Genomic DNA, 230686 nt, shown 5'->3' with positions numbered 1-230686 from the left:
CTTGGTGTTGGCGGCCAGGTCGGCCACTTCCTTTTGCAGACGGGCGATCGTTTCGGCGTTGGCGGTTTGCTGCGCCTTCTTGCCGGCGACCGACTTGTCGGCGGCGGCAAGTTGCGCGGCCGATTCATCCGCTTTCGCTTTGGCGGCGGTGGCGGCGGTTTGCAGGGCGGCGACTTGCATGTCGTAGGTCGGCGGATTCGGCGGCAACTGGGCCACTTCTTCCATTTTTTCCAGGTCCCACATCCGCACCGTACCGGTCCAGTCGCCGGCGATCAGACGCTTGCCGTCATAGGTCAATGTCGCTTCCAGGGCGATGTCGCTAAAGCCGGGCGTCTTCTTTTCTTCTTTGCCGTCGGCGCTGAAGACCTTGGCGACTCGGTCGCGACCAGCCGTCGCCAAGCGACCATCCTGGCCAAAGCGGACCGTCTCGGTTCCGCCGCCATGGGCGTTGAACGATTTGATCGCTTTCCCTTCGTTCATTTCCCACAGCTTGACCGATCGGTCTTCGCTGGCCGAAGCCAAGACGTTGGAGTCGCCACGCCAGCTGACGGCGGTGATCGGACCCTTGTGGCCTTGCAGGTTTAGATACTCTTGAGCGGCGTCCGCCTCCCAAACGAAGAGGCCGTTGGAGCGATCGCCGGAAGCGAGCAGAACCCCGTCCGGGCTGTACTCCAGGGCGGTCACCCAATCGGTGTGCTTCTTGATCTCGTGCAGCAGTGAGCCATCCTCGGTCGAGTAGATGCGAATGATCCGCTGCGGCCCAGCCAGGGCGACGCGGGTCAGGCTCGGATTAATGTCGGCGGCCAGAACAACGTCGAGTTCATCCCCCAGCGACATCAGACGCTTACCCGTTCGCACTTCGTACAGCACGACTGAACCAGAGTGCCCCCCGCGACCGCCCCCAGCCATCAGCAAATCGCCGTTGCGGCTAAAGCGGAGGATGTACGGAGTTCCTTCGGGGTACGGAAGCACTCCCAGCAACTCACCGCTGTCGGTGTTGTAGAGCGAGATTTGCTTGTGACCGGCAATCGCGGCCAACGGCGCCCAGGGGCTGGTGGTGATCGCCGAAACAGCGGCGGCGCGATCGGTGTAAACGACCGGCTGACGCCAAACGTTCTCGGGCATCGCGGCCGGACCTTCCGGTTTGCCGGTGGTCGTGGGGCCGGCCATCTTCAGGCTGGGCTTGTTCGATTTCTTGGCGACCGACCCGCTGTTTTCCAAGGCGCCGGTTTCGATCCAGGTCTTGATCAGGTCAAGTTTCGCCGCCGGCAGCTTGTCTTGGTTGGGGGGCATGATCGGCGTGTCGATATGCGCGACCAAGTCCCACAAACGCGAGCTTTCGATGTCTTGCGGCTCAATGACGCCGCCGCTGGAGCCCCCTTCCATCGTCTTGCCGAACGAATCGAGGGCGAGACCACCCTTCGCTTCTCCCTGGTTGTGGCAAGTGAAGCAATGCTCGCGGAAGATCGCCCGGATCTGGTCGTCGTAGGTGACCTTGGCGGTAGCTGGTTTCTCTTGAGCGGCCAGCGGAGCGGCGCCCAACAGCAACATCGCGATCGTCGAGATTTTGTTCATGGCGGATTAACGTCGGGGGGAAGCGAGGCGGGAAATAGCGAGAAGCGGCGACTAACCGTCGCCGCTCGTAGCGATATCACGACTTAGTGGTTAAACAGGAACTCACGCGAGTTAAGCACCGCCCAGAAGACGTCTTCCAAGGCTTGCTGCTTATTCTCATCTTGATCAACCACCGCCATAAGGCGAGTTTTTTCTTCGTCGGTCGGCTGACGACTCAGGCAACGGACGTAGATTTTCTCGACAATCTGTTCCGGCGACAGCTTTTCTTCGTTGAGCCAGTCGCTTACCAGCTTGCCTTTGGCAATCTTGCCCTGGGTCGCATCGCCGTTGAGCATATGCAACGCCTGCGACAACGTCGGCGAGGTTTTCGCTTCGCAGGCACAAACAGTGGCCCGCTCGGCCCGACCGAAGGTGGTCAGGAAGTAGGTCGAAGTCTTGCCGTCGGCGATCTGAACCGCCCGGGCGCCGAGCGGAAGCCCCTTGAACTTGTCTTGGGTTTCGGTCGCCTGGCTGATGCAGTCCAGCAACTGCTCAGCCGGAATGCGGCGAACTTGAGCGTAGGCGAAGTTCTTGGTGTCGCTCTTGTTCGAGTCGTTCGGCAACGTCGTCCGCTGGTAGGCGTTGGACGCACAGATGTCTTTAACCAACTTCTTGAAGTCGTACTTGTACTCGATCAGCTTGGTGGCGAGAGCGTCAAGCAGTTCCGGGTTGCTGGCCGGGTTGCTGACGCGGATGTCATCGACCGGATCGATGATGCCGACGCCAAAGAAGTGATCCCAGATGCGGTTGGCGGTGTTCGCGGCGAAGAACGGGTTCTCCGGTGCGGTCAGCCACTCGGCGAAGACTTCCCGGCGATCGCGACCCTTTAGGTCAGGTTCGACTCCGCCCAGGAACTTCGGCGTCATGACGCGATTGTCGACCAGGTGCCGGACATCGCCGCCACGACGGTCGTAGATGATGCGTTCGCGTTCATCTTCGGCGTTCTTGCGACCAACTTGGGCGAAGAAGGCGGCGAAGCTGTAGTAGTCGTCCATCGTCCAGCGATCGAACGGATGGTTGTGGCACTGGGCGCACTGCGTCCGAATGCCCATGAAGACCTGAGCGACGTTTTCGGCCGTCTTCAGCGTGTTCCGTTCCACTTCATAGAAGTTGGTCGGCGGGTTGCTGAAGGTACCGCCGGTTGCGCCCAGCAGTTCGCGAACCATCTCGTCGAGCGGGACCTCGTTGGCGATCTTTTCTTGCAGCCACGAATTGTAGAGGAAGGCCGACTTGTAGCTGACGCGATTGTTCTCGCTCTTGATCATCAGCAACTGGGCCCACTTCATCGCCCAGATCTCGGCAAACTCTTTCCGCTCCAGCAGGCGATCGACCAGCTTGGCCCGCTTATCAGGCGACTGATCGGCGACGAACGCGGCGTATTCCTCGGCGGTGGGCAACTGTCCGGTGATGTCGATGGTAGTGCGGCGGAGGTACTCTTCATCCGAGCACAGGCCGCTCGGCACGATCCGCAGCTTGTGCAGCTTGGCGCCGACCAGTTCGTCGATGTAGTTGCCGGCGACTTGCGGCTTTTCGTACTGCAGGTCTTTCGGCAGCACGATCACCTGGCTGCCGACAGTGTGGGTATCAAAGCGGGCCATCACGAACGCTTCGCCACGATTGGCGGCGGTCGCCATGCCGTCTTTCTCCATCGGCACCGAGTTGTCGTTGCTGGTCAAAAAGACCGCCAGATCGGTAACGTCGCGGGTCGTGCCGTCGGCGTAGAACGCCTTAACGATGAACTGCTGCTTGGCGCCCTCCCCTTCCAGGACCGCTTTGGGAGGATAGATCTCGATCTTTTCGCAGACCGGCGGTTCGCTCGGATCGCGCTGGGCGCCCGATTCAAGCCAGCGGATCATGGTCGCGTAGTATTCCGAATCTTGGTCGAACAGCTTGCCCCCGGTATGCGGAACGGCGCCGATCGATTTTTCCATCAGCAGGCTCGCTTGCGGAACCGCCAAGTTGATGCGGCGCGAAGCGAGTTCGCGCGTGATGCGGTCGTAGTCGCCCTTGGGATCAAACCCAAACAGCGACAGGCGGAAACCGTCTTTGCCCCGGGCAGCGCCATGGCAGCTGCCGGTGTTGCAGCCAGCTCGCATGAAGACTGGCATCACGTCCAACTTGAAGCTGACCGGGCGTTCGGCGTCGGCTTGGGCGACCTTGACTGGGACTTCCGCTTCAAAGCCGGAGTATTCGATCGCCAGCTTGGTCTCGCCGTCGCCAGTGGGAAGCAGCGTCGTCCCTTGCAGCTTGGCGATCTTGTCATCGCCGACCGACCATTTGGCTTCGCTGGTGACGTCGATCGTCACGTCGTCGGCGCGGATTGCCCGCACGACGAAGCGTTGCTGATCGCGCGACGTCAGCAATTCGGCCGATTCGGGATAGACGTCGATTTTGACGATTTCCGATTCGGCGACGGCCAGCGAGGCCATGCCGATGGACATCGCGAGGGCGATCATCCCTGTGGCTGTCATTCGTTTCACAGCAGTTCTCCTAGCTATGCTTTTCGCTTCCAGGGGGGAAGGCGGAAGGTATTGGGTTGAGGAAACAGGAAACTACTTGCCGGCTTGGGCCGCTTCCTTGGCGGCTCGCAGCTGCTCCAGTCGGCTGAGCGGCTTGGGCGGAGCTTCCTTTTTCGCCTCTTCTTTTTTCTTGGGTTCTTCTTTCTTGGGCGCTTCCACGACTTTCGGCCGCGGCTTGTCGACCCGGATTTCGCCCGATCCCAGCGTGTGCGTGATCGGCTCGTCGTTCTTCATGATGATCGCGCGAGCCATGATCGACTTGTGACGCCCCTGTTTGGTTTCGGGGGTCGCTTTGACGGTGAAGACCGCTTGCGTCGAATCTTTGGTGATCTCGATCTTCTCGGCAGTGGCGCCATTGGGAAGGCCCAGCAGTTCGACTTCAGCCGGACCGTCAAAGTCAATCTTCTTGGTCACTTCGATGACGTATTGCAGGTCGGTCCCCTGCTCCATCGCCGTCTTGGCAAAGGCGAAGTCGAAGAAACGATCCGAGATGCTGAGCGTCGCGAACGGCGTCGCCACTTCGACGGCGCCCGACTTGTAGCCGGCGCGGCCAATGACGCAGATCTTCCAGTCGCCGATTTCAGCGCCGCCATTGGCGGTCAGCGGAATCTCGGCCTCGTCTTTCCCTTTCTCGATTTTGATCGAACGGGACGAGCCGATGCCGGATGGGTTGTAGAGCATGCGGAGCGAGATGTCGGCGTCGAACCCTTCCTCGCGAATCGCTTTGACCTTCAGCGACATCGAGCCGTTACGAACGATCGGCGCCTTGGGCTCGATGATCTCGAGCTTGAAGGGGACCTTTTCGGTGACCGCCAGCGTCATGCGATCGGCGTTGTGCCCCCAAACGTCGGAGTTGTTCCGGCCGCGGACCAGCAACGTGCGCTGGTTGATGCCGCCGGTGACGTTCACTTTTTCGTCGACCGGCTTGGCGGTGACGTTGACCAGCGCGCCGGCCAGCTTGGCGTCGGCCTTCGCTTTGAACAGGACGGGGACGGTCGTTTGATTCCCCTTCATCTCCAAGATTTCGTATTCAACGCCCTCGGGAAGATCGCTCAGTTCGGTCTTCAGGTCGCCCCCCCAGTTCTCGCGTTTGGCGCTCAACAACAACGCGTAGTGGTTGTCTTGCGGCACTTCGGCGACATGGGAGAAGTAACGACGTTTTTCGGGAATGCCCATCGTCAGCGCGGGGGCGACGGGGGTCACTTCGACGCGGTAGATGAAGTCGGGGCCACCCTTCGACAGGTGATCAATGACGCGGACGAAGTACTCGCCATCTTCCGGAACCTTCAGGCGATAGTAACTGTCAGGTCCGCCAGAGTCGTCGTTGCCGCCCACGCTGCCGCCTTTCGCGTTGTAAACGTTGAGGACCGGATCAAGCGGAGAACGGAGCGGTTCGCGGGCATAGACGCGAACGTCGTAGTTTTCCCCCTTCTTGGCGGTGAACTTGAAGTAGTCGACATCTCCCTTGTCGCTGATCACGCCGTTGGCGGCGCCGGGCGCTTCCATGGCGGTCGCCTTGGTGCGGTCGTCATTCGGTTCGGCTTCCAGGGCGCTTGGAATATCGATCACTCGCATGCGGTTGGGTGAAGGAGCGATTCCTTGTTCGGTTTGGGCGAAGAACTCAAAGACGCCGGGGGCGTCGGGAAGCTTGACGCGGGTCTTGGTTTCGCCGCCGATATCGCCGACCAGCGTGATTTCGACTTCTTCGCCGGGGCGACCGCCAGCGGGATAGACTCCCAGCGGGCGAGGAAATTCGCCAACGTGCAGGCGATAACTCGCCGCGCCGTTGCCGCCATAGCTGCTCTCACGAACTTGCACGATGTAGCGGCCGTCAGCCGGGGCGATCAGCGAGCAGGTGCAGTCTTGATAAAGCAACGGCGAGTCGTCGCTGCGGGCCAGTTCAAAGCGTTGTTCGTTCAAAATCGCCACGTAGGGATCGTAGTTGGTCCGGCCGATTCGCAGCCCTTCCAACTCGGCGACGATGCGCTGTCCCTTTTTCACCTCGACGACAAAGAAGTCTTCGTCCTCGTTTTGCACGACGCCGTTGACGACCACGTTCATGTCGATCGCTTGCGGCTCGGCGAAATCGCTGTTCGGCTCTTTCTCTTGAATCTCCGGCATCGCGCCAACGTAGAACGTTCGCATGTTGGAGACGCCGGAATCGGTACGCAGGCGAATCGCATGCATGCCGAGTCGGCAGTTGGAATCGGCCACGATAACGGCGACCGCTTTCTTCGCTTTGTCTTTGTCTTCGACCGGCTTGATTTCTTTGAGCGACAGCCCAGGGGTGTAGAAGACCAGGTCGTTGAAGTCCTGCAGGCGATCGCCGCGCAGGTTGACTTCGATTTCGGTTCCGCGCTGCATGCCGACGGGCGAAATCGAGCTGAATTGAGGTTCGGCCGCAGAGAGGACGGAGGCCGAGACGAGGCAAATAGCGATCGCTAAAAGTCGATGGCGATTCATCTTCAACCTTCTGAAGGAGGATGTTCGCGATGGTAAAGGCGGGATTGGGGGGGAGGCGACGCCTCCAACTTCGCGGCGCGCCTGAGGAGCGAGAGCACACGCCGGGATGCGAAACTCAGCATAATCACGCGGCGAGGCGACTTTGCAGAGTCCGCCGCGCCGACATGTTTCTTGATCAACCACGCCGGCAGGCCGTAACGGTTAGGCCAGCGAGTCGGATTATTAGGCCAACAGGCCTTTGACGACCTTACCGCCGTCGACGATTTCGATCGGACGATCGCCGGGGGCCATCAGTTCTTTGTCGGCGACGATGCCCATCAGGTGGTACATCGTGGTGGCCAGGTCTTGCGGCGAGACCGGATCGGTTTCCGGTTCGCTGGCCGTCGCGTTGGACGAACCGTAGATCTGACCCCCTTGGATGCCGCCGCCGGCCAGGGCGACGCTGAAAACCTTCGGCCAGTGGTCGCGACCGGCGTCTTTGTTGACCTTCGGCGTACGACCAAATTCGGAGGAGACCATGACCAAGGTTTCGTCCAACAGGCCGTTGCGATCGAGGTCGCGGATCAGCGTGGCGTAGGCCTGATCGAAGTCGGGCATCGTGCGACGCATGCTGGTGCTGATGTTGTTGTGCATGTCCCAGCCGCCATAGGTCAATGTGACCATGCGGACGCCGGCGGCGACCAGACGACGGGCCATCAACATTCGCTGACCGGCCTGATTGCGACCATACTCGTCGCGGACCTTGGCGTCTTCGGCGTCGATGTTGAACGCTTCGCGAGCTTCCGGAGCGCTGATCAGGCTATAAGCGCGATCGTAGAACGTATCCATCGCGACGACCGCGTCCGATTCGTTCTTGTGTTTGAAGTAGTCGTTGACCGCATCCAGGGCCGAACGGCGACGCGAGAACCGATTCTCGTCGACGTTGCCCGGCAGGCTCAGGTCGCGGACCTTGAAGCCGCCCGAGGCCGGATCGCTGCCCAAGCTGAACGGAGCGAACGACGAGCTGAGGTAACCGGTGCCGGCGAATTCGTTCGGCTGCTTCGGAATGCAGACGTACGGCGGCAGGTTGTTTTGCGGACCGTACTCGTGGCTGATGACCGAGCCGAAGCAGGGATAGTTCAGCGCCGGGCTCGGCTTGTAGCCAGTGAACATGTTGTGCGTGCCGCGTTCGTGGGCCGCTTCGCCGTGGCTCAACGAGCGAACGACGGCGATCTTGTCAGCAACCTGCGCGGTTTTCTTCAGGGTCTCGCTGAAGTATTCGCCGGTGTTCGTCTTCACGGTACCCATTTCGCCGCGATACTCGATCGGCGAGTACGGCTTGGGATCGAACGACTCTTGCTGAGCCATACCACCCGGCAGGTAGATATGGATGACGCTCTTCGCCTTGGCGGCGATGTTGTCGTATTGTTTCAGTTCAGCGCGGGCCTCACGGAGGCGGAACATGTCGCTGAGCGTCAGCCCAAGACCGCCGATAGCGCCAATCGTTAGCGCGTTACGTCGGCTTAGCAGATTTCCCTTGCATTGCATCGGATGCTCTCCTGATGTGGTGGGCACATGGGTACGGTGTGATATGGCGCGGGTCGGAAAGATGGTTTCGCGAAAAAAACCGTTAATCAGGCGATTTTGCGATTGCTAGGAATATCGAAATGTCTTTTCGAAGGACGCAAGGGGAAAAAGACGTCCGATCATCCCTGGTGGTTAGCTGGTGAACCGAAATGCCATCTTCGGCTGCGGAGTTGTTTAGGCAGGGCCGGATGGTGTTATCCGGTAAGTTGGCGGGGTCGCTCGAGAATCGAAACTAAAGTGCGACTTGCAACCAAAGTTTCGGCCTCAAGGGACGTAAGAGAAGAAGATAACCGTCTTCGCCCGAATTGTCAAAGTAATTCCGACTCTTTACCGGGTTTCCCAAAACGACTGGGCGTCGTCGTAAGTTGTTTATGAGAAAAGATTTGTGTTGATCGATCGCTTTCGGTTGACGCGGTCTTGTATCAAATTCTTCGTTTCTGCACCCATTTTTGGAAGCCTGAACGCGAAATTCAATGATATCACGTGGCGCCTACTCGCTCAGGGAAGGTTGCTAGCAACTACGAGAACTGATCGCGGATGACGACTTCGTCCGCTTCCAACTGGCCCGGCTTCGGCCAGGCAGGCGTCACCGCTTTGCCGACAGTGATCATGTATCCCAGAACATGGTCTTCCGGCAGGCGGATTACCTCGGCTACTTTGGCCGGATCATAGCCCACCATCGGGCAGCTGTCGTAACCCATCGCTTTGGCGGCCAGCATGATCGTTTGCCCAGCAATGCCGACGCTCCGCATCGCTTCGTCCCGCTGCAACTGCTCATTTCCCTCGTACAGATTGAAGAGCATGCCGGCCAGCTTTTTGCCGACATCCGGCGGCGAGTTCCGCCAATACCGCTCTGGCTCGAGCGCATGGGCCCTGAGATGGGCGCACAGAACGACCACGATTGACGCTTCTTCGACCTGAGCCTGGCCGTATGCGGCGGCCCGTAGTTGCTGACGGACCGCTTTGTCGCGAACGACGACAAACCGCCAGTTCTGCATGTTGAACGAGGTGGGAGATTGCAGAGCCGCATCCATCAGTTTGCGGATTTCCTCGTCGCTCATTTCGTGCGTCGGATCGTAATGTTTGATCGAGCGTCGCTGGTAGATTGCGTCAAAAGTGTCCATGTCTGCCTTGAAATCGTACGATTCGAGAGAAAGCGTCCGTCCCTCGTATTGTACCGTAGAGGCAAATTCCGCTACGCCCCTTGGCGATTGGCTAGCGAAGTTTGCCGGTTTACATCATGCTAGAATCAAGTCTCGTCGTTTCTTTCCCCTAGCGGAGCATCATCTGCCGGCATGTTCAGCGAGATCCGTTTCGATAGTCCGTGGTACTTTCTCCTGTTGCTGTTGATCCCGATCGTGATCCATCTGGGGCGGAAGTCGCTGTCGGTGATGACCCGCTCGCGCGGGGCCGCCGCCATTCTGTTGCGGGCCTTTATTCTTCTGTTGCTGATCGCCGCCCTGGCCGAAACGCAGACGTTGCAGCGACACGACCGCATGACGGTCATCTACCTGCTCGATCAATCGCAAAGCATCCCCAGCGGCCAACGCCAGGCGATGGTCGAATATGTCGTCCGCGAAGTTGACGAGCATCGGCGGGAAGCACAAGGAGACCGCGTTGGCGTGATCGTGTTTGGCGATCAGCCGGCGATCGAGTTTCCCCCGACTGACGCCCCGCTGCCGCCCCTGAAACGACTCTCCTCATTAGCGACGGTCGAAACGGACGAAACCAATCTGGCCGGCGCACTTCAACTGGCCCAGGCCTCGCTACAGTCCGACTCGGCCGGGCGAATCGTAATCGTCTCGGACGGCAACGAAACGGTTGGCGACGCATTGCCGATCGCGCGCAGTCTGGCTGCCAACGGCGTGGGAATCGATGTGGCGCCGATTTTCGCGCCCCCCTCCTCGGCCGAAGTGATCGTCGAGAAGCTGACGACGCCCGAAACCGCTCGCGTGGGGCAAACGTTTCAGGCTAGCGTCGTTCTCACCAACGAAACGCCGGAAGGGGGCGAAGCGCGAACGGCGGAAGGCAAGCTCTCGCTGGTGCGTCGAGCCGGCGCCGAGGAAGTCGTGCTGGCCGAACAAGAAGTGACGCTGCCCCCGGGCAAGAAGGTCTTCTCGTTTGAAAACGAGCTGAGCGAGGCGAACTTCTACACCTACCAGGTCCGCTTCACGCCCAAGAACAAACAAGACGACCTGCTGTCGCAAAACAACGAAGCGACGTCGTTCGTCAACGCCCATGGCAAAGGGCGGATTCTCTTGATCGAAGACTGGGAGCGAACCGGCCAGTTTTCGCACTTGATCGAACGCCTGAAACGGCAAGAGCTGGAAGTCGACGTCCAGCCGAGCAATCAACTCTTTTCGTCGATGGCCGACCTGCAGCCGTACGACTGCGTTATCTTGGCCGACGTGCCCCGGGCGAGCGGAACGACCGGCGAAGAGATCACGAGCTTTAGCGATCGTCAGATTGATCTGCTAGTCCGCAACACGCAGCAACTGGGTTGCGGTCTGGTGATCCTGGGCGGGCCTAGCAGTTTTGGCGCCGGCGGCTGGGCGAATACCAAGCTTGAGGAAGCGTCGCCGGTTCGCTTTGCCATTCGCGATGCAAAGGTCGTCCCAGTCGGGGCCTTGATGCTGGTGCTCGACAAGTCGGGCTCGATGCAGGGCGAAAAGATGCAGATGACGCAAGGCGCGGCATTGGCCGCAATTCGAGCCATGGGAGGCGCCGACTTCGCCGGCATCGTCGGTTTCGATTCCCGGGCACAACGCGTCGTGCCGATTCGCAAGGTCGACAACCCCGGCATCTTCGCCGCGCAGGTGCGCAAGCTTAGCGCCTCGGGCGGCACGAACATGACGCCCGGCGTGGCGCTCGGTTTCCGCGATCTGCAGAACGTCGAAGCGGGCGTGAAGCACATGATCGTCCTTTCCGACGGGCAAACCGAACCAGGGAACGTGACGCAGATCGCCTCGGACATGCGAAAGATGGGCATGACCGTCAGTTCGGTCGCCGTCGGCGCCGACGCCGATCAGAAGCTGATGTCGACGGTGGCTCGCAATGGCGGCGGCAAGTTCTATGCGGTGAACAACCCAAAAGCGATTCCGCGGATCTTCATGCGAGAAGCGCGCCGCGTCGCTCAGCCGCTGGTGAAGGAAGTGCCCGGCATGGAGCCGGCTCTCTATTCGTCGCATGAAATCTTGCAAGGCATCGACGGAATGCCGACGTTTGACGGATTCGTCATGACGACGGTGAAGGATAGCCCGCTGGTCGAGGTCGGGCTGATCGCACCGGTGCCGAAAGAGCATCCCGAAAATGCAACGCTGTTGGCCAGCTGGCAATATGGCTTGGGGCGGACGGTCGTCTTCTCGAGCGACGCGGGAGCTCGATGGACCAATCGTTGGACCGAGTGGGATGGCTACGACAAGTTCTTTCTGCAGATGATCCGCTACGCGATGCGTCCGGCCGGCGATCAGGGAGACTTCGCCGTCGCGACCGAAGAGGCGGACGGGCAGGTGCGGGTCATCGTCTCGGCCCTTGATCCGGCCAAAGAGGGCGCCAACTTCTTGAACGTCGTCGGCGCGGCTGTCACGCCGGGGATGGACTCCGAAAACTTCTCGCTGACGCAGACGTCGCCAGGACGCTACGAAGGAACGTTCCCAGCTCGCGAGTCAGGCAGCTACTTCCTCTCGATCGCCACCGGGCCTGGCAGTCCGATCCTGCGGACCGGCGTTAACATCAGCTACTCGGCCGAGTATCTGCGTCGCCCCACCAATCTGCATCTGCTCGAGCAACTGGCGGGCAACGTCCCCAAAGGAGGCGAACCGGGCAAGGTGATCGCCGACGCGACGACCACGCAAGATCTGGCCTCGCAAATCGACACCTTCCGCCGCGGCTTGCCCGACGCGATCAGCCTGCAGCAAGCCTGGCCGTGGGTGTTGGTCTTGGCGGCGACGGCGTTTGTGGGCGACGTCGCCTTTCGCCGTATCACGATTGGCTGGGAGTGGCTGATTGCGGTGTGGCGTTGGATTGGTCTCAAGTTGCGGAAAGAAGACAAGGGAGACGACGGGCGGCTCGAGCGACTTCGCGCCACCAAAAAGAAGATGGCCGAAGGTTATCAAGCCAACGCTCGGTTCGAAGCGCCGGAACCGGTCGAGTCTGAGTCGACGCCAAGCGGCTCGCAGTCGTCCGAATCGAGCGGCGCTCAACTAGGCGATGGCGACACTTCCTTGGCCGGCGGCCGAATGGGAGGCGAAGACTACGTTTCGCGACTGTTGAAGGCGAAACGAGACGCCCGAAAAGAGAGCGATTCGTCTGGCGATCAGCCCAGCTCTGAGGACGACGACTTCTTCTCCTAAGTGACGAGCTTCTAGAGCGTTTTTCTGATAGCTGTAGCGTTTCTGGCGTTGGTGAGGCAAGCTGGTCAAGGCGACCGAAGCAGGCGAATCCTCAAGATTCGTCGATGCAGGTCAACATCGACCAGCGCGGCCGCAACCAGCCACAACGCTAAAGATTGAAGAAAACCGCTCTAGTAGTAGAGCTTGCGGCAAAGCCACGAGTGCGAGAGCTCGGGCGTGACGAGCGAGTCGTTCTGATCATACCGGCGGCAGAGCGCTTCGGCCGCAAGTCGACCGCTGCGAACCGCCCCTTCCATCGTCGCCGGCCAACCCGTCTTGGTCCAATCGCCGGCCAAATACAATCCGGTCACCGGCGTCGCTTGCGGCGGTCGAATCGCTTCTAGCCCCGGCGCCGCCGAAAAGACCGCTTGCCGTTGCGTCAGCACGCGGGCCAACAGCGGCGACGCGGCCGCTGGCCAAAGCTCCGACAATTCGCGGGTGACAATTTCGATGGTCGCCTGCTGATCGCCGCTGGGCAAGTTGTACGACGCGCTTATGACGACCTGATAGTAGAACGCCGGCGTCTCGCCATTGTGCGGCGATTTCCCCTCGCCATGGGCGAACAACCACTGGCTGGTGCGATCGAGCAGCACCGCATGCGGCAGGTCGGTAATCGGCTGTGGGTACCACAGGTGGACGCTGGTGATCGGCGCGTGAGTGAACTTGTCGACGCGAGCCAGATCAGGAACCTTCTCAAACAGTCGTGGCGCCAAGACCGCTTTCACGCGGCGTCCGGGGGTCGCCATCACGACGTTGTCAAAATGAAGCGTCTCTTCATCTTTGACCGAAACGCTAAAGCCGCTGCCGACCGATTTGCGAAAGACCTCGTCGACCGGCGACTCTAGCTCGATGCGGACGCCCCGATCGAACAGCGCCCGGGCGATACCTTCTTCGTAAATCCGCCCCAGCGGCGCGGCCGGCACATGCAAGTCGGCCGAATGACGATGCGCGAGAAACCCGTCGATCATCACCTTCCGCGCGGCGGCGACCGACGTCTTCTCGATCGAGTCTCCCAAAGCGCTGACCAAGATCACTTCCCAAAAACGCTTGATGGCGGCGGGCGATTGATTTCGTTCGCGTAGCCACGGGCCAACGTGCAGCGCTTCGGCCTGCTCTTCGGTCAACTGCGCCATGCGGCGCAGCGCCGTCCCGATGTCCAGTCGCTCTCCCAGCGTCAAATAGCCTTGTCGTAAAAACGCCGGCGCTAAGTGCAACGGCGCCGGAAAGGCTTCGACCGGCGCGAACGGATAAACCTTCCCCCGGGCGTCGATGTAGTGCAGTTTGCGGTCACGGCGGAAAAGCTGGGCGACGCCCGTTTGCTGGCAGAAGTCAAGGAAGTTGGTGCAGCAGCCCATCGCCACATGCTGGCAGTGATCAAAGAGCTGCCCAGTCGATTCATCGCAAAACGAACCGGCCCGGCCGCCGAGATAACGCCGCGACTCAAACAGCGTGACCAGCATGCCGCTGCGCGACAGCGCTTCGGCGGCCGCCAGGCCTGCTAAACCGCCGCCGACGATCGCTACCGAAGGTCTGGGCTTTGTTGCTTTTCTCTTGCCGGTTTTCATCCGCGCGCGACCGTCGTCGAAGTGGTGAAGTCAAACAGTTGGGCCAACATCAAGGAAGTGACGATTCGCATCTTCTTCCAATAGCCGACCGAGATCCGCTTCCGCAACACGGCGGTCGGGTCGCGCTCGATCCGGACGAGCAAGTCGCGATAGGTGCTGAACATCGCCGGAAAAATCTTTCGTCCGTCCGCATGCAGCAGGCCATGCAATGGCTCTGCCGCCGCATAGAACTCCCCTGCCCTGTCGATCTGGAACTGCATCAACTCGGCGAAGCCGTCGACCGCTTTGCCGGCGGCAAAATCATCAACCGTCACGCCAAACCGCGCCATCTCGTCTTGCGGCAAGTAGAGCCGTCCCACTTCCGCGTCTTCGTGCAGGTCTCGCAAAATGTTCGTCCACTGAAACGCGTACCCGCACGCCAGCGCCGGCTCGATCGCGGCTTCTCCCTCAAATCCCCACACATGCAAACAGGCCAAGCCAACTGCCGCGGCCACTTGATAGCAATACTGCTGCGACTCGGCAAACGTCGGAAACGGCGTCGGCGTCAGGTCGCGCTCGACGCCATCGATTACCGCGGTCATGTACTCAACCGGAATCTCGTATCGCTGGATCGTGTCGGCGACCGCCAGCAATCGGGCGTCGCTTGGCGTTTCGCCCGCCAGCGTGGCGTGAAGCGCTTGGCGCCACTCGGCCAGCGCTGCGGTCTTTTGCGGAAGATCGCCCGGCTGATCGCCCAGGTCGTCGGTGTGCCGCATGAACGCATACAACGCGTACATCGCCATCCGCTTGTCAGGCGGCAGCAGCATGAACGACATCACAAAGTTGGAGCCGGAACGCTTCGCCGCCAAGCGGCAACAGGCGTAGCTGTCGGTCAGGGCGCTCTTCATACCGCCGCCTCCTGACCGGCAGCGGCCGAGGAAGCAGCGCTGCGCGAAAACCTGCGCCGCGTCCAGCAACCCAACAGTAGCTGCAGCTTTCGCCACTTGCCGACCGTGGGGCGACTTTGCAGGACGTCGAACTTCTGACGGCGGATCGCCTGACAGATCGCCAGGCCGCCGGCCAGGAAAAGTTCGACATCGAGTCGTAATGCTGGCGCGATCATGCCGATTAGCGGTCGCCCTCGCTTGAGGTAGCTTTCGGCTCGCTCCACTTCAAATTCCAGCAGCTGACGGAACTCGGGCGTCGCTCGGTCGGCGGCGATCATCGCTTCGGTGACGCCAAAATTTTGGCGATGTTCCTGCGGCAGGTAGATTCGTCCGATTTCCCAGTCACGGCGGACGTCTTGCCAGAAGTTGGCCAGTTGCAGCCCGGTGCAAATCGAATCGGAGAGCTCTCGCGTCTCGGGGCGAAACGATCGCCCCAGGTAGAGAACTAGATGTCCGACCGGATTGGCCGAGTTTTCGCAGTAATGCAGCAGTTGCTGGTGCGAAGCGTACCGTTTGGCCCGCTGATCCTGCTCAAACGCCGTCAGCAGGTTGGCGAAAGGATCGATCGGGATCTGAAACTGGTGGATCGTCTCGCCCAAAGCGACAAAAACGGGGTGCCTGGCCTTTCCTGCGTAACAGGCGGCCAGTTCGGCTCGCCACCAGGCTAGCAGCTCCAGGCTCCGCTGGTCGTCTCCCACTTCGTCGGCCAAATCGTCCGACCAGCGGCAATAGGCGTAAATATGGGCAAAATGAGGGCGTAACTCCCGCGGCAACAGCCAACTAGCGACGGTAAAGTTCTCGTAGTGACTCTTGGTCAGCTGTTGGCAATAATCGGTCGCCGCCGCGAGCGAATAAGGCTCGTGCGCAGAATCGGGACCAAATTTTTCCAGCTGGCGCTCGAATTGAGAGTCGGGCACGCGTTACATCCGTCTTACGCGTCACGGTTCCGGAAGATGGGGGGAGGAATCGCCGCTATCTGCAAAAGCGACGATTCAGTATGATGCAATCGTAAGGAGAAGTGCGCTACGATGAAAGTGATCCTCGCGAGTCCCCGCGGCTTTTGTGCCGGCGTTAACATGGCGATTGAGAGTCTCGACCTTGCTTTGCAAGCGTTTGGGGCGCCCGTCTACGTTTATCATGAAATCGTCCACAACAAGTACGTTGTGACCACCTTCAAGGAGAAGGGAGCGGTTTTCATTGATGACCTAAGCGAAGCGCCGGAAGGCTCGACGTTGCTCTTCAGCGCTCATGGCGTTTCGCCCGAAATCCGCCAAGTGGCGAAAGATCGCAAACTCTTCGCGATCGACGCCACTTGCCCGCTGGTGACCAAGGTTCACTTGGAAGCGATCCGCTTCGCCAAGCAACACTACACGATCTTCTTGATCGGGCACGAAGGGCACGACGAGGTGATCGGCACCATGGGAGAAGCTCCCGAGGCGATCATCCTGGTCGAATCGGCCGAAGATGTCCCCAATCTGCAAGTGCCCGACGACGCCAAGCTGGCCTACCTGACGCAGACGACGCTGTCGGTCGACGACGCCAACCGGATCATCGGGGCGCTCAAAGAACGCTTCCCGCAGATTGTCGGCCCGCCGAAAGAAGACATCTGCTACGCCACGCAAAACCGCCAGGAAGCGGTTCGCCTGCTCGCGAAAGAGGCCGACCTGGTCTTGGTGCTCGGCAGCCAAAACAGCTCGAACAGCCAGCGTCTGAAAGAACTGGCTCGCGAGTCGGGCACCCCCGGTTACTTGCTGGACGGCGCCGCCGACCTGCAGCCGGAATGGGTGGAAGGGGTCGACACGATTCTGGTTACCGCCGGCGCCAGCGCTCCGGAAGAAGTGGTGCAGGAATGTCTCGACTACCTGGTCCAGCATCACGGCGCCACGATCACCCCGCACAGCATCCGCGAAGAACAGGTGCACTTCCAACTCCCCCGCGAACTACGAGCCGCGCTGCCGAAGGCGTAACCGTAGGGCCCCGACGCGCCAGCGAGGGAAATGCGAAAAGCGGAAAGCGGTCTGACGCCACACACTAACCCAAGTGCGCAAGCCGAGGGAATCCGCCCGCAAGCCAACAAACCGGACCGCAGCGCACGTTTTTTTCGAGCCCCCATCCCCGTAGGGTCCGCTGTGCGGACCAAGAGCCTGCCACATCGGTCATTTGGCGCCCGTTGCTCATGCTTGTTGAGCAGGTTCGTGGTCCGCACAGCGGACCCTACGACTGGATCGCCCCGTTTCATTTTTTTCTTCGCCCGGCGGCAACGTATATCGCTTGAGCGTCGAATGGGGTTCTTTCGGCATCTCGACAATCTTCCCCGCGGTCATCATCCGGTCCCAGGTCGGGCCGAACTTGCTGCCGCTCATGCCGCTGTTGCTGCGGATGTTGTATTTGCAGAGGCCGTTTTCACCAGCGTCGAGCAGGACGCGGCGAAGTTGCGACTCGAGCTTTTCGAATTTCACGTATTCTTTCGCCTGCTTCGCGGCGGCTTCGATCTCGGTCGCTTCGCGCAAGCGGACATTCCAGCGGCGGCCCCCCTCATCGGTCAGTTTGCCTTCGTCGATATCGACGCCCCATTCGCCACCTTGCCCGGCGTAGCCGCCGATCGACAGCCACAGCTTGTGTTGCCCGCTGCCACTTTGAAACGTTTCGCGGCGATTCACCAGCAGCCATTGCTGGGCGAAGTCGAGACTGCCGGCCAAGATCGAGGCGTCGAGTTTGCCCGGTTTCATTTCTTTGCGAGTTTGCACGCAGAGAATCGGCGTGGCGCCGGCATTCGAAATGGTTTTCACCAGCGTTTGAATTGCTTCGGCCTGCTTCCGTTTGTTGGTGGAGCCAAGACGCAGTGGATCGATCACGACGACTTCCAGTTCAAACTTCTCGATCCACTCCCTCAGGCTCTCCAGGTTCTCTGGAGCTGCCGGCTCCTCGACCGCCATGAACCACTGCAGGTTGTCGAGCGTTGGGTTTTCCTCGCGGGCAGCGCTCCACCGGACCGCCAAGTCGGTGAGCTGCGATTGCTTGTTGTCGGCGCCAACAAAGCCGACGCGGAACACCTTTTCGGCGGCGAACTCCCCCAAAAACTTGCCGCCGGTCGCGAGCGCCGCGCACAGATCGACCGCCAGCGACGACTTTAATGTCTTGCTCGGGCCAACGATCACCGCCGGTTCGTTCTTGGTGAGCAAATTCGGGAAGAGCCACGCCTGCGGCTTTCGCTCGGCGAGCATTTCGGCAGTCGAGAGCGTGCGATGCGTCTCTTTCGCCTCATCACCGCCGCCGACATCGCAGCGGAAGAAGTCGATATCCTTGGAAGCGGAATCGTCGGCGGTCAACGCGTCGAGCCGCTCGATGATTTTCGTTCGGTCGGCGGCGAATTGTTCGGCAGTTTCCTTCGCTCGCAGCTCTTTCCGCAACTGACGCATCCGGGTTTGAAACTTCTGAATTCGGGCTCGGCGCATGAGATTTCCCTTGGTTTGTGAAAACAAAATCTGGGTGCCACTGGCCTGCAGCCAGTGTCTTCCGTGAATCGATATCCAGCTCCGTACTTCGACCGCGTCACTTCGATCTGAAGAGCACTGACGGAAGGCCAGTGGCGCCCGGTGGGAAGTTGGTTCGCTCAGCGCGCAGGAAGGGCCATCAGCGACCTGCGTGCTTGGAAAAATCGCCTTGCCGCCATGCAGGGCGCGAAGAATTTTGGCTCGGCGGGCGATTGATCAGACGCCCGCAACTTTAAGGGGTGTAGTGTACGAAATGCCAGGCAGTTTTGCAAGCCTTTTTTGGCCCAGACTACGGTTGAATGCGCCGCTCTTTGCGCTGTGGGCTCGTAAAGAAATTGCTGCCTTACGAAAGCTCGCCGGTGATTCGAGCGATGAGCCAGCCGATCGGGTCGTCGTCGCGGTCTGGCGGATCGTCGGTTACGGCAATGTCGTTGTCGTTCAAGTACTGCTCGCGAAGCTTCCGCAATTCAGGCAGTGCCGCGCCGGCGGCCGGGCCGATCGCTTCCAGGCACTCGAGCATCGCCGAGGGATGTTCTTCCGGCTCATCATTCAGATGACCGGCCAGCGGCAATACGGCCGGCTCGGCCAGCGGGCCAAACAACGCGATCAGGCCAGAGACCCTGGCGTGGGGGCCGTGATAACATTCGTCTGGATCAAACTCGACAAACGTGTCGAGCGCATCGATCAACACCGGCAAACATTCGTTGGGGTAGGTGGTGAAATATTCGATCGCCCCGAGCGCTGCCGCTCGCTGGTTCATCGTCTGATCGTAGTGTAGGTGGGGATAGCCGGGATAACTTCGAAGCTGGGGCGGCTGCGGAGCAGCGATCGTCAGAATCTTGCTGCGAATTTCCGGGCGGTTGCGCCCAACCGAACCAAGGGCGAGCACCGCAATATACGCCACTTCTTCTTTTTCGTCGAGCATTGGGAGCAGTAACTGACAAATCTCGTCATTTCGCCCGCAGACCTCCCCTGCCATGTATCGCAATACGTCGGCCGCCGCTTGACGAACGAAGTTCTTCGCGTGGGTTAGGCAGATTGTCATCGCGTCGACCGTCTCTGGATTTCCGCGACCAACGCTTCCCAAGGCCTGCGCCGCGTCGAACCAATTTGACTTTCCTCGTTTGCGAGTAAAGCGATCGAAATCGTGCAGCAGTCGCGGAGCCCAGGAAACGGCGGCTGGACCACATCGCTGCAGGATCGACAGGGCGTCTCGGCGCAATTGGGCATCGTTCAAGAAAGCTGTGATAACCGCGGGGGCTTCCAGGACTTCCACATCCAAAATTTGAAAGATTCGACCGGCGGCGATGCCCGATGGAGCAAGAGATTCGGCCATTACGAAAGGATCCCCGTTGGCGTCCTCGCCGCTGCCGACGACATACATGGAGGTGAGTTTTTTCAGCCGCTCTTCGGCTCGTTTTCTCTCCGTCTCGTCAGGGGCTGACTTGATCGAGTCGATTAGGCGATTGGCGATGCGATCATATTTTTTGTCCCGCGCATTCATCTGCGTCGTCGCTTGATCGACGCGTCCCAGCCAATCGCGGGCCAGCCCGAGGGAGAGGCCTCCCAGTTTTTCGAAAAACGTCGACCGATCGAAAACGTCCTGAGCGATTGTTTCGCGCAACGCGGCGGCGAATCGCTCGCCTTGCGCGGCGGTATCGGGAAATGAAGCGAGGTCGTCCCAATCGGTGTGGACCGACGGCAATCCCCACTCCATCGCTTGCAGCGCTTCGCCCGCCTCGATTCGCGTTCGTTTGAAATCGTCGACCAGACTCCAAAGCCATTCCCGAAGCGAGATCCCGTCGCGGACAAAGGAATAGTCGGGCTGCAATTTCGACATGGCGCCTCCTGGGGCCGCACTTTTTGCACGTCGGTTGAGAGGTTCGATGGGGGAGATTTTACCGGGAGACACGACCACCATGGTTTGCGTTCACGCAGAAACCATGAGATCGCTACCAAGAACGAAAAAAAGGCGGCGCACCAAAGTGCGCCGCCTTTCGTGTTGTTGACAACTTCCCTACGGACCAAACGGATCGACCGCATTCGGATCGGCGAAGCCTTCGTTGGGCTGCGCTTCTCCTTCCGGCAGGCGAACCAGCATCCAGGTTTGCGTCTTGCCTTCGCCGAAGTGAATCAGCAGCGGCGTTTCGTCCTGGGTCAGGTTGTAGATGCCGGTTTCCATGACCGTTTGGGTCTTGTCGCCGATCGTCCAGGCGGCGCGTTGCGACTCTTTGTCGACGCTCCCCTCGACCGGCAAGTTGGTCTTGGTCTCGGTGTTGTAGTAGGTGCCGGCGATGACGCCGTCCTTGTTGACCGCCAACTGCAGATACATGATCGGATCCCCTTCTTCCTGGTTGGCCAGGGCGAAGACGCCGAGCGGCATCCAGTTCTCACCACTTTCTTCGGTCGGCGGACTTTCGGCCAGGGCCTCACGTCCGGCCGCCGCGAAATCGGAAGCCTGTTGGTAGTAGACGGTCGTGGTCGCAATCGGCTCGCTGTTGTAGTAAACGTACCGATCTTGGAAGTAAACGTTCGAGCCGTAATCGTAGTAGCATGGCGTGCCCCACGACGGACCCCAGTAGAACCACGAGGTAAGCGCTACCGGCGTCGACCACCGCCACCAATACCCCGGGTACGGACGATAGCCGTAGAAGCCCCAGCGATTGTAGCGAGGATTGTTCCAACCCCAGAAACCATGGTTCCAGTTGTTGCGGGCGCTCCAGTAGTTATACCGATTGCGAACATAGTCGCCCCGGTTGTGCCAGTGATCCCAATGATCGTCATGGCCCGGGCCATGCGGGCGATCAGGACGATTCGGGCGGTTGGGCCGATTGCCATCGCCGAGTCCAGGCCGGTTACCATCGCCAGGTCGGTTAGGCCGATCGCCGATGCCGGGCCGGTCACCATCGCCAGGTCGGTTGGGCCGATCGCCGATGCCGGGCCGGTTACCATCGCCAGGTCGATTGGGCCGATCGCCGATGCCGGGACGGTCACCATTGCCAGGACGGTTGGGCCGGTCGCCGATGCTGGGGCGGTCACCGTTGCCAGGTCGGTTGGGCCGATCGCCGATGCCCGGTCGGTCACCATCGCCAGGTCGGTTGGGCCGATCGCCGATGCCGGGCCGGTCACCATCGCCAGGTCGGTTGGGGCGATCGCCGATGCCGGGCCGGTCACCATCGCCAGGTCGATTGGGCCGATCGCCGATGCCGGGACGGTCAACGTTGCCAGGACGGTTGGGCCGGTCGCCGATGCTGGGGCGGTCACCGTTGCCAGGTCGGTTGGGGCGATCGCCGATGATCCCGGGACGCGTCGTGGGACGATCGCCGCCGGGGCGATTGCCGATGATGCCAGGCAGCGTTGTTGGTCGATCGCCGCTGGGGCGGTTGCCAAGGTTGCCGGGGCGGGTCGTTGGTCGTTGCGAACCAGGTCGATCACCGCCGATTCCCAGAAAATCATTCAGTCTCTGGTTGGACGGTCGCCCGCCGGAGATGCTGCCGCCACGGTTGCCGTCCAAGTTGGGCCGGGCTGTGATGTTCGGACGGCTGCGGTCGCCGCTATTGGGCCGCGTCACACTACTAGGCCGCGTCACGTTGGGGCGACTCAAGCTGGGCGTGTTGATGCTGGGGCGCGTGCGGCCGCGGTTATTGTCTCCCAGTGAGGGGCGATTCAGGTTCGGCAGACTCGACGGTCGGGTGACGTTGGGACGACTACCGCTAGAGGGCAAGCTGATCGAAGGCCGCGAGCCGCCGCGATTCGATAGGTTGACCGAAGGGCGACTGGCGGGGCTGCGGCTGGCGCTCGGCAGACTCGCGCTGGGTCGACTGATATTCGGTCGACTGCCGCTAGAGCGGCTCGGGAGCGATCGACTGGGGCTGGGGCGACTGATGTTGGGGCGACTCATCGAGGGGCTCTTGCCTCCGCCCCCGATCCGAGGCCCTCCGCCTCCTTTGCCCCCTCCGCCCCCGAACCCACGGGCGAACGTGGCGGTTGGCAACAGCATCGCCGCTACCAGCACACCTGTGACGAAAATATTTTTAGCGAACATGACGCGCCTCATGTTGGTTAAGCGTTAATCCCGGCGAGGTGGACAAAAACGTCCAGTTCTATTGTTCGCCCTGGCGGATGACATGGAAAGGACCAACATCCGGCAGCAACTCGCCATCGACCGAACGACCGAGCGAATGCGATTCATATTTCTCGTCGTCGATGCGTCGAATCGTGCGTAAAGAGGCGGCCGTGCGGCCGTCGGGCAAGACGCCGGCGGCCTTGATCAACCAGCTTCCATTCTCCTGGTGCCAATGTTCTTGGGCGAAACCGCCGTCCGAATCGAAGACCCAACCCCGGATTCGCTGATTGGCGGGGTCCCAGCCAACCACTTCGGTCCCTTCTAAATCGATGACGCCGGACACTTCGACTTTGAAGGAGCGAATCAGGAACGTTTCGTTCTTCGCCCAGCGAGTGTTGGTTTCGACGATCGACCCTTCCGACTTGTCGACCCAATGGCCAATCAGCCACGCCAAAGGTTCCAGTTGCTGGCGGGCGTCAGAAACCGGCGACGGGTTTGACAGCTGGTTGGCGACGTGCGTTTCGTGAACGCTGTCGAGCTTCCATTGGTTCTCTTCCTTCACATGGACGGCGGTGTAAGAGAAGAGCTCGGGCTCTTCCCCTTCGTGCGCGATCTTGGCGACCCCTTCTTCGATGGCGACGTCTGGTTTGACGAAGCGAATGGAATCGACTTCGACCGACAGTTTGGGAAGGTCCGCTTGTTGGCATTGCTCGGCGAACTGGGCCCGGATTTGTTCGCGACCGACCGCCTTGGCGCCGGTGGTGCGGCAGAGATATTCAGCATTTTCGGCCCAATGGTCGGCCAGGCGATCGCAGTCGCCGGCATTAAAAGCGGCGATGTACGAAACGACGCTCGCCATGATTTCATCTTCCGCTGAGAGGGTCTCTTCGGCCTGGATGTTGCAAAATGTCAACATCGCCAAGCCGAGGGCCGTCAGAAATGTTTGCGCTTTCATTATTATCCACCTTTGTTCGCCGAATTTCGTTAACCGAACCAGCTTATCCACCCTGATTTCTACGACACGCCTGACCGGCAATCCAACGTTTTTCTGATGAATTCCTGGAGGAACTTTCCTCTCTTGCCGCAAGTTTGCGCGTAGAATGGCCAGATGCGGTGAAATTGGAACCTATGCTAGAGAAACCAACTCTCGTCTTCCTTTCGCGGGACACATAAACCATGAATCGTACATTCGTTTGGGCGTCAGCCGCGTTGCTGGCTGTGGCGTCCTTGAGCGGCGCAGCCCAGGCGCAGGTCGTCGTTTCGACGCCAGTCGTGGCGACGCCGCAAGTTGTTGGCGTTGTGCCGGTCCGTCGCGGGCTGTTTGGTCTGCGGACCTCGTATCGGCCTGTTTATGGCACAGCCGTCACGCCGGTGCAGTCGACCTTCTACATGCCGTCCTCGTCCGTGAGCCCGGTGCAAACCAGCTACTATGCTCCGGCCGCGACGGTTGCCCCGATTCAAACCAGCTTCTATGCTCCAGCGGCGACTGCGGCTCCGGTGCAAACCACCTACTACGGCGCGACGGCGGCTCCGCGTCCGGTGACGACGACTCGGTTTAGCTCGGAGTACTCCGGTTCGATTTCGTCGAGCCACTATGCTCCGGCGCCGACGGTGACGACCAACCATCTGCCGACGACGACCTATTACGGCGGCACGTCGATCGCTACGCCGACGGTCACCAACTACGCACCGATTTCGACCTTTTACGGTCCGGTGACGACCCCGACAACCACCTACTACGCTCCGATGGAGGCGATCGTCGTTCCGTAACGGATCGGCGTCACGCTTACGTAGTTAGCCAATATTGGAACGCGACGAGGTTTCCGCCTCGTCGCGTTTTTTCATGCGCAGTCGCGCATCGTCGATCACCGCGGGGAAATATTTGAGCGCGCCTGGGAAGATTGGCTATAATCAGCGCGCCCCACGTTTGCCTGTTCATCGACGCAAATTGCGAGACTTCGCCTGCGAGGGAAGATTATGACGACTGCGACGTCTACGGATTCCGCCACTTTCGAGATGATCTCGCGTATCGGCGAAACGGCCGGCGCCATCTGGGCTACGCTGCAAGTGGATGGCCCGATGTCTTTGTCCCGCTTGGTCAAACAGATTGGGCTGCCGCGCGATCAGGTGATGCAGGCGATCGGCTGGCTGGCCCGCGAAGACAAGCTGGCGTTTGAAGACAATGGCCGCAACCGGTTGGTCTGCCTGCGGGAAGCGACTTAAGCGATTTAGCCCGACAGCCTACGGCTGCAGATACCAATAGTGCCGTTCTTTGTCGAGCGACTGCTGCACCAGGCCGAAGCGGCGCCGCGCTGGGCGGTCATCACGGATCACTTGGAACAGATCCTTCAGCAGATCGTCGCTGTCGCCGTAGTAGCCATGGCCCAAAAAGTCGGTGTCGACCATCGAGCAGTCGATCGTTTCGACCCCCGGCATGACGACCGGCTCCGGCGCGACGTCGCCTAGGCGGCTGTTGTTGTGCAATTGGCCCGACAGGATCAGCGCTTTGTCGTTGGCCGACGCATACAGCGTGATCGGCAGATTGATCTGGCTGACGATCTTCTCCAGCTCCATATGAAACTGGCGACGATCGATGTCAGGCGCCGCCAGGACCAACGAATCGAGGGCGTTAAGCGTCGGCGACGTCTCGGCGTACAGTTGCCGGATGCTCTCGTGGATGATTCGCGTGCCCATGCTGTGCCCCACGATATGAATGCGGGCATTGGGGAATGGATCGCAGATGGTGTGCAGCATCTCCTGGAACGGCGTCGCCGAGAGCCGGGCGTTGTCTTCATCGGCCAGGTAGCGACTCAGATCGCCATGCGAAGGCCACGAGAAAAAGAAGGCCTCACCGTCGATGTTGAGGTCGACTTTCAGCTGCGCCGTTCGTTTGGCGGCCGACGCGAACGGCACGTTGTAACCATGGACGAAGATCAAGATTTCTTCGGGCTCGCCGCTGGTTTTTACCTTGTCGATGATCGACTCGGGCGAACGGGGCTCGACCTTCATCAAGATAAAGTGCTTCTCCGGATCTTCGGTTTCTTTAAAGCCGAGAAAGTCGAGCGGTTCGTTCAGGTCGCCCGGCAGGCGATCGGTCGGCACGGTCACTTCGCAGCGGCCCCAAGCGACGGCGCCGCTTTCGTCCAGCGTGTTGCCGAAGTAGTTGTCGGGGCGAGTTTGCGCGGTTGCCGCCTGGCGGTCGACCAGAAAAAACAGTCCGGCTGACAGCAGACCGATCATGGCGACGGACACCGCCGCCGACAACAGCGTCTTCCAGCGCTGCGGAAATCGGGCGAACACCATCGCCACCGTAAACGCCAGCAGGAGCACGACGGCCAGCATCACGACGACGTCAACGCGCGTCAGCCAGGCGAAGTAGCGATCACGCAGCGGCTGTTTGCCGTCGCTGGGAAGCCGATTGGTGGCGTACCAAAGTTCGACCGTAGTGGCGCCGCGAACGGCCGGTTCGGCCGCAAATCCGTACAGCGCGAGCGGAATGGTTTGGACCGATTTTTGTTTGGTGGTCAGCATCAGCTCGTTGTTCTCGCTCACTTCCGCGAAACGGAGCTGCGACATGGGCGGAACCTGAAACGTATGAATCGGCCGCCATTGGTCGCTTTGGTAGATGGTCGCGACGCCGGGGCGAGTGATCGCCAGCAGATCGCCGCTGGGCAAAAACTTGAGGTACCAGACTTCGTCCAGCATGCCCAAATTGACGTTGAGCGGCTCTTTGCGAACCAGGTCCCACAGTTGCACGCCGCCAAATGCGCCGGCGACGACCGCCAGGCCGCGTTCTTTGGAGACGTCGTAGTCGAGCAGTTCGCCAACCGGCAGACGCACGATTTCTTCGCCCGAGGCGATATCGGCCAGAAGCAGCGCGTTGTCGGACTGATAAGCGGCGAGCGCTAGATCGTCATAGACCTTCAACTTGCCGCCAAAGTTGGGGAGCTTCTTCGTCGGCGTCGCTTTCTTTTCCAGCACATTGACCTGGGCACAATTCCCTTGGTCGTCCACCAGCAGCGCAGCGCCGTTGATCGCGGCGAACAGCTTCCCGCGAACGGGCGCCGGCATGATTAATTCCGCCTGCGGCGCTCCATCCCGCAGTAGGCGCAGGTCTCCTCCCTGGGTTAGCAGGATTGTGCCGGTCTGGTCGCGGAGCGGCGCTAGATCGGCGATCGCGTCGCCTGCTTGCGGGATCGGCTCGGCGACTGGTTCGGCGACGCTGGGATTGAAGCGGACGACTTCGCCCCGATCCGAAACGACCAAGGTCTTGTCGAATCCGGCGTCAATCGTGCGAACAATCGGCGCACTGACCGGGATTTTAACGTCGGTTTTTCCTTGCGCATACGTGGCGCTGGTCCGCCCCAACAGGCAGATTGCCGTCAGAATTGCGAGGCCTGTTCGCAAAAGTTGCCGCTTCACCGCATTGCTCCCGTGTGGTCGTTCCTCCAGTGGACCGCTGAACCTGCGATTTTTCCCGATTTGGCCGGGGAAGGAAAGTCGGATGTAAACGTGAAGCGTAAAGAAGCGCGAAATGTTACTTCGCCGCGTCCACATAGAGCGGAAGATGGCGATGATGCACTTCCAGCGACAGCAAGTTCATCGTCGTGACGTAGATTCGCCCGGCATATTCGCCCCAGCGATCAGGAATCGCTCCCTCGGGATCCCAGCTGCCGCCCAGCGGACCGTCGGTCAGTTGCGACTCGACTAGCATCGGTTCCAACCGATTGTTCCAGGCTTGCCAGTACTCCCCTTTCATGTGGAACATCACCTGCGTCGCGTAATACCAGTAATAGGTATCGCGCTCTGGCGATTGCGGGGTGCCGGTTTCGGGCAGATTGGCCAGCAGATGCTCGGCGCCTTTCTGCATCACGTCGGTCTCGCGGTTAGAGCCCTGGTAGAGTCGCATCAGCAGCCCGACCGCGGTCATCGTCTTGGAAGGGAACAGTCCATGACGTTGGACTTTGTTGTCGGTCGCGTCGGGATTGTAGACGAACAGCGCGCCGCCGGCGGGCTGGTAAGCGGCGCGAGCGAGCCACCGATCGATGCCATTGAACGTTTGCGGCGAGGTTTCGAGCCCGGCCAATTGACCGCTCTTTAGCGCCATCGTCATCCAGCCGCTGACCGAGGTGTCGCCGCCGACGCCAGGGAAATACCGCCAGGCGCCGACCGAAGTATCTTGCGACTCGGCGATAAAGTTGATCGCCTTTTGCGCCGGTTCGCGCAAGTTGGCGTCTTGCGTCATGCCGTACGCCTCGCAGAGGGCGATCGACGCGATGCCATGACTGTAGAGCCACGCGTTGGAGTTGGAATATTGGTCCATCCGCACATACAGGTCGCCGTTCTCCTGTTGATTTTCCACCAGGAAGTTCAGCCCCTTACGGACTTCGTTTTGATACTTGTCGTCCAGGTGATGATAGCCGGCGCCCAAGAAGGCGAGCAGCGCCAAGCCGGTGGCGGCGGTGTCGGAGTCCATTTTCGAGCGTTCGGCGGCATAGGCGGCGGCATCCTCGGGCTGCGTGTCGGGGAAGTTCTGCAGGCTCCAGCTGCCACCCGGCATCTGATGGCGAGCCAGAAAGGCCAGGCCGCGTTCAATCGCTTCCCGAACTTCGGGCGAAGGTCCATCGGCGCCCTCCGCTCCTTCTTCCCGCATCATGCGGCGACGGAACGCTTCGGTCGGCATGGCGATCGCCGACGAAATCTGCGGCAGACCCGACCGCGACGCACGGACCGGGAATCGCGTCATGTTAATCGCCAACTGCGGCGTGTCGTTGTTTTGACGCCGAGCGACCGTGCCGACATTGGGCGACACTCGATCGCCCAAACCGCCGGCGCCTTCGGCGGCGTTCGCTTTGACCAGGGAAGACATCCCGGCTCCGCGGCGCTCAATGCTGGGGCCGGCCGAACCTGGCGCCAAGGAACCGCCGGCAAAACCGCCGCCGGTTGGCGTGCGGCGAAGCGAATCGCCGCCCATACCGGGCGCTTCGCCAGCAATCATGACGGTGCTGGGGCCGCCGCCGCTGCCGCCGCTGCGGCCAAAGGCCGATCCGCCCGAAGACGCCGCGGCCGCAAGCGAGTTGCCTGCTCCATCATCGCCGCTTCCAGCGCGGGCGCCGATTGAGCCGCTCGCCAATCCCGATGTGCCCAGGCCGCCGGCGACGCCATCCGCCGATCCCTTGGCCGAGCCGCCGGGGATGCCGGAAGCGGAACGTCGACCAAGTTCGGTCATGCCGCCACTTGTGCCCGAGGCGAGTTGCGGTCCATCGGCGTTTCCGCTGCCATTGGCCGCACGCATGCCGGCGCCAGCGATATCGCCATCGAGCGAGGCGGAAGCGCTGGGCGAAAGTCCACTGCCAGAGCGTCCCGACATTCCGTTGGCTTGTCCGCCGGACGATCCGCCGCTGATCGCCGATTGCAGCGAAGGAGCGCCGGCGCTTGATGCGCGGCGCAACGACCCATTGGCGGCGATGCGCACCACGCCCAGTTCGATGCCGCCCTGCATTTCGCCGGCGGCGCCATCGTCACCGGCGCCAGCGCCCGCGGAACTGCGGCCGATGTTGGTCGAGGCGCTCGACAGTTGACTCGGGTTGCGGGAACCAGCTTCGGCGGCGTAATCAATTTGTTCGGCGAACAGGGTCGCCGTAGGCGTCGCTTGGGCGGCGCTCGATTTGGCGATCTGTGCGGCGGAAGCGGGGGCGATTTGACTGGCCGTCGACGAGGCGGAATCGGCCCGCGACATCGTCGGGTTCTGCAGTGCGGCGGCGCTATTGGCCGAGGCGACCTGCGACTGCTGCGGGCTCGACGCGGCCTGGGCGGCGCTTTGCCGCGCGCTGGCCGTTTGCTGCGCCGCCGGAGCGACTTGCTGGTCGGACATTCGCTGTACGGCGGGCGATTGGGCGGTCGCCGACAACGTCGGTTCGGCCGACTGCCGCTGGAGCGGAGCATTGGCCGCGGCGAGTTGCGGTTGCTGCTGCGACGTGTCGCGGCGATTCATTTGGGCGGCGGTCGACGCGGCCGCTTCGACCTGGCTTTCCTGCCGCGACTGCGTGGCCGAGTTCTGCTGACGCGCGAGTTCGGCGACGGCGGCTGAGGTTTGCGGTTGCTGCGGATCGGTTTGCCGCTGCACCTCGATCTGCTCCGGCTGTTGCTCGCGGCGTTGCATTTCGACCGAATTGCGGCTCAGCTTTGACGGCATTTGCTCGAGCGTCTCGGCCGGCGTTTGTTCTTTTCGCGCGACCTTCGTCGGCGTGTTGGGAGTCGCCTGGCGCTGCATTTCTGGATCGACGGTCGGTTGATCCTCGCGACTTGGCTGTTGGGGATCAATCTGTTTGCGCTCGACCTGTTTTTGGTCAGGCTGCGTTTCTTCCGCTTCGACGGGACGTTCGAAATCTTGCTGCGACTCGTTGGTCGAATCCCACTGCGATGGATGGTAGTCAGGCAGGATCACCGGGTCGCGTCGCGGCTGGCGGCGGTTGGCGACGGCGTCTTCCCCTTGCGGGACGCTCACCAGATCGAGCGCCACCATGCCCACGAAGAAGCTCAGGTGCAGGATCAGGCTGAGGATGATTGACAGCTGGATGCCGCGGCGGACGGCCCGCTGTTCCGAGAACTTGACCAGACCCAAGCCGAGCAGCAGCATCAGCGGGGCCAGGGCCATGTAGAACTTGGCGTTGAAGTACCACTGCGGGTGGTCCCAATCGAACAGCGCCAGACTGACGGCGCCGTAATAGCCGGCCAACAGTGCCAACGAACCATAGACCGGCCAACTCCGCTCTTCCCAGGAGTTCGGTTCGCGGCGCGGCGAATTGGAACGTTTCGGTTCGGCCATCTGTGCTAGTCGATGCGCTCCGGCGCGGACGTGGTTAACGAATAATTCGTCAGGTGGACCTTATTACATGCGTTCATCACGCTGACCGGAAATTCCAGCCGGCAGCGACGGTCGGCCCGGATGATCACCGCCGCATCGGGATTGTTGGCGGCGGCTTGCTGCAACATCTCTTCCAACCGCTCCAGCGACACAAAATCGCCCTGCACGTGATACTTGCCGTCGGCGTTGACGTTGATGATCAGCTCGCGCGGCTGAGCGATCAGCGGCTGGGCCTCGCTGGCGGTCGGCAGCGCCACATCCAGTTTGTAGTCCTCTTCGTCAAACCGCGTCATCACCATAAAGAAGACGAGCAGCAGGAAGACGACATCGATCAGCGGCGTAATGTTCAACGCCAGCAGAGCGTTGCTTTTTTTGACTTTAACCGCCATGGGCGAGCGACTACTGCGATTTGGTGGGGCGCAAAGGTTGGATCGATCCGCGCAAATGGGATCCTGTTGATTGTCGCAACAGGCTCCCGAATGAGCAAGGTTTTGTGAAGACTGATCGAGGAAAGATATTCGCTTTCGCGGAAATAACGTCCCTTACTGGCCGTCGTGGGCAATCCGGTAGGCGGATCGGATAAAATCCCCGCGCGTGGCGGCCGCCGACAGCGCTTCGCCGCTGATCTGGTTCTTGGCGGCGATCGCCAGCCAGGCAGCCTTCACCGAATCGTCCAGCGGTTGATCCAACTCAGCCGAGTGCCGGGGGAATGCATGGTAATACTGTCCCCGCAGGTGTTTTCCGCGCTTGCCGTATTGGTCGGCTGGAATCGACTGCAAACCATGCAAGCCGCCCAGCGCTCCCCACCACTGTACGGCGACGAAGTCGGGATGTTCGCGCGGAATGTCGGTGACATAGATGGTCGCGGCGCCGGCGGCATGCAACTGATTGCGAATCGCAGCTGGCTCGACGGCTTGGACCCCTTTCTCTTCATCAATCGCGATCGCAGCGGCGACGCCGGCCGCTTCGCCGAGCGAGGCCCAGATCGGTTCGAGCCGCAACGCGCAGAATCCGACATGCGACGACGAGATCGCACAGGGGACCAGCAAATTCGGATGCTGCTGCGGCGTGATCACGCCATACGGAATTTGATACGGGGCCGCCAACTGATAGAACTCGCCGGTATGCTTGCCGCCGATCGTCGGACCTTCGTGATCGGCGCCGTGGCAGTTGGGACCATAGTCCCCCATCGCAATCGCGTCGGGGGCAAAGCGAGCCCGGACGTCGTCTCCTGCCTGGCTGACGTAATCCTGGGTGAAGACCTGCGACCCTTTCATCCGCCGGGCTTCCCGGACATAAAGCTGTACCGGCAGATGGTCGTTCTCGACAAACTCGTCACGGCAGAGGCCGAACTCGCGGGCATTCTCTTGAATCTCGGCCGGCACTTCGCTGTCGTTTTGCAGGAAGTAGAGCATGCCGACGTTGTGCCGGACGTGGGCGGCGAAGATCTCGTCGCGAGTCTGTGGATCGCCGGTCGGCCAGGCGTTGTTGATCTGCGGCAGCGACAGTCGGACAACGCCCCGCGACATGTCGTTGATGTCGAACTTGCCGTTGGGCAGGTTGGGGTCTTGGACTTTGTAAATCGCTTTGGTGGTGTGCCCGTTGGTCATCCGGTGCATCGCCCCGGTTAGCTTGCCGCTTTCCAACAGCTTGAGCAGCGGCAGAAAGTCTTCGCGGTTGTAGCCCTCCGGCTTCTCGGGATAGACCCGGTTCTGCGGCTGGTCGGTGAAGGTAAGCCGGAAGTTGTATCCTTGGACGCAATCGTCCGCTTCGGCAGGCGCCAACGACTCGCCATACTCCGACTTCGCTTCGCGACCGACGGCGAACGGCACGCCGGCGGCGGCCATCAGGTCCCCTTCGTAGGAGCCGTCGATGAAGATCTTGCCGACGGCGGTCAGCGGTTGGTCTTGGGGACCATGGAGGGTGATCGAGCGAATCTGGTGGTCATCACCCACGTCAACCTGGTCGAGTCGGTACTCGGTCAAAAGCTTAACGCCGGGGATCTCATCCAGCATCTGTCGGTAGACGAGCAGGTTCACTTTCGGTTCGCCATGGGTACCCTGCAGCGAAGTTTTGACCTGCGGCGAGTCGGCGCCGTACTTCTCGGTGTAGTAGGCCAAGACGCGACCTGTGAACTCTTTGTAAGCCCCGGTCAGCGCCTCAAAGCAGTGGAAGTCGGGATGCGTAAGTCCATTGGTCACCAGCCCACCAGGTCGCGCGGTTGGTTCAATCAGCAGAACCGATTTTCCGGCACGCCCGGCCGAGATGGCGGCGGCGATTCCGGACGGGGTTGCGCCGTATATGACGACATCGGACTGTGGCGTTTTCTGTTCTGCGGCGGCGACGCCACTGAGGGTGAGCAGAAAAGCAACAAGCAGGTTAAGTCGAAAAAGTCGGAGCATGGTTGAGGTCTTGGGTTGGGGCAGTTGGCGCCGCAGCGTGAGGTAGATTTGGGAGGGAGTAAGTCGGGTAGCTGCCTGTTGAAAAATGCCATCGTGGCATTTTCCAACCTCGCCAGGCTCAGAGCGTAGCTCTTCGCGGCTCCCAAAATAACGACTTACGTCGCTATTTTGGGATCGCATCCCTGCGATCACGCAGTCCATCGAGAAAATCAACGGACTGCTAGGCATCAAAGCATCTGTTTGCGTTTTGCTCACTATCTTCGCTAGCTGTTGCTCGTTTCCTAATCGGCGTGGTTGTTAGGACGCCAGCTGGCAGATCAGCAAGCAGTTGCGCTTGGTGAATTCGCGGTTAATTCGGGGGAGCGGCCCGGGAAGAGTACAGAATAGCAGAAAAAGAGTAACCGTTCATACAAATGCCGTTAAACGGCACTCTATGGGATTGCCGGGGCCATTGTCGAAAAACTAAATCCTACTGATACGAAACGTTCCTATTTTTCCGCGACCCGTATTCAATTTCGTCCCGTAAGCCTCTTCATACAGGTCATGTAGAATCATTTGTGGCACGACTCTTGCACTATGAGCGGCGAACTCTCAGGAACAGAGGAGTTTCCATGATCTCTCATCTAACAAAACTTGAAAAACGCGCGTTCCGCCCCCGTTGGCGGCTTGGCGGCCAATGCCTGTTGGCGTTGCTGGCGATCGCGTTTTGCCAAAGCCAGGCCCGCGGCGAACAACGTTTGTTCGGCCTTGGCGCCGGGGAAGCGGCCGACGTTTCGCCCCGCTTCCAAGCGTTATGGGAGCAGATCCAGCCGCGCACCTTTGGCCAAGACGCTTACCCGCTGGTCAACTACGGACCGCTGGCCGAGTTGGGCTACGACGGCTACCGCAAGATTGTCTTTGATCCTGATAAGAAGCAGTGGGCCGACAGTCTAACCGACTGGCGACTCGACTTCTTCCACCCGGGCTATATCTTCCGCGAATGCGTCCGGTTGAACGAATTTCAAAAGCCGGATGCCGAAGCTGAGCCGCTTGAATTTGATACAAGCCTGTACGAATACCACCAGGGCGTCATCGATCCGAATCACTTGCAAGGCGATCCGATTGGTTACGCCGGCTTCCGGTTGTGGAATCACTTGGAAGCAGGCAAGCCGATGTCGGAAGTGATCGCCTTTTTGGGCGCTAGTTACTTCCGAGCGGTCGCGGCCGATACGGTGTATGGCGCATCGACGCGCGGCCTGGCGATTGACTGCGGCTCGCCCAAGGGGGAAGAGTTCCCGGTCTTTCGCGAGTTCTGGTTAGTGAAACCAACCAACAACAAAACGGCAACCGTTTACGCGTGGCTCGACAGCAAGAGCGTGACCGGCCTGTACCAGTTTAAAGTCACCCCCGGCGATTGGACCAAGATCGAAGTGCGGGCGCGTCTGCTCGCGCGGAACGAAATTGAGAAGTTGGGCGTCGCCCCGATCACCAGCATGTGGACGTGGGGCGATGGTCAGCCGGCGGCCGAGGGACAAGAATTCCGTCCTGAAGTGCATGACTCGGACGGATTGCTGGCCGAGTCGGTGACCGGCGAATGGTTATTTCGGCCGGTGCGTAATCCCGACGCAACCCGACTCTCTGCGTTTTACTTGCCTGGAGTGAAGGGCTTTGGTCTGCTGCAGCGCGACCGGGACGTAAAAAATTATAACGACGCCGAGGCGAACTATCATCGACGACCCACCGTTTGGATACGTCCAAAGGGGGCGTTTCCGGCAGGACGTGTGGAACTGTTGGAAATCGAGTCGCCGGGCGAATGGATCGATAATCTGGCTTCTTTTTGGACGCCGGAACAGCCGATACGATGCGGCGATGTGATTGAGTTGGCTTACTCCATTGAATATGGTCCCGGCGATCCGCCGGAGCATGTGGGAGCGAAGGTCGCCGACTCGCATATCGAGCGTCAGGAAAATGGCGACGTGACGTTCACGTTGTCCTTTACGGGCGTTAAGCCGGACGCGAAGCCCGAACTCATGATTGAGACGGAGCTACCGCTCACCAGTCGTAGCGAAGTGGTCCAGCAAGGGGACCGGTTTGTGGCGACCTTTACCACGGCCAGCAAGCCTGGGGCGAACCCGGAAATTCGCGCCTGCCTGAAGGATGGATCCGATTACCTAAGTGAAACATGGAGTTATCAATGTCAACCGTGATTGAACATCAGTCGCTGGCTGACACGCAAGTCGTGCTCGCACGACGGGCGTTGCTGCGATACGTCGTCGCCAATGGGATCGACGATCCGGAGCAAGCAGTACAGACGACGCATGAACTAATGGATGTGGCGCTCGCCCAGATCCCCGACGAGGTGGTCGGGCGCGAGCGAACGCGTGCGATCATTTACTACGGCATTCAGGAATTCGGCAAACGGCCGGAGTCCCAGTTCCAAGACGTTCAGCGTCTGGCCGCCGTCCCGAATGAAGCAGGCTCGCCGATGCGGATGCAAGATCTGCACGAACCGCCGATCGTCGTAAATCCCGATTTCTACCTGGCTGCCTGGAGACGGACGCAAGACGTCGTACGCCACGTGGCTTGGTCGATGCGATTGCTGTAAACGACGCCTTGGGCCGCGTCGCCGATCGCCCTATCGACCCAACAGGGGCAGAGAGAAACAGGTTGCTGTGAAATCGTCAAAACAAAACAACTCGATCGCCGGTATGTCGCAGTCGATTGCGCAGAAGTATCCCAAGACGCTGATCGTCTCGACGGCGCTCACCGTGAGCGCGTTGATGACGTGGCTGTTCCTCGACATCTCTGCCGCCGATGGCGGACTGGGGCCAATTGACGTCGCCGCCGGAGCCTTCTTCGCGCTGCTGACCGGTTGGCTTGGATACGGCATCGGCATGTCGATCGTCGGCCATCTGTTGCCGGCGCCCGAGACGAGCGAGATCGAGCCGGTCACGCCGGAAGAAATCGGGTCGCTCCCTTCGACCGCGATTCTGGTTCCCGTTTACAACGAGTCCCCCCGGCGCGTCGCCGCCGGCGTGCGAGCGATGCGGGAAGAGCTGGCCAAAATTGGCGGCGGAGAGACTTTCGAGTTCTTCCTGCTGAGCGATACGACCGATCCGGACATCGCCGCCGAAGAAGAAGCGGTCTGGCTCGAGATGTCGTACGACAACGCCAAGCCGCAAATTTTCTATCGCCGTCGTCCCAAAAACATCGCCCGCAAGGCGGGCAACATCTCCGAATTTTGCGAACGTTGGGGTGGCCGCTATCGTTACCTGATCGTCTTGGACGCCGACAGCCTAATGTCGGCCGAGACCATGGTCGAAATGGTCCGCCGAATGGAAAAGGACGAGCGGGTCGCGCTCATCCAAGTTCCGCCGCGACCGATCAATGGCGCCTCGCTGTTGGCTCGCGCTCAGCAGTTTGCCGCCGCCACCTATGGCCGCGGGTTCCTGCGAGGCTATCGCCACTGGTGTGGCGACGCCGCCAACTATTGGGGACATAACGCGATCATCCGCACCCGCGCTTTCGTGCAACATTGCGGGCTGCCAGTGCTGCCAGGCGAACGCCCCTTAGGCGGCGAAATCTTGAGCCATGACTTTGTCGAAGCCGCCCTGCTCCGCCGCGCCGATTGGAAGGTGCATATTGCGGACGATCTGGGAGGGAGCTACGAAGAGACGCCTGGCTCGGTCCTCGACTACCTCCAGCGCGATCAACGCTGGTGTCAAGGAAACCTGCAGCACTTGAACTTCCTGGTCCGCTGCCCCTTGCCGCTGACCAATCGCTGGCACCTGATGTGTGGCGCCTTCGCCTACCTGGCGAGCCCGCTGTGGCTCGGCTTCGTGGTGCTGCAGCTCGCGCTGCTGCTCAGCGTCTCGGGCACCAGCGCCACTTCGCTCGGCATTAGCGCTTCGATGGCTTCGCTGCTGCTGCTCGCCAGTACGCTGGTCTTGTTGATGACCCCGAAGGTGCTGGCCGTTACCGATTTCATTCGCTCGACCCCGATCGAAAAACGCCGTCCGGCGAGTGCGATTTGGATTGATGCGGCGATCGAGACGGTCGCTTCGACGTTGTTCGCACCGCTGCTGATGTGGTTTCATACGCAGTTCGTCTTCGCCACGTTGCGGGGACGCCGCGTCGAGTGGAACGCGCAGAACCGTGGCGACGTGAACCTGACGTGGGAAGACGCTTGGGCCGTTGGCTGGAAGTTGGCGGTGATGGGAGCGATCTCGGCCGTCTTGATCTATCTGGCGAATCCGACGGCGCTGATCTGGTTCTCGCCGCTGCTGGCCAGTTGGCTCGGCGTCGCTCCGCTGATCTTGATGCTTAGCTCACCGCAGTTTGGCCGCTGGTTAAAGAGCCGCGGTCGTCTGATCATCGAAGAAGAGACCGAACCGACCGCTGCGATGCGTCGCCAGCAGCAGTACTTTGATCTGCCGGTCCCCAGCGAAGAAGCGACGCTCGAACGCTTGGTCCGCGATCCCCATGCGATGGCGGCTCATATCGCCATCACGCAGCTGACGGTCGATCCGAGTTGCGAACTGCCGCTCAGCGAACAGACGCTCGAAGAGATGACGATGGACCAACGTCGCGAGCTGTTGGTGGACGCCGATAAGTTGCGACAGGCGCACGCCAGCTATTGGTCGGAACGCCTGTTGGCCGACATCGAAGCCCGGGCACGCTAGTCGCCGGTTGATATACTGAAATCGGCTTCGTGGCTGCGACGAAGCCGATTGCCGTCTGGGCGAACTACTTGGCCGACATCTCGCGAACCTTCGTCGGGTTCATCGGGTCGAGTTCAAAGGTGACGGGGTAGGCGTAGTTGCCCTCTTTCTTCTTGAACAGCTTGCGATACGCTTTCACAACCGAAAACGCCGCCATCTTCATGTTGTAGCCAACCCCTTCGGTGGCGGTCGACAGATTCTGATAGCCGCACTGATGGCGGAAGAAGCGGTTCGCGCGGAACAGTTTGATCCGGCGGATCGCTTTGGGCGTCTTGTGTTCGGTGGTGAGCGAAACGTTCAGCCCTTCGACGTTGCTGACGCGATGCGGCGTGTTCTGCGGCCAGGTGACCATCTGCCCCGGCTGCAGCTCGGCGATGAAGGCGCTTTCGTCAAATTGCGGATCGAAGGCGAGTTCTTCGTAGCTTTCGCCGCAGATGACGTCTTCGATCGTCGCCTGGGTAACAAAACGTTCGTCGTACGGCGGATAGACGTAGGCCCGCTTCTTGCCGCGGAGGTGCCACAGCATGTTGACCGGAATGTCGAGGTGGTAGTAGACGATCGCGGTCGGCGACGAGACCAGCAAGTTGGCCGAACGCTCGAGCGCCTGAAAACCGGCGACCTTGCTTTCCAGCTCGTCGTAGATCGAGTTGATCAGATCGGCGTATTCGCGGTGATGGGTCAGCATGTTGCGAATGTTCAGCCAGAGGCGACCTTCTTTGGTCGCTTGCAACAGCTGCTCGCCGTTTAGTTTCGACGCGTCCCCTTCTTTCCAGTCGCTGTGATCGGTCTCGTCGATGCCCATCGTGTTGACGTTTAGCGCGTCGCGAGGATGGGTATCGAGAATGCGCACCAGGTGCTCGTCGTCAAACAGACCGGTTTCGACCAAGCGATGCGTGGTGGTGATCACCTCGCTCTCCATCTGGTGCAGGTCTTTGTTCCAATCGATCAAGTTGCCATGCGACATGACGAAAGCCTTTATGAGCAAAGTAGAAGCGGCGTCTGACGGCAGACGCAAGCGCAGAAGTTGTAGGGATCAGTAAAGCATAGGTCGCTGGCGGATCCTTGTGCGGACGCGCACTCGGGTTTTCTCGGATAGAAACACTCTGGGCGGGGCCTGATTGGCTCGCCAGCGCTAACGCGGCCCTGCTAAGATCGCGTGGAGCGGATGTCTCAGAGAAGCGGACCGACAAAATCGGAATAATCCGTGTTTTCCGCTGCAGGCCATCGGACGGCGGAAACCTGCGCAAGGAGCGGCACGCGAGCCTATAGCGCAGAAAAATCGGGCCTGACGGCAGAGGTAACGCCGAGCGGCCCGAATGAGTTTGTCTTGGAATTGGTCGACTAGTTCGACGCTTCTTCCTGGTCCGCCGGCTTCGAATTGCGGGCGACGGGCCAGCGCTGCGGCAATTCGGTGATCTGCAGGTTCTTGAACGACAGGTCGGTCGTCGGGTCATGGCCTTGCAGCATGATCGTGCCGGGGGCGGTTCGCAGACCGCGGCGGGGATTGTCGTCTTTTTTGCGGTGGTCGGTCCAGTCGGTCACTTGATAGCCGTCGACCCACACGCTGATATGCGGGCCTTGGGCGATCAGCGTTTTGGTGAACCACTTTTGGTCATCGCTGACGACGCGGCGCGCTTTGACGCGGCGGAAAATCGCCCCGGTCCCGTGATCGATCGGCAGCGTGCGGTCTTCGGCTTCGTAGCCGTTGTGGATCTGGCATTCGTAGCCGTTCATTTTCTCGCCGGGGATGCAGCGGAAGAAGACGCCGCTGTTCAGGTTCTTGGCGTGCGTGATCGCATCGATGCGGAAGACGAAGTCGCCGTAGGGCTTTTCGCTCTCGAGTTGACCGGGGCCGTTTTCGGCGTGGATCTCCCCTGCTTCGGTCACGGTGAACTTGCTGTCCATCTCGGGATAGGTCTTCCAGCCGGTGAAATCCTTGCCGTTGAAAATCGATTCCATCCCCAGCGGCTTCAGTTTCACATTGCGAAACTCGACCTCGCCCGAGTTGTGCTGCAGCCCGATGAAGCCCATCCCCAGATATTGCGGATCTTCGTATTTCAGCACTTCGGCGCCATCCAGCTGAACGACGATCGTTCCTTGGTTGACGGTCACGTCAAAGGCGTGCCACTGGTCGGGCGTGCACTCGGGCGTCACCTTCATCCGCCCGACCAGGCTGCCGGTCGGAAAGGAGTTGCTCTCGGGGGCGATATTCAGTTCGTAGCAGTCGTAGGTCGGGCTTTCCGGCTTGGGGGCGGTTCGCAGGAAGACGCCGCTGTTGGTCTCCTCGGGCGCCCGAAACTCGACGTGCAGCTGATAATTAGCGAATTGCGTGGTCGTGCGGAGGAGGCCGACATCCCCTTTGGTCGCCCGGATCACCCCTTGGTCGATTGTCCAATCGGTATTTCCCTCCCGTCTCCAGCCAAATGTAGTCTCGCCGTCGAACAGCAAGATCCAGCCGTCGGCAATTTCGGCCTCAGTAAGCGTATTGGGGGCTTGCTCGGCGTTAGCCGCGGTCAGGGGAGCGACGATCAGCGCAAACAGCAGCGCCAGCAGAACTCGCGGATTTGGCATATAGGTGGAACCTGGCTGGGATTGGCGGGGCGGACGCCGCGATTCGGGCGTGTGAGGGGTTTTCTTAACTCTCGACGCTGGTTCAAATTACATCAAACATTCCGCGCCGTCGAGTCATAGCGAGCTAGACTCCTAAGATCCAAGCGCACATGATGATCTGATAATGTGTCTTTGAGCGAAAGCTGTTACTTGCCGCCGTTATCGCCAGAATACTATCCGCTCTACCTCGCCGGAGTGTTGGGACTAGGCATCGCCGCTCAGTGGCTCGCCTGGCGCTTGCACTTGCCGTCGATTTTGCTGTTGTTGGCGTTTGGATTTGCCGCCCAGTTGGCCGGCGACCCCGACGACATCATCGGCAAGGATCTCCTCTTCCCGATCGTATCGCTGTCGGTGGCGGTGATTCTGTTCGAGGGGGGGATGAGTCTGAAGTTCTCGGAACTTCGGGAAGCGGGCGGAGTCGTCCTGCGGCTGGTGACCGTTGGCGCCGCGATCTGCTGGGGGCTGGCCGGTTTGGCCGCCTACTTCATCATGGGCTTTCCGATCGAGCTGGCGGCCCTGATCGGTGCGATCCTGGTCGTCACCGGTCCGACGGTGATTGCGCCCTTGCTTAACTATATACGGCCTGCCCGCAAGGTGGGCTCGATCGCCAAGTGGGAAGGGATCGTCATCGACCCGATTGGCGCCGTGCTGGCGGTTCTGGTGTACGAAGCGGTCGTCGCGACCGGGCTGAACGAAGCGTTCGCCGTCGCCCTGTTGGCGATTCTTAAGACCCTGGTGGTCGGCTTGGTCCTGGGGGCGTTTTCGGCGGCGACTCTGATTCTGCTGCTGCGCCGCTTTTTGATTCCTGACTTTCTCCACAACGCATCGATCCTGGCGGCGATTCTGGTCGTCTTCGCGGTCTCCAACGCCATTCAGCCTGAGTCGGGCCTGCTGACCGTTACCGTGCTCGGCATCTTACTCGCCAATCAAAAGCGGATCACGGTGCGGCATATCTTTGAGTTCAAAGAGAACCTGCGGGTGCTGCTGATCTCTTGCTTGTTTGTGGTGCTGGCCGCGCGGACGTCGCCGGCCGAGATCGCCAAGGTGGGCTGGCAAGGTCTGCTGTTTCTGCTGCTCTTGATCGTGATCGTCCGTCCGGCGTCGGTCTTATTATCGACGATTGGCAGCGGGCTCAACTGGCGGCAGAAGACGTTTCTTTGCTTTATGGCCCCGCGCGGGATCGTCGCCGCGGCGGTTTCGTCGGTGTTCGCGTTTGAAATTGTCGAAGAGTACGTCCACCGGGGCGCCGATCCAACCACGATCGCCCAGGCCGAACTGCTGGCCCCGCTCGCGCTGTTGGTGATCGTCGGCACGGTGACGTTCTACGGATTAACGGCCGCGCCGATCGCGCGGATGCTGGGGCTGGCGTCCCCCAATCCCCAAGGGTTGTTGATCGCCGGGGCCGATCGCTGGGTCCGCGAACTGGGCAAAGTGATCCACGACGCCGGCTTCCAGGTGTTGTTGGTCGATACCAACTACCGCAATATCTCGGCGGCCAAGATGGCCGGCTTGCCGGCTCACTGCGCGAGCATCCTGTCGGACTATGTCACCGAAGAGATCAACATCGGCGGTATTGGGCGGCTGCTCGCCTTGACGGCGAATGATGAAGTCAACGCCCTGGCCTGCCAAGAGTTCATCCACCTGTTTGGCCGCAAAGAGGTCTATCAGTTGGCGGCCTGGGATTCTGGTTCGGGGCGGCGAGCTTCGGTCTCGGATCATCTCCGCGGGCGGGTTCTCTTCTCGGAAGGAGTCGACTTCTATGTTGTCGCCCGACGGTTCGCCGCGGGGGCGCAAATCAAAAAGACGTCGCTGACCGCCGAGTTCACCTACGCCGACTTTTTGAAGCGGTATGGCGACTCGGCGCTCGTGATGTTCATCATCGACGAAGGGAAGAAGCTGGAAGTGCGGACCGCCGAGTCGACGGCGACCCCCAAGCCGGGACAATCCCTGATCTCGCTGGTCGACCCGGTCAAACCGGCCCCCGAAGAGACGCAGTCCGAGGACGTGGCGCCCGAAGACGAGACCGAAACCGAGTCGCAGTCGCCAAGCAGTTCGTAGCGACGCCGCGAGCGTTAACTGGCGAAGATTTCCAGACGCACTTCGCCGGCAGGCTGGCCAGTGGCCAACGACGAGCCGCTGATTTCCAGCTGATTCCGCAACTCGATCTGATCAACGATCGAGAACTGCCGGCTGCCGGAAAAGTCGCCCAGCACGGCGCCGTTGAGCGTCACGTTGCCCGAGAACGGGAGCGCGTCCAGCACCAGCATTACCTGATCACCGGGGACGAGACCGGTCGGCGCGTTAAAGAAGCGGGTCAACGTCAAGGCGCCGTCGCACGTTGTAGTAGACAGCGTCGACCAATCGCGCGGCAGGTTCACGCGGGTTGGCTGGGCCCCGGGCGCAAAGCAAACCTGCCAGGGGCCGTTCAGACGAATCGAATGGGGCGCGTCGCTCACTACTCGGTCATCAAGTTGGCGGTGACCGTGTCTTGGCGAATCAATCGGGAGCCATCTTCGATCGCGCGAATCGTGATCTGAATACCACGCAAGGGACGTTCGTACGGCGGGGCCGTTTCGTGTTCGCCGGGATCATCGACGCCGTTGAGGCCATCGTCGTCGACGCCGTTGGTCCCTTCGTCGGTTAGCATGTCACTGTCTTGGTCGACGCCATCCGATTCATAGAGCGCCGGCCAGGTGTCGTACATCGCCAGATCGCGGCCGTTGGCGACGCTCGGAGAGCGATGATTGGCGACCAGCGGAATCGTCTGGTTCCGTGCCTGCGATCGGGCTGTGGGGATGGCGGCGAAATGGCCATTGTCGTAAAGCTTCGAGCCGGCGGCTCGGCTCGGATCGTTCGTCAGTCCGATCCAATTCAAGTCGACGTAAGCGCCAGTTCCTGCGCCGGTGGCGATCGTGCCCAAGCCAGCGTCCAGGGTGGCAAAGCCGATATCGCCGGGAATCGAGGCCATGTCATTGTCAATCGAATGGACCAGGATTGGGGCGTAGGGGTCAAACACTTTGACGTCGAAGGCGAGAATCTTCGACATCAAGACGTCTTCGCCCGTTCGATCACGAATGCCGGTTAACATACTGCCGGTTTCGACGGCGATTTCGTTCATTTTTTCAAACGATCGCAAGTAACGCGGGCGAAGTAGATGAGGGAAGCTGCCCACTGCTCGGCCGACGATCGCGCCTGGCGCCGAGTGGGGCATCGTCGTCGGTTCGTCAAAACTCTCTGCGGCGCCCCCCCCTGTCGAAGCTTGGCTCGACCGAATCATCCACGTCCCATGGCGATTGTTGCGCGACTGCAGGTCCTCCAGCGAATTCGTCCGCCAAGTCCAATCGCCGGCGCCGTTTCCGGTGGCGACAGAGGGACGAAGTGAGAGGTCAAAATTGTTGAACGCTTCCAGTTGCGTAATTTCGCGACCGCTGCCCCAGACTCCCGTCATCGAGTTGTAGCTGGAGGTATCCACCTGAAAATCGATGTCAGGACGGATCAGCAGCACACGGCGAAAGAGCGTGACCGTCTCGTCCGCATCGCGCAGGCCATCGCCATCGGCATCGTCATACGGGGTGAACTCGGTCCAATAGATGATCTCGGCGTAGTGCGATGTAATTGGCGAAGTCGCGCCGGTATCGGCAATACACAGCCGTCCCCCTTGGCGGATCAGTTCGCCTTGAATCAAACCGACGAACGGCTGCTCTTTGCTGTAGGCGGTAAACGCGATGATGTCGTCCGCGTCGCCGCCAACGCTGGTCACGCCGGCGAAGTCGCCATCGCGATCAGGCCCTTCGACCACCGTGAAGTAGCCAAGGTTGGCGCCAACGCCGACCCATGGCAACCCGGGCGCCGTGTGGCAATCGAGATCGTTCTGCATCGTCGTCGTCAGACCGCGCATGTTGCCTGACAGTTCGATCGTTGACCGGGCGTCATGCATCGTATCGCCCAGGAAGGCGAAGATCTGGGCGACCGAGAAGAACAGGATCAGGGTCAACGTCGTCGCCACCAACATTTCGACGAGCGTAAGTCCTCGGCGAGCCCGAGGCGAGGCGGAGATTTCAGTCATGGCGTAGTCTATTCCTGGGCGGGCGAGTGGCTCGGTCGGTGGACCGATATCGCGAGCGCAAATCGGAGCGTCCTAATGGGAGGAGACAAATAGTCGCACGGCTGGCGGCGGCGACTTGGCGACGCTACTCGGAAAAGTTTATCTTATACATTTCCATTGCAACAACAAACCGCTCGTTCGTCAAGCGATTTGGTCGACGCAAGCTGCCGAATTCACAAGGACTTACGTGAAATTTCATCATAACCTGCGGGGCGTCGCCCTGCGAAATGTGGTCTTCGCCGCGGCCGCAATCGGGCTCGTCTTCATGCTGCTCGCTCCGCTCATCCTCCGCAGCCGCGAAAACGCCCGGCGGAACGCCTGTCTCTACCACCAAAAGCTCCTCTCCGAGGCGCTCATCATCTACGACGAGGACCACCGCCAACTGCCCGGCTACGCCAACCTGCAGGATCCAGGGGCGGCCGATGGGGCGACGACCGGCTGGCTATTCCCTGCCCTCCCCTATCTACAGAGTCAGCTTTATCCCGAGCCTGACCAGGTTCCGGTTCCCCCCTATCTGGAAGAGTTTCAGGCCTACTCGGCCCAGGGTGAACTCGCTGGAAAGCGGCCCGATTTCACGATTTATGAAGCAATCTGCCCCGATGACGCTCCGGAAGATCCCGAGCAATGGGGTGGGGTCAACTCGTATGTGGTCAACGGCGGCATGCCCGACGTGGCCCCGACCAGCACGATTCCGGCCGATTGGGCCGCCAACGGCATCTTCCAGAATCGGCTGAATGAAAAACCGGACCTCGCGTTCCAGCAATTTTCGCTGCTGCAGGTTTCGGAGCTGGACGGACTCGAATCGACGCTGCTGTTGGGCGAAAACGTCGAAGCCGGGTCTTGGACCTCTCCCCAGGAAAACGAAATCGCTTTCGTCTGGAGCAATGCGCCGGACGCCATCTTGGGCGTCAATCAGCAGCTCGGCAAAGGGGACGGATCGGCCCGGTTTGCCCGCATGTCGAGCTACCATCCTGGCGGCGTCAATCTGATGTTCGCCAGCGGCGCCGGCAAGTTTATCAGCCAGAACATCGATGCAGTTTTGCTGGCCCAAATGCAGGCCCCCAACGACGCCCAGGCGAAAATCGCCGGAACGGAAGAGCTGGTCTGGCCGCGACCGAACCCGCCCGCCGGCGAGTAGCCGCCGGACTGGGCTGAAGCCTGTACTTTAGTCGCGTAGCAGTCCGTTGATTTTCTCGACGGACTGCGTGATCGCACGGATGCGATCCCAAAATAACGACGTAAGTCGCGTTATTTTGCGAGCCGCGAAGAGCTATGCTCTGAGCCTGGCGAGGTTGAAAAATGCCACGATGGCATTTTTCAACAGGCTGGTAGGGTCCGCTGTGCGGTCCACGAAGTGCTCAAGCGGTTGGCAAAATTGGTTGCCGCCTCCTTGGTCCGCACAGCGGACCCTACGTGGGTCATGCACAAGAACGCTGTGTGCTTGGGAAACCAAAACTGTCGTCAATTCGGGCGGTCTGTAACGCCCCCTGGCCTGACTCCCGGACAATTGGCGCAATCGACACGAGAACTACCCCCGCTTCGGCCGACCGCAAGAACTTACCGCGACGTGACCTGCATCGAGGTCGTTTCGACGTATGTTTTTGGGTCCCATCTCAAGCGTAGTTCCCTAGTTAGCGCCAAAATGACCCCTAACATTTCGGCAATTCGTCAGCAGTCGACTTGGCTCGACGCCTGTTACCGCGTGTTTGACGGCATCGCGATCCTGGTTGGATTGTGGGTCGCCGTCGACTGGTCGGGCGCCACGTTCAATGCTACCCACCAATTCGCCGCCGCTGCGGCAATTGCGATGTTCTTTCTGGTCGCCGAAGTCACCGGCGTCTATCGCAACTGGCGAGGCGTCTCGACACAGCGCGAAATCGGCTGCGGAGCGGCGACCTGGGGCGCCAGCCTGGCGGTGTTGATCTTGGTCGGATTTCTGACCGGTCATGCCCAATCCTATGCGCTGCTATCCGCCGCCTATTGGCTGATGGTGACGCCGGGCTTGATGGTCTTGGTGCGGGTCACCATTCGCTTTGGGCTCGAGATCCTCCGTGCCCGCGGAATGAACCTGCGAGGTTTCGCCATCGTCGGCGTCAATCCGCTCGGCATTCAGCTGGCGGCCAACATTCGCGATACGCCCGACTTGGGTTTGAGGTTTGTCGGCTTCTTCGACGATCGACCATGCAATCGGTTGCCGGAAATCCCCGCGACGCTCGGAACGCAGGTGGGCGACATCGCCGATTTGATCGAGCGGGCCCGTCGTGGCGAAGTCGAGCAGATTTACATCACTTTTCCGATGCGGGCCGAAGATCGCATTCGCAAAGTCCTGGCGCAGCTGAGCGACTCGACGGCGTCGGTTTACATTGTGCCTGACTTCTTCGTGTTCGAGTTGCTCCACTCCCGCTGGACCGATGTCCGCGGATTGCCGGTGGTCAGCGTGTTTGAGAACCCGCTGTACGGCGTCGATGGATTGATGAAGCGCACGACCGACATTGTGTTCGGTTCGCTGATCCTGGCGTGCTGCGCGTTGCCGATGTTGGCGATCGCGATTGCGGTGAAGTTGACGTCCAGCGGTCCGATCTTCTTCCGCCAGCGGCGCTATGGCCTGGATGGTCATGAGTTCTTCGTCTGGAAGTTCCGGACGATGACGGTCTGCGAAGATGGGCCGACCATCACCCAGGTGACCAAAGATGACGTGCGTCTCACTTCCATCGGCGGATTCCTGCGGCGAACGTCGCTTGATGAGTTGCCGCAGTTGTTCAACGTGCTGTATGGCGATATGTCGCTGGTCGGTCCTCGTCCGCACGCCACCGCGCACAACGAAGAGTATCGCAAGGTGATCCAAGGCTACATGCTGCGGCACAAGATCAAGCCGGGGATCACCGGCTTGGCCCAGGTTCGCGGTTGGCGCGGCGAAACCGATACGCTGGAGAAGATGGAACGGCGGATCGAATGCGACCACGAGTACATCCGTACCTGGAGCATCTCGAACGACCTGCGTATCTTACTGCAGACGGTTTCGGTGGTGCTATTGAAAAAGAACGCTTACTGATCGCCGGCTAACAGCGCCAGCAAGTCAGCCAATTCGGCCAGCGTTAACTGACCTGGCAAACCTTCCGGCATGATCGACTTCTCGGCGGCGCGACGCTCCATGATCTCGTCCGGATCGACTTCAAACGTCTTGCCATTGGCGTCGACGAACAACTCGCGTTTGTCTTCGACCAGGCGATGGAGCGGAAAGCCGCTCAAGACGCGACCATCGTCCAGCAGCAACATCTCGGCGACGAACATCGGCCCAATCTCCTGACTCGGCCGCAAGATCGACTGCAAGATCCGCCTGCGATCGGTCCGGGCGCCGATATGCGTCAGATCAGGACCGACCTTCGCGCCGCGACCGCCGAACGTGTGACAACGCGCACAGGTCGCCCGGTCCGACATGAAGACCCGCCAGCCGGCGTCGCGGCTCGTGTCGCTCGGCAGTTTCGCCAACCAGGCGTCGACGTCGGTCAGCGGCGGCCGATTGGCGGTTTCGAGTTTACCGCTATCCAGCGAAGCTCGTTTCGCCGCCGTGGCGATCACTGGGTTGTCCCCTTCCGCCAGCTTCGTTAACAGGGGCGCGTGCTTCTCTTTGTCGCATGCCAATCCGCCGATAGCGTCGGCCCGCGTTTGGATGGGCAACTGATCATCGGCGGCCAGCTTAGCGAGCGGCTCCGCCGATTCCGCCGTCGCGCGAAGCGCCAACGTCCGAACCGCGGCCGATTGCAGTGCGGGGTGGTCGCTCTGGGCCCATTCGGTCAACTTGCTGGTCGTCAGTTGCGGGTGACTGGGGGGAAGCAGCGTGATCGCCATGGCCCGGGTCGCCGGCGACGCCGTGGGCGACGTCGCGGTATCGCTGAGCAGCTTTTGACTGAGCCATTCGCTGTTGCCCCCCACCTTGCCGCTTTGCAGCCAGGCGATCGCCGCCAGGTAGACGGGAAACGCTTGGGCCGACAGTTTGCCGGAAGCGAGTTGCGTTTTCAATTCTTCTTCGTACCGCTTCAGTTGTTCGTCGGCGATCCAGCGCACCGCCTCGATCCGGACCGCTTCGTCGGCGTCGGCCAGCGCTTCGCTCAGATGGGCCTCGTCGGCGGTCGCGCCAATCCAGCGCAGCGCCTGCAGGACGCCCAGTCGCTGATCGCCGGTCGGCAGTACGTCCCAGTCGACCTGTCGCAGACGATCAGGCTGTTTGGTCAAGCCGGCGATGGCGCCTTGCCGCAGGAACAGATCGGGCGAATCGAGCGCCTGCAGGTCAAACTCCTGGGCTAGCTGACGAGCCTCTTTCTCGGCGTCGGAAAGCGAAAGCGGTTTGTTCTTCGGCGGGCCGTTTTTCCACGACAGTTTCCAAAGGCGGCCATTGCCATGAACCTGATAACTGCGGTCGACCCAGTCGGCAAAATAGTAAGCGCCGTCGGGCCCTTCGACCATCCCGGTCGGGCGGAAGTTTTCGTCTCCCACCACGACCGGCGACATGCGGCCACGGACGGTGGCGCCGCTATGTTCCAGCGTGTAGCGTTCGATCCGGTGATCGCCCCAGCTGGTGACCAGCAGATCGCCATGATCGTACAGCACGGCGCACGGCGCTTCGCCGGTTCCGGCCGCCATCGGCAGCGTACCTGGCAGTTCGCCATCCCACGCTTGTAGCGGATGGACGCCAGAACGACCGTACCGGAACTGATAGCCGTAGTCGCCGGTATCGACGATATCGAGCAAACGGCACGGCGGGCGGCCATCGGGATCGTTGTCGACGCAGAAGAGCCGCTCCTGGGGATCGAAGCACATGCCGAACGGGTTCCAGACGCCGGTCGCAATCTTCTTCAGTTTCGAGCCATCCGCTTCGGTTTGATAAACGCAACCCCCTTCTCCACCACCGTTGATCCGGGCGCCGTCAGAACCGACCAGCGCGAACGGTTCTCCCAGGTTTTCGCCCATGCCGAAGATCAACTTGCCGCCGGGGCCAAAGGTGAGCCCGGCCAGGCCGTTGTGCGGATAGTTGCCTTTCGTCTCAAGATGGGCGATCTCCGTTTTCTCATCGGCGACGCCATCGTTGTTAGTATCGCGGAGGCGGAAGATCTCCATGCGGGTCGCGACATAGATCGAACCGTCCGGCGCCGCCGCCAGGCTCATCGTGAAAGTCGTCCCTTCATAGAAATTGCTCCACGCGTCGAACTTGCCGTCCCCATCGCTATCAACATAGGCGCGAATGCGATCTTTCTCCGGACCGACGTAATCCTCTTTCCGATGATGCGTTTGCGATTCGATCACCAGCAGGCGCCCCTGGGCGTCGAAGGCGATGCCGATCGGCGTGACGATCGCGGGGTGCTCGGCGATCATTTCCAATTGCATTCGGTCGTCGAGCACGCGCGGCGGCTCGGCCGAGGCGAGCGACACGAAACTGGCGGCGCAAATCAATGCGAAAAGTGGGACGCGAGTTGACATTGGGGCGACCGGGGGAAGGAGCGTGGGGAGGGGACGGAGCTATTATAGTTGAATTGCGGGGCAAGTTCTCGCACCCGCAAGGAGTTTGGTCTATAACGGATATCGATCGGCCTAACACCTGTTTTCCCGCCTAGGAACTGCCGCCCATGCGTTTTTTTTCGCTCGCTCTCGCCATGACGTTGTTCGTCTCGTTCGCTACTAGTTCGTCGGCCGCTGATCCGTGGGTCGTCTATCCCGGCGGCGAAGGTCCCGGCGCCGGCAAGCACATCGTGCTGGTCTCGGGGGATGACGAGTATCGCTCGGAAGAAATGTTGCCGGCGCTCGGCAAGATCTTGTCACAGCGGCACGGCTTCAAGTGCACCGTCCTCTTCCCGATCGATCCCAAGTCGGGCGAGATCGTGCCGACCCACCAAACCAACATCCCCGGCACCAAGGCGCTGGCCGACGCTGACCTGATGATCATGCTGACCCGCTTTCGCAATCTGCCCAAAGAGCAGATGGAGCCGATCCTCGATTACGTGAAGTCGGGCAAGCCGATCATCGCCCTGCGGACGTCGACCCACGCGTTTAACTTTCCGAAGGATTCTCCCTACGCGAAATACACCTTCAACGCCGGGGGCGATTTCAAGGGTGGTTTTGGTCGCCAGATCTTAGGGGAAACCTGGGTCAATCATCACGGCCATCATGGTCGCGAGAGCACGCGCGGCGTGATCAATCCCGCGATGAAAGATCACCCGATCTTGCGCGGCGTTACGGACATCTGGGGCCCGACCGACGTTTACGGCATCACCAAGCTGCCGGAGACGGCCGAAGTTCTGGTCAACGGACAAGTCTTGAACGGCATGGAGCCGAATGATCCGCCGGTCGAAGGCAAGAAGAACGATCCGATGATGCCGATCATCTGGCTCAATAAATACACCGGCGAAAATGGCGTCGTCACGCCGTCGCTGACCAGCACGTTTGGCTCGGCGGTCGACTTTGAGAGCGAGGACTATCGCCGCCTGTTGGTCAACGCCAGCTACTACTTCACCGGCCTGGCCGACAAAATCGACGGCAAGGCGAACGTCGAGCTGGTCGGCGAGTACGAGCCCACCTTCTTCGGCTTCGGCAAGTTCAAAACCGGCACGACGCCAGCCGACTATGAGCTGAAGAAATAACCAACCACCAGGGGCCGCACTTGCGGCCCTGTTTTCTTTTCCAGGGAGAACTACCATGTTGGCTCATCGTCGCAACTGGCTCTTGTTCCTACTCTTCCTGACGCTCGCTCCGGCGACCTGCTGGGCCGGCGATGTGACTGGCCTGTACGACTGCGTCGGCGACAACGCCGGCGGCGGCCAATACAAGGGGACCGTCTTCATCTCCAAGAGCGGCGACGCCTACAAGCTCGAGTGGAACATCGCCGGACGAACCCATCAGGGAATCGCGCTGCTGACCGGCGACGTGCTCTCGTCGAGCTGGATCAGCAAGCAAGTCGCCCCTGGCGGCGGAGTCGTCGTCACCGGCGGCGTGGTCGTCTATAAGGTCGAGAAGAACGGACGCCTTAGCGGCAAATGGGTGGGCCATGGCGGCGGGAAGGTTTTGACCGAGGTGCTGACGCCGCAGCGGCGGGTGGTAAGTAATAATCGGTCGGCTGGCGCTGTTGCGAAGAAGTGATCGCCGGTCTCTTACGGCTCCCGCTTCTCTATCCAAACCCGCAGCCCCGTCTGCGAATTGCGTGAGCTTTTACCGCCGCCGATGCCGGGGTCGGGCGTATAGAAGATTTCGTTATGTAGCAGGAGATAGGGTTGATTGGGATACGCTTTGATTCCAGCTATCTGTCGCGTGGGAGAGTACTCGCCGAGTTGCGGATTCCAGGATCGAGGAAGTCGCTCTTCTAAGATAGCCTGGTCATCGACCCGCGTCTGCACGAGCCACTGGTCATCAGCGATGGCGTAGCGAATGGCGACGACGTGCTCTCCGGGCGTTAGCGGAGCGACGGAAGTAGGCAAACCTGTTTCGCTGTCGCTACGGAGGGTTGAACAGGCGATTTGGAATTGGTGATCGGGAGGTAGATAGATGAGCCAGTCGTCGCTGGGAACGCTGCCTGGATATCGCCGTTGACAGTTGATCATTTTCCAGGGCTCGCTTAGGCTCGCACTCTCCAATTGCTCTAGCTGCTTCCGTTGTTGATCGACTTCGTAGCACTGTTGCGGCAACTGAAATGCGGCAGCCAAGGTCCCAATGGCGGTCGAGAGCAATAGCAGCGTCCAGAGACTAAACTGCCCCGGTCGGTAGTCGCGCGGCGTCGCGGTTGGTTCTTCCTCGAAATTCATGGCACCCCTGGTTGCGAACTTGTGGTCTCCAGTTTCTCGAACGCTAGATCGGTTCCCAGTTGAATGGAGAAGAATTGGAAGTCGGACTCATAGCCCTCGGCGTTCATTTCGCGTAATAGCGAAAGGGGCGCCGTGATCTGGATCATTGCTACCACTTGGTCGTCGTTGAACTCCACTGACGTCGGACTACCGCCGACTTGGATGTCGAGTTCGTCCCAATGATCACGGAGCAGCTCTCCCACGATAGAATCGGAAATCTCCCAATGTCGCGTCCCTTGCAAATTAGTGACAAACAGGAATGCGTCATTTCCGGCTTCGAGGTACTTGATGCGATGGAACCCTAAAGGATGCGACGACGAATAAGACGATTGCTGTGTCGACCACCGTCCATCCAAACCGTGGATTGAGGTTCGGATCTGCGCGACTTTGCCTGGCGGTTGGTCGAATCGCCAACGAAATTCTCGAGGTTCTGCGGACGGAAGTTTCGTGATTTGAAAGTTATCGGCGTCGGCCGCGCGAAGGTCGCCATAGATCTCCGCCAGACGATTTCTTTCAGCCGTCAAGTTGCGAAGGGCGTGTTGCGTCTCCCAGACCCCAAACAACCCCCACATCGTGACCAACAGCAGCAGCCAATGAACGATCTGCAGCGGCGTTAGGTTCCACCATTTCTCGCGGCTCATTTTTTGAGCTTCTCCACCCACAGCCGCAGGCCGGTATTGGAGTCTTTGGAGCTGGCTGAGTTTGGCTTGTTGGGCAGAGGCACGAAGAAAACGCGGTCGAACAACTTGAGTGGCTCGTCGGTGGTGAAATGGCGGTTCTTTTGCACCAGGCTCCCACCAGAAGAGCCGCGTCCCAGGTTCCAGTCGGCCGGTTGTTTCTCCTCAAGGATAATCTGTCCGTCGACGGTCACCGCGATCGTCCACTCGTCCTCTTCTTTCTCGTAGGTGAGCATCAGTTCGTGTTCGCCGGGGGCGATCGGCGCGATCATCGACGCTTCCGGTTTCGGGCGTTTGAGATCGTAAGCCTGATCAACGTTCTGGGTGGCGACGCAAAGTTGGTACTTGTTGTCTGGCGGAAGATAGACGCGCCAGCGGAAGTCGTCGTCGGTCAGTTCATGATGCTGGACGGCGGCGTACCAGTCGGGCGAGTTGATTCGGAGTTCTCGCGCCAGATTTCGTAAGCCAGATAAGCTCGCCTGCATCCGGGCGGTCTCTTGCAGCGTCAGATACCAGGCCATCCAGACGGCGAAAACCGCCATCGCCAACAGCAGCGTGAACAGGTTGAATCGCAGCAGCGAACCGCGCCCGGCAGCGGGCGACTTCGACTCGACGGCAAACTCGTCGTCCGGCGTCATTGCTGCTCCTGGGCTTTCGCCTTTTCTGCATCGAACGCCGTCGGCGTGCCGATTCGCACCAGTAGGCAGAGGCCGTTCTCGCCGCTTCGAACGGACGTGCCGTCTGCGAATTTCTCGGGCGCCGTGATGCGAACCAGGTCGATGATCTCGTCTTGCGAATACGACTCCGGCGTCGTCGACGATACCGTCTCGATCGTCAGTTCGTCCCAGTGCTGGCGATACGCCTCGGCCGCTTCGGCATCGCTGGATCCACAGGTCATGTGGCCATGCGGGTACTTGAGGAAACAAACCATGCGTGGATTGTCAAAGTCGATGCGAAAACGAATGAGTCCTTCCGTCCGTTTGGCGCCGTAGGAGGTTGTGCCGCCGCGGCACGATCCGCCGCCGAACGAAATCTCGCTGTTGAACTTTATCGGCACGTTATCGGGGGGCCGAAATCGCCACACCAAGTGGCCCGGCTCTTCGCTCTGAAAGCTGAGAATTTGAAACCGATCAGGCGAAACGTTGGGCAGCTCGCCAAACTTGGCGCGTAGTCGATCGTACTCGGCCTTGATCGGCGCTTGCTCACGCTTCGCCAGGGCGAACATGACGACGCCGACGACAAAGGCCAGAGTCAGTGAGAGTTTGAGGATGCGCTGAAAGATCAACATGGCGACTAGCGGAAGACCAAGGAGAGAGGTTGCCCGATCTTAGTCGATTCGTGGGGCGAAGGAAAATCTTGCCGGCAAAAAGAAATCAGGCTACGCAGCTTTCGCTTTTTTCCGCTTTTTCGCCTTGGCGTAGGTGACCGCGTTGCCTCGTTTGCCGACCGGCTCGGCGGCGCCTGTTTCGCGCAGGCAGTAGGCGATTCGCTGGGCGATCCAACGTTGGCAACCGACGACGCGGGCCAAGTCGCTGGTGTCGAACTCTTTCGGCAGTTTGCCGGGGACAAACTTCCACAATTGGTCGGCTGTGGTGATGCGGCGGGTTTCGAGCACTTCGATCAGCTGGATGTCTTCCACCGTGTGATCGTTTTGGCGCCAGCGGCGGCGTTTGCCATGCCCGGGAACGCGGTGCTCTTCGATATGAACCAGCGGCACTTCCAGCGTCAGGTTGTCGTGCGGAAAGACCTTGGTGAAGTAGACCAAGTCGTCAAACAAATCGAGCCAGGTCCCCTTCTTGGGGCTCAGGCGGTTGCTGATGATCTCGCCGCCACTTTTTTTGCGGCGGACGATCCGCTTGCGGGCGATCAGCGGTTTCACCACGCGAACCGGCCGCTGTTTGACCAGGGCTTTGATCTTGGGGCCAATCGCCGAGAGGGACGCACACTGCACTTCGACCAGTTCTTCGCCGACGACGGCGTCGATCCGGTAACGGCCAAACTGCACCTCGGTCGCGGCATCTTCGCCGGCGTACAGGTGTTTCAGTTGGCGGTGTAGCGACGTTTCCACGGGGCGTCCTGCGGGCGGAAATTGAAAGCCGTTCTTGCAATCGGCCCGAATTTGATTCAAATGATGGTTTGAATGTTCCCTCCCCCGGCGCGTTCTTTCGCAGAAGCGGCTCGCACGGGAGTGGCGAAAATCGGCCCTACCCTACCCTGCTGCGGCGAAACGTTAAAGGTCAATTGATGACTGCCCGCCCCTTGTGGATTTGCTGTGTTGCGGAGGTGATCGGCACGTTCTTGCTGATTTTCTTCGGCCTGGGCGCCGTGCAGACGGCTGTGTTGCATGGCGACATGTCAGGCCTGTGGCAGGTCGGCATGGTCTGGGGCGTCTCGATCATGCTGGCGATCTACGCGGTCGGCGCGATTAGCGGCGCCCATATCAATCCGGCGATCACAATCGGATTGGCCAGTTGGGGGCTGTTTCCCCTCGGCCGCGTTGCGCCTTACGTGACGTCGCAAGTAGTTGGCGCTTTTCTCGCTGCGGCGGTGTTATTCGCCATCAACGCTTCCTACTTCGGCCTGGTCGAAGCGGAGCGCGGGATTGTCCGCGGCGAACCGGCCAGCATCGTGACGGCGATGTGTTTTGGAGAGTACTACCCGAACCCCGGCAAACTGGGAACCGAAGCGGTCACCGACGACGAACTGGCCGCCTGGCAGGCCAGCTTCAACGGGCCGATGGCGTTTGTCGCCGAGATGCTGGGAACAGCCATCCTGGCGATTGTGGTGTTGGCCACGACCGAGAAAGAACATCTGGCCGGCCCCAAGAACTTGGCGCCCGTCTTTATCGGCATCTGCGTCGCTGCGCTGATCTGCGTGATTGCGCCGCTGACGCAGGCCTGCTTTAATCCGGCCCGCGATTTTGGGCCGCGGCTGTTCGCCTATTTCGCCGGCTGGGGCAGCGCCGCGATACCTGGTCCGAACGGAATCGGCATCGTCACCGTCTACATCATCGCACCGATCGTCGGCTCGATTGTCGGTTGCGGGCTGTTCCAGAAATTGTTGCTGCCGTACGTGATCGAACCGACCGCGTCGCCTGAATAATTCAAGATCATTCGAAGCTGATATTTTCCCTCGGAGTGCCTGCATGCCGTCTACCGCCAACGAGAAAAATCTGATTCGTTTCGTCATGATCGGCGGCTTTTTGGGCGCCGGCAAAACGACCACGATCGGCCGTTTGGCGCAGTACTATCGTGAGCAAGGTCTGAACGTTGGCATCGTCACCAACGATCAAGCGACCGACCTGGTCGATACGCAGCTGCTGCGTTCGCAAGGCTTTCGGGTCGGCGAAGTGGCGGGCGCCTGCTTCTGCTGCAACTTTAACGAGTTGACCGGCACGGTCGACAAACTGGCGGCGAAAGATCGACCCGACGTCGTCATCGCCGAGCCGGTCGGCAGCTGCACGGACTTGGTGGCGACGGTCGTGCAGCCGCTGGTGCAGATGTTTGACGCCCAGTTTGACGTCGCCCCGTATGGCGTGATTTTGAAGCCATCGCATGGTTTGCGGATCTTGCAGGGAGACGACAACGGCGGCTTCTCGCCCAAGGCGGCCTACATCTTCAAAAAGCAGCTGGAAGAGGCTGACTTTGTGATTATCAATCGCATTGACGAGCTCGATCCGCAAAAGGTCGAGACGCTCGCCCAATTGATCACCGCCGAGTTCCCTGGCACGCCGATTCTGCGTACCTCGGCCAAGACGGGCGCCGGCTTTGACGCACTGGTCGAGCTGATCGATCAGCGGGGCGACTTTGGTAAGAAGATCCTGGAGATCGATTACGATCTTTACGCCGAAGGAGAAGCGGAGCTGGGCTGGCTCAACAGCAGCTTGAAGGCGACTTCCAGCGAAGCGTTTGATCTGGACGCCTTTCTGATGACGATCATGGGCAGCTTGCAGCAGTCGCTCGCCAACTCCGCCGCCGAAACCGCCCACTTGAAAGCGATCGGCCTGTGGGAAGGTTTTTATGGAGTCGCCAACTTGATCAGCAGCGACACGGCGCCGGTTCTGTCGCTGCCGTCTAACTGCCAGGCAAAGGAAGCGGACGTGGTGGTCAATGCCCGTGTCGGCATCGCGCCGGAGGTATTGCGTCAGCAGGTCGATGAGGCGATCGACGCGGCGGCGAAATCGCTCGGCGTTCAGGTTGACCGGCAGCAGACGCAGTACTTTCGCCCAGGTCGTCCCGTGCCGACGCATCGGTTGTCCGACGCCAAATAGCGAGCTTAAACGCCGCAGGCCGCCGGTTCGTTCTCGTTGGCGTAGCGCTGCGAAATCCGCACAAACTCGGGGCAACATCGCTGGAACGCGGCGACGATCATCGCTCTTGCCTGGTCGTGCGGCATGGCGTCTTTGTAGACCCGCGACGTCGTCAACGCGTCATAGACGTCGGCGACGGCAACGATCCGGGCAGCCAGCGGAATCTGATTGCCGGCGATCCCGTAAGGATAGCCGCGACCGTTCCAACGCTCGTGGTGACCGATCGCAATATCGCGGGCGACCTGCAGAAAACGGGCATTGGGAAATTGGTTGAGCGCGGCATCCAGCGTCTCGGCGCCGATGATCGTATGCCGCTTCATGATCTCGAACTCTTCGTCGGTTAGCTTGCCGGGTTTCAGCAAGACGGCGTCGGGTACGCCGACCTTGCCAATGTCATGCAGCGGGCAGGTTTGATAAACCAGACGAATGAACTCGGCGTCGATTTCATCGGTGAATGCAGACGAAGCGGCGAGTTCTTCGGCCAGACGACGGGCGTACATGCGGACGCGTTCGAGGTGTAGGCCGGTGTCGGTGTCGCGCGATTCGGCAAGCCGCGCCAGAGCGAAGATCACCAGGTCGCGGGTTTCGAGCGCCAGCACCCGTCGGCCGGCTTGAATGCGGGCCAGCAGTTCCGGCGGATTGAAAGGCTTGACGATGAAGTCGTCGGCGCCGGCCGCCATGCCTTCGACGATTTCGTCGCGGGCGCCATGGCTGGTCAGCAAGATCACATAAACGTAGTGATCGGACTGACGACGGCGGACTTCACGACAGAACTCCAAGCCGTCGAGGACCGGCATTTCCCAGTCGGTGACGACAAGATTGATGTTTTCCGCTTCAAGCGCGCCAAGCGCTTCCGCCCCGTTGCTGGCCGACCAGACGCAGAAGTTCTGAGCTTCCAGCGCATGCCGCAGCAAGTCGAGCGAGATCTCGTCATCATCAACAATCAAGATGTTCGTAGCATGTTCCAAGGCGTTCATCGTTGGTTCATTCCCACCCTTCGTTCCCGGCAAGGAGACGTTCGATGGCGACTTCGCAAGTTTCTAACCGGGCGACGACGCCAGCGTAATGGTCGGCGAACGTTTCGGTTTCGCTGGCTTTGGCCGCTTGCTCCAGCAAGGCGGCGGCGGAGGCGACTTCCTTGGCCGAAATGTTGGCCGCCATCCCCTTCAGCGAATGAGCCAACTGGGCGACCATCTCGGCATTTTTCGAGGCGACATGTTGACCCAGCGTCGCCGCGTCTTGCGACGAACGATCTTTGAATTTCGTCAGGATCATCCGGGCTAGGTCGTCGTTGTCGCCGCAGCGGGCCAGCAGGTCGTCACGGTCGATCGAGCCGTCGGAGTCGTCGACATCGAGCGTCACCTCCTCGTGCAGATCGGCCACGCCAAAGTCGTATGGCGCTTCGATTGAGAACGATTCTTCCTCGTCCGCCGGCGCCAGGCAATCGACGATCGTGCTGATCAATTCGCCGCGGTTGACCGGTTTCATCACATAGCCATCCATGCCGGCGGCCAGGCAGCGCTCTTTGTCGCCGCGAACCGCTTGAGCGGTCAACGCAACGATCGGCAGGTTTTTCAAATCGGTGCGGTCGGCGGCGGCTCGCTGGCGAATCGTTTTGGTCGCGGCGAAACCGTCCATCTCGGGCATTTCGCAGTCCATCAGGACCAGGTCGAAGGCGCCTTCCAAGATCTTGTCGACCGCCTGACGGCCGTTCTCGGCCAGCGCGACGTCAAAGCCTTCCGACTGCAGAATCTCTTTGGCGACGATGCGGTTGATCTCGTTGTCGTCGACGACCAGGATCTTGTCATCCAGCGGAGCCCGGGGCTCGGTCGTCGCTTCGGTTTCGCCTTCGCCGGACAACAGCCTGGGCGAACGCTGGCCCGTCATTGCGACCAGCGCGTCGAGCAGCCGCGTCTGACGAACCGGTTTGGGCAGGCAGAGCATCTCCAGCTGTTTCAGTTCGGCCGGCGGGATCGTTTGTTGGTACGATGTGAGCATTAGCAGCCGCGTCGACTGCAGCTTGTCGTGGTCGTGTATCAAATGGGCCAGACGCAATCCATCCAGTTCCGGCATCAGGTGATCGAGGATCGCCAGCTGGAACGGCACGTTTCGGTTCGCCGCATCTTCCAGCAAGGCCAAAGCGCGTCGGCCGTTGCCGGCCGTCGCCACATCGACGCCCCACGATTGCAGCTGTTCGTTGATCACCTGCAGGTTCATGTGGTTGTCGTCGACCGCCAACACCCGCAGACCTTGAATGTTGGGGATTTGATTGCAGGTCGAACGTTCGATCGCTTCGAGCGGCAGCGTGAACCAGAAGGTCGAGCCCTTGCCGACTTCGCTCTCGACGCCGATTTCGCCCCCCATCAACTCGACCAACTGTTTGCAGATCGCCAAGCCGAGCCCGGTGCCGCCGTATCGCCGCGTTGTGGAAGCGTCGACTTGCGAAAACGCTTTGAACAGCCGCTGCATCTTGGCGCGAGGCACGCCGATGCCGGTATCTTCGACCGAGAAGCGAATGCGGGCGACGGCGTCGGAACTGGTCGGGACCGAACGTTCACGCTCAACCCGCAGGTAGACGCCGCCGGTTTCGGTAAACTTCACCGCGTTGGAAAACAGGTTGACCAACACCTGGCGAATCCGTTCGCAGTCGCCGATCGCCGCCTGGGGAACGTCGGAGGCGATGCTGCTGTTCAGCTCGAGCCCGGTCATCCGGCACTGCGGCGCGAACATCTCGGGAACCGACTCGATCAGGTCGGTCAGGACGAACTCGGTCTGTTCGAGTTCGATCCCGCCGGCTTCGATTTTCGAGAGGTCGAGGATGTCGTTGATCAGGTGCAACAGCGATCCGGCCGAGGACTTGGCGAGTTCGACGAAACGCTGTTGCTGATCGTCCATCCGCGTGGTGTGCAGCAGATCGAGGAACCCGATCACGCCATTGAGCGGCGTGCGGATCTCGTGGCTCATGCTGGCCAGGAAGGTGCTCTTCGCTTCGTTGGCCGCTTCGGCCGCTTTGATTTCGTCGGCCAGCTGCGCCGCCTTCCGGCGCTGCGTGATGTCTTCGACCGTTCCTTCGTAGTAAAGGACGTCGCCGTTGTGATTGCGGCGGGCCGAGGCGTTTTCCGAAATCCAGGCGATTGTTCCGTTGGCGCGGCGAATTTCCGACTCGAAGCCGAAGACGACGCCGTTCTGTTCGATTTCGTCGATAAAGTTCTGACGGCGATTGCGGTCCACATAGACGTCGATCGCAACGTCCTGGATCTCGTCGCGCAGCGACGCCAGATCGTAATAGCCGAGCAACCGCGCCAGCGCCGGATTAGCGGTGATGAAGAACCCTTCCGGCGTCGTTTGATAAATCCCTTCGACGGCGTTCTCAAAGATCTCGCGGAAGCGGCGTTGGGCCTCGCCACGCTGGGCCATCTCGCTGTTCACTTTGGCGAGCACGCGGTTGTACTCGGCGGCGATCTGACCCACCTCTGTATGCGGCTCGACGTGGACGTCCTCCGAGAAGTCGCCCAGACTGCGATGCCGCTGCATGTCGGTCAGCAGGTCGATCAGTTCGGTGCTGGCGCCATGCTCCGAGATGTTCAGGCCGTCAAGCTCTTGTTCGCGAGAGACGCGGAGCGGAGCGATCCGGTTGGCGATCGTGATGACGATAAAGCCGCCGCCAAACGACCAGGCAAAGCAGGTCGTCACGCCCACCAGTTGGATACCAAGTTGTTGCCAACGGGTGACGCCTTCGCCAAAGTGGACCGGATCGGCCAATAGCGCCAGCGCTACCGTGCCGAAACAGCCGGCACAGGCATGCGCCGGCACCGCGCCGATTACGTCGTCGATCTTCAACTTCGGCAGCAAGTAGCTGACGCCGCTACAGACCAGGCCCGATCCGGCGCCAACCACCGCCGCGGCCCACGGCGCCAAGATATGGCACGAAGCGGTCACGCCGACCAGCCCCGCGATAGCGCCGTTCATCACCTGACCAACGTCGGGACGCTTGCTAACCCATTGGGAAAGGACGAGCGCCGCCAGAGCGCCCATGGCGCCGGCGAGATTGGTGTTCACCAGAATTTTGGGAACCGATCCGTTCATGGCGAGCGTGCTGCCGCCGTTGAAGCCGAACCAGCCGAACCACAGGACGAGCGCTCCGAAGGTCGCCAGGGTCAGGTTGTGGCCCGAGATCGGTTTTTCTTCGTTGCCGTCGAAGCGGCCTAGGCGCGGTCCGATCACCAAGACCGCCGCCAGGGCGACCCAGCCGCCGACCGAGTGGACGACGGTCGAGCCGGCGAAGTCGATGAAGCCGAGTTGCGCCAGCCAGCCGGTCGGCGTCCCTTCGATCGCGCCACCCCAGGCCCAGTGGCCAAACAGCGGGTAGATGATCGCCGAGACGAACACGCTGATGATCAGATATCCCTGAAAGCGAATCCGCTCGGCCACGGCGCCCGCGATAATCGTCGTCGCGGCGCCGCAGAACATCAGCTGAAACAGCAGGAACGCCATCAACCAGGGAGAAGCGTCCCCTTCCAGGAAGAAATTGGTCGTGCCGAACAGGCCGTAGTAGCTGACGCCAAACATCAGCGCGAAACCGAACGTCCAAAACACGACGCTGGAAACGCAAAAGTCGATCAGGTTTTTCAGGGCGACGTTAAAGCTGTTCTTCGCCCGCGCCATCCCACTTTCCAGCAGGCAGAAACCGCCCTGCATTAGCATTACCAATGCGGAACAGATCAGAATCCAGGTGATGTCGAGGGATTCAGCGGTAGCGGACATGGGGCGACTCGGAAATTACGTTGTACCGGTGGGGCTGGTCGACGCACGCCTTCCGCCAAGATGCGGTCGTCGATCCACGTTTAGATTGGGGCAGTGTTGTGGGAATGCAGCACGTTCAGAATTTGGCACTCTCTAATGGGTGAACTCTGAACTCCCAAAGAGTAGGTCATGAATAGGAAATCAATTTCACTTTTTTCTGGCGAAAGTAGGCTCCATGGGGATCGGACGCCGGAACGGCGGCACTTTGGACCGCGCGATCGATACAACCGGGACGTACTTACCGCATTCGCAAGAGTTGCGTGCAAGAAAAAAGCTCGGTCAGCGTTGACCGAGCTTTTGGGAGCCGCGAGGAGCTATGCTCTGAGCCTGGCGAGGTTGGAAAATGCCACGAGGGCATTGTTCAACAGGCAGCTAGTCGAGCACGTTCGCCTTGGGCGCCGGCGGTTTGGGCGTTGGTTTCGGAGCGTTCGGATCGACCTTCGGCTCGGGGCCGAACTTCACTTTGCCGCCGATCCAGGTCGTGTACCGCCACGTATCGGGCTGAGGATCCCAGCCGGCCAAATAGCCGGCCTTGTCGGCGACGGCGCGGACGGCCAGGTACGCCTCGTAGCTATCGGGGAGCACGATAAACTTGAAGTAGTACTTCTCTGGATTGGTCATCCGCAGCAGCTTCTGAAACCGGGAGCGCGGGTTTTCGATCTCGGCGATCGTGAAGCCTTCGCTTTCTCGCGGCTCTAGCCGCAGGCGGGGGGACCGTCCGGAAGCGTACATTTTGGCTTTGAAGTAGTCGTCCTGCAAGACGCGCTGATTGAAGTCCTCAACAAACTTCTCCGCTTCGACCCCTTGGGCCGGATCCTTCACGTACTTTTTGACGCCGCGCTGCAGCTGATACTCCGAGCGTTTTTTGGCGTCATCACGAAGTTCGGTCGGATTGAGCGGATAGACCTTGTTGCCAATGCACAGGAGGAGCGCCTCCTTGATGCCGTCGGGCGCGGGGCGCGGATCGGGCATATTGACGATCTTGGGGGGCAATTGGGAGCGCGGCTTGGAATCGGCCAGAATCGCTTCCAGGCTGGCGATCTTCTCCAGGCTCGAGTTCAAGTCGGTCGATAACTTCTCGCGGGATTTCTCGTTCTCGCCCGCCTTCTTCATCATCTCGTCTTGTTCTTTTTTGGCGACGAGCGCCTTTTTCAGCTGGCCCTCTTTGCCGACCAGCGTCGCTTCTTTGGCGACCGATTCCGAGCGGAGCCGCTTGAGCAACTCTTCCAGCTTCGACTCGTCCGGATCCAAATCGTCGAGCGACGTCTTTACCGCCAGCTTTTCTTTGTGGGTCTCTTCCAGCTTTTTGATCATCGCTTCGAGCGCCGCAGGGTCGACCGCCACCGTCGAGGCGATCCGCTCGACCGCCTGACGAACGCCCAACTGCACGACGACCAACACGATCAGCAAAATGCCGACCACGTTAAACATCGTGTCGAGCAGCGAGTCCATTCCGCCGTCTTCGTCGTCGTTTGATTTTCGTCGGGCCATTATTCCGGTTTCTTCTTTTTGAAATAACTCAAATCGATTCGTCCGTCGCCTACGACCGGCAACTTGCCATTTTTGACTCCCTTGGAGCTAACGAGCGATCGCGCCGAGCGATACGTCGACAAGCCGTCGTTGCGAATCAGAAAAACGATCTGGCCTTTCGGATTCGCCTTTACTTCTTCGACCAGTTTAATGAACGTCGGATTGGTGTTCATTTCGTTGGTGCGGACCGGCGTCGTCTTGGCGCCATCATGGATGACGATGCGTCCGTCGTCGCATTCGACGAACGACGGATCAAATCCGACGCCAGAGCCGCCGGGCAGAATCGAAACTTCCGATTCCTTGGGAGGCAGCTTGCGATCAGCGACTTCTTTTTCCATCTGGGCGATTTTCTCGCGCCGCGACTTCAGCTCTTCTTCCATCTCACTGATGGTTTCCGATTGGCCGGCGAGGTCGACTTTGGGACCATCCAGCGAAATCTGATCGAGCTTGGTCTCCGTTTCTTCCAGCTTCGCCAGCAACTCGGCCAGACGCTTTTTGGCGTCTTCCAACTCCTTTTGCTCGGCGGACTGGGTCTTCTTGAGCTCCGTCTCTTTCTTTTTGAGTTCGGCGTTCAATTTCGCCAATTCTTCGTCCGCGTTGGCGAGTTCCGCTTTCTTCTCTTCGTACTTCATCGCCTGGTCGACGGTGTCGTTGTCGAGCGCCTGGACGGCGATCGCAGCGATGATCATCGTAAGCGTGCCGATAACGCAAGCCAGCACGCTAAGAAACGGAAAGAGCGAGACGTCGTCGCCCCCGTCTTGTGCGCGTTTGGCCATGGTTATCGTTTCCCGTTACGACGCGATTTCTTGCCGCCGCCGCCAAAGCCGAACCAACCGCCGCCGCTGCTGCCGTTGGCCGGACCTTCGACTTGTTGCACGACGACCCGTTCGTCACCCAGCTTCGACAGCACGTCGTTCAGGCCGGTTAGGCCCTCAGCGACGCCGGAGAAGTAAGCTTCCAGCCGTTCGGTCGAAGCGTCGACGTTGGCGTTCATCTGATTCGAGGTCTGAATCGCCGCGCTGGTCAGCGCCGTCAGCGAGGCTTGCAGCTGAGCGGCGATCTCTTGCATCTGCGTCAGCTGGTCTTGCAGTTCGACCCGCATTTCTTCCTGACGCGTCTGCATTTCGCCGGTCTTGGCTTGCACCTGCTCCATCACTTCCGAAGTGATTTGCTTCTGGCTGTCGAGCAGCTTCGCTTGGATTTCGCTCCAGCCGTCGGTCGTCTGCTTGGTGATCGTTTCGCCGACCAGTTCCAGCTTCCGGGTCCAGGCTTCCAGTTCCGACTGCTGCGTCGCCATCGCTTCTTCGACGGCGCGACGGAAGACGGTCGTGTCGTACGGATGGTTCTGTTTGACGGTTTCATGTTCGCGACCGTCATTGAGTCGGCGAAGCAGGTTTTCGTTGCAGTACTCGTCGACCCAGTTCAGCACCCCTTCTTCGCTCTTTTGCAGCGAGGACATCGGGAACTTGATAATCATGCTCATCACCAGCGCGACCAGCGTCGTATTAAACGCGGTGCCGAGACCGGAGAACATCAACGTCAACGAGGACATCAGCTGCGAAGGATCGTTGCCCCCCAAGGCGCCGGCCAGCGACGCGACCGCCAAGCTAATACCGAGCACCGTACCGATGAACCCCATCGTCGGAATCGCCCAGATCAGCACCTTCAAAGCGGTATAGCTCGACACGACGTTGTTCGAGTCGATTTCGGACTGCGACGCCATCATCGTCACCGTTTCGGCGGCGTTGCGGCGAACGCGGAAGTGCTGCAAACCGCGAAGCACGCGGTTGATCAGGAAGCTTTCGCCATGTTCGCCCGGCAGTTGGCGAATGTTTTCGACAAAGCGGTCGAGCGTATCGATCCGAATCTCGGGCGAGATGTCGGTCGGCAACACGTCCATCAGCAAGTAATCGCGCTGACGACGGATCTTGCGTTGCTTCAGCCAGAGAATCGCCATCGCCCAGAAAAAGAGAGACGTCGACAGATACTGAATCGCCACACCCTGCACGCCGCCGGCGAGGAACAGGTCGCCGAGGTACGTTCCCTTCGACGGCCACAACAGCAGCAGAAACGCCGCGGCGGTGGCGAAGCCGAAGATACCAGGCCACAGCAAACCGACATCGCTCGGATCGGTGAATTCCCCTTCCGAGATCGAAGAAGATGCATTCGAGGCGGCCGCCGCCTGTTTGGCTGGTTGTTTCGTCGGGGGAGCCCCCGCTTTCTTGCCGCCGCCCTGCTTGGGAGCGTTGCGGGTCGACAACGGATCGGTCTGGAGGTTGCCAAGATCAAGTCCGCCCAAACCGCCGCCGGCGTCACCCTCGTCGAAGCTGGGGAAACCGGACGATTCAACCGGCGGCAGATCGAGATCAATTTCCGTCGTGTTGGGGATCCGGACGCTGGCTTTGCAGTAGGGGCAGTTCCGTTTTTGGCCAGCGAGTTCTTGGCGGACTTTCAGCGACTGGCCGCATTGCGGACATTTAAATTTGAAATACATAGATTTTCAGGAGGGAGCGAATGCTGCGGTCTGTTCCGCGGGGGGTAGAAAAGGGGGCCGGTATTCTTCTGATATGCACTAGCTGGTCACTTTTTGCAACCAAACTGCCTGGTACGGGGGGGTTAGGTGAAAAATGGAAAAAGCTATCGCATCTCTGGCCTAATACTCTTTATTCTGATTTTGAACTTGTTTTTATTCCCTGTCACGGAATAAACATACCGGTTTCTTACGTATCTGCGAGCACGATTGCGTTTCTCCAGCAACTCGCAGCTCATTTGTTGCAATTCTACGCAATAGCCGTGAAAATTAATCGCATCTGGTTCGTCTAATGAAGGAATTTTCATGGCTGATATTCGGGTCGTTTGCCCCTGCTGTGGCGTGTCGTTGCGCGCCAAAGAGCAGCTTGCCGGCCAGACAATCCGGTGTCCCCAGTGCGTCAGCCTGGTGCCGATCAAGCCGCCCGAAGAGGGCTATGCCCAGCCGGTCGAAGCCAATTACGAGGCCGTTCCACTCGAAGAACAGAATGTAGGACGCGTTTGTCCCAAGTGCGCCAATTCGCTGAAACCGGGCGGCAAGCTTTGCAGCCAGTGTGGCTGGCATCTCGAGCTGGAAGCCTATTTCGAGGATCTCAAGGACGACAATATGGTCGTCCGCGAAGAACCGAAGACCAAGTGGGAAAGTTGGTTCGCCGACCAGCTACACGAGAATTCGCGGCCTCAAGACGTCCTCAATTTCTCCGCCATCGCCGGGGCGGTGGTTACCATCATCACCTTGGCTGCGGCCCATCTGCGGTTTGGCATGGCCGGGATGTTGATCATTCCTCTGCTGATTGGCGTCTGGATCGCTTGGTACCGGGTCATGCAATTGATTGGGCTGCTAAACGACCCGACCCGCAAGCGAATCTTGGCCAAAGAGGACGCGGAGCGGAAAACGAAGGAAACGGCCCCCGCCTCGGCGCCAATGACCCCAGCGGCAACGGCAACGGCAGCAGCCACTACCGCAAAACCGACGACCGGCGGCAAGCCAGCGGCGACCAAGCCCCTTAGTTTTGATCTGCCCGACGCGGATCTCCCTGGTCAGGCGAAGCCCAAACCTGCTTCTGCACAGCCGCAGCGAAAACCGGTTCGCCCCGATTTGGCCAGCAAGCCGACCGTCGCCGCCGGATCGAAACCGAAGCCTGCACCCAAGCCTGCGGCGCCTGCTAGGCCCGCTTCGAAGCCGGTGGCGGAAGCTCCCGCCAAGCCGAAGCCGTCGGACGATGATTGGCTCAACGATCTTCTGTAGCTTCTGCTAGCAGCCCAGGTTGTCGGCAACTGACCGGCCGAACTTGAGCGATTCGGCCAAGATTCTGCTGATCGATCTTGTTGGTCTGTCCCGCGACTTCTATACTCCGCCCGAACTACGGACCCTGCCGGCAGCGAAGCTGGCGTTTCGATTGTGTGCCGACAAGGACGACGGCTATGACGCGAACATGGATGATATTGCTGACCCTGCTACTGATTGGCGGCCCGGTCTTCGCCCAGACCGACGGACGCGTTAGCTCGCAGGCGACCGCCCACCCGATTCCAACGGTCCGCCCCCCTTCTCCGCTGAACGAAAGCGACAAGGCGGCCGCCGCTCCCTTGGCGACTTCCCCGGCGCCTTCGACTGCAACATCGACAGAAAAGCCGGCCGGCGTCTCGAGTTCGGCCTGGCGCAGTCCTAGCGAAACGATCAAAACCGCGTCCGCCTATTCCTCGGGGAATTCCGCTTCGCCGATGAGCGCCGCGACGCGTAGCGAGCCGCTGCCGGCTTCCGGTTCGCTGCTGAAGGTGACCAGCGGTTTGAACGAACTGCCGCATGACCAAGGTCAGGTTTGGCGCGACTATGACATTACTCCTTATACGCTGCGGGTCACGTCGACCTCGAAGCCGGAACAGGCGATCATCGACTGGATCTTGCGAGAAACGGGGACCGACGTCTGGTTTGGTTCTCCGTTGGGATTGCTGCACGCCGACAAGAACACCCTGCGGGTCTACCACACCCCCGAGATGCAACAGATCGTGCGGGACGTGGTCGAAGATTTTGTCGAAAGCCAGGCCGAAGTAAAGACCTTGGGGCTGCGTCTGGTAACGGTCAAAAGCCCGAACTGGCGCCGTCTGGCCTACCGCATGATGCAGCCGGTCTCGGTGAAAACGCCGGGGATCGAAGCCTGGCTGCTCAGCAAAGAAAACGCGGCGATCCTGCTCGATAGCCTCCGCAAGCGGAGCGACTACAAAGAGCATCAAGCGGCGAACCTGCTGATTCACAATGGCCAATCAAGCGCGGTCTCGATGCTCAAGCCGCAAACGTTCATGCGTTCGGTCCGTGCGACCGCCGCCTGGCCGGGTTACGAACTGCAAAGCGATCAGATCGAAGCCGGCTTTTCGCTGGAGGTGAGCCCGCTGCTTGCCCCCGACGACCGCACGATTGACGCGGTGCTGAAGTGCAGCGTCGACCAGATTGAGAAGTTCGTGAACGTCGATATCGACGTGCCGACCGCCACCGGCGGCTCGCAATCAATCCAGGTCCAAATTCCGCAAATGGTCAGCTGGCGGCTGCACGAGCGATTCCGCTGGCCATCGGATCAGGTGCTGCTGATCAGCTGCGGCGTGGTGGCTCAGCCCGATATGGGAGTCTCAACGGCCGCTTCTTTCCCAATCTCATTGCCCCTGCCCAGCAGCCCGGCTCGCGCCGATGGGCTGATGTTTGTCGAGTATCTGGGGCCGGCGAAATCGAAGCCGGGCCAGACGCCGGTCACGCCCAATGCGGCGGCGATCGACAATCGCGGTCGGTACTAGCAGTCCGTTGATTTTTTCGACGGACTGCGTGATCGCACGGATGCGATCCCAAAATAGCGACGTAAGTCGTTATTTTGCGAGCCGCGAAGAGCGGTTTTCCTTCATCTGTATCGTTCTGGCTGGTTGCGGCCGCGCTGGTCGGCGTTGACCTGCATCGACCAATCTTGAGGATTCGCCTGCTTCGGTCGCCTTGACCAGCTTGCCTCACCAACGCCAGAAACGCTACAGCTATCAGAAAAACGCTCTAACGGCCAAAACCGCCGAGTTTTCGCCCAGGAAATCCGTATCCCGTCGACACGCCCAGGGCGGCTGCTTAGAATACAGAACCCTAAGTTAGTACACGGTTTGCATCCTGCGTCAGTCAGGTCGCCAGGGAGCGTTTTCCCCATGCGACCGACTTGTTGAGAAGTTGAGATATGGCGGAAGTCGGAAATCGCCGCGTCGTTGTCACCGGATACGGCTGCATCACCCCCTTCGGCAATACGATCGAAGCGTTCTGGGATGGAGTCGCCGCTGCGCAAAACGGCGTCGCTTTGCTGCAAAGTTTGCCTACGGACGCTTTGCCGACTTCTTATGGCGCAGAAGCGACCGCCTTTGCCGGCGACATTGGCGAATTTGGGCCGCTCGACAAGAATCAGCAGCGATCGATTCGTAAGAATCTGAAAGTGATGTGCCGCGAGATCCAGATGGGGGTCGCTGCGGCCCAGTTGGCGCTGCATCATGCCGATCTCACCAGCGGGAAGTTTGATCCCGAGCGGACCGGCGTCGTCTACGGCTCTGACTACATGATGACCTTGCCCGAAGAGTACGCGAAGGGGGTCATGAAGTGCGAGGCCGAACTCGCAGCGCACAACTTCGATCACTGGGCCACGCAAGGCATGCCCGAGATCAACCCGCTCTGGTTGCTCAAATACCTGCCGAATATGCCGGCCAGCCATATCGCGATCTTCAATGATATGAGGGGCCCCAACAATTCGCTCACGCTTCGCGAAGCGTCGTCCAACGCCGCGATCGGCGAGTCGTTTATGACGATCCTCCGCGGCCACGCCGACGTGATCGTGACGGGCGCAACCGGTACCCGGGTGCATGAAATGCGTTCGGTGCACACGGTTTTGCAGGAACAAATCGCCTCGGGCGAATCGGCCGGTCTTTGCCGTCCGTTCGATAAGAACCGCAATGGCATGATCCTGGGCGAAGGCGCGGGCGCGATGGTTCTGGAAACCGCCGAGCACGCCGAAGCCCGCGGGGCGAAGCCGCTGGCCGAGATCCTGGGACAAGGGATGTCGACCGTCATCGACCGCAGCGGCGCGTCGAATCGTCGCCTGGCATTGGTCAATGCGATCCGCTTCGCCTTGAACGAAGCGCAACTGTCCGCAGCCGACATCGGTCATATCAACGCCCACGGATTGGCGACGCCCGACAGCGATCAGCAGGAAGCGGCGGCGATCGTTGACGTCTTTGGCGATGTCGAAAAGCAACCGCCGGTAGTCGCCGTAAAGAGCAACGTTGGCAACCTTGGCGCCGCGGGGGGCGTGGTTGAGTTGATCGCCAGTCTGATGGCGATGGACAAGAAGCAGTTCTTCCCCATTCTGAATTACGAAACGCCCGATCCCGAATGTCCGGTCAACCTGGTCCGGGAAACGATCGCCGCGTCGAGTGGACCGGTTCTCAATCTGAACGTGACTCCGCAAGGTCAGGCCGCCGTCGTCATCGCAAGCGTCTAGAGCGTTTTTCTGATAGCTCTAGCGTTTCTGGCGTTAGTGAGGCAAGCTGGTCAAGGCGACCGAAGCAGGCAAATCCTCAAAATTCGTCGATGCGGGTCAACGCCGACCAGCCCGGCCGCAACCAGCCAGAACGATACAGATGGAGGAAAACCGCTCTAACAGTCTGTTGATTTTCTCGACGGACTGCGTGATCGCAGCGATGTGATCCCAAAATAGCGACGTAAGTCGTTATTTTGCGAGCCGCGAGGAGCTATGCTCTGAGTCTGGCGAGGTTGGAAAATGCCACGAGGGCATTTTTCAACAGGCAGCTAAATGTTCGTCGGCTCGCCATGGGGCGGACCATCTGTGGGCAAATTGTGACGTAGGTTTTCTCTTGGCGGGTAGCGACTTTACGCTTTCCCGGACGAGAGGATCAATTCTTGCGATTCCGCCGACTCGGTTGCGGGTAGAATCGGAAGGATCCTAAAAGGTCAGTGATTCGCTTAAGTTTGACGCCATCAGCGAAATCTGGTCTGGTAACGCATAGCTTGGAATGGATTCTGCATTTATTCGGAAGTAGAAGCATGGTGGTTTTGCGGTCGTTACGTGCAGCGGGCGGAGTGCTGCTGCTGTTGCTCGCCGTTTGGGGAGCGAGAGCCGACGACGCCGATCTAGCGCCGGCGATTTTGGAAGCGACCGAAGGCTTGCGCAAGAGCGGCGCCAGCGTCAACTATTACGAAAACGCTGAAGGGCAGATTCTGTTCAGCGTCAATTTCGTCGACGCCCCGGCGACCGAGGAAAATCTGCGTTACTTGGTGAAGCTGCCCCATGTCGAGCGTCTCTGGCTCGGCCGCAACTTCCAGCTGAACGAAGCTTCCTGGGAAGCGATCATGCAGCTGCGCGAGCTGGGATATCTCTACCTGCATACACAGCCGACCGACGACGACATGCGGCTAATTGCGCAGTTGCCCAACCTGCGAACCTTACTCTTGGATGGTCAAAACCTGACCAACACCGGTTTGTGGTATTTGGAAGAGCTGCGTTATCTCGAAAACCTGACGATCCAAAGCGCCAGCTTCGACGGCGATTGTTTTCAGTACCTGTCAAACATTCGCAGCCTGACCAGTTTGACCCTAACGTCGAACAAGCTCAAGTCGAGCGACCTGGCGGGACTTGGCCAATTGCCGCACCTTGAGTTGCTGTTCCTCAGCGTGAAGAGCGTCGATGGCGCCGGTTTCGCCGAGATCGGCAAGCTGACTCATCTGCGCAGTCTCAATCTACGCAACGTGCGCACCAAGGCCGAGCAGCTAGAGCCGCTCGCCCAACTGCAGCAACTGCAATTCCTGACGATGAACGACAGTGTGATCCAAGGCGGCTTAGGGTCGATCGGGAGTTTGCGAAATCTACATCGTTTGGAGTTGGCGAATTCGACGGTCAGCGATGGCGACCTCGACGCGCTGACCGCGATGCCGCTGCTCACCAATCTGAACCTCTCCCATACCAAGGTCACCGACGACGGTTTGAAAAAACTGAGTCAGATGAAACGACTTAACACGCTGAACGTGCGGAACACCGCAGTGACCAAAGCAGGGTTGCGCTCGCTGCAAAAGCAATGGCCGCAGCTGATCATCAGCGCTTCGATCAATTTTATTGAGCCGAAAGAAGCGGACGAGGCGAAATTGAAGTCGCCAAAATTCAAAGATTAGGGATAATGAGAGCGACGCCGAGGCATGCCACGCGCGATGGCGGCGTCCTCTTGAGCAGGAGGTTCAACATGATTTCGCAACGTTATTGCATCGCTTCATTATTCTTACCGCTGATTACGCTCGCTACTGCGTGGGCTCAGCCCGCGCCAATTCCCGGTACGCCTAATCGTGGGATCGCGGTTCCGCAAGTCGTCAACGATGACTTTCTTTTGACCGAAGCGGTCGTCGCTGAGCTTGAGCAAGCAGGTTGCACTTTCGGTTACGCCGGTTCTTTACGAAATGAACTCTTTCAGTGGCACGAGTATGCCTGCGTCCGGGTCGAAGGCAACAAGCTGAAGCCCGAACAATGGAAGTTGCTGCTGCAACTGCCCGACGTCAAGCTGTTGTCGCTCCATCAAACCGAGTTTGGGGATGAGGTCGGCGACGTGCTGGCGCAAATGCATCAGCTGACCGAATTGCAACTGCACGAAAGTTTCGATGACAAAGGAATTCGCGCTGTCACGACGCTCAGTCCGCTCAAAGCGCTGCTGATCGCCAAGACCGAGGCGTCGCCCGATAGCTTTTTTGGCCTGGAAGAGCTCCGCAAGTTGGAGCAGGTCGAATTCACCGATCTAGTTGTGAATACGGCGGTGATCGGCGGCCTCCGCGGTCTGCCAAAGCTGAATCAATTCAACATTCGCAACAGCCAATTGGAACTACCCTGGGGATTGGATCAACGTTCGTTCCCAGAGCTGAAGACGCTGGCCATTGACGGGGGCGCCGCCAGCGAAGCCCTGGTCAGCGAGGTCTGCGCCGTTCCGACGCTTCGTCAGTTGCAGCTCTCCTGCCCAACCGGAGAGTTGACGACGACCGATTTCCGGCGGTTGACCGGCTTGCCGAACCTAGTGGAGCTGTCGGTCGCCCAGTCGGCGCTCCCCGACCAGTCGTGCCCGTTGCCCCAGCCGCAGCAAAAGATCGTCAAGCTGAACGTGGGCGGTACCGGCGTCGGGGATCAGTTCCTTTCGACCATTCGCGACTTCCCCAATCTCCGCGAACTCGACCTGACCGGCACCAAGGTGACTGACGCCGGTCTGGCGAACCTGTCGCAGTTGCCGAAGCTGGAGACGTTGACTCTTAGTGATACCGCGATCAGTTCGACCGGAGCCAAGCACTTTGCCCAATTGCAGTCGCTGCGCGAGTTGCATTTGCATGGCACGCAGTTAGACGGTCAGGCTTTTCTGGATATCGCCAAGTTGAAGAACCTGGAATGGATCGATCTGAGCCAGTCGAATGTGCAGGGAAAGCATCTGTTGGAACTGCGAAAGCTGCCGAAGCTTCGCGGGATCGTATTGATGAACACGCCCATTGGTACGGCTGACCTGCCCTATCTGAAGCAGCTGTACCACATCGAAGAGATCTACGTCGAAGAGACCAAGCTGACCAACGAAGAGCAGATCAAACTGCACGAAGCGCTGGCCAAGGCTCGCAACTTCCGCCCGAGCGCCTAGTCCCTGCGGCGGGTTCCCCAAATCGCTACATCCGGTCCAACGGGAAGCTGTCCAGCTTCCCGTTTTTGTTTCTTGACCTAGCTGTTTGTTGTTGAAAAATGCCATCGTGGCATTTTTCGACCTCGCCAGGCTCAGAGCGTAGCTCTTTGCGGCTGCCAAAATAACGACTTACGTCGCTATTTTGGGATCGCATCCGTGCGATCACGCAGTCCGTCGAGAAAATCAACGGACTGCTAGGCGGTGAATCGATGGGTTTTGAGGGGAATAGTTCGCCTTAAAAACCTCCGAGTCGTGGGAGGCGTCTATAATAGAAGAGCGACTCCGCTTTTTAGCTGACGTTTTGGCGTCTGCGCGATATAAAACACGGTATCGCAACACGTTACCGCTCTTCCCCTGGGATGCCATGGCGACTGATACCAGCGACTCCTCCAAGACCGAATCGGCGTCGGGTCAGATCAACGATGATGGCCTGATTCAGAAGAAACTGCGTAAGACCCGTTGGCAGTTGAAAATCGCGGAACTGGCGGCGGCCTGCATGTTATTCGCGGCCGGCACGATCGCCTTCCTGCTGATGTTGGCGGTGATCGATCACTGGGTGCTCGATCTCAGTTTCCCGCTGCGTCTGCTTGCGCTGGCCGTCTTTCTGGGAAGCGCTGGCTACTTTGTCTGGTCGACCATTTTGCCGCTGCTGTGGCGCACGATCAGCCCGGTCTATGCCGCGCGGATGATCGAGCAAGGGCAACCGGCGCTGAAGAACGGTTTGATCAACCTGTTGTTTCTAAAACAGGAAGCGACGCCGATCCATCGCGCCGTGCTCGATACGGTGCAGCAGCGGGCGGCGTCCGACTTAAAACAATACGCGACCGAAACGACGGTCGACTTCTCGAAGGCGATTCGCATCGGCTATGTCTTCGCCGCACTGGCGCTGGCGTTCGTCGTTTACAAGATCGCCTCGCCGAAAGATCCGATCGCAACCGTGCAGCGGGTGATTTCGCCATGGGCCGATATCGCACGTCCGTCGCGGGTCGACATTGTCGAGGTCTTGCCGGGCGATACGAAGATTTACCAAGGTCAGACGGTCGACGTCGCGGTGAAGGTTTACAATATCGACGATGACGAGAAGGTCAAGCTCTACTACTCGTCTGCCGATCGCCGCATCGTCGACCAGCTGGTCTCGCTGCAGCCCGACGAGAGCGGGCTCTACTTCCAAGGCGTGATCGCGCCCGAAGGCAAAGGGATTCAGCACGATTTGGCTTATTACATCAAGGCTGGCGACGCCAAGACCCGCGACTACAACATTACGGCCGCTCCCGCGCCGTCGATCGAAGTGGTTGACGTGCGCTACGACTACCCCGCTTACACCGGCGACGCCCCGGTGACGCAGTCGCGCGACGGCGCGATCAAGGCGCTTGAAGGAACCCGGGTGACGGTCAAAGCGGTCTCGAACATGCCGATGGACGAGGCGTTCATCGAGTTCGATCCTGACGCCGGCGAATACGCGAAGATTGCCCGCACCAAGATGACGGTCAACAGCGAAGATCCAACCAGCGCGATCGGCACGTTCGTGATCGAACTGCTCCGGCAACCAGCCGCGGACGATCCGAATAAGTTCGATACCACGCCGAAGCATCGCCGCTATCAATTGCGGTTCAAGACGACCGAAGGAGATCTGAACCCCTATCCGGTCGCTTACCCGATCGAGGTGATCCGCGATCTAACGCCGGAGGTCGAACTGCTGCGTCCAACCACCGAAAAGATTCAAGTGCCGGCCAATGGCGGCGCGGCGATGGAGTATCGCGCGATCGATCCTGACTACGCCGTGCGGCAACTGACGGTGATCGGCGAGATTGGCGGCAAGGAAAAGTTCCGCGCTCCGCTGTTAAAGCAATCGACCACCGGCAATGTGCTGGAGACCTTCCGCTTTGTTCCTAGTGAACGTGATCTGAAAGAAGGCGATCAGGTGGTCGTCTACGCGTTGGTCGAAGATAACCGTACCGACGCCACCGGCCGTTGGACGCCGAACGTGGCTCTTTCTCGCTCGCTGACGATCGAAATCACCGCGCCGGAGAAAGGCGCCGAAAAGCAGATTCCCCCAAAGAACCCCGATGGTGGACAGCAAGAAGACCAGCCTGGCCAGGAAGGTGGGCAGGAAGGAGATCCGATGAAAGATGGCGGCCAAAATGGCGGCGATCAGCCTGAGGATGGGAATCAAGGAGGCGACAAGCAGCAAGGAGGAGACAAAGGTCAGGAAGGGGATCAGAACCAAGAAGGCGGCGACCAGCAGCAGGAAGGCGGCAAACAACAGCAAGGTGGCGACAAGAACCAACAAGGCGGCGAGCAGCAAGGCGGCCAAGAGCAAGAAGGCGGTCAGCAGAACCAGGAAGGTGGCCAACAGCAACAAGAAGGTGGCGGTGATCAGAACCAACCTGGCGGACAGCAGCAACCCGGCGGCGACCAAGGCCAGCAAGAAGGGATGCAGCAAGGAGACCAAAACCAGCCGGGCGGTCAGCCACAAGCAGGCGGCCAGCAGAATCAGTCTGGTGGCGGTCAGCAGAACGGCATGCAGCAGCAACAGGAAGGTGGCGGCGAAGGAAAGCCAAACGGTCAGCAGCAGCCAGGCGGTCAAGATCAAATCGGCGGCGGCCAGCAGCAGAAGGCGGGCGGCGATCAGAATCAACAGCGCGGCTCGCAGCAGCAAACCGGCGACCCGAATCAAGAAGGAGGAGCTTCCGGTTCGCAGCAGAACCAAGGCGCCCAAGATCCGAACCAGCAGGTCCAGCCGAAACCGCTCTCGGCCGAAGGCGCCGAAGATGGCGACGCGTTTGAGCGGATCAAGGAATACCTAGAAAAGAAAGATCAAGAAGGGGGCGGTCAAAAGAGCGGCGAGCAAGAGAGCACGCTGCCCGGCGAAAAGGCGGATGGTGGGGCCTCGCAGCCTGGTCAGGCCGATCAGCAAGATCGTCAGCACGAAGCGATGGAGAATCGCACGCCGCAGGAAGGGGGCGAGCCTAACGGAACCGAGTCTGGCCCCGATTCGACCGCTGACAATTCGCGCCAAAGCGGCGGCGGCAAGTCGGAAGGCTCTCCGGCCGAAGACCAGCAGACTGGTCGCGAGCAAGGGGATGGCGACAACAAAGATCAACAAGGGGACGAAGCTGGCGGCGACTCCAAGAAGGGTGGCCACGCCGAGACCGAAGAAAAGTTTGATCCCAAGGGGGAAGAACGCAAAAACGACAATGGCAACGGCGACGCCGGCCCGTCGGGCGCCGGCAATCCTGGCGCTGAAGAGGACCAGGGAAGTCCCTCGTCCCCCAACGAAGTCGAAAACTCGCCAACGATGAAGAAGGGCAAACCGGAAGGTGGCGAAGAGCCCGGTAACAAAGGTCCCAAGAGCGCAGTCGGCGAAGACTCCAAGAAGCAAAGCGACAGTTCCGGCGATGGCGACGGCGATCGCTCAGGCGGCGGTGATGCTGGCGGTGGACAATCGGCCAAGCAACATGGTCATGACTCGCCGGGCGAAACCAGCGCCGCCGACAAAGGGGCGTCCGCTTCCGAGCAGCGCGGCGATGGCGAAACCGGTACCAGGGCGGGCGATCAACAAAAGACCGATCGCCAGACCGGCGCCCCCGGCGAAGAAATGGGAGAAGGTAGCGGTCGCGACAGCAAAGGGGGCGGCGACGAGTCAGGCGGCGGCAAGCCGGGCGAGCCGAAGGACCAAACCGGGGAAAAGCCGGAGAGTAGCGGCGAGTCGAACCAGTACGGCGAAGGCAATCCGACCGGGGGCGGTGGTCTGCCGAGTCAACAAAACGCTTCGCCCGACGCCGGCGGTCCTGAGCACGGCGGCGACCAGGCGAACCTGGATTATGCCCGCCGTGCGACCGATATGGTGCTCGATAAGCTGGAGCATGATCAGAAAGAGCCGGACCAAGAGCTGCTCGACAACCTCGGCTGGACGAAGGAGCAATTCCGCGACTTCATGCAGCGGTGGAAAACGATGAAGCAAGCGGCCGAGACGGCGCCCGAAGGAAGCGACGCCAAGCAAGAGATGGACGAAGCGCTTCGCAGCCTTGGTTTGACGCCGGGGCAAGATCGCGTCCGCCGAGCCGATTCGAGCGCCGCCCAACAAGGGGGCGCCGCCGATGTCAACCGGTCGCGACCGCCGGCCGCATTTCTGGAACAATACAAGGCTTACCTCAAAGGCTCCGCCAAACAGGCGCCTCGCTAATTTCCTCACCCTGATCAACCCTGCCGGCACGTTATTTGGCGTGTGCGGCGGAGCTGCATGACGACAACGACGCCTCGCTACCTTGTGCCGTTTCATCCGAAGCGGGTCTCTCATTACTTCACCGACGTCCTGGTGCTGGGGGGGGGTATCGCCGGCCTGCGTGCGGCGCTCGAAGTTGATCCGTCGCTTTCGGTGCTGATCGTCACCAAGGACAAGGTCCTAGAGTCGAACAGCACCTACGCCCAAGGGGGCATCGCCGGCGTGCTGGATGACGAAGATCGCTACGAAGATCACGCCGCCGACACCATCACCGCCGGCGGTTCGCTTTGTGATCCGGCCGTGGTCGATATGGTGGTCCGAGAAGGACCGGCCTGCATCCGAGAATTGATCGAGTGGGGGACCGCCTTTGATGAGGAAGATGGCCAGCTGGCCCTGGGGCGCGAAGGTGGTCATGGTCGCTCACGAATCGTCCACGCACTGGGCGACTCGACCGGTCGCGAGGTGATCCGCGCTGTGGTCGAGCGAGCCCGCAGCCGCGAGAACATCCAGATCTGGCAAAACGAGTTCACGCTCGATTTGATTACGCACGAGGGAGAGTGCCGCGGGGCGCTGGCGTCCGACCAAAAACATGGCCGTACCTTGATCTGGGCCAAGCAAACCATCTTGGCGACCGGCGGCGTCGGGCAGATCTATCGCGAGTCGACCAATCCGAAGGTCGCCACCGGCGACGGACTGGCGCTGGCGATCCGGGCCGGCGCTCAGCTGCGCGACATGGAGTTCATGCAGTTCCATCCGACGGTCCTGTACATCGCGGGCAGCGGCCGCAGTTTGATTACCGAGGCGATCCGGGGCGAAGGCGCCTATCTGGTCGACCGCAGCGGCAATCGCTTTATGGCCGACTACGATCTGCGGGGCGAATTGGCGCCGCGCGACGTCGTCTCGCAGGCGATCGTCTCGCAGATGGAGCGGACCAAGTCGCCTTGCGTTTTTCTCAGCCTCAGCCATCTCGACGCGGGTTTTGTGCAAAAGCGGTTCCCCGGCATCGCCCAGGCTTGCGCCAAGTTTGGGATTGATATCACCAAAGATCGGGTTCCGGTCCGCCCCGGCGCGCATTACATGATTGGTGGGCTGACGGTCGACGTTGACGGGCGGACCACGCTGCCCGGGCTGTGGGCGGCCGGCGAGGTGACCTCCAGCGGATTGCACGGCGCCAATCGTTTAGCGTCGAACAGTTTGCTCGAAGGGCTCGTATATGGGAAAAGGAGCGGCCGCGGCGCCTCGAATCGAGCGCTGGAGATGCCGGATAGGTTTACTGCGCTGAACCTGGAAAATCCGCGGTTACCGCTAAGCGAGCCGCTCGATTTGGAAGATATCCGCAATTCGCTCACCAGCTTGATGTGGCGATCGGCGGGCGTCCGCCGCGACGAGACCGGGCTGGCCGAAGCGGTCGAAATGATCGACCTGTGGAGCGGGTACGTTTCGCTCCATCAATTTGACCATCCCGCGGGCTGGGAATTGCAGAATATGTTGGTCGTGGCCCGCGCGATTGCGCAATCGGCGCTAGCCCGGCGCGAATCGCGCGGCGTCCATCTCCGTATGGATTATCCGCAGACCGATGATGTGCATTGGAATCGCCATCTGGCCTACCCTATCACCTGACCCCCCTCCCCTTCCCTGATCACTGAATTTCTTTTCGCTTCATCCGGTTAAACCTTGGCGCATACCTGGGGTGCTGGAGTTTTAGCAAACGCCGATTTGAATTAAACTACGCCGTTTAAGCAGGTGTTGTTCCACAAATTATTGGGAACCGCGCCTCAGAAATGGCGAACCTAATCCTCCCCTATTCTTCATCGATTCACGAACGACGGTTGGCAAGCTATGGCAGAATCGAGCGGAACCCCGATGATCGAGGCGGACCGCCTCTCGAAGTTCTATGGAATTTTCGCCGCCTCACGCGACGTTTCTTTCCAGGTGCATCGCGGCGAAGTGGTGGCGTTTCTCGGCCCCAATGGCGCCGGCAAGAGCACCACCATGAAACTGCTGACTGGGTATCTCTCGCCTAGCGAGGGCGTCGCCAAGATCGCCGGTCATAACATGATGACCGATCGCTTGAAGGGCTCGGCGATGCTCGGCTATCTGCCCGAAAATGGCCCGCTCTATCCGGACGCCACGCCGCATAGCCTGTTGATGTTCTTCGGCGAAGCCCGCGGCTTGAACCCGGCCCAGCGGAAAGAACGGATCGATGCGGTCGTCGATCTCTGTAACTTGCACACCGTGCTGCACAAGCCGATCAGCAAGTTATCGAAAGGTTACAAGCAGCGGGTCGGCATGGCTCAGGCGATCTTGCATGAGCCGGAAGTCTTGATTCTGGACGAGCCGACTTCGGGACTCGACCCCAACCAGATCCGCGGCGTGCGTGACATGATTCGCCGCTTGGGCGAGTCGAAGACGATTTTGCTGTCGACCCATATTTTTCAGGAGGTCGACGCCTTGGCGACGCGGGCGATCGTGATCAACGAAGGACGTTTGATCTACGACGGCGCCATCGACGCGATGAAGGAGCCGGGCGAGTCGCTCGACGACGCCTTCTATCGCATGACCAAAGGGGTGAACGCTCTCACCACCGTCAACGGCTAGTCTCCTGATCGCAACCGCACATCCACCTGGCAAAGCTCCGACTTTCCCCAACGCATTGACGCAATCATGGCTTGGATAAACGCAATTACGCTGGTCTGCTTCGACCTGATCTTCGCGGGCGCCTTTTTCATCGCGATGATTCCGCTGCTGCTCGTCAAGCAAGCGGCTTACGCGGTGATGAAGCGGAACTTCAAATCGTATTTCAGCAACCCGACCGGCTACGTCTTTCTGGCGATCTTCGTGTTGTTGACGTCGATGGCGGCGTTTTGGCCGCACGAGTTCTTCAACGCCAACCTGGCGAACCTGGCCCAGCTGAATCAAAACATCGGGCTGATCATGTTGATCTTCGTCCCGGCGATCACGATGGGACTGTGGGCCGACGAACGCCGACAAGGGACCGACGAATTGCTGCTGACGTTGCCGGCGACCGACTTTGACATCGTCATGGGCAAGTACCTGGCGGCGGTCGCGGTCTATAGCGTGTCGCTCCTCTTCTCGCAGTTTTGCAACTTCCTGGTCCTCAACGCGCTGTCGGAAGGAGACATGGATATCGGGTTGTTTCTGACGACCTACATCGGCTACTGGTTTATCGGCCTGGCGATGATCTCGCTGGGTATGGTGGCCTCGTTTTTGACCAACAACCTGACGCTTGGCTTTGTGATGGGCGTGTTGATCAACGCCCCGTTTGTGATGCTGCAATATGCCGACGCCTTTGTGACCGGCGCCGGTTGGATTCAGTTCTTCAGCCAGGCGAGCATCGGTCGGCAGTTTGACGACTTCGGCCGCGGCGTCGTCAGTTTGTCGTCGCTAATCTACTTCATCATGCTGACCGTCTTTGGCGTCTATCTCAGCATGGTGCTGATCGGGCGGCGTCACTGGATGGGGGGCAAAGACGGCGAGTCGCTGCTGGGGCACTATCTGCTGCGGACGATCTCGCTGGTGGTGATCGCCAGTTCGGCGACGTTGTTCTTCGTGCTGCACGATCAGCGGTGGGATGCGACCGCCGGCAAGACCAGCTCGATTTCGCCGCAGACGATGAAGCTGATCCGCAACCTGGAGTCGGACGAGCCGGTCCGGATCGAAGCGTTCATCAGCGCCGACGTCCCCGAATCGTACGCCGAAACCAAGAGCGACCTGATCAACTACCTGAACGAGTTCCGTGGCGCCAGCGGCGCCAAGATGGACGTCTTCATCTACAACGACCTGGAGCCGTTCAGCGAATTGGCCGAAAAGGCCCGCGATCAATATGGCATCATGCCGGTGCCGGTGATGGGCGAAACCCGCGGCATCATGCAGACCAAAGAGATCATCCTGGGCGCCGCCGTCCAGCGCGGTTTGGAGAAGGTCGTTATTCCGTTCTTCGGTAACCGCGTGCCGGTCGAGTACGAGCTGGTCCGTTCGATCAGCACTGTGACCGATCAACAGCGGAAGCGAATCGGCGTGCTAACGACCGACGCGATGCTCTTTGGCGGCGTTCGCCCCGACCCGAACAATCCGTTCGGCGGTTTCCAGAACGTGCCGAAACAGCGAATCGTCGACGAGCTCGAAAAGCAATACGACGTTGAAGAAGTCGATCCGAACGAAGAGATTGATCCGACCAAGTTTGACGTGCTGGTCGCCGTGCAGCCTTCCAGCTTGACGCAGCCGCAACTCGACAACTTGATTACGGCGGTCAAAGCAGGCGTGCCGACTGCGATCTTCGACGACCCGGTGCCGTTGGCCATGAACCAGGCTCCGCCGATTTATCAACCGAAAGCGCCACTAGGCAGCGGGATGTTTGGGCGGCAGCAAGCTCCGCCTCCCAAGGGCGACATCCGCCAGCTCTGGAAATTGCTCGGAGTGACGCTCAGCGGTTCGCAGTTGATCACCGACCAGTACTTTAACGCCGATGTCATCTCGCAGAACTACAACCCGCATCCGAAGCTGCGAATTGGCGGCGGTCAGATTACGCCGGAGTGGGTCTTCGTCGATAAGTACGCACCCGGCGCTGAGGATGCGCTGGCGACGCTGAACTCCGACATCGACATTACGCAGAACCTCAACGAAGTGTTGTTCGTCTTGCCGGGCGCCGTGGTGCGAAGCAAAGACTTCCCGCAGTCGATGACCTTCACCCCGCTGGTGCGAACCGGCACGTTGACCGGCACGGTCACCTTGGACGGACTGCTGCGGCGCCAGAATAACCAAGGGGGCGGGCGTGTGCTAACTGGTGAGCAATACACGCTGGCGGCCCTGATTGAAGGGATCCCGGCCAGCGAAGTCGACAAGCTCGCCGATCCCAAAGAGAAGAAAGAAGGATCGGGCGATGTGGCGCCGATTCGGGTGGCGATGGTCGCCGACATCGACTTGCTCCACAGCGCGTTCGTCAGCCTGCAGTCGGAAAAGAACGACCAGGTCGAACTGAGCCTAGACAATACGAATTTCGTCTTGAACCTGCTCGACAACCTGGCTGGCGACGATCGCTTTACCACGATCCGCGGCAAGAACCCGCGTCTGGCTCGTTTGACGATGGTCGACACGATGACCAAGAACGCCGTCGAAGCGAGCACCCGCGAAGAAGAAGCGGCCAAGCAGCGGTTTGAGGCCGAAAAGGAAGCCAAAGAAGCCGAAATCAACAAGCCGGTTGAAGAGCTCGAAGACTTGATGGCCAAGATGCAGCAAAAGCAAGCGACGCAGCAGTTGACCGCCGAAGACCAGATTGAACTGACCAAGCTGGCCAAGCGGGTGCAAGAGCAGCAGTCGGTCGCACAGCGAAAGCTGCAGGTCGAAGCCGAGCGAATCACCAAGGAACTGCAAGAGACCCAACAGCGAATTCAGCGTGAGCTCGATCGCCAGGTCCTGAAAACGCAGAACACCTTCAAGATGTTCGCCGTGGTGCTGCCGCCGATCCCGCCGATCTTGGTCGGCCTGATCGTCTTCGTCATCCGCCGCATCAAAGAACGCGAAGGGCTGTCGAAGGACCGCATCGTCAAATAAGCGAACCGCGCCGCACGCGCCGGTTCGCCATCAAAATATTTCCATTCAACAACCGCCGATCGTCCCGTCTGGGGAGTCCGAAGCGATGAACGAACTAGTCAAAACGTCGATTTTTGTGGGTATCGCCACGCTGTTTACGATCGGGGCGGTCGCTTCGCGTCCGGTGCTCGCGCCGAGCAACCCGGAAGACGAAGTCGGCAAGCCCCTTTTTCCGGAGTTCACCAACCCCGACCAGGCGGCCTCGTTGTCGATCACCAAATACGATAGCGAAATCGTCACGCTCAATACCCTGACGCTGGATGAGAGCCCGACCGGCTGGGTCGTGACCTCCGAAGGGGGCTATCCGGCCGACGCTTCGGAGCAGGTGCGAATTGCAGCGACGGCGCTGATCGATTTGAAAGTGATCGACGCCTTTGACGCGCTGCCGAGTCAGTTGGCCGAGTTCGGGCTGGTGAAGCCCGACGTCGAAACGCTGGAGATCACCGACAGCGGCGTCGGCGAGTTGGTGCTCATTAGCGACTCTGACAACAAACCGTTGGCCGAATTGATCATCGGCAAGCAGGACGAAGCTCGCCCGGCGATTCGCTATGTGCGGATTCCAAGTCGCGATCGCATCTATGTCGTGCAGCTCAATCCCGAAGCGTTTCCGATCGAGTTCAAGAAGTGGATCGATAGCGACCTGCTGGAGCTGAATCCGTTTGACGTGGCGCAGATGACCTTTGCCGACTACAGCGCCGCGCTGCTACAAGGCGCCGCGGGCAATGCCCGGATCGATCGCGCCGATCAGATGGAAGCGGTCGTCGACTACAGCGACATTGACAACAAGTGGACCCTGAGCAGCTACAAGCTGCCGGTCGGGGGACGTCTGGAACCGGCCCAACTGGGCCCCGGCGAAAAGCTGAATGAGACCGCCCTGACGACCGCCCGTACGACCCTGGACGAAATGCAGCTGGTTGACGTCGTGAAGAAGCCGGCCGGACTGGCCGAAAACCTAAAGGTCGACGGGCAATTCAACAACGAAGGGCTCGACACGCTGATCCTGAACGGTTTTCTGCCGTACGGGACCAACCCAATGCGGCTGATCGGCGACAGCGGCGAAGTCAATATTCACACCAAAGACGCGGTGAAGTATCGCTTGCTGTTCGGTAAAGAGCAGGATGGCGGCGCTGACGGAACCCGCCGCTTCCTGATGATCCAGGTCGAACTTGATAAGGCCGCGCTCGGCACGCCCAACATGACCGCGGTGCCGGAACTGAAAGAAGGTGACGGCGTCGACGTGAAGAAGCTGGCCGAAGAGATCGCCGCGATCAAGCTGGCCAACGATCGCGAGTTGGACGCCTATCGCGAAAAAGAAAACGCCGCGATGCGGAAGGTGTTTGAAATGAACTCGCGATTCGCCGACTGGTACTACGTCATTCCGAATGAGCAGTACAAGAAGATCATGCTGACGCAGAAGCAGTTGATTGACTCTCCCAATGGCGCTCCGGCCAGACCAGCCGCCGGCGGAACGGGCATTCCGCTGATGTTGCAAGGCCGACCGCCAGCGGCTCAGCCGCCGGTGACGCAGCAACCGCCGGTGCAGTCGATGCAGCCAGCAGCGAAGCCGGCCGCGGAAGAGGCCAAGCCCGCCGAAGATGCGAAGCCCATGGAGACGCCCGAGAAGCCCGCCGCCGAAGCGCCGAAGTCGGACGCATCCACCGAAGAGAAACCGGCGGATGACGCCCCGATGACGGAAGCTCCCATGATCGAGACGCCGAGCGAAGAAACGCCGGCCGAGCCAAAGTCGGACGGCGACGAGTAGACGACGAAAGCTCGCTTCCCGAACGGGCGTAGGTTGGGGGCAGCGGAGCGAAACCCAACAAGGCGTTTGCAAGCTTCAAGGTGGGCCCGCGTAAGCGAGGGACGCCCATTTGAATAGCGAACCTCTTGTCGCTTACTCCACCCACCCTACACGATCTACAAGAGATCGCCGCTACTTCTTTGGCGCGGCGGCGATCTTGGCTTCCAGAGCCGCCTTCTGATCGGCGTCTTCCTCTTCGGTCAGCAGGGTGACCGCTTCCTGCCAGGCGTCGACCGCTTCCTGCGTTCTCCCGGCGGCGGAGAGCGCGTCTCCCAGGTGATCGAGCAGAACGGGGTCAGGCTCAGTGATCAAGTCGACCGATTGTTGCAGTTGGCCGATCGCCTGGTCGTAGCGTCCTTGGCGAAAATAGGCCCAGCCGAGACTATCGCGAAAGGCGGCGTTGTCGGGCTCGGCGGCGACGGCCTCTTCCAGCATTCGCGCCGCCCGGCCGAGATTGCGGCCCGCGTCGGCCCATAGGTAGGCGAGGTCATTCTTCGCACCGACATCTTCCGGAAACTCGTCCAGAATTTGCTCGAGCCATTCTTCGCGGTCGTGGTCGTTCTTGGCCAGCGACGACAGCATCAACCGCGCTTGTCGCAACACCTGGCGAGTTGGACCGTCGGCGCGCTCGTTGTCGAACTGGGCGAGCAGGCGACGATAGTTGCGATCGGCCTCTTCTTTGCGATCGGCGTAAAACAAGATCCAGGGGACGCGACTGGCCAAAGCGGCGGAGGTCGAGTCGAGGGCGATTGCTCGGCGAGCCGCCGACAAAGCTTCGTCGTAGCGATCGTCCATCGCTAACAGCGCCGCTAGATAATCATACGTCGCGGCGCGGCCGGACTTGGGCATCTTGGCCGCGGCGGCGGTTCGCAGCGCTTTCTCCCCCAGGTCATACTGCTTGGCCACCATCCAGGCGAGCCCGAAGTCGATCAGCGAAGGAGCGGTTGCGACGGGATCGATCTGCGAGGCGATCTCGAGCCAGGCAAACGCGTCGTCCGCTTGCTCGCGCAGGTGAAGGACCTGGGCGATCGCCAGCGCTTGCGGAACGGTCAGCCCCGAGTCGGCCTTACGTCGCTTTTCCGCCGCAGCGATCAACTCGCTAACGGCTTCGTCATCGGCGGCGATTGGTTCGAGCTGGGGCGCCAACGAAGAAAGATTGCGGTTGCGTTCGGCGACGACCCCTAGCGTATCGAGCAGCGCCTCCCAGTCTTGCGTCTTCCAGTAAGCGGTGGTCAGAATCGGATAGACGCTGCGGCGGGGCGACTTTTCGAGGTGAGCCTGAATCAGCGCAATCGCCGCTTCCCACTCCTCTTGTTCCAGCTGCAACTGGGCGAGAAAGTAAGCGAGGGCGAAGTCGTCGCGAGGGGCTTCGTAGCGGGGCGTCAGTTCTTCGAGCAGCCGCTTGTCGACTTCCGCTTCGTCGGCGCCTTGCTGGATCCAGATGTCGCGGAGCAATTGGTAGGGGAGTTCTCCGGCGGCCACGTCGCGCTCGGCGGCGATAACTCGCTGCACGCGCTCTTCGGCCGAGTCGAGACGCTTGGCCGCCAGGTCGATACGGGCCAGTTGCAAGTCAAGCTGCTCTGGTTCGGCGTCGCCGATCGCCGCGCGAAACTGCGCTTCGGCCGCCTGGTAGTCGCCGCCGGCCAAGAAGGCTTCGCCGAGTGCGCGATGGATGGTCATTCCGCCTTGGCCGTTGTTGGCCGCCAAGATCGACTGCAGTTCCGCCTGGTATTCTTTCAGCAGTGTGCCGATGGCGTTCGCTTCGGCGGCGGCTCGCTCGGCATCGTCCAGCTTGGTGTAGAGATCGAGCAGGCGCAGCCGGGTCGCCAACAGTTGCGAGATCGCTTTTCGCTCGGCAAGAGCGGCGGCGGCTCGCTGGTAGAGCTTGGCGCCGCGAGCGGGATCGCCATTCTCAACGGCGTAGGCGCCCATCAGCGAAAGGAAATCGGCCGAAGCGTCTTCCTGCAAGTCGACCAGCAAGAGCGCGTAACGCGATCCTTCTTCCATCCGCTTTTGCGCGAACGCGACCTGGACGATCGCTTGGAGAATCGCCTCAGAATCAGGCGCCAGACGATGTGCCCGTTGAAAGCGGCGCTGAGCGGCGGACAGTTTGTCGCGCTGCTGCAGCATCCGACCTTCGATCAGCAGCGCTTCGGTCGCCGTGAGATTGGCGTCCGCTTCGGTGGGCTCTTGGCGCGGCTCGAGAACCGGCGGAAGCTCGGTGGGAAGCGTTTGAGCGATGGCCGAGAGTGCGGGAAAGCAGATTCCCAGCAGGGACCAGCCAAGTAAGAGCGTACGTGTCATGCCAACTGCAGTTTGATTCGAACGAAGGAGAATGGGCGCCTTGCCCGTCTCCTTTATTCTAGATCATCCAGCCGCAGTCGACCAATTCCGATTACTTCGGCTTGCGCTTGCTGATGGCGGCCGACGATTTCTTCGCGATCTTTTTCTTGGTCGGCTTTTTTTCGGCCGCTTTCTTTTCCGCTGGTTTCTTGTCGGCCGCTTTGGCGGTCTTCTTTACCGGCGGCGCCTTTTTCTCGACGGCGGCCGTCTTCTTCTTGGGCGGGGCTTTCTTGGTCGGTTTGGCTTCGGCGGTCTTGGCCGATTTTTTTGCTCCCTTGGCCGACTTTTTCGCCGAAGCGGCTTCGGCCGTTTCATCTTTCGCGGGGGCGCGTTTGGGGAATCGCTTCTTGGCGTCGGACGAAATCTCCAGAATGTGGTCGCGGACCTTCTTGGAGAATGGGCTGACCATGAAGTCGACCGCCAACTCGTGGATCAGCGAGCTGTACTCGACCCCCTTCGTTTTGGGAATCGCGCGTTCGACGCCGGGGACCGATTTCTTTTTCGCTTCGGCGTCGCTGACCACGCCGACGACTCGCATCAGTTCGACGAGGGCGTCGTCGGTCGGCACGGCATGTCCGCCGAGGGCGTTTTGGGTGACGTAGCCGACGACGAACGGGCTGACGCCGGTGAAACGCTCGATCTGCTTGATCGCTTTCCCCTGGTTCAGCTTCTTCAGGCTTTCCAGGTCGAAGGTGTAAAGCGATTCAAAGACGTTTTGCAGGATCGACTTCAGCCGGGCGGCCGCGGCTTCCGGCTGCGGCAGCTTCGAGCAGACCTCCGACAGTTCGACCAACGACGTCACGCGGATTTCGTTCCAGTCGAAGTAGTTGCCGGTCAGCACCTCGAAGCATTGCTCGGCCGCGGCCCGCGGCGAGTTCTCCAGGATGGCGGCGAACGCCAACTGCTCGAGCAGCGGTCGGTTGTCGAGTTCGGCCGGCGTGTAATGTTTCTTTACGACTTTGTGGCTGGCGGTGATGAGACCGGCGCGGGTGGTAGCGGCCATGGCGATTACGTCGTATGCTCCCGTGGTGTGTTTCTAAGGCGAACGCCTGCGTGTGTCGATTTCGCTTAGTCGTCGTGCGTCTCGGACGGGGCGTCGTCCCCATCGTCGTCATTCCCATCTTCCGGCGGCAGGACGTCGCGCAAGATGCGGGCCACTTCGATCGAATGCTTGACGCCCTTGTCCATGACGAATTCGAGCCGCGGCGTGTAGCGCGTTTCGATCCGATCGTTGATCTTGGCTTGCAGGAAGCCCGCCGATCGCTGCAGCGCGTCGATGCATTCTTCCTGCTTCTTTTCGCTCCCCATGATCGAGACGTGCACCTTGGCTTGGCGCATGTCAGGCGACATTTCGACGCAGGTGACCGTGACGCCCGAGACGCGCGGATTGCGCAGCTCGGTCAGGATCGCCATGCTGACGACTTCGCGAATAGCCGAGGCGGCTTTTAATAGACGACGTGAACTCATGTTTATTTTCCGGCGATTGGCCTGCGTCGGGGTCTAGGCGACGACGCCGCGAAATGGGGTCGCATCTCGCGGCGCAGGCCGGGCGAAGCCGAAGCGGCTTCGTAGGTCGTTTCGTCGAGCGACGCCCCAATAGCGTCGCTCGACCGGTTTGATTAGTCGAGCGTACGTGCGATCTCTTCGACCTTGTACGCTTCCAGGATGTCCCCGTCCTTGATGTCGTTGAAGCCTTGCAGTTTCATACCGCATTCGTAGCCTTCGCGGACTTCCTTGGCGTCATCCTTTTCACGCTTCAACGATTCCAGCGGGTAGTCGCCGATCGTGCGGCCATCGCGATTGACGCGAATACGGCAGCCACGTTCGATCGTTCCGCCCAGCACGCGGCAACCGGCGATCGAGCCCAAACGGCTGACCACAAAGACGCGTTGCACCAAGGCGCGACCCAGTTCGTTGATTCGCTCTTCCGGCTTCAGGCGGCCTTCGAGCAGCGCTTTAAGCTCTTCCGTCGCTTTGTAAATGATGTTGTAGCGACGAATTTCGATTCCGTTGTCGTCGGCCAGCGAGCGAGCCGCTTCGTCGGGGATGACGTTGAACGCGATGATCACCGCGTCCGACGCATCGGCCAACGTCACGTCGGCCACCGACACGGCGCCAACCGACGCTTGCAGCGTGCGAACCTTGACTTCGGGGTGATCCAGCTTCTCCATTTCTTTCTGGAGCGCTTCGATCGAACCGCGGGTGTCGGCTCGGACGATGATGTTGAGGGTCGCAGCCGCTTCGTTGTTGCCGAGGGTTCCCTCTTCGCGACGCTTCTGGAACTCGTCGAACGAAACCTTGACGGTATGCGTGCCGAGCGATTCGCTGCGGCTGCGATCGGCCCGCAATGTAGCGATTTCTCGCGCCTGGGCGATGTCGTCCAGGACGTAGAACTTGTCGCCGGCGCCGGGCGCTTGATCGAGACCGGCGATGCTGACCGGGGTCGACGTGGTCGCTTCGGTCAGACGCTTTCGCGGGTTGAGCGTGTCGTACATCGCTTTGACGCGGCCATGCGACGAACCGCAGACGACGATGTCGCCAACGCGGAGAGTCCCGTTCTTGACGATGACCTTGGCCAACACGCCGCGATCCGATTCCTGCTCCGATTCCAGGCAGACGCCGACCGCGGGGCGATCGGGGTTGGCCGTGTATTCGTGCAGTTCGGCGGTCAGCAAGATCGTTTCCAACAGCGAGTCGATCCCTTCGCCGCTGATGGCGCTGGTTTTGACCACTTCGACGTCGCCGCCCCATTCGGTCGGCAACAAGCCGTGCTGCGACAACTGCTGCATCACTTTGTCGGGATTGGCGCCCGGCAGGTCGATCTTATTGAGCGCGACGATGATCGGCACTTCGGCCGCTTGCGCGTGGCTGATCGCCTCCTCGGTTTGCGGCATGATGCCGTCGTCGGCGGCGATGATCAGCACCGCGATGTCGGTAACGTTGGCGCCGCGAGCACGCATGGCGGTAAACGCCTCGTGACCGGGCGTATCGACGAACGCGATCTGCTTGTCGTCTTTGTCGACGATGTAGGCGCGAATGTGCTGCGTGATGCCGCCCGCTTCGCCCGAAACGACGTTCTTATCGATGATCTTGTCCATGAGCGACGTCTTACCGTGGTCGACGTGACCCAGGAAGGTGACGACCGGCGGACGCTCTTGCAAGGTATCGGGATCGTCTTCGATCTCTTCAATCTTGGTGATCACTTCGTCTTCAATCGACAAAGCGTCCTTCAGATTGATCTCTACGCCATGTTCGGCGGCCAAGTACTCGCCGGTTTCGGTGTCGATCATCGTGTTGATGTTGGCCATCGTGCCGAGCGTCATCAAGGTCCGCAGGATCTTGACGGTGGCGACGCCGGTCGCTTCGGAGAAGTCGCGGATCGAGCAGGGCAATTCAAGTTCGACGGCCGACTTACGCGGCGCGGCGGTGTTGACTCCCTTCCGCGTCGTGCGCGAACGAGGGCGTCGCCGCATGCGATTGCCCAAGTCGGAATCCATTTCGCCAGGACGCTTGGTGCGACGACCGGCGGCGCGAGCTTCGCGACCTCCAGCCATGCCGGCCAGACCCTTCGACTTGGTGCGACGACGATCTCCCGTACCGCCGCTATCGTCCGAATCGGTCGATCCGATTTCAACCGGACGGCGTTCTTTGTCTTTCCGCTTTTTCTCGTGCTGCTTGGTGAACTCTTCCAGCGGCGCTTTCTGCCCCGCCTTGGCGCCTTGGATGGCTTCCTTGGGAAGCTGCATGATCGGCTTTTGCGGAGCCGGTTCGCCCGACTTCTTGGCCTGCGAAGTTGGCGGAGTTGCCGGAGTCGGCATCGCGGCGAACTTGACGCGGGTCGTCGGCGCGGTCGTCTTCGGCTTGTTCGAATCGCGCTTTCCGGCGTCTCCCTGGTCGGAACTGCGACCGCCCCCGAGAACGCGGACTTTATTGCGACCAGGACCGCCCGGGGCGATGTAGTCGCCGCGGCGCATCGGCGTGAAGTCGCTATCCGAGGCGTCCTGATCGGCGGACTTCTTGGCTTCTTTCGGAGCCTCGGCGGCTACGGGTTGCTCGGCCGGTTCGTCCGCGACTGGTTTCGCGGGCTTTTCGGCGACGGGAGCTTCCTCGACCGGCGTATCAGAGGTGGGCGTATCAGAGGTGGGCGCTTCGGAGGTGGGCGCTTCGGCGACCGGCGCTTGCGCGGTCGTTTCCTCGGCGGTCGGCTCTTCGGCCGGCAGTTCCTCTACGTCGGGTTCGGCCGGTCGCGAGGAGCGACCGTGAACGGCCAACGGAGCGTTGCCGGTACGAATGGTCCGAATCTCTTTCGGACGGCCGGTCGGAGCGGGGCGTTCGTCGCGAATCGGCTGTTTGATCGCCGCTTCCTTCGATTCGCCGGTCGCCTTCGACTTGCGTTCTTGCTTCTTGCCGCCGCCAGAGATGTAGGACTTAACTTTGTCGAGCTCGTCGTCGGTCAAACTGGCAAGCGCAGAGCCTTTGCCGGTGACGCCGGCGCGATTGCAGATTTCGACCAGCTCTTTGCTGTCGATATCGAGCTCTTTCGCTAAAGCGTAGATACGTATGGGCACTTTGGCCTTCCTGTCATTGCCGGGCGAACGATTTGGCCTCGGGCTTACGGTTACCGCTTATGTCATCCCGTTTTCTCCGCTAGTGGAGTAGCTCTTTGGGCAACCTTCAAAGAGCCGTGGCGTTACGCTTCCGCCGCCGACAAGGCGACGGTGATAAATGTTGATTTCGTCGTGCGACATGAGATTATGCGTCATACACATCGCTATGACGCGCCTCCCGCGGGGGTTTCCCCTTCGCCAGTCGACGGCGTCGCCGGCGGAGCGCTGGTCGGCGCTGCACCAGTATTTTGTTGTTCTGAGCGGTTGCGGCGTCGTTCGGTTTCGAGCGCCCGTTCCGCTTCCATGCCGCGCGTTTCCGCGTCGTCGCGAATCCGTTCGACCTCGTCTTCGGTGTACGTTCCCATCGCCATCAGGGCGTCGGATTCGATCACCGAAAGGTCGTCGTACGACAAAAAGCCTTCGCCGACCAATTGTTCGGCGACGCTATCGGTGATCCCTTCAATTTGCATGAAGCCGGTCACCGCACGTTCGATTTGCTCCTCGAGTTCTTCGCGAAGCATGATTTCAATATCCCATCCGCACAGCTTGCTCGCCAGACGGACATTTTGTCCGCGACGGCCGATCGCCAGCGAAAGCTGATCTTCTCGCACCAGGACGATCGCCCGTCCCATCATCTTGCAGAGGATCACTTCTTCCACTTCGGCCGGCTGCAGCGCGTTGGGAATTAGCGTTTCGGGATCGTCGGTCCAGCGAACGATATCAATCCGTTCGCCCGACAATTCGTCCACGATGTTTTTGATTCGGTTGCCGCGGACGCCGACGCAGGCGCCGACGCAATCGACGCGCTGATCGCTGCTGTCGACGGCGACCTTGCTGCGGTAGCCCGGTTCGCGACTGATGTTTTTGATGTCGATGACGTCGTCCGAGATTTCCGGAATTTCCTGCTCGAACAGGCGTTGAACGAACCGCTTGTTGGCGCGGCTCAGCACCACTTTGACGCGGCTCCCTTGCTTGCGAACTTCCAACACGATCGCGCGGACGCGGTCGTTGGCGTGGAACGATTCGCCCGGGATCTGCTCGGACCTGGGAAGGATCGCTTCGACGTTGCCCAAGGCGACGATCGCGGCGCCGCCTTCGGCGCGATGGACCGTACCGTTGACCATTTGGCCAACCATCTCGTCATATTCGTCGTGCAGCGAGTCCCGCTCGGCTTCGCGGATCTTCTGGATGATCACCTGCTTGGCGGTTTGAGCGCCAATGCGACCGACCGTTTCTTCCGGATCGACCGGCTCGCCGTCAATGTGGCCCGAGATCGAACCGTCTTGACGGTCGATGTTGATCACCACTTCCGACTCTTCCGAGTGGTACTTGCGCGTAGCGGACACCAGCGCTGATTCAATCGCCTGGAATACGACCTCTTTGTCGATATTCTTGTCGCGGTGAATCGCGTCAACGATCCGCAATACCTCGGACGGGTTCATGTTTCCTTCACCTTCACCGAAATTGGCGTTCAGTCGGTCTCGCAGGGGCGGAGACCTCAGACCAAAAACCAAATAACCGACACCCTCCGCCCTGCCCGGCCTAACAGCCGAGCAAAACGACGAGCCCCGGTTTCTGGAAAAAATCGGGTTTACTTCGCTGGCGACAATCGCAGGTTGCGACCATCGTCGGCAGCGAACAAATGGAGCTGATCGGGCGAAACGGCCAGCTGGACCTTACCCCGAGGGGTTCCGATCCGAGCATCCGCCTTCACAGCCAATTCTTGCGTCGAGCCTGTCAATCGACAATGCGCCAGTTCCGCATCCCCCAGCGACTCGACCAGGTTGACGTCGGCTTGGCCTGCGTCGATCAAGCCCAGATCGGCCAATCGCTCAGGCGCCTCGTCGGCGAACAAGGCGACATCTTCCGGTCGTACGCCAAGTTCGACTTCCTGCTGGTCCAGTGCCGCCGGGTCGAAACCCGATTGCGTCACGTCAATCGACAGCCCGCCGCCGACAAATCGGATTTGCAGGTCAGATCGCTCGATCTGACCGCGAATCAGGTTCATCGGCGGAGAGCCGAGGAAACTCGCGACAAAGCGATTCGCTGGGTTGCGGTAGGCCTCCATTGGCGCCGCCGCCTGTTGAATCACTCCATCCTTCATCACCGCAATTCGGTCTCCCAGCGTTAACGCTTCCACTTGATCGTGGGTAACGTAAACGATGGTGGCCGACAACTGGCGGTGCAGTTGTTTTAGCTCTCGTCGCATTTCGACCCGCAACTTGGCGTCCAGGTTCGACAAAGGTTCGTCGAACAAGAACAGCTGCGGATCGCGAACGATCGCTCGGCCCAGGGCGACGCGTTGCCGCTCGCCACCAGACAACTCTTTCGGCAGACGCTGCAGAAGCTGAGAGATACCCAAGGTTTGGGCCGTCTCCTCAATCCGCTGCGGAATCTCCCGACGACGGGCTTCCAACTCTTTCGCCGCTTGGGGACGCACGATGCGTCTTGCCAGCCGCTCTAGCCAGTTGCCGCCGTAGCGGAGTTCCAGGCCAAACGCCATGTTTTTGTACGCCGTCATGTGCGGGTACAAAGCGTAGTTCTGGAACACCATTGCCACGTCGCGGTTTTTGGGCGCCACGTGAGTGACGTTTTGCCCGCCAATCCAGATTTCGCCGCTGGTGGCGTCCTCTAGCCCGGCGATCATCCGCAAGGTGGTACTTTTACCGCACCCGCTGGGACCTACCAGAACCAGGAACTCGCCGTCGGCGATCTCCAAATCCAAGTCGCGAACCGCGGGGTGATTGGTGGAGTAAGACTTGCTTACTCGTTTCAAGCTAACTTCGGCCATGCCGTCTCACGCTGAGTCAGCCTGCAACTTCCCCGGTCATTTTCACCCCTTTTTCTGCGTGAAAGAGGCGAAAACTGTTTCAAGCACACAACTTAGTGTCAGTCGCAATCCGGTCAGGATACCGGTATTGGCGGCTGCTGTCAAGTTGCCGAGCCGCCGTCGAGACGGTTGTCGCCCGGCAAAACCAAGGGAAACGCATCCCGCGGAACGGGGGCAGGCTGCTGTTGGCTGTGGGGTGAAGTCCGCGGGCTTCGCTTCCCATCCAATCTTGGATGCCGATAAGTGCCGATTGTTGCGACTTTTCGCACTGTGGAGGAGATTGTCGCCCAAACCGGGGAAGAGTCAAATCTGGGCGGCCGCTGATAAGGAAAAAGTGGGGAGAATTTGTCGGTGGGAAATTGGTTTCCTTTACGAGGATTCGCCGCTAAGGTGGGGGCCAGTCCAGCACCCACCTTCTCCTTTCAGATTTCTCGTCGATGACCAACTCTGTGCCCCCAGTTGCTCCCGATTTCTCGCAATCTGCCCCCGGCGAAGAAGTTCAGCTGCTGAATCTCGGTGACTTCGATACCTTGTGTCGCCGCATTACGTTCGTCTTGTCGGTGTACGGCTCTCGCCCCTCTTCGTTCCGGAGAGCCGCGATCCGGGGCGCTGGAGTTCGCCCGAGCGAGAATCTGAGTGCCCGCTATGAGCGACAGTACCGGCAACAAACCGAAAACCTATCTTCCGCCAGAATCGCTCGAACGCGACGCGCTTGAGCAGCGGCAGCGGGCCTTTGTCGCCAGGTGGGCGCTGCATCTAACGGTGTGGGGCTTTTTGGGCATACCCTGTCGTTTGTGTACGTGGCGATTGCCGCCGGCGGGATCTCTTTTTTCGCCACCACAGCAGAAAACCGGTCAGGTAAAGGATCGCAGGAACAAATCCAACGACAAAAACGAGCAGTCGCCCCCCCGTGCCAAACGCGTCGCCACAGTGCAGCGCCAGTTGGATGCGATAATAGGTATCGGCAAACGTGAAATGGTTCCAGTCGCGCGTCTGGAGCAATTGGCCGCTGTATTGATCGAGCCAGATCCGCCCTGCCCCACGCAGTTGCCCGACTTCACCCGGTTGGCGGAGAAATACCTTGTAGACGCCGTCCGATTTCTGCGGCAGGTCTACCAACAGGATCTCGGAACCTGGCATCTCGGCAAGCGCCAACTGGGCGGCGCGATCGGCGCCGATCGGACCGTCGGAAGTCGGGGTGGCGCTCGAGGTGACGTTTCGCGGATATTTCGTCTCGGCCGAGAACATCCCGACGACCGGCTTGATAACGAAAGGTAGGCCAAGGTAGACGCCGGTAAACGCGACCAAAAACAACGGGGGGAGCGACAGCAGGCCGCTCACTTTGTGGAGGTCAAAGTTGAATTTCCCTGGGCGTATTCCCCACGCGACTCGCCAGCCCCCTTTCTGCAGCGGCCACCATAGGACGACGCCGCTGACGATCGAAACGAGGACCGTCGCCGCAATCACCCCCATTAACATGCGCCCATTCTTGCCCATTAGCAGCCGGGCGTGCAGATCATAGATCCAGGCGATCAGTCCGCTTTGCTGAGGGCGATGCCCCAGCGCTTCGGCGGTGTAGGGATCGTAATAAACTTCGGTTGGTCTCTTCTGCTCTGAGGAAGACTTGGCGACAAAACGAAGCGAATAGACGCTAGAGTCGGTCCGCGGCAACGTGATGCGATCAATTCGTCCATGATTGGCGAATTCGGCCTGTGCCAAACCGATGATTTCGTCGAGCGAGCGAGGCGATCCCTGCGGCTCGGTCAGCATCATGGCGGAGTTCAATTGCTCGTCGAAGGCGCGTTCGAAAACGAGAATGCTGCCGGTCACGCCCGCCAGGGCGAACGCCAGCCCGGCCGTCAGACCGAGGTAAAGATGAACCTTGAGCCAGATTCTTCGCGCGAGCAATCTCATTCGCGTTCCACGGGGCGGTTGATCTAGTCTTCGATTCCTTTGCGTGGCGGCGTCGTCAGCCATTGCGGGGGAATATCGAGGTCAATCGGCGGAACTTCCAAGTCATGGTCAGGGACGGTGACCTTGTGCTTCGATTGGGCTGGATTGGTAAAGCGATTGCGGAAGATGTCGTTGCCCGAGTCCGAATTTGGGTCATTGCGGAGGAACATCAGCACATACTCGCCGGCCACTGCGCCATCTTTGTCGCCGCTCGTCGACATGGCGTATTTGCCTGCGGAGTCGGTAAAACCAACGGGCTGCGCTGCGTTTCCGGTGACAGTGGAATCGGTACTTTGAAATCGAACGATAACGTGGTCGAGCGGTTGCCCGTTGACCGTCACGACGCCGGTAACTTGATGCTTCGTCAGGCCGTCGTCATACGGTTGTTTTCCACAGCCCAACAGCGGCCCGGCGGCTAACAGCAGCAGAAAAATTCGATAGTGCATTACGATATTCGCTTCGCTAAGAGAGAGAGAGGGGGGGCGTCGAACTCCGAAGGCGAACGGGAATTAAAACTCGCCCACCACTTCGCCATCTTGGATCGCGACCAGTCGTTCCAGCGTCGTGACGTCGATCGTTTCAGGGATAAACCGGACCGAGGCGTCTCCCAGCGTTACGTTCGCCCCGCCAGGATGCCAACTGAACAGGTTCGAGCCTTCTCCGCTGCAATTGACCAGGCAGTTGCCGCCAAAGCGGGTGACTCCATCGACTGAGAAGCGACGAAACGAGATCCGATTTTGCCCGGCCCAATGATGAAAGCGATCCTTGTGCAGCGATCCGGTTTTCACCTTGTCGGCATAAAACTTATCGGGGCCGCCGCAAGCTTCGCCCAGCATGATCGAATTGGTCAGCCCATCAGTAACGTCGCGGAAGCGTTTCGACACCTCTCCCTTGTAGTCCATCATGCCGGTCGTGTAGTTAGTCCCGTCGTACAGATGGGACGAGGCCGAATACTCGGCGACGCCTGCGAGATAATCCTCGTCAGCGGCCAGATCGTTGTCATAGTCGCCGGTCACTTTCCACGTGCCGACTTCTTCGGCGGGCGAAGTCGGACACTTGTAGGCGGAGATCGGCGTTTGGTTCAACTGGGCGTTGGGCGCAATTCCGTAATTGACGTCGTCGTCCCAGGCGTCGCTGATGTTCCCTTGTTCGATAAATGGCAGGATGGCTCGCGACCAACTGGCCAAGGCGCGTTTCTGGCCGCTCGTCTCCGTGACAGTCTCCTGCGTGATGGGCAATCGTCCGTACGTATCGTGATAATTGTGCAGACCCAAGCCAAGCTGTTTCATGTTGTTGGTGCAACTCATCCGCCGCGCCGCCTCGCGGGCTTGTTGCACGGCCGGCAACAGCAGCGCGATCAACACGCCAATGATTGCGATCACAACCAACAGTTCAACCAGAGTAAAGCCAACGCGCTGGCGGGAGCGGACATCAGGAGTCATCGGAGTCTCCTCGTGGGAAAATCGGGGGAGGGAGTTTCAGCCGGTCGAGCGGTGCGGCTAGATTTGGCGGACCCAGAGCGATGGGTTGGCTAATCTCTGGCAGATGACGCTAGGGCGTACTGAGACTTCGTCTCAGCAGCGGTCTAGGATAACCGGTCAGCAGTCGACAGCAAGGGCAAGGAGGGAAGAAATTCGGTCTATTTCTCGGGCGATTTTTGGTAATTCGCCTAAAGGAAAGCCCGTTACTGTTATCCCCGGGTTAGAGGACGCGACCCGTGAATCGTGGTTGTCTTTCTTAATAGATTTTGGGGACAACTGCATCCGGCGGTGGCGGTTTGCGGACATAGTCGTCACTGTGGTGCCGCGATGGCAGAGTCACCGGATCTTTGGGGATTTCGCGATACGGAAGCAGTTCTAACAGGTGGTGAATGCAGTTCAGGCGGGCCCGTTTCTTGTCGTTCGCTTCGACAATCCACCAGGGCGCCTCTTCGATGCTGGTCTCTTCCAGCATCCGCTCTTTCGCGACGGTGTATTGTTCCCAGCGGCGCCGCGACTCCAGGTCCATCGGGCTTAGCTTCCATTGTTTCAGCGGATCGTCGATCCGACATTGAAAGCGGAACTGCTGCTCTTCGTCGGAGATCGAAAACCAGTACTTGATCAGGTATATGCCCGAGCGCACCAGCATCCGCTCAAACTCGGGCGCCGAGCGAAAGAATTCTTCGTACTGATGGTCCGAGCAGAAACCCATCACTCGTTCGACGCCAGCCCGGTTGTACCAACTGCGATCGAACAACACGATTTCGCCCCCGGCGGGCAGGTGAGGAACAAACCGCTGGAAATACCATTGCGACTGTTCCCGCTCGCTCGGCGCCGGCAAGGCGACGACGCGACAGACGCGAGGATTCAGGCGTTGGGCGATCCGCTTGATCACGCCCCCCTTTCCCGCCGCGTCTCGGCCTTCAAACAGAATCGCCACTTTGACGTTGTGGGCGACGACCCAGTCTTGCAGCTTGATCAACTCACGCTGCAGTCGCAGCAGTTCGCGAAAGTAGACTTTACGCGGAATACGCGAGCCATCGTCGCTAAATTCGCGTCGCTCTTCCTCGAGCGCATCTTCCAGCTCGGCCTCGAACTCTTCGTCCAGCGAATCGAGCAGTTCGCCTTGGATACGCTCCAGGTCGATCTCGGGTTGTTGGTGTGGATCGGTCATTGTAACAACATCTTACTCAACGCGACTATTCGTACCAAGGAGCAACGTAGTCCGCTTTCAATTTGTTCAACTGGCGATCGGCCAATGGAGGCGTCAATGGAATGAATCCGGCGTCCAGTAGGATCCGCTGGCCTGCTTGCGAAAGTAAAAATCGGAGCGTCTCGTCGACCGGTTCCGGCAGTTTTTCGCCTGGCGGTTTGTTGACGTAGACGTACATAAATCGGGAGAGCGGGTAGCGACCGTCATAGACGTATTGGAATCGCTTGGCCGGATCGGGGTCATTGGCGTATTCCTCGGGCGAATAATGGAGATACTCCCCTCCTTCGTTGCGGGCGATCGCGATCGCTCGCACTTGCTGATCGCGATAACCCATCCCCGAAAAGCCAATCGCCGCATACGAAGCGCCGACCGACTCTACGACTTCGTCCGAGTCGGGATGAACCTGCATGTCGTCGCGGAATTTTCCTCCCCGTAGCGTCACCGCCCGGAAGAAGGCCCGTGAACCTGATTGCTGGTTGCGACCTTGCGTCAAGATTTCGTGATTGGGAAACGGCGGCATGGCGTAGGCTCCCCATCGCGGTTTCAGCTGAGCGGCGCCGGCGCCAAAGATGGCGTTCAATTGATCCAGCGTCAGCCCGCGAATGGGGTTCTCGGCGTTGACGTAAACGGCGAGCGCATCGAGACCAATCTCGATCCCCACCGGGTCATGACCAAACTTCTGCCGAAACGCTTCCTTTTCGGTCAGCGTCATGCGGCGGCTCATCAGCGCCAGTTCGCATTCTCCGGCCGTCAGCGCCGGCGGTGCGGTCGCCGAACCTTCCGATTCGATCGTCATCGCTAAATCGGGTGAAGCCTCTTTCAACGCGGCGGCTACTTGCTCCATCACTTCCCGCATCGTGTCAGAGCCGACGCAGCGGACCTCGCCTGAGAAATCGGGCTTGGGCACATACGTCGGCAAAGCGGCCAGTGCGGCGACGTCCGCATCGGCGGTCACGACGTTGTCGGTTGGGTTGGTCTTGTCGTCCGGGTTGGTCTTGGCGGCCAGCGCCTCGGTCCCCGAGATCGCCTGATGAAAGATCGGCAGGCCGAACGCCAACAGGGCGCTAACCAGCAAGCCGGCGGACGCCTTACTGACGTCTTTGAAGACGATGCCGCCGGTCTCCTTGATCGGCCGCACTTTGAGCAGCAGCGAAATTGCCGTTTCGCGCCCCGCGAGCAAACCGAGAAAGACCCAGGTCGTGCTCATCGGCATGTTGCTGTATTCCTTGAAGATCATCAGCACCAGCGCGTAGATGAAGTCGATGATCGTGGCCGAGCGGATGTCTTGCGTGTTGGTTTTGGTGGTGACGATCGCTTGAATCTCGCCCCCGCGGCGCGCGAAAATGATCGCGTGCAGGGCCAGCATCAAGACCGTAGCAAAGACAAAGTAGTAAAAGTTCAGCCGTCGCGGCAGATAGACGAAGATGTTGGCCAGGTCGTGCATCAGCCACTGGCTCCACAAAAACGCCGTGGAGATCCACTGCAGCACAATCCAGCGAAAGCGGGGAGGATCTTCCGCGGTGGCGATCATCTTCTTCTCAAACGACTTGGTGATCACCAGATAGATGCCGACTCCCATAAAGAAGGCGACGACGTAGCCGACCAGCGACTTCGACAACATCGAGCCAAGATTGCCGGGTGCGAAAACCGCCAGCACCAGAAAGGTGGTGCTGACCGGAATTCCGTACCGCGTCAGCATCAAGATGACGATCGGCGGAATGATATGCAGCCAGGTCAAACCGCCAGCCGGTTCAGGAAACTTGGCGAGTCGTCCGTAGGTGACGTCTCCATCGTTGACGTACCACCCATAGACGAAGACGAACATCAGCACCGTGCAGGCAAACGCCCACAGCAGCCACCAAGGACGCTTCGAGTTGGAGCTGAGAAACGTGCCGAGCGTCTGGATCGCATCATTGGCGACAATCGAATAGGCGGCCAACATGAAGCCGAGAATGGCGAGAAATTCTTCCACGTTGCGTTAATCCATATCAATCTGTAGCGCCCTAGCGATACCTCCTTTGTAGCAGATGAAGCGTTTGTTTGCGTGTTAAGAAAGTGTGAAAATATGACACGTCATTTGTTAGCAGGGTTTTTCGCTGGGCGGAAAGATCTCCAGGCCATATCGGGGCGCCGCTTCCAGCAATCGCTCGATATCTTCCGCGGTTGGCGGCGACGGTTGGTCTGCTTCCGAAGAGAGGAATTCTCCCACTTCCAGGAACATTTCTTCCAAGCCCGCTGGCGCGATGGTGATCAACATCCGCGTCGGTTGTCCGCTTTCATTTTTGAAGCGGTGTCGACTGCCGATCGGCATGTTTAACAGTCCGTTGATTTTCTCGACGGACTGCGTGATCGCAGGGATGCGATCCCAAAATAGCGACGCAAGTCGTTATTTTGCGAGCATGGCGAGGTTGGAAAATGCCACGATGGCATTTGTCAACAAGCAGTTAAGAAGCAGCCAGGCCCGGCGATGATTTGTTCGTCTTCGAGTGTGAAGGTGATCTCGCCGTACAAGACGTAAAATGATTCCTCCTCGCGACGGTGAATGTGGGGCGGCGGCCCGCCGCCGGGCGGAATGACCGCATCGATGGTCGCGTATGCGCCCCCGTCTCTTCCCCGGTGGCGAGCAAGCGATAAGCGTCGTCTCCCACAACCGAAATCCGTCTTCCTTGACCCTCGGGGCGAATGGTCGCCTGATGTTGCGTTTCCACGTTCGGCTCCTCTTGCAATCCAATGTCGACCCCGATCGCATGGGCAGGTCGACCGATCGCTGAAATCGTAACATCTGCTGACCTCGGGAGCGAAAATTGTGACTCAATTCACAAACTATTTCTCTCCCTTCTTCCCTGCACTGCCGCGCTTCGCGAAATATCGATGAAGATTCAGGCAGACGTCTTTTCGTCGCGACTCGACCTCTGACAATGGCTAGGAACTGCCTGACGGTTGTTTCGCAAAGACGCGAGATGCCGCCGTGCGGGGCTCGCAAAGGGGCACGATGTTTTACCGTTTCAACTCCGCCGCCAGCGGCGCTTCGCGTACCGCTTCTCCACGCATGGGGTGGGTATTGGCATGCGTCGTCGCCACGGGTCTGCTGGCTGGGGTGATGTGGCATGGCCGAGCGTTTATTGTCTCGGGAACCTTGCTGCTGATCATCGGCGTCGGCGTCTTGGCGCCTTACCTGGCGATTCGCCGATTGCGGGGGACGCTGTTGCCGCGGCAGGTGCGAGGTGAGGTCGGCCGCCCACTTTCGCTGCGAATGCAACTGAGCAACAACAACATTTTCGCTTGGGGCACAACCAGCGTGCAGGTCTGCGAATATGACCCGCAGGGAGGCCTGGTCGAGACGCACCAGTGCAACGTGACGCGCATCGATCGTCGCGGCGCTATCTCGCCGATTTGGTCTCCTATTCCTCAGGTCCGCGGCTATTTTCCATCGGGTTCGATAGAAATGCGCACGCGATTTCCGTTTGGTCTAGTAACGGCGACCAAACAAGTCGCGATCGAGTCGCGGGCGATCATTTGGCCCGAGATCGTCAAGCTGCGCACCGTTCTTTCCAACGCCCGTCAGTCTGGCTTTCAGTCGGCTGAGACCAGCGGCGGCGGTTGGGGAGATGAAGGCGACATCGCCGGACCGCGTCCTCATCGTCCCGGCGAGTCGATGCGGCGAGTCCATTGGCGACATACGGCCCGCTACGGCGAACTGATCGTTTGCGAACGAGAGTCGACGTCGTCGCGGCGACTCCGAATTCGCTTGAACCTGACCGAACCTGGCGATGCATACGAATTGGCCATCAGCGCCGCGGCGAGCCTGATCGCCCAGGCGGTCGAGTCGGGTTGGCTGGTCGATCTCGACATTGTCGGGGTCCGCCGTTGGGAAGGAATCGGACGCCACAGCTTGAATGCGGCGCTCGATTTTCTGGCGATCTTCGATCGTCAGGCAACCGCGCAGCCGACCAGGCCTCCGGTCGCTCGCCGTGATGCGGGACGATTTGTGCTCGTCACGCAACAGGCGCCGGCTGACGAGAGCCAGCAAGCCCACTACGACGAAGTGATCTATGTCGGCGATCGGTCGCCCGAAGAAGGGGTCGTCTGGCTGCATCCGCAGACCCCTTGGCGCGAGTCGCTGCAAAGCCTGGGGGAGCGCATCTATGCCTAGATCGACAGACGAAGAACGCTCGCCAGCGTCGACGCGTCTAGAATGGCTAACAATCGCGGCGGCGCTACTGGGCGTGTTCGCGTCGAACATCGTGCTGATGCAAGAGGCGCCGCTGGTCGCCACGTTCGGCGCTAGCGCCGCATGGATGGCGGTCATCGTGATCGGTTTTCTCTTGGCTTCTCGGCAGCGAAGAATGTTGCCACCACGCGTCCAGGCGGCTGTGATGTGCGCGGCGCTGCTGGTTCCGCTGGCGAGAATCTTCACGCTGGAAAGCGATGGCCGGATCGACTTGCTGATGCTTGAGGGACTGCGGAACTTGTGCGCGGCGTCGGCCATCTTCACGTTTGACCCGGTCCGCCGGCGGGCAACGTTGTTTGCGGGGACGCTGCTGGCGTTATTCGTCTTCACGTTCGACGGTTCGTTGTTGGTGGCAGTCTGCGTCTTGGCGCAATTGTGCGTCGTCACGCTGTGGCTGACCGCCAACGATCAGGCAGGTTTCCGGGTGAGTGCGGCAACGGCCGGTTCGTGGCGCCCAGACTTCGTCGTCTCTTGCTTACTCTTGGTGCTGCTTGGCTTCGTCGCGTCGACGATCGCCTACCCGGCGGACCAAACCAGCCAAGGCGAATTGATCGATCGGTACCTGAAGAGGGACGTCCAGGAACTGGATGTAGAGGAAGTCTCCTTTCGCCTGGAGGAGCAAGATGAAGTGCTGGAGGAAGCCTCGGACAAGAAGTATGGCGCGACCGACGGCGAGGCGGAGGACGAAGTCAAACGAAAACGGGAAGGTCGCAAGTCGTTTTCGACCCGGCGGAAGGCGCCCAAGACGGGCGGAGAATTTCGGACCTTGTTCGCCCTGGCGGGAGATCAGGTGCGGCATATCCCGACAACGCGGTTTAATCAGTTTGATGGTATTCAGTGGCAACCCGAGAAAGGACGCGGCCTTCCGTCCGCTTCGACGCAGATCTCCCAGCAAGAGGGCCTGCAGAAACTGGTCAATCGCCAGGACCTCGACTTCTCGCAATTTGCCGAAGACGTCGACGTCAATTCCGAGCAGTTCCTGGAGCAGCTGCGGTCGTTGGCGTCGCAGTCTTTGATGCAGCAAGGCGCCGGAACGTTGACGCCGCAGTTGCGTGATATTCCGCCCGACAAGCTGCAGGCGCTGATGTTGGAAGCGCCGCAAATGAGTTCGACCGCCACGCTGTTGTTTACTCCCTACGACGTCCAGGCGTTGTCCGAAACGCTGAAGAAAAATCCGGCACTGGCCTGGAAGCTAATCGCCCGCGGCAGCCAAACGTCTGACGGCAATGACGCGCTACTACGAGACTTGCAAGAGCTGCGAGCCAACCACGAGGGGCCGATTTTGCCGCCGGAGATGGCGGCGTTGGTCGCCCAGTGGACCGCAGGTACCGAGCCAGGCTGGGAGCAGATCATGGCGGTGGTGCACGGTCTGCGCAGTCACGCCGTCTACGATCCCATGGCGACGATTCCGACGACTGAGACCGACTCGGTTCGCTATTTTCTGATCGAGTCGCGCCGCGGCCCCGACTACATGTTCGCCTCGTCGGCGGTCGTGCTGTTGCGATCGCTCGGATATCCCAGTCGATTGGTCGGCGGATACTACGCTCACGAGAGCCGACGGAGCTGGATGACCGGCGAGACCAGCATTCGCGAAGACGACGTCCATTACTGGGCTCAGGTGGCGCTGGCCGACAAACTGTGGGTCGATATCGAGCCAACCCCCGGGTTTGAAATACCCGCCGCCAAGTCGGCAGTCGCGCAGGCAAGTTGGTGGAATGTCGCGTCGACATTCTTGCTCCGCTATGGCGCAATCATCGCGGTCAGCCTGCTGGTGATCATGGTCGTCATCATTTTTCTGCGTCGTAAGTGCCATGGAGCCTGGATCTATTGGCGGTGGCGGTGGAGCCTGCGGCGCTCGCCCCCAGAGTTGGTCGCCCGAACGCACCGGCTAATTCAGTATCGCTTGCACTTGGCGGGATGCGCGCTGCAGGCGGGCGCATCGTTTCAGACGGCGGTCCTTCCGCTCGCTCCGCACGAAAAAACGCTGCGGCGGTTCGCGGCGCTCGGCCAAGAGGCGGTCTACTGCAAAGCGAGCGTCAATGATCCGGCGCATCAAAAGCAACTGCGGCAAGCGGCCACGGACGTCGTCGCCTGGCTGACGCCGCGGCGTATTCAGGCCGCAGTCGGCGGGGCCGCTCGCGAATCCTCTCAGTCTTAGTTTCTTCCCCCAGCGAAAGATCGATCTTGTCCACGAACTTCGAATCAACGACCGAGGCTATGCAATTCGACTTTGATTGGGACGAGGCCCTAAAGCGATTGCGGACTCATCTGAACGATCATCTGCGGGGGAAATCCGAGACGGTCGAGTTAGTGCTCGCTTGCCTACTGGCGCGGGGGAATCTGTTGATCGAGGACTTGCCGGGCCTGGGCAAGACGACCTTGGCGAAGGCGTTGGCCGGCGCGATCGGCGGCAAGTTCTCACGCATCCAGTGTACGCCCGATTTGTTGCCGGGCGACGTGACCGGCTTTAACATCTTCAATCAACAAACGTCGCAGTTTGAGTTTCATGAAGGGCCGGTCTTCGCCGACGTCGTCTTGGCGGACGAAATCAATCGGTCGACTCCGCGCACGCAAAGCGCCTTGCTGGAAGCGATGGCCGAACATCAAGTGACGATCGACAATCTAACTTATCGCTTGTCCGATACGTTTTTTGTGATCGCCACGCAAAATCCGGAAGAGTTGCACGGCACGTTTCCCTTGCCCGAAGCGCAGCTCGATCGCTTCTCGATGAAGATCAGCATCGGGGCGCCTGACCGTGCGAGCCTGATCGAATTGATGAAGTCCCGCGGCGGCGTCATAGAAGGGTTCCAGGAAACGACCGAGGCGATCTTGAGCCGGCCGCAGTTGTTGCAACTGCAGCAGCGGGCGGCGGCGGTGGAGACGAGCGACACGCTCTTGCAATATGTGGCCAACCTGTCCGAAACGCTGCTCGGTCAACCTACCTTCACTGGTCATCTCAGTCCTCGCGGCGTGTTGCAATGGCTCCGCTGCGGTCAGGCCTGGGCGTTTCTCCAGCAGCGCGATTTTGTGACGGCCGACGACATTCAGAAAATGGCGGTCCCAGTGGTGGCGGCTCGTACGATCGGCCCCACGCTGCAGGGAAGAGAGCAGATTCTTGACTTGATCTCGCGGGTGAAGGCGCCGTTTTAGCCGCTGCAAGAACGTATCGGCCGGCTCCGCTACCCGCGCTGAAACTGATTTCGAAACTCGCCCGGGGTGACGCCGGTGATTCGCTTGAAGGCGACTACAAACTTGGCGGCGGAGGAATAGGCGACGTGGTTGGCGACTGCCAGCAACTTGCGATCGGTTTCGCGCAGTAGAAGTTTCGCTCGTTCGATCCGGACCCGATCGATTTCCGCCTTGGCGTTGCGCCCCAAGGCTTTCCTCAGGCGACGTTCCAGCGAAGAGCGGCTCAAGCGAAACTGCTCGCACAGCATCTCGACCGTCAAGCCGTCGCAGGCATGCCGCCCGATGTAGTTCAGGATGCGGGCCGTTTCTGGATCGCCAATGGCGACGAAATCGGACGAGGCCCGCACGACGACTTGCTTGGGCGGAACATAGGTCCGCCGCGCCGCCTTGCCGCCTTTCATGAGCTCGGCCAGGTAGGTCGCGCCCTGGAAACCAATCCGATGCGTATCGGGTTCGATGCTGCTGATCGTCGGAATGGCGAGATCGCAGATGGCGTCGTCGTTATCGACGCCGACCAGCGACAGTTGTTCGGGAACGGCGATGCCTGCCTCGGCACAGGCCCGCAGCGTTTGGCGCCCGCGAACGTCGTTGCAAGCGAAGACGCCGCAGGGCGCCGGCAACGTCTTGAGCCATTGAACCAGATCCGAGTCGTCACCTTCGGCCAGCAGCTCGCGCGAAATGCGGGAATAGCGGACGGCGGAACTGGCGAAGCTGTGACAACGACAGCCGTTACGCTGGGCGATTTCCACGAACGCGGTTCCCCGGGCGTCCGAAAAGTCGACGCCGTCGTAGCCGCAGAAGGCGACGTCGCGCAGGCCTCGCTGTTGAAAATGCTGAAGCGCCATTTCCGCACACGCGACCGGATCGCTGTCGAGCGAGACGCCATGCTTGGGAACATAAGAACCGCGGAGGTCGACCGTCGGAACGCCGAGCGCGTCGATCTCGTCCGAAATCGAACGCTGTTCGGCGCGAGCCAGAATGCCGTCCAACTTCCAGTCGCCCATGTCCGTGGGCAATTGTTCGTTCATCGTGCGCTCGACGTGAATGACCTGCCAGTTGCCATAGATGCGGCAGTAATCGGCGACGCCCCGTAGCAGTCCCCGGCCATAGCCGCGGGAAGATTCGATCAAGAGCAAGACGGTTTGCTTGTGTTGCCACACGGTGGAATCTCCCTGGCGATTGCGCAATAGTGTCGGCGAAACGCAACTCGAGGGGGCGATTGTTCCCCAATTTCGTCAATGCGTTTCCCATTTTCGTCATCGGATAAAGTGGTTTCAAGGTTTTCTTGGCGAATATTTCTGACGTAGGCGTCTCCAATTGCGTGAAGCAAACGGCGACCTTTCTAAGGATGCAAAACCTTCGCTAGTCGAAGTTTAGGGCGGGTTTTGCTTGAGGCGAGCGAATGCCCGTGGTGAAATTTATTAAGCTGTCACGGTGATTTTACGTGCCCTGGAGTTTTGCGATTCATTAATTTGGATTTAAGGAAGTTATTTGTCTTCCATGTTCGTGGCGCCTATACTCCGGTCATTCGTATAGGTGGCAGGGTTAGTTTTCCTTTTTTCGTCATCTCACAACCTGACGCTAACTCTTCCGCACTCTTATCCACGACACCGGAGTTCGCATTCATGAAACGACCCGCGTTTACGCTCGTTGAACTTCTCGTGGTCATCGCCATTATCGGCGTCTTGATCGCCCTGTTATTGCCGGCCGTACAGCAGGCCCGCGAAGCGGCTCGACGCATGAGCTGCTCGAACAATCTGAAGCAGTTGGGCCTGGCGCTGCACAACTACCACGACACCTACAACGCCATGCCGCCGCGACAAGGGGGAACTGATATCTCGGGCAACGGCAGCCCACGCTGGAGCGCCTTTGTGAACCTGCTCCCCTTCTTTGAAGCGGGCGCACGGTATGACCAGATCAACACGAATGGACGCCACGTCTGGCATGGCGACGCCAACTCAGGCTATGTCGGTCAGATCGAAGCGATCATCTGCCCCTCCGACGGGCTGTATTCGCCAACCGGCGCCGATCGCAGCAACACCTACTCGCCGCTGAACTATGGCCTGGTGATGGGAGACCATTACAGCATCAACTTCAACTCGGCCGAGCCGGACGAGAACATCCGCGGCATCTTCGGCTATCTCGTCTACACCCGGTTCCGCGATGTCACCGACGGCCTAAGTAACACGATCGCCATGTCCGAAATTATTGTGGCGCCCGACGGAGACCAACTCGGCCGTGCTGCGGGCGGTTCGACTACCAATCCGCTGGCTTGCCGCGCCTATTTGACCGGCAACAACTACACCTCCGGTTCGTTGATTGCCCAATATCGTTGCCATGGTCAACGTTGGCAGGATGGTCGCCCGGGCTACTGCGCGATCAACACGATCTTGCCGCCCAACAGCGCCACGTGCAGTTCGCAAGCGAGCAGCGGAATCTACTCGGCGTCAAGTCGGCATCCCGGCGGCGTGTTGGCGCTGTTCGCCGACGCATCGGTTCACTTCATTCCCGAGACCATTGATACCGGCAACCTTTCGTTGTCGGCGACGAACTCGGGCCCCAGTCCTTACGGCGTTTGGGGCGCACTCGGAACGAAGAGCGGCGGCGAGGTGAATACCTCGCTGTAGATTTCTGTCGAAGTCGCAGAACTTAGCGGGGGCGCAATTTGCGTCCCCCAGTCCAAGTTGCCTTCCCCCGTCTGCAAAGGTCCCTGCAATGAATACCCCGCTTCGTGCGCTGACCACAATCTGCGTTTCAATCGCCACGGCCGCCCTGGTCGTCGGCTGCTCTAGCAAAGAGGACAAATGGACCCGCGGGCGACCGCCGGTTTATCCCGCCAACGGTCAGGTGATGCTAGATGGCCAGCCGGTCGCCGAAGCGATGGTCACCTTTCAGCCGGTTGACGAAAGCGGCAAAGGAGGCGCCGCGCGGACCGACGCCAACGGCTATTTCGAGGCGCAGACCTTCGAGCCAGGTGACGGTTTGACCGAAGGTGCTCATCGCGTCGCGATTCAAAAAACGAAAATGGTCGATCGCCAGGGAAATGAAGTGACCGTAATTTACGAACCGGGAGACGCGATCGAGAGAAACTTCTTGCCCGCCAAGTATGCGAAATACGAGAAGTCGGATATTGAAGTCCAGATCGATCCGGTCAGCGAAAACGATCTGGGGCAGATCCAGTTAACGAAATAGCCCGATTTCTTCTCGCCTTGATAACCACCAGGATTTTCCTCATGCGTTTCCCTCTACTGGCCAGCGTCGCTGTGGCGATCGCGTTTTGCTCTTCCGTCGTCGGCTACGAACTAAAGTCGCCCGACGGCCGCATTCAAGTTCAACTTGACGTGAAGGCATCCGGCGGAAAATCGCAACTGCAGTACCAGGTTGCCGTCGCTGGAGAGCCGCTGATCGCCGACTCGTCGATTACGTTCGTCCGTGATGACAAGACCGTGATCGGCGATCAGCTGAAATTCGTCAGCCAGAGCGAAGCGGCGAGCCATGACGAGACCTGGAAGACCGTCTATGGCGAACGCGCTGAGATCCGTGATCACTACCGCACGCAGACGTTTCGGTTCGTCGATACCAAGGCCGATTGCCCGTTTACCGTCGAGCTGCGCTGTTACGACTGCGGGGTGGCTTTTCGCACCACGCTTGGCGACGGCGAGCCGCTGACGATCAAAGAAGAACGTAGCGAGTTTCGTTTTGTCGGCGATTTCCCCGCCTGGCGAACCACCAGCGCTCAAGGGGAATACGACCAGGTTTCGCTCAGCAAACTGGGGAAGAACGTCGAGCGTCCGCTGACCGTCGAAGTAAGCGACCAGCGCTACGTAGCGATTGCCGAAGCCCAATTGGTCGACTACGCCGCCATGCGGCTGCGCGCCGCTGGCGACGGTACGCCGACCGTGATCAGTCAACTGCGGAGTAACGTGACCAGCCAGACGCCGCTAACGACGCCGTGGCGGGTGATCATGATCGGCGACAGTCCCGGCGACTTGCTGGAGCACAATGACCTGATCCTGAACTTGAACGAGCCGTGCGCGATCGCCGACACCTCTTGGATCAAGCCGGGCAAGGTGATTCGCGAAGTGAGCCTGACGACCGATGGCGGCAAAGCGTGCGTCGATTTCGCGGTGGCGAACAATTTTCACTATGTCGAGTTCGACGCCGGCTGGTATGGTCACGAGTATGACGACGCCTCGGACGCGACGACCATCACGGTTGATCCCAAGCGTTCGGCCGGGCCGCTCGACTTACGTGGCGTCATCCAGTACGCGAAAGAACGGAACATTGGGATTCTGGTCTACGTGAATCGTCGGGCTTTGGAAAAGCAACTCGACGAGATCTTGCCGCTGTACAAGTCGTGGGGTATCGCCGGCGTGAAGTATGGGTTCGTCAACGTTGGTTCGCAAGAATGGACCGCCTGGCTGCACGATGCCGTTCGCCAAGCGGCCGACAACCAGTTGATGGTCGACATCCATGACGAGTATCGCCCGGTCGGCTATTCGCGAACCTATCCCAATCTGATGACGCAGGAAGGCGTACGTGGCGACGAAGCGACCCCATCGACCAGCCTGGCGGTGACGACCCTGTTTACCCGCAACCTGGCCGGCGCCGCCGATCATACGATCTGCTACTTCGACGGTCGCGTCGACAAGAATTGGACGCATGGTCAGCAATTGGCGAAAGCGGTCTGCACCTATTCGCCGTGGCAGTTTATGTATTGGTACGACAGGCCGCCGGCGCCACAGCAAGACGGCAAGAATTCGCGCAATCGCATCGTCGATTCGCCGGAACTGCAGTTTTTCAAAGATGTGCCGACCGTGTGGGATGAGACCCGCGTCCTGGAAGGCGAAATCGGCGAGTACGCGGTCATCGCTCGCCGCAGCGGCCCGGACTGGTACATCGGCGCGATCAACGCCAACCAAAAGCGAGAATTCCGCGTGAAGCTCGATTTTCTCGCCAACGGCGCCACGTATCAGGCCTGCCGCTATATCGACGACCCGACGATCGATACCGCCACCAAGGTGCGGGTCGAAAAGAGCGAGGTCAACGTCGGTGAAGAACTGGTGCTGACGTTGGAAGCCAACGGCGGCGAGGCGATTCGGATTTCGCTGGTTCGGTAGCGCGCTGCCCTGTGCTGAATGAAGAAAGCGGTCGCCGCGTTGATCGGGGCGACCGCTTCTCGTTTTGTCAGCGTTTGATTTGTTACGCTTGCTCCTCAACTCTTCCAAACCCGCTCGTGTGAGATCGGGTAAACTGGTAGAACGAGGTTCTAGCAGTCCGTTGATCTTCTCGACGGACTGCGTGATCGCACGGATGCGATCCCAAAATAACGACGTAAGTCGTTATTTTGGGATCCGCGAAGAGCTATGCTCTGAGCCTGGCGAGGTTGAAAAATGCCACGATGGCATTTTTTCAACAGGCAGCTAGGGTTATTGCCTAATCCTTTTCAGCTGAAGTTGGAGGAGAAATCCGTGGTTAGCGACGCGCCAAGAAACGACGCCACGCGTCTGCAGTCGATGTTCGAGAAAATCGCCCAGGCAACGCCCGATCAAATGGCGCTGCGTCACGGCGGCAGTCAGCTCTCCTATCAGCAGCTAGACATCGCGACAAAAACGGTCGCCGCGGGACTTCGTGGTCTGGGCGTGGCGCCTGGCGATCGGGTCGCCTGGCTGATGCCGAACTGCGTCGAAGCGGTCGTGGTGACGCTCGCCTGTTACCAGATCGGCGCGATCGCGATGCCGCTGAACTATCGCTATGTAACGCGTGAAGTCGAAGAGATTTTAGCGCGAACGACGGCGCGGTTGCTCGTCTATCACGTCGACAAGCGAAGCGTCGTGCAACCGCTGGCCGATTCCGCAACGCAACTGGTCGAAGTCGCCGGCGACGGTTCCGTTTCCCTCCCCTTTGATCGATTGCTGGCCGCGAAGGCCGACAACGAAGTAGCGTCGGTCGCGGAAGCGGATCCGGCCCTGATTCTGTTCACTTCGGGCAGCACCGGGCGTCCCAAAGGCGTTGTTCACTCCCACGGCGGCGTCTACAGCGCGATCGCACAGTCGCGAGAACTGTTCGATTTTCAGCCCAGCGACGTCGTCCTGGTCGGCAAGCCGATCAGTCATGCCGGCGGACTGCATACGCAAATGTTCGCCGCCATGTTGGCCGGCGCCGAAGTGATCCTGACGATGAAACCGACGCCGCAGCAAGCGGTCGCTGCGATCAACCAGGATGGCGTCACCGAGTACGGCATGCTCGCCAGCGATCTGCTTGACTTTGTCGAATACCTCGAACAACATCCGACGCCGCTTCCTTCGCTCAAAAATGCGATCGGCTCGGGCGACGCGGTCCCTTCCGACTTGCATCATCGCTTTCGCGATCTGTTGAACTGGGAGGTGATGGAAGGCGCCGGGATGACCGAAGTCGGCTGCTATTACGCCGGCAACCCGCGCTACGGCAAGCGAAAGTGGGGATCGCTGGGAATCGCGGCGCCCGGCATGCAGCTGCGCGTGGTCGATGCCAGCGGCCAGGATTGCCCAGCCGGCGAGCAGGGAGAAATCGTGCTGCAAACGCCGTCGGCCACGATCGGCTATTGGAATGACGAAGTGGCGACCGAGGCGCTGTTTCAAAACGGTTTTCTCCACACCGGCGATCTCGCTTACCGCGACGATGATGGGTATGTCTGGTTCGTCGGCCGACAAAAGCTGATGATCATTCGCCGCGGATCAAACATCGCTCCGGCCGAAGTCGAAAACATCATCGACGAACATCCATTGGTGCACGCGTCGGTCGTGGTCGGCGTTGCTGATCCGCAAGATGGCCAGGTCCCGGTCGCTTGCGTCGCGCTGGTCGACGGAGCGGACGCATCGGCCGAGGCGTCGATCCGCGACTATGTGAATCAGCACTTAGCGGAGTACAAGAACCCGGTCCGCTATCTCTTTCTTCCGGAACTACCGCGCAACGCGACCGGCAAGTTTGACCGGCGGCAACTCGCGGAACTGGCCCAAACGCAGCGACCCGACGGAAACTAGAGCGTTTTTCTGATAGCTGTAGCGTTTCTGGCGTTGGTGAGCCAAGCTGGTCAACGCCGACCAGCGCGGCCGCAACCAGCCACAACGCTAACTGCCTGTTGAAAAATGCCATCGTGGCATTTTTCAACCTCGCCAGGCTCAGAGCATAGCTCTTCGCGGCTCGCAAAATAACGACTTACGTCGCTATTTTGGGATCGCATTCCTGCGATCCAGCAGCCCGTTGAGAAAATCAACGGACTGTTCGGGTACCGCTCACGTAGGCTGGGTTAAAACCCAGCTCTTTGCACTTCGCACCGCAAAGCAAGATCGCCGGGAATTGTCCCAGCCTACGAAGCTACAGGATTTTGATTCGGTCAGCGCGGTGGGCTACAATAAAACGCTTTTACCCCGTCCTGACTTTGCCCCAGGTCCCCCCATGTCTTTGCGAAACATCCTTTCCCTCTTCTTCTGCCTGACTCTACTGGCCGGCATTGCCGCCGCGGAAGAGACTGCTGAAAAGTTCGCTCCTCAGCAAGAAAACAGTCCCGTCGCGCCGCCGGCCGATGCGGTGGTGTTGCTCGATGAGAAGACGAACCTGTTCCTCTCCAAGAACGGCGGGGCGATTGATTGGCCGCTGGAAGAAGGCGTGCTGACGTCGACTCGCGGCGAAGTCCGTTCGAATCACCTGTCGTCGCGGCTCCATTTCCGCGACGCCGATATCCATGTCGAATTCATGCTGCCTGAGAAAGGGACTGGCAACAGTGGTATCCATATCCATGGCAACTACGAACTGCAGATCATCAACTCGGCCGGTAAAAAGAAGCTGACCCAGCAAGACATGGGTGCCGTTTACGGCTTCGCTCCGCCGCTGGTCGACGCGGCTCGCAAGCCGGGCGAGTGGCAAGTCTACGACATCCGCTACCGCGCCCCCCGCCGCGACGCCGACGGCAAGATCACGCAAGAAGGGGAAATCACCGCGTGGCTCAATGGCCAAAAGGTGCAAGAAGGAACCAAGCTGGGCGAACCACGCTCGGCCTATCATCCGTACCGCTACAAGTCGACTCCATATCTGCAAGAGATCTGGAAGAAACAGCTGCAAACGTCGGTCGGCCCAGTTTTTTTGCAAGACCACGACAACACGGTGAAGTTCCGCAACGTTTGGGTGCGGCCGCTGGATGACAAGTCGTACGTCGTGGCTGGGCTGTCGAAGGAAGGCTAATTCACTATTTTTCCCATGAAGGAATCGCATCCCTGCGATCCAGCAGCCCGTTGAGAAAATCAACGGACTGCTAGTAGCGTAGGCTGGGGCGAGACCCAGCTTTTCTGGCTTCGCGCCGCAGTGGAAAGTCGCTGGGACCCGTCCCAGCCTACGGAAGCCAAGCGGCTTGTACTTCATCAGCAGGCATGCTCTTTCCCGCATCGAACGAGAAAGAGCCATGCCCTGCTGAGGCTTACTTCGCAGCCGGCGGCTGGTAGTTCAGCAGATACTCACGCCGCTTCTGCAAGAAGTTCAGCAGCGATCCTTCGCCGGGATCTTTCACCGCGGTCGCTTGCTCGAACGCTTCCAGCGATTCCAGTTTGCGGGTGTCGTTGGCGATATCGGCGGCGATCAACTCGGCATGCCGGGCGATGATCGGTTCGACATGTTCCGGAGCGAACGTTTTCTCGGCGATCTCGCGCACGTACGCCAAGTATTTCTCCCGCAAATGGGGCAGCGCCAGCAAGCGGCTTCGCAGCGGCATCCGTGGGTTTTCGAGCGACACCAGCGGATCGAGCTCGACCCCGCCATGACCTCCGGGCCCACCTGGTCCGCCAGGGCCACCGAAGCCAAATCCAAACCCACCGAACATGCCGCGGCCACGTTGTCGGCCCCGTTCGCCATCCTCGGGACGGCGCACGTCGGGGCGACCTTCCGGCGGCATCGGACCACCATCGCCGTCCGGGCCTGCCGGAGGTCCGAAACGACCTGGTCCGCGTGGTCCGCCGGGGCCACGGCCGCCCGGTCCGCGGCCTCCTTGGAACGCCTCGTTCATGTCGTGCGGAATGACGTGAAACTGCTTCTCTTTGTCGAGGAAGATGTAGTAGTCGCTGGCTCGCGTCCAGTAGCCATCGCTGTTGACCAGCGCCACGTCGAGCGCCAAAAACTTCAGCGTCTCGTCGATGTCGAGCATCGGCGCCAGTTCCGCTTCCAACTGCTCTGCCGGCGTTTCGTTCAGCGTGCGGCAGAGCCGGATCAGCGCGGCCCAGGCCTTGGCGCCGTCGCTCGACTTCATGTCGTAACGGCTCTTGTACTGGTCAACATCTTCGCCCAGGTAACGAAGCCCGCCGTCGCCGTTGGGGCTGCCGCTTACCTTCCAGCGGGTTCCCTTCGACGAAGGATAGTTCTCCTTCAAAAAGTCTTTGTCGAACTGCTGCACGTTGGTGTAGACGCCCCAGCTCTCGCCGTTGATGACGACCCGCACGTGGTTCGCTTTGGGCGCCGGGATAAACTCGCGGGCAATTTGCGAATAGAGGACGGTGCTCATGAATGACGCGTCGCTGGCGCCGTTGAGCAAATTGAGCGTTTTGTAGCCATGCAACCGCTGATCCTCATCGGCCAGGTCGAGCGAGACGTTCAGCGACCGCTTGTAGCCAGCCGGAACCATGAAGTACGACGACGCGCCGCGAAACCGGATGCCGACGTTCTGGTAACTCTTGCCATCGACAGTCAGCGTCGCCACCGCCTCGACGTCGGTGTCATGAAAATCTTCCAGTTCTTGCTCCCAGTCGTCGTTCTCGAACTCCAGGAAGATCGTCCGCAGCACGTACGGATCGTACCACTTGGCGTCCGGAAAGTTCTCGACATCGGCCGGCGACAGTTTCGGTCCCGGCTCGGCGGCGGGGCGATTGCCGCCGCGCCCACGACCTCCGCCAAAGCCGCCGCGACGATTGCCGGCCGACTTCACTTCGGCCCGCGCTTCGGCCCGTTCCTGCTGGTTGAGCCAACCGTTTTCGTCGCGGTCATACTCTTCGACAAGTTCGCGATCGGCCCGATTGCCGCCGGGCCCGCCTGGTCCGCCAAAGCCGGGGAAACCGCCTGCCCCCTGCCCTACGGCGGCGGTCGTCAAAAACGCCAGCAGCAGCATCAGGCCAATTCGGTAAACGTATCGCATCATGTTCGTCGCTCTTGGGTTGGATGAATAATGTCTGTCTGGGGGCGGTTGTTCGCGTTACGCGTTCGGCGGAGCGTCCGGTTCGCTCGGTGCGATCCAGATCGCCAGCGTCGCCTTCTGTTGCGGCAGGTCGATCGTCTTGATCTCGACCTGCTCAACATTCAGGCCGGTGCGGGTACGCAGATCGGCAAGCAGCTCGGCGCGGTGGGCGTCTCCTAGCCACTCAAGCCGATCGTATTCCAGCGTGTACTTTTCCCGTTTGGAAGGCTTCTCTTTGACGTCGCCATTTCCGCCTTCGCGTCCGTTACCATCGCCGCCGCTTAACTTCTCTTTCTTCTTGTCGCCGCCGTTTACTCCATTGCCGACCACGCGCTCTTTCAGCATCGTGCTGGCGAAGATCACGCTGTTGACCAGCATCACTTCGGCGTAGCTCGTTTTGCGATTGGCCAGCGAGTTAATCACCGCGATGCCGATCACGATAAAGAGGTAGGTCATCTCTTTGGGGCGGATCGCGTCGGTCCGATACCGCAGCACCCCAAACACGGCGAACAACCCCAGCGCCAGGCCAAGGTCCAGCTCCAGCTTCTTCATCGTGAAGCAGATAAAGAAGACGACGATGTTCAGCATCACCGCCGTAAACGCGAACTCGCGCTTCTGCTGACTGGGATAAATCCCCAACGCCACCACCAGCGTCAAAAAGAAGAGATTGATGCCGAAACGTACCAGCAGCTTAAAGATGTCGGCGTCGAAGATCGGGACTTCGAGAAATTCCATCGTCGCATTCGTGTCCAGGCGCCGCCAAGCCTCCGTCAAAACCGGCGCAGCGCTCCATGATCAATCCACCTCTCTGGCCAAGACGGACACCGCGCACGTTCGGTCAGAGAAACGCCAAATTCGCAATGCGAGATACAACCCTCAAGCGGGCGAAAAGTTGTGAAGAAAGTATTAAGAAAACGGCTCTCGAACTATTGTATAAACAGTAGATGGCGAATCAATCCTGCTTGAGAAGGGGCCGCGTAAGCAGATGCGGGTGGACCGCCACGCCGTAGGCTGGGTCGAGACCCAGCACTGTGGGCATCGCGCATCAAGAAAGCGGACAGCCAAACGACTGCCCGCTTTCCGGTCGATAACTTACCGCATCCACTACTTCTCAAAGAAGTGATGCCCCGGGTCGCCGCCGCTTAGCAGGTAGGCGGTCAGGTCCAAAATTTCTTCCTTGGTCATCGATTTGAACAGCCCGGTCGGCATGGCCGAGATCTTCGAGACCGCCATTTCTTCGATGTCATTGCGGTTGATGTTCACTCGATCATTCGGATTGGTCAGATCGGTGTTCAAGATCATCGAGTTGCCGTTCAGGTTGACCACCACGCCGGTGTGGATTTTGCCGTCGAAGGTCAGCACTTTGACCGACGAGAACTGATCGTTGATCACCTTGCTGGGGTTGATCACCTGGTCCAGCAAGTCATGCGGCGAGTAACGACGCCCGGCCGACGTCAGATCGGGACCGGTCATTCCCCCCTGATCGCCAAACCGATGGCAGGCGTAACATCCAGCCGCCGCAAACATCTTGCGGCCGTTGGCGTAGTCGCGACCTTTCAAGCCGGTCTTCGCGGCGCTCGAAAGTTCTTCCAGCGTCCACTCGGTCGTTTCGCGGCCGGCGAAGATCTCGCCCAGGTTCTCCAGGGCCGACTTCTTTTCGGCCTTCTTCGCCAGCAGCTCCTGCATGCTCTCTTTTTCTTCATCGCTGATCGAAGCGACGGCGTCGGTCCGAATGAACTCGATGAACTTGTCGAAACTGGCGCCACCCTTGTAGTTGGCCGCTTTCAGGAACCACTCGATGTACTGCTTCCGCAGCTCCGGCGTCCAGCCTGCGGTCAAGAAGCGAATCGACCGGGCATACTGCATCTGCTCTTCCTGCGCCGGCGCCGCCGCGATCAACGCCATTGCCTTGGCGGCGACCGTTGGCGATTGCAGGTAGGCCAGCGTTTCGCATAGCAGCCAGTTCAACTCGGCCGACTTTGCCGGGAAGAGCGGATCCAGCTGCGCGGTCAGCCTGTCGACCATCGCCTGATCGGGCTCACCAAAGCGAACCAAGATGATCTGCACCGTGCGAACCAAAATCAGTTGCTGCGCCAGATCGAGCTTCTCCGCATCAATCGCCGTGATCGCCGTCAGTAGCTTGTCGCGCATCGCCACGTCGACCGCCGGGTCGCTCTTCTTGCGATGCTGCGGATCGATGCCGGTCACGCGAGCCAAAGCCAGCAGCGCCGTCACCTGCTTTGCCGGGTCGGTCTCGTTCAACGCTTTATCGGCCCAGGTCTCGACTGGCTGATGCTCAATCGCGGTGCGAGCGGCGAAGCGAATGAAGCGATCCTCGTCGGCCAGGTAAGGCCACGCCGCCTCGATCGCCGCTGGGTCTTGCTTGCCGTGGAACGCTTCCAAGGCGTAACGCACTTCGCGAGCTTCGCTGGCCGCGCTCGGCGGATCGACCCGCTTGGTCGACTCGTCGCCAACATAGGTCACCCGGTACAGGCCTGACTGCACGCGACGCCCGCCGATGGCAAAGTACATCGCGCCATCTTTCGGGTTGATGATCGCGTCGGTGATCGGCAGCGGGGCGCCGGTCACAAACTCTTCTTTGGTCGCCGTGTACGACGAACCGCTCGGCGTCAGGTGAACCGCGTACAGCTTGCCCCAGCTCCAATCGAGCGCATACAACGCCTCTTGGTACTTGGCCGGAAACTTCGCCCCATAGCCAAACGTCATGCCGGTCGGCGAGCCTGGGCCGATGTCCAAGATCCCCGGCAGATTGTCGGCGTAAAACGGCATCCGTTTGCCGGCGCCGTTCCGCCAGCCAAACTCGGCGCCGCTGGTGACGTGGCAAATGCGGGTCGGGCGATACCAGGGCGTGTTAAAGTCATATTCCATGTCGGCGTCATACGTAAACAGCTCGCCGTCATGATTGACCGCCGCGTCAAAGATGTTGCGAAAGCCATTGGCGACCGCTTCAAACTTCTTGCCGTCGGGCGAAACGCGATAGATGATGCCCCCCGGCGCCAAGACGCCCCGGTTGTGCCCGCGGCCATCCGGCATGCTCGGCAACAGATGGTCTTCGCCCCACACCTGACGCACCGGCGAACTATCGGCCAGCTTGGTCGGCTTGGTATTGTTGCCGGTCACCAGGTAAAACGCTTCGCCATCCGGCGTCGGCAACACCGCATGCACGCCATGGTCGCTGCCCGAGTTCAGCTCGCGCAGCAGCTCGACCTTGTCCAGCATGTCGTCGCCGTCGCTGTCGGTAATGCGGTAGAGGCCCGAAGGAATCTTCCGCTCGTAATCGTTCACGCCGACATACAACGAGTCGAACGCCCACAGCATGCCGTTGACGCCGCGGATCTTGGCCGGCACCGCCTCGATGTCGTCCTGGCTCAAGGTTTCGCCCGCCGGCGGCGGCGTGATGCGATAGAGCCCGCCAAACTGATCGCTCACCAAGATGCGACCTTTGTCGTCGGTGCACAGATTGACCCACGACCCCTGCACGTCGGCCGGCACCGAGTAAAGCAGCTCGACCTGAAAGCCCGGCAGCGTCGTGATCAGGTCGATCGGCGTCGCGGTATTGCCGGTCGGTTTCTTCTCTTGGGCGATCGCCACCGACGCGACCAGGCAGAAAAACAGCAGGGCAAGTAGAGAACGAGACATAGGAGAATGATTCCTGGGTGGATCGAGAAGTACGACTTCGCGTCGAAGTTGGAGGGAATCTCCTATCCTAAACCGCCAGCCGCCCCCATACCAGCATCCGAGAGAGGGGAATTCGCCCCTGTTGGGGAGATCGCCAACGCCCAACCCCGGCAACAACGGCAGTTTCTACGACCTTGCTGCCGCCGCCGGGTGCCACTGGCCAACAGCCAGTCTCTTCTCTGGTGTGGGTTCTGTCGTAGGCTGGGTCAAGACCCAACTCTTCACAGCGCCGCGTCAATTCATGCACGTCACCACATAATCAATCACGTCGCCATCCCGAACCAGGACAAACCCTTCCAGACCCGCCATCGCGGCCCAACTCTCCGGCGGCGAGCGAAACTGCCGCCACCCGTCCCCCGGCTGCAGCTGCGACTTGCATTTCAGCCGCTGCGGATCAAACGGCAACTCACCGCCGCCGACCTCCTCGATCCTGTGCAACGGCCCCTGCAGCCACGCCGCCACCAATTCCAGAAACCGGGCCCGCTGCACCAACACGCCATGATCAGGACAGATCGAGAAAACGGCGACGATCTCCGGATAGGTCAACTGACAATCAGGATGCGCCGCCACAAACTTCCCCCAAGCCTCCTCCATCCAGTACGACAGCCGAGTCCCGTTGGCTTCGCCCGGCACCGACCGGGTGAAGCGGTCTTCGCCTAGGAAGGTGTGGAGGTGGGATGGGGTTGGCATTTGAGGTGGCTACTGGGATTTCCGATTGGTTCGCATTGGACGTTTGGCTCTGTCTGTGCGGCAAGATATTGCAGGGGCATGCTTGAACTGAGAGATGTTATTCAACGGCAAGCCCCCGCCCAATGTTTTTTTTGAAAGGCGAGATCACTATAATAGGTGGCTCTATGTAACCAGTGTTGGTTGTTGGGTGGAAAATTCGCTTTCCTGGGTTTTTTAATGACTGTCGTTTCGTGCCCGCACTGCAATTCGCCGCTAAAAATCTCGGAGGAATATGCGGGCGAAACGGTACAATGCCCTAAGTGTTCTGGAGCCTTAATTGCGCCGGGAGGATCGAATGACCAAGCGCATGACGAGCCGCTTTCGATCTGGATCATCTTGGCGGTGGCGGGCGCAGTCCACTTGGTCGCCTATCTTTTCCTGATCATCACGATCGGTCCAACGAGTGCAATGCTATTGGTTGTCCTTGCGCTCGGCGTCGAAGCGATCGTCTGGAATCGTAGTGCCATCTTTTCCGCAGTACATGATTCTCTGGAAAACGCGGCGCGGCGAAAGCTTACTGAAGACTCTGCAATGCCAGTGAATCAGCCATCGACGCTAACTGAGAAAAATAAGCCAGTTGTTCATAGCGAAAAACTGGTGCCAGCAACGATAGTCGTGACTAAATCGGACGACGATTTGGTCGAAATCCGACCAGCTCGCCAGGCCGTCGCAAAGCCCAAGCCGGCGCCGCGACCAAGCTATCAGCCTCCAACGCCTCCTCCTTCCCGACCTTCGATGTGGGGGAAGATTTTCGATAGCTCTTTGGAGGTGAAGCTGCCTAATGACCAGGTCTACTATTACGGTCCTGGCACGGAACTTGATCTTGGCCGAGGAGTCGTCAAATGGCCGCTGGTCTACGCTACCGGCAAGCCAGGCCGAGGCGGCTGGCATGCGTCCGTAATAGATGGTTCGCTATCGGTCGCCCCAGCGGGGAGCCAGGTGGCGGAGCCGCTTTCGTACTGGCCAAGCTATTACGATTGTTCGCCAAGCCAACGAGCAAAATATCTCGACTGGCTACTCACCGGAAAAAGCGATCCGGACATCGATCTTGGTTACGTCTTTATTTACTTTTACGGCCTTGAACAGCGTTCCATCGTTGATCGCACCGATTTTTTGCCGATCGCTCAAGAACTGATTCGCCTGCTGGGGATTTATAGCTACTCGAATTCGTTCCGTCGCTACACGACAAGCTTGCTTTGGATGACGATTTATCAGTTGAGCGAATCAACGACAGTACCATCCTCGCTGATTAATGATGCGATTGCAGCGACGAGTCGTTGGAACGATGACCTAATCGGCTACCTGTTGGCGATTTATTACCGAGCCGGTCTCAGTCTGCCTAGTGATATTGCGGTTTTAGCTTGCCAATGCGACTCTCGTTCTACGTCGAGCGTCATCGTACGTCGTCATAGAGATGAATTCGAGAAACTGTTCGCCGCCAAATACGCAACGGAATTTCCACAGGGAATGAAGCTGCGCGCTGGCAAGCGATCCGCCAAGGTTGAATACCAACCGGCGAGCGGTTCGCTGATTCGGAACTGGGACCGGATTCGCAAGTCGCTCTCCGCAATGCCAGATGTTTTAGCGATTTCTTCTCAGTTTCGTCCATTGATCGAGATTTGGGAATCGACGATTGACGAACTAAAAGCATTTAGCCGGATCGCAAAGAAAACAGAGGGCGAGCTAACCGCTGAGGCGTACGAGGCGTTACCACGAGAGCTACAGGACGGAGATCATCCTGACACGGACAGTTGGATGGAAATTTGGGACCGCCATGCTGACGAAGAGGGGCGACCAATCGTCCCTATCGGCGAACTAGCGACACTGAAGGGGGTTTCCCACCGCAAACGGCTAACTAAGACGCAATGCACTAAATTATTAGGAACTGCCGATGCCCTAGGGATCGGCGTCGAGCCAGACGCTCGTTCGACAGGTGATTATTACCTTTGGGATGAACGTGTTACGCTTTTTTTCCTCGACGGCGAACCCCATGAGTTGGGAGGTGAATACGTCGCCGCCGCAACGCTCCTGCGTCTGGGGGCAAGTATCGCTGAGGCGGACGGCAAGGTCGACGACGACGAATTGCGATTTATCAGTAATCACCTCGAAGGGCAATTTAACCTGTCGGATGCCGACTCCAAGCGGCTCGAATGTCTGCAGTACTTGCTACTACATTCCCGATCTGGCGAAAACGCGATCACCAACAAACTAGTAAAACGCCTTAGCCGCGACCAACGCCTGATGGTGGGTGAATTCCTGGTAGGCGTCGCCGCAATCGACGAAGTTATTACCGATGACGAGCAGAGGGCGCTCCGCAAAGCGTATAAAATGCTCGACTTGCGCAGCGAAGATCTGGATGCGTTACTTCGTCGACACGCCGATTCGCCCGATCAAGTCGATAGCGGATCAGCCCATGGGCAGGTGGTTCATCTTGATCTGGAGCGAATCGCCCACATCATGACCGAAACTCGCCAAGTTGCTGGAATTCTGCAAGAAGCAATGCAGGACTCAGACGAGATGGAAGACGAAGTCGACGAGCCTGCGGCCTCTTCTACGGCGGAGCGCGTTAGTGAAGTGGAGCCCGCGCATTCGGCAACTGCGGTTTTGCTAGCGCCGGAACTCGATTCCCGGTACGCACCATTCTTGACGCGAATCCTGGAAAAAGAGGAATGGACCACCGGCGAAATGCGCGAACTATCCGGCGAACTGCAGGTAATGCTTAGCGGCGCCGTTGAAGCGGTGAACGAGTGGTCGCTGGACCGCTATGGCGACTGGCTGATTGAAGAGGGGGAACCCTATCTTATTCGAAAAGACCTGATGGAGAACGTTTAGGAACATGGCGAAGCTTTCCCCCCGAGAACAAGCGGCGATTCTTCAATCCCTCGGCGCAGGCGTCGTCCCTGCGATTGGTTTGCATCACATCCAGGTTGGGCGTTTGAAGGAAGTGGAAGCGTTGATCGGCGATCTAAACCTCGTCGAGCAAGGTGGAGCATCGGTTCGGTTTATTGTGGGGCGATTTGGAAGCGGCAAAACGTTTTTTCTGAACTTGGTCCGCAATGTCGCCCAGCAGCGAAAATTCGTCGTTGCTCAAGCCGACATCACCACCGAACGACGATTTCATGGCTCCGGCGGCCAGGCGCGGTCTTTGTATAGCGAGTTGATGCGAAATGTCTCGACGCGTTCGCGTCCCGACGGTAGCGCCCTGCAGAATGTCGTCGAACGCTGGATAGGCGACGTTGATCATCAAATTCGCAGCAGCGGCGGGTCCGAAGAAGACGTCAAGCGAGAATTCACTCGTCTGCTGAAACCGCTGCAAGACTTGGTGAGCGGATTTGACTTCGTAACGGTAATCACCAAATACTACGAAGGATTTCTCGCCCACAACGAAGACGTGCAGAGTTGCGCAATACGATGGCTCAGGGCCGAGTATTCCACGAAGACTGAAGCTCGCCAGGACCTCGGCGTCCGTTCCATCATCGACGACTCCGGCTTCTACGACTATCTCAAGCTATTCGCCAAGTTCGTCCGAATCGCCGGATATGCCGGTTTGCTGGTAAGCATCGATGAATTGGTGGTGCTGTCGCATCGGCTTGCCAGCACGGCGGCGAGAAATCGGAACTACGAAGCGCTTCTGCGGATTATTAACGATTGCCTGCAAGGACGCGTCGAAGGATTGGCGTTTCTCTTTGCCGGGACGGACCAATGCATGAGCGATCCGCGCCGTGGTTTGTATAGCTACGAGGCGCTGGCGACTCGATTGGCGCCCAACCGCTTCGCCTCCGAGGGACAACAAGATATGTCGTCACCGGTGATTCAATTGGAGAATCTGAGTCCCGAAGATTGCTATGTGCTGCTCGACAACATTCGCCGAGTGCACGCCGGAGGGGACTCCGAAAGCTCGCCATTGCCCAATGATGGGATCATCGCCTATTTGCAAGATTGCAATACGCGAATGGGGGCCGCCTATTTTCAGACGCCGCGCGATACGGTTCGCGACTTTGTCAACCTGTTGAACATGTTGCAACAGGATAGCAACAAGAGCTGGCAGGATCATTTGCAAGCGATTTCGGCGACGTCGACGCTAACGAAATCGGACGAAGACGAATTCGTTGCCGAAGATGATGACCTTAGCGAGTTCACCCTGTGAGCGAACGCCCGGCGTTTGATCTCTTGGCCCGACCGATCCAACGCATCTTGTGGGACATGCAATGGCGAGATTTACGTCCGCTTCAAGAGGAAGCGATTCGCCGCTTCTTCGGTGAAGAATCCGATTTGCTGATTTCGGCGCAGACCGCTGCCGGTAAAACGGAGGCGGCATTCCTGCCGGTCTTGTCGCAGCTATTCACTGAGCCCGCCGATTCCGTACAGGCGATGTACGTCGGTCCGCTCAAAGCGCTCATCAACGATCAATTCCGCCGTTTGGAGCGACTTTGCGAAAGAGCCGAGATTCCGGTTCATCGCTGGCATGGCGACGTCAGCGCCAGCCAAAAGAAACTGCTGCTCAAACGGCCGTCCGGCGTATTGCTGATCACACCGGAATCGATTGAGTCGCTTTTTATTAATCGTAAGAACCAACTTCCCAATCTCTTTCGCTCGCTGCAATACGTCGTGATTGACGAAATTCACGCGTTGGTCGGTAGCGAACGCGGAACGCATCTACGCAGCTTGCTGTTTCGACTGCAGCGCCATGCCGCGGAGACGTTCCGAATGATTGGCCTTTCGGCGACGCTTGGCGATTCTTTCCCCCAATATGAGAATTGGTTGCGGCCCGACCGGGATCGCGCTGTGAAACTGATTAGGGGGCCGTCAGGCGAAAAGCGGTTGATGTTTAAGATTCACGGCTATCGGGCAGACTTGGCACCGCCGAAGAGTCGCAGACCTGAAGAGCAAAGGCCCGCGGAAGATGAGGAGCAAGAATTTCATCGGGCCATCGCCGACGATATCTTCAAGCACTTCGTTGGAAAACGAAACTTGGTGTTCGCGAACAACAAGACCGACGTCGAGTTGTATTGTCACCTGCTGAACGAACGCTGTCGCTTGGAAAATCGCCCGGAGGAATTCCTGATCCATCATGGTTCGCTCAGCAAGGAGATTCGCGAATTCACCGAACAGCAAATGCAGGGAGATCGACCGCGCACGACGGTTTGTTCTTCGACGCTAGAACTGGGCATCGACATTGGCTCCGTAGCTGCAGTTGGACATATCGATTCCCCCTTTACGGTGAATTCGCAAGTTCAGCGTCTGGGACGCAGCGGACGAGGAGACGGTGAACCACAATGCATGCGGGTCTACGTCCGCCAGCGCAAAGTTCCTGCGACCGACCCGGTGATCGATCGAGTCTATCCCGACCTGTTGCGGGCGATTGCCCTCACCGAATTGATGCTGCAGGAACCTCAATGGGTCGAACCGCCGCAGATCGACCAATTGGACCTCAGCACTCTGACGCACCAGATTTTAAGCGTCTTGGCGGAAACAGGCGGCTGTCACGCTGGAGAAATCTTTGATCGACTTTGTGGGCGTGGGGCTTTTCGAGCAGTCGATCGCGGGTTATTCGCTGGCGTATTGCGCAGCCTAGGCGCGAAGGGAATCGTCGAACAAATGGACGGAGGAGATTTGCTGCTGGCGCCGGATGGCGAAGCGATCGTCGAGCACTACTCGTTCTATGCCGCGTTTCAAAGCGGCTTGGAGTATTCGTTGATTCAGGGCGGAGAAGTTCTGGGTAAACTGCCAAGCGGGATATTTGATATGCCTGAGGTGAGCGATCACATATTATTCGCCGGCCGTCGCTGGCAAATTCAGGAGATCGTACACGAGCGACGAGAGATACTGGTACGACCAGCAAAAGGAAAGAAGCTACCAAGGTTTTCTAGCGGATCTATGGAAATCCATGCACGGGTTGTGGCCAAGATGCGAGACGCGCTAATATCGACGACTCAGTATCGCTACCTGAATGAAATGGGGAGCCAAATGCTTCAGGAGGCCCGGGGCATCGCACTGCAAACGGGGCTTGAAAAGACGTCGTTCGTATCTCGCTCAGGCGGAAAATGCACCTGGTTCCCTTGGACGGGAACCAAGATTTTCAACACCTTGAAACTGCTGGCGGAAAGAATTGGCCTGAATCCTACGCCGGATTTCCACCGTTTGACTCTGGACTTTGATGTTGGAGTTGATTTTGTTCGGGAACGGTGGAAGACGCTGCGTCTCGCCGACATCGACGCAAGGGAACTGGCGAGAAAGTCTGGTGGGTTGAGACGCGGTAAATTCGATGATTTAGTCGCCGAGCCTCTGCTTGCAAAAGCGATTGCGCATGACTACCTGGACGTTCAAGGTGCTGTTTGTGTGCTGCGTCAGGAGGGACTACTTCCTGGTGACTAATCGACCCCGTATCGTCCGCTTCTTTTCTTGACAAAGCGCACGAATTCGTGCTCGATTGCAGGGGCGGAGGGAAAGCGGAAAGCGGACGGAGATGTTGCTGGCGAAAAAAACGAAGCGCGGCGGTCCAGTTTTGGGCGTGTTTGAAAATTGAGAACGGTCCGGTCCGGTGGGGCGGATGGGGAGGCATCTTGTCGCTACGCGACCCGCCCGGTCTGAAGCAGGCCGGACGGGCCACCCGGGGGACGAAAAAAAATGCGCCGGTCCGGTCCAGGTGTGGAGGCGGCCGTGCTGGGGCTGGGGGCGGAAACCACGGGGCGGCCGAAGTGGTTGGGGGGATGGGAGTTGTAACGGGGAAGGAAAAAATCGAAAGTGGCGGTCCAGTTTTGGGGCGATGCCATGCTCTTCTCGCGAAGACGCGATAAGAGCATGGCACCAAGGAAAAAAACGGGGCGCGGTGGTCCAGTTTTTCCGGTGTGTTTAAGAATTGAGAACGGTCCGGTCCGGTCCGGCGGATGGGCCTTCTGGTTTAGGCATTAGTCATTAGACATTCGTCGTTTTTACTGCCGGCCCGATTCCCTTGCTCGCGCGGCGGGCTAGTAAAGATAGATAGACGCGAGCAGCGCGCAAGAAAAAAGCTGACCCGTGGGGGCCAGCTGAATGATTGAGTGCTCCCTGTTGGAATCGAACCAACAACCTACTGATTAAGAGTCAGTTGCTCTGCCGATTGAGCTAAAGGAGCGTTTTCTTAGGAGACGCAACTGCTTGTCGGCAGGTTCGCGTTCCCTCGAATTCCATAATGTAACGGTAACATCGGAATTCACCAAGGAGGGCTCCAGGTTTCCTCCTCCTTTTTTTGCTGGGGGGCTAATCGTCGTCGCGGTTCGAGGTCGAATCGAGCATTTCGAGCTGCTTCATTTTGCGGTAGAGGTTCGAGCGGTGCATGCCGATCTTTTCGGCGGCGGCGCTGATGTTGCCTTGGGCGGCGTCGACGTGGCGTTGGATGTAACGTCTTTGAAATTCAGCAGTTGCGTCGTTTAGCGGGATGTTCATCGGGCCCTCGTCGGGGGCGTCGAGCGAGTGGAACTGCAGCGACTCGGGCTGAATCACGTCTTCACTGTGGAGGAAAATGACCCGCTCCATCGTGTTGCGGAGTTCGCGGACGTTGCCGGGCCAATTGTGGACGAGCAAGCGGCGCTGGGCGCCGGCGGAGAGAGTCGGCGTGTGGCGGCCTGTTTTGAGGGCGAAATGGTGGAGGAAATGGTTGGCCAGGGTGACGACGTCGTTGTCGCGCTCGCGGAGCGGAGGCAGTTCGATCGTCACCACATGCAGGCGAAAGAAGAGGTCTTCGCGGAACTTCTTGGCCCGGACTAGCTCGCCCAGATCGCGGTTGGTGGCGGCGATGATGCGGACGTCGACCTGGATCTCGCTGGTTCCGCCGACGCGGGTGATCTGCTGGTCTTCTAGCACGCGGAGGAGCTTGGCCTGGCCGGCGAGGGTGAGGTCGCCGATTTCGTCGAGGAAGAGAGTGCCGCCATCAGCCAGCTCGAACTTGCCGGGTCGGGTTTCGTCGGCCCCGGTGTAGGCGCCCTTCTCTGCCCCAAAGAGTTCGCTTTCGAGCAGCGTGTCGGGGACGGCGGCGCAGTTGACCGCGACCAACGGCTGAGCCCGGCGATCGCTGCGGAAGTGAATCGATTGGCTGACGACTTCCTTGCCGGTACCGTTCTCGCCGAGGACCAGCACCGGCAGGTTTGACTCGGCGACGCGGCGGATCGTGCCGCGCAGCGTGGCGATGGCGGGGCAGTCGCCGATCAGCTCGGCGGCGGCTGCGGCGGCATCGGCCAGGCGATTGCGACTGGCGAGGATTTTCTCGGTTTCCTGGGTGTTTTCGAGGGCGGAAGAGGCGTGCTGGGCAAGCTCGGTCAGGCCGACTTCATCTTCGGCGGTGAAGTTGCCTTGCAGCTTGTTGATCAGCTCGAAGGCGCCAAAGATGCGGCCGCGGCGCCCGGTCAGCGGAACGCAGAGGAGGTTGCGGGTATGAAAGGCGAGCGACTGATCGATGTCGCGGTTGATCTCGTCTTGCTCAAGCTCATCGACACGGCGTGGTTCGCCCGTTTGCACAACATGGCCGACGACGCCGCGGTCGTCAGGGACGCGGAGTTCGCCACCTTCGATACCGAGAGCCGGGCGACCGACGAGCGTTTTCTTCGGGCGATCCCATAGGAAGATGCTGGCCCGCTCGGCGCCGAACAGATCGGCGGCCGCTTCGGCCATTTCGGTCAGCAGGGTGCGCATGTCGCGGGTTTTCTGCCACGACTCGATGATGGTGAGGAGTTGCTCGAGCCGTTTCAGCCGAGCCTGGCGAGCGTTCCGCTCGCGAATCATCGCGACGCCGTACCCCAGCAGATGGGCCGTCATGGCGACCCGGACCTTCAGCGAGGGGGCGGCTTGCGGCGTGGTGCAGACGGCCAAGACCAGCGACTGTGTGGGGTGGCCGCCGATGGCGACGGTCAGCCAGTTTTCGGCCAGGACGGTTTCGCGGGCATCGACGGCGGCGACCAAAGCGGCGTTAGGCAGCGAATGCCGGCGGCCTGCTTCGGCCAGAGTAGCCCATTGGCCGAGGTTATTGCGGGCGGCGACCGCCAAGTAGTCGGCCGAGCCCTGCTGGAAGATGGCGTCGAGGGCGTCGTGCAGGTATTTTTCGAGCCGATCGGCGGCGGTGGCCAGGGCGACGACCCGCAGGTGCCGGGCGCCGAGCAGATTTTGCGCTTCGCCAAGGGCGAGGGCCGATTCGATTTCGTCGTATTGGGCTCCGCCCATGCCGGGGTCTCCGTTACCGTCGTCAAAGGATTACGCCTGTATGTTATCAAAATGATTCGGGCGTGGAGCTGGACGTATCAGGAAGTCCGCTTTTGAGAGGGGCCGGAAACGGGTATTCTGGGCAATTATTACCACGGTTTAAGAGCCGCAGACTATTTGGACGCTAGGCGGAGGAGATCTCGCAGTGCAACTATTCGAGGGGAAAAAAGGGCTGATCGTCGGCGTCGCCAACAATCACTCGATCGCTTGGGCGATTGCTGAGCAAATCATGGCGGCCGGCGGGCAGTGCGGATTTACTCACCTGCCGGACAAGCCGGAAGACGACCGCAAGAAGAACCAACACCGCGTCAGCAAGCTGATCGAAGGAAACCCGAACGCGAAGTTCCTGGTTCCGCTGGACGTGCAGTCGAACGAGAATATCGCCGAGGTGATGGAGAAGACGAAGCAAGAGTTTGGCGAGATCGACTTCTTGCTGCACTCGGTGGCGTTTGCGTCGCTGGAAGATCTGCGGGTGCCGACGGTCCAGTGCAGCCGCGAAGGCTTTAAGTTGGCGATGGATATCAGCGCCTACAGCTTGATCGCGCTGACCAACGCGGCCCGACCGATCTTGAGCAAGAACAGCTCGGTCTGTGCGATGACCTATTACGGCGGCGAGCGAATCGTGCCGGGCTACAACATGATGGGCGTCTGCAAAGCGGCGCTTGATTCGATCGTCAAATACCTGGCCTTCGACCTGGGCCCGGATGGGGTTCGCGTCAACGCGATCAGCGCCGGCCCACTAAAGACGCTGGCCAGCAGCGCCGTCGGCGCCAAGGAAATGCTGGAGATGTACGCGGCGATCGCCCCGACCGGCGACGGCATCACTCACGAGCAAGTCGGCAAGGCGGGCAGCTACTTGCTGTCGGACATGTCGCAAGGCGTAACGGCCGAGATCTTGCATGTCGACGGCGGCTACAACCAGATGGGTAGCCCGGGCCGGATGCTGGACGTGGTCAAAGAGATGAAGGGCCAACTGGGCGTCAAGTAAGTTTGGACCCCTTTCACACGCAAGAAAACAAAAACGCCGAGCCAGAGGTGAACGATCTCTGGCTCGGCGCTTGTATGTAAGTGCGTCGAATTATCGGGCGACGTCTAGTTCGCCTTGGGCATACCGGCTTCTGCGCCAGGGAATCGACCGCGAAGGAACAAACGCTCCCACCAGTTGGCGGCACGTAGGCGCGGGTCGTCACGCTTGATGGCGTGGATTTTTCCCTTTCGCGTACGTACGACGACCGAGTCCTGGTCGATTTGCTCGATCACCCAGTACTTGTCGACGGCGTAAGTGTAGTACTCGCCTCGCGGTTCTGGATCGGTGTCATAGGCGCGGGGACCTGGATGCGTGGTGTGTTTGGTCTTGCGATAGACCACCGGATCGCCCTGTTTAAACATCGTAGGTCTCCATTCCACACATTAGGCATGAGGCATGAGGGATTCTGCGCACTATTAAGATTACTTTGTTTCCAAAAAACCGTCAAACTGAACCTGTAGCGTCTGGTGTCTCGAGAAATCAGGGCAACGAATCAACCGGCGTAAATGTGGGGGCTTGCGGCATTCTGGGATCCATTAGAGATACTTATTGGAATGATTTGTTCCAAAAACTTGCAAGAAAAAGATTGCTGCATTTCACTCGCCCCGCTTAAAATGAACTCCCTCTTCAGATACTTAGAAGCTCCCCGCTCATCCAATCTTTTTTTCTCCTACTTGTTAGGGAAAGGGGACTGTGACGATGAATTCTTCTGCTTCGGAAGGCCGCGCGCCGGTAGCTCGTGACTTTATGGCGACCAAGCTAATCACGCTTCGTCCTGAAGATGACGCGATGGACGCGATGCGTAAGCTTCTGCAATACCGCATTTCTGGCGCCCCGGTCGTCGATCAGGCGGGGACCTACCTGGGGGTTTTCTCTGAGAAGACTTCGATGAACTTTCTGCTCGACGCGATGTACGAGCAATTACCGTCCAACGAAGTGCGGGCCTTCATGAACACCGATCCCAATCGGACGATTGATGAAGAAACCGACTTACTGCGTTGCATCCAGATCTTCAAGAGCACCGAATATCGTCGCTTACCGGTCCTGCGCGACGGCAAATTAGTGGGGCAGATTAGCCGGCGCGACGTGTTGAACGCCGCGGTCAAACTGGTTGATACCATCAAGAGCCGCCGCAACGGCAAGTTTGTGATGTATTTCAGTGCGATTCTGGATGTCGATCAGTCCCCGGTCGATTGATCGGGGGCTGATCCGTCTTGCGAAAGCGACCCTCGGGCGGCAGTTTGCATCTGCCGGGGCGAAATCGGATCGGCTAAAATCTTCGCCAAAGCAAGAGGCTACACGCGCGAGGGTAACAGTGACCGACCAGAAACCGGATTCAGTCGTTATCGGCTGGCAAGAGTTTGTAGCGCTGCCCGAATGGAACGTTCCGCCAATTCGGGCCAAATCAGACAGCGGCGCTCGCAGCAGCGCCATCGACGTCGTCGACTTTGAAGAGCTGCCGGGCGAACGCGTGCTGTTTCACGTGGCCCTCTCGAAGAAAAACCGGGACAACCTGGTCACCATTGAAGCGCCCATCAAACGCCGGACGCGCATCAAATCGAGCAACGGCAGCGTCCACGATCGGCTGATTGTCGAGACGACCATCCAAATCGGCGACCATGCAGCTCTAGTCGAACTGGGCTTGGTCTGCCGCAAGACGATGCTCTGCCGCATGCTGCTGGGCCGAACGGCGCTGGCTGGGCGTTTTCTCGTTAATTCTGAAAGGCGCTATCTGCTGAGCGAAAAACCGCCGGCGACCAAGCACAAAAAGCGTCGCCCGGGAAAAGCGTGAACCGCCATGCGAGACCTTGCGTAACGGACCGTGGCGCGGAACGTTCACCACGCTAGCGTTGTTTTCGTCGCGGCGTTCCGAAACTGTGCAAAACTGGTCTAGGTGATCGCGGCGTTCTGGATTAGGTTGCCTGTAATCTTTACAAACGGCGATTGCGGCATGGAAGGTCGCGGGCTCCTATTGGGGGGCCTTCGCTGACGAGAAAGAGATTGCGTCACTGATCCAAGTCATGTGGCGCCAATGACGAAGTGACGGCGATTGATTGGAATCAGCGTCGTCCCTCGCTGCTGGAGTTCCTCCCCCGGGAACCGACGCGGCGCCCAAGAAGCGAGTTGCAGGAGGCGACTCGTACCCGCACGATCCCAGAACACTTGGAGATTCCAAGAGCATGGAAGCTCGTATCCGCTTCGCGGCGCTTCTGCTGGCCGCGCTACTCTCGCTAGGCGCAAACTACCGCACCGAAAACTTCGTGGTCACCGCGCCCGATCAGCAAATGGCCAAACAGGTCTGCCTGGCGGCCGAAGGTTTCCGCAAACAGCATGCGACCGAATGGCTCGGCCGCGAATTGCCCCCCTGGTCGCAACCTTGCCCGATCTTGGTGAAGGTGGGCGGCGGCGCCGGCGGCTTCACCCAGTTCGCCTTCAACCGCGGCGTGCCGTTCAACTGGACGATGGAAATCCAAGGTTCGCCAGAGCGGATCCTCGACTCGGTGCTGCCGCACGAAGTGCTGCACACGATCTTCGCCACGCACTTTGGTCGTCCCCTGCCCCGCTGGGCCGACGAAGGCGCCTGCACGACGGTCGAGCACGAATCGGAGAAGAACAAGAACACCAAGCTGCTGTACGAATGCCTGACCACCGATCGTGGCATCGCCTTCAATCGCATGTTTTCGATGGAAGACTACCCGCCCGACGTCTTGCCGCTATACGCCCAAGGCTACTCGCTGGCTCGCTACCTGATCGTCCAGGGCGGCAAGCAAAAATATGTGCAGTACGTCGGCGAAGGAATGCGGACCAACAACTGGACCCGTTCGACCAACAAGTACTACGGCTACCACAGCCTCAGCGATCTGCAGGTCGCCTGGCTTGATTGGGTTCGCGACGGCAGCCAATTGGCCAACGTCCGTGGTCCGCAGCAGCAACTTGCCCAGAACCATCCGCAGCCGTTCGTCGCTCGCGGCCAAAGCCCTGATGGCCCGGTCGCCACGCCGGCTTCGTATGCGATGACTCCGATTGGCGGCGCCAAGTCGCAGCCGGTTCGCCAGGTGAGCGCCAGCGCCAATAGCGACGGCTTCTATCATCGCGGCGGCCAAGAAACGCCCGGCGGCGACGTGGTGATGAATGTTGCCGCCGATCAAGCGGCCCGCCAGATTGGCTCGCAGCCGCAACCGATCGCCCCGACCCAGCCGAGCCCGCCGGCCCAGGAAAAGGTTTTGCTGGAATGGGAGCGAACCAGCCGCAGCGCTCCGACGTATTACTTACCAGGCGGAACGTCGCTGTTCCGCTAAACCGAAGCAAGCGACTCCTGACTGACAGAACGAAAGACGCCGACCACCCGCAAGTCGGCGTTTTTTGTTTTCTTGGCGAAGCTTAACTGCCTGTTGAAAAATGCCATCGTGGCATTTTCCAACCTCGCCAGGCTCAGAGCGTAGCTCTTCGCGGCTCGCAAAATAACGACTTACGTCGCTATTTGGGGATCGCATCCATGCAATCACGCAGTCCGTCGAGAAAATCAACGGACTGTTAAACTTACCGACCCCCTGCGCGTTTTGTGCTCTATACTTCCATCGGTGGGCTAAAGATGCTGCTTTGGAGTTGTTATGCGGATTCTAGTACCGGTTGTAGTATGCGTTGTCGCATATGTCGGTTTTACCTTGTTTCGCGGCCTGGAAGGGCCCCGGGGCGACGCCGCGCAGTTTGACGCGCCGAAGATCGCTGCCGAAAACGATATCGAAGCGGTCGTACGATCGGGCCTGCAAGCGGTAGATACGATCTCCCAAACCAGCCAACGCACGCGTGAGCTAATCAGTCTCGATCCCTTCCCGCAGGATCAAAACATCGCGGCCTCGCGCAGCGATCTCGCCGAGGTGCTCGGCCTGATGGATCGGCAACTCTACCAAGTACGCTACGCCGCTGAGAAAATTCTTGCCGGGGAACGCTCGCCGGAGTTGATCCAGCAGTATTTAGGCGGCATGGAAAAGCTGCAAACGCTCAATCAGTCGTACCGGGCCAAGATGCAGTACCTGCAGTTTCTGTACGCGGCGAAGGCGGAACAGGCGCACGATGCTTGGAGTGATGGTGGGCGGTAAGATGATTGGGTGTCATTAGAGCGGTTTTCTTCAATCTTTAGCGTTGTGGCTGGTTGCGGCCGCGCTGGTCGGCGTTGACCTGCATCGACGAATCTTGAGGATTCGCCTGCTTCGGTCGCCTGGACCAGCTTGCCTCACCAACGCCAGAAACGCTACAGCTATCAGAAAAACGCTCTAGACAGGGAGATTGAAAACCGCCCGCCGATTCGATCTGGACCATCATAGGCGCTTGGCAGGATTGCGTTTACATGAGCGCCGATCGTTTCCAGTTGATCGGCGACTTCTATAAAGCGTAGAACGCTATACATCGTTGAGTCCCATAGAGAGAATCCTCGCTCGCACGTTTTGATGTTGCGCTTTTTCGTTGTTCGGGAAATGTTGAATCGCGCAACTTCAAAACGCGCGCGTCGGGCTACGATTCGTTCGCCAACTCCCGTAGCGCGCACGAAAAAACCCCAGCCGGTGGAGAGTCGGCTGGGGCTTGGGTTCGCTATCAAGTTGCGGAGGTCAAAGTTGCTACGTCAAACTAGCGGAGGGGATTTAATTACGCGCTCTTCGTTTCCGGCATTTTGAAGAGTGGGTCGCGTCCTTCGATAACTTCTCGAGTGATCGAGAACGAGCTGCCGGGCTCTTGTTCCGGCAGATCGAACATGATGTCGAGCATCACTTCTTCGATAATCGAGCGGAGGCCGCGGGCGCCGGTACCCTTGTTCAGGGCACGTTGGGCGATCGCTTCCAGGGCGTCATCGGCGAATTCAAGCGACGCGTTTTCCATTTCAAACAGTTGCTCGTACTGCTTGGTCAACGCGTTCTTCGGCTCGGTTAGCACGCTCTTCAGGCCGGCGGCGTCGAGCGGTTCGAGCGAGCAGACGACCGGCAGACGACCGACCAGTTCCGGAATCAAACCGAATTCCAGGATGTCGTCGCTGGTGACGTTTCGCAGGCATTCGGCCGAGTCGGCTTCGCTCTTGTAGCCCGATTGTTGACCGAACCCGATCGACTTGCGTCCCAGACGCTTGCGAACGATGTCTTCGACCCCGACGAACGTGCCGCCGCAGATGAAGAGGATGTTGCTGGTGTCGATCTGGATATACTGCTGTTCCGGATGCTTGCGTCCCCCTTGCGGCGGAACGTTGGCGACGGTTCCTTCGAGCATCTTGAGCAGGGCCTGTTGGACCCCTTCGCCCGAGACGTCGCGGGTGATCGAGACGTTGTTGGACGTCTTGCCGATCTTGTCGATTTCGTCGATGTACAGCACGCCGCGCTGAGCCGCTTCGACGTCAAAGTCGGCGGCGTGCAGCAGTTTCAGCAGCAGGTTCTCGACATCTTCGCCCACATAGCCGGCTTCGGTCAGCGTGGTGGCGTCGCCGATGGCGAACGGCACGTTGAGGATGCGGGCCAAGGTGCGAGCGAGCAGCGTTTTGCCGCTGCCGGTCGGGCCGGCGAGCAGGATGTTCGATTTTTCGATTTCGACGTCCGCGCCTTCGGCGCCCATCATCAGACGCTTGTAGTGGTTGTGGACGGCGACCGATAGCACCTTTTTGGCGTTACCCTGGCCGATGACGTACTCGTCGAGCGACGTCATAATTTCGCGTGGGCTGGGAACGTGGTTAAACAGTTTGCCGCTGGCGCCGCGACGGCGATTCTCTTGTTCGAGGATCGACTTGCAGAGATCGATACATTCTCCGCAGATGTAAACGTCACCGGGCCCTTCGACCAGCGGTCCAACTTCCCGGTAGCTTTTGCGGCAGAACGAACAGAAAGCGTTCTTTTTATTCGTCGAACTGCGACGTCCACCAGTGAGATCTTTTCCCGCGGGCATTCACATAACTCCTTTACGGCTTCTCAAGTTGAACCGAGCGCGACGTATAGTCGCGTCATTGGCGAAAGGGCGATGTTCGCCGACTCAGTTCCAAACTCCCAGGTGTCGCTCGATTGGCCGTTGGCGGTGAAGCCGTGGGCCCGGGGGGCATCCTTGTCCGCAGAGAGTCGAGCTATCGTTCTCTAGTAAATCTATCTCAAGCGTCCGTACATTCCGGGCTCGAAGTCACGCGTTGTCGCTGACAAGTTGTGATTTCGACCCAGCAGCCTCCCAGGCTTGAACAACTCGATGTACGGATGCATCGTTACGTTTGTGCGGAACATAACCGCAAAAAAGTCAGACATCCTTTGGCTTTTCCGATTGCGGCTCATCTTTTGGATCTGTTGCCGCGTTACGGATTTGCGTCGAAATGTCCGTCTTAATCTTTCGGAATTCCTCGTCGCTAAGAGCACCCCGTGAATGCAAATCCCGGAAGTTTGATAGCAGTGTTTCTTGCTCTGGCAGGTCGTCGTCGGCGCGATCCCGAAACCTTCTCATAATTTGGAACGCTAGTATCAGTGCTACGAGTGAAAGCACTAGTAGCACAATTCCCTGTCCTAGGTTCCAGAACGTTTCTGCGTCCATTCTTCTTCAAGCGAGCGCGGGGTGGAGAGGAGAACAACCGCGCGGCCCGAGCGGCGTCTGGTTTTGGTATTATCTCATGTTTGGCCAGTTTGACAAAGCTTTGCCTAAAAGTTGGCCTCACTTGAGTTTACCTTTTTTTCGCATCGATGGGGCGGAACCGTCGTCTGGGCGTCCTCCGCTGCGTCAGCAAACGTCTTTCTGGGGGAACCGCACCGCCATGCCAGCACCGACCACCGTCCAGCGGATCACCGATTGCGGAATTGTCGCCGTTCTGCGGGCAGATCGCCCCGAAGCGGTCGTCGATATCGCCGAAGCGCTGCTGGCCGGCGGCGTTCATGCGATCGAGGTGACCTTCACCGTGCCCAAGGCGCACCAGGTGCTGGAAGCGGTCGCCGACCGGCTGGGGGGGAAGATTGTGTTGGGCGCCGGGACAGTTTTGGATCCCGAGACCGCCCGACTGGCCATATTGGCGGGCGCCGAGTTTATCGTCTCGCCGGCGATCAACCTGGAGACGATCGAGCTGTGCCGGCGCTACAGTAAAGCGGTCCTGCCTGGAGCGCTGACGCCCACCGAGGTGCTGACCGCCTGGCAGGCCGGGGCCGACGTGGTGAAGATCTTTCCGTCGGAGATTACTGGGCCGAAGTACCTGAAGGCGCTGCATGGTCCCCTGCCCTACATCCAGCTAATGCCGACCGGCGGCGTCAATTTGCAGACCGCGGCTGACTTTCTGGCGTCAGGCGCCTGTGCTTTGGGCGTGGGTGGGTCTTTGATTGACAAGCAAGCGGTCGCGACCGGCGATATGCAGCGGATCGCCGACTTGGCGGCCCAATACGTGCAGATCGTGCAAGACTTCCGAGCCAGAAATTGACAGACTGTTAGCTGACTGTTGAAAAATGCCATCGTGGCATTTTCCAACCTCGCCAGGCTCAGAGCGTAGCTCTTCGCGGCTCGCAAAATAACGACTTACGTCGTTATTTTGGGATCGCATCCGTGCGATCACGCAGTCCGTCGAGAAAATCAACGGACTGTTAGCGATCGTCGCCAGGGACGCCTATAATCGGCGCTGTTCGACGCCCCCCTCGCAGAATGCTTACCCTATGCCGATCTCGTTTACTTGTCCCCACTGCGGGACGCAAATGGAAATCGATGAAAGCTACGCCGGCCAATCAGGCCCGTGCGCCATTTGCGCCAAGACGATTACGATTCCGCAGTTGGCTGCGACCGGGCCGACGGTCGCGCAGGTCGTGAAACCTGGCGCTCGGCGGCGCCCTGCCGAGACCGATCAGGCCCGGATGCCGCTGTCGACGATCATGATGATCCTGGGCTTTTCGTTTGCGGGGCTCGCTTGCTTGGCGATTTGCGGCGGCGGCGTCGCCAGCGTGGCGGTTCCGGCGATCCGCCAAGCCCGCCGCAATACGCAAAACGAGGCCTCACGCGACAATCTCAAACGTATCGCCGAGGCGATGAACGCCTATCACGATACTTATGGGGCTTTCCCGCCGGCGGTCACGACCGACGACAAGGGGAAGCCGATGCACTCGTGGCGGGTGCTGCTGTTGCCATTTCTGGGGCACTCCGACATTTACTCTCGGTACAACCTGAGTTTGCCGTGGGACGATCCGACCAACATGCAGTTGGTCTACGAAATGCCGAGCGTCTATCGCAGTTTTGACGACTCCAGCAGCGGCGGCTACTATGACACGCGGTTTGTCGTGATTCGCGGTAAGCAAACCTTGTTTCCCGATGACGGCGGCGTCTCACGGGGCGATGTCGCCGATGATCCCGATTCGGTGCTGTTGGTAGTTGAAAAGAACGGAACCGGAGTCAATTGGATCGAGCCGACCGATCTGTTGCTCAATCGAGATTCGCTGCTGATCGAAAATGATCCCGAAAACGCCGCAACCTTGCCCAATAGCCTGACCGGCAATGTCGTCATGCAGGGAGGGGACGTCTTCTTGCTGCCCGACTACACAAGTCAGCAACTGATGCACGACATGTCGACCCGCGACGGGAGAGAAGAGGTCTATACCGAACTGCAGGACCTGCTGACGACGCCGTGATCGCGTCTGATAAACCTGGCCGGTTGCGGGGCGGCGTCCGACTGGGCGAGATTCGACTAGCGATAGAAGTCGACAGTTGGGGGCAATACCGGCAGCACCCCTAGGACGGACAAACTCTGCGCCGTCGGCAAAGTCTTCCATGGTTCGCTAACGGGACCAAACAGGGCTGCTATCTCCAGCGACATTTCCTAATCGTCCGATAGTAACGAACAACCGTCGTTGACTTTCTGCAGACGTCGTCAGGGCAGCTACTTACATTGACTACCATCATTCGCTATTTGTCGCTGGGATTGGTCGGGCTACTTGGTTGCCCGCTAGGCCTGTTCGCCCAACAGGCTCGACCTACCGGTCCGTCGGCGTTGGAAGTGATGGAGACGCGTCAGCGTGAGTTCGCGATCCCCTTCCAGGTGAAGCAAGACGGACCGAATCCGCCGGTGGAAGTTCACCTGATGGTCTCCAACGATCAAGGGATCAATTGGTCGCAGTATCGCGCCGAGTCTCCCGCCGCCAACCGCTTTGTCTTTCAGACCAACAACGACGGCGAATATTGGTTTTCGGTTCGCACGATGACGCGCGACGGCAAGCTGTCGGTCAGTGAGCAGAAGCCGGAACTAAAGGTCCGCGTCGATACCGAACTGCCGACGGTCAAGCTCGAGCTGAATCCGCTCCCCAGCGGCGAGATCATCGCCCGCTGGATGGTCAGCGACGCCCTGGTCGATCCCGAGCACATTTACCTGTCGTATCAAACGGCGCCGGACGCTCCCTTCACCAATGTGACGGTCGATGCGACCAAGGCGTACAACGAGAACAACGTCATCGCCGGCGAAACGCGTTGGGCGCCGCATGCGACCACGCGATACATGCTGGTTCGTTTCGAGGCGCACGACCGGGCCGGCAATGTCGCCAGCGCTCAGCAGACGACGACCGTTCCGCTGGTCGCGACGCGTCCGCAATGGGGGAGCGTCAACTCACAACGTCCCGTGCCCGATGGCGACATCTATCGCGGGGCTCCCAATGCCGGCGGTCCGCAAGATCCGTTCCGCCGCCGTGACGCGCAGAAACCGGCCTCGGTTCCCTGGCCTGCCGACAACCGCGTCCCTGGCGCTCCGCCGGCTGCGACGCCATCGGCGACCGCCGCCAACAATGCGACTCCGCCAAGCGGAACGCCAATGGCGACTCCATCGGCCCAACCGGCGTCGACCCCGGCCGCGGCGAACAACTCCCGTTATTCCACCTACTCGCAATACTCGGCGGGGCCGACTCCTCCCGCGGCGTCGAAACCGGTCGACAGTGCCGTTCAACCGCCGGTGGCTGGGCCGAAACGTCCTGAGGTGAATCTCGACTTGCCCCCTGGCGTGACGCCCGAGTACATCAACTTCAAGAAGTTCGAGCTTAACTATAGCGTCGATGCGGTCGGCCCCTCGGGCATTGGCCAGGTCGAACTTTGGCTGACCAAAGATGGCGGCCGAAGCTGGGAACCGGGCGGCATTGACCCGGACCAGACCAGCCCGATCGAAGTGCAGGTCCAATCAGAAGGGACGTATGGCTTTCGCGTCGTGGTCGAAGGGGGCAACGGCCTGACCGGGCGGCGTCCGCAAGCGGGTTCGCTGGCCGATATCTGGATCGTCGTCGATGAGACCCCGCCGAACGCCAAGATCGCCAACGTCGTCTACGGCCAAGGCGCCCGGGTTGGTCAGCTCGATATCGAATGGGAGGCGGACGATCGGGCGCTGAGCGAGAATCCGATTTCGATTTACTACGCCGGCTCGCCCAATGGGCCCTGGAAGCCGGTCGCCGAGAATCTGCCGAACGATCGTCACTTCGCCTGGCGAATTACGCCGGATGTGCCGGCCGACATCTATCTGAAACTGGTCGCCACTGACGCCGCCGGAAATCGCCACGAAGCGAAGATTACCCGGCCGATAGCCAACGACGGGCTGACGCCGCAAGGCAAGATCCGGTCGATCAAGCCGGTCTCCTCGTCCCCCAATCAGGCGTCTCTACCCGTGACAATTCGGTAGCTGCCGGGTAGGCTACAGCGGTTCTGATTCTTCGGCCGCTGTTCCCCTGTTCGGCATGTCGCAAACCGTTCACTGTTTTGATTATCTCGATGATGCGACCGGCGAAGTGCCGGGCGTGGCCGTTGTCTATGGCCGCGAAGCGATACTCGCCCGCTTGGCCTTGCGACAGATCCGTCATGTGGTCGTTGGCGGTGATGAAGAGGATGTGCCGGTCGCGCGGCTAGAAGGGAAGACCGCGGCGTGGCGGGATGTCATTGACGAAGTCGGCACGGTCAGCCTGTTTGGCGGGGGCAGTCGCCGGCTGGTGATCTTGGACGGAGCGGACGACTTCGTCAGTCGCTATCGGGCCGAACTCGAAAAGTACGTCGAAAAGCCAAAGCGTAGCGGTGTGCTGGTGTTGGTCGTCGAAAACTGGCCGAAGAGCACCAAGTTGTTCAAAAAGCTCGACGCCACTGGTCTGCAGGTCGACTGCAATCTGCCCGAGAAAAAGTCAGGCAAGCGGAGCGTCCCCGACGCCAAGGCCTTGCACGACTGGATGATCAAGTGGGCGAAGAAGACGCACCAGATCAAGCTCGAGCGAGACGCCGCCGAAATGATGGTTGAACTGATCGGTCCAGAACTGGGACTGATCGATCAGGATCTGGCGCGACTATCGCTGTATGTCGAGCCGAACGGCAAGGTCTCGGCTAACCTGGTCCGCGACGTTGTCGGCGGGTGGCGGATGAAGGCGATCTGGGACTTGGTCGACGCGGCGGTCGAAGGGCGGACCGCCAGCGTGTTGGAAGACCTGGATAAGCTGTTCTCGATGGGAGAGCGGCCGCAAAAGCTGTACGGGCAGATCGCCTGGTCGCTGCGTCGATATGCGGCGGCGGCCCGAATCTATCAGCGAGCCCAACGGAACGGCGAGTCGAAGTCGCTACGAAACGCCCTGGCCGACGCTGGGTTTCCGAACTGGCCGAAGGCGCTCGACGAAGCGCAGCAGCGGGTGAAGCGTCTGGGAAGTATCCGGGCCGGGCGATTATTCCAGCAGTTGCTGAAGCTTGACCTCTCGCTGAAAGGGACGCACTCTCACGATGATCGTGGGCGATTGGCGCTAGAGCGATTGTTCGTCGGCTTCTCGGAAGAGCTCGATCCGCGCCACGCGACTGCAGATCGCCGCTAAATCTGGAACTTCATCTTTGGTGCGCACGATTCTCTTGCGATCTGCCAATAGTATTAGTGGCGTTGCCGTCATCGGCCGCAGCCGAAAACGGGCCGACGGGGAATTTCCAAGAAATTGGCGGTGCGTGTGAAACGCCCTCAGGTTGCGACCGTACGTTGTATTACAAACGGTCATGGATCGACCGTGGCTCATCTCGTCTGCTAGCGAGGGGCGACCGCAAGTCGCCAAGACTTCATGAACACCAAGGTCGCACGGACGCCCGACAAGACAGGCGATCCCCAGTTTAATCTCACCAACGCGGTCACCTATGGGTTGCTTACCGCGGTACTGACGGCGCCGATTGGGGCGATTTTGGCGTTCTATCTGGCTGCCGACGACGTTTCGGTCGCCACGCTGTGGCAGTTCCATGTGCAGGCGCCGGTTAGCTTTGCCGCCTTGGTCGCTTTTCTGACCTCGGGGCTATTTGGCGCCAAGTTCGGCGCTCAGCTCTAACAGTCCGTTGATTTTCTCAACGGGCTGCTGGATCGCAGGGATGCGATCCCAAAATAGCGACGTAAGTCGTTATTTTGCGAGCCGCGAAGAGCGATGCTCTGAGCCTGGCGAGGTTGGAAAATGCCACGAGGGCATTTTTCAACAGGCAGCTAACAGGCTATTGCGCCGAAGTTGGATTGTCGCTCATCGGCGGACTGGCCCCGGTATCGGGCAGCGGCGGAATCGGTGCGCCTCCACCACGGCGATCGGGTTGGCCTTCCGGCGGACCGTCGGTCGGCGAATAGTCGCTGGCGCGACGTCCCCGTCCCGATCGGCGTTCGCGCCCACTCGCTTGTGGCTGGGGCGACGGCGCTGGTGGATCGGCTGCGCGGCGGCCGCCAGGTTGCACGATGGCGGCGGGGCCATCGGGATGATCGCTGGCGCGTTTCCCCCACAGCTTGTCGCTAAGTCGCCGCCCGAATTGCACCGGACCAGGCGAAGTCAGCACCAATAGGCCGACGCCAATGAGCAGTCCGCCGGCAACTCCGGCCGCCACAATCAGCTTGCGACCTGGGCCGACAGGATAGGCGCCAACCACCGGTGAGTCGACCAGCGTGATCAGGCTTGTCGATTCGGCGCCCAGCAAGTTCGCCTTGGCGTCGCTCAGTTGCTTTTGCGCGGTCGCCAGGTTCTGCAGACGTTCCTGCACGTTCGAGGCCAGGTTGTTGTATTGAGCTCGCATGCCGGCGATGCCGCCCAGCTTGCCAAGGACTTCTTGCTCTTGCTTCGTCAGCGAAGCGATCAGCGCCTGGTTGACCCGCAGTTCGTTGTCGACGGCGATGTTCGCGTGCGCCAGTTCGTCCAACAGGTTCTCCCGAACCTCCTTTTCCGCCGCGACCGCCGCCCGAACTTGCGGGTGGTCGGGGTTCATGCGGCCAAGCAGTCTTGACTTGTTAAGTTGGGCGTCGACCAGGCCGTCTTTCAGCCGCTGGAGCGCCGGTTGGGCCGACAGCAGTTGATTAGGAGCGGCGAGCAGCTTATTGGGATTGTCTTTGGAATCGGCCAGCAGTTGCAGCAACTCACGGAGCATGTCCCGTTTCGACTCGGCTTGGCGCAACTCGTCAGTGATCTGACGATTCGTCGCTTGCAGCTTGCCGTCGGTCGAGGCGGTTTCGTTCAGGCTGCGGAGTTCTCCCAGGTCGCTGCCGACGGTTCGCTCGAACGCTTCCAGCTTGGCGGTTGAGTCGTTCAGGTCCCCCTGCGCCAGTTCCACGGCCCGCTGAAGTTCCGCGATCACACTGGCCGCTTTGCTGTTGCGGATCCGCCGCAGGGCCGATTGCAACTCTTGGCTCAAGACCGACGCCAGCTTGGCGGCGCGGTCGCGACTGGTTCCTTCGACCGACAGAATCAAGACTTCGGTCGTGCCGAACTCGGCGCCATTGGGGGGCGCAATAGCGATGCGATCGCGGAGCGTATCAATATCGTCGAGCGAGGGGAAGTCGCTGCTGGCGCGGGTGGGGCCGACCGTTTCCAGCGTCTTCTTCACCACGGGGGTGCTGCGGGTCGCCTGGACGATCGTCTCTTGCGCGATCTGCATATCGTCGATCGTGCTGAAGCGACCTTGGTTGTCGAGCTGACCAATCGCCGCATCACGGACGACCAGCGTTTGCGCGGCGCTCCAGAGCTTGGGCTGCAGCAAGGCGAAGACCATGGCGAACAGTCCGCCGGCGATCATTGGGGCGATGATCAGCCACTTCTTCTCGAGGACTGTCTTGCGCCAATACTGGACTTGCGGGTTGTCGAGGAGACCGTTCATGGTTCAGGCAATACAAGGTACGCGGATCGAATCGAAAGTAGCGATTGCGCATTCTTGGCGCAAACGCAAGCGCGAAAGTATAGGTCGCGATCGAGCGTATCTGGGGAAGAATATAGAGCCGCTTTTGTCCGGGGAATTATCGTGCGAAGCGATCCGGCGCCAGAAATTCTAGCGGCAACAGGCTTTGCCCCGTCACGATCAGATCGGCGAGCGCTTCTCCCAGCACCGCCGCAAACTTAAAGCCATGCCCAGACAGCCCCGCCGCCACCGCCACGCGATCTTCGCCGGGCCAGAGACCGAGCAGAAAGTTCTCGTCAGGCGTCACCGTGTACAGGCAGGTCTCATGACGGAGCGACTTGCGGGAGACGCCGGGGATCGACCGTCCAAAAAACGCTTCGATTCGCTGCTGATCGATTTCGTCGGCTGCATGATCGTAGTCCCAGGGGGACTTCAGCTCGTCCCCGCCGCTATGCTCGGCGCCTTTCAATCCGCCGCCGGCGACGATCTCGGGAAAGCCATAAAAGTAGGAGCCGGCCGACTCGAAGAAGTAGCAAGGGCAACCGTCGCTCTCACGTAGTCGTGCGTCGTCAATCGCGTACCAGTGCAGATGCTTGCGCAGGATTCGGAGCGGAACCTTTAGCTCCGCGCAAAGCTGCGTCGCGCCGGCGCCGCCTGCCAAAATCAGCTTGGCCGTACGGTACTCGCCGCGAGAAGTCGAGACGCAAAATCCATTGCCGTCGCGACGCCAAGCGAAGACCTCGGTGTCGGCGATCAGATCGGCGCCATGCTGTTGCGCCAGGTCGAGAAACGTGGAGACGCAGTCCTCGACCAGCAAATAGCCGGCGCGACGTTCGAAGACAATCCAGTGATCGACCGGAAAGACGAACTGCGGAAACTGCCCCGCCGCTTCGGCCGGAGTCAGGCGGTCAATCTCCAGCTGGAATTGCTCGGCGGCGCGCACCACGCCTGGCAAGACGACGCCATCGGCAGGGCCGATTTCGAGAAGGCCAGTCTCATGGTAGAGCGAGCGATCGGAGGCCGCTTCTAGTTCTCGCCACAACTCGTAACTGCGCTGCAGAAGCGGCACATAGCTGGGATGCTCGAAGTAGGCCTGGCGAATGATCCGGGTTTCGCCGTGCGAGCTGCCATGGATGTGCGGCGGCTGAAAGCGATCGATCGCCGCCACGCGGACGCCCCGCTGGGCCAACTGATAGAGAGCCGAACTGCCGACTCCGCCGGCGCCAAGGATCAGTACGTCGTACGGAGCGGTCGTCATGCGTCCCTTCTATTGGGCCTGGATCTCGAAGTCGAGCGACGCCTGGCCGAACTTGTCGGTCTCTTTGTCGCGGACCGTCAGTTCCAAGCGATAACGGCCGGGCGGAATGCTCTCGGGCAGATATAGCCGATACGTGAACGACAAGTCGCGGCGACGATTGGCGCAACGATCTTTGTACTCGGGGAAAGTCCGCACGTCGATGCGGCGACCGGTATCGTTGAAGATCTCGTAACTAGCGCCCCAGGTCGACTCAAACTGGCCGTCGACTTCTTTGCTGGTCAGGTTTTCGATCTCCAGGTAAACCAGCAGCTCTTCGCCGGCGGTGAACGTCGTCTTTTCAAACGGGGTGAAGTCGCCAAAACCTTTCACGTTGCGGACGAAGGTGACGTTCCGCAGATCGAGCGGGCAAAGCTCGCTCAGATTGGCGGTCGCCTGCTGAAGCGAACGGAGCGCGAGCAGACTGCGGCGATCAACCGGGATCTCTTCGTTGTGGGCGAAGTCGCTGGCGGCGAACAGCAGGTTCGACCAGAACTCTTGTTCGGCGGGCGGCAGCGCCTCGATCTTCTGCATCGCTTCCCCTTTGCGCTCGGCGATCAGGTAGAGCATCCGCAGGTGGATCTCTTTCGTTTGGCGCTCGGCGGCGCTCAACTGCGAGCCCCGCAGCGATTGTTCCATGGCGGCGATCGCATTGCGTAGGGCGCCGTCCCAGTCTTGCGAAGTCCCAGCCGGTCGGTCTCGCTCCGACCAATAGAGGATTCGCTTGTCGTCACGGCGATGGGCGACCCAGCCGGCATCTTCCAGGTCGAAGATCAGCGATTGCAGTTCGTCGTAGGTCAGCGTCGGCGGCGCGGCGGGGCGATCGCTCGAACGACCGCCGTCGGCCGAATCGGCGGAAGCGGCCGGCATCGCATGTTGGTTGAGTTGGTTGTAGATGTCTTCGAGCGAGACGTGGCCGCGGTTCCAAATCGCTTCCATCACAGTCAGTTCGTCGGGCGAAAGGGGTTGCACCTTGCCAGACGCCGACTTGGGCAGGTTCGACTTCGCTTGACTGGCGGTCGGCGGAATCGAGGTTGGCGGCACGTTGCTGACGATGCCGGCCCGCTGATCGATCATTTGATCGGGATGGGCGCCTTGCAGCATCGCTTCGTCGGCAGTTGGCAGCGGTTCCGAATGCGAGACCTGTCGAACCGGATAAGCGGGGGCCGCCGCCGCCGAGCGAACCGGTTGGTCGCGGCGGGTGAATTCGTACTGCGTGAAATTCGGGTTGTTGGTGCGGGCGTACTCGGCCACTTGCTCAGCCGTCGGCATATTGCCGGCCGAGGTGCCTGCGGCGGTAGGCAATCGCTGCGGTACGTCGCCGTGGGCCTGACCGACGCGCTGTTTCATTTGTTCTAGCAGCGCCGCCAATTGGTCATTTGACGCGGCCGATTGTTGCGGAGTCGGCGCTGGCCTGGCGGCGATTTGCGGCTGCTCGGTTTCCTGCTTCTCTTCGACCGGCTTGGCGGGAGAGAACTGCGATTCGAGGATGCCGAGCACCCGCTCCAACTCTTTCGGCGAACTGCCGTTAAACTGCCGGCGAATCGCGGACTTTTCCGACTCTGGCAAGGTGAGCGCTTGCACGCGGGCCAAAAAGTCCGGGGGCAGCGCTTCGTGCTGAGCCGAGATTTCCTCCGCATCGCGAGACGCCGAGGCGACCACTTCTTCTTCCCCTTCCAGCACGTGCCGTTTACGGCGCGAACCGGCAGGCGGACCTGACATAATGTTGGTCAAAGAAGTGTCGCCTGAGCTATGCGTGTACAACCCCGGCACGCAACCAATGCTGGTCGCGACCAAGAGGAGCATGCCGTAGGCAAATGCGTGGTTTTCGCTTCGAAACTTCATCACCTGACCTTCACCGCGCGCTGAAAAACGATGTTTCCGGGCGCGGATGGTAGGAAAAGCTTAAGTTTGACGCAATAGCTGCCGCAGACAGTTTGCTAGCAGATTGGTGAACAGCGAACGCCCGAGGAGTCGACCGCCCGCCGAGTGGACCGACTGGACCGGACGATTTCGTTTTTTCGAGCGCGAGGAGTGGACTGCTCGGCTCCTTTTTTTCGTGGGGGAGCTCTCGTTTGCCTTCGGTTGGCAGCTTAGGCAATCTGTGTAGCCGACTGGACTGGACGATTCTATTTTTCTTGAGCGCGGGTGGACTCGACGTTTCTTTTTTTTCGGCGGTGAGATCCCGGCGTTTGCCGCAGCGGGCGCATTTTCCCGGCGTGTCTATAAGTCCCCCCAAATTTCCAAAGATCATTTCACTCGGCGGAGATTCACCGCCGGGGCGGAAAAATCGCCACTTGGCGGTGGCAATTTTCCGGCAGACGTACTCGAACACAAATCCGTGCGCTTTGTCAACGAAATCTGCTGGCCCGCCCGGCTAGTCCTCTTGCGCGGTGAAGTACCGGGCCGTACCTTGCGAGGCGATCGCTTCCCCAATCCGGTTGAGCCCCACTACGTAGGCGGCGGTTCGCATGTCGATCTTCTTTTGCTGGGCTAGGTTGTAGACCATGTTGAACTCGCGGGCCATCGTTTCGTGCAGACGCTGCTGCACCAGTTCGAGCGGCCAGTAGTAGCCGGCCCGGTTTTGCGTCCACTCAAAATAGCTGACCGTCACGCCGCCGGCGTTGGCCAGGATGTCGGGAACGACCAGCACTCCCTTTTCATTGAGGATCTCATCCGCTTCGCCCGTTAAGGGGCCGTTGGCCGCTTCGACGATCACTTCGGCTTGAATTCGCGGAGCGTTTTCGCCCGTGATTTGATCTTCGAGGGCAGCTGGAATCAAGATATCGACATCGAGTTCCAGTAGTTCCTCATTGCTGATGGCGTCCGCTTCGATCGTTTCGCAAAGCGAGCCTTCGCAGTAGACCGCTTGCAGGCGGCGCGATTCGTTCTTGACATGGGCCAGGCTCGGAATGTCGAACCCACTCTTTTTGTAGATCCCGCCGCGCGAATCGCTGACCGCAACGATGTTGTAGCCGTCAGCGTGCAGCAACTTGGCGACCGCCTGGCCGGCGTTGCCAAAACCTTGCACGGCGACGGTTTTGTCTTCGGGATTCCAGCCCTGTTTCGATTCGAGCTCTTTGATGCAGTAGTAGGCGCCGCGACCGGTGGCGTCGTCGCGTCCTAGACTGCCGCCGAGCGGAATCGGTTTGCCGGTGATCACGGCCGGCGTGTGCTGGCGACGGATCTTGGAGTATTCGTCCATCATCCAGCCCATGATCATTGCATTGGTGTAGACGTCAGGGGCGGGAACGTCGACTTCGGGACCGATAAAGTCGGCGAGCCGTTCGATGTAGCCGCGCGAGAGCCGCTCCAGCTCTAGCCGAGACAGTTCCTTCGGATCGACGATGACGCCCCCCTTCCCTCCTCCGTACGGAAGATTGGCGACCGCACACTTGAAGGTCATCCAAAAGGCGAGCGCTTTGACCTCGGCCAGGTCGACATTGGGGTGAAAACGAATGCCTCCCTTGGTCGGGCCGCGGGTGGCGTCGTGGCGGACGCGATAGCCAGTAAAGATGCGGAGCGTCCCATCATCCATTCGCACCGGGATGGTCACTTCCAACACCTGCTTCGGGTGCTTTAAACGCTCGACCGCCTCCTGGTCGATGTCGGCGTGCTGGAAGGCCTTATCCAGGCGGGCGACAGCATGCGAAAAGATGTTATCAGCTGGCTTATCCATGGCGGAGCATCCCGAAAGTTGCGAATCAGTTGGACTTCCGTAACGGTATACGTGGTCCCGTGAATCGTCAATTCGGGCTCCGTAAAAACATTATTAAGGGTTGTTAATCCTTAATTGCTTCTGCGGCGGCTATTCCGCCGAAGAGCGAGAACCTTGGGGCGAGCCCCCAATCGGATAGTCGGCCGGCAGCGGACGACCGGCGGTCGCAAAGCCGCGTTCGACCAGCATCAGCTTCAGCTGGCGGAACTCTTCAAAGCTGTCGGGATAGGCCCACAAGGTGATGGTGGTGCGCTGCGGATCGCAAGCGGCCAGACGCTGCATGAAGTCGGAGTTCGGCTTCATCGCTTGTTCAAACGGTTCGCCCAGTTGTTCGGAAACGGGAACCAGCACAAAGTGGTCCAGCTCGACCACTTCGCGGCGGGCGGCGCCCATTTTGGTGTCGACGGTGTAGGCGTTGCGATTCAGCGTGTAGCGGCAATAGAAGCCGCTGATCGGACCGACGGTGCGCGTGACCGAGTCGGTCTCGCGAAGCTGCATTGCGTTGTGTTCGGCGTCAGTCTTCAGTTGTTCGACCAGCGAGTTGAGCGGCACAAAGGCGATCTTCCCGTTCAGTAGACGGAAGTGCTCTTCACGACCGAACACGGTTTTCGCCATCGGCGTCGGATAGTGTTTCAGCACGACCGATTCGGGCTGGAAGTTTTCCAGGCTCTCAAGCGTCGTGTAGACCTCGTTGAGCTTCGCCTTTTCGGCGAGCAGCTCTCGATTGCGATTGAAATCATCTTGTTGCGTCGCGCCCAGTTCTTCGCGGCGCTGGTCGATCGCCGTGTTGGCGGCGGTCAGGACGAACTGCAGCTTGTTGCGGTCCTCGAACTTTTGTTCGAGTTCGGCGCGGACGGCGGTTCGCTGGTGCGTGATCTGGTCAAGCTCCGCCTTCAGGGCGAGCGCCTCTTCGAGCGAACCGGTTTCTTCTTCCGGCTCGATGACCGACTCGATAGGCATGCTCGGCGAAGCGGGCGATGGCGCCGGCGCCGCCTTGGCGTCGGTCACCGCCTCTTGCGCCGTGATGCTGATGACCATGATCAGGATGATCAAAATGCCTACCAGGTTGGTCACGACGTCGAGGAACGAGTCGAGCGACGGTTCGGATGAATCGCGTGGTCGAACGGGACGTCTCATTGGTTGCGTGCTACCTCCAGGCCGCTGCCGTTGAGCAGGGCTGACAGTTCGGCAAAGTTTCGGTCGGCGCCTGGCTGAACGTCGACCTTCAAGGTCGGTTTCCAGTAGATGCCGCGACCGGCGATTCCCCAGTCTTCGATCCGCGTCCAGACTTGGGAGACGAACTCGTCGATCCCACCACGGACGTCGGTTTGCAGCGGCACGACCTGGGGCCGCTTGTTGCTTCCCTTTTCAGGAACCAGCACGATCTTGTCGGCCGTTACGACGACATGGATCGGACGCGTGATCCCGGTCGCCCGAGCCGACTGACCCGGTAGCGCCCAGTTGCGACCACGGGTTTGCGCCAGCGATTGCGGCGCCATCGGAGCGCTGCCGCCGCTACTGGGACTTCCGCCTGCTTGGCTGGCGGTCGATTGACCTTGGGGCGATCCATAGCCGCCCGACTTGGTGCTGTCGCCGTTGGGGTTCCCCTGCCCGCCATCGGTCGATCCGGCCGGCAGCGACATCGCGTTTTGTCCGCTCGCGCTCGAAAGCTGCGGCCCTTGGGCGTTGCGCTGGGCTTCGGTCTGGTAACCGCCGGGGAGCGACGCCGCCATGGTTCCTTGGCCGCCGCTGGAGGCGCGATCAAATTGTTGCGAGCCGCCAGGCGTCCCTTGCGAGCGATCAAACGTCGCTTCGCCATTGGGGCCTGCCATGCGGCGCGAACCGGCGCCCGGCTGACCGCCGAGCGGAGCGCCTTGCTCCAAGAAACCATTCTTGCCAAACGGCGAGCCATCATCGGCATTGCCGCCGCCGCTGGGGGTGAAGCCGCCGCGGCTGGTTGCGGACAACAAACCGGTATCTTCAACGCGACCATATTCTCGTGGGGCGGCCCGCATCACCGCCAGTTTGCGGCGGCGCGCGACTTCGACCGTTCGCATCAACATCTGGGCGAGAAACGGATCGGATGGCGGGTATTGTAGTTCCAGCTCGTCATCGACCAGTTCGTAGCCAAACTCGGCGTCCCACGAGAGCATCGCGTCTCGCGCGGCGGCGTACGATTCGGCGCCGTCGGGACGCACGACCAACAGCGGATAAGGATCGGGCGAATTCGGATTTTGCTTCATCCGGTATTCGCGGACCGCACGCAAGGCGGCGTCGAGCGGATTGCCGGCGCCAAGCGGCGGGCGAAAGTCGGCGCCGTACAGTTCAATTCCTTCCGGCTGCAGAACCACGCGATCTCCCATGCATTCGACATAGATCGGCTGGCGCCGCGTGCCGTTGGGACCATCGTAAGGAATCAACGCGTAGGACGGCTTCTTCTTTGCCGCCTTTTCACGCTCTTCGTCGAGCTTCTGCTGCGCTTCGGCCATTTGGCGGCGGACTTCGTCCAATTGCCGATCGATCTCGGCTTGATCCGACATCTTAGCGTCGCGCTGCTGCTGAAGCAGTTTGACTTGATCGTCGAGCCGGCGAATTTCGGTCGTCAGGCGGCGAATGTGATCTTCAATACCGCCTAGCTGTAGCCGTTCTTCGTCCAGCTGTTCGCGCTGCTCGGTACGCAAACGACGCAGGTCTTCCAGTTCGGCCAGCGGAATGGAAGGCGCAGCCGGGGGCGGCGTCGCTTCCGGCTCCGCCGAAACCTCGACTTGGGCGGGGGCGCTATCGGCCGAAGCTCGCGCTTGTTGCACCAACACGACCAACAACACAATCAGGGCGCCGACTGTGCAGATCAGGACCGCCAGGAACGGAAAGAGCGAGATTTCTAAGCTATTGCGTCGTGCGTGGGCTCGACTCATGCCGCGTGACCTTGCGAGGGCTTCTTCTCGAGATCGATGCGACGACTGCCCGAGTCGCCCATCCGATTGTTAAGCAGATTGATCGTCGCGGCGAGGCTGAGGACGGTCTCTTCAAAGTGACCGGCGCCTGCCAACTGATCGAGGTTGCGGCTGAGGGTTTGTTCGAGCGAAGCGATTTCTCCCACCGCTTCGACCGCCCGCAGCATTACTTCCCCTTGTTGCGACAGTTGATTCTGTTGGTCGCGCATCAAGCGGGCGTTTGATTCCAGAGCCGATTGGAACTCTTGCCAGTCGACGCGGATGTCGCGAATCACTTGCTGTTCGGCGTTGGCCAGCGCGATCGCGTGGCGTTCTAGCGAACCCGACAAGGCCGCGGTTAGCGACTCTTCCAACTGCCGCTTGCTGCCGCCGACGATTTCTTCCCAGTGGTGATGGGCACCGTCGATCGTGTTTCGCCAAAGTTGCGTTTGGCGTTCGACCAGTTGTTCGGTCGCTTGCATCATCCGTTCGGCCATCCGCTGAATTGCGGCGATGCTGGGGTCACGACTGCCGCCCGCTTGTTGGAAGCGGCCGCTGAGTTGGGCCGAGGCGGCGGCGTCGACGACGGACAGCAGTTCGTTCTCGACGCGATCGCAAACGAACTGGGCGAACATCAGGAAGATCGACAGCGACAAAGCGAGCGCCGTCGTATCAAACGCGACGCTCAAGCCAGCCAACAGGCTTTCCATCGCCGCTTTCGGTTCGTTGACCAGCGCCTCTGGCGACAGGTTACCGAGCGCGAGCGTGATACCGATAACGGTACCCAAGAAGCCAAGCATCGGCGTCGCCCAGATTACGATCCGGACCAGCGAGTAGCTTTGGTACGCCCGTTCGGCGTCTTGATCGGCGAAGTATTTCAGCTCTTCCTGCAGCGTGGCGGCGTTACCGCTGACGTGCACGTGCTCAATCCCTTGGAAGAGACGCCGCCAGAGGGAATGTCGCTGCAGACGCTGCGGATAGTCATCTAGCTGGTCGAGCAAGCCGGCGGCTTCTTCAATCATCTGTCCGTCGCGGGGAGCGGCGGGGAGTTCGATCTTGCCGATGGTCGCCAGCTCGCGACCCACTTCCTGCAATTTCAGCAGGATCGCGGCGAGACCGACGAAGAACATCGCCGTTTCGATGTATTCGACCGGGTGCCCGGCAAAGTAGCGGACGACCAGGGGATTATTGATAACGCCTTGATTGATCAGGGCGTAGAAGCCGACCGTGGCGGCCAGGCCCAGCGCAACCGGCCAGCCAAGTTTTCCGCTGATGTTGTACCAGAACTTCGAGGTGTTTCGTGCAGTCACCGATTTCTGTCCTTCCTACGCGGCGCGAGTTGGCGGAACGAAATAGTACGTCCGCACAATCGTCATAATCGGAACAACCGCGGCATGGGTTTGAGGATTTGTTGGCGCAATGAGTAGGAAACCCGCGAAGCGGCGTCAATGCGAGCTGGTTCTTGATTGCTAGCAAAAAGGTGGGGGACGAATTCAGCAACTTTTGCCGGTTTTGTGGAAAAGAACGTGAATGTCGGCGAGACTGCTTGCCGATAACTTCCTTTGTCGCAAACGACGCCGCTCTAACGCAAACCGCTACGCTGAATTGAGTTACATCAATCCTTAGCCGACGCGTTGCCTAAATAAATCCCGGGGGGGAATGAAAGTTCGGCTGGAGCCCGCTTGGCTCCACCGAACTTCTTTTGTTTCTTGCCCTCCCGAAGCGCATCCCCGCTTTTGCCCTTCTCCTGCGCTGGATTGACATTGCCTGTTTTTCCGTGCTACCGGTACGATGCCCGAGTCTCAGGAGAAAATGAGGCGATAGGGGGAAGGTGCGTCGGTCGTAAGTATTTGTATGTTAAGTGCTTAGGGCCTTCTTCTCACTTCTCCCGCTGGTTGCTCCGGGCCGCTCGCCAAGAGAAGGTGTGGCTGGCCGCTAACGTTTGGGGACGAAAAGAGTTGCATCAAGGAAACGGGCTTCTAGAATAGAGGATGTCCGATTCCGCAATCCACGAAGAGTAGGTGGTTTATGCGTAGTGCGGTGTTGGGCTTATCCCTTGTCGTTTGCCTCGTCTCTGTCTTCGCTTGGCTGGATAGTCCTCCGACTCCGGCCCAGGCGCAAACTCCGTATGCGGCGATGCCAAGCGGTTCGCTTATTTCCCATTCCACCAATACGGTGGCGGGAATGCAGCAGGTTGTGCTGATTGATCCGCAAACGAGAGTGATGGGCGTCTACCATGTGGATGGGACGACCGGAAAGATTTCTCTCCGCAGCGTACGCAATCTACACTGGGATTTGTTGCTGGAAGCGCACAACAGCACCAATCCAAGTCCAAGCGAAATTAAAGCATCGCTCGGCCGACCCTAAGCAAAATTGCTTTGGCAGCCGGGCACTTACGATTTTGATAAACCGGAGCCTGGCATGGCCAAATTGATCCCCCTCAGCGAAGCAGCTCAAATCCTGGGTCTCTCGGAAGAGCAGCTGGTCGAAATGCGATCACGCAACGAGATCCACGGGTATCGCGATGGGGCGAGCTGGAAATTCAAAGAAACCGAGATCGAGCGGATCAAGGCCGAGCTCGCTTCCGGCGGCGTATCGAATCATGGCGATAGCGGCGAAGAGCTGATCGAAGCTCCCAGCGATTCGGACGACGACAGTGAATTTGAATTGGCCCTGGGTGGCGATGACGGTTCGTCGGGCGAAATCGATTCGCTGCTGGTCGAAGACCAAGGTGGCGGCGAGTCGGGCATCATCATCGGCGACGAACTCTCGGCCGGCGGTAGTGACCTGAAGCTGGCGGATAGCGATATCGAGCTCGGCTTTGGCGAAGGCTCCAGCGCCATTGATCCCGCTTCTGACACGAACAGCAATCTGAACCTCGATCTGGAAGGTTCGGACGTGCTCAACAGCTCATCGATCAACGCTCCGGTTGACGCCGAAGATGAAGATGACGAGCTGCTGTTGGCCCCGATGGGTAGCGAAGACAAAGAAGACGTCGGCATCGGCACCGAGAGTCGGGATCCCGAAGGGACCGGCTCGGGCGTCAGCCTGGCGTTGGGCGAAGATGATCTCGACCTGGGCGAAAGCGCCATCTCGGCGATCGACGATCTTGATAGCGGCGAACTGACCCTGGACGCCGGCGATAGCGGCGTCAGCCTGGTCGATCCGGCCGACAGCGGCATCGACATCGGCATGGAGCCGCTCGACTTGTCGGGCTCGAAGGTCGACGCCTTCGAGCTGGCCGGCGACTCGGGCGTCGAAGTCGATCCAGATCCGGCCGCTTCCGGCATTTCGGCCAAGGGCGCCGGTGAAGACGACTTCCTGCTGACCCCGGTTGAAGGGGAGCTGGATGACGATGACAGCGGATCGCAGGTGATCGCGCTCGATTCGGACTCGATCGGTTCGGAATCGGCCCTGTTTGGCAGCGGTATCGACGACGGCGATTTCGCCGCAGCGGACGATGGCCTGGAAGTGGTCGACGATGGCGGATCGATGGAAATGGCCACGCCGGGCGCACCGGCTGCGGCGGCTCCGGTCGAAGCCCCCTACAGCGTCCTGAATATCATCAGCCTGGCGGCCACCGCCGCGCTGGTCCTGGTGGCGGGCCTGATGGTGACCGATTTGATTCGCAACATGTGGTCGTTTGACGAACCGTACGCGATCAACAGCTCGATCATGGACGGTATCATCAGCTTGATGGGGGTCTAGTTCGGCGGTTGCCGCGACTCCCCGCAAACCAACTTACAAAGCCGCGAGCCTGCTCGCGGCTTTTTTCGTAAGCGGCGGTTGCTGCAATCGTTACAACCGCACGACTTTATCGGTTAGGTCGCCGGCGCGTGCGGTATCTTTTCCCCCTCGCCGCGCTATAATCTACTAGTTGCGGACCAATTACTCCGCGTGCTGAGGGAGTCTCCCTCTCTTGGCGCCCAATCTGATGGCGTTTTGACCGCCATGCGTCGCCAGCGGCCGCTGCGACGTCTGGTCCCGCCGCACAACGCCTGGAACTAGCCTGACTCAACCCCCTGCTGGCGACTTTAACCGCATGGCTCGACCGAAACTGGCTTCCGCCGACCAAAATCTCTTCGTCTGGGGCGTGTTGCGTCTGTACGAAATCGCCGCCTCGCTGCAGTTGGCGGTGATCCTGTTATTTGGGATGGCGCTGACGCTGGGAATCGCCACCGCGGTCGAAGCGGCGTTCAACACCAACGTCGTGCAGTTTTACGTTTACCAGTCGTGGTGGTTCTCGCTGATCTATCTGCTGCTGGCGGTCAACATCTTCTGCGCAGCCTCGATTCGGTTCCCCTGGAAACGGCATCAGACTGGGTTCGTCATCACGCATATCGGTCTGCTGGTGCTGCTGTTCAGCGGCGTCGTCAGTCGCGTTTGGCGGATCGATTCGCAGGTCAGCGTCTGGGAAAACAACATCTCCGACATTCGGGCGTTTGAGCCTGACCAGTATCGATTCAACCTGCGGATCGAAAAAGAAACTGGTTCGCCGCTCGAGCCGGCCGAGATCACCGAGGTCGATATCCCGTTCAAGCCGGGGCCGTTCAGTTGGGACGACTACAACGAAGGTTTCCAGAACATCGAAGTCGCCAAGCCCGAGGTGGCTGGGCTCTTTTCGCCCCTGTTCTATCTTGCCGGGCGAAACGACAAGGAAGACGTCGTCTACAACTCGGGCGACATCAAGCTGGAAGTGCTTGACTACTACGGCGACAGCCGCTGGGAAGAAGGAATCCCGTCGGTCGACCTGCGGCTAAGCATGCCGGCGGGTCGCAAGATGGGCGCCGATGGCAAGATGGTCGCCGGCGATATGCAGTGGGTGCCGGTCAAGCTGGGCGTCCACGACGTCGCTGGCGATACGAAATATCGTTATGGCGTTGGCGATCGACAACCGATGGGCGCCGGGGCGTTCACGATGGCGATCGCGCCGAATCGTGCGGCGACGGTCGCCTTTCTGGAGGGGGGACCGAAAGGCAAGATCGGCGAGCAAGGACAAGCGGTTTTGCACGCCGACGGCAAGCGGTTTGACATCGACGTCGCCGAGTCGCTCGACAAAGATCCGCAGCCGCTCGAAGGAACGCCCTACTCGTACGAAGTTGTCTCCTACATGCCCAACGCCGCGCCGACCCGCAAGCCGAAAGGGGGCATTCAGTGGGGCGATGGTGAACAAAGTGAAGTGCCGCAAAACCCGGCCGTTCGCATCGAACTGACCAAAGAGGGCCAACCGGTTGACGAGCTGGTCTTGCTGGCCGACATGCCCAACTTCAACGCCCAGGCGTACGACGCCGACGTCTATGGCTCGTACTGGTTTGATCATGGTGAGAAATCTTCCGCTCAACTGCTGCAAGCCAGCGGCCCCGGCGGTTCGCGGATCGACGTCGTGCAAGGCGTCGACGAAGATGGCGAAACGAAACGCTTGTACTATCGCTACTGGAATCGCAAAGAGGTGGTCGCCGCAGGCGAGTTCCCTTTGGACGGCGGTGAAACGGAAGCGGTCGACGCCTTCAAGATGCCGATCGCTCAGCTGAAGATGTTTGTCAACGACTACGTCCCGGCCGACAAGCCGGCGGCGACTGCCGTGCGTTCGCCATTCAACCCCAAGATGCAGATGCCGACGCCGGCGGCGCTGGTTCGCTTGACCAAGGGAGATCAGACCGACGAGTTCTGGTTGCAGTCGCACTTTGGCGACCCCAGCGGCGGCCACGTCGACGAGAGTACTCGCCACGAAATGAAGGTGGGCGATACGAAGCTGACGCTGGTGATGCCGATTCAATCGTTCGACATCGGTTTCCGGATCTTCTTAGAGAAGTTCGAGCGTCGCTTGGACCCCGGCACCGCCCAACCGTCGCATTATTCTAGCGACGTCCACTACCTCGATCGCGTGCGTGATCGTTGGCTGATGATCTGGGATCCGGCCAGCGGCAGCACCAAGCGGCTTGAGTTCCCGATGACGATCGACAGCAGCTCTCCCAGCGACGTCGCTTACGGCGATGGCCAGGTCTACTGGATCGACGATAAGTCGCCGCCGGCGATCTGGAGCATTCCGCTGGCCGCGCTCGAGTCCGGCGATTGGGAGCAAGCCGGCAAGATCATCCCGTTCGGTCTCAACAATCCGCAGCAATTGGCCTGCGACGTCACCGGCGGCAAAATCTATTGGACCGACTGGCGGAAAGGACGCTCTGGCGATGAAGGAGTGATCCGCACCGCCAATCTCGATGGTTCGGCGCCGGCTAACTTGATGACCTTCGCCGGTCGTCCCAGCGGGATCGCCGTCGATAATCAGCGGAACTGGATTTACTACACCAATGACGCGTCGGGTTACGTCGGCCGAATGCACCTCGACGGCTCGGAACTGACGCCTGATTTTATTTCGATCCCCGATGGCCGGGCGACCGACGTCGTGGTCGACCCCGAAACCGGCAACATCTACTGGACCGACAAAGCGAAGAACGTCATTCGCGGGGCGACCGTCGACGGCAAAGTCCTGAACAAGGCGCCCTTCCTCGGCTCGGCCGGCAAAGGGATGCCGAACTCCTTGGCGATCTCGGACGACTATCTCTACTGGACCGACATCCAGCCGAATCTAAGCGATCCGACCTCGCGCAAGCATCTGAGCGATCCAACGTTTGACCGCAATCAGCCGCACGAAGTGCTGACTCGCGTCCGCCGCATCAAGCTGGATGGTACCGGCGAAGATGAAGACGTGGCGACCGACATGGTCAAAGCGCCCCGCGGCGCCGCGCTGGTCAACGGCAAGCTGATGTGGACGCAAGCGGCCGTCATCAAAGAGAACGTTTGGATCACGATGAACGCCCCCGACGCGTTCCGCGAGCCAACCTATCGCCGCGATCTGCTGGTCTTCCAGGAAAGCTTCCAGGGACCATTCAAGCCCGGTTCGCCGCAATACGCCCAGTTCGCGCTGACCGAGCGGAACGATGAAGAAATTTACGCATCGGTCTTTACCGTCAATCACGATCCTGGTTCGGCGCTTCGCTACTGGGGTTGTTTGTTGGTGATTATCGGAATCGCCACGATGTTTTACATGCGGGCTTACTTTTTCAAGCCGCGCAAACGGGAAGAGTCGCCGGATGGCTCTCGCCGTACGAATGCTGCAGAGACCAAGCTTACCGACATGGTCGGCAAGGCCTAGGAACATGCTATGAAATCGCTTCGCCCCTTATTCGCATTCGCCGCGCTTTTGCTGTTGGCCGCCTGTTCTTCGCCGGCCGGCGCCGCCGAAAAATTTGACGCGACGGTTTGGAGAGAGCTGCCGGTTTATCACAACGGCCGCGTGAAGCCGCTCGATACGCTCGCCAATCTCGTTGTGGAGGAGATCACTTCGCACGACAAGACGTCGGTGAAGTTGAACCTGGTCGACTTCTACTCGGCCGAAGAGCTGGCCAAGCCGGAAATGGCCGACGCCCTTTCGATCTTGCCCGCGGGGGAAGAACGCAAGTTCCAACCGTCGGAGTTGCTGCTCAATTGGTTGGCGCAGCCGCAAGAGTGGGAGCGGGTTCCCTTTATCATCGCCGAGCATGAAGAGGTGCGTAACGCCCTCGGCTTGCCGCTGGAAGGTCCCGCCGGCAAGCGACTTCGCTTCGCTTCCCCCTACGAAATCACCCACTCGGTCGCGCTGCGCAAGTACTTGCTCGATATCGACACCCGCCGCCGCGCCGAAGGCAAGGATTTCGAGATGACGCCGGCCCAGCAGCGCGTTTGGGACGTGCTGATGAAGTACGCCCTGTACCGCGATGTGACGTTTGATCCGCAGCTTGAGATCACGCTGAACGAAGCGATGCCGATGCCCGGCGGACGCGATCGGTTGTTCTATAGCGTGATGGCCGCCGCCAAGGTGATGTCGCAAGAGCCGAACGTCAAGAATCAAACGCTGGAAGATCAGTACCAGATGCTGATGCAACTGGGGGGCGAATCGCCGATGGCCCTGTCGGCCAATCGGTTGTTGTCGTCCTATCGGGCCCTCTTTTCGATGCTGGTCAACGCCCAGGTCGACGCTCATGCGTTTCTGGAAAACGACGAGGCCGAACCGCTCGGTCCCGACGAACCGCCCACGCTGGAAGAAGTGGAGCCGCTGGTCGCCGACTTCCGCGCTTCGGCCCACGAACTGGCCGAACTGCTTCGCGTCGAACGGGACCGCGCCGATACGCAGCAAACGCTTAGCCGTTCGCAGTACGAAACGATCAAGCCGATGTTCCAGGAAATGCTGGTCAAGACGAGCGAACTTGATCGGCTCGGCCTCGAAATGCAGTTGGGCCTGTACGAAGGCTCAGACCTGGTCAAGAAGTTCAATCGCAGTCTCTCCGGCACTCTTTACGTCGTGCCGGCGCTGAACGCCGCCGCACTGAAGAAAGATCGCGACACCGAAAACATGGCCCAGCCGTGGCTCGGTTTGACGACGATTCTGTATGGCTCAGGCGAAGTGCTGAAAGGCTATCCCGAGGACAAAATCAATCAGGTCAAAGCGGCCTGGAAGAATCTGACTAACAAGTATGTCGCCGGCGAACCGACCGCCGAAGCGCAAACGCAACTGGCCGCTGCGCTCCGTTCGATCGGCGAACAGACCGACGCTGCCCGGCGCGATCTGGTCGAAGACGATCAGCAGGATGATCATATTCTCGCCTACACCGCTTATCCGCCCGCTGATAGCCCGCGGATTGCGGCCGAGGTGCGTTACAACGCGCTTGACCCGTTCATGATCGCCTGGATCATCTGCCTGGGGGCGACGCTTTGCTATTCGCTGTCGTTCGGCGTGTTGCGGAAGGTGATGTTCTGGTCGGGGACGGCGCTGCTGATCACGGCGATCGTCTGGTCGACCTACGCGTTTTATCTGCGGATCACGATCAGCGGCTGGGCGCCGGTGACCAACATGTACGAGACGGTCGTCTTTGTGCCGTGGGTCGTCGCCGTGCTTGGCGCCGCGTTCCTATTGTTGCCGCTGATTGATCGCGGCCGGTTGGAAGCGTGGCGAGCGACCGCTTGCCCTGGCACGCCGGAAGCGACGCCGCTATCGGCCAGCCAGTTGGAAACGCAATCCGCCGGCGTCTGGACCGTGCTCGGCATCATCGCCGCGGTGGTTCGCGTGCCGCTGATGATCTTCACCGTTTGGATGCTCGCGTTCGCACTCTATAGCGACGGCAATCGCCCGATCATTACCGATCTCAATCCGCTGACCGCGTTCTCGCTGTCGTCGAACATGGCCAAGGACGCCGCGATCTGGCTGGTGAAGATGCTCACCCTGCTGATCACCGTCTACTTTGTGCCGCGGCTCTTGGTCAGCAGCCTGTTCGCCGTGTACTTTATTGCCCGCGACTGGTTGGTCAATCGTAGCGTTTCGACCAGCTTGCCGGCGGTGCTTGAGCGGTCGTACTTTGGTTTGGCCGCCTCGGGCGCGGCGACCTTCTTCTTCTGCGTGGCGTCATTCGCCCCGGTGTTGGACGAGAACTTCTCGCCGCTGCAGCCGGTGTTGCGATCCAATATGTGGCTGACGGTGCACGTGCTGACGATCGTCGCCAGCTATGGCGCCGGGATGTTGTCTTGGGCGCTTGGCGTGATCGCTTTGTTCTTCTACATGTTTGGCAAGTATCGCCCGCCGGTTGATCCGGTGAACACGCCGGATGGTTTCCGTCCGGCGCACCAAGCTCAGGCCGAGCTGGGCTATCGTCCGCCGGAGCAATGTGCGGTGCTGGCCGGTTATTGCTATCGGGCGATTCAGGTCTCGGTGTTGCTGTTGGCGACCGGAACGATCCTGGGCGGCTTGTGGGCCGACGTCTCGTGGGGTCGCTTCTGGGGCTGGGACCCGAAAGAAGTCTGGGCCTTGATCTCGCTGTTGGTTTACCTGGCGATCTTGCACGGTCGCTTCGCCGGCTGGTTCAACAACTTCGGCCTGGTCGTGGGAACGATTCTCGGCTTCACGATGATCGTCTTCTCCTGGTACGGGGTGAACTTCCTGCTGCCGATGTTCAGCGGCGGTCAGGCGGTTGGCCTGCACTCGTACGGCTTTGGCGAAGGTGGCCAGGGCTATGTGCTCGGCTTCGTGGCGCTCAACCTGGTTTACCTCGGCGTCGCCGCGGTCCGCTTCCAGGTGACCAACGTCGTCAAACCGGCGAATCACCAGACCGACAACGTTTCGCGTTTGGTTGACGAAGAAGAAGTGATCAACGCCGAGTCGGCCGACGCCGAGCGCGGTTTGGAAGGGTAAGAAGTTTCCCCTGTAGCACCGTTGGATCTGGCCCAGTTCGTAGGCTGGGTCAAGACCCAGCTCTTCTCACGGTTAACGCTGAACGTGCTGGGGCTCGACCCAGCCTACGTCGGATTTAACGCAGGAACTCGCCGTGGATCGGCTCTTCGGCCACGGCCGGCACGACAAGCAGGTCCAGCAGCTCCGCCGCTTCGGCGGTTGCTGGGACCGTGATCGTCTCGTCGGCGTCAAGCGTCTGAATCAAGCTGGCTGACGGAATGTATTTCTCCGTCGGCTGTAGAGCCAAAGCATGGTGCGTGTTGGCCAAAATCGCGCCCGGGGTCGTCTTGTCGCAGCAGCCGCGAATCGAGAGCTGCCCAGACCGCAACTGAAACTCGATCCCCAACTGATCGAAGCCGACCTGGTCGGTTCGGGAATCTTGCATCAGCGAATTATCAATCAAGATGCCAAGATACTGCGACGCGTCTTGAACCAGCGAGACGCTGACCCGTCCTCCCGACTCGCTCAATAGCCAGCCGTCGGCCGCCTGCAGTTTTCCGTTGACCAAGGTCGCTTCTTTGAGCGTGAGGTTCGCTTTGCCGACCAGCGTGTGGTCGAAACGCCTGTTGACCAGGGCCGCCAATTCGATATCGCTGACGATCGCACGGATGGTGGTCCGGTCAGCGGCGGCCGCGGTTCGCTGGATGTAGATGTCGCTGTAGATCGCCTCGTCACCAAACAGGCGTACCGACGGGAACAGTGTGGCCAGCGTCTGGCTCGAGATCTTCGCATCGCCGCTGTCAAAGACGATGTCGATATTGTTATGCTCGGGCGAAGTCTCAAGCCGGGCGACGATTGGCTGCGTCGACGCGATTCCTTCCAGCGAAAACAGGGCCGAAGAACTGCGCACGCCTGACTCCAGCACGCTCGATTCCACCGCGAACTGCGTTAGCGGCGGCAGCGACGGTTGGTCGAAGCGAACGGCGCCAACATGCAGCGTGATCTTGCGATTACCGGCGATCGCCAGGCGTTCGTTGAGCGTCTCCCATAGACGACGCCGATGCGACCAGGACAAATCACACGCGCTGGCTCGCACTCGCCAAACGCCCCCCTGCTCTTCCGCTTCGATCAGCGGAATCGTCACCGCTGGCTGCTGCACCACGTGCAGCTTCAGGTCTTCCAGCACATACTTGCCGGGGCGTGGATTGAACGCCTTCGAGAAAGTCGCCTTCAGGCCAAGCTCATCCGACAAGCGTTGCTCCAGCGCCGTATGCGCCCAAGAGCTACGCCGATAGCCGATCCAGCCAAACGTCGCGAACGTCGGCAAGATGCAGAGGGCCAGAAAGGCCAATCGGCAAAGTAGGCGGTTGGTCGACTCGTGCAACAGAACTTCCTTGTTCGTATCGCGCGATGGAAAGGGTAACGTTACGTTAGCGCTCGCGGGCCATCTGTTGGAACAGATCGTAGCGAGCTTTCATCTCTTGCAGGCTATCGCCCCCAAACTTGTCGACCAGCGCTGTGGCGATTTCAAACGCCACCACGTTTTCGACAATGATCGCGGCGGCCGATACGGCGCAGACGTCGCTCCGTTCGTACGAGGCGCCCTGCTTTTCTTTCGTATCGAGGTTGATCGAATCGAGCGGCTTGGCCAGCGTGCTGATCGGCTTCTTGGCTGCCCGGATGATGATCGGTTGCCCGTTGGTCATCCCCGCTTCCAAACCGCCGGCGTTGTTGGTCGGCCTGACAAATCCTAGGTGGGGCTGATCGCGATGCTGCGGATCAAAGTGAATCGGATCGTGGACCTGCGAGCCGGGGCGGCGGGCCGCCTCGAAACCGAGTCCAATCTCGACTCCCTTGATCGCCTGCACCGCCATCACCGCTTGGGCGAGTCGACCATCCAGTTTTCGGTCCCACTGGGTGTGGGTGCCGAGGCCGAATGGTACTCCGTCGACCCGAACTTCCACAATGCCGCCTAGCGTGTCGCCGCTCTTGCCAGTGGCGTCGATCAGCTGTTTGATCTCCGCGTCTTGGTCAGGATTGAGCGAATAAATGATGCTGTCGGTACGCAGATTGCGCAGCTTGCCTAGATCGCTGTCCTGGGGGTCGATCTTCACGCCCCCCAGTTCCGAGACATACCCAAATGCGGTAATCCCGAACTGTTTGAGCAGTAGCTTGGCCAAACCGCCGGCGGCGACGCGAACTGCCGTTTCGCGGGCACTGGCTCGCTCCAGGATGCCGCGGACCGGGCCCAGATGCTTGATGGCGCCGGTCAAATCGCCATGTCCAGGCCGCGGACGAGGGAGATCTTCGAGCCGTTCCAGCTTGTAATCTTTGTTGATCACCTGCAGGGCGATCGGGCTGCCTAGCGAGACCCCTTTCCAGATGCCGGTCAGTACCTCGACCTTGTCGGTCTCAATTCGCTGGCGGCCGCCGCGACCGTAGCCTCCTTGGCGGAGCTTCAGGTCGGCGTCGATCGCATCGGTCTCGATCTCGACGCCGGCTGGGAAACCATCCACCAGGGCCAAGAGAGTTTTGCCGTGCGATTCGCCTGCGGTGCTGTAGCGTAACATGTTATCTTGTATTGACTTGCGTGGTGTGCTGCCGCCTGCTGCGGCCGTCTGAATCGGCACGTCGCCCCCAAGTGCCAGAAGCGAGCGATGCCCAGTGGGTCAATTCTAACTGTTGATCTGGCTTGAAGATAGATTGCTTATCCCGCGGCTGCCGGTTCCGATGGTTGCTCTTCCCTTGCTCGGGCGGAGGGTGTGGCGGGCGCTTCCCCTTGTTGCTGGGCGGCACGACCGATATGATTGATGGATTATTGACATTATGTGAACGAGACGGGGTAGTACCGTCTCGCGACCAAGTACGCAGGAAGATGCCGTCATGAAAGAGAAAATTCACCCCCGCTACGAAGAAGCGGTCGTGAAGTGCGGTTGTGGCAACTCGTTCACCACCCGCAGCACCCGTAAAGAAATCGTCGTCGACGTGTGCAGCGCTTGCCACCCGTTCTACACCGGCAAACTGAAGTTCGTCGACTCGGGCGGTCGTATCGAGAAGTTCAAGAACAAGATCGCCAAGAGCGGTTACGCGAGCCTCGAGAAGCCGAAGAAGAAAAAGAAGTAGCGACGTCATCAACGATCACTGCCCTGCGCGAGCTTTCTGTCCAGAAGGCTCGCGTTCTTTGTTGACTGACTACTTTTTTTGATTCGCCACCGATTATCGTGAGGTTCTCCGATGCGTGAAATGCTGGAGGAAAAGCTGGCCCGATTCGAGTTGCTCGAAAAGCAGATGAGCGACCCGGAGGTCATGAACAATTCCAACCAGATGGCGACGATTGCGCGCGAACATGGCTCGCTGGCGAAGTTGGCGACCAAGTATCGGACCTTCAAGAAGACGATCGACGAACTGGGCGACGCGAAAGAGCTGCTCGAAGGGGACGACGAAGAGATGCGCGAGTTGGCCGAGGCCGACATCGAATCGCTGAAGGGGCATCGCGAAAAGCTGTGGCAAGAGCTGCTCGACATGACGATCGGCGGCGAAGACGCCAACCGTACGCGGATCGTGCTCGAAATTCGCGGCGGCGCCGGCGGCGACGAAGCGGCCCTGTTTGCTCGCGACTTGTACGAAATGTACAAGCGATACTGCGAAGCGAAGAAGTGGAAGTATGAAGTGATGGAAGCCAACCCGACCGAACTGGGCGGCTTCAAAGAAGTCATGGTCAGCGTCGAAGGCGAAGGGGTCTACCGCGAACTGCAGTACGAGAGCGGCGGTCACCGCGTCCAGCGCGTTCCCGAGACCGAAGCCAAAGGCCGCGTCCACACATCGGCCGCCACCGTGGCGGTGATGCCGGAGCCGGAAGACGTCGAGTTTGAGCTGAACCCGGAAGACTACGAAGTCGAGCGGTACGCCGCGTCGAGCGGTCCCGGCGGTCAGCACGTCAATAAGACCGCGTCGGCGGTCCGCCTGATTCACAAAGATGGCGTTATCGTGCAGTGCTGCGAAGAGCGAAGCCAACACAAGAACCTGGCCAAGGCGCTCCGCTTGCTAAAAACCAAGCTGTACGAAGTGAAGCGTGCCCGCGAAGAGAAGGAACGGAGCGATCACCGCAAGTCGCTGGTCGGATCGGGCGATCGCAGCCAACGGATTCGCACCTACAACTTCCCGGAAAACCGCGTCACTGATCACCGGATCAACCTGACGCTGTACAAGCTCGATCAGATCATCGCCGGCAACTTGCAGCCGGTCATCGACGGCTTGGTCGACTACGATCGCCAGCAATTGCGCGGCGACATGGGCGACCTCGAAGAGTAAGCCAACCCAATGACGCCGCAGAGGCGCAGTCGCGGGAGATGCTATGTCGGCGGAAGAGCCATGGACGGTAGGACGCCTCTTAAAGTGGACCGCCGACTATCTGCAGCAACAGAAGCATGCGGACTCGCCTCGCTTGGACGCCGAACTGCTGCTGGCCCAAGCGCTTGGCTGCAAGCGGATCGAACTCTACACCCGGTTTGACGAAGTCGTCGCCGATGAACCTCGCGGCAAGTTTCGCGGGCTGGTCAAACAACGAGCCTCCGGCATGCCGGTCGCCTATCTGCTGGGCCGCAAAGAGTTTTACTCGCGCGACTTCAAGGTGACGCAGGATGTCTTGATCCCGCGCCCCGAGACCGAACACCTGGTGATCGCAGCGCTCGATCGACTGCGCGAGATCGCCAAGTCGGGCGCCCCGCAAATCTGTGACGTCGGAACCGGCAGCGGCTGTATTGCGATCACGCTGGCGAAAGAACTGAAGACGCTGCAGGCGACGGCGGTCGACATCAGCCCGGCGGCGCTCCAGATCGCCCAGGCGAACGCCGAAAAGCACGAAGTCGCTGACCGTGTTGTCTTCGTTGAAAGCGATCTATTGAACGCCCTGGATGAGCAACCGACGCTCGACGTGATCGTCAGCAATCCGCCTTACATAGGCCTGGTCGAAAAGCCGACGCTCCCCCGCGACGTGCTGGAGTTTGAGCCGCACGCGGCGCTCTTTAGCGGCGAAGATGGACTCGATGCGATTCGCGAGCTTGTCGCGCAGGCGCCATCGCGACTGAAGCCGGGCGGCTGGCTGTTGATTGAGTTCGGCCCCATCGTGGCGGAAGCGGCGACCGCGATCGTGGCAGGAAGTCCCCACTTCGAGCCGCCAACGGTCGAGAAAGACCTGGCCAAGTTGCCGCGCGTTTTGATCGCCCGGCGGAAAGCCGACTAGCGTTCTTCGACGGTGATGGTGCGGCCGTTGACCCGATACTCGGGCGGCGTGATCGGCGTCGGGCCGTTCCCTTCGTCGATCACCGTGCAGTTGCGACCGTTTCGTTTGGCGACGCGCATCGCTTTCTCAAGTCGCTTCATCACCTTGGTCGTCGTATCGGCGGCGTCCACTTCGGTGACGCCGATGCTGACCTCCATCTCGACCGCTTCGCCGTCGAGATCAAAGCTGGTCGCTTCCAACGTTTGACGGATCCGCTCGACGCTGCTGGTCGCATTGCGGGGACCAGTATCGCCAAAGAAGATCACAAACTGCTGACCGGTCGAGCGGCAGACGATGTCGAAGCCGCGGTCCTTGCGGATCAGTTCTCCCAGCAGTCGGCCAAACTCGGCCAACAGGCGGTCGCCGGCCAAGGCGCCAAAGCGATCGTTGATTTTTCGTAAGTTGTCGATGTCAAGCAGCGCGACGCTGACGATTCGTTCGCGGCGAATGTCGGCTCGCCACCACTCGAAGAAGACGACTTCCAGGCCGTTGCGATTGTGTAATTTGGTCAGTCCGTCGAACTGCATCTTGCGATCGACTTCACCGAGCCGGCGTTCGGCTCGCAAGATCGTCAGCATCGTGTCTTGCATCTTGTCACGCAGGTCATGCGCCAGATCGATCAGGCGGCCGACTTCCTGCATCAGGCGGCGACGAGCGTCGCTGGTATCGGAGGTGAGATCGAGTTGTTCGATGTTGCTGATCGTCGTTTCGATCTGGGCGGCTTGCTCCATCAGCACCATGTTCAGCGAACTGCCGATGTCGGAGTATTCGCCCAGCGAGTCCGAGTTGCCGTCGAGCGTGCCCGCCGCGTCGGCTTGTTTGTTCAGCCACTCGCGGTTCAGGTCTTCCAGTTCGACGGTGATCACTTCCAACAGACCGTCGTCGGGGTATTCGTCCATGTCCCGCATTTGGTTGTCGATTTCGATCAGCGCGTCCCGATATCGACCGACCTCCAGTCGTAAGACTTCGGCCGAAGCTTCCACCAGGCTGTTGGCGACGACCGACTCTCCTTTGAGCATGTCAACGTACTCAGGTGGGATCGCGTCAATCGAGGCGATCGCGCGTGCGCGTACCGTCATCTGCTCCGGAGCGTTCGCCGAATCGCAAGAGAGCTCGCGATCGACGTCGACCTCGGTCCCCTCCATTTCCGACTGGAGCGCAACAATCGCTCGATCGTCGACGACGAGTTGACGCAGGTAGAACGCCAAGCCAAATCCGATCGCCAGATTGGCCAGCATCATCCCACAGAGAAATACGAACAACACACTAGGCCTCGTTGGAGTCGCAATCGCGGTCAAAGACTCGTCCAACCGCTGCTGCCGAAGCCTACGTTAGAAATATGTGGGAAGAATCGTTCCCTTCGCCGATTGTGGAATTCCTGTTCCGGTTTTGCCGGTTGTTACAGTCACGGCTGGCCGTTTACCTCTGCGTCGGGGGATGCGGATAATCGCAAGATGGGCCGGCCCAACGGGTTGTCTCGCGGTATTACCGGCCCTGCAGTTGAGGCGTCGAGCGCTGCGGAGTACCGATGCAGTTCCGAATCGATCCGATCGGCCTGTTGCACCAGCAGCGCTTCGCACGAAATCGGCCGGCGATAGTCCCCATCAGCGTAGTAGTCCTGATGCGTCAGCACGATCAGTTCCAGGCGAATCAGCAGTTCCGCCGCGACGCCCACCTGCTGACCACAATCACGCACCAGATCGCGACCCATCAGCACATGCCCCAGGATCTGGCCTTCGATGGCTCGGGCGACTCCCCCCTGGTCTAGGTCGATCTCCAGCAGCTTGCCGACGTCATGCAGCAGCGCCCCGGCGATCGCCAGGTCGCAGGTCGTCGGATCGGCCAACGACGGTACGCTGTGACGATAGCGCTCGATCAAGTCGATCGTCGTCTGCGCGACGCTGAGCAGATGCTCGAGCAGTCCTCCTTGGTAGCAATGATGATGGTAAAGTCCGGCGGGGGCGATCAGCAGCTTGTCACGCTGTTCGGTATAGAAGGTTTCCACCAGCTGCCGCAGCGACTCGTCGGCGATGGAGAATTTGCAAAGCGTCACCGCCGCGTCCCACAGGTCGGTCGGATCTTCGCTCGATCTTGGCTGGCAGCGGGTTGGATCGAAGCCTTGCTCGTGGTCCTTGTCACACACCGGGCGAATCTTGTTCGGCCGCAGCTCTTTGCCGCGGGACGATTCATGATAGACCGCGCGGATCTTGAAGTGCTCACCGGGGCGCCACTCGTTTTGGCAAGCGTCGAACCACTGCGAGTCGCTCCAGATCATCATCTGAGCGCGGCGACGGTCATCGCGAAATTCGAGCCGCACATAAGGTTGGCCGTTGCGAGCCATGCCGACATCGCGGCCCACCAACTGCACGAAAACGTCCCCCAATTCTCCCGGTTGGAGATCGGCGAGCGTGTTGGCAATCGAAATAGGGTCGTTATTCATGCCCTCTATTCTAGTGGGCGGCGATCCCCTCTCAAGCTTTTTCGTCAGTCCTGGTAGAGCGGCGATTCCAGGGAGAGCTTCGCTAGTTTCGCCGCCAAGCGATCGCGTAGCGCTTCCATCAGTGGGTCGACGGTCGCCGCGCGATCGCGCTCGGTCGAGACTTCCAGCGCTTCGTCGACGTCAATCACCACGTGCAACTTGCCATGGACCCGGACTTTGTCGGTCAGGTCTTCTTCGTACCGCTCGACCGTTTCCAGCAGCCGGTCGACCGATGGATACTCGGCCAGATAGTCAGGCAAATAGCACGAAAGCTGCTGGGCCAGGTAGATGTCGGCCAACTGGTCCCAGCGACGGTTGCGTTCGGCCTGCGGCAGTTTTTCTTTCACCATCGCCGGCATGATCTTCATCCGCAGCGCTTTGACCCGCGGCACGACGGCTGGCGACTCGGCGGGGCAGTTCCATTCTTCTTCCAGCGGTCCTAGCAGCCGGTTGATCAGATCATTAAGCCGCTGTTGCGTGCTTCCGCTTTGAATCTCCTGGAAGTACTCGCTCTCTTTCAGCGCGAGCAGCGCCATGCCGACTTTCGAAATCCGATCGAAAAGGGGCAAATGCGTTTGCGGCTTCCAGGTCAACCGGCGCTCGATCTCGGTCAGCACCGGATCGACCGCGGTGCGTAGATCGCCACGGAAGAAATACTTGATGCCGATCGGATGGATCACCACCTTGCCGCCGCCTGACTTGGCCCGCTTTTTGGCGGCCGCCCGGGCGATGAACGTTACGCCGTCCAATAGCGCGTGGACGCGATCGTTGGTTCGCGTCGTTGATCCTTCTGGAAAAACCAGCAGCGGGCGTTCGGCGGTCGTCAACGCATCGATCGCCGTGTTGATCGCCTGGCGATCGATCCCTTCGCGATAGATGCTAAAGCCGCCCATCAAGCGAATCGCCAGGGCGTTGAACCAGCCTTGGTTAAACAAGTGCCAACTCGCCATCGCATAGAGATGAAAACCGACGTCCTTGGCCAGGTAGCCGATCGTCAGCGGATCGGAGGTGCGGCAATGATTGGGCGCGAGCATCACGCCATGCCCGGCGTCGATCGACTCGCGCAGCAGGTGTTGGTTGCGCAGTTCGTAGCTTTCGACCCCTTCCCGCTTGCGCAGGTAATAGCCGTACAGATCGAACCGTTGGATCAGCGCCGGCCACCAATCGCCGCGATGCGGCGGAATGAATGTGTACGGTTTTTCGAAGACGATCTGCTGCATGACAGAGAGGGCGAACGTAGGGGGTTAGTCGTCGTAGCCGTGGGGATGGGCGACGTGCCAGTTCCAGGCCGTCTTAACGGTTTCGCGAATGTCGAGGTATTTCGCCTTCCAGCCCAATTGCTGGAGCGCGAGACTGGCGTCGGCGACCAGTTCGGGCGGATCGCCGGGGCGGCGCGGGGCGATCGTTTCGGGGATCGCATGGCCGGTCACATCGCGACAGGCCTCGATCACCTCGCGAACGCTCACCCCTTCCCCGGTGCCCAGGTTCAGTTTCAGCGCGACGCCGGGCGCCAGTTTCTCCATCGCCGTCAGGTGCGCCGCCGCCAGGTCGTCGACATGAATGTAGTCGCGGATGCAGGTTCCGTCGGGCGTCGGATAGTCGTCGCCGAAGATCGAAATCGCTTCGCGTTGGCCGAGCGCAACTTGCAGCACGATCGGAATCAAGTGGGACTCGGGATCATGGTCCTCGCCGATGTCTCCATCCGGCGAGGCGCCCGATGCGTTAAAGTACCGCAGCGCCGCGTAGCCAAAGTCGTACGCGTTGGCGTAGTCGGCCAGCGCGTGTTCGATGCACAGTTTGGTAAAGCCGTACGGATTGACCGGCGACTGGGTGGTCGACTCGGTGATCGGCATCTGGTCAGGCTCGCCATACGTGGCGCAGGTGCTGGAGAACACGATGCGGCGGACGTCGGCGGCTCGCATTGCGTCGAGCAGCGACAGCGTCGCAACAATGTTGTTGCGGTAGTACTTGGCCGGATCGGTCACCGACTCGCCCACCAGAGCGCTGGCGGCGAAGTGCATCACCGCGTCGATCTTCAGCTCCCGCATCAAACTCGTCAGCTTTTCCCCTTCGTGCAGATCGCCAACGATCAGGCGGTCGGCCGGAACGGCGCCGCGATGGCCTTGCGAGAGATTGTCGTAGATCCAAACGTCATGTCCTTCGCGCGTTAAATGGCGAGCGGTGTGTGAGCCGACATAACCGGCGCCGCCGGAAACCAGGATTTTCATGATGAGCGACTTACCTGCAAGTTGGGGGGCTGTTTGGAGTTGGCGGATCCGCTGCGCCCAGATTCTGGACGAAATCGCCATTAGGATCAATATGACCGGTAAGGTTAACCGTGACTTGGGGTTACGTTTGATTTGGCGGCGAAATCAAGCCGTTTCAATCTAGCTTCGCCAGACGCCGATACTCGATAATGACGCACGCAACTCAAACATACCGCGTGAAAAACGGCAGGCATGGCCAGACTTCGACGGAAACTTGTTCGCCCCCAACTGCAGTCCCGCGGCAACGTCGCCGCGCGGATGTCGGCGGCGTTCGTCGATTATCTGCAGAGCGAGTGTCATTTGGCCGCCAATACGGTCGCCGCCTACCGCCGCGATCTGGTCCGATTTGAAAAATGGCTGGGATCGCGCGAGATCTGCAGTCTCAAGGTCTCGGATTTGGCCGACTATGTCGCCTGGCTGCATCGCCAAGATTTGGCCCCGGCCACCATTGCCCGCGGCGTCGTCTCGCTGAAGATCTTCTTCCGCTATTTGCAACTGGAAGGAATCTTGCAAGACAACGTGGTCGAACTGCTCGGCAGTCAAAAGATCTGGCGGCGGATTCCGTCGGTGGTCGCGCCGCACATGATCGACGATCTGATGACGGCGCCTTGGAGCGAAGATCCGTACTGGCGGCGCGATCGGGCCTTGCTCGAACTGCTGTACGCCACTGGATGCCGCGCTTCGGAGGTCAGTAATCTTCGCCTGGATGATGTGCATCTGGACGAGGGGTACTGCAAGTGCGAAGGGAAAGGCTCGAAACAGCGGATCGCGCCACTGGCGAGAAAAGCGGCCAGCACCGTTAGGTCCTATCTCGAAGCGGAGCGGCCCAAGCTGACGAAAAAGAATCCTCGCGACGCCGCCTATCTGTTTCTTTCGCGGCGCGGCAAACGTTTGTCGCGGATCGCGATTTGGGAACTGGTGAAAAAATACGCCGCTCGCGCTGGGATCGATCCGGAAGTGAGTCCTCACTCTTTGCGACATAGTTTCGCCACGCATTTACTCGCCGGCGGCGCCGACTTGCGGCACGTGCAAGAGATGATGGGGCACGCCAGCATCGCGACGACGCAGATCTATACCCACGTCGATCAGTCGCGACTGAAGAAGGTGCATACGCAGTTTCACCCGCGAGCGTGAAATAGTAGCCCGAGACGAGTGACGAAGCCTTGAATCGGATTGCCTTTCGACCTCCGCTTTCCGCTTTTCTTCAATCCGCATTTCCCTCGCTCGCGCTGCGGGCTACTATGCGACAAAAAAAGAGGCCGGTCGCTGGTAGCGAGTCGGCCTCTTTGCGGAGACGTTGATTCTGGTGAAGCTGCACGGCTAGCCGCCGCCAGAGGATGGGGAGAACTTGACCTTTTCGATCAAGCGCTGGATGTTCCCCTCCTTGTCGACTCGCCCTGTGACGGCGGTCATCGCTTCGATGACGTACTCGTATTGCAGGTTGTAGTCGGCGTCGATTTCGATCTCGGCCGTAGCGGCCGCTGAGTTGGGACCGGTGTTGGTGCCGATCTGCTCGATGATCTGATCCTGCAGCTTCCGGAACTTGTCTTGGAACGACAGTCCGCTGAACGAGCGATCGCCCAGACGGACTTCGTCCAGCTTGCCGGTCGGCGTGGCCCGCAAGGTCAGCTTCAGCGGCAGATCGTCCATCGTGGGAGAGCCTTGCGCCGCTTTCGGCATCTTGATATCGAAGTCCCCTTCCATCGCCGCAACCTTGAAGGTCATGACGAAGAAGACGAGCAGCTGAAACACGATGTCGATCATCGGCGTCATCTGCAAGTCGATCTTGTCGCTGCCGGCATGGCGAGCGGAATTACGTAACTTCATAGCCGCGAAACTTCCTAATTAAATAAGATTCGCTCTTTTGCTCTTAGTGCAAATAGTTCAAAGCCGACATCTTGGCAAAGCCGAATCACCTCCTGGACCTTGCCGGTCGCCACCTCCCTGTCTCCACGAATAATGACGGTGACCTTGGTCGGATCTTCGGCATACTGTTTTTCGAGGATCATCCGCTTTCGCAGTTGTTCCATGTCGTGCTGGTCGCCGCCGACGACAATAACGCCGCTTTGGCGGATGTGCAGCGTGATCGCATCGACCAGCGGGGCGTCCGGCGGACGGGCCAGTTCGCTGTCGGGCAGTTTCACCTTGTCGTCTTGTTCGGCCTGGCTGAAGTTAATCAGCACCATGAAAAAGGCGATCAGCTGAAACGTCATGTCGATCATCGGGGTCATATCCCCTTCGGCCAACTCACGACGTGATTTCTTGATTCGCATGAATTTGCTCCGCGTGTCTCAAGGTCGGTAACGGCCTGATTACTTGCGACCGACCGTTTGGAAGCGGCTCATCAAGCCTTCGCTGGTGATGCCAACTTCCAGGGCGAGACGATCGACCCGGTTGCGGAGAATGCTGAACGAGGCGATCGCCGGAATCGCGATCGCCAGACCAACCAGGGTCGTCATCAAAGCGGTCGAGATACCGTTGGCCAGTTCGGCCGGATTCGGCGTGGCGCCGCCAAGCGCGATCACGCTAAACGCCCGGATCATCCCGTCGACCGTGCCGAACAGGCCGATCATCGGGCTGAGCGAACCAATCAGCGCCAGGTAGCTGAGACGATGATCGAGCTTCATGTTCTCTTCTTCACCCACTTCCTGCATCGCTTCGATCGCCTTGTCGTAGCCGAGCGAGACTTTCTCGAGGCCGGCTGAGAGAACCTTGCCCAGGAAGGTGTCGTCTTCTTTGGCCAGGTCGTACGCTTCCTGGACCTTGTTTTCGTCCAGGCAAGCTTCAAAGCTTTCGACCAGGTGGAGCGGCACCACGTTGTCGCGGCGAGCGTTGAGCATGTTCATCACGAATAACGCCACAAAAATCACCGAGATCAACAGGAAGACGAAGAAGTAGTAGCTGAGGGCCTGCATCGTCCAGGTCAGCGCGTCGAGCTTCTTCGGGGCAGGTTCGGCAGCGCCATCAGCGGCAGGCGCTCCGGCGTCCGCCGCCGGTTCGGCAGCGGCGGGCTCAGCGCCATCCTCTTGGGCGTAGGAGAGAGACGATAGCGGGCCGGCGGTCGAAACAAGGACAGCCAACGCGGCAATCACAGGAAACAACCAGCGAGAAACTTGGGACGATCCTGCGATCATCGGACGCTCCGTTCGAGTTAAATCGATTGTGTGGGATGTGACGGCGAAAAAGAGAGGGACCCAAGATAGGTGGCGAACTGGCGGTCGGGCTACCTTGAGCAGGTGAATAGTCCCCGCAAAGCGTTCTGGGCCCAGCGGGGAAGTTTTCAGTCTAATCACTCATGTCGGCTGGACAATCAGGCTTACGCGAGTGTCGACTACGTTTTCTTCGTACGAGTTTGGCGGTTTTATTCCCGACGTTAGTTCATGCTGGCCCAGCGGCTGCCGGAATAGCGAGAACGAAGCAAGTCGTACGCGGCGACCCCTTTGTCCGGGTCGTTGACCTCTTTCCACAGCTTGCTCATGTAGTAGAGCGCCTCGGCGTGCGCCTCGGGGTTGCCGTAGAACAGAATGTCGGTGTGCAGATAGGCCAGCAGCGCGTCCTTCGGCTGGTTCGACTTCAGGTAGCAGCGACCTAGAGCGTTGTAAGCGGCCGAGAAGAGGTCGATGTCTTTCGGGTTGGCCCGCTCGATGACCGGCTGGATCATCTTCACGCCATCGGCCGGCTTGCCGAGTTCGGCGACGCAAATCGCTTTGCCGACCGTGGCGAAGTCCTTCTGCCGCGCCACGCCGGGGGAAGGCGATTGCAGCCCCAGCACGTCGTCGTACATCTTTTGCGCTTCCGCGTATTTGTCTTGGGCGATCAAGGCCCGAGCCGCCAAGACGCGGGCGCGAGCCTTGAAGTCGGCCGCCTTGGCGTTGGCGATACTGCCGTAAAACTGCGTCGCCCGGTCATATTGTTGCTGCGAAACCGCTAGGTCGCCCAGCAGTTCGGCCGCTTCGTAGAAGTGCCAGCTGTTGGGAGCGCTTTGGGCGAACTTGAACAGCAGGTTGGTCGCTTCGTTGGCGTCGGCCGAGCCGGCCAAGGCCAAACGGGCGGTGCAGTAGGCCTTCAGGTATTCGAATTCCTGCTTGATCAGGTCGGTGCCGGTCGGATCGAGCTTCTTCAAGCGATCGAGGGCATCTTGCAATTGGCCATTGGCCGCTTCCTGACGGGCCTGCTTCAAAGCGAACGGCTCGTCATCGAACGAGACGGTCACGATCTCTTCGATCGGAATCTCGACCGGCGAGCCTGACTTGTTGAGGATCAGCGCGTCTTTGGTGCTGTTGACGATGTTGCCGGTCTGGCCGCCCGACTCGGTCCGCACCTGGTCGGCGGAGGCGAGTCCAGTCAGCGCTGCGATCAGCGTGAGAGACAGCAGTCGAAGGGTGTTTCGCATGGTAGCGCTCCAGATATTTTTGAGCCGAAATAAGGGCTCGATCGTGATTAGGTTGTGGGGAGAAGGTTTACGACCCGGCGGCTTCCCGCTTGGAAAGGCCAACAGGCGACTTGTGCATCGCGGTTTGAATTTTCTTCAGCAGCGCGTCAAAGCGGCCTCGCCACTGTTCGCCGCCCAGATCGGGATAAGCGAACTCGGTGTTGCGAATGTCTTTCTCGGCCATCGCGAAATACTTCTGCTTGTCGTTTTCCGACGACTGCCGCGCGGCGTACTGATAGCGGGCCAAGGCCATGTTGTAGCGGGCCTCAAAGAAGATTTCGCGATAGGCGGGTTGCTTCGAGTCTTTCGACGCGTAGCGCGCCAGTAGCGACTGAATGCGACCCCAGCCCCAGACCGTATTCTGGTTTTTGTCGTTCTTGTAGGCGCCTTGGATCGCTTCGCCAAACTTGAGGGCTTCATCCTTGGCGACGCCCCAGTCGTACAGCATCTTGGCCGCATCGACCTGAACGTTGACCATCATCGGGTTCTCTTTCAGCACGTCGACGTACGATTCCATCGCTGGTTCGTATTCGCCCAGTCCGGCGCGAGCGGCCGCCACGCGAACCTTGACCTGCAGCAGCAGCTGCGGGTTGGTTGCGCTCCCTTCGTTGATGACGCGCTCGTAAACGGTCAGCGCCTTGTTGAAGAACTGGCTGGCGTCGCCGGAGGCGACCGGGTCCGATTTCAAACTGGCGCCCAGGCCGTAGAACGTTTCGCCCACCCAGTTGAGCACCAGTGGGTCGTTGGTCGACTCGCCGACGCGATTGAGGAACGCCTCGAAGCCGGCCGAAAGGGCCGCTTTTTGCGTCGGCGGGGCGTTTTCGAGTTGCGTTTGCAGGTCTTTGGCCAGCGAAATGTAGACGGCGATCAACTGCTTCTGCCCGGCGGCGTCGTCGCCGACCAGCGTTTTAAGCTGCGTCATCGCTTCTTCCGCTTTGACCATCAAGGCGTCGGTTTCGGTTTGACCTTTGACGTTCGGCAACGCCGAAATGTAGGCGCGAACCGCCGCTTTGTAGATCATCGCCGGCAAGCCTTGCCGCGAAACGGCGTCGGAGTTCGCTTCGACCATTTTCAAGAGACCGACGTTGTCTTTCTCAAACAGCGGGAACGCTTTTTCCGGTTCGCCGATGTCGGTGTAGATCTGCGCCAGCGACAGGGCCGCGATCACGTAGCTGTAGTCGGGCTCTTTGCCGTCGTACTTATCGACGCCTGCCGACAAGACTTCGAGCGCTTTCTCCTTCATGGCGTTTAGCTGCGCGTCGGTCGGCGCGGCGGACGGATCGCCATCGGCGGCCGCTTGACGCTGGGCGCTGAGGCCGCGGAGATAGTTGACCCAGATCGATTGGCCGAGCTTTAGTTCCGCATCGGATCGAGCGGCCGAGTCGGCGGGGATCTTGGCCAGCGTTTCCTGGGCCTCGGCGATCTGGCCTTGGGCGACTTCAAAGCCGACCAAGGTGGCGAGCGCTTCGTTCGATTCTTGTTCGCCAGCCCATTGGGTCGCCATGAAGTTGACGATTCGCTTGACCTGAGCGACTTCAAAGTCCTTTTTCTCGGCCGGCGAATCTTGGTAGATCAACAGCGACGAGGCCAAGGCCAACTTCGCACATGCTTTGGCGCTGGCGCTGGTCGGATAACGACGAGCGACGAACGAGGCCTGCACCATCGTCGGAAAGTAATCCTTCTTCTGGAAGTCGAGGAAGGCCAGGCTATAGCGAATCACATTCAAGTCGTCGTTGGAGACGTCGACGTCCGCTTTGCCGAGCGCCATTTTCAGGAACTTCTCGGCGTTGGCGAACGACTTGTCGAGTCCCTCTTGGGCCGACTTGATCTGCCCGGTGAGGTCTTCCTTTTCGGCCGGCGTCTTGGCGGCGGCCAATTGTTGCTTCAATTTGTTGATGACGAAGGTTTGCGACTGGATCTCCTGCATCGCGGCCCGGCCCGCTTCGTTCGCTTCCTGGAACGTTTCCGGCGTCTTGTCGGTCGCAGCAATCACAGCGTCGGCGCCTTGCAGTTCGGTTCGCAGCGCTAGAGCGTCTTTCTGGAACGGGCTGGGGTATTTCGAGGCGTCGACCGCTAGCTTGACCGCCCGCTTCAGCGCTTCGGTCTTGTCTTCCTTCTTCTCCAGCTTCGGCGCCAGGCCTTGGTAGGTCTTGGCGAGTTGGATCTTCAGTTCGATCCATTCCGGATCACGGTCTTCGCTGACCCGCAGCTGTTGCTCATCCAACCAGCCGCCGCAGACCTTGGCGATCTGTTCGTACTTTGGCGGGTCTTCGCTCGCCCAAGCCTTGGCCAACAGCTTGACCGACTTCAGCTTCAAGACTCGAAATTCTTGCGGCTGATCGCCGAGGATCATCAGGTCGTTTTGAATGGTGGTGGTCGCTTTTTTCGCGTCCCCCAGGGCCAGTTCGGCTTCGGCCTGGTAAAGTCGCGCGTAGAGACCGGAGAGGAACTTGCGATACTTGCCGAAGATCGTGTCGAACTCTTTGGCCGACTTGGTCAGCAGCTCTTTCTTTTTCTTGTCGTCGGGCGTGATCTTCGCCTTCTCGTACAGCGAGGTCGCCGCCAGCAGGTTGGCGCGAACGTAGGCGCCCCGAAGTTCGTCGCGAAGTTCGATCTTCGAGGCGTCTTCTTGCGGATCGAGCGTCGAAGGAATCCCCTTCAGCACTTCCTGGATCTGACCAACGGTCGCTTGATAGACGCCGCGGGCCGCATCGTATTGCTTGGCCGCTTCGGCCAGGTAGTTCTTTTTGGCGGCGTCGTCTTTCTCCCGGTCGGCCAGCAGTTCTTCTAGCTTGGCTCGCTCCAGCATGATGGCGCCGCGCTGCATGCGGGCGTCGATCGTCTTGTCATGTTTCGGCTGCGCCTTCACAAAGGCGGCGAGGTTGGCGTCGGCTTGGTCGAGCAGCTCTTTGCGAGCGGCTGGGTTCCGCTGCGTGCGCGAGACTTCTAGCTGAGCGGTCGCTTTGCGGTACGGCAGCGTCGCCTTCATCGCCGCGGGCGTCTTGGGAGACTTCTCCAACTGATCGATGTACCACATCGCCGGATCGTAATAGCCTTGTTGGATCAGGCCTTCTAAGAACGCTTCCCGCGGCTCCTCGGCCGCGAGGGGAGCCGAAAGCATCAGGGCTAGCGCGAACGTCAAGCTGAAACGTTGTACCCACAGAGGCATTGATAGAGTCCTTGCTGGTCGCGAAGTGCGAAAGCGAATCGAGTAGAGAGGAGGAAGCAACTCGATCGCGTGGCTAGTCTAGTTTACCAGGATCTGGCGAAAAGCGGTGATTTCTGGTGAAAAGGTCGCCGCAAACAGGCCTGTTTGGCGGCTGTTTTTAACTTATACGTCTAATCTGGATCATTCAACTGCATCCTGCATCTAAAATCCGTTCGTGCGACGGCGTTCGGCCGCTCGTATCAATTGTTCCAGGTAGGCGAACTCGCCGTGACGGACAAGTTGGCGATTGGTACGGCGGAGCATCGCCGACAATTCGCTGGCGTCTCCCCCCCGTTGTCGGACGAAATACGATTCTCGCATCAGCCCGCCCGCTTGAACCGCCAACTGCGCCGCCTGCAGCGAAAGCGGCGACGCTTCCCACGACGGGGCGAACTGCAAGCGGCTGACGACCTGCGTTTCTTTCCGCGCCTTGCCGGTCGCCGGATCGCGCCAAGTCGCTTCGATTCGGGCGACTTCATTCGGACCATCGGGGGTCAGCACTACTTCAAATAAGGTGGCGGCCGCTTCTTCGCCATGCAGCTCGAGCGGAGCCTGTCCCGAGCCAAGGCCAGCCGCTTCGACCTGACAGCCGACCAAACGATACGAGGCGACGCTCTGCGTGTTCCAGTGGACCGTTAGCCGAAGGTCGGTCGCCAAACAGGTCGGCTGGCCGAAGTCGACTTCCTGCAGGCCGCGGATCAGCGAGCGCTCGTCGCTGGCCGAGAAAACGTCGCCGGCGTCGCGCCAAAATTGAGCGAGCGGGCCATACTCATCGCTGTCGTCGACCGTAAACCAGTGGTACTCGACCTGCTGCGAGTTGGCGTCATCGACCAGCGGTATTAACTCATCGAAAACGGCATCGGTCAAACGATCAAAACGGTCGGAAATAATGATCAGCGGGCGGCGAATATCGCCGAACGAAGCGGTACGCAGCGCGACCGCCGAAGAGAAGCGAATCCCCTCGGCCAGACATTCGCTATCGTTGGGAGTCATCTGACGCAACGTTTCTCGCCAGGCGTCGGCGTCGGCCGAGGTCGCATCTTCGACCAGCGTGTGGCTGAACTCATCAATGCAAACGAGCGAGACGGTATCGTACGTCGACATGCGGTCGATCAGTTCGCCCAAGGCTTGGCGGACGCTGTCCCAGCGCCCACTCTCTTGCATGCTGGCGGTTAGATCGACGGCGATGGTCAGATGGGTCGGCGGGCGATCGACGATATCGGCGCTACCGGCCGTCAAACCGACCTGCACCAACTGAACGCTGGGATCGGCGAAGACCGCTGGACCGGCCGCGGTTCGCAAGGCGACCTGCTGACGCTGGGCGTCGACAAACAAGGCGCCGCCCAGGGCCGCCAGCTCTTCCAGGCGAATCGGCTGTGGTACGCCGGAATCGGTGGTGATCTGACGAACCGCTTCGCGCCAGCTGCGGCTGGGGGCCAGCGGCGCGGTGATCGAGTTGAGTTTCGCGTCGGGGAGCGACACAAACGGTTGCTCGTTTTCGCGCAGCAGGAAATGGCGATCGTAGCCAGGCGACAGCGAGAAAAACTCGGCCAGTTGGTCGGTGGACGCAGCGCGACGAATTTCTCGCGGCTGGGCGTTGATCAGCGGCCGGGCGCCAAGCGGTTTCCACCGCATCAAGAAGGCGTCCGCCATTAGATTGACCGGCAAGTCGGACGCCAGGTGGGCCAACTGCGGCGGCATGGAGTCGGAATACGGCTGGGCGGGATCGCGCCATTGGAGGCGGCCGAAGTCCGCGATCGCCTGACCGGCGTCGGCCGCAACCGGCGTCAGGTGCGCCAGATCGACGCGGGCCAGATCGCTTTGCTCGGGGCCGAGCCATACCAGCGAATTGTCGACTGCTTTGATGGGGGGCGCGATCACAACCATCGGCTTGGTCGGATCCGGCTCGGGGTGCTTTATCTGATAGCCCCAGACCGACGCGGCGACGAGCAAGCAAGCAGCCGTCCCCCAAACGAGGATGTGTTGCCAGTGAACAGGTTCGCGTTCCGGCCGTCGTGCGCGCTGATTGCGCGAACTGTGCAAAATGCGGTCGACCAGGCCATCGGGAAGATGGATGTCGCGCAGCGAGTCGTCTATTTCTGCGTCGTCGAGCTCGACTTGGGCCGCGTTGATCAAGCGCGCGGCGAGATCGTGCGGCGTCGGCGTGCGACGAAGAATGTCGTCCAAATCATCGTGTTGTGGATCTTGTGAGTCCACTGGGGGGGAAACTCCACGTCATCCAGGAAGTCGGTCTATTGGTCACTTCGGTTGACGTGCCGAAAGATATTCCCGCAGTCGTCCGCGGGCTCGGTTTACGCGAGATAATACGGTCCCAATCGGAACTCCCAAGGTTTCGGCCGCTTCTCGGTGCGTTAGTTCACCAACTACCACCAATAGCAGCGTCTCCTTCAGCTCAGTGGGGAGGCGTTCGAGCGCCGCTTGCATCTCCGAGCTCAGTTCGTCTCCAAAGGGATCGACGTCGAAAGAGGCCCGGTCGAGCATCTCGGAATCGCCGACGCTCTTTACATCGCTTTTCTTCCGCCAACGATCGATGATTCGCCGCCGCAAAATCGAGGCGAGCCAGGCTCGTTCGCTTCGCTCGGGATCGAGCTTCGCACGGCCCGTCCAGACCGAGCGAAACGCTTCCTGCAGAACGTCCTCGGCCAGGTGGCGATCTCCCAACATTCGAAATGCGACGCGATAGAGCGCCGGGCTATGCTCGTGAATTAGTCGCTCGAATTGGTCGGAAGAAATCGGCAACGCGCTCGGCTCCGATCGGCCAATATTTCGTTGGGAAACTTTTATCATATCATAACAACCTCTTTTCGCCCCCGATTTTGGCCCAATGGTCGCCTCCGCGTGGCGGTCAGCGGTAAAATAGAGATATGAACCCCTCGGAAACCCCCAAAAGACGTCCGCCCCGCAACTATTTCTCGCGTCGAGAACAGGTCCGCCTGTTCCTGTTGGCGGGCTCGCTGATGTTGACGTTTATTCTGATTTATCAGGCGGCGCAGCCCGAAACGTGGCGAAAATTGTTCGGAGGCGAAATGACTCCGCCGATCGCCGAGGAAAAGATCGACACTCGGGTTCCTCGCAAGGCGGTCGAGGACCGACCGATGGAGGGCGCCTTCCGCGTTGTGCCGCCGACGCCGTTCACCATGAACCGCAGCGACGCTAAAGTCGAAGCGGGCAAAGCGCCGTTGGCCGCCGAGTCGCTGGCGGCGATCCAAGACGACTCGGTCTTTCGCAAGGCCGAATATGGCGCGTGGCGCGAGATCTTTTCGGCGCTGCAAAAAACGCCGCTCGATTCATTGACGCCGGCCCATGCCGAGCCAGTCCAGTTCGCCCAACTCTTTCGGCAGCCGGACGACTATCGCGGCAAGTTGGTCGCCATCTCCGGCGTGATCAAGCGAGTCGTCAAAGTCGATGCGTCAAAGGAAGATCTCGGCGTTGACCACCTGTGGCAGATCTGGCTCTTCTCTGGCGCCGACGCTAACCCGACGGTGATCTACTCGCTGGAACTGCCCGACCAGTTTCCGACTGGGCTGAAGGTGAGCGAGCGGGCGACGGTGGTCGGGGTCTTCTTCAAACGCTGGGTCTACAAAGGAGAAGGGGGCATCTTCACCGCGCCGCTGATGCTGTCGAAAAGCGTCGCCTGGTCTCCGCCCCCCAAGTATCAAGCGATGTCGACGACGCAGTTGGTGATCGGCGTGTCGATTTCGGTGGTCGCGGCGCTGGTGATCGCGACGCTGATTTTCCGCAAGAGCAACGACGCCGAGTCGACCGCTGAGAAAATGATTCGCGATCGTCAGGCCGAGAAGTTCCGCGAAGAAGCGGGCGAGATCGACTCGGGCGTGTCGGTACGAGATCAACTGAAGGTGGTCGCCGCGCAACTGGAACAACAAGCGAACGACTCAGAAAGTGACGAGCAAGATGCGTAGTCCCCGACATCGCGTCGCCTGGCTGTGGATGATGGCGGCGGTCCTGTGTTCGACCGTCGATATCTGCCGGGCCGATGTGCCTGATCCCGACGAAATCGATTTGTCGACGCCGCAAGGTTTCATGGCGGGGATCGGCTTCGACGAGAGCTACTACAAGATGTTCGACGACGAGCAGCCGCTTATCGACGCTGAACAAGAGCCGTTGATTCGCTTGCTCTCGCGGATTCGCCGTCCCAAGCCGAGGCAGATTGAAGGTTGGCTGCAGATCGAACCCAAGTGGGGCGCCTACGTCGAGCAGCCCGAAGCGTCGCGACTCGAATGTTTTTTGCTGGTCGGTCGCGTCGTCAAAATCAGCAGCCGTCCAATTTTTCCGGAACTGGGGGCCGCGTACGATCTGGAAGACTTTTATGCCTTGGAAGTGATTCCCCGCGGCGGCGAGACCGGCTCGGTCGAGCGGGTGGTGTTGATGTCGTTGGCGATTCCAGAACGCTTCAAGCCGCTGGTCGATCAAGAGGAAGGAGCGATCGATCAGCCGATCAGCGCCGCCGCTTACTTTGTCAAACGGATGACGCCGGCAGGTGAGCAGCCGGCCACTATCGCCGCTGTGACGCAGCGCGTGTCATGGCATCCAGACCAAGTCGACGCGCAGTTGGGGGTCAACGAAGGGCAGGTTTTGTTGGCCGCCCAGGGAGTCGACATCGGCGAGTTCGACGCGATCCGCGATCGGGCGCCCTTCTCGGGGCGTGAAAATGAATCGTTCTATCAAACGCAGGCCGCTGTCGCGTCGGTTCCTCGAGATCAACTGTCCGCCGAGGCGACCCCGGTTTCGCTCCCCCGGCTATTGACCGAGCCCGAGCAGTTTCGCGGCGCCGCAATGCGGGTCAGGGGCATGGTGCGGCGGATCACCAAGATTGTCGTCGACGAAGAGACCGCCCGCCGCCGCGGATTGGATCACTACTACGAGATCAATCTGTTTGTACCGCTGAAAGCGCCGATTATCTCGCAGGCCCATGGCGACCCAACGACGCGGCGCGAATTTGAGAACTCCTATCCGGTCGTTCTGTGTTCGCGGCAACTGCCTCCCGGCGGTAGCGTTGCCGACGACTTGCACCTAACGGTCGTGGCGGAAGGGTTTTTCTACAAGGACTGGGCGTATCGATCTCCGTTTATGTCGGACGAAGATCCGAATCGACGCCAGGTGAGTCCGCTGTTTATTGTCGATCGCCCGCAAACGATTGAAGACTCGTCGACCGGCGAGGTGAACTCGATCGCGGTCTGGCTGCTGATCTTCGCCGTGCTGGCGTCCAGTTTGGGAATTGGCGCCGGCGTGATGCTGGCGGGAAGTCGCAAACGACGGTAAAACAACAAGCGTCGTCGCTGCACGGAGAATCGCTGCAGGGGAACCAACGTGGGATGGACAGCTCGCAAATCGATCACCTTCGGTCCGCTGCGAATTAATTTCAGCAAAAGCGGCGTTGGTTTTTCGCTTGGCATTCGCGGCTTTCGCGGCGGCATGAGCGCCACCGGGCGAAAGTATGTCTCGGCCAGCATTCCTGGAACCGGCATTCGCTACCACAAGTCGGGCAAGTCGCTGACGTCGCTCTTCGACTTCAGCGGCGCCGATCAAGAAAAGAAGAAACAAACTTACAAACGCAAGTCAACGATTAGGTAAAACGCGTGGAAATTCAATTCGTTCGCATGGTGCGCACCGACAACTCGGAACGTTTCGTTCTGCTGGGAGAAGAAGGCGCCGAAGTCGGCATGTTCGACCTCCACTTTTTGACCAGCGGCAATGTGATCGGTTCGCTGATCCTGCTCGACGAAAGTTTGACCGCCGGCGACTCGGTCGAAAAACTGCTGCATCGCATCGACGAAGAGTTGCTGCCGGCGGTGAGCCTGGACGAAAAGAACCTGTCGTTCACCGTCATCCAAGGAGAACTGATCGGCACGTTCTCCTCGAAGGAAGACGAGTAAGCCGACGGATGGCGAAAAAGACCTGGGGCTACGGATTGCTGTCGCCCGATCTACCAGCCGACGAGGACCTGGTCCCCTGCTCTGTCGAAACGATCGATGACGAGCAGGACTACGAGCGCGTCCTGGTCCGCGGCCAACGTCCGGCGGCGACGCTCGATCGATTGACGATCCTGACGTCGCGGCTCGATCAAGTCGTCTGGCCTGCGGCGAAGCTGCCCGAGATCTTACTGCGCGACGTGCAAGCGACGACCTGCGATTTCTCCAACGCCCAGATGCCCGGTAGCGAGTTTCAACAGGTCGAACTGGTCGGCGCCAAGCTGATTGGCATCGACTTTACCAGCGCCGCCTGGCGAAACGTGGTGCTGACCCGCTGCAATCTTTCGTTCTGCACCTGGCGAGGCGCCAAGCTGAAGAACTGCCGCTTTGAAGATTGCGAAATGGGAGACGTCGACTTCGACCAGACGCAATTGGAATCGGTCGAGTGGGTGGATTGCCGAATGCGCCGCGGCAGATTTTACGGCGCCCGGTTGACCGAGTCGAAGCTGCTCCGCTGCGACCTGCAAGATCTGGGCGCCGCGGCTGACGATCTGCGGAAGCTAAAGATCGACTCGGCCGGTTGGTTGCAACTGGCGCCGCTGTTTGATGTGGTGATTGAGTAGCTGGCCACTGGCATATTTTGCTTCGCCGAGTCGGCGGCGATATCTTGCTAGAAGTGGCTTAAACGCACTTCTTCAGGAGCCCCGCTGATGACTCGATTTTCTCTCGCGCTGATGTTCTCGCTCACCTTGTTCGCAACGACCGATATACTGGCGCAGCCGCGACAGCGCGAAGTCAAATGGGTAAACCCCGAGATCACCAAGGCGCCGGGGCTGACGCACAAGGTGCTTAAGAGCGAAGCGCTGGGGCATGACGTCGGCTACGTCGTCTGGACGCCGCCCGAGATGGATACCAGCGGCGCGACCCGCTATCCGGTCGTCTACTTTCTGCATGGCGCCGGCGGCAGCGAGAAGTCGGACTCGGCCGGGTTCTCGGCAATGGTTGCCGGGGCGATTCGCAGCGGCAAGTTCCCGGCGGCGATCTGCGTCTTTCCGAACGGCGGCATGAGCGGCTATCGGGGTGAAGTTCAGAAGATGATCGTCGACGAACTTGTTCCGCTGATCGACAAAGAGTATCCGACCAAGGCTCAGCAGTCGGCTCGGGTGGCCTGCGGCTTCTCCATGGGAGGCGCCGGTTCGGTTCGCTTGGCGCTGGAGCATCCTGATCTATTTGCCGCAGCGGGAAGTTGGGGCGGCGCCCTCAATTGGCGCGGTCGTCAGGAAGATAGCGACATGTTGCCGACCGCCAAGCAAAACGCCGCCGAGCTAAAGAGGAACGACTTTGCCCTGCTGACGATCAATGGCGATCAGGATCACGCCGACGGTTTTGATCTGTTGAAGGAGATCTTAACCGCCGCCGGCGTGCCGCACGAAACAGTCGTTCTGGCGGATACCAATCACAACCTGGGCAAGTACTACCAGGGCTCAAGAGAGAAGATGCTGGAGTTTTTGGCAGGACGACTCAAGTCGTCTGAAGACTAACTGCTTGTTGAAAAATGCCATCGTGGCATTTTCCAACCTCGCCAGGCTCAGAGCGTAGCTCTTCGCGGCTCCCAAAATAACGACTTACGTCGCTATTTTGGGATCGCATCCCTGCGATCACGCAGTCCGTCGAGAAAATCAACGGACTGCAAATCGAAGTCATCCGATGGATCGGTGTCGCTGCGACGCCACTGTTGAATCTGCGGGGAAAGAACCGACCGTTAGAGTGTGAAGTGCGCTCAAACAGCAAAAAAAAGGCGAAAAAGTGGTTGGCTGTTTGCCCTGCAAGCGGCTCCGGCGTCGATCAAATGTGCATTCTTTGCCAAGCCGGGAGGAGCCGACAAAACTAATTTGCAAGCTAACATAAGTTCGAACCTCTCCTTCTATAAACGGTTAGCGATCGTGCTTGCGTCGTTCTGTCTGAAACGGAGATTCCTTGCCAAATAACGCGAAGAAACAAATGTTTTGACTTGCATCGCCAGGCGATTGCTTTCCCCCTGAAGGGTGTATGGCTGGCCCGCCAATCCCCTCGTATTCTGTTACCGATCGCCCCGAAGATTTGACTGCTCCACTCGATCATCATGCCCGTTCGACATCGGAACTGAGCTTGGCGCTGTCGTCAGGCTTTCAAATTATCCATCGGGGAACAACTATGTCTGCATGTTCGGTAGGTCGTCGTCAGCGCGCCGCCTTTACGCTCGTCGAATTATTAGTAGTAATCGCCATTATCGGCGTTTTGATCGCTCTTTTGTTGCCGGCCGTGCAGCAGGCTCGCGAAGCGGCGCGGCGCATTCAGTGCACCAACAATCTGAAGCAGATCAGCCTGGCGATGCACAATTATCACGACACCTTCCAGTCGTTACCTTATGGGCAATTTAGCGTCGGGCTGTTTCCGGCTGCCGTTGGCGACGTGGCGGGCGAATATCCGTATGGAACGTGCTGGTTTCAGTGCATCTTGCCGTTTGTTGAACAGTCTGCGATGTACGACGCGATCAAGACCGACATGTTGACGACGCCGTCCGCCAGCCTGGACGCTGCCGTTCGCAATACGGTCGTCAACGACTTCGTCTGCCCTTCTGATCCGAATGGCGGCAAGGTGGGACACGACGGTTTTCAAGGGAACTATCTCGCCAACACAAACACCTCGAACTCTGGAATCAATTCGGCCGATCCGAACTCGATGAGCGGATTGTTCTTTACCAAGTCGCACATTCAATTTCGCGATGTGGTTGATGGCGTCAGCAACACGCTGATGATTGGCGAGTGCCTTCAAGGGAGCCCCGATTTGCCGACGGCGACCACTTACGATACGACCGCCAATTACTGGAACGCCGTGGGAGCGGAGACGACGTTCAACGCCGGGTCGCGCGGATTGTTCGTTTCGGACTACAACGCGTCGGCCTCGCGTTGCGTGAGCACGCCCAGCAAGCCATGCGTCTATCTCTCGGCCTACTTGGCCTGGTTCGTCATGCGCAGCGAACACCCCGGCGGGATTATGACTTCACGAGCCGACGGGTCGGTCTCGTTTCTCCAAGAAAACATCAGCAATACGACGTTGATGGACTTGGCCAATCGTCGAGACGGCAACGTTATCGATCAGTTCTAAGCGCGCGGACCGGCGGTAAGCGACGCCAGATTCCGGCTCGCTTTTCGCCTGGCCTGTGGGCAAGCTCTTACTTCGCACAATTCCTACTCTTGGAGCGGCGCCGGAATGTTGATCGTTTCCGGGCCGGCAAGGTTTTATGAAAAGTTATCGCATCTTTCAATTTGTCGTCGCCTGCTGCGTCTGTTGGGCGACGATCGTGGTCGGCGGTTGTTCGCGTGGCCCGGAGGTCTTTGACGTTTCCGGCATGGTGACGCTCGACGGTAAACCGGTTCAGCGGGCCGATATTACGTTTGTTCCCGTGGAAGGATCGATGAAGGAAACGGCGAATGCAATGGTCGCCAACGGCGTCTATTCGCTGCAATGCACCGGTGGAGAAAAGATGATCATCGTCGCCGGCATGGCGACCGAAAAGAAACTGATTCCAGAACGCTATATGATGAAGAGCGAGCTGACGGCGAACGTTGCGGCCGATCGCGTCGAATTCGACTTCGACCTGACCGAGAAGCCTCGCCGCCGCGCTAGGTAGTTTCGTCGGTTTATGAACATGCCGCCGCCGGTTGTCGTTTCGCCTGAATCGAGGCGACGATCAGACAAAGCCAGCCGCCAGCGAGAAAGATCGCGCCGACCGGAATTGGGATTCGTAGCGTCGGCATCGACAACGCCGCCGCTGCACATGTGCAAATGCCAAACAGCAGAATTCCGAGCGTGAAACAGGCGCCTCCGGCGATCGCAATGCGGGTTCCGCTTCCCCTGGTCTGAATCATGCCCAGGCCGATCATCGCGAGACCATTGAGCATGATGTAAACGTTGCCGGTCACGTAGCCTAGCCACGCCGCTTCGTTCTCACGACGATCAATGATATTGATTTGCGTGGAAGCTTCGCGGATCAAATCGCCGTTGGCAGCGAAGACGGCCGGAGTGGCGACCGCTTTTTCTAATAGCGCCGCGTCAAGATGCGACTTGACCTGGTCGCTAAGTATGGCGCCTCCCAAGACCGCAATTAAACCGAAGACGCCTCCAGCGATCAGATTATAGTACGACACGCGGTCGACCCTTTCTCAATGGCGTTGCCTGTGTTGTAAGCGGGGCGACGCTAATTGTAATAGAAGAAAACACGCTATTAATAGTAGAAATACGCTATTGAGAGCATCGGTTTTACTCGCCGCCGCAACCTGGGCGAAGATTATTCTTGGCCGTGCTGGGCGACCTGTTGGGTCGGAGGTTGCTTGCCATTCCAGCCCAGCAGATGTTCCACCGTTCTCCGCTCCGCCGTTTTTCCTTCGATCCAGCGGCTGACCACCAGTTCAAACTGGTCGGCGTTCATCGGCATCAAGAAACGCAACTGCGATGCCGGGCAGGTGCAAACTTCGCCAAAGTCGCACGACTTTCCGTGAAATCCAGACTCACGGCGTCGATGGGCGCGCAAGCCGCCATCGTTGGCGGCGATAAGAAGCGGCCCGCATAACAATTAGGCGCCAGCAGCCAATCGTATTGGCGCCACGGAAGAGATTTTCAGCGTGAAAAACTTCAAAAAAGCCGGTAGAAACGGCAAGTTACGAGTTCAAAATGTCGTCCAGCTCTTCCTGGCGATAGTCTTCGCCGGTGATCAGTCGGGCGGAACGATTGAACGTCGAGTAAGCCCAGCTCCACTGCATCAGCACCAAGAGGCGGCTCTCGAATTGAATCAATTTCATCAGGTGCACAACCAGCCACAGCACCCACGCGATGAAGCCGGTGAACTTCCACGTGCCGAGCACGGCGACCGCTTTCGAACGGCCGATCGTCGCCAGGCTGCCGGGGTCGTTATATTTGAACGGTTCAACAGGCTTGTCTCGCAAGCGATTGACGATCGTCTTGGCGGCGTATTGGCCTTGCTGCATCGCGACCGGCGCGACGCCCGGCAGCGGATGTTCCCCTTGATGCTTGTAGCAAGCCATGTCGCCAATCGCAAAGATCTCGGGATGCCCCGGTACCGTGCAATCGGGCTCGGTGATGATCCGCCCGCCACGATCGGTTTCGGCGCCGGTTGCGGCGGCCAACTTGCTGGCCAGCGGCGAAGCTTGCACGCCAGCCGCCCAAATGATCGTCTTGGCGCGGATGGTCGTCTCTTCCTCTTCGTGCTTGACGATGACCGAGTCTTCCTTGACCGCGCCGACGCGATGGTGGTTGTGGACTTCGACCCCCAGCTTGACCAACTCGTCATGGGCGTTCTTCGACAGCTCGGGCGGAAATGGCGCCAAAACGCGTTCGCCGGCGTCGACCAAAATGATCCGCGCGTCGGCCGGGTTGATGTTGCGGAAGTCGTACTTCATCGTATTGTGCGACAGTTCGGCGATCGCGCCGGCTAGCTCGACCCCGGTCGGACCGCCTCCGACGATGACGAAGGTGAGCAGCTCTTCGCGAATCTTCGGATCAGTTTCGCGTTCCGCTTGTTCAAACGCCGAGAGGACTTTGCGACGGATCTCGGTCGCGTCTTCGATCGACTTCAGCCCTGGCGCGATCTTCGCCCATTGGTTTTGTCCGAAGTAACCAGTCTCGGCCCCGGCGGCGACGACCAGCGAGTCATATTCCAACTCACCATCGTGCAGGATCACCTTCTTGTTGGCCGGATCAAAGTCGGCGACGTCGGCCATTACCACTTCGGTATTGCGCTGGCGAACCAGAATCCGGCGCAAGGGAGCGGCGATATTGGCCGGCGAAAGCCCGCCGGTGGCGACCTGGTACAGCAGCGGCTGGAACAGATGAAAGTTCCGCCGATCGACCATCGTGACGTGGACCGGCGCCGAGCTAAGACTGCGCGCCGCGTAGAGGCCGCCAAAGCCTCCACCGATAATCACTACTCGATGCGTTTCGCCCTTCATGGAGCTCTCCCAGGTAAGTTCGGGACTTTCATTGTCGCGATTTCCGGAATTCCTTGAAGCGGGGCCAGGAATCCTGATAATCAGAACGATGCGCGGTTGGCATTCTCTGACTTTCCCTGCCCCGGTTTAAAGGAATTCGACATGCGGACGACGCTTGGAGCCTTGGCGCTCAGTTTGATGATAGTCGCTGGTTTACATGCCGCTGATGCGGAAATGTACGGTCTGAAAAAAGGAACGCCCGAAATAAAATCGGCCGGTCCGCTGGCATTTGCCCCCGATGGCGTCTTATTGGTCGGCGATCCGAAGTCGGCCGCCGTGTTTGCCATCGCTACGGGGGAAAAGCCAGGCGCCCCCGAAAAAGCAAAGTTTGAGATCACCTCGCTACGCGAGAAACTCGCCAAAGCGACCGGCGGAAGTCCGGCTGATCTGAATATCGCGGATCTAGCGGTTAATCCGGAAACGGGAACCGCCTACCTGTCGGTCGCTGCCGGCGGCAAGCCGACGCTGGTGAAAATCGACGCCGATCAAAACATTACCGCAGTCGCTTTGAAAGACGTCCCCTTCGCTCAGGTAGAGCTATCGGACGCTCCGGCTGACGAGTTGAGCGGCGAAGGTCGCCGTCGTCGCAACCTGCGTAACGAGTCGATTACCGACTTGGCCTATGCCGACGGTCAGGTGATCGTTACCGGTCTGGCGGCTGGCGAAGGCGCCTCGGCCGTGCGCAGCGTCCCCTTCCCCTTCACCACCGGCGATCAACTGTCGCGGATCGAGATCTTCCACGCCGCTCATGGTCGCGACGAAGACTACGCCGCGATCCGGACGTTCGTGCCGTTCAACATCGGCGGCGAACCTCACGTGCTGGCCGGTTTCACCTGCACGCCGCTGGTCAAGTTCCCGGTCAAACAGCTGCAGTCGCAGGAAAAAGTGAAAGGGACGACCGTCGCCGAACTCGGCAATCGCAACCAGCCGCTCGACATGATCGTCTACGAGAAGGATGGCAAGACCTTCCTGCTTTCGGCCAACTCGGCCCGCGGCGTGATGAAGATCAGCACCGAAGATCTGGAGCGGGAAGAAGGTTTGACCAAGCCGGTCCGCGGCGGCGGCACCGCCGGTCAGTCGTTTGAAACGATCAGCGACTGGGAAGGCGTCGTCCAACTGGCCAAGCTGAACGACGCCCAAGCGGTGGTCATCACCCAAGGCGCCGACGACAGCTGGACGCTGAAATCGATCGACCTGCCGTAGCGTCAACGATTGTATTGGATAGCCCAGAAAGCTCTCGCTTTCTGGGCGGCGCTGCCGCAGGAGGCATCAAGGCCAGGTCTTGCGGTCTAACAGTCCGTTGATTTTCTCGACGGACTGCGTGATCGCACGGATGCGATCCCAAAATAACGACGTAAGTCGTTATTTTGCGAGCCGCGAAGAGCTATGCTCTGAGCCTGGCGAGGTTGAAAAATGCCACGATGGCATTTTTCAACAGGCAGCTCAGAAGGCGCCGATTCTATTCCGGCCGCGGAGCGATGCTTCCTGGCGACGTTGTCGCCCCAGATAGCGGGAGCTATCTGGGCTAACCGTTAATCGTTGTGGAGGATGCTGCGGAGATTCGCGGCCGCTTTCTGCGTATCTTCCGCCGCCGCCACCGCCCCGCTGACCGCCACGCGACAGAGTCCCGCTTCGATGACTTGCGTGACATTCTCTGCCGAGATCCCCCCAATCGCGAACGCCGGCAGGCGAATCTCTGCGGCTACCTGTCTAACGAGATCGAGCCCGGGGAACTGATCAAACGACTTGGTCTGCGACGGAAAGGTGGGCCCGACGCCGATGTAGTCGGCGCCATCGAGCACCGCGCGGCGGGCTTGTTCGATGCTGTGCGTCGAGACGCCGACCAGCTTGTCGACGCCCAGCACGGCCCGGGCTTCTTTGACCGACAATTCTTCCTGACCGACGTGCACGCCATCGGCGTCGGCCAGCAAAGCGACGTCAGGTCGATCGTTGACGATGAAAAATGTGGAACTTTCGCTCGTCATTTTGCGCAAATGTTGCGCTCGCGCCAGCAGCGTTTTGTCGTCGATTCGCTTGTCGCGCAGTTGCAAGATCGCCACGCCGCCGGCGATCAACTGCGTCACCAGTTCTGCGAAATGGTCTTCGTCGCGTCCCCCATCGATTAACACGTACAGCCGCGCGTCGGCTAGGCGGCTGGCGTTTTCTCGCGTGGCGGTGATCGCCTTCTCCAGGGTGTAGCTGCGATAGCGGAGTTGCTCGAAGTAAGGCGAGACCTCGGGCTGCACCAGCTTGCTGAACTCTTCCAGCGTCCGCAGCGACTGTTGGGCCCGCTTGAGGTTGGATGTGGCAATCTGGGCAAGATTGGTTCTTGCCTGTTCTGCCTCGGTCGAGACGTTTACGCCGACGTCAGCTTGCGTATCTCTTGCCCTGTGAAGCGTTTCGGACGAAAAGAGCTTCAGCGCCGCGGTCAGATCGTGGCGAACGTTCTTTGCTAGCGTGGTTAAATGGCGATCGTCGAGGCCGAAGCGAACGAAATCTTCGACAACCCGCAAACCTTCGGCCGCCCGGTTGGCGGCGGCGTCGATCGCTCGCCAGGCATGCAGGGCAGAATGGGAATCGCTTGGCGGTAAATCGCGTGACATCCGATAATTCCTGGGGTATTAATCATCCCGATTGTAGAGAGTGATGGCGACATCGGCATTAGGGCCATCATTTCGCGTAACCAATGCCAGGGGCAAGGGTTGCTAACTTGGCGTCGGAATTGGTTGATAGAAGGATCGTTGGCATCGTTACCGCAGGAGCTACTGCTCTGGCTCGCCCAAAGTGCGTAAGTTCATGGCGTTTCTTTAGTTGCCTTGCTTGCGCCTTATTTGCGAGTTAGAATTCCGAGGCGATTCCGACCGATCGCTCCGCATTGCGGAGGCTGATCGCTTCTGGAGAGGTAGGGATGCTAAATTCGCCATGGATATATTGCCTTTGGCCAGGGCTCACCGAAACGTGGGTATATGGTCGATGGCGAGGGCTCGTGTGGGCCGGCGGCTTCGCGCTGATATTAAACGCAGCGTTGATTCTGCACGGCGTTTGGCCAGAGTTCGTGGGCGAAACGGTACGGCATAGCATTTGGTATGTGGTCACTTTCCTATGGGTGATCTCGGCCGGATGGAGCATCTATCGCGTCGCTCGCGGCGGTTATCAACCGCAGGACGAGTCGGTCGAGGCCTTGTTTCACACGGCCCAAAGCGAATACTTACAAGGGAATTGGCACCAGGCCGAAGCGACTTTGCTTCGTCTGCTCTCGCGCGACCCGCGCGACGCAGAAGCTCGCCTGATGCTGGCCACCTTGTACCGGCACACCCAACGTTATGACTTGGCGCTCGACTCGATCGCCAAGTTAACCAAGTTGGATGCGGCTGGACGCTGGTGGGCGGAGATTCAACGTGAACGCCGCTTGCTGGCAGATCGGATGGCGGACGAAGACGAACCGGAAAGTGAACCGGACTCGTCGTCTGAAGCCTCCGCGAAGGAAACGCAAGCACCGCAGGAAATAGAGAAGATTGCACGCGATGATTCGGCCCCGTCTTCCGAGGCGGCATAGCCCGCAGAGTCTAGTGCGATAGAATAGAGAAGCAGAAGACTACCCGCTATTACTCATCGCGAGGTTGAACTCCATGTACGAAAGATTTACCGATCGCGCTCGCAAGGTGATGCAGCTGGCGAACCAGGAAGCGCAGCGGTTCAACCACGAGTACATCGGCACCGAGCACATCTTGCTTGGGCTGATTAAAGAAGGGAGCGGCGTCGCCGCCAACGTCCTCAAGACGTTGGAAGTCGACCTCCGCAAAATTCGACTCGAAGTCGAGAAGCTCGTTCAGAGCGGTCCCGACATGGTCACGATGGGGAAATTGCCGCAGACTCCCCGGGCCAAGAAAGTCATCGAGTACTCGATGGAAGAAGCCCGCAATCTCAATCACAACTACGTCGGCACCGAGCACATCCTGCTGGGCCTTCTGCGTGAGCAGGAAGGGGTCGCCGCTCAGGTTCTGATGAACCTGGGGCTGAAGCTGGAAGACGTTCGCGAAGAAGTTCTCAACCTGCTGGGTCACGGCATGGAAGGGGACGGCGGACGCGAAGGTCGCGGCCAACCCGAAAGCAGCTCGGAACCGGGCGCCGCCAAGGGAAGCAAGTCGAAGACCCCGGCCCTGGACAGCTTTGGGCGCGATCTGACCGAACTGGCCAAGCAAGGCAAGCTCGATCCGGTCATCGGTCGCCAACGCGAAATCGAACGGGCCATTCAGGTTCTCTGCCGCCGCACCAAAAACAACCCGGTTTTGCTGGGTGAAGCGGGCGTCGGTAAGACGGCCATCGTCGAAGGTTTCGCCCAGCGCGTCATCGACGGCGACGTGCCGGAACTGCTGGCCGAAAAGCGGATCGTCGTGCTTGACCTGGCGATGATGGTCGCTGGCACCAAGTACCGCGGTCAGTTTGAAGAACGGATCAAGGCGGTGATGAACGAAGTTCGTCGCGCCAAGAACACGATCTTGTTCATCGACGAATTGCACACGCTGGTTGGCGCCGGCGGCGCGGAAGGCGCCATCGACGCGGCCAACGTGCTGAAGCCGGCCTTGGCTCGCGGCGAAATCCAATGCATCGGCGCCACGACGCTGGACGAGTACCGCAAGTACATCGAAAAGGACAGTGCCCTGGCTCGCCGTTTCCAGGAAATCCAGGTCGATCCGGCCTCGAAGGACGAAACGGTTGAGATCCTCAAAGGTCTCCGCGATCGGTACGAAGAGCACCACAACGTGCAAATCACCGACGACGCCGTCGTTGCTGCGGCCGAGTACTCGGATCGCTACATCACCGGACGCTGCCTGCCGGATAAGGCGATCGACGTGATCGACGAAGCGGGCGCTCGCGTGCGGCTTCGCGTGATGACCCGGCCGCCGGATCTGAAAGAAATTGACGAAGAAGTCGAAACGCTCAACCGCAAGAAAGAACAAGCGGTCGCCGACCAGGACTTCGAAAAGGCGGCGGCCCTGCGTGATCAGGCCGACAAGCTGAAGAAGAAAAAAGAGTCGATCATCAAGGAATGGCAGGAGAAGTCGCGTCAGAAAGATGGCGTCGTCGATGAAGAAGTCATCGCCGAAGTCGTCTCGAAGATGACCGGCATTCCGCTGACCCGGATGTCGACCGAAGACACGATGCGTCTGATGCAGATGGAAGATGAACTGCATAAGAAGGTCATCAGCCAGGACGACGCGATCAAAGCGGTCTCGAAAGCGGTCCGCCGTAGCCGCAGCGGTCTGAAAGATCCGAAGCGTCCGACCGGCTGCTTCGTCTTCGCAGGTCCGACCGGCGTCGGTAAGACGTTGCTCGCCAAGGCGCTGGCCGAATTCATGTTCGGCGACGCCGACGCGCTCATTCAAATCGACATGAGCGAGTACATGGAGAAGCACAACGTCAGCCGTTTGATCGGCGCCCCTCCTGGGTACGTCGGCTACGAAGAAGGGGGTCAGCTGACCGAGAAGATTCGTCGTCGCCCATACGCGGTGGTGCTGCTCGACGAAATCGAAAAGGCGCATCCCGACGTCTTCAACATGCTCTTGCAAGTGATGGAAGAAGGCCGTTTGACCGACAGCTTCGGTCGTAACGTCGACTTCCGGAACGTGATCTTGATCATGACCACCAACGCCGGCGCCGCGGCCATTAAGAACGAATCGGCCTTCGGCTTCCAGGCTTCGGAAGAAGGCGCCGAGTACGAGAACATGAAGCATCGCGTCGAAGACGAGATCGCCAAGGTGTTCCGTCCGGAGTTTATCAACCGCGTCGACAAGACCATCATCTTCCATCACCTCGAGAAGGAAGATTTGAAGCAGGTCATCGATCTGGAGCTGAGCAAGGTTCGCGAACGTCTGGAAGAACGGGGTTACGACCTCGTTTTGACCGACAAGGCGAAAGAGTTGATCATCAGACGCAGCCAGCAAAGCGACAAAGACAACAACTTTGGCGCCCGACCGCTGCGTCGTACGATCGAAAACTCGATCGAAGATCCGTTGTCCGAAGAACTGCTCAAGGGCGAGTTCCAAGGCATGGACACGATCATCGTCGACGCGATCGCCAACGACGAAGACAAGCTGATCCGCTTGGACTTCAAAGGCTCGCTCAGCGAAAAAGAAGCCGAACCGGTCGCCGCCAGTGGCGAAGAGTCGAAGTAAACTTCGGTTTGAAAATTGAAATGACGAAAGCCCGGCCGACTTGGCCGGGCTTTTTTTGCCCTGGAAGAATTTCGAGCGTCGATCTTGCTATTGTCGCCGGCGTGGCGATTCCATCAAAACTTCGCTTTTTGTTGGTCGTTTCTTGGTTTGGTGGTCGCTATGCTTGGGGGGAGTTCGCTAGTAGTCCAGAAGTACTCTTTGGAGGGCAAGTCCATGCGTATCTGGTATCTCCTCGTTCTGGCGTTTCTTCCCGTCACTTTGCAAAGCGGCGTTGCGCTTGGCGACGTGATCACGTTCGCCAGCGGGCCACAGTCGGTAAGCACCAACGCCACGTTGACTGGTTCGTCCCGCAACTTCACCGTGAACGCGCCTCGCTTCGATCCAAGTTGGGGGACGCTGCAGTCGATTCACATTACGAATGACACGTCGATTTCTATCGAAGCGGTGTCGCAGGCGACCGGCGGCACCTTTATCCCTCCGATTTTCATTGATAACTGGGTGTGGCAAGTTCAACATGCCTACACGTTCGCGGGCCCGGGGATTTCCATGTCCGATTCCGGCCCTATCAGCACCTTTGGTTCGATTTCCGATCCGGGGCCCAACCACCAAGCGAATGTGAACGAGGAGGTGTTCAGCACCAACGTCGACCTCACGCTGCTGCCCAGCGACTCGCTGTTCTCGCCGTTTATTGGAACGGGAACGATTGACATCTTCGCCTATTCGATGGCGCACACGACCGAGTTTCCACCACTGCCTGCGACTCCCGCCGGTTTCACGTGGTCGCTCTCGTCGATCACCGGCGCCGCGATCGCCGAGACGGCGACATTTGACGTTTCGATCAGCTACGAGTTTGTGCCGCCGCCGGCCGTTGTACCAGAGCCGCCAACCTTGGTGCTGAGCATGATCGCCTGTGCGCTGTTAGGAATGATTCCGCTCTCGAAACGAATTCGGCAGATGCTGGAGGGAAGCGCCGTCAGCGACATAGACGCCTGAGGGCGGGCTCCACACGAACCGTTCGCGGACGCTCTACCTCGACCCATTCTCGTTGACCTTTGTTGACGTTTCAGGGTAGTTTGAGCGAATTGCCTTCCACGATTCGTTGGCCGTTACGGATGGAGTTCGAATACAGATGCGATCCGATCGAATCAGGAAGCTATTGTCGGCATTGTTGGGCCTCGTCGTCTTCCCAGCCCTCGCCCATGCCGAACGACTATCGGAAATGTACGTGCCGACGTCCGGACGGATTGAGGTGATGGTCGCCTTGGGCGTTCGGATCGAAGGATTGCAGATCCGGACTTTCGACGACGTGATCGCGCTGCGCGACAAGTTGAGCGAAGGGCCGCTCGACGAGGCGTCGCTGACCTCGTGGAAATTCTTGGACCGCGTCGGGCTGAAGAAGCGGGATCCATCGCCGCCGCCGCCACTTCCACCAGGCGCCGTTTTGGTTAAACGGCATGATATCGACGCTTGGCAAACGGGAACGCTCAACTTCCAAGGAGAACTCATTGAGCTGTCGACGACGACGCCCGGTACGGATCGTGCTTGCCGTACCGTCATTGGGCCTAGATCGTGCGTGCGGATCCAACGTCATCAAAATGACGAGACGTTCAATCACACCTGGCACTTTGCGTCGCTCGATGAACGTTTGAGCCCGCTGGGGCTTTTCTCGCGGGCCGAACATATCTTTCGCTACTACGGCGAAGTACGCCCCTATGCCGGGCATGAGCTATTCGTCGAAACGTTTATCGGCCGCGAGGTGCTGCTGGTCGACCGAAAAGAAGACGCCATCTTGGCCTACGCCCAGTGCCGCGATGTAGAGCAACTGCGCGGCATCTCGCAGTTCACGATTCACCTGCAGCTGAAGTCAACCGCGACGCCGCAGCCGCATCAGATTCCCATGTTAACGCTAAGGTGCCATGGCTCCCGCTGCGACTTCTTCTACATCAAGCAGGCCGAGTTCGACGTTGAAATCCCGCCCGAGAGTTTCGTCGTCGACGTGCCGGCCGGCACCACCTACACTGCCCTGGGATCCGGCCAGCCGATTCGTTCGGGAAAGGTCAGCCTCGATATTACCGCCAAGTCGCCGCTGGATGTGGTGAAGCAGCGGAAGGGGAACTAGTCGAAAGTCTCGGCGGAAGGATTCGTGAGCGGTATGCGCTTCAGTCGCTGGCAAGTTGGTGTTGTTCTCGCGGTGATGGGCCTCGCCATTCTCTGTCAGATCTACACTGCGCTTCAACCAGGGCGCACGATCGGCAATTTAGAGGGAGAAACGACGGGCTACGCCGTGGGTTGGCCGCAGCCGTTTTTCCATTGGAGCGTATCACGAAACTTCGAATGTGAGTGGCCGGGACAAGATGCAAATACGCCCGCTTTACTGCTGTTCGCCGGCGACCCGGTCATCACGGTCACGGAAACGCAGGTCGATTGTGATCTTGGCGGGCTCAACTGGATGAACCTGCTGCTGGTTGCAGCTTGGTGGTTCGCGGTTGCTGGAACGATCTTGGCGGTACTGCCGTTGCTCTGGCTCCGCATCAGCATCAAAAACCTGCTGCTGCTTCAGGCGTCGATCGCCGCTTTAGTTTTGCTGCGATTTCTGTTCGTCGTTTAAATACTCCGCCAGCCCCGACAGCTTGTCAGTATTGATCGCATCGACCCCACACTCATCCAGCACACGCCACATCGCCGGCGTGTCAGGCGAGCCCCAGAAGCGGATCTCGCGGCCTTCGGCGTGGGTTTGGTCAACCAGGCGCTGCAGCTTTTCCTTTTCGGCCGCCGGGATCTCCCCTGCCCCTTTCCACTTGAAGTGCGACTTCCAGTTGTCGCTGACCAGCGGCATCAGGTGTTTGGGCGTCTTGCCGCCCAGGTCTCCCAGTCGCCCGTCGAGCCCGGCGTAGCGCAGTTTTTGTTCGGCGAGCATCTGCTTGGGGCGATTGCCGGAGATCACCACTTCGACGGCGCCCGGGTAGTACTTGCCATCTTCGACCCGGCATAGCATGTCGGCGTACTTGGCCAACACCTTGTCGAGCGCCGCGTACGTTTTCTCGCCGTCGCTCTTCAGGTCGATCAGCAGACGCAGCGGCGGAGCATTGGGATAGACGTGGCCGTCGCCTGCTTCGACCCGCTCTTTCAGCGGATCGAGATACAGTTTCTCGAGCGTGCGATACGGGCTGATTTCGTGATACCAATGGGCGACCAGCAGTTGGTCATCCACCAGGTAGATGTCGGCCTCAACGCTGTTGAAGCCATGCGACAACGCGTCCAGCAGAGGTCGCGGGTGCAGGTAGTCGTTGTGGGCGTGAGCCCGGGGCAAGAGCGACGCGACGTTTTCGGCGGCAGAGACGATCGCAACCGGCGACAGCAACAGCAACATGGCGACAAACAGGAAGCGATGCAAACTCAAGAGACAAGCTCCACCAGAGGATTTAGGCTACGTCAGAATAAGCGGTCTATTGTAATTGGCTGCGTCGCCAGCTGGGGCTACACCCCCAAAAACTGCCGCCGAAACGCCAGCAGCAACCCTTCGGTCTCAGTCGCCGCATCGGTGTAGTTCGCTTCAAACTCGGGATACGGGACGCCGGCGATCTTTTCGCAGTACTCGGGATAGGCTCGAACCCGCTCTAGGAGCGTGGCGACGGTTAGCTCGGGATGAAACTGCGTACAGTAGACCGGTTTGCCGTGGACGCGAAACGCCTGTTGCGGCACTTGCTTGCTGGAGGCGAGCAGATCGACGCCGGGCGGCAATTCGATGACGCGGTCTTCGTGTCCCATGTAAGCGGGGAAACGTTCGCTCAGTTGGCCAAAGATCGGGTCGGCTTTGCCGGCGTCGGTTAAGAACAGTTCGTGCGTGCCCAGTTCGGCATGCTGCAGGTCATGGATCACGCGGCCCCCCAAAGCTCGGGCCAAAGCTTGAAAGCCCCAGCAGGAACCGAACATCGGCACTTCCAGCTCGACGATCTTTCGCAAGCCGGCGAGCGCCACTTCGAGCCACTCGCCTTCGGACGCGACCGAATAGTGCCCGCTGCCGCCGATCATTACCATGTCGATCTCGGCCAGGTGACGCTCGCTGGGGGCGCCTTGCAGCAGATCGAAGGGCTCGATCTGGCTGGCGTCGCACTGCAGCGCTTGAGCGAAACAGCCGATTTCCTGCGTGCGCATCGGATCGTCGGCGTTGCGAATCTGGATCAGTAGATAGCGGAGGCGTTTGGTCATGCCGCTATTCTACGTGAGTGGTTGCAATCACTTCCAGAGCAGCAAATCGAGGGTCGTTACCACAAACAGCCCGATGCCGACGATCGTGTTGATGTGAAAGAAGGCGAGATTGACCCGCGACAGATCGTCCGGCCGCACGATCGCGTGTTCGTAGATCAGCAGAATCGCCACCGCCGCAATCCCCAGCCAGTAGACCAGCCCCAGCGATGGGTAGACGACTGGAAGTAGCGCGAGTGCGCCAATCATCAAGGCGTGACAAACGGCCGCGATACGCAGTGCTCCGGCGACGCCGAACGTCGACGGCACGCTATGCAGTTTGGCGTCGCGATCGAACTCGGCGTCTTGGCAGGCATAGATGATGTCAAAGCCCGCGACCCACAGCAGCACCGCCAGGCCGAGCGTCACCGCCGGCAAGAGATCGAGCGGGTCCGCCAATATCGCCGCCCCGCGAATTGCAATCCAGGCGGCGATCGGCGCCAGCATTAGCGACGCCCCCAGCCAGAAGTGAGCCAGCGACGTCCAGCGCTTCGTATAGCTATAGCCGAACAGGAACAGCAGTACCGGAACTGATAATGCCAGCGGCAGCCAGTTGGGCCAGAAGAGCAGCGTCGCAGCGATAAAGCCGACCGAGCAGACGACCGTAAACAGCGTCACTTCGCCGACTGACAAGATGCCGGCCGGAATGTGCCGCTTGGCCGTGCGGGGGTTCTCGGCGTCAATCTTGTGATCGGCCAACCGGTTGAGCGCCATTGCCGCGCTGCGGGCAAAGACCATGCATAGCACGATGCCCAAAAGCTCTCGCCACGAGAACCGCACGTCGATTCCCTCGGGCGCCGGGGCGTTCCAGGCCATCACGGCGGCGAGCAACGCAAACGGCATCGCAAAGACGGTATGGCTAAAGCGGATCATCGCCAGGATGTCGCTAATACGCTTAATCATCGCTTCCCCATCGTCGCATCAATGCGTGCGGCACTTCCAGCTGATCCAAAATCCGGGCAACGATAAAGTCGATCAAGTCGTCGAGCGACTGGACTCCGTGATACCAGCCTGGCATCGCCGGCAAGACGACGGCTCCGGCTTCGGCAGCACGCCGCAAGTTGTCGAGATAAATCAGCGACAGCGGCGTCTCACGCGGAACGAGAATCAGCTTGCGGCGCTCCTTCAGATGAACGTCGGCGGCCCGCTCGATCAGCGTATCGCTGGCGCCATGCACGACGCCGCTGAGCGTTCCGCCTGAGCAGGGGCAAACGACCATGCCGCGGGAAATCGCCGAGCCGCTGGCGATCGGCGCCAGGAAGTTCTTGTAGTGAAAATAGCGCAGCTGCCCGGCGGCGGTTGGCTCGTTCAGCTCGATCGTCGCGGCGAGACGCTTGTCGGCGGCGGCCGGCTTGGTGGTCACGATCGACGCGGGATCGAAATCGTCGAGGTCCAACTCGACGTTCAGCTCTTGCAGCCAGACGGCGCGGCCCGATTCGCTGATCGAGAGATCGACGTGATAGCCGGCGTGGATCAGCACGTTCAACAGTCGCCGCGCATAGACGGCCCCGCTGGCGCCGGTGATGCCGAGCACGATTGCAGACGCCGCGCTCATTTGGTCCCCACGTACAGGGTCGCGATGCCAAAGGTGAGCGGCTTGAAGAAGACCTCCTTCAGGCCGGCGGCTCGCATCCGCTCGGCGAGCGCTTCGCCATACGGGAACTCGCCAACGCTATCGGGCAGGTACTTGTAGGCGTCTTCCTTGTTCTTGGCGAACATACGCCCTAGCAGCGGCAGGATGTTGCGGAAGTACCAGAGGTAGAACGCCTTGAACGGCTGCCACTGCGGGATCGAGAACTCCAGCACCGCCACTTTGCCGCCTAGCTTGCAGACGCGGGTCATCTCGCTGAGGCCGAGGTCGGTGTTGGTGACGTTCCGCAGGCCAAAGGCGACCGAGACGATCTGGAAGGTGTCGCTTTCAAACGGCAACTGCTGCGTGTCGGCTTCCTGGAAACGGATCCCCTCGATCTTGGCCCGCTCGGTTTTGACTTCGCCGATTTCGAGCATTTCGGGGCAAAAGTCGGTCGCTTCGACCTTCACTTTTCCCTTAGCCGCTTTGTAGTAAGCGATCGCCAGGTCGCCGGTGCCGGTACAGACGTCCAAAATCGGCGCATCGCCGGTCGGCGGGACGATTTTGGTGGTCCGCCAACGCCAATAGCGGTCGACGTTCATCGACAGCAGATGGTTCATCCGGTCGTATTTTCCGGCAATTTCGGCGAACATTCGCCGGACGCGCGTTTCCGATTTGTCGACGACCATGCGTAGCGTTTTCCCCGTGCGGGCAACTCGAACCATTGAAACCACCTAATTTACCGCAAGCCGGGCGTTTCCGTAACACGGCGTGATTGTTACTGGGCGCCATTGCCACGTCTGCATGGCAATGGCGCCCCTGACCGATTCCTTCTCACGCCGCGGCGCTCTATCATGTCGACCAATCTTATCGCGAGGAAATGCATGTCGTCTGTGATTCACGTCCATCTGCTGCCCGAACTTGCCCCCGAGGAAGCGCTCGCCGGATCGACCACCGTGGTGATTGACGTTTTGCGGGCAACCACCACCATCGTCCACATGCTGGCCGCTGGCGCCGATCATGTGGTCCCCTGCATCTCGATCGAAGATGCCAAAGAAAAAGGGGCGGCGATCGAAGGGGCTATCTTGGGGGGCGAACGTGGCGGCGTGCGAATCGACGGGTTTGACCTGGGGAACTCGCCCAGCGAGTACTCGCCCGACGTCGTCGGCGGCCATACGATCGTCTTTACCACCACCAATGGCACCAAGGCGATGCAGCGCTGTCAGCGGGCCGGGCGAATCTTGATCGGGGCGTTCGTCAATCTAACGGCTGTCTGCCGCGAACTTTCGGGCGCCGAACAGGTCCATCTGGTCTGTGCCGGAACCGCCGGCGAAGTGACCCGTGAAGACGTCTTGCTGGCCGGCGCGATCGTCGACCTGATGGGGACGACCAGCGATTGGCAGCTGAACGACGCGGCGCAGATCGCGCTCGACGCGTGGCGGGCCGCACAAGAAGATCTGGTCGCCGTCCCCCTGGTCGAGCGGCTGCAGAAGAGCCGCGGCGGCCGGAACGTGCTGGCGATCGGTCTGGAAAACGACATCCAGATCGCCGCGACGCTCGACAAGTTCGATCTGGTTCCAGAGCTAGACGCCAAGACGTGGGAAATCCGCCTCCGGTAGACGTAACTCCCTATACCAAGCTAGAATAGGTCCTTTTCGTCCCCAACTTTGGGAGACGAACAGCGCCCCTTTACACCCCTACTTTTGATAGCCGAGTCCTGCCATGGAAATGGAAAAGCTAGTGTCGCTCTGCAAGCGACGCGGATTTCTCTTTCAATCCTCTGAAATCTACGGGGGGATCAACGGCTTTTGGGATTACGGGCCGCTCGGCGTCGAGCTGAAGCGGAACGTCAAAGAGGCGTGGTGGCGCGACATGGTCAGCGGGCATGACGACCTGACGACGATGACCGGCGCCCCGGAACCGTACGAAATGACCGGGCTCGACTGCACGATCATCATGCACCCGCAGGTCTGGAAGTGCTCCGGGCACTACGATCTGTTCCACGACTACATGGTCGACTGTCGCCAATCGAAAAAGCGATACCGCCACGATCAGGTTGTTGGGCGTTGGGTCGAAGCGAAGGGACAGAAGATCTTCGCCACGGCGGGGTCCGACTCGGATCAGCCGGAGGCCGACATCGAACGGCACGCCCTGAAGTTCTTCGGGCTGCGAACCAAGCAGGCCGATCAACTAAAGTGGGACGGAGCGATGGTCTCGCTGACCACCGTCGACGACTTCTCGCAAGTCTTGGGGCCCGACGCCAAAGAGCTGGGGACGTTGACCGAGCCGCGCGAATACAACTTGATGTTCAAGACGATCGTCGGGGCGCTGGGGGGAGAAGAAAACGCGGCGTTTTTGCGTCCCGAAACGGCCCAGGGGATCTTCGTCAACTTCAAGAACGTGGTCGACAGCTCGCGGGTTCGCGTGCCGTTTGGGATCGCCCAGGTCGGCAAGAGCTTCCGCAACGAAATCACGCCGCGGAACTTCACCTTCCGCTCGCGCGAGTTCGAGCAGATGGAGATCGAGTTCTTCTGCCATCCCGACGCGTCTCCGCAGTGGTACACCTATTGGCGGAACCGTCGCTTCCAGTGGTATATCGACATGGGGCTGTCGGGAGACAAGCTGCGTCTGCGTGAGCATGATCCGGACGAACTGAGCCACTACTCGACCGGCACGGCCGATGTCGAATATGCGTTCCCGTTCTTGCCGGCTGGCGAGTTTGGCGAGTTGGAAGGGATCGCCCATCGCGGCGACTTCGACCTGCGGAGTCACATGGAAGGAAAGCTCGATCCCGACAGCAACCCGCTGACGCTGGAGCTGGACGAGAATGGTAAGCCGCTGCATCGCGGAAGCGGGAAGGACTTGTCTTATCGCGACAACCTGACCAACGAGCGGTTCACCCCGCACGTGATCGAGCCTTCGGCTGGGGCCGACCGGGCGACGCTCGCCTTCTTGTGCGAAGCGTACAACGAAGACGAAGCCCCCGATGAGAAAGGGAAGCTACAGTCGCGGGTGGTAATGAAGCTGCACCCGCGGATCGCCCCGATCAAAGCGGCGGTTTTCCCGTTGGTCAAGAAGGACGGGATGCCGGAAGTGGCTCAAGACATCTACCGCGCCCTCAAGAAGAAGTTCAACGTCTTCTACGACGAGACGGGGGCGGTTGGACGTCGCTATCGTCGCCAGGACGAAGTCGGGACGCCGTTCTGCATCACGGTCGACGGCGAGTCGATCAGCGACAAGACGGTCACCATTCGCCACCGCGACACGCTGGAACAATGGCGGGTAAAGACCGACGACGTCGTCAGCGAAATCGACAAGCTGGTCAACGGCTAGTCGAGACGCCAAACAGAAAAACGCTAGAGCGGTTTTCTTCAATCATTAGCGTTCTGGCTGGTTGCGGCCGCGCTGGTCGGCGTTGACCTGCATCGACGAATCTGGAGGATTCGCCTGCTTCGGTCGCCTTGACCAGCTTGCCTCACCAACGCCAGAAACGCTACAGCTATCAGAAAAACTCGCTAATGCGGCCTGCGGGCCGCATTAGCGTTTCTTGAAGACATGGATCATTCGCGCGGGGCCGATTACGAACCTTGGCGAACCGGCACGCTCGCTTCATTTAGCGACGTCGCGGCAATATGGGGCGACGGCGCGATGCCTGGACGTGGGGTGCTAGAACTCTTCGTGACCAACTGGGAGATTTTGATATCGGCCAGTTGTTGACGCATCGCACTGGTGACGCTCGCCAACGCTTCTTTCAGGTTTTCCTGAAACGAGGTGTCAACTTCGGTTTCCAGTGGCAACCGGGAGTCCATCGGACCGTCGATCGCTTCGATGATTTCCAGCAGCGAAATCTGCTCCGCTGGACGAACTAGCGTGTAGCCCCCATCGACTCCGCGAGTGCTGCGCAAAATCCCGTGAGTGACGAGATTTCGCAGGACCTGCAATAAGAACCGTTCCGGCATGTCACCCTTGGCGGCCAGCTTGCTGCATGGCACCGGGCTTTGCGAATCGGTTTCAGCCAGTTGAAGGGTCGCCTGGAGGGCATAGGCGACGGTACGCGAAAGTTTCATGGGTAGTGCCCCTATGTTGGGAGGTGAAGACTCCCGTGCGCATATGATGAGAAGAGGAAGTATGTGACAATCGTTCCGTGTCGATTGCAGCCAATGGAAGGGCATTGACCAGAACTACTACGGGACAGGTGATAATTTACTGGAAAATATCACATTGTCAATAAAATATGCTTACACTTCTTTTTGGGGCGGGTGGTTTGCGGGGGATTGTGTCGGCTTTTCCTCCACTGGCTGCATAAACGCATGTATAAGCAACAATGCAGCCCCACAAACTAAAAAACTGTCGGCAATATTAAAATTTGGCCAGCGGAGGTCGTAGGAACCCGCCGTCAGGAGAATCCAGTCGCGGACGGCGCCTTTGTCCCAATGACCGAAGCCATGATACAAGCCTAGTCGGTCATGTAAGTTCCCGAAGATGCCCGCCGTCACGCTTCCCAAGGCGATGGTCAGCCAAAGGTCGCTGGCCGCCTTGCGAAAGAAGAGCCAGTAGACGATGCCAATCGCCGCCACCACCGAGAACCCAGCGAAGATCGGGGTTCCCCCCTGCCCCATTCCAAAGAGGGCCCCATGGTTGAGCGAGGTCTCAAACCCGACGTAGTTCTCGATCAGCCAGTAGATCCGCAGCGGCGGTTTGCCGGGACGTTCGATCAGCGGAAACTGGGCGTCGGCCTGAAAAACGGCATGTTTTGTCCACAAATCGAGCCCGCATCCGAGAATCGCCAAGGCGAAGAAGATGACGTAGCGATTGACCCCGACGGTTGGCTGAACCGGGGCAGGCGGACTAGTGGCGTTCTCGCTGGTTGGCACAGTCAATGCAAAGCGGTGTGTAAGGGATCGCGTGAAGTCGCGGCTTCTTGATTCTGCCGCCGCATTCGAGGCACGCACCATACACGCCGGACTCAATTCTGGCCAGTGCTTCTTGAATCAATTGAAGCGTCCCTTCCTCGGCCGCCAGCATGCTGAGCGTGAACTCTTGCTCGTAATTATCGCTGCCGATGTCCGCCATGTGAATCGGCATGCTGGAGAGATCGCCAGAAGACTCGCTCCGCGTTTTGCGCAGGGCCGAATCGGTCATGTGCGAGACGTCCCCGCGTAGGCGAGCCCGCAGCTTCTGCAGCACGACCCGAAACGGCTCGGCATCGGCCGGTTTTAACGCATGTTTTTTCGGATCCGATGGGGTAGTGGCCATCGCCCCAGAACTCCGTTGAGGTGAGTGAAAGCCCCTTTATTCTAATGGGGGAGTTTTCGCCGCGTCAATTTTTGCAGCAACTTCCCTTTTTCAGCCTCACAGGCGGTGGGATCTCGCCTTGATGGGCCTGGTTTGCTCCAATAGACTGAGCATTCCGATTTTTGTTCAAAAAGCCTTTCATAGTAAGTAATTAGCCTCGTGGCCGACGCTCCTCACGCATTTCAAAAATGCCTCTCGCCGAATTGCGGAAAGACCTACGACATCGGCCAAGTGCTGGTCGCTTGTCCCGCTTGCGGCGAACTGCTTGACGTCAAGTATGACTGGGATCAGGTAAGACCCCCGAGCAGTTGGAAAGAGATCGAAGCGAACTGGTCGCGTCGCGATAACCCACTCAACTTCAGCGGCGTCTGGCGGTTCCGCAGCTTGTTCCCGTACGCCACCGACGAGCAGATCGTCACGCTGGGCGAAGGCCAAACGTTGCTGCAGCAGACCGATCGGGTTGGCCAGTACGTCGGGCTCGACTCCGGCAAGTTGCATCTGCAGTACGAGGGGATGAACCCTTCCGGCAGCTTCAAAGACAACGGCATGACGGCCGCGTTCTCTCACGCCCACATCGTCGGCGCCAAGCGAGCCGCCTGCGCTTCGACCGGCAACACCAGCGCCTCTTTGGCGATGTATTGCTCGGTGACCCAATTGATGAAGGCGGTGATCTTCATCGGCTCGGGCAAGATCTCGTACGGCAAGCTGTCGCAGGCGCTCGACTATGGCGCCCTCACGCTGCAGATCTCCGGCGACTTTGACGACGCCATGGCCCGCGTGAAGGAAGTGACCAAGGACCTGGGGATCTACTTGGTTAACAGCGTCAACCCGTTCCGTCTGGAAGGGCAAAAGTCGGTGATGTTCCGCGTGCTTGAGGCGCTTCGTTGGGAGCCGCCCGATTGGATCGTCGTGCCGGGCGGCAACCTGGGGAACTCCAGCGCCTTCGGCAAAGCGTTCGCCGAACTGAAAGAGCTCGGCCTGATCACGCGGATTCCGCGGCTGGCGGTGATCAACGCAGGCGGCGCCGATACGCTTGACCAGCTTTACAACAAGCACAACCTTCGCTGGAATGGCGGGCACTTCGACAAAGACCTGATCAACGGTTACTACCAGACGATGGACGAGACCGGCGCCAAAGCGTCGACCTTGGCCAGCGCGATCGAGATCAATCGCCCGGTCAATCTGACCAAGTGCCTGCGAGCGCTGCACGATTGCGACGGCGTCGTCCGCCAGGTGAACGATCAAGAGATCATGGACGCCAAGAGCCAAGTCGGCTCGGGCGGCATGGGGTGCGAGCCGGCCAGCGCCGCCAGCGTGGCGGGCGCCAAGATGCTGCGAGAAGAAGGGGTCATCGCTCCCAGCGACCGCGTCGTCTGCATCCTGACCGGGCACCTGCTAAAGGATCCGAATGCGACGGTCGCCTATCACACGACCGACCAGGATTACTTCAACCAGATCCTCGGCAGCCGCGGCGTCAAACGAGCCGCCCACGCCAACCGCGCCGTCGCGGTCAAAAACGAACTGGCCGACATCGTCACCGCGATTCAGTTGTACGGTTAGTCGATGCCCGCTACGTTCTTCGCACACCTTGCGGAGCAATCGTAGCCCGAGGCGCAAGCCGAGGGAATGCGGCGTCCATCATCGTTCAATCTACCGTGTGCCACTGCTGGACGAGCCAGCAGTGGCACACGGTAGATTGAAGTCGAGTTGTAGGTTGGGTGCAGCGAAGCGAAACCCAACAATGCGTTGGCAAGTTCAAGGTGGGTTACGCAAGCGATTCACGCGAATATGGAATTCGCAAGACCTATTCGCTTGCTGCACCAACCCTACCTCTTGTCCACGCATTCCTTGCCACGCAGACGTGGCAACGGCACCCAAGAACGGTTCATCGGAGTTAACAAAGCTATGAGCGCACCGCGCGTCGTGATCAGCGGAGCTGCTGGTCGAATGGGACAACGTTTGATCGCACTCGGCCATCAAAACCCCGGCATCAACCTGGTGGCGGCGCTGGAGCATGACGGCCAGCCGAAGCTGGGCGAAGACGCCGGAGCGATCGCCGGCGTCGGTCCGATCGGCTTGCCGCTGACCAGCAAGTTGGACGTCGAAGCCGACGCGCTGATCGACTTCTCGGTTCCGGCCGGCGCTGATCGAGCGATCCAGACCTGCGTCGACAGCAACATCGCCCTGGTGATGGCGACCACCGGCCTGACCGACGCGCAAAAGGCGTTGCTGCACGAAGCGGCCCAGAAGATCGCTATCGTCTGGGCGCCCAGCATGAGCCTGGCGGTCAACCTGACGATGAAGCTGACCGAGATCGCCGCCGCCGCGCTGAAGGATTACCCGGGCGGCGCCGACGTCGAAATCATCGAGCGGCATCATCGCTTCAAAGAAGACTCCCCCAGCGGCACCGCCCTGAAATTCGGCGAGATCGTCCAGTCGCAGATGGGCCAGACCAAGGAAGCCCACGGCCGCGAAGGCCGCCCCGGTGAACGTCCCCGCGACGAGATCGGTTACCACGCCGTCCGCGTCGGCGACAACCCCGGCGAGCACACGATCATCTTTGGCCTATTGGGCGAAACGATCGAGCTGAAGGTGGGCGCCAGCAACCGCGACTGCTACGCCAACGGCGCCTTGAAAGCGGCTCAGTACGCCGCCGGCAAACCGCCGGGCCTGTACACGATGGCCGACGTCCTGGGGCTGTAAATGGCCAAGTGCGACGAAGGGTACAACTGCGAAGTTTGCGGTCAGCCGGTTGAGAAGCTGACCGAAAGCGATCTCTACTTGCGGTACGTGATCGGAATGCTCGATCCCGAGGTGTTGCACACGACGCCCGAACGCCACATTCGCTGTAACCCGGTGTTGGCGCAGTTCATCGTTGACGAGGGCTTCGCGCCGGTGACGGCCGAGGGAGACTTCGCTAAGGCGAACCTCGACGCGGCCTTCGTCGCCCAGCGCCAGGAGCTGGCGACCCGCGGCTATCAGCGCCTCAAAGAGTTAGTGCAAGTAAATTTGCCAATTGTCGATTATCCTTTGCCCGAAGTCCGGGCCAAGCATGCGGAAAGCCGCGGAAAGTAAATTGCCCCCGCGGAAAGTAAATTGCTCTTTGGTTTGCGCGCAGATTCTACAAGAGCCCCCGACGAGGATCAGGCATAATGGAGCGGAACGCTTGGTCTTTCACATCTTCAGTTTCGTCGGAGGGTCGCTTGAACGCCCCCAATCCACTGCCGCGCCGTCAGTTCGCCAGCGATAACTACGCAGGCGTCATCCCTGAAGTCTGGGAAGCGCTCGAGCATGCCCGCTTGGGTCATGCCCCTGCCTACGGAGATGATCCCTGGACCGACCGCGCGTCCGACCTGCTGCGAGAGTTCTTCGAGACCGACTGCGAAGTCTACTTCGTCTTCAACGGCACCGCCGCCAACTCGCTCGCCTTGGCCGCGCTCTGCAACTCGTACCACAGCGTCATCTGCCACGCCCAGGCGCACGTCGAGACCGACGAATGCGGCGCCCCGGAGTTCTTCTCCAACGGCACCAAGGTTCTGCTGGCCGACGGAGCCAATGGCAAGATTGATCCGACTGCGGTCGAGAACATCGTCAACCGCCGCAAGGACATTCACTATCCCAAGCCGCGCGTGTTAAGCGTCACCCAGGCGACCGAAATGGGCACGGTCTATCAGCCCGACGAACTGGCCGCCCTGTGCGACACGGCGAAGCGGCACCACCTGCGGCTCCACCTGGATGGCGCCCGGCTGTCGAACGCGCTGGCCAGCTTGGGCAAAGCCCCGGCTGACGTCACTTGGCGACTGGGGATCGACGTCCTCTGCTTCGGCGGCACCAAGATCGGCATGCCGGTTGGCGAAGCGGTCATCTTCTTCAACAAAGAGCTGGCCCACGAGTTCGAGTACCGCTGCAAACAGTCAGGCCAACTCGCCTCGAAGATGCGGTTCCTCTCGGCGCCCTGGATCGGCCTGCTCGAATCGAACGCCTGGCTGAAGCACGCCCAAAGCGCCAACGCCTGTGCGGCGGAACTGGGTAAGGGAATCGAGTCGATCGACGGCGTGTCGCTGCTCGCCCCAGTCGAAGCGAACGCCTGCTTCGTGCAGATGCCGGAACCGGTGGCCGAAGGGCTGCGCGCGAAAGGCTGGAAGTTCTACGGCTTCATCGCCAACGGCGGCGCCCGCTTCATGTGCTCGTGGGACACGTCGCTGAACGACGTAAACGCACTGCTGGATGACATCCGCGAACTAACTAGGTAGGGGCCGCGGTGCGGACCACGAACTGCGGGCTAGTGTTGAGCGTTCTAAGCCTCCTTCATCAATTTCCAAAGACCAAGCCCAGCGGGCGACGTCCTCAAACGTCGCCTGAAATCGACCACAATTCCGTGCGCTTTGTCAAGCAGAATTGTGGGGTTCGAAGACGAGCCAGTCGGAGGATAGCGAAAGAAGCGGCTTGTAGGTGCTTTGAACCGTTGCGCGCAGGATGCCGTCGTGTTCTTTGCGGCCACATTCCCTCGGCTCGCGCCTCGCGCTTAGTGTTCAGATCGTTGCGCGGCCAGGGCTAGTGCGCCGTGCACCACCACCAACTCTCCCAACTTCGCCGACACAATCGAACAACTATCGACCAACGGCGGGAAGACGAAGCGGCGGACCTGCGCCCGCAGCGGCGTGAAGAAGAGTTGGTCTCCCATTAGCGAGACGCCCCCGCCGACCACGATCACTTGCGGCGCCATCAGCGTCACGACTTGGGCGATCGCCCAGCCCAGGGCCTGCGTGCCATGTTCCAGAATGTCGCGGGCCAGTTCGTTGCCGTCGGCGGCGGCCTGGCCGATCAGCTTGGCGGTTAGTTGGTCGAGGTCATGGTCACAGCGGAGCAGTAGGTCGCGGGCGAACTCGTCGCTGGTCTGCTCGGCAATCGGACTGCGATCGCGCGACAAGGAGAGCGAACGCGAAACGTCCCCCATCAGTCGCGAGCGGGCTTCGGCCGCCAGGCCCCAACCGCTGGCGATCGACTCGACGGTGATCTCGGCGCGGTCGGCATGGATGCCGGGGCGCATGTGGCCGATCTCGGCAATCGTCGGGCGATCGGCGCCAAACTGTTGCCCCTGATAAACGAAGCCGCCTCCCACGCCGGTACCGACGGTGACATAGAAGACGCTCTTGGCGCCAGCCGCGGCGCCGTAGGTCGCTTCGGCCAGGGCCGCCGCGTCGCAGTCGTTGCAGATCGCGGTGGGCAGGTTGAAGGTCTTCTCACACCAGTCGCGCAATGGAAAGCGATTCCAGCCGTCGATCTGATGGCTCTTGGCGACGACGCCGGTTTGCGGATCGACCGGGCCGCCAAAGCCGACGCCGATCCCCAGCGGTTGGTTCTTCTGCAGCAGGCGATGGGCGGCCGTTTCGATCTGGTTGAGAATGCCGTTCGCGCCCCGGTCCGCCTGCACTTCCATTCGCTCCAGCGCGACGGGCTCTTGCCCGGGCAGGCCGACGGCGACTTGCAGCTTGGTTCCGCCAATCTCGATTCCGAGGAACATGAAAGAGCTTTCTCCTCGGGGCGTTTGGCGGTTGGTGGCGGGCGGCCCTGTTACGCTTCGTAGCGGCCGACGTGATTGATCCGGGCGAAGACGTCGTTCAGCACCCAGTGGAACAGGCAAAGATGGATGCTCTCGACCATTCCCATGTCGTTGGTCGGCACGTGCAGGCTATGGTGGGCCAGGTCTTTCAGCTTGCCGCCGCTGTAGCCGGTCAGGCCGATCGTCGTCAGGCCGTGGCGATTGGCCCAGTCGACCGCGTGCAGCACGTTGTCGCTGTTGCCTGATCCGCTGATCGCGATCACTACATCCCCTTCTCCGCCGTAGTTCATCAACTGCTGCACGAAGATCTGGTCGTAGGCCAGGTCGTTGCCGATCGCCATCAGCCAACCGGCGTTGTCGGTCAGGCTGAGCACCTTCAGCCGTTTGCGCGACTCATCGCCCAGGTCTTTCTCGTGCAGCGTGCTCTTGCCCAGATCTTCGGCAAAGTGGCTGGCGGTCGTGCCCGATCCGCCGTTGCCAAAGATGTAAACCCATTTGCCATTCTCCCAGGCCTGGTAGATCAGGTCGGCCCAGTTCTGGATCGCGGCCTGGTCGACCTTGGCGATCTCTTGTTGCAAATGCGAGACGTAAGCGGATGAATCTAAGTGGGCGCCAAGCATGACGGCGTTTACTCTAAATCTTCGCTGGGGGGATGGTAAAGAATCGCAACCGGCAACATGATCAGCACGGTAAATGCGAACAAATAGCAGCGGTGCGGGTTCTCGACGACTTCGGGATTCTCGAAACTTAGCAAGATTTTATCGAAGATGCCATAGAGGACGCCGGAGAGCAGAATCGCTACCCAGTTGGCTCGGCTCATCTCGGCGATCACTTCCCCTTTCTGCGAAAGGGGCGCCTTCGCCTGCAGATAAACCTGGATCGGCACCGAGAACATCCCGGTGCAGGCGCCCAGCACCACCAGCACCGGCAGGCTTCCCCAGTATCCCAGCAAGTGCCCATGGTCGCCGCCCGGCAAGGCCAACAGCGCCAGCGAGGCGCAAATGCCCCAGGCCCCCGTCTGCACAATGCGGAAGTCGATTCGCCCTTTTGACAACATCCCGGCGATCATGCAGCCGATCGCGATGCCAACGCCGATCAGCCCGTTCATGATGCTGGTTTGAGTGTCGCTCAGCTTCAGCTGCACCACCCCCAGCGAGTTGACCGCCTGCTGTACGATGCCGGCGCACAGCCAGAAGATGCACGACGCCAGCAGCGCCTTCAGCATCGCAGGCCGGGCCCGAAACAGCTTGACCGCGCTGGGCGGAACCGTGCAGGCCCCGACCGTCAACGTGGCGTTGGGCTTGGCGGGCTTGGTCTTGCGAACCAGCAGCGACGTCAGCGTGCCGACGACCGCGATTACCACGCAAATCGCCGAGCCGATCCAGAGGCGGTTGTTCGATTCGGCGCCATCGGCGGTCAGCTGATCACGCAGTACGCCGGCGGCGACGGTGCCGAAGATGATGGCGAGGAACGTCGTCATCAGGAAGATGCCGTTCGCTTTCGGCAGATCGTGCTCATGCAGCGTCTCAGGCAAGATGCCGTATTTGGCGGGCCCAAAGAAGGTGCTCTGCGCGCCCATCAGAAACAGCACGACAAACAGCCCGGCGAAGCCGAACATGCCGAAGTACCAAAACCCGGCCACGCCCAACAGCATCGCCACGATCTCGGCCACCTTCGACAGCACGATGACGTTGGTCTTCGAGTACTTGTCGGCCAGGTAACCGGCCGGCCCGGCCAATAGCAGAAAGGGAAGCGAGAAGATGATCATCGCTACCCCCTGCAGATCTTGCCCGTCGTCGTTGACCGCCTGGGCGACGCCCATTAACAGCAGCAGTTGCTTGAAGACGTTGTCGTTGAACGCGCCAAAGAATTGCGTGATCGTCATCCCCCAGTAACCGATGTCGCGCGACAGCGGCGGCAAACGGTCGGGGTTTTCGATCCGCAGCTCTGACGTTGCAGGGGCTTCCGATCCTTCCAGCGTTTTATCCATAGCCGGCATTATGCGGAAAGGGGCGAAGCGGGGATAGGCGAAATGCGCAAAGAAAAAGCGTTCCCGTTGCAGTCCGTCGATTATCTCGACGGACTGCGGGAACGCAGGGATGCGATCGCAAAATAGCGACGTTAGTCGTTATTTTGCGAGCCGTGAAGAGCTACGCTCTGAGCCTGGTGAGGTTGAAAAATGCCACGATGGCGTTTTTCAACAGGCAGGTACTGCGAAACGCTTTTTCACAAGATTCTTATGATCAGCCGCGTCCCGACTATTCGGGGGTTTCGGCCAGTTGAACCAGGTTGCCGTGCTCGGCCGCCATTTCGCGGATCTCTTCGGTGATCTTCATCGAGCAATACTTCGGCCCGCACATGCTGCAGAAGTGAGCGCTCTTGAAGGTATCCTGCGGCAGCGTTTGATCGTGGTACGCCTTGGCGGTTTCCGGATCGAGCGACAGGCGGAACTGTTCGTTCCAATCGAAGCCGAAGCGGGCGCGGCTCAGCGCGTCGTCCCGATCTTGGCAGCCGGGACGCTTGCGGGCGACATCAGCCGCATGGGCCGAGATCTTGTAGGCGATCACGCCTTGCTTGACGTCTTCGTTCTCGGGCAGGCCCAAGTGTTCTTTCGGCGTCACATAGCAAAGCATCGCGGCGCCATGCCAACCCGCCATCGCGGCGCCGATGGCGCTGGTGATGTGGTCGTAGCCGGGGGCGATGTCGGTCACCAGCGGGCCCAGGACATAGAACGGAGCGCCGTTGCAGACTTCCTGCTGACGTTCCATGTTCATCTGGATCTGGTCGAGCGGGATGTGACCCGGGCCTTCGACCATCACCTGCGTGCCCAGCTCTTGGCCGCGCTTGGTCAGTTCGCCCAGCACGTCGAGCTCGGCAAACTGCGCTTCGTCCGACGCGTCGGCGATCGAACCGGGACGCATGCCGTCCCCCAGGCTCCACGTGACGTCGTACTGACGCATGATTTCGCACAGATCGTCGAAGTGGGTCAGCAGCGGGTTTTGCTTGCGGTGGGCCATCATCCACTTGGCGATCAGCGAACCGCCGCGGCTGACGATGCCGGTGACGCGGTGCGTCGAGAGGTGCAAGTGCTCGAGCTTGATGCCGCAGTGAACGGTCATGTAGTCGACCCCCTGCTTCGCCTGATGCTCGACCATGTCCAGGAAGTGCTGCGGACGCATGTCCTCGATGTTGCCGCCGAGTTCTTCCAGCATTTGGTAGATCGGCACAGTGCCAATCGGCACCGGGCTGGCGTCAATGATCTGGCGGCGGATGTTGTCGATGTCTTTGCCGGTCGACAGGTCCATCACGGTGTCGGCGCCAAAGTGGACCGCGGTGTGCAGCTTCTTCAGCTCATCTTCGATATCGCTGGTGACCGCCGAGTTGCCAATGTTGGCGTTGATTTTGCAGGTCGTGGCCAGACCGATCCCCATCGGTTCGAGCCTACCGGCCAGGTGAACTTTGTTCGCCGGGATGACTAAGCGGCCGGCGGCGACTTCGTCGCGAACGAGTTCGGCGCTGATGTTTTCGCGCTTGGCGACAAACTCCATCTCTGGGGTGATATTGCCTGCACGGGCCTGAAGCAATTGCGTGGTCATGCGTTACCCAATCCTTGCTGCGGCGCACCTGCGCCGAAATTTAAAGCGTCTCGCGAAGAGTCGTAACCGGATGCTGCGATTCGACTTCGGTAAAAGACCATGGTATCGGCCTGTGGCCGCGGGTGTCAATCTGGCGTAAGAGCGCCGGCCGCGGAGATTTGGCCGTTTTTACAGAGTTTTCAGGTATTCCAGCACCGCACGCTTCTCTTGGGGAGTTAGCTCGTCGGGGTAGTCGTGCCCCGCTGCGCTTTTTCCGTAGCCGCGGGCGTCAAAGTATTCCCGCTTCTCATCCCGCCGGCGGACCTCGCTCGGCATTTTTTCGTGCGTCTCGACCGTCAAGCCAACGTGCTGCCGGTCATAGTCGTCGCTGTTCCGATGCCAGACGGTCGGTCGCTCGCTGGGGTTAAGGACATGCCACAGGGTCGGGACCGCGCCGTTGTGAAAATAGGGAGGAGACGCCCAGACGCCGCCCAGGTGGGGCGCAGCGTAGCCAGCCGGATCGTCCAGCGTTTTCGCCCCCTGGTTGTAGTCGTTGAACCAGCTCTCGCCGTACAACTTGCGATCATTGGGAGAGAGAGCGTCGTAGCGGACCCGGTCGGTGCCGATTTCGTCGATATCGACGACGATCGATGGGTAGGTTTCCCCTTCGCCATATTTGCCATGGCACCGGGCACACGTTTTCTCAAAGGCGACGCGCCCCTGCTCTGCCAACGCCTTGTCGACCGGATAGGGATACTCGGGCGCCTTGAGCGACTCGAGATAGGCGTAGACGTGCTCAAAGTCTTGCTGCCAACCGCGGAATTTCTGCGGGCCGTTTTCCCGCGACAGGGCGAACTGCATCAGCCCTTTGACTCCCTTCGGAGCGAAGGCGTCGCAGTAGATGTAGTCTTTGTCGGCGAAGTTCCACCACGCCGGGGCATCCATGTCGTGATGCTTGGTCGGCATAAAGTTGGGATTGTCGTGGACATTCAGGTCAGCGTCGCGGAAGTTCATCAAGATGACGCCAAACATCACCGCGTTGGTCGTCCCATTGGTTCCCCCCAGCGGAACGAGCGCTGAGCCATAGTCCGGCTTCAGCAGCGGCTTGCCGATCAACATCTTGGTGTAGCGAATATCATCGGCCAACGTCTGCATCGCGTAACGATGATTGGGGGCGCCGGGGCGAACCTGGCCGGCGACCTCTCCCCCATGACAGGTAAAGCAGTTGGGGGTCCACATCCCGTCGTCCCCCACGACATACTGCAGCGGCTTGGCCGGATTGTCAGGTCGCGGCGTCAGCCCGTACCGATCGTAGGCAATCCGCTTCCGCTCATCAGGCGAAGCTTTCTCCGCAATCTCCTTCAATTCCTTGGGCCAGACCCGCCACGTGTTCTCGAAGGTCTCCTGATCCCAATAGGGGGAAATCAGCGGCTTATCGACAATCACGCGATACCCCTGCTCCGGATCGCCGGCAACCGACAGACCGCCGCCGCAAAACAGCAAAATCAGGCTGAGCGAAACCAGGCGAAGCTTCATATCCAGGAATCCTGTTAGCGCAGAAGGTCTCCGACCTTTCTCTGACCGCAGATGGGATTGGATTATAACGGGCCGTGTCGCCAAGGGGAGGAATTTTGGCTGCTTCGGGTTGTGGAACCGCAGATGGTCGCAGATGAACGCAGATGGGAGTCTGGTTAACGTGTGCCACTGCTGGCTTGTCCAGCAGTGTGAACCGAGTACCGACTGCCCACGGCTGGACAAGCAAGGAGTAGCACACGACATATTTCGTCTAAATCAAGTCTTGATCGTCGTCGAATAAACAAAAATTCATTCATCTTATCTGCGACCATCTGCGGTTCACTTAACGGAACCACAGATGGTCGCAGATTAGCGCAGATGGGTGTTGATGTATCGTTTGTAGTCGAGTTTCGGGGTGGCAAAGTTGAGTAAGAGGGCTCGCTCGAAGTTGGTTGCTTTTAGGTAGTGGAGGACTTGGGCTTCTTCGATCGACGATAGTTGTTTGATTGTCTTTAGTTCGACGATGATGGAGCCAAAGCAGACAAAGTCAGCTTTGTAAGGCGTCGACAAAGGTTGCCCTTTGTAAAGCACCGGAATCGGCTGTTCACGAACAAACGGAATCTTCCGCTCGATGAATTCCAGCTCAAGTGCATCGTGGTACACCTTTTCCAAGAAACCGCAACCAAGAACAGAATGCACCTCCATCGCCGCGCCAACAAAGGCATAGCTCTGCGAATCACGCTGGCTCGACCCATCGTCTAAATTCTTATCTGCGTTCATCTGCGCCCATCTGCGGTTCACCCCTCTTAAACTCCTCACCACCGTTTCTTCTGCGGTTTCACTTTCTTTCTCTTGCTCTTCCGCGGTGGCCGCAGTGGACTCGGCGGCGAAAATTTTTCGGAGGCCTCTTTGTTCGCTTCGCATGGCTCTGCTGGTTTGTCCTCGTCGATCAAATCTTGGATCGTCATCGTTTGAAAAACTTGGTCGATCGGGTCGTGGTGGACTCGGCCCGAATTTTTTGGTTCGGCCGGATCGATCCAGCGATACCGGGCTTCGCCATAGTTGCGCTCGGCGTCGGTTTGGCGGAGGATGGTGATCTCGCCGGCATCGACCAAACGTTCCCAGGCGGCGCTAAACTTGCCGCCGCTCATGCCAGTCCGTTCGCGAATGTGCAGCTTGGTGGCGTGCTGGGGATCGACTTGTTTCAGAACGGCTCGCAGCTTGCGGTTTTGGTGTTCGGCCTGAATTTGGCTGGCGCGTTCGATCACCTCCTGCTCGGCTTCTTCGCGGTCGCGCAGCGTGACGTTCCAACTTGTCGCATCGTCCCAACCTTCGTCGATATCGACGCCCCACCGTCCGCTTGGTCCGCCGCTACTTCCCTGCGTCAGCCAGAGCCGATGGCGGCGGTCTCCAGGGCGAAACGTTTCGCGGCGATTGAGCAGCAGCCATTGCTGGGCAACCGCGCCGCAGGGGGCGCTGGCCAAGTCGGAAGAATCGAGTGGCCGCGGCGTCGGTTCGCTGCGCAATCGGCTGACGACGATCGGCGTGGCGTCTGACTCTTGGCAACAGCGGACCAAACGCCGCAGTAAGGTCGCTTCCGCCTTGGGCGTGTGCCCGGTGGTGAGGGCAGCGGCGTCGATCACCACCACTTCCAGCGCGTGCCGCCCGATCCAATCGCCGAGGCTCCGCAGGTTGTGCGGATCGTCGGCGTCGATCGAATCTAGCGCCCAAACAATCTGCTCTAGCGCCGCTAGTTTGCCGTCGGCCGCGGCGCTCCAATGCCGGGCAAACCGCGTCACGACCTCCCGGGCCTCGACTCCCCCGACAAAGCCAACGCGAAAGTTCTGCGGGGCGACGAACTGGCCCAAGAACGTTCCGCCGCTCGCCAAAGCCCCGCATAACTCGACCGCTAACGAAGACTTCAGCCCGCGACTGGGCCCCAAGATCACCGCCGGAGAATCGCGCCGCAAGAGCCCGGACAACAACCACTGCGGCGGCTGGTATTGGGCGAGCAACTGCGAGAGGCTGACGCTTTCCCAAGGCGTCACGGCGGGCAGCGCCGGCAGGTTGTCTGGCTGATCAGCCGCAACAAGAAGGCTGGGCGAAACGTGTAGGCTGGTTCGAGACCCAGCAAGCTGGATGCCGTGATTTGCTTTTGTTGGGTCGTGACCCAGTCTACCCATTGCAAGATCGTCACTGGCTGTCGCGATCGCGGACATGGCTGCTTCTCCAGTCGGTTTGCCGCCTGCGCATACGTTGAGCGCCACCGCATAACGGCTTCACCAAAACAAGGGCGAACGGCCAGATCCGTGGGCCGAATATCGCCTGAAGTAAAGAATTCGGCGCTTCCCGCAGGCGCCGATGCGTGAAGAATGAAGGCTGTTGTGTTACTGTACAAGTTTATACTAAAGGAGGGGCGGCGCGTCAACCATTTTTGGGGAGGGGCTGCTGGTTAAGCAGGCCAGTACCGCGTAAACGCTCGCTTTCGAAGTTTTTAGGGGAAACCCTTAATTGTAGTGGTATCGCCTTCGTCCGCCGTTACAATGGCGACGACTCGGATGGAAATCGTCTGGGTTTCACCCACACCTCCTGCACGACGAGCTCTCACTCACCCAGGACTATAGGAGTGAAACGGTGTTTACGATTCTCTTGCAAGCGTTGCTGACCGAAACGCATGGGCAAAGCGTCGAACTTTGCACTAGCGTCGACGATTGGCAGAACAACCCGGTCCAGGGGATTTACGACGTCGCCCGGAAGGCCTGGGTCTTTCAACTAGAGACGGCTCGCTACGAAGGCGGGTTTGCGTTCAAGTTCTTTATCATGCCGAACCGGTGGCAGGACGATCCCAACCTACAACTGCGGGCGGCTAGCGGCCCGGGCGACAACGCCGCCGACGTCGTTCAAGATGGCAGAGTTTATCCCTACGTCCTGGCGAAGCTGCCGTGGCAAGATCCTGCTTTGACGCGACCGCCGGTCGAGTTGGGGCGCGTGCAGCAAAAGTTGTTTCCCAATAACGTCGATCCGAATTTTGAGTTCGATGTGATTGTGATCGGCTCGGGGATGGCGGGCGGAACGGTCGCCCCCGTCGTCGCCCGTCAGGCTTTGATGAAAATGGATCTGACCGCGAAAGCGGACGTTCCCGTCGTTGACGCTCAGCAGGTAAGCGAGCTGATTAAGCGAATGGACGCAACATTTGACGTATAGCAACTGGGGATCGCAACATGTTGATCGAAGATCCGATTGATCCGAACTCGCTGCCGATGGGCGCCAACATGGTCGCCGACAAGTCGGGGGCGACGTTTCGCTGTTGGGCGCCGCGGGCCAAGGGCGTTTATCTGCGGGGGAGTTTTGATGGTTGGGTTGACGGCTGGAAAGAGCCGCCGCCGGCCGAAGCGAAGCTTTTTCGGCATGGCGACTACTGGGCTTGCTTCGTCCCGAACGCGAAGGATGGCGATCACTACAAGTTTTGGGTCGACGGCGAAGGAAGCTCCGGTTGGAAGCGTGATCCGTATGCCCGAGAGTTCACCCGGAACTGGCCCGATAGCGATTGCATCTTGCGCGATCCCGACGCCTTCGTCTGGCACGACGGAGACTATCTTCCGCCGGCGTTTAACGACTTGATCATCTATCAACTGCACGTGGGCGTCTTCAACGGCCCCAATCGTCCAAGCCGCGTCGCCAAGTTTTTCGATCTGCTGGGCAAGCTCGATTATCTGAAGGCGCTGGGGATCAACGCCGTCAAATTGTTGCCGGTGGTCGAGTTTAAAAACTCCCGCAGTTTGGGATACGAGGGCACCGACATCTTCTCGCCCGAAATGGATTACACGGTTCCTCCCAACGAGTTTGCAACCTACCTGCCGCTGGTCAACGGCCTGCGCAATCGACATGGACTGCCGTCGCTGGTCGAGCAAGACTTGGAGAGCCAATGCGATCAATTGAAGATCGTGATCGAGCTGTTCCATCTGAACGGCATCGCGGTGCTGCTGGATGTGGTCTACAACCACGCCGGCGGCAAGGTAAAGGACGATCCGCAGAGCCTCTACTTTTTTGATCGGGCGGCCGGCGTCAATCCGAACGACAGCTTGTATTTTACCGATCAAGATCATACCGGCCCGGTGTGGGCGATTTGGAAAAGCGAGGTCCGGCAGTTTCTGATCGACAACGCGGTCTTCTTTATCAACGAATACCACTTCGACGGTTTTCGCTACGACCAGGTCAGCGTGATCGTTGATCAAAACAGCAACGATGGCTGGAAGTTTTGTCAGGACCTGACCAACACGGTTCGGTTTACCGATCCGTCGGCGGTGCAGATTGCCGAATTTTGGGGCGTCGACCCGTTTGTGGTCCGCTTCCCGGAGCATGGCGGCGCTGGGTTTGACGCCAGCTGGCATGATGGAATTCGGACCAGCGTGCGCGATGCGGTCCATTCGGCCAGTTTCGGCGCCTCGTCGCAGCTTGATCTGGACCGCGTCCGCAACAATCTGTGGGCGCCCGGCTTTCTGAATGCGTGGCGAGCCGTGCAGTACCTGGAAAGCCACGACGAAGTTTATCGCGATCGGAACGCCCGGGTTCCGCAACTGGCCGATGGCAATAGTGCGCGGTCGTGGCATGCCCGCAGTCGATCGCGGGCGGCGGCCGGGCTGTTGCTCACTTCGCCGGGCATCCCGATGATCTTTATGGGGCAGTCGTTCCTGGAAGACAAACGGTGGGCCGACGACGCCGGCAATCATGCGGATTTGCTGATCTGGTGGGAGGGGCTCGACTTCGGCCGCGATCCGCACATGGGCCGTTTCCACCGGTTCTTTGAAGAGCTAGTTTGGCTTCGCCGTAACGAACCTGCCCTGCGCAGCGAAACGCTCAATCCGTTTCACACCAACGCCGGCGACCGGGTTCTCGCCTTCCATCGCTGGGTCCCCGGCGTCGGCCGCGACGCCGTGGTGGTGGTAAGCTTCAATGACGTCGAGTTCTCGGGCTACGAACTCGGCTTCCCGCACGCCGGACATTGGCGCGAGATCTTCAACAGCGACGCCTACGACGACTACACCCCACGCGGCAACGGCGGCGGCATCGAAGCCTTTGGCGGCCACCGCGACGGATTGAACGCCACGGCGCGGATCACGATTCCGCCGAACTCGGTGTTGGTATTTGGGGGGTAGTCCAAGTAGGTCAGGCCGAGGGCAAGCTTGCGTTTGAGGTTGCCAGGCGGCTTGCTCGCCCTAGCGCAGAACGCTCCGCAATCTGCTACCCTGGACTTGTCCTCCCCTGCTCTTTTCTCCGCACCACAAGGCATATCGATGCGCACCATGCTTCACCTCCCTGCCCTGCTTGTTCTCCTGCTGGCTGCTTCGGCAAACGGGGCCGAACCAACGACTCCTTCGCTGGCCGAGGTGCAGAAATCGCTGCAAGAGGAAAAGGGGATCTTGCTCGATGTTCGCGAGCTGCGGGAGTGGGAAGCGGGGCATCTGCAGGCGGCGCAGTCGTTGCCGCTCAGTGAGCTGAAAGGCGCCGAGGCGGAGGCGAAGCTGAAGTCGCTTCCCAAAGACAAGTTGATCTACACTCACTGTGCGGTTGGCTATCGGGCGGGCGTGGCGGCCAAGTTGTTGGCCGAGCAAGGTTACAAAGTGCAGCCGCTGAAGACGAGTTATCAGTCGCTGGTCGAAGCGGGCTTTGCCGAAGCGGTGAAGGAGTAGCGGCGGCGTGGTAAGTGAGGCGCCTGCTTGGGCGGTCTATGCCAAGCCAAGCGTCACGCTGCTGACGCTGGCGGTGTTGTGGACCTGGGAGTCGATTCATCCGCTGGTCACGCGGGGCGACGGCCGCCTGGTTCATGCAGGCCGGAACGTTGCGGTTTCACTTTTGAATACGGTCGTGCTGGCGGTGACGTTTTCGGCCGTGACGGTCGGCGTCGCTCAACTGGCCGAAGTGCGGCAGTGGGGACTGCTGAACTGGGGAAACGTGGCGACGCCGCTGCGGTTTGGGTTGGCGATTCTGCTGCTCGACTTCTGGATGTATCTGTGGCATCGGCTGAACCATGGCATTCCCCTGCTCTGGCGATCGCACCGGATGCATCATGCCGACCTGGCGATGGACGTGACGTCGGCGACCCGGTTTCATCTGCTGGAGCAATTGGCGTCGGCCGCGCTGCGGCTCGGCGTGATCTTGCTGCTGGGGATCGCGATGCTGGAACTGCTGATCTACGAGACGCTGGTGGTGGCGATCACGATGTTTCACCATGCGAATATCTCGCTGGGCCCGCTCGATCGGCCGCTACGATGGTTGATTGTGACGCCGCGGTTTCATCAGATTCATCATTCGCGAATTCGCGTCGAGACGAACTCGAATTACTCGGTTTTGTTTTCGTGGTGGGATCGAATCTTCGGCACGCACCAGATGCGCGGCGAGGACAAGCCGGTCGACTATGGGCTCGATCAGTTTGACCAGCCGCAGTGGCGCACGTTGTGGGGGATGTTGCGGATGCCGCTTGAGAAGTTGGAGCGGGAGGAGATGGAGCACGGAGAGCACGGAAAGACACGGTAGGAAAAGACACTTGGCGCCAAGATCTTATCTGACCGTGCCCTCCGTGTTCTATTCTTCTTGAGCAGGGCCGCGGCAGGCACGGCCTGCCCTACGACTCGACTGCCCTACTCGACATCGTCGCCGTAGAGGATCATGCCGATGGCGAAGAGGGAGACGCCGATCGCGCCGGCCAGGTAGCCGGCGTGTAGTTTTTCGGTCACGTCCGGGATGCCGAAGCCGGCGGCGAACAGGATTACCGCGGCGGCTGGCCAAGCGAACAGGCTGAGCCGCCACGAGCCGAAGAAGGCGGACGCCAACAGCACCAGGCCGGCGACGCCGGTCGAAAAGCTGGAGAAGAACCGGGACAGGTCGCTGGTCAGCATCGGCAGCTCGAGCGGCTCGTAGGTTCGCTTCATGTCGAGGGCAGTGGTCAAGTCGCCGCTGAGCAGATGGTTTTGATGCAGCCACAAGACGCAGCCGCTCAAGAGAATCGCGCCAACGAGGATGCGTAGTGGCGCGCCGGTCAGAAAGGAGAGCGGCATCGTCGCCATTTCCTTCAGCGAAGAGATCGACGACGCCGGCTTGGCGGTGCGGCCCTCTTGCAACATCTGTTTCTGGCGGCTGCGGCGGAGCTGCGCGGCCTTGCGCGGGTCGAGAGGGCCGGCGTCGGGCTCGTAGGCCGTTTCCCGCTGATGGATCGCCTCGTCGATCATTGCCTGGGCGGCCTGGGCGGCGATCGCGTCCGCTTCTTCTTCGGTGGCGCCTTCGGCCTGCAGGCGTTTCGACTCGATCGCGGCCAGATGATGGCGCTGCTGCGATTCCTGTGCGGCGCGAATGCGGCGATCGCAATAGCGGATGATCGGATCACGCCAGGCGGCGAACGTTTTTTGTTTCTGGTCACCGCCGGTGCGGCAGGCGAAGTCGCGGGCATGGAGCTTGGCCTGGTAGCCGAACAACGCCTCAAACGGCTCTTCCCAACCGTCGCCAGCGTACTTGGCGACGAAGCTGCGAATATCCGCCTCGTCGAGTCCCCGCAGGCGTAGCGATTTGAGGAGCTGCTCAATCTGCTCGAGCGCCGGTTCGCGCTGTTTCTGCAGCCGTCGATCAACCGCAAAGTAAAACGTGGCCGCGGCGCCGATCGCGAGCACCGCTCCGCCAATTGCAGCGAGCAACGTACCGGTCGCTAGTAGAAACAGCGTCGTCAACATCGCGGCGCCCAAGTATTTGAGCCAATCGAGCAGCGAGGACGAATAGAGAAACTCCCGCAGTTTGCGATAGAGGAAGTTGCCCGACAGCAGGCCGGAGATCGTCAGGTAAGCGAGCGGCGTCGCAGCGGCCATCGTCAAGGCCGCGACGAAAACGCCCCCCATGCCAAACAACAAACTGCCGAGCATCGTGGCGACCAAGATGCCGGCCGCGGCCAGGCAGCATGACTTGCGCAGTGGCCCGGCCGATGCGGCATTGAAGCGGTTGATGCCTGCTTCCAGCATCTCGACATGCTGTTGTCCGGGCGAGAACGAGCCGGTCGGGCTCATGCCCAGATACTCTTCTAGCTTGCGGATTACCTCGACCAGGCTGGCGGCTCGGTCATCGGGCTCTTTGGCAACCATCCGCATCGTGACGTCGGCCAGCTGTTTCGGCACATGCTTGGCGACGGCGTCGGGACGGACGATTGGCTGCTCGAGATGTTTGGTGATCACTTCTAGCGCGGTGGCGCCATCAAAGGGAGGTCGCCCGGTCAGTAGCGCGTAGAAGGTGCAGCCGAGCGCATAGATGTCGGCCCGGTGATCGACGCTCGACGCGTCGCGGGCTTGCTCCGGCGGCATGTAGGCAGGCGTGCCCATCGACATGTTGGCGATGGTGCTGCGGACGCTGCGTCGCTTTAGCAGCTCTTGGTCGACCTCACTATTGGGCGTTTCTTCTTCGTCGGGCAGTTTGACCAGGCCGAGATCGGCCACCTTGACCACTCCCTGATTGTTGAGCATCAGGTTGTCGGGCTTCACGTCGCGATGAACGATGCCGCGCTCGTGGGCGAACTGCAGACCGCGAGCCGCCTGGAGGATGTACCCGACGGCGACGTCGCGATCGAGCCGGCCGGTTTCTTTCAAGTGGGCGCCCAGCGATTGCCCGTCGACCAGCTCCATGCTGAAGAAGTGGGTCCCTTCGTCTTCTCCCAGGTCGTAGATCTGGACGATGTTGTGATGGGTTAGCTGGGCGGCGGCGTACGCTTCGCGGGTGAAGCGGGAGATGAAGACGGGATTCGAAGCCCACTTGGCCTGAATCGTTTTGACGG

The 230686-nt window shown here is 59.8% G+C and carries 169 protein-coding genes and 1 tRNA gene (2 of these 170 cut by a window edge); 77 read left to right on the top strand and 93 right to left on the bottom strand.

All coding sequences use genetic code 11. The annotated features are described in order from the left end of the window. From Enr8_RS18665 to Enr8_RS18645, 5 genes are all read right to left on the bottom strand, one after another. Positions 1–1575 carry the 5' portion of a c-type cytochrome domain-containing protein gene (locus tag Enr8_RS18665; RefSeq protein WP_146434374.1) on the bottom strand. The gene continues 963 nt to the left of window position 1, outside the view, so 1575 of the gene's 2538 nt are visible here — the first part of the coding sequence; it begins with the start codon at positions 1573–1575; the stop codon falls past the left edge of the window. 83 nt (positions 1576–1658) lie between these two features. Next, entirely contained in the window at positions 1659–4085 is a 2427-nt protein-coding gene (locus Enr8_RS18660) for a DUF1549 and DUF1553 domain-containing protein (protein WP_390620201.1), read from the bottom strand. An 81-nt stretch (positions 4086–4166) separates the two neighbouring features. Next, positions 4167–6596, bottom strand: coding sequence for a PPC domain-containing protein (locus Enr8_RS18655; RefSeq protein ID WP_146434372.1), 2430 nt, complete (start codon positions 6594–6596; stop codon positions 4167–4169). Between the two features lie 222 nt (positions 6597–6818). Continuing rightward, positions 6819–8123 carry a DUF1501 domain-containing protein gene (locus Enr8_RS18650; protein ID WP_146434369.1) on the bottom strand — a complete coding sequence of 435 codons (1305 nt, stop codon included), beginning with the start codon at positions 8121–8123 and terminating at the stop codon, positions 6819–6821. 557 nt (positions 8124–8680) lie between these two features. Next, the gene (locus Enr8_RS18645) at positions 8681–9286 is read right to left on the bottom strand and encodes a nitroreductase family protein (RefSeq protein WP_146434367.1); all 606 of its coding nucleotides are present in this window, start codon (positions 9284–9286) and stop codon (positions 8681–8683) included. A gap of 171 nt (positions 9287–9457) precedes the next feature. On the opposite strand from Enr8_RS18645, the gene Enr8_RS18640 reads away from it, so the two are divergent. Further along, the gene (locus tag Enr8_RS18640; protein WP_146434365.1) at positions 9458–12514 is read left to right on the top strand and encodes a VWA domain-containing protein; all 3057 of its coding nucleotides are present in this window, start codon (positions 9458–9460) and stop codon (positions 12512–12514) included. Positions 12515–12684: 170 nt separating this feature from the next. On the opposite strand, the gene hpnE is transcribed toward Enr8_RS18640, so the two are convergent. Genes hpnE through hpnC form a run of 3 tightly spaced genes read right to left on the bottom strand, consistent with a single transcriptional unit; the run spans position 12685 to position 15961 of the window. Then, positions 12685–14118 (bottom strand): hydroxysqualene dehydroxylase HpnE, encoded by a 1434-nt coding sequence (gene hpnE / locus Enr8_RS18635; RefSeq protein ID WP_146434363.1) that lies wholly within the window; start codon positions 14116–14118, stop codon positions 12685–12687. Next, a complete protein-coding gene (locus Enr8_RS18630) occupies positions 14115–15005 on the bottom strand; it encodes a phytoene/squalene synthase family protein (protein ID WP_146434361.1) in 891 nt (296 codons plus the stop codon). Before Enr8_RS18630 ends, hpnE begins: the two co-directional genes overlap by 4 nt. Next, on the bottom strand, positions 15002–15961 hold the full coding sequence (gene hpnC, locus Enr8_RS18625) for a squalene synthase HpnC (RefSeq protein ID WP_146434359.1): 960 nt from the start codon (positions 15959–15961) through the stop codon (positions 15002–15004). The genes Enr8_RS18630 and hpnC overlap by 4 nt, the downstream gene beginning before the upstream one ends. A 111-nt stretch (positions 15962–16072) precedes the next feature. Here hpnC and ispH point away from each other — a divergent pair, with 111 nt between their 5' ends. Continuing rightward, entirely contained in the window at positions 16073–17011 is a 939-nt protein-coding gene (gene ispH, locus Enr8_RS18620; protein WP_146434357.1) for a 4-hydroxy-3-methylbut-2-enyl diphosphate reductase, read from the top strand. A 207-nt stretch (positions 17012–17218) separates the two neighbouring features. Here the strand turns inward: ispH and Enr8_RS18615 are convergent, their stop codons facing one another. The 4 genes from Enr8_RS18615 to Enr8_RS18600 form a co-directional block, all read right to left on the bottom strand. Continuing rightward, positions 17219–18499 (bottom strand): AAA family ATPase, encoded by a 1281-nt coding sequence (locus Enr8_RS18615; protein WP_246120147.1) that lies wholly within the window; start codon positions 18497–18499, stop codon positions 17219–17221. 382 nt (positions 18500–18881) lie between these two features. Continuing rightward, positions 18882–20378, bottom strand: a complete 1497-nt coding sequence (locus tag Enr8_RS18610; protein ID WP_146434355.1) for a HEAT repeat domain-containing protein — start codon at positions 20376–20378, stop codon at positions 18882–18884. Positions 20379–20555: 177 nt separating this feature from the next. After that, positions 20556–22583 carry a mu-protocadherin- cell-suface protein gene (locus Enr8_RS18605; RefSeq protein ID WP_222434906.1) on the bottom strand — a complete coding sequence of 676 codons (2028 nt, stop codon included), beginning with the start codon at positions 22581–22583 and terminating at the stop codon, positions 20556–20558. Between the two features lie 58 nt (positions 22584–22641). Then, complete coding sequence (locus Enr8_RS18600) at positions 22642–23559, bottom strand: YybH family protein (RefSeq protein ID WP_146434351.1); 918 nt, start codon at positions 23557–23559, stop codon at positions 22642–22644. Positions 23560–23780: 221 nt separating this feature from the next. Between Enr8_RS18600 and Enr8_RS18595 the strand changes: the two genes are divergently transcribed. Together Enr8_RS18595 and Enr8_RS18590 are read left to right on the top strand one after the other, a co-directional pair. Continuing rightward, positions 23781–24374: a hypothetical protein gene (locus Enr8_RS18595; RefSeq protein ID WP_146434349.1), complete on the top strand. Its 594-nt coding sequence runs from the start codon at positions 23781–23783 to the stop codon at positions 24372–24374. A 207-nt stretch (positions 24375–24581) separates the two neighbouring features. After that, the gene (locus tag Enr8_RS18590) at positions 24582–24827 is read left to right on the top strand and encodes a winged helix-turn-helix domain-containing protein (protein WP_146434347.1); all 246 of its coding nucleotides are present in this window, start codon (positions 24582–24584) and stop codon (positions 24825–24827) included. Positions 24828–24845: 18 nt separating this feature from the next. On the opposite strand, the gene Enr8_RS18585 is transcribed toward Enr8_RS18590, so the two are convergent. From Enr8_RS18585 to Enr8_RS18570, 4 genes are all read right to left on the bottom strand, one after another. Beyond that, a complete protein-coding gene (locus tag Enr8_RS18585; protein WP_186767737.1) occupies positions 24846–27026 on the bottom strand; it encodes an alpha/beta hydrolase in 2181 nt (726 codons plus the stop codon). A 115-nt stretch (positions 27027–27141) separates the two neighbouring features. After that, complete coding sequence (locus tag Enr8_RS18580; protein ID WP_146434343.1) at positions 27142–30432, bottom strand: hypothetical protein; 3291 nt, start codon at positions 30430–30432, stop codon at positions 27142–27144. A 5-nt stretch (positions 30433–30437) separates the two neighbouring features. After that, positions 30438–30860, bottom strand: coding sequence for an ExbD/TolR family protein (locus Enr8_RS18575; RefSeq protein ID WP_146434341.1), 423 nt, complete (start codon positions 30858–30860; stop codon positions 30438–30440). 153 nt (positions 30861–31013) lie between these two features. After that, positions 31014–32873: an FAD-dependent oxidoreductase gene (locus tag Enr8_RS18570; RefSeq protein ID WP_146434339.1), complete on the bottom strand. Its 1860-nt coding sequence runs from the start codon at positions 32871–32873 to the stop codon at positions 31014–31016. A 611-nt stretch (positions 32874–33484) separates the two neighbouring features. Here Enr8_RS18570 and Enr8_RS18565 point away from each other — a divergent pair. The 3 genes from Enr8_RS18565 to mdoH all read left to right on the top strand — a co-directional run bounded on the left by Enr8_RS18565 (position 33485) and on the right by mdoH (position 37534). Further along, positions 33485–35059: a glucan biosynthesis protein gene (locus Enr8_RS18565; protein WP_146434337.1), complete on the top strand. Its 1575-nt coding sequence runs from the start codon at positions 33485–33487 to the stop codon at positions 35057–35059. Next, complete coding sequence (locus Enr8_RS18560; protein WP_146434335.1) at positions 35047–35457, top strand: hypothetical protein; 411 nt, start codon at positions 35047–35049, stop codon at positions 35455–35457. The genes Enr8_RS18565 and Enr8_RS18560 overlap by 13 nt, the downstream gene beginning before the upstream one ends. Positions 35458–35524: 67 nt before the next feature. Beyond that, a complete protein-coding gene (gene mdoH, locus Enr8_RS18555) occupies positions 35525–37534 on the top strand; it encodes a glucans biosynthesis glucosyltransferase MdoH (RefSeq protein ID WP_146434333.1) in 2010 nt (669 codons plus the stop codon). Between the two features lie 64 nt (positions 37535–37598). Here the strand turns inward: mdoH and Enr8_RS18550 are convergent, their stop codons facing one another. Continuing rightward, complete coding sequence (locus Enr8_RS18550) at positions 37599–38537, bottom strand: cupin-like domain-containing protein (RefSeq protein ID WP_146434331.1); 939 nt, start codon at positions 38535–38537, stop codon at positions 37599–37601. Between the two features lie 377 nt (positions 38538–38914). Further along, a complete protein-coding gene (locus Enr8_RS18545; RefSeq protein WP_146434329.1) occupies positions 38915–40144 on the bottom strand; it encodes a 3-keto-disaccharide hydrolase in 1230 nt (409 codons plus the stop codon). A gap of 165 nt (positions 40145–40309) precedes the next feature. Between Enr8_RS18545 and Enr8_RS18540 the strand changes: the two genes are divergently transcribed. Beyond that, a complete protein-coding gene (locus Enr8_RS18540; protein WP_246120145.1) occupies positions 40310–42241 on the top strand; it encodes a cation:proton antiporter in 1932 nt (643 codons plus the stop codon). A gap of 14 nt (positions 42242–42255) precedes the next feature. Here the strand turns inward: Enr8_RS18540 and Enr8_RS18535 are convergent, their stop codons facing one another. Next, a complete protein-coding gene (locus Enr8_RS18535; protein WP_146434327.1) occupies positions 42256–42639 on the bottom strand; it encodes a hypothetical protein in 384 nt (127 codons plus the stop codon). After that, on the bottom strand, positions 42639–44249 hold the full coding sequence (locus Enr8_RS18530) for a PilW family protein (protein ID WP_146434325.1): 1611 nt from the start codon (positions 44247–44249) through the stop codon (positions 42639–42641). The genes Enr8_RS18535 and Enr8_RS18530 overlap by 1 nt, the downstream gene beginning before the upstream one ends. Positions 44250–44475: 226 nt before the next feature. Between Enr8_RS18530 and Enr8_RS18525 the strand changes: the two genes are divergently transcribed. Beyond that, entirely contained in the window at positions 44476–45426 is a 951-nt protein-coding gene (locus Enr8_RS18525) for a DUF1559 family PulG-like putative transporter (RefSeq protein ID WP_146434323.1), read from the top strand. A gap of 504 nt (positions 45427–45930) precedes the next feature. After that, positions 45931–47340, top strand: a complete 1410-nt coding sequence (locus Enr8_RS18520; RefSeq protein ID WP_146434321.1) for an undecaprenyl-phosphate glucose phosphotransferase — start codon at positions 45931–45933, stop codon at positions 47338–47340. Here Enr8_RS18520 and Enr8_RS18515 read toward each other — a convergent pair. Next, entirely contained in the window at positions 47334–49763 is a 2430-nt protein-coding gene (locus Enr8_RS18515; RefSeq protein WP_146434319.1) for a PVC-type heme-binding CxxCH protein, read from the bottom strand. The genes Enr8_RS18520 and Enr8_RS18515 overlap by 7 nt on opposite strands. Positions 49764–49909: 146 nt before the next feature. Here Enr8_RS18515 and Enr8_RS18510 point away from each other — a divergent pair, with 146 nt between their 5' ends. Both Enr8_RS18510 and Enr8_RS18505 read left to right on the top strand, forming a co-directional pair. Continuing rightward, positions 49910–50920: a ThuA domain-containing protein gene (locus Enr8_RS18510; protein WP_146434316.1), complete on the top strand. Its 1011-nt coding sequence runs from the start codon at positions 49910–49912 to the stop codon at positions 50918–50920. Positions 50921–50975: 55 nt separating this feature from the next. Continuing rightward, positions 50976–51416, top strand: coding sequence for a hypothetical protein (locus Enr8_RS18505; RefSeq protein ID WP_146434314.1), 441 nt, complete (start codon positions 50976–50978; stop codon positions 51414–51416). Positions 51417–51427: 11 nt separating this feature from the next. On the opposite strand, the gene Enr8_RS18500 is transcribed toward Enr8_RS18505, so the two are convergent. From Enr8_RS18500 to Enr8_RS18480, 5 genes are all read right to left on the bottom strand, one after another. Next, positions 51428–52075 (bottom strand): hypothetical protein, encoded by a 648-nt coding sequence (locus tag Enr8_RS18500; RefSeq protein ID WP_146434312.1) that lies wholly within the window; start codon positions 52073–52075, stop codon positions 51428–51430. Continuing rightward, entirely contained in the window at positions 52072–52755 is a 684-nt protein-coding gene (locus Enr8_RS18495; RefSeq protein ID WP_146434310.1) for a hypothetical protein, read from the bottom strand. Before Enr8_RS18495 ends, Enr8_RS18500 begins: the two co-directional genes overlap by 4 nt. Further along, a complete protein-coding gene (locus Enr8_RS18490; RefSeq protein ID WP_146434308.1) occupies positions 52752–53429 on the bottom strand; it encodes a hypothetical protein in 678 nt (225 codons plus the stop codon). Before Enr8_RS18490 ends, Enr8_RS18495 begins: the two co-directional genes overlap by 4 nt. Continuing rightward, positions 53426–54079 (bottom strand): hypothetical protein, encoded by a 654-nt coding sequence (locus tag Enr8_RS18485; protein ID WP_146434306.1) that lies wholly within the window; start codon positions 54077–54079, stop codon positions 53426–53428. Before Enr8_RS18485 ends, Enr8_RS18490 begins: the two co-directional genes overlap by 4 nt. A 90-nt stretch (positions 54080–54169) precedes the next feature. Continuing rightward, positions 54170–54859: a hypothetical protein gene (locus Enr8_RS18480; protein WP_186767736.1), complete on the bottom strand. Its 690-nt coding sequence runs from the start codon at positions 54857–54859 to the stop codon at positions 54170–54172. A 176-nt stretch (positions 54860–55035) separates the two neighbouring features. Between Enr8_RS18480 and Enr8_RS18475 the strand changes: the two genes are divergently transcribed. Together Enr8_RS18475 and Enr8_RS18470 are read left to right on the top strand one after the other, a co-directional pair. Beyond that, positions 55036–55893: an MIP/aquaporin family protein gene (locus Enr8_RS18475; protein WP_146434304.1), complete on the top strand. Its 858-nt coding sequence runs from the start codon at positions 55036–55038 to the stop codon at positions 55891–55893. 43 nt (positions 55894–55936) lie between these two features. Beyond that, positions 55937–57061, top strand: a complete 1125-nt coding sequence (locus Enr8_RS18470) for a GTP-binding protein (protein WP_146434302.1) — start codon at positions 55937–55939, stop codon at positions 57059–57061. A gap of 5 nt (positions 57062–57066) precedes the next feature. Here Enr8_RS18470 and Enr8_RS18465 read toward each other — a convergent pair whose 3' ends face one another. The 5 genes from Enr8_RS18465 to Enr8_RS18445 all read right to left on the bottom strand — a co-directional run bounded on the left by Enr8_RS18465 (position 57067) and on the right by Enr8_RS18445 (position 65927). After that, on the bottom strand, positions 57067–58077 hold the full coding sequence (locus Enr8_RS18465; protein ID WP_146434300.1) for a response regulator: 1011 nt from the start codon (positions 58075–58077) through the stop codon (positions 57067–57069). Between the two features lie 7 nt (positions 58078–58084). After that, entirely contained in the window at positions 58085–61864 is a 3780-nt protein-coding gene (gene amt, locus Enr8_RS18460) for an ammonium transporter (protein WP_146434297.1), read from the bottom strand. Positions 61865–62275: 411 nt separating this feature from the next. Further along, on the bottom strand, positions 62276–63394 hold the full coding sequence (locus tag Enr8_RS18455) for a hypothetical protein (RefSeq protein ID WP_146434295.1): 1119 nt from the start codon (positions 63392–63394) through the stop codon (positions 62276–62278). Beyond that, complete coding sequence (locus Enr8_RS18450; protein WP_146434293.1) at positions 63394–64209, bottom strand: coiled-coil domain-containing protein; 816 nt, start codon at positions 64207–64209, stop codon at positions 63394–63396. The genes Enr8_RS18455 and Enr8_RS18450 overlap by 1 nt, the downstream gene beginning before the upstream one ends. A gap of 2 nt (positions 64210–64211) precedes the next feature. Further along, positions 64212–65927, bottom strand: coding sequence for a MotA/TolQ/ExbB proton channel family protein (locus Enr8_RS18445; protein ID WP_146434291.1), 1716 nt, complete (start codon positions 65925–65927; stop codon positions 64212–64214). Positions 65928–66269: 342 nt separating this feature from the next. On the opposite strand from Enr8_RS18445, the gene Enr8_RS25555 reads away from it, so the two are divergent. The 10 genes from Enr8_RS25555 (at position 66270) to Enr8_RS18395 (ending at position 85278) form a co-directional block, all read left to right on the top strand. Then, positions 66270–67211 (top strand): hypothetical protein, encoded by a 942-nt coding sequence (locus tag Enr8_RS25555; RefSeq protein ID WP_186767735.1) that lies wholly within the window; start codon positions 66270–66272, stop codon positions 67209–67211. Positions 67212–67387: 176 nt separating this feature from the next. Further along, on the top strand, positions 67388–68746 hold the full coding sequence (locus tag Enr8_RS18435; RefSeq protein ID WP_146434289.1) for a RodZ family helix-turn-helix domain-containing protein: 1359 nt from the start codon (positions 67388–67390) through the stop codon (positions 68744–68746). Between the two features lie 416 nt (positions 68747–69162). Next, positions 69163–70470 carry a beta-ketoacyl-[acyl-carrier-protein] synthase family protein gene (locus Enr8_RS18430; protein ID WP_146434287.1) on the top strand — a complete coding sequence of 436 codons (1308 nt, stop codon included), beginning with the start codon at positions 69163–69165 and terminating at the stop codon, positions 70468–70470. Positions 70471–71033: 563 nt separating this feature from the next. Beyond that, positions 71034–72155, top strand: coding sequence for a leucine-rich repeat domain-containing protein (locus Enr8_RS18425; protein ID WP_146434285.1), 1122 nt, complete (start codon positions 71034–71036; stop codon positions 72153–72155). A gap of 68 nt (positions 72156–72223) precedes the next feature. Then, entirely contained in the window at positions 72224–73642 is a 1419-nt protein-coding gene (locus Enr8_RS18420) for a leucine-rich repeat domain-containing protein (protein ID WP_186767734.1), read from the top strand. A 403-nt stretch (positions 73643–74045) separates the two neighbouring features. Then, the gene (locus Enr8_RS18415; RefSeq protein ID WP_146434281.1) at positions 74046–77867 is read left to right on the top strand and encodes a DUF4175 family protein; all 3822 of its coding nucleotides are present in this window, start codon (positions 74046–74048) and stop codon (positions 77865–77867) included. Positions 77868–77924: 57 nt separating this feature from the next. Continuing rightward, positions 77925–79526, top strand: a complete 1602-nt coding sequence (gene nadB, locus Enr8_RS18410) for an L-aspartate oxidase (RefSeq protein ID WP_146434279.1) — start codon at positions 77925–77927, stop codon at positions 79524–79526. Positions 79527–79745: 219 nt separating this feature from the next. Continuing rightward, positions 79746–80504, top strand: a complete 759-nt coding sequence (locus Enr8_RS18405; protein WP_146434277.1) for an ABC transporter ATP-binding protein — start codon at positions 79746–79748, stop codon at positions 80502–80504. A 66-nt stretch (positions 80505–80570) separates the two neighbouring features. Continuing rightward, on the top strand, positions 80571–83477 hold the full coding sequence (locus Enr8_RS18400) for a Gldg family protein (protein ID WP_146434275.1): 2907 nt from the start codon (positions 80571–80573) through the stop codon (positions 83475–83477). A gap of 85 nt (positions 83478–83562) precedes the next feature. After that, positions 83563–85278, top strand: a complete 1716-nt coding sequence (locus tag Enr8_RS18395) for a DUF4340 domain-containing protein (RefSeq protein ID WP_146434273.1) — start codon at positions 83563–83565, stop codon at positions 85276–85278. A gap of 171 nt (positions 85279–85449) precedes the next feature. Here Enr8_RS18395 and Enr8_RS18390 read toward each other — a convergent pair whose 3' ends face one another. From Enr8_RS18390 to Enr8_RS26260, 13 genes are all read right to left on the bottom strand, one after another. Next, positions 85450–87621, bottom strand: coding sequence for a tetratricopeptide repeat protein (locus Enr8_RS18390; protein ID WP_146434271.1), 2172 nt, complete (start codon positions 87619–87621; stop codon positions 85450–85452). A 91-nt stretch (positions 87622–87712) separates the two neighbouring features. Continuing rightward, the gene (locus Enr8_RS18385; RefSeq protein WP_146434269.1) at positions 87713–88663 is read right to left on the bottom strand and encodes a hypothetical protein; all 951 of its coding nucleotides are present in this window, start codon (positions 88661–88663) and stop codon (positions 87713–87715) included. A 65-nt stretch (positions 88664–88728) separates the two neighbouring features. After that, complete coding sequence (rbfA, locus tag Enr8_RS18380) at positions 88729–89127, bottom strand: 30S ribosome-binding factor RbfA (protein WP_146434267.1); 399 nt, start codon at positions 89125–89127, stop codon at positions 88729–88731. 152 nt (positions 89128–89279) lie between these two features. After that, positions 89280–92228: a translation initiation factor IF-2 gene (gene infB, locus Enr8_RS18375; protein WP_146434264.1), complete on the bottom strand. Its 2949-nt coding sequence runs from the start codon at positions 92226–92228 to the stop codon at positions 89280–89282. A 203-nt stretch (positions 92229–92431) separates the two neighbouring features. Next, positions 92432–93709 carry a transcription termination factor NusA gene (gene nusA / locus Enr8_RS18370; protein ID WP_146434262.1) on the bottom strand — a complete coding sequence of 426 codons (1278 nt, stop codon included), beginning with the start codon at positions 93707–93709 and terminating at the stop codon, positions 92432–92434. A gap of 149 nt (positions 93710–93858) precedes the next feature. Then, entirely contained in the window at positions 93859–95058 is a 1200-nt protein-coding gene (locus Enr8_RS18365) for an ABC transporter ATP-binding protein (RefSeq protein WP_146434260.1), read from the bottom strand. Between the two features lie 795 nt (positions 95059–95853). Then, positions 95854–97011, bottom strand: a complete 1158-nt coding sequence (locus Enr8_RS18360) for a PepSY-associated TM helix domain-containing protein (protein WP_146434258.1) — start codon at positions 97009–97011, stop codon at positions 95854–95856. Positions 97012–97034: 23 nt separating this feature from the next. Further along, positions 97035–97496, bottom strand: coding sequence for a hypothetical protein (locus tag Enr8_RS18355; RefSeq protein ID WP_146434255.1), 462 nt, complete (start codon positions 97494–97496; stop codon positions 97035–97037). Positions 97497–97559: 63 nt separating this feature from the next. Then, positions 97560–98492: a DUF1559 domain-containing protein gene (locus Enr8_RS18350; RefSeq protein WP_146434253.1), complete on the bottom strand. Its 933-nt coding sequence runs from the start codon at positions 98490–98492 to the stop codon at positions 97560–97562. Positions 98493–98787: 295 nt separating this feature from the next. Continuing rightward, positions 98788–99702 (bottom strand): polyphosphate kinase 2, encoded by a 915-nt coding sequence (ppk2, locus tag Enr8_RS18345; protein WP_146434251.1) that lies wholly within the window; start codon positions 99700–99702, stop codon positions 98788–98790. A 25-nt stretch (positions 99703–99727) separates the two neighbouring features. Next, on the bottom strand, positions 99728–101713 hold the full coding sequence (locus Enr8_RS18340) for a PstS family phosphate ABC transporter substrate-binding protein (protein ID WP_146434249.1): 1986 nt from the start codon (positions 101711–101713) through the stop codon (positions 99728–99730). Between the two features lie 108 nt (positions 101714–101821). Continuing rightward, positions 101822–102052: a cupin domain-containing protein gene (locus tag Enr8_RS18335; RefSeq protein WP_146434247.1), complete on the bottom strand. Its 231-nt coding sequence runs from the start codon at positions 102050–102052 to the stop codon at positions 101822–101824. Between the two features lie 122 nt (positions 102053–102174). Then, positions 102175–102285, bottom strand: coding sequence for a cupin domain-containing protein (locus tag Enr8_RS26260; protein ID WP_246120169.1), 111 nt, complete (start codon positions 102283–102285; stop codon positions 102175–102177). 448 nt (positions 102286–102733) lie between these two features. Between Enr8_RS26260 and Enr8_RS18325 the strand changes: the two genes are divergently transcribed. From Enr8_RS18325 to Enr8_RS18315, 3 genes are read left to right on the top strand one after another with little or no spacing between them, the layout of a single operon-like run. After that, entirely contained in the window at positions 102734–103894 is a 1161-nt protein-coding gene (locus Enr8_RS18325) for a DUF58 domain-containing protein (RefSeq protein WP_146434244.1), read from the top strand. Continuing rightward, positions 103887–106130 (top strand): transglutaminase-like domain-containing protein, encoded by a 2244-nt coding sequence (locus Enr8_RS18320; protein WP_186767733.1) that lies wholly within the window; start codon positions 103887–103889, stop codon positions 106128–106130. Before Enr8_RS18325 ends, Enr8_RS18320 begins: the two co-directional genes overlap by 8 nt. Positions 106131–106189: 59 nt before the next feature. Next, on the top strand, positions 106190–107122 hold the full coding sequence (locus tag Enr8_RS18315; protein WP_146434240.1) for an AAA family ATPase: 933 nt from the start codon (positions 106190–106192) through the stop codon (positions 107120–107122). 29 nt (positions 107123–107151) lie between these two features. Here Enr8_RS18315 and Enr8_RS18310 read toward each other — a convergent pair whose 3' ends face one another. Further along, positions 107152–108321: a XylR family transcriptional regulator gene (locus Enr8_RS18310; protein ID WP_146434238.1), complete on the bottom strand. Its 1170-nt coding sequence runs from the start codon at positions 108319–108321 to the stop codon at positions 107152–107154. Between the two features lie 465 nt (positions 108322–108786). Between Enr8_RS18310 and Enr8_RS18305 the strand changes: the two genes are divergently transcribed. The 5 genes from Enr8_RS18305 to Enr8_RS18285 all read left to right on the top strand — a co-directional run bounded on the left by Enr8_RS18305 (position 108787) and on the right by Enr8_RS18285 (position 115381). Continuing rightward, positions 108787–109788 carry a DUF1559 domain-containing protein gene (locus tag Enr8_RS18305; RefSeq protein ID WP_146434236.1) on the top strand — a complete coding sequence of 334 codons (1002 nt, stop codon included), beginning with the start codon at positions 108787–108789 and terminating at the stop codon, positions 109786–109788. 88 nt (positions 109789–109876) lie between these two features. Next, a complete protein-coding gene (locus Enr8_RS18300) occupies positions 109877–110353 on the top strand; it encodes a carboxypeptidase-like regulatory domain-containing protein (RefSeq protein ID WP_146434234.1) in 477 nt (158 codons plus the stop codon). Between the two features lie 41 nt (positions 110354–110394). Further along, a complete protein-coding gene (locus Enr8_RS18295) occupies positions 110395–112281 on the top strand; it encodes a glycoside hydrolase family 97 protein (protein WP_146434232.1) in 1887 nt (628 codons plus the stop codon). Positions 112282–112632: 351 nt separating this feature from the next. Continuing rightward, positions 112633–114183 carry a class I adenylate-forming enzyme family protein gene (locus tag Enr8_RS18290; protein ID WP_186767732.1) on the top strand — a complete coding sequence of 517 codons (1551 nt, stop codon included), beginning with the start codon at positions 112633–112635 and terminating at the stop codon, positions 114181–114183. Positions 114184–114598: 415 nt separating this feature from the next. Beyond that, complete coding sequence (locus tag Enr8_RS18285) at positions 114599–115381, top strand: 3-keto-disaccharide hydrolase (RefSeq protein ID WP_146434228.1); 783 nt, start codon at positions 114599–114601, stop codon at positions 115379–115381. 232 nt (positions 115382–115613) lie between these two features. On the opposite strand, the gene Enr8_RS18280 is transcribed toward Enr8_RS18285, so the two are convergent. The 4 genes from Enr8_RS18280 to Enr8_RS18265 form a co-directional block, all read right to left on the bottom strand. Continuing rightward, positions 115614–117317: a CotH kinase family protein gene (locus tag Enr8_RS18280; protein WP_146434226.1), complete on the bottom strand. Its 1704-nt coding sequence runs from the start codon at positions 117315–117317 to the stop codon at positions 115614–115616. A gap of 54 nt (positions 117318–117371) precedes the next feature. Then, on the bottom strand, positions 117372–118088 hold the full coding sequence (locus Enr8_RS18275; RefSeq protein ID WP_146434224.1) for a DUF4956 domain-containing protein: 717 nt from the start codon (positions 118086–118088) through the stop codon (positions 117372–117374). A gap of 369 nt (positions 118089–118457) precedes the next feature. Continuing rightward, the gene (locus Enr8_RS18270) at positions 118458–121013 is read right to left on the bottom strand and encodes a c-type cytochrome (RefSeq protein ID WP_146434222.1); all 2556 of its coding nucleotides are present in this window, start codon (positions 121011–121013) and stop codon (positions 118458–118460) included. A 273-nt stretch (positions 121014–121286) separates the two neighbouring features. Next, positions 121287–121742, bottom strand: coding sequence for a hypothetical protein (locus tag Enr8_RS18265; RefSeq protein ID WP_146434219.1), 456 nt, complete (start codon positions 121740–121742; stop codon positions 121287–121289). A 216-nt stretch (positions 121743–121958) separates the two neighbouring features. Between Enr8_RS18265 and Enr8_RS18260 the strand changes: the two genes are divergently transcribed. The 3 genes from Enr8_RS18260 to Enr8_RS18250 are packed head-to-tail and all read left to right on the top strand — an operon-like array spanning position 121959 to position 128156. Further along, entirely contained in the window at positions 121959–124613 is a 2655-nt protein-coding gene (locus Enr8_RS18260) for a tellurite resistance TerB family protein (protein WP_146434217.1), read from the top strand. A 4-nt stretch (positions 124614–124617) separates the two neighbouring features. Next, positions 124618–125928 carry an ATP-binding protein gene (locus Enr8_RS18255; protein ID WP_146434215.1) on the top strand — a complete coding sequence of 437 codons (1311 nt, stop codon included), beginning with the start codon at positions 124618–124620 and terminating at the stop codon, positions 125926–125928. Next, positions 125925–128156: a DEAD/DEAH box helicase gene (locus tag Enr8_RS18250; RefSeq protein WP_146434213.1), complete on the top strand. Its 2232-nt coding sequence runs from the start codon at positions 125925–125927 to the stop codon at positions 128154–128156. The genes Enr8_RS18255 and Enr8_RS18250 overlap by 4 nt, the downstream gene beginning before the upstream one ends. Before the next feature lie 666 nt (positions 128157–128822). On the opposite strand, the gene Enr8_RS18245 is transcribed toward Enr8_RS18250, so the two are convergent. Together Enr8_RS18245 and Enr8_RS18240 are read right to left on the bottom strand one after the other, a co-directional pair. Beyond that, positions 128823–128895, bottom strand: a tRNA-Lys gene (locus Enr8_RS18245). Between the two features lie 125 nt (positions 128896–129020). Beyond that, positions 129021–130973 (bottom strand): sigma-54-dependent Fis family transcriptional regulator, encoded by a 1953-nt coding sequence (locus tag Enr8_RS18240; protein ID WP_146434211.1) that lies wholly within the window; start codon positions 130971–130973, stop codon positions 129021–129023. A 184-nt stretch (positions 130974–131157) separates the two neighbouring features. On the opposite strand from Enr8_RS18240, the gene Enr8_RS18235 reads away from it, so the two are divergent. After that, complete coding sequence (locus Enr8_RS18235) at positions 131158–132000, top strand: enoyl-ACP reductase FabI (protein ID WP_146434209.1); 843 nt, start codon at positions 131158–131160, stop codon at positions 131998–132000. A gap of 104 nt (positions 132001–132104) precedes the next feature. On the opposite strand, the gene Enr8_RS18230 is transcribed toward Enr8_RS18235, so the two are convergent. Next, entirely contained in the window at positions 132105–132401 is a 297-nt protein-coding gene (locus tag Enr8_RS18230) for a hypothetical protein (RefSeq protein WP_146434207.1), read from the bottom strand. A 337-nt stretch (positions 132402–132738) separates the two neighbouring features. Here Enr8_RS18230 and Enr8_RS18225 point away from each other — a divergent pair, with 337 nt between their 5' ends. The 4 genes from Enr8_RS18225 to Enr8_RS18210 all read left to right on the top strand — a co-directional run bounded on the left by Enr8_RS18225 (position 132739) and on the right by Enr8_RS18210 (position 136139). Beyond that, complete coding sequence (locus Enr8_RS18225) at positions 132739–133236, top strand: CBS domain-containing protein (protein WP_146434205.1); 498 nt, start codon at positions 132739–132741, stop codon at positions 133234–133236. Between the two features lie 118 nt (positions 133237–133354). Continuing rightward, positions 133355–133831, top strand: coding sequence for an ATP-dependent zinc protease family protein (locus Enr8_RS18220; protein WP_186767731.1), 477 nt, complete (start codon positions 133355–133357; stop codon positions 133829–133831). Between the two features lie 388 nt (positions 133832–134219). Further along, positions 134220–135338, top strand: a complete 1119-nt coding sequence (locus Enr8_RS18215) for a hypothetical protein (protein WP_146434201.1) — start codon at positions 134220–134222, stop codon at positions 135336–135338. Between the two features lie 312 nt (positions 135339–135650). Next, positions 135651–136139, top strand: coding sequence for a hypothetical protein (locus Enr8_RS18210; protein ID WP_146434199.1), 489 nt, complete (start codon positions 135651–135653; stop codon positions 136137–136139). 544 nt (positions 136140–136683) lie between these two features. Here the strand turns inward: Enr8_RS18210 and clpX are convergent. Then, entirely contained in the window at positions 136684–137961 is a 1278-nt protein-coding gene (gene clpX, locus Enr8_RS18205) for an ATP-dependent Clp protease ATP-binding subunit ClpX (protein WP_146434197.1), read from the bottom strand. Positions 137962–138802: 841 nt separating this feature from the next. Here clpX and Enr8_RS18200 point away from each other — a divergent pair. The 5 genes from Enr8_RS18200 (at position 138803) to Enr8_RS18180 (ending at position 144320) form a co-directional block, all read left to right on the top strand. Continuing rightward, positions 138803–139453, top strand: coding sequence for a bifunctional 4-hydroxy-2-oxoglutarate aldolase/2-dehydro-3-deoxy-phosphogluconate aldolase (locus Enr8_RS18200; RefSeq protein WP_146434195.1), 651 nt, complete (start codon positions 138803–138805; stop codon positions 139451–139453). Between the two features lie 268 nt (positions 139454–139721). Then, positions 139722–140645: a DUF1559 family PulG-like putative transporter gene (locus Enr8_RS18195; protein ID WP_222434904.1), complete on the top strand. Its 924-nt coding sequence runs from the start codon at positions 139722–139724 to the stop codon at positions 140643–140645. 257 nt (positions 140646–140902) lie between these two features. Then, positions 140903–142666 carry a YML083C domain-containing protein gene (locus Enr8_RS18190; RefSeq protein ID WP_146434190.1) on the top strand — a complete coding sequence of 588 codons (1764 nt, stop codon included), beginning with the start codon at positions 140903–140905 and terminating at the stop codon, positions 142664–142666. A 55-nt stretch (positions 142667–142721) separates the two neighbouring features. Beyond that, on the top strand, positions 142722–143828 hold the full coding sequence (gene holA, locus Enr8_RS18185) for a DNA polymerase III subunit delta (protein WP_146434188.1): 1107 nt from the start codon (positions 142722–142724) through the stop codon (positions 143826–143828). A gap of 234 nt (positions 143829–144062) precedes the next feature. Continuing rightward, entirely contained in the window at positions 144063–144320 is a 258-nt protein-coding gene (locus Enr8_RS18180; protein ID WP_146434186.1) for a hypothetical protein, read from the top strand. Positions 144321–144477: 157 nt separating this feature from the next. Here Enr8_RS18180 and Enr8_RS18175 read toward each other — a convergent pair whose 3' ends face one another. From Enr8_RS18175 to Enr8_RS18145, 7 genes are all read right to left on the bottom strand, one after another. Then, positions 144478–146115 (bottom strand): GumC family protein, encoded by a 1638-nt coding sequence (locus Enr8_RS18175; RefSeq protein WP_146434184.1) that lies wholly within the window; start codon positions 146113–146115, stop codon positions 144478–144480. Between the two features lie 136 nt (positions 146116–146251). Continuing rightward, positions 146252–147391, bottom strand: coding sequence for an N-methyl-L-tryptophan oxidase (solA, locus tag Enr8_RS18170; RefSeq protein WP_146434182.1), 1140 nt, complete (start codon positions 147389–147391; stop codon positions 146252–146254). Positions 147392–147400: 9 nt separating this feature from the next. After that, positions 147401–149272 carry a hypothetical protein gene (locus Enr8_RS18165; RefSeq protein ID WP_146434180.1) on the bottom strand — a complete coding sequence of 624 codons (1872 nt, stop codon included), beginning with the start codon at positions 149270–149272 and terminating at the stop codon, positions 147401–147403. A gap of 532 nt (positions 149273–149804) precedes the next feature. After that, the gene (locus Enr8_RS18160; protein WP_146434178.1) at positions 149805–151106 is read right to left on the bottom strand and encodes a Glu/Leu/Phe/Val family dehydrogenase; all 1302 of its coding nucleotides are present in this window, start codon (positions 151104–151106) and stop codon (positions 149805–149807) included. 129 nt (positions 151107–151235) lie between these two features. Then, on the bottom strand, positions 151236–152282 hold the full coding sequence (locus tag Enr8_RS18155; RefSeq protein ID WP_146434176.1) for a hypothetical protein: 1047 nt from the start codon (positions 152280–152282) through the stop codon (positions 151236–151238). Further along, positions 152279–154060: a hypothetical protein gene (locus Enr8_RS18150; RefSeq protein ID WP_146434174.1), complete on the bottom strand. Its 1782-nt coding sequence runs from the start codon at positions 154058–154060 to the stop codon at positions 152279–152281. The genes Enr8_RS18155 and Enr8_RS18150 overlap by 4 nt, the downstream gene beginning before the upstream one ends. After that, positions 154057–155388 carry a MotA/TolQ/ExbB proton channel family protein gene (locus Enr8_RS18145; RefSeq protein WP_146434172.1) on the bottom strand — a complete coding sequence of 444 codons (1332 nt, stop codon included), beginning with the start codon at positions 155386–155388 and terminating at the stop codon, positions 154057–154059. Before Enr8_RS18145 ends, Enr8_RS18150 begins: the two co-directional genes overlap by 4 nt. 718 nt (positions 155389–156106) lie before the next feature. Between Enr8_RS18145 and Enr8_RS18140 the strand changes: the two genes are divergently transcribed. The 4 genes from Enr8_RS18140 to Enr8_RS25860 all read left to right on the top strand — a co-directional run bounded on the left by Enr8_RS18140 (position 156107) and on the right by Enr8_RS25860 (position 164297). Further along, positions 156107–156445: a hypothetical protein gene (locus Enr8_RS18140; protein WP_146434170.1), complete on the top strand. Its 339-nt coding sequence runs from the start codon at positions 156107–156109 to the stop codon at positions 156443–156445. 54 nt (positions 156446–156499) lie between these two features. Next, a complete protein-coding gene (locus tag Enr8_RS18135) occupies positions 156500–157786 on the top strand; it encodes a helix-turn-helix domain-containing protein (protein ID WP_146434168.1) in 1287 nt (428 codons plus the stop codon). Positions 157787–158120: 334 nt separating this feature from the next. Beyond that, a complete protein-coding gene (locus Enr8_RS18130) occupies positions 158121–161231 on the top strand; it encodes a cytochrome c biogenesis protein ResB (protein WP_146434166.1) in 3111 nt (1036 codons plus the stop codon). A 9-nt stretch (positions 161232–161240) separates the two neighbouring features. Next, a complete protein-coding gene (locus tag Enr8_RS25860; protein WP_222434903.1) occupies positions 161241–164297 on the top strand; it encodes a cytochrome c biogenesis protein in 3057 nt (1018 codons plus the stop codon). Between the two features lie 115 nt (positions 164298–164412). Here the strand turns inward: Enr8_RS25860 and Enr8_RS18120 are convergent, their stop codons facing one another. Together Enr8_RS18120 and aroC are read right to left on the bottom strand one after the other, a co-directional pair. Beyond that, the gene (locus Enr8_RS18120; protein WP_146434164.1) at positions 164413–165660 is read right to left on the bottom strand and encodes a hypothetical protein; all 1248 of its coding nucleotides are present in this window, start codon (positions 165658–165660) and stop codon (positions 164413–164415) included. A 46-nt stretch (positions 165661–165706) separates the two neighbouring features. Next, positions 165707–166846 carry a chorismate synthase gene (gene aroC / locus Enr8_RS18115; protein ID WP_146434162.1) on the bottom strand — a complete coding sequence of 380 codons (1140 nt, stop codon included), beginning with the start codon at positions 166844–166846 and terminating at the stop codon, positions 165707–165709. Between the two features lie 313 nt (positions 166847–167159). Here aroC and rpmE point away from each other — a divergent pair, with 313 nt between their 5' ends. The 3 genes from rpmE to prmC all read left to right on the top strand — a co-directional run bounded on the left by rpmE (position 167160) and on the right by prmC (position 169518). Then, on the top strand, positions 167160–167399 hold the full coding sequence (rpmE, locus tag Enr8_RS18110; RefSeq protein WP_146434160.1) for a 50S ribosomal protein L31: 240 nt from the start codon (positions 167160–167162) through the stop codon (positions 167397–167399). A gap of 111 nt (positions 167400–167510) precedes the next feature. Beyond that, positions 167511–168587: a peptide chain release factor 1 gene (gene prfA, locus Enr8_RS18105; RefSeq protein WP_146434158.1), complete on the top strand. Its 1077-nt coding sequence runs from the start codon at positions 167511–167513 to the stop codon at positions 168585–168587. Between the two features lie 43 nt (positions 168588–168630). Further along, a complete protein-coding gene (gene prmC / locus Enr8_RS18100; protein ID WP_146434156.1) occupies positions 168631–169518 on the top strand; it encodes a peptide chain release factor N(5)-glutamine methyltransferase in 888 nt (295 codons plus the stop codon). Here prmC and Enr8_RS18095 read toward each other — a convergent pair. From Enr8_RS18095 to galE, 4 genes are all read right to left on the bottom strand, one after another. Beyond that, entirely contained in the window at positions 169515–170822 is a 1308-nt protein-coding gene (locus Enr8_RS18095) for a GGDEF domain-containing protein (RefSeq protein WP_146434154.1), read from the bottom strand. The genes prmC and Enr8_RS18095 overlap by 4 nt on opposite strands. Positions 170823–170962: 140 nt before the next feature. Beyond that, positions 170963–171997: an HD domain-containing protein gene (locus Enr8_RS18090; protein ID WP_146434152.1), complete on the bottom strand. Its 1035-nt coding sequence runs from the start codon at positions 171995–171997 to the stop codon at positions 170963–170965. A gap of 44 nt (positions 171998–172041) precedes the next feature. Next, a complete protein-coding gene (locus tag Enr8_RS18085; RefSeq protein WP_146434150.1) occupies positions 172042–173256 on the bottom strand; it encodes a 1-acyl-sn-glycerol-3-phosphate acyltransferase in 1215 nt (404 codons plus the stop codon). A 24-nt stretch (positions 173257–173280) separates the two neighbouring features. After that, positions 173281–174264, bottom strand: a complete 984-nt coding sequence (gene galE, locus Enr8_RS18080; protein ID WP_146434148.1) for a UDP-glucose 4-epimerase GalE — start codon at positions 174262–174264, stop codon at positions 173281–173283. Between the two features lie 231 nt (positions 174265–174495). Here galE and xerD point away from each other — a divergent pair, with 231 nt between their 5' ends. Continuing rightward, entirely contained in the window at positions 174496–175437 is a 942-nt protein-coding gene (xerD, locus tag Enr8_RS18075; protein ID WP_246120144.1) for a site-specific tyrosine recombinase XerD, read from the top strand. Positions 175438–175623: 186 nt separating this feature from the next. On the opposite strand, the gene Enr8_RS18070 is transcribed toward xerD, so the two are convergent. The 7 genes from Enr8_RS18070 to Enr8_RS18040 all read right to left on the bottom strand — a co-directional run bounded on the left by Enr8_RS18070 (position 175624) and on the right by Enr8_RS18040 (position 184703). Then, a complete protein-coding gene (locus tag Enr8_RS18070; RefSeq protein WP_146434146.1) occupies positions 175624–176130 on the bottom strand; it encodes an ExbD/TolR family protein in 507 nt (168 codons plus the stop codon). A gap of 14 nt (positions 176131–176144) precedes the next feature. Then, positions 176145–176576 carry an ExbD/TolR family protein gene (locus Enr8_RS18065; RefSeq protein WP_146434144.1) on the bottom strand — a complete coding sequence of 144 codons (432 nt, stop codon included), beginning with the start codon at positions 176574–176576 and terminating at the stop codon, positions 176145–176147. Positions 176577–176615: 39 nt separating this feature from the next. Next, positions 176616–177383, bottom strand: coding sequence for a MotA/TolQ/ExbB proton channel family protein (locus tag Enr8_RS18060; RefSeq protein WP_390620200.1), 768 nt, complete (start codon positions 177381–177383; stop codon positions 176616–176618). Positions 177384–177676: 293 nt separating this feature from the next. After that, positions 177677–178696, bottom strand: coding sequence for a tetratricopeptide repeat protein (locus tag Enr8_RS18055; RefSeq protein WP_146434139.1), 1020 nt, complete (start codon positions 178694–178696; stop codon positions 177677–177679). A 67-nt stretch (positions 178697–178763) separates the two neighbouring features. Beyond that, positions 178764–181904, bottom strand: a complete 3141-nt coding sequence (locus tag Enr8_RS18050) for a hypothetical protein (protein ID WP_146434137.1) — start codon at positions 181902–181904, stop codon at positions 178764–178766. Positions 181905–182105: 201 nt separating this feature from the next. Beyond that, positions 182106–184160 (bottom strand): vWA domain-containing protein, encoded by a 2055-nt coding sequence (locus tag Enr8_RS18045; RefSeq protein ID WP_146434135.1) that lies wholly within the window; start codon positions 184158–184160, stop codon positions 182106–182108. Between the two features lie 42 nt (positions 184161–184202). Beyond that, positions 184203–184703 (bottom strand): RNA polymerase sigma factor, encoded by a 501-nt coding sequence (locus tag Enr8_RS18040; protein WP_146434133.1) that lies wholly within the window; start codon positions 184701–184703, stop codon positions 184203–184205. 125 nt (positions 184704–184828) lie between these two features. On the opposite strand from Enr8_RS18040, the gene Enr8_RS18035 reads away from it, so the two are divergent. The 8 genes from Enr8_RS18035 (at position 184829) to Enr8_RS18000 (ending at position 191567) form a co-directional block, all read left to right on the top strand. Beyond that, positions 184829–185884 carry a hypothetical protein gene (locus Enr8_RS18035; protein WP_146434131.1) on the top strand — a complete coding sequence of 352 codons (1056 nt, stop codon included), beginning with the start codon at positions 184829–184831 and terminating at the stop codon, positions 185882–185884. Then, a complete protein-coding gene (locus Enr8_RS18030) occupies positions 185877–187244 on the top strand; it encodes a hypothetical protein (RefSeq protein ID WP_146434130.1) in 1368 nt (455 codons plus the stop codon). The genes Enr8_RS18035 and Enr8_RS18030 overlap by 8 nt, the downstream gene beginning before the upstream one ends. 48 nt (positions 187245–187292) lie before the next feature. After that, positions 187293–187556: a DUF4236 domain-containing protein gene (locus Enr8_RS18025; RefSeq protein ID WP_146434128.1), complete on the top strand. Its 264-nt coding sequence runs from the start codon at positions 187293–187295 to the stop codon at positions 187554–187556. A gap of 5 nt (positions 187557–187561) precedes the next feature. Next, on the top strand, positions 187562–187858 hold the full coding sequence (locus tag Enr8_RS18020; protein ID WP_146434126.1) for a hypothetical protein: 297 nt from the start codon (positions 187562–187564) through the stop codon (positions 187856–187858). 8 nt (positions 187859–187866) lie between these two features. Beyond that, positions 187867–188517 (top strand): pentapeptide repeat-containing protein, encoded by a 651-nt coding sequence (locus Enr8_RS18015; RefSeq protein WP_146434124.1) that lies wholly within the window; start codon positions 187867–187869, stop codon positions 188515–188517. An 87-nt stretch (positions 188518–188604) separates the two neighbouring features. Further along, the gene (locus tag Enr8_RS18010) at positions 188605–189435 is read left to right on the top strand and encodes an alpha/beta hydrolase (protein ID WP_246120143.1); all 831 of its coding nucleotides are present in this window, start codon (positions 188605–188607) and stop codon (positions 189433–189435) included. Positions 189436–190087: 652 nt separating this feature from the next. Next, positions 190088–191041 carry a DUF1559 domain-containing protein gene (locus tag Enr8_RS18005; protein ID WP_146434122.1) on the top strand — a complete coding sequence of 318 codons (954 nt, stop codon included), beginning with the start codon at positions 190088–190090 and terminating at the stop codon, positions 191039–191041. 136 nt (positions 191042–191177) lie between these two features. Further along, complete coding sequence (locus Enr8_RS18000; protein ID WP_146434120.1) at positions 191178–191567, top strand: hypothetical protein; 390 nt, start codon at positions 191178–191180, stop codon at positions 191565–191567. Between the two features lie 10 nt (positions 191568–191577). On the opposite strand, the gene Enr8_RS17995 is transcribed toward Enr8_RS18000, so the two are convergent. The 3 genes from Enr8_RS17995 to Enr8_RS17985 all read right to left on the bottom strand — a co-directional run bounded on the left by Enr8_RS17995 (position 191578) and on the right by Enr8_RS17985 (position 193902). After that, entirely contained in the window at positions 191578–192084 is a 507-nt protein-coding gene (locus tag Enr8_RS17995) for a DUF423 domain-containing protein (protein ID WP_146434117.1), read from the bottom strand. Positions 192085–192224: 140 nt separating this feature from the next. Beyond that, positions 192225–192467 (bottom strand): hypothetical protein, encoded by a 243-nt coding sequence (locus tag Enr8_RS17990; protein ID WP_146434115.1) that lies wholly within the window; start codon positions 192465–192467, stop codon positions 192225–192227. Positions 192468–192594: 127 nt separating this feature from the next. Further along, on the bottom strand, positions 192595–193902 hold the full coding sequence (locus Enr8_RS17985; RefSeq protein WP_146434113.1) for an NAD(P)/FAD-dependent oxidoreductase: 1308 nt from the start codon (positions 193900–193902) through the stop codon (positions 192595–192597). 141 nt (positions 193903–194043) lie between these two features. On the opposite strand from Enr8_RS17985, the gene Enr8_RS17980 reads away from it, so the two are divergent. After that, on the top strand, positions 194044–195144 hold the full coding sequence (locus tag Enr8_RS17980; RefSeq protein ID WP_146434111.1) for a hypothetical protein: 1101 nt from the start codon (positions 194044–194046) through the stop codon (positions 195142–195144). 329 nt (positions 195145–195473) lie between these two features. Here Enr8_RS17980 and Enr8_RS17975 read toward each other — a convergent pair whose 3' ends face one another. Next, the gene (locus tag Enr8_RS17975; protein WP_146434109.1) at positions 195474–196544 is read right to left on the bottom strand and encodes a thiamine phosphate synthase; all 1071 of its coding nucleotides are present in this window, start codon (positions 196542–196544) and stop codon (positions 195474–195476) included. A gap of 452 nt (positions 196545–196996) precedes the next feature. On the opposite strand from Enr8_RS17975, the gene Enr8_RS17970 reads away from it, so the two are divergent. From Enr8_RS17970 to Enr8_RS17950, 5 genes are all read left to right on the top strand, one after another. Then, a complete protein-coding gene (locus Enr8_RS17970) occupies positions 196997–197497 on the top strand; it encodes a tetratricopeptide repeat protein (protein ID WP_222434902.1) in 501 nt (166 codons plus the stop codon). A gap of 73 nt (positions 197498–197570) precedes the next feature. Beyond that, complete coding sequence (locus Enr8_RS17965) at positions 197571–200117, top strand: ATP-dependent Clp protease ATP-binding subunit (RefSeq protein WP_146434104.1); 2547 nt, start codon at positions 197571–197573, stop codon at positions 200115–200117. Between the two features lie 213 nt (positions 200118–200330). Beyond that, positions 200331–201110, top strand: a complete 780-nt coding sequence (locus Enr8_RS17960) for a choice-of-anchor E domain-containing protein (protein WP_186767729.1) — start codon at positions 200331–200333, stop codon at positions 201108–201110. 136 nt (positions 201111–201246) lie between these two features. Beyond that, complete coding sequence (locus tag Enr8_RS17955) at positions 201247–202236, top strand: hypothetical protein (RefSeq protein ID WP_146434100.1); 990 nt, start codon at positions 201247–201249, stop codon at positions 202234–202236. A 24-nt stretch (positions 202237–202260) separates the two neighbouring features. After that, a complete protein-coding gene (locus Enr8_RS17950) occupies positions 202261–202725 on the top strand; it encodes a hypothetical protein (protein WP_146434098.1) in 465 nt (154 codons plus the stop codon). Here Enr8_RS17950 and Enr8_RS17945 read toward each other — a convergent pair. The 5 genes from Enr8_RS17945 to ubiE all read right to left on the bottom strand — a co-directional run bounded on the left by Enr8_RS17945 (position 202693) and on the right by ubiE (position 206621). Next, the gene (locus Enr8_RS17945; protein ID WP_246120142.1) at positions 202693–203517 is read right to left on the bottom strand and encodes a phosphatidylinositol-specific phospholipase C/glycerophosphodiester phosphodiesterase family protein; all 825 of its coding nucleotides are present in this window, start codon (positions 203515–203517) and stop codon (positions 202693–202695) included. The two genes, Enr8_RS17950 and Enr8_RS17945, sit on opposite strands and share 33 nt — an antisense overlap. Before the next feature lie 77 nt (positions 203518–203594). Then, positions 203595–204326 carry a type 1 glutamine amidotransferase gene (locus Enr8_RS17940; RefSeq protein WP_146434095.1) on the bottom strand — a complete coding sequence of 244 codons (732 nt, stop codon included), beginning with the start codon at positions 204324–204326 and terminating at the stop codon, positions 203595–203597. A gap of 27 nt (positions 204327–204353) precedes the next feature. Beyond that, a complete protein-coding gene (locus Enr8_RS17935) occupies positions 204354–205265 on the bottom strand; it encodes a UbiA-like polyprenyltransferase (RefSeq protein ID WP_146434093.1) in 912 nt (303 codons plus the stop codon). Continuing rightward, positions 205258–205917 carry a UbiX family flavin prenyltransferase gene (locus Enr8_RS17930; RefSeq protein WP_146434091.1) on the bottom strand — a complete coding sequence of 220 codons (660 nt, stop codon included), beginning with the start codon at positions 205915–205917 and terminating at the stop codon, positions 205258–205260. Before Enr8_RS17930 ends, Enr8_RS17935 begins: the two co-directional genes overlap by 8 nt. Next, entirely contained in the window at positions 205914–206621 is a 708-nt protein-coding gene (ubiE, locus tag Enr8_RS17925; protein WP_146434089.1) for a bifunctional demethylmenaquinone methyltransferase/2-methoxy-6-polyprenyl-1,4-benzoquinol methylase UbiE, read from the bottom strand. The genes Enr8_RS17930 and ubiE overlap by 4 nt, the downstream gene beginning before the upstream one ends. 195 nt (positions 206622–206816) lie before the next feature. Here ubiE and Enr8_RS17920 point away from each other — a divergent pair, with 195 nt between their 5' ends. Together Enr8_RS17920 and Enr8_RS17915 are read left to right on the top strand one after the other, a co-directional pair. Continuing rightward, the gene (locus Enr8_RS17920) at positions 206817–207551 is read left to right on the top strand and encodes a 2-phosphosulfolactate phosphatase (protein ID WP_146434087.1); all 735 of its coding nucleotides are present in this window, start codon (positions 206817–206819) and stop codon (positions 207549–207551) included. Between the two features lie 109 nt (positions 207552–207660). Further along, positions 207661–209265: a glycine--tRNA ligase gene (locus tag Enr8_RS17915; protein ID WP_146434981.1), complete on the top strand. Its 1605-nt coding sequence runs from the start codon at positions 207661–207663 to the stop codon at positions 209263–209265. A gap of 245 nt (positions 209266–209510) precedes the next feature. Here Enr8_RS17915 and Enr8_RS17910 read toward each other — a convergent pair whose 3' ends face one another. The 3 genes from Enr8_RS17910 to Enr8_RS17900 all read right to left on the bottom strand — a co-directional run bounded on the left by Enr8_RS17910 (position 209511) and on the right by Enr8_RS17900 (position 211188). Continuing rightward, positions 209511–209999, bottom strand: a complete 489-nt coding sequence (locus Enr8_RS17910; RefSeq protein WP_146434085.1) for an RrF2 family transcriptional regulator — start codon at positions 209997–209999, stop codon at positions 209511–209513. Positions 210000–210170: 171 nt separating this feature from the next. Beyond that, positions 210171–210806 (bottom strand): signal peptidase II, encoded by a 636-nt coding sequence (locus tag Enr8_RS17905; RefSeq protein WP_186767728.1) that lies wholly within the window; start codon positions 210804–210806, stop codon positions 210171–210173. Then, the gene (locus Enr8_RS17900; RefSeq protein ID WP_146434081.1) at positions 210781–211188 is read right to left on the bottom strand and encodes a TraR/DksA family transcriptional regulator; all 408 of its coding nucleotides are present in this window, start codon (positions 211186–211188) and stop codon (positions 210781–210783) included. Before Enr8_RS17900 ends, Enr8_RS17905 begins: the two co-directional genes overlap by 26 nt. Before the next feature lie 198 nt (positions 211189–211386). Here Enr8_RS17900 and thrC point away from each other — a divergent pair, with 198 nt between their 5' ends. The 4 genes from thrC to Enr8_RS17880 all read left to right on the top strand — a co-directional run bounded on the left by thrC (position 211387) and on the right by Enr8_RS17880 (position 215480). Then, a complete protein-coding gene (thrC, locus tag Enr8_RS17895) occupies positions 211387–212787 on the top strand; it encodes a threonine synthase (RefSeq protein WP_146434080.1) in 1401 nt (466 codons plus the stop codon). Between the two features lie 345 nt (positions 212788–213132). After that, positions 213133–213930 carry a 4-hydroxy-tetrahydrodipicolinate reductase gene (dapB, locus tag Enr8_RS17890; protein WP_146434078.1) on the top strand — a complete coding sequence of 266 codons (798 nt, stop codon included), beginning with the start codon at positions 213133–213135 and terminating at the stop codon, positions 213928–213930. Beyond that, on the top strand, positions 213931–214302 hold the full coding sequence (locus Enr8_RS17885; RefSeq protein ID WP_146434075.1) for a hypothetical protein: 372 nt from the start codon (positions 213931–213933) through the stop codon (positions 214300–214302). Positions 214303–214430: 128 nt separating this feature from the next. Continuing rightward, positions 214431–215480, top strand: coding sequence for a threonine aldolase family protein (locus Enr8_RS17880; RefSeq protein WP_222434901.1), 1050 nt, complete (start codon positions 214431–214433; stop codon positions 215478–215480). A 272-nt stretch (positions 215481–215752) separates the two neighbouring features. On the opposite strand, the gene Enr8_RS17875 is transcribed toward Enr8_RS17880, so the two are convergent. The 7 genes from Enr8_RS17875 to Enr8_RS17845 form a co-directional block, all read right to left on the bottom strand. Next, the gene (locus Enr8_RS17875; RefSeq protein WP_146434071.1) at positions 215753–216751 is read right to left on the bottom strand and encodes an ROK family protein; all 999 of its coding nucleotides are present in this window, start codon (positions 216749–216751) and stop codon (positions 215753–215755) included. A gap of 50 nt (positions 216752–216801) precedes the next feature. Then, the gene (locus Enr8_RS17870) at positions 216802–217410 is read right to left on the bottom strand and encodes a D-sedoheptulose-7-phosphate isomerase (protein WP_146434069.1); all 609 of its coding nucleotides are present in this window, start codon (positions 217408–217410) and stop codon (positions 216802–216804) included. Between the two features lie 8 nt (positions 217411–217418). Then, positions 217419–218780 carry an MFS transporter gene (locus tag Enr8_RS17865; RefSeq protein ID WP_186767727.1) on the bottom strand — a complete coding sequence of 454 codons (1362 nt, stop codon included), beginning with the start codon at positions 218778–218780 and terminating at the stop codon, positions 217419–217421. 268 nt (positions 218781–219048) lie between these two features. Then, positions 219049–220386, bottom strand: a complete 1338-nt coding sequence (thiC, locus tag Enr8_RS17860; RefSeq protein WP_146434065.1) for a phosphomethylpyrimidine synthase ThiC — start codon at positions 220384–220386, stop codon at positions 219049–219051. A gap of 168 nt (positions 220387–220554) precedes the next feature. Continuing rightward, positions 220555–221901, bottom strand: coding sequence for a c-type cytochrome (locus Enr8_RS17855; protein WP_146434063.1), 1347 nt, complete (start codon positions 221899–221901; stop codon positions 220555–220557). A 348-nt stretch (positions 221902–222249) separates the two neighbouring features. Then, entirely contained in the window at positions 222250–222681 is a 432-nt protein-coding gene (locus tag Enr8_RS17850) for a GxxExxY protein (RefSeq protein ID WP_222434900.1), read from the bottom strand. A gap of 14 nt (positions 222682–222695) precedes the next feature. After that, complete coding sequence (locus Enr8_RS17845; RefSeq protein WP_186767726.1) at positions 222696–223928, bottom strand: AAA family ATPase; 1233 nt, start codon at positions 223926–223928, stop codon at positions 222696–222698. Between the two features lie 586 nt (positions 223929–224514). Between Enr8_RS17845 and Enr8_RS17840 the strand changes: the two genes are divergently transcribed. The 4 genes from Enr8_RS17840 to Enr8_RS17825 all read left to right on the top strand — a co-directional run bounded on the left by Enr8_RS17840 (position 224515) and on the right by Enr8_RS17825 (position 228414). Beyond that, positions 224515–225084 carry a hypothetical protein gene (locus tag Enr8_RS17840; protein WP_146434057.1) on the top strand — a complete coding sequence of 190 codons (570 nt, stop codon included), beginning with the start codon at positions 224515–224517 and terminating at the stop codon, positions 225082–225084. A gap of 17 nt (positions 225085–225101) precedes the next feature. Next, the gene (locus Enr8_RS17835; RefSeq protein ID WP_146434053.1) at positions 225102–227036 is read left to right on the top strand and encodes an alpha amylase C-terminal domain-containing protein; all 1935 of its coding nucleotides are present in this window, start codon (positions 225102–225104) and stop codon (positions 227034–227036) included. Between the two features lie 147 nt (positions 227037–227183). Then, positions 227184–227570 (top strand): rhodanese-like domain-containing protein, encoded by a 387-nt coding sequence (locus Enr8_RS17830; protein ID WP_222434899.1) that lies wholly within the window; start codon positions 227184–227186, stop codon positions 227568–227570. A 7-nt stretch (positions 227571–227577) separates the two neighbouring features. After that, the gene (locus Enr8_RS17825; RefSeq protein WP_146434051.1) at positions 227578–228414 is read left to right on the top strand and encodes a sterol desaturase family protein; all 837 of its coding nucleotides are present in this window, start codon (positions 227578–227580) and stop codon (positions 228412–228414) included. Positions 228415–228518: 104 nt separating this feature from the next. Here Enr8_RS17825 and Enr8_RS17820 read toward each other — a convergent pair whose 3' ends face one another. After that, positions 228519–230686 carry the 3' portion of a serine/threonine-protein kinase gene (locus Enr8_RS17820; protein WP_222434898.1) on the bottom strand. It continues 718 nt past the right edge of the window, so the window shows 2168 of its 2886 coding nt (coding positions 719–2886); its start codon lies off the right edge, out of view; the stop codon is at positions 228519–228521.

Source organism: Blastopirellula retiformator (assembly GCF_007859755.1).
In the GTDB taxonomy this organism is placed as follows: domain Bacteria; phylum Planctomycetota; class Planctomycetia; order Pirellulales; family Pirellulaceae; genus Blastopirellula; species Blastopirellula retiformator.
This window is presented reverse-complemented; position numbering and strand designations above follow the sequence as displayed.

What these genes read in the sequence shown, in the direction of transcription:
- Enr8_RS18350 (WP_146434253.1), bottom strand. Translation starts at nt 98,492, where the DNA reads ATGACTCCTGATGTCCGCTCCCGCCAGCGCGTTGGCTTTACTCTGGTT.
- Enr8_RS18225 (WP_146434205.1), top strand. Translation starts at nt 132,739, where the DNA reads ATGAATTCTTCTGCTTCGGAAGGCCGCGCGCCGGTAGCTCGTGACTTT.
- Enr8_RS18195 (WP_222434904.1), top strand. Translation starts at nt 139,722, where the DNA reads ATGGAAATCGATGAAAGCTACGCCGGCCAATCAGGCCCGTGCGCCATT.
- Enr8_RS18530 (WP_146434325.1), bottom strand. Translation starts at nt 44,249, where the DNA reads ATGACTGAAATCTCCGCCTCGCCTCGGGCTCGCCGAGGACTTACGCTC.
- Enr8_RS18590 (WP_146434347.1), top strand. Translation starts at nt 24,582, where the DNA reads ATGACGACTGCGACGTCTACGGATTCCGCCACTTTCGAGATGATCTCG.
- Enr8_RS17870 (WP_146434069.1), bottom strand. Translation starts at nt 217,410, where the DNA reads ATGCTTGGCGCCCACTTAGATTCATCCGCTTACGTCTCGCATTTGCAA.
- Enr8_RS18395 (WP_146434273.1), top strand. Translation starts at nt 83,563, where the DNA reads ATGAACGAACTAGTCAAAACGTCGATTTTTGTGGGTATCGCCACGCTG.
- Enr8_RS18055 (WP_146434139.1), bottom strand. Translation starts at nt 178,696, where the DNA reads ATGCGAAACACCCTTCGACTGCTGTCTCTCACGCTGATCGCAGCGCTG.
- Enr8_RS17940 (WP_146434095.1), bottom strand. Translation starts at nt 204,326, where the DNA reads ATGACCAAACGCCTCCGCTATCTACTGATCCAGATTCGCAACGCCGAC.
- Enr8_RS18295 (WP_146434232.1), top strand. Translation starts at nt 110,395, where the DNA reads ATGCGTTTCCCTCTACTGGCCAGCGTCGCTGTGGCGATCGCGTTTTGC.
- Enr8_RS17965 (WP_146434104.1), top strand. Translation starts at nt 197,571, where the DNA reads ATGTACGAAAGATTTACCGATCGCGCTCGCAAGGTGATGCAGCTGGCG.
- Enr8_RS17985 (WP_146434113.1), bottom strand. Translation starts at nt 193,902, where the DNA reads ATGAAGGGCGAAACGCATCGAGTAGTGATTATCGGTGGAGGCTTTGGC.
- Enr8_RS18565 (WP_146434337.1), top strand. Translation starts at nt 33,485, where the DNA reads ATGATCTCTCATCTAACAAAACTTGAAAAACGCGCGTTCCGCCCCCGT.
- Enr8_RS18660 (WP_390620201.1), bottom strand. Translation starts at nt 4,085, where the DNA reads ATGACAGCCACAGGGATGATCGCCCTCGCGATGTCCATCGGCATGGCC.
- Enr8_RS18355 (WP_146434255.1), bottom strand. Translation starts at nt 97,496, where the DNA reads ATGCACTATCGAATTTTTCTGCTGCTGTTAGCCGCCGGGCCGCTGTTG.
- aroC (WP_146434162.1), bottom strand. Translation starts at nt 166,846, where the DNA reads ATGTTACGCTACAGCACCGCAGGCGAATCGCACGGCAAAACTCTCTTG.
- Enr8_RS18645 (WP_146434367.1), bottom strand. Translation starts at nt 9,286, where the DNA reads ATGGACACTTTTGACGCAATCTACCAGCGACGCTCGATCAAACATTAC.
- Enr8_RS25860 (WP_222434903.1), top strand. Translation starts at nt 161,241, where the DNA reads ATGAAATCGCTTCGCCCCTTATTCGCATTCGCCGCGCTTTTGCTGTTG.
- Enr8_RS18260 (WP_146434217.1), top strand. Translation starts at nt 121,959, where the DNA reads ATGACTGTCGTTTCGTGCCCGCACTGCAATTCGCCGCTAAAAATCTCG.
- Enr8_RS18030 (WP_146434130.1), top strand. Translation starts at nt 185,877, where the DNA reads ATGCGTAGTCCCCGACATCGCGTCGCCTGGCTGTGGATGATGGCGGCG.
- ppk2 (WP_146434251.1), bottom strand. Translation starts at nt 99,702, where the DNA reads ATGACCGATCCACACCAACAACCCGAGATCGACCTGGAGCGTATCCAA.
- Enr8_RS18510 (WP_146434316.1), top strand. Translation starts at nt 49,910, where the DNA reads ATGCGTTTTTTTTCGCTCGCTCTCGCCATGACGTTGTTCGTCTCGTTC.
- Enr8_RS18160 (WP_146434178.1), bottom strand. Translation starts at nt 151,106, where the DNA reads ATGGATAAGCCAGCTGATAACATCTTTTCGCATGCTGTCGCCCGCCTG.
- Enr8_RS18445 (WP_146434291.1), bottom strand. Translation starts at nt 65,927, where the DNA reads ATGTATTTCAAATTTAAATGTCCGCAATGCGGCCAGTCGCTGAAAGTC.
- Enr8_RS18400 (WP_146434275.1), top strand. Translation starts at nt 80,571, where the DNA reads ATGGCTTGGATAAACGCAATTACGCTGGTCTGCTTCGACCTGATCTTC.
- Enr8_RS18545 (WP_146434329.1), bottom strand. Translation starts at nt 40,144, where the DNA reads ATGCCAAATCCGCGAGTTCTGCTGGCGCTGCTGTTTGCGCTGATCGTC.
- Enr8_RS18275 (WP_146434224.1), bottom strand. Translation starts at nt 118,088, where the DNA reads ATGGAATTTCTCGAAGTCCCGATCTTCGACGCCGACATCTTTAAGCTG.
- Enr8_RS18385 (WP_146434269.1), bottom strand. Translation starts at nt 88,663, where the DNA reads ATGGCCGCTACCACCCGCGCCGGTCTCATCACCGCCAGCCACAAAGTC.
- Enr8_RS18165 (WP_146434180.1), bottom strand. Translation starts at nt 149,272, where the DNA reads ATGAAGTTTCGAAGCGAAAACCACGCATTTGCCTACGGCATGCTCCTC.
- Enr8_RS17910 (WP_146434085.1), bottom strand. Translation starts at nt 209,999, where the DNA reads ATGAAACTTTCGCGTACCGTCGCCTATGCCCTCCAGGCGACCCTTCAA.
- Enr8_RS18300 (WP_146434234.1), top strand. Translation starts at nt 109,877, where the DNA reads ATGAATACCCCGCTTCGTGCGCTGACCACAATCTGCGTTTCAATCGCC.
- Enr8_RS18180 (WP_146434186.1), top strand. Translation starts at nt 144,063, where the DNA reads ATGAACACCAAGGTCGCACGGACGCCCGACAAGACAGGCGATCCCCAG.
- Enr8_RS18015 (WP_146434124.1), top strand. Translation starts at nt 187,867, where the DNA reads ATGGCGAAAAAGACCTGGGGCTACGGATTGCTGTCGCCCGATCTACCA.
- Enr8_RS25555 (WP_186767735.1), top strand. Translation starts at nt 66,270, where the DNA reads ATGGCTGATATTCGGGTCGTTTGCCCCTGCTGTGGCGTGTCGTTGCGC.
- Enr8_RS18515 (WP_146434319.1), bottom strand. Translation starts at nt 49,763, where the DNA reads ATGTCAACTCGCGTCCCACTTTTCGCATTGATTTGCGCCGCCAGTTTC.
- Enr8_RS17980 (WP_146434111.1), top strand. Translation starts at nt 194,044, where the DNA reads ATGCGGACGACGCTTGGAGCCTTGGCGCTCAGTTTGATGATAGTCGCT.
- Enr8_RS18140 (WP_146434170.1), top strand. Translation starts at nt 156,107, where the DNA reads ATGCGTAGTGCGGTGTTGGGCTTATCCCTTGTCGTTTGCCTCGTCTCT.
- Enr8_RS17915 (WP_146434981.1), top strand. Translation starts at nt 207,661, where the DNA reads ATGGAAAAGCTAGTGTCGCTCTGCAAGCGACGCGGATTTCTCTTTCAA.
- Enr8_RS18005 (WP_146434122.1), top strand. Translation starts at nt 190,088, where the DNA reads ATGTCTGCATGTTCGGTAGGTCGTCGTCAGCGCGCCGCCTTTACGCTC.
- Enr8_RS18600 (WP_146434351.1), bottom strand. Translation starts at nt 23,559, where the DNA reads ATGAAAGCGCAAACATTTCTGACGGCCCTCGGCTTGGCGATGTTGACA.
- Enr8_RS18210 (WP_146434199.1), top strand. Translation starts at nt 135,651, where the DNA reads ATGCGGATTCTAGTACCGGTTGTAGTATGCGTTGTCGCATATGTCGGT.
- Enr8_RS18430 (WP_146434287.1), top strand. Translation starts at nt 69,163, where the DNA reads ATGGCGGAAGTCGGAAATCGCCGCGTCGTTGTCACCGGATACGGCTGC.
- dapB (WP_146434078.1), top strand. Translation starts at nt 213,133, where the DNA reads ATGAGCGCACCGCGCGTCGTGATCAGCGGAGCTGCTGGTCGAATGGGA.
- Enr8_RS18610 (WP_146434355.1), bottom strand. Translation starts at nt 20,378, where the DNA reads ATGTCGAAATTGCAGCCCGACTATTCCTTTGTCCGCGACGGGATCTCG.
- Enr8_RS18000 (WP_146434120.1), top strand. Translation starts at nt 191,178, where the DNA reads ATGAAAAGTTATCGCATCTTTCAATTTGTCGTCGCCTGCTGCGTCTGT.
- Enr8_RS18215 (WP_146434201.1), top strand. Translation starts at nt 134,220, where the DNA reads ATGGAAGCTCGTATCCGCTTCGCGGCGCTTCTGCTGGCCGCGCTACTC.
- Enr8_RS18315 (WP_146434240.1), top strand. Translation starts at nt 106,190, where the DNA reads ATGCAATTCGACTTTGATTGGGACGAGGCCCTAAAGCGATTGCGGACT.
- Enr8_RS18520 (WP_146434321.1), top strand. Translation starts at nt 45,931, where the DNA reads ATGACCCCTAACATTTCGGCAATTCGTCAGCAGTCGACTTGGCTCGAC.
- Enr8_RS17885 (WP_146434075.1), top strand. Translation starts at nt 213,931, where the DNA reads ATGGCCAAGTGCGACGAAGGGTACAACTGCGAAGTTTGCGGTCAGCCG.
- Enr8_RS18500 (WP_146434312.1), bottom strand. Translation starts at nt 52,075, where the DNA reads ATGAATTTCGAGGAAGAACCAACCGCGACGCCGCGCGACTACCGACCG.
- Enr8_RS18650 (WP_146434369.1), bottom strand. Translation starts at nt 8,123, where the DNA reads ATGCAATGCAAGGGAAATCTGCTAAGCCGACGTAACGCGCTAACGATT.
- Enr8_RS18425 (WP_146434285.1), top strand. Translation starts at nt 71,034, where the DNA reads ATGGTGGTTTTGCGGTCGTTACGTGCAGCGGGCGGAGTGCTGCTGCTG.
- thiC (WP_146434065.1), bottom strand. Translation starts at nt 220,386, where the DNA reads ATGACCACGCAATTGCTTCAGGCCCGTGCAGGCAATATCACCCCAGAG.
- Enr8_RS18595 (WP_146434349.1), top strand. Translation starts at nt 23,781, where the DNA reads ATGAATCGTACATTCGTTTGGGCGTCAGCCGCGTTGCTGGCTGTGGCG.
- Enr8_RS18175 (WP_146434184.1), bottom strand. Translation starts at nt 146,115, where the DNA reads ATGAACGGTCTCCTCGACAACCCGCAAGTCCAGTATTGGCGCAAGACA.
- rbfA (WP_146434267.1), bottom strand. Translation starts at nt 89,127, where the DNA reads ATGAGTTCACGTCGTCTATTAAAAGCCGCCTCGGCTATTCGCGAAGTC.
- ispH (WP_146434357.1), top strand. Translation starts at nt 16,073, where the DNA reads ATGAAAGTGATCCTCGCGAGTCCCCGCGGCTTTTGTGCCGGCGTTAAC.
- Enr8_RS17830 (WP_222434899.1), top strand. Translation starts at nt 227,184, where the DNA reads ATGCTTCACCTCCCTGCCCTGCTTGTTCTCCTGCTGGCTGCTTCGGCA.
- Enr8_RS18010 (WP_246120143.1), top strand. Translation starts at nt 188,605, where the DNA reads ATGACTCGATTTTCTCTCGCGCTGATGTTCTCGCTCACCTTGTTCGCA.
- Enr8_RS18280 (WP_146434226.1), bottom strand. Translation starts at nt 117,317, where the DNA reads ATGATGCGATACGTTTACCGAATTGGCCTGATGCTGCTGCTGGCGTTT.
- rpmE (WP_146434160.1), top strand. Translation starts at nt 167,160, where the DNA reads ATGAAAGAGAAAATTCACCCCCGCTACGAAGAAGCGGTCGTGAAGTGC.
- Enr8_RS18405 (WP_146434277.1), top strand. Translation starts at nt 79,746, where the DNA reads ATGGCAGAATCGAGCGGAACCCCGATGATCGAGGCGGACCGCCTCTCG.
- Enr8_RS18155 (WP_146434176.1), bottom strand. Translation starts at nt 152,282, where the DNA reads ATGAGACGTCCCGTTCGACCACGCGATTCATCCGAACCGTCGCTCGAC.
- Enr8_RS18200 (WP_146434195.1), top strand. Translation starts at nt 138,803, where the DNA reads ATGCCAGCACCGACCACCGTCCAGCGGATCACCGATTGCGGAATTGTC.
- Enr8_RS18065 (WP_146434144.1), bottom strand. Translation starts at nt 176,576, where the DNA reads ATGCGAATCAAGAAATCACGTCGTGAGTTGGCCGAAGGGGATATGACC.
- nusA (WP_146434262.1), bottom strand. Translation starts at nt 93,709, where the DNA reads ATGAACCCGTCCGAGGTATTGCGGATCGTTGACGCGATTCACCGCGAC.
- Enr8_RS18630 (WP_146434361.1), bottom strand. Translation starts at nt 15,005, where the DNA reads ATGAAGAGCGCCCTGACCGACAGCTACGCCTGTTGCCGCTTGGCGGCG.
- nadB (WP_146434279.1), top strand. Translation starts at nt 77,925, where the DNA reads ATGACGACAACGACGCCTCGCTACCTTGTGCCGTTTCATCCGAAGCGG.
- Enr8_RS17975 (WP_146434109.1), bottom strand. Translation starts at nt 196,544, where the DNA reads ATGTCACGCGATTTACCGCCAAGCGATTCCCATTCTGCCCTGCATGCC.
- Enr8_RS18605 (WP_222434906.1), bottom strand. Translation starts at nt 22,583, where the DNA reads ATGTTCGCTAAAAATATTTTCGTCACAGGTGTGCTGGTAGCGGCGATG.
- Enr8_RS18580 (WP_146434343.1), bottom strand. Translation starts at nt 30,432, where the DNA reads ATGGCCGAACCGAAACGTTCCAATTCGCCGCGCCGCGAACCGAACTCC.
- Enr8_RS17835 (WP_146434053.1), top strand. Translation starts at nt 225,102, where the DNA reads ATGTTGATCGAAGATCCGATTGATCCGAACTCGCTGCCGATGGGCGCC.
- holA (WP_146434188.1), top strand. Translation starts at nt 142,722, where the DNA reads ATGTCGCAAACCGTTCACTGTTTTGATTATCTCGATGATGCGACCGGC.
- clpX (WP_146434197.1), bottom strand. Translation starts at nt 137,961, where the DNA reads ATGCCCGCGGGAAAAGATCTCACTGGTGGACGTCGCAGTTCGACGAAT.
- Enr8_RS18415 (WP_146434281.1), top strand. Translation starts at nt 74,046, where the DNA reads ATGGCGACTGATACCAGCGACTCCTCCAAGACCGAATCGGCGTCGGGT.
- Enr8_RS17855 (WP_146434063.1), bottom strand. Translation starts at nt 221,901, where the DNA reads ATGAAGCTTCGCCTGGTTTCGCTCAGCCTGATTTTGCTGTTTTGCGGC.
- Enr8_RS18085 (WP_146434150.1), bottom strand. Translation starts at nt 173,256, where the DNA reads ATGCAGCAGATCGTCTTCGAAAAACCGTACACATTCATTCCGCCGCAT.
- Enr8_RS18070 (WP_146434146.1), bottom strand. Translation starts at nt 176,130, where the DNA reads ATGAAGTTACGTAATTCCGCTCGCCATGCCGGCAGCGACAAGATCGAC.
- Enr8_RS17875 (WP_146434071.1), bottom strand. Translation starts at nt 216,751, where the DNA reads ATGTTCCTCGGAATCGAGATTGGCGGAACCAAGCTGCAAGTCGCCGTC.
- galE (WP_146434148.1), bottom strand. Translation starts at nt 174,264, where the DNA reads ATGAAAATCCTGGTTTCCGGCGGCGCCGGTTATGTCGGCTCACACACC.
- solA (WP_146434182.1), bottom strand. Translation starts at nt 147,391, where the DNA reads ATGACGACCGCTCCGTACGACGTACTGATCCTTGGCGCCGGCGGAGTC.
- hpnE (WP_146434363.1), bottom strand. Translation starts at nt 14,118, where the DNA reads ATGAAAACCGGCAAGAGAAAAGCAACAAAGCCCAGACCTTCGGTAGCG.
- Enr8_RS18655 (WP_146434372.1), bottom strand. Translation starts at nt 6,596, where the DNA reads ATGAATCGCCATCGACTTTTAGCGATCGCTATTTGCCTCGTCTCGGCC.
- Enr8_RS18390 (WP_146434271.1), bottom strand. Translation starts at nt 87,621, where the DNA reads ATGACACGTACGCTCTTACTTGGCTGGTCCCTGCTGGGAATCTGCTTT.
- ubiE (WP_146434089.1), bottom strand. Translation starts at nt 206,621, where the DNA reads ATGGTCGTCGACAAATCGGAAACGCGCGTCCGGCGAATGTTCGCCGAA.
- Enr8_RS18320 (WP_186767733.1), top strand. Translation starts at nt 103,887, where the DNA reads ATGCCTAGATCGACAGACGAAGAACGCTCGCCAGCGTCGACGCGTCTA.
- Enr8_RS18090 (WP_146434152.1), bottom strand. Translation starts at nt 171,997, where the DNA reads ATGAATAACGACCCTATTTCGATTGCCAACACGCTCGCCGATCTCCAA.
- Enr8_RS18050 (WP_146434137.1), bottom strand. Translation starts at nt 181,904, where the DNA reads ATGCCTCTGTGGGTACAACGTTTCAGCTTGACGTTCGCGCTAGCCCTG.
- Enr8_RS18035 (WP_146434131.1), top strand. Translation starts at nt 184,829, where the DNA reads ATGAACCCCTCGGAAACCCCCAAAAGACGTCCGCCCCGCAACTATTTC.
- xerD (WP_246120144.1), top strand. Translation starts at nt 174,496, where the DNA reads ATGGCCAGACTTCGACGGAAACTTGTTCGCCCCCAACTGCAGTCCCGC.
- Enr8_RS18240 (WP_146434211.1), bottom strand. Translation starts at nt 130,973, where the DNA reads ATGGGCGGAGCCCAATACGACGAAATCGAATCGGCCCTCGCCCTTGGC.
- Enr8_RS18325 (WP_146434244.1), top strand. Translation starts at nt 102,734, where the DNA reads ATGTTTTACCGTTTCAACTCCGCCGCCAGCGGCGCTTCGCGTACCGCT.
- Enr8_RS18455 (WP_146434295.1), bottom strand. Translation starts at nt 63,394, where the DNA reads ATGGCCCGACGAAAATCAAACGACGACGAAGACGGCGGAATGGACTCG.
- Enr8_RS18475 (WP_146434304.1), top strand. Translation starts at nt 55,036, where the DNA reads ATGACTGCCCGCCCCTTGTGGATTTGCTGTGTTGCGGAGGTGATCGGC.
- Enr8_RS18640 (WP_146434365.1), top strand. Translation starts at nt 9,458, where the DNA reads ATGTTCAGCGAGATCCGTTTCGATAGTCCGTGGTACTTTCTCCTGTTG.
- Enr8_RS18270 (WP_146434222.1), bottom strand. Translation starts at nt 121,013, where the DNA reads ATGTCTCGTTCTCTACTTGCCCTGCTGTTTTTCTGCCTGGTCGCGTCG.
- Enr8_RS18495 (WP_146434310.1), bottom strand. Translation starts at nt 52,755, where the DNA reads ATGAGCCGCGAGAAATGGTGGAACCTAACGCCGCTGCAGATCGTTCAT.
- Enr8_RS18450 (WP_146434293.1), bottom strand. Translation starts at nt 64,209, where the DNA reads ATGGCCAAACGCGCACAAGACGGGGGCGACGACGTCTCGCTCTTTCCG.
- Enr8_RS18485 (WP_146434306.1), bottom strand. Translation starts at nt 54,079, where the DNA reads ATGTTGATCTTTCAGCGCATCCTCAAACTCTCACTGACTCTGGCCTTT.
- Enr8_RS18420 (WP_186767734.1), top strand. Translation starts at nt 72,224, where the DNA reads ATGATTTCGCAACGTTATTGCATCGCTTCATTATTCTTACCGCTGATT.
- Enr8_RS18285 (WP_146434228.1), top strand. Translation starts at nt 114,599, where the DNA reads ATGTCTTTGCGAAACATCCTTTCCCTCTTCTTCTGCCTGACTCTACTG.
- Enr8_RS18360 (WP_146434258.1), bottom strand. Translation starts at nt 97,011, where the DNA reads ATGAGATTGCTCGCGCGAAGAATCTGGCTCAAGGTTCATCTTTACCTC.
- amt (WP_146434297.1), bottom strand. Translation starts at nt 61,864, where the DNA reads ATGTCCGCTACCGCTGAATCCCTCGACATCACCTGGATTCTGATCTGT.
- Enr8_RS18255 (WP_146434215.1), top strand. Translation starts at nt 124,618, where the DNA reads ATGGCGAAGCTTTCCCCCCGAGAACAAGCGGCGATTCTTCAATCCCTC.
- Enr8_RS17930 (WP_146434091.1), bottom strand. Translation starts at nt 205,917, where the DNA reads ATGAGCGCGGCGTCTGCAATCGTGCTCGGCATCACCGGCGCCAGCGGG.
- Enr8_RS18130 (WP_146434166.1), top strand. Translation starts at nt 158,121, where the DNA reads ATGGCTCGACCGAAACTGGCTTCCGCCGACCAAAATCTCTTCGTCTGG.
- Enr8_RS18575 (WP_146434341.1), bottom strand. Translation starts at nt 30,860, where the DNA reads ATGGCGGTTAAAGTCAAAAAAAGCAACGCTCTGCTGGCGTTGAACATT.
- prfA (WP_146434158.1), top strand. Translation starts at nt 167,511, where the DNA reads ATGCGTGAAATGCTGGAGGAAAAGCTGGCCCGATTCGAGTTGCTCGAA.
- Enr8_RS18305 (WP_146434236.1), top strand. Translation starts at nt 108,787, where the DNA reads ATGAAACGACCCGCGTTTACGCTCGTTGAACTTCTCGTGGTCATCGCC.
- Enr8_RS18550 (WP_146434331.1), bottom strand. Translation starts at nt 38,537, where the DNA reads ATGTCGCATGGCAACTTGATCGATTGGAACAAAGACCTGCACCAGATG.
- Enr8_RS17920 (WP_146434087.1), top strand. Translation starts at nt 206,817, where the DNA reads ATGTCGTCTGTGATTCACGTCCATCTGCTGCCCGAACTTGCCCCCGAG.
- Enr8_RS18560 (WP_146434335.1), top strand. Translation starts at nt 35,047, where the DNA reads ATGTCAACCGTGATTGAACATCAGTCGCTGGCTGACACGCAAGTCGTG.
- Enr8_RS18150 (WP_146434174.1), bottom strand. Translation starts at nt 154,060, where the DNA reads ATGAGTCGAGCCCACGCACGACGCAATAGCTTAGAAATCTCGCTCTTT.
- Enr8_RS17935 (WP_146434093.1), bottom strand. Translation starts at nt 205,265, where the DNA reads ATGATTAAGCGTATTAGCGACATCCTGGCGATGATCCGCTTTAGCCAT.
- Enr8_RS18615 (WP_246120147.1), bottom strand. Translation starts at nt 18,499, where the DNA reads ATGCGCCGAGCCCGAATTCAGAAGTTTCAAACCCGGATGCGTCAGTTG.
- Enr8_RS17865 (WP_186767727.1), bottom strand. Translation starts at nt 218,780, where the DNA reads ATGGATAAAACGCTGGAAGGATCGGAAGCCCCTGCAACGTCAGAGCTG.
- Enr8_RS17900 (WP_146434081.1), bottom strand. Translation starts at nt 211,188, where the DNA reads ATGGCCACTACCCCATCGGATCCGAAAAAACATGCGTTAAAACCGGCC.
- prmC (WP_146434156.1), top strand. Translation starts at nt 168,631, where the DNA reads ATGTCGGCGGAAGAGCCATGGACGGTAGGACGCCTCTTAAAGTGGACC.
- Enr8_RS18365 (WP_146434260.1), bottom strand. Translation starts at nt 95,058, where the DNA reads ATGGCCGAAGTTAGCTTGAAACGAGTAAGCAAGTCTTACTCCACCAAT.
- Enr8_RS18335 (WP_146434247.1), bottom strand. Translation starts at nt 102,052, where the DNA reads ATGCCGATCGGCAGTCGACACCGCTTCAAAAATGAAAGCGGACAACCG.
- Enr8_RS18505 (WP_146434314.1), top strand. Translation starts at nt 50,976, where the DNA reads ATGTTGGCTCATCGTCGCAACTGGCTCTTGTTCCTACTCTTCCTGACG.
- Enr8_RS18230 (WP_146434207.1), bottom strand. Translation starts at nt 132,401, where the DNA reads ATGTTTAAACAGGGCGATCCGGTGGTCTATCGCAAGACCAAACACACC.
- Enr8_RS18265 (WP_146434219.1), bottom strand. Translation starts at nt 121,742, where the DNA reads ATGCCAACCCCATCCCACCTCCACACCTTCCTAGGCGAAGACCGCTTC.
- Enr8_RS17960 (WP_186767729.1), top strand. Translation starts at nt 200,331, where the DNA reads ATGCGTATCTGGTATCTCCTCGTTCTGGCGTTTCTTCCCGTCACTTTG.
- Enr8_RS18570 (WP_146434339.1), bottom strand. Translation starts at nt 32,873, where the DNA reads ATGCTCCGACTTTTTCGACTTAACCTGCTTGTTGCTTTTCTGCTCACC.
- Enr8_RS18135 (WP_146434168.1), top strand. Translation starts at nt 156,500, where the DNA reads ATGGCCAAATTGATCCCCCTCAGCGAAGCAGCTCAAATCCTGGGTCTC.
- Enr8_RS18490 (WP_146434308.1), bottom strand. Translation starts at nt 53,429, where the DNA reads ATGACGCCGGACGACGAGTTTGCCGTCGAGTCGAAGTCGCCCGCTGCC.
- Enr8_RS18435 (WP_146434289.1), top strand. Translation starts at nt 67,388, where the DNA reads ATGACGCGAACATGGATGATATTGCTGACCCTGCTACTGATTGGCGGC.
- Enr8_RS18465 (WP_146434300.1), bottom strand. Translation starts at nt 58,077, where the DNA reads ATGAACGCCTTGGAACATGCTACGAACATCTTGATTGTTGATGATGAC.
- Enr8_RS18470 (WP_146434302.1), top strand. Translation starts at nt 55,937, where the DNA reads ATGCCGTCTACCGCCAACGAGAAAAATCTGATTCGTTTCGTCATGATC.
- Enr8_RS17955 (WP_146434100.1), top strand. Translation starts at nt 201,247, where the DNA reads ATGCGATCCGATCGAATCAGGAAGCTATTGTCGGCATTGTTGGGCCTC.